Here is a 229528-nt window from a genome sequence, read left to right as displayed (position 1 = left end):
TCGGCAACGCCAGATGCAAGTCGCGGGAGATGCGGCGTACTGCGGTATCCGCGGTGTCGGTCAGTTCGGCGCGCCGTGCCGAGTCGAAATAGCCCTGCACCGGCGCGCGGATGAACACCGCCACCATGCCGGCGATGATGCCGGTGAGGGTGATCACGATAATCGCCTCGATCAGGGTGAATCCGCGCTGAAATTTTATCATGACCGTCGATATTTCATCAGGGCACCGCATTCGGCGCATAGCGGAAACGGTAGCCGGTGAGGGTGATGTCGGTGTCGCCGGAGATCACCCGCACGTCGATTTGCAGCACCTCTGCAGCAGGCAAGGAAAAGCGCGCGCCTGCCTGGGTGATGCTGACCGAAGCGGTGTATGCACCGAGCCCGGCAAGCGGGCTATTGGTAATATCCACGATGGGCGACATCGAGAATCCGCTGTAGTCATTCACATTGTCGAATTGCGGCGAGGCGTAACGGGTTTCGCCGGTTTCCGGCCCGAGCGCCTCAACAGTGGCAGCGCATCCGTTCACGCCCACGAATGCGCCTGTCGCGCTCGCCGCATTCGCATCATCCGGATCGCAATAGGTGAAGGGCTGCAACTCAATCTCTTCCAGCAGCGATTCGGCAATGGCCAGCGCCTGCTTGCGCAGCATGGGGTCGGCGCTGTGCCGGGTAGTGACGTTCATCACCGACAGCACGCCCGCGACCGCGACGCCGACGATGACGATGAACATCACCAGTTCAACCAGGGAAATGCCGGCCTGGCGGTATCGGCTAGGGATGCACATAACCGGTGTCCTGCTCGACCGTGATGCTGCCTGTCGCCCCGGTCACCTGCATGGTTTGGCCGCTGCTGGCCTGGCCGAGCGCATTGAACTGGAACGGGATCGGGGTGCCGGTAAACGACACTCCTGTGGGTGCCGAGACCTGAAAAGGGCTGGTGCCGGTCGGGCCTGCCAGATTGATATCGCAGCTTGACGAGCCGGCGAGCGCAGCCATGGTGAGGGTAATGCTGGTTGGACTGAAGCCCACGCACACCGTGCGGCGCTGGGCGATCGCGGCTTTCTGGGCATAGCGCAATGCGGCCAGCGCCTCATCATTGAACCCGCGGCTGTCAAAAGTCTGACGATCGAAAAAACGGGGAATGGCAGCAACGGCGAGTATGCCGATGATGATCATTACCACGATCAGTTCAACGAGAGTGAAGCCGGCGGGCTGTGGCATGGTTGTACGGAGGCCGGTTTGCCGGGGCAATGGTTCAAGTTGCATCAGCATATCAGCCCATAAATCCCATAGCTGCCTGTCCCAGAGAAAGCTTCGACCAGCTAACAATGCTAGGGCGCATTAGCCCGAAGGGCATAATGCGCCAGTGCTTTGGTTACGGCATTTGCATCGACACCCATGCGGCGCAATACGCTGCGCTATTGCGCCCTACGCGTGCTTTTACAAAATTCCGATGACGGGTGCCTTCGCAGTGTAGGTGTTTGCACCCGAGGTAAGAGTTACCACACAGCTAACCGTCGTATCTGCGGCAATGGGAGCAGCAGTTACGGTATAACCTGTGGGCAATCCGCCTTGCAGCAATGCGCCTGTCCCATTGGTTCCCCCGGTACTTCCACAGTCTGTTACGGCGATGCCGTTATTAATATTGGCTTTCCTCGCCGCATAATTGATGGCGGAAGCAGACGCAAGCGCCCCTGCCACACCTTGCACTGCTGAGTTCGAGGCGTCGCCGGTAAGGTCGATAAATTTAGGGAGCGCCACCGCTGCCAGAATCCCCAGAATCACGATCACCACCACCAGCTCGATCAAGGTAAAACCTGCTTGTACTTTGCGCATTATTATCTCCTGACTAATAAGAAAACCAACCACTCATTAAAAAACCAGTTTTACCAGGGCATACCGCAATAAACATGCCCGTGCATTCACTCACAACATATTGTTAACAACCTGTACGCGAGAGCGTGATTTGCGGCGCAACCAGACCGGTGCTCGAGGTGGTTGCAGCGGTATAAGAAATCCGGCAGTTCGGCGAAGTGCCTCCGTCGATGTCGATCAATATCGGGTCGGTCGCAGTCGCGCCCGGAGTGATGGCTACCGCATCATTAGTCGCATCCAGTTGCGCCGCAGCAATAATACCCGTCGCAGTTGCCGCCGGGTACTGGTTAACCATGGCAATGGCAGTACCGTCCATGTTGGTTGTTCCACCCGTGGTGGTGCAGGTAGGAGATGCAACAAGCCCCGCCAGATCCACCATGCAATTGGCGCGCGCCAGTGCGGCCGCCGATCTGATTGATCCGAAAATCGCCTGTGCCTTGGCCGCTCGTGCCTGGGACTGCATATTGATGTAGCGCGGCAAGGCGGTTGCCGCCAGAATCCCGATGATAGCGATGACGACGACAAGTTCGATCAAGGTAAAACCGTGATGACTTCTGCTCATTTTCCACTCCTCCATGTCCCGCCATTGAAAAGCGCGGTAAATTCTGTGTTCCGCATATAGCACAAACCATGCCACCGCCCAGCATCAATCATGCCGAGTGATCATGGTCAGGGCCACACCTTCCACTTTGCGTGCGCCACCCTCCCCTGTTTGCTGCGGATGGTGCACTGCAGTGACGCGGAAGCGCAGCGCTTTTTCCCGCGCCGGGCCCGCTTCGAATAGCTTGTCGCGGCGCAACCGATAAACCAGTTCATGGCGTCCGCTATCGAAATACCAGCTGTTCGCGGGGATCGCGTGCTGTTCCGGGTGGGCCAATTGCCCAATGTAGTTGGGAGGCGGCGCCGCCAGCCATGTTATGGGGTTTTCATGCAGCAGACTGCCGATTTCATCGGTCCTGTCCTGCATCATCAGCTCTGCCACGCGCAGCCGCAGGCCGCTGCGCATGTTGATGACGGTCATTTCCATGACAGCCTGTTCAGCCAGTGCCTGGTAGCGCAGAAATTGGTCGTACAGCAGGACTGACAGCACACTGGCTATGAAAATGATCCCCACCAGCTCGAACCGGGTGAAGCCGACCCGCCTTCCCCTATCCAGAATAACTGACGTCAGGCGGCAGAATTTGCCACCCCGTGCATATTTCATTTGTGCAACGCGACCTTGCCGAGGTCCCAGATCGGCAGGAATACGCCCAGGGCAAGGACCAGAACGATGATGCCCAGGCCAACAATCAGGATGGGCTCGATTTGCGACGACAGCGTTTTGAGTTCGTAATCCACTTCGCGCTCATACATTTCGGCAATCTCGTCCATCAGGCTGTCGAGCTCGCCGGTTTCCTCGCCCACCGCAACCATCTGCAACACCACCGGCGTAAACACGCCCGCCGTCACGGCAGTGCGCAGGATGCTTTCGCCGCGCTCAATGCCATCGCGCATTTGCGTGATGCGGCTGGCAATGTAGGCATTGTCCACCGTTTGTGCCACCACATTCAGGCCCTGTACGATGGGTACCCCACTCTTGCTGGCCAGCGCGAAGCTGCGCGCGAAACGTGCCAGCGCGCCTTTCAATACGATCTTGCCCACGATCGGGAAGCGCAGCTTGAGCTTGTCCCAGCGGTACCTGCCGGCGGCGGTGGCGATATAAATCCTGAACGCAAATCCGGCACCGACGACCAATGCCAGCATAAGCGGCCAGAACCTGACCATGAAATTGGAGAAACCGATGAGTATCTGCGTCATGAGCGGCAGTTCGGCATTGAATCCCGCATACACTTTGGCAAACGCCGGGATCACAAACAGGTTGATCACCGTGATGGCCACCGCCATGGCAATCACCACGAACATCGGGTAACGCATGGCTGTATGTACCCGTTCGCGCATCAGGCGCTCGAATTCGAGATGATCAAACAGGCGCAGGAAGATATCTTCCAGGCGCCCGGTCATTTCCCCGACACGCACCATGCTCAGGTAGAAAGCAGAAAAAACTTCGGGATGACGACGCATGGCTGCGGAAAGCTCACGGCCAGAGTCCAGCGATTCGCGGATATCGCCCAGCACACGCCCAAACGATTTGTTGATGGCGGATTCCTGCAAACCTGCCAGCCCGCGCATGATCGGCACGCCGGCCTTGAGCAGGGTGTAGAGCTGCCGGCTGAACAGCTGTACATCAATGGAGCGGATCTTTTCTTCGGTCAACCGCGCCCACCAGCCGCCTTCGCCGCCCAATGCCGGTTTTTTGGTCGGCGCGATTTCAATCGGGGTGATGCCGGTGTTGAAAAGCTGCTCCGCTACGGCACCGCTGTCGGGGCTTTCGAGCACCCCTTGCACCAGTTCACCGTGGGCATTGCGGGCTTTGTAGGCGAAGAAAGGCATGCTATGAAACCCGCAAGGCAAAAGGCAAAAATGGGGCGGGTAATTGACTATCATTTTTCATTTTTCAATCCCTTTGGTTTTTGCTGTGCCTTTGACAGTGGCTACTGATTTTGAAAGTATCGCTTTTAGTTGAGCCGATTCGCCTATGACCACCACTAGCGTCTCTTGAGGGAGCATCTCGGTTTTGGCCAACAAGCGCAGCCAATAGTTGGATTCGCGCAGCTCTTTCAGGGCGATCTGTAATTTATGAGCGAAATCATTCTTCGATTCCGCACCTTGGGCTTCCTCAAAATTTGTGCCAACGGACGTGCCGCTGCGCAACAGTTGATCCCCAATCCGTCTGCCGGCAATAGTAGACGGCAAAGATTCGACCAGTTTGATGATGGTTGCTCCATACACTAACAATCGTTCATCCAGATCACGTTTCACCGCCATTTTTTGCCTTATGCCTTTAGCTTTTAATTTTTGCCTTTCGCCTTTCGCCTTTCGCCTTTTGATTTCCTTCCCCCTAGTCCTCGAACTGATTGCTGATGCGCATCGCTTCAGCCACCGTGGTTTTTCCCGCGGCAGCCAGCACTACGGCATGCCTGCGCAGCGTCTGTCCGGCCATTTGTGCGTGAGCCGCTTTCATGAAGTGCGCCGGTTCGTGATGGTTGGCGGCATCCGCCAGAGCTTCTGTCATTTCCAGCATTTCGTATACGCCTGTGCGGCCGCGGTAGCCGGTGCCGTTGCAATGCACGCAGCCGCGCCCATGCAAATAACGGCGCGTGTCAACGGTATCCCCCAACTCGGCTTTCAACCATTCATGCTCAGTGGCTTTTAACTCATAGGGCTCGGTGCAGTTCGCGCAAATGAGCCGCACCAGACGCTGGGCCAGCACGACCTGCAAGGAGGTGGCCACCATGTAGCGCGGCACGCCCATATCCAGCAAACGCACGGGTGTGCTTGCCGCGTCGTTGGTATGCAGGGTGGACAATACCAGGTGGCCGGTCATGGCTGCGCGCATGCCGATCTGGGCAGTGTCCTGGTCGCGCATCTCGCCTACCAGCACCACATCCGGGTCCTGGCGCAACGCAGAACGCAGCACCCGCGCAAACGTCAGTTCGATTTTGTCGTTGACCTGCACCTGGTTGATGCCGGGCAGGCGATATTCAACCGGGTCCTCAACGGTAATCAGTTTTCTTTCCAGCGTATTCAGTTCGGCCAGCGCGCCATACAGGGTGGTGGTTTTACCGCTCCCGGTCGGGCCGGTCACCAGCACCAGCCCGTTCGGGCGGCGCAGGATGGCGCGAAATCTTTCCAGCATGCCGGGCGGCATGCCGATTGAATCCAGCTTGAGCGTCGTGCCGCTCTGGTTCAACAAGCGCATCACCACCGACTCGCCGTACTGGGTGGGCATGGTGGAGATACGCACGTCGATCTGCTGCTGCTTGACCTTGATGGCGAAGCGCCCGTCCTGGGGCAGGCGTTTTTCCGAGATATCCAGACCCGACATCAACTTGAGGCGCAGCGCCAGGGCCGAGGCAATCTTGATGTCGGATTCGGTCTGCAGATGCAGCACGCCGTCGATGCGGAAGCGGATTTGCAGGCGCCCTTCCTGCGGCTCGATGTGGATATCGGATGCCCGCACCTGCGTCGCATCATCGAATACCGACTGCAGGAGTTTGACTACCGGCGCTTCCTCAAGCCCAGCCGTCGCCCCCAGCGCGCCAAAATCCACATAGGTGTCGCCCAGATCCTGTTCCAGCTCGCGGGCAAAATCGGTTATCTCTTCAGTCTTGCGGTAAATGCGGTCGATGGTCTGCAGCAGTTCGCCCTCGTTCACCACGGCGAGCTCGATATTCCTTTTCACGGAACGGGCGATCTCGTCGTAAGCGAACAGGTCGGTGGGGTCGGCCAGGCCGAGCAACAGCGCGCTGCCGCGATCCTCCAGTGCTATGGCACGGAAGCGGCGCGCCTGGGTTTCCGGCAACAGGCGCACCGTATCGGGATTGAAGTTGTAATACTTGAGATCGATGTAGGGGATGTTGAGTTGCTTGGCCAGTGCGCCGGAAATCTGCTCTTCCGTGACAAAGCCATTTTCGACAAAAAAACGCCCTAGCTTGCGCCCGCTGCGTTTCTGCTCGCTTAATGCCAACTGGAGCTGTTCTTCAGAAAGCAGCTTTTGCTGAACCAAAAGTTCACCCAGGCGAACTTTTTCCGGCCTGGCCATAGCGCTCCTTTATTATCTGCTTATTGATGTAACACCAAGTAACGGCCAGTAATGGTATTACTGTAGCAACAACCCTGCCTGAGTATTCAGGCGCTCCCTGGTTCTGCTAACGCCGCCACAAATAACGGTATACAAATCCGGGATAGGCCATTACCAGAAACAGACAGGCGGTAACCGCATAAAACTCCCAGTTCTGGTGTTGCACGGGGCCAATCTTGCGCTGCAGCAGGAAACCCACGCCACCCACCAGAAAGTACAGCACGAGCAGTTCCAGCGCGCGCCAGCCCAGCGCTTTGTGACTATCCCTGGGGGCAATGACGAAAAAGATGCGCTCCAGCAAAAACGGCAGATTGGCGGCGACCAGTGCGGTCAGCAGCAAGGCAATAACAGGGGCATTCATAGCGATTTACCTATAGCATAAGCACACAGCGCCATCAGCGGCTGCGGCACAATACCAAGGACCAGCATACCCAGCCCGTTGGCGCTCATCAATACGCGCATGTCGCCCTGGGGTGCGATCGGGGTCATGTCATGCGGCTTGTCAAAATACATCAGTTTGACCACGCGCAAATAATAAAATGCGCCGATCAGCGAGAAAATGACTGCGACTACGGCCAGCCAGGTGTAACCGGCATGAATCACCGCCTGCAGCACCGACAACTTGGCGTAGAAACCTACCGTGGGCGGGATGCCGGCCAGCGAGAACATGATCAGCAGCAGCATGAATGCATACCATGGGCTACGCTGATTGAGCCCCTTGAGGTCGTCAAGCTTGTCGGCCTCGAAGCCTTTGCGCGACAGCAGCAGGATCATGCCGAATGAACCCAGCCCCATGAACACGTAGCTGATCATGTAGAACATGGCGGACGTGTAGCCGTTGATATCGGCGGCCAGCAGGCCGAGCAGCAGAAAGCCCATGTGCGAGATGGTGGAGTAAGCCAGCATGCGCTTGAAATTGGTCTGGGCGATGGCCGTTATATTGCCCACCGCCATGGACAATACCGCCATGATGACCAGCATGGATTGCCAGTCGGGGGACAGCGACTGCAGCCCTTGCGCCAGGATACGCAACACGAAACCCAGTGCGGCAATTTTACTGGCGGTACCGATAAACAGCGTGATGGCCGTGGGCGCACCGTGGTACACGTCCGGAATCCACATATGGAATGGCGCCACGCCAAGCTTGAACGCCAGTCCCGCCACCACGAATACCAGACCGAACACCAGCACGGTATTGTTGCCCAGCCCCTGTTGCAACACAGCGGCGATTTTGGCGATCTCCAGGCTGCCGGTGGCGCCATAAAGCATGGACATGCCGTACAGCAGCATGCCCGACGCCAGTGCACCCAGCACAAAGTATTTCATTGCCGCTTCGGCTGCCACTGCCGAGTCGCGCTGCAGCGCCACCAGCGCATACAGCGACAGGCTCAGCAGTTCCAGTCCCATGTACAGGGTAAGGAAATGACTGGCGGAGATCATCACCATCATGCCCAGCGTGGCGAACAGCATCAGCACGAAGAACTCGCCCTGGAACATGCCGCGCACGCGGATATATTCGCGCGAGTAGACCATGGTCACCGCAACGCTGAAATACACCATAAGCTTCAGCACATCGGCCAGCATGTCATTGACAAACATGCCGTGCATGGCATACACCACGCCGCCACCCGCACCGGAAAAAGTCAGCCAGCCGCAGCCCAGCAGCGTGGACAGGCTGAGAATATAAGTAATGTAACGATGTTCATCGCTGAGAAACAGGTCAAAAATCAGGATGAAGGAAACGGCCGCCAGCAGAAAGATTTCCGGCAGCAGCGGCGTCAGGTCGGTGAGGGCAAAATTCATCTGTAGTCCTTATCAATACAGCTTAGGGCAGTTTGCTCTGCGCCACGTGGGCGAGCAGGTTGTTCACCGAGGTATGCATGACATCGGTTACCGGCTTGGGGTAGACGCCCATTGCCAGCACCGCCACCGCGAGTACGGCAAGGAAGCCGAATTCGCGCGCACCGATGTCCTGCATGTCATCCACGTGCGGGTTGGTGATATTGCCGAACACCACGCGCTTGTACATCCACAATGTATAGGCTGCACCCAGAACCAGGGTGGTTGCAGCCAGGAAGGCGTACCAGAAGTTGACCTTGATGGCGCTCATGATGACCATGAATTCACCGATGAAGCCGCTGGTGGCGGGCAAGCCGGCATTGGCCATGGCAAACAGCATGAAGAACGCCGCAAACATCGGCATTTTTTTAGCCAGACCGCCGTAGTCGCCGATCTGGCGTGAGTGCAGGCGATCATACATCACGCCTACGCTCAGGAACATCGCGGCAGAGATGAAGCCGTGCGAGATCATCTGCACCAGCCCGCCCTCCATGCCGAGGGTATTGAACATGAAAAAGCCCAGGGTGACGAAACCCATATGCGAAATGGAAGAATAGGCGATGAGCTTTTTCATGTCGCTCTGCGCCAGTGCAACAAAGCTGATGTACACCACCGCGATCAGCGAAATGGTGATGATGAAGCCGGACAGGTAATGGCTGGCGTCCGGCGCAATCGGCAGGTTGAAGCGCAGGAAACCGTAAGCGCCGATTTTCAGCGTAATTGCCGCCAGCACCACCGAACCGCCGGTGGGCGCCTCGACGTGGGCATCCGGCAGCCAGGTATGCACCGGCCACATCGGCACCTTCACCGCGAACGACAGGAAGAAGGCGATGAAGATCAGTATCTGCGCGCTCATGCCGATGGGCAGGCGCTGATAATCCAGAATCTCGAAGCTGCCGCCGGACTGGAAATACAGGTAGATAAACGCCACCAGCATCAACAGCGAGCCCATCAGGGTGTACAGGAAGAACTTGACCGCCGCGTACACGCGGTTTGGCCCGCCCCAAATACCAATCACCAGGAACATGGGAATCAGCATGGCCTCGAAAAACACATAGAACAGCATCGCATCCATCGCCGCAAACACCCCATTGATGAGGCCGGACATGATGAGGAAGGCTGCCATGTATTGTGCGGTCTTGTTCTGGATGACCTGCCATCCGGCAATCACCACCAGCACCGTGGTGAAACTGTTGAGCAGCACGAAGGGCATGGCTATGCCGTCCACGCCGAGGTGATAGTGGATATTGAATGCCGGAATCCAGCGCGCCAGCTCGGTGAACTGCATGCTGGCGGAGAACGGGTCAAACCGGGTGTAGAGCGGCAGGGTAACAATGAAGCCAAGCAGGGCACCCAGCAGGGCAATCCAGCGCGCCAGCGGCGCATTGCGATCCGATCCCGTGGCAAGCACCAGCACGCCGGCGATGATCGGCACCCAGATGGACAGGCTCAGTAGTGGGTATCCAGCTAGCATAAATTCCCTATTCCCTTGTATTTATTCGTCATGTGTTGCGTCAGGCTGCGCGTACAAACCAGGTAATCAGCGCAAACACGCCAATAATCATGGCAAAAGCGTAATGATAGATGTAGCCGGACTGGAAGTTGCGAATCACCCTGGAGAACCATCCCACCACACGCGCCGCACCATTGACGAAGAAACCATCGATCAGTTTCACATCACCGTAGCGCCACAGAACGTTACCCAGCTTGCGGGCGCCACCGGCAAAGAACCAGTCGTTGAACGTATCGAAACCGTATTTGTTTTCCAGGATTGCGTAAATCAGGCTGAAGCGTTCCTTGATCGCGGCAGGGATGTCCGGACGTTTCATGTAGAAGAACCAGGACAGCGCGACACCGGAAAACGCCAGCCAGAACGGCAGCGTAGTCAATGCATGCAGCGCCATCGCGCCGGCACCGTGGAACTCCTGCCTGAGTTCCGCCATGGCCGGATGCAAGTCATTGTTGATAAAAATCGCACTCTTGAAGTAGTCGCCATACAGCATCGGATCAATCGTAAAATAGCCGATTGCCAGTGAAGGTATCGCCAGCAGGATCAACGGCAAGGTGACCACCAAGGAGGATTCGTGCGGCTTGCCACCATGGCCGTGGTCATCGTGACCATGCGCGTGACTTTCATGGAGGGGAAAACGCTCCTTGCCGTGGAACACCAGGAAATACAGGCGGAACGAATAGAAGGCGGTGACAAACACCCCCGCCACTACGGCGAAGTAGGCGAAACCGGAACCGGGCAGCCGCGACAGCGACACTGCCTCGATGATGCTGTCCTTGGAATAGAAGCCGGACAGGAACGGCGTGCCGATCAGTGCCAGCGAACCGACCAGGAAGGTGATCCAGGTGATCGGCATGTACTTGCGCAGGCCGCCCATGTTGCGGATATCCTGGTCGTGGTGCATGCCAATGATGACCGAGCCTGCCGCCAGGAACAGCAGCGCCTTGAAGAAAGCATGGGTCATCAGGTGAAACACCGCCACCGAGTAGGCGGAAGCGCCCAGCGCCACCGTCATGTAGCCCAGCTGGGACAAGGTGGAATACGCTACCACGCGCTTGATGTCGTTCTGGATGATGCCAAGGAAACCCATGAACAGCGCGGTAATCGCACCAATCACCATCACCACCGACAGCGCGGTCTGCGACAGCTCGAACAGCGGTGACATGCGCGCCACCATGAAGATGCCCGCCGTCACCATGGTCGCGGCATGAATCAGCGCCGAGATCGGGGTGGGGCCTTCCATCGAATCCGGCAGCCAGACGTGCAGCGGAAACTGCGCCGACTTACCCATCGCACCGATGAACAGCAGGATGCAGATCAGCGTCAGCAACGACCATTCCTGTCCCGGCAGGATGCTGATGGTGTGGCTCGCCATGGCCGGCGCCTGGGCGAATACCGAGGCGTAATCCAGGGTACCGAAGTAGGTCAGCACCAGACCGATGCCAAGCAGAAAACCGAAATCACCCACGCGGTTTACTAAAAACGCTTTCAGGTTGGCGTAAATCGCCGTGGGACGGGTATGCCAGAAGCCAATCAGCAGATAGGACACCAGACCCACCGCCTCCCAGCCGAAGAACAGCTGGAGGAAGTTGTTGGCCATCACCAGCATCAGCATGGAGAAAGTAAACAGCGAAATGTAGCTGAAGAAGCGTTGATAGCCGGGGTCGTCGCGCATGTAGCCGATGGTGTAGATGTGCACCATGAGCGAGACGAAGCTCACCACCAGCATCATCATGGTGGTGAGCGGGTCGATCAGAAACCCGATCTCGAAACGGAGATCGCCGCTGCTCATCCAGGTGTAGACAGTGCCGTTGAATACGTGTCCGGCCTGCACGTCCTGGAAGATAATCCAGGAAACCCAGCACGCCACCGCCACGCCGGCGATGGTCACCAGGTGCGACAAGGTGCGCCCGATAGCCCAGCCGAACAGGCCGGCAATGACCGAGCCGAGCAGCGGCGCCAGCGGCACCAGGAGATAAAGCTTTTGCATTTCCGTCATGGTTAGTTCCCGTCGGGTTCGCCTGAGCGCCCTTAGCCTTTTAGATGATCCAGATCGTCCACGTTGATGGTATGCAGGTTGCGGAACAGCACCACCAGAATCGCCAGGCCAATGGCGGATTCCGCCGCTGCCACGGTAAGAATGAAGAACACGAAAATCTGCCCGGCGGTATCGCCCATATAGTGCGAGAAGGCGATGAAATTCATGTTCACCGACAACAGCATGAGCTCGATCGCCATCAACAGGATGATGACGTTCTTGCGATTCAGAAATATGCCCAGCACGCTGATGGCGAACAATATCGCGCCCAGCACCAGGTAGTGTGAAAGTGACAGCACGGGTATCCCCCCTATGGTTGCGGTGCCTGCAATAACGCTGGCGAATTATTTTTCCGGTTGCGTAACTGGTTCAGCCAGTACGGTTTTTTCAGACGGCATGGAAACCATGCGAATGCGGTCTGCACGCTTGATTTTCACCTGCTGTGCCGGATCCTGATATTTGGTGTGCTTGCGGCGGCGCATGGTGAGCGCAATGGCGGCCACTATCGCCACCAGCAGAATCACCGCAGCCAGCTCGAACGGGTATACGTAATCGGTGTAGAGCAAGCGACCCAGTTCCTTGGTGTTGCTGTAATTTGCAGCGTGGGCAATGGGTGCAGGAACCGCACTCAGGCCGAACTGTTTACCACCCAGCACAACTGCCATTTCCAATACCATCAGTGTCGCTACGATAGCGGCCAGCGGCAGGTAATCCCAGAAGCCTTCGCGCAGCTTGTCGAGGTTGATGTCGAGCATCATCACCACGAACAGGAACAGCACCATTACCGCCCCCACATATACCAGCACCAGGGTAATGGCGAGGAACTCCGCCTCCAGCATCAGCCACAGGCCGGCTGCGGTAAAAAATGCCAGCACCAGGAACAGCGCCGCGTGTACCGGGTTGCGCGCGGTGATGACGCGTACTCCGGCAAACAGCAATATCGCCGAGAAGAAATAAAAAACTGCGGTTTCAAAATTCATGCATATCCACCTAATTCTTGGACAGGATTAACAGGATTGTTCAGGATTAACACGGGGCTGCAACAGAGCACGTCAGATTCGCATTTTTTCCTGTCAGTCCTGCAAGAAATCCCGTTAATCCGGTCCATGTTCTAACGGTATTTGGCATCTGCGGCACGCGCTGCAGCAATTTGCGCTTCATATTTGTCACCCACGGCAAGCAGCATTTCCTTGGTGTAATTGAGGTCGCCGCGTTTCTCGCCGTGGTATTCGAGGATGTGGGTTTCCACGATCGAGTCCACCGGGCAGGATTCTTCACAGAAGCCACAGAAAATACACTTGGTCAGATCAATATCGTAGCGTGTGGTGCGACGCGTGCCGTCGTCGCGCTGTTCCGATTCGATGGTAATCGCCAGCGCCGGACATACCGCTTCACACAGTTTGCAGGCGATGCAGCGCTCCTCGCCATTGGGGTAGCGGCGCAGCGCATGCAGGCCGCGGAAGCGCGGCGACATCGGGGTTTTTTCCTCGGGGAACTGCACCGTGATCTTGCGTGCGAACAGATGCCGCCCGGTCAGGGCCATGCCGCGCAACAGCTCGGTGAGCAGCATGCTGGAGAAGAAGTGTTTAATCGCTTTCATCAAATTACTCCGTGATTCCACGCTCAGTGGAACAGGTAGCCGTAACGGGTTTGCATCATGCCACCCACGAACAGCAGCCAGATCAGGGTGACCGGAATGAATACCTTCCAGCCCAGGCGCATGATCTGGTCGTAGCGATAGCGCGGGAAAGTGGCGCGGAACCACAGGAACAGGAACAGTACAAAACCCACTTTCAACATCAGCCAGACGAAGCCGGGTACCCAGGTGAACGGCGCAAAATCAAACAGCGGATTCCAGCCACCCAGGAACATCAGCGCGGTGAGCGTGGCAATCAGAATCATGTTGGCGTATTCGGCGAGGAAGAATACCGCGAACGCCATTCCGGAGTATTCCACGTGGAAACCGGCCACGATCTCGGATTCGCCTTCGGCCACGTCAAACGGGGCGCGGTTGGTTTCCGCCACACCGGCGATCAGGTACACGATAAACATCGGCAGCAGCGGCAGCCAGTACCAGCTGAACACCCCCCCCGCCTGCCCCTTCACGATGTCGACCAGGTTCAGACTCTGCGCAGCCATCAACACGCCCACCAGCGCAAAGCCCATGGCGATTTCGTAAGATACGATCTGCGCGGCCGAACGCAGACTGCCGAGGAATGCGTATTTGGAATTGGATGCCCAGCCTGCAATGATCACGCCGTACACACCCATGGAAGTGATCGCCATGATATAGAGCAGGCCGGCGTCCACGTTGGCCAGCACCAGCTCAGGGCTGAACGGTATCACCGCCCAGGCCGCCAGCGCCGGGGCGATGGTCAGCACCGGCGCCAGCACGAACAGGAACTTGTTGGAACCGCTGGGAATGATGATTTCCTTCATCATCAGCTTGAGACCGTCGGCAATCGGTTGCAGCAAGCCCTTGAAACCGACCCGGTTGGGGCCGATGCGTACCTGCATGTAGCCGATCACCTTGCGCTCGGCGTAGGTGAGGTAGGCCACCGCAATCATCAATGGGCCGACAATGGCAATAATCTTGGCCAGCGACCACACTGCCGGCCAGGTGAAACCAAACAGGTTTTGCAGAAATTCCATGTTATGCACGCTCCACGGAGACTTCACCCAGCATCGCACCCAGCGTGGCGGTCAGCGGGTGCGCAGCGGCTAACCGCACACAATGATCGGGCAGGCGGTCATCGGCCAACGCCCGCACCACAGCACGCGCATCGCCCTGACGCACCGTCACCATAGCGCCATCGGCGAGACCCAGGCGCGCCAGCAAGGCCGGGTGCATGGACGCATTGGGCAATGCTGCCGCGCGCGTGCCATGCAGCGACGCGGCACGGCGCACGATGGCATCGGCCTGGTACATCGGCACTTCGCCCACACGGGTCAATGTGTCAGCAATCGCGGCCGATTGCAGTACCGGTTTGGACAGGCGGTTATTGAGCGCACCTGCGGCCAGGGTGCTGCCGCCCAGCGCATCCTGACGCACGGCTTCACTGGTATCGTAGTCGAAGCCTTTCACTCCCAGCATGGTGCCCAGCACGCGCAATACCTTCCATGCCGGACGCGTTTCGCCCAGCGGCCTGACCGTGCCGTTGAAACTCTGCACGCGACCTTCGGTACTGATGAAGGTGCCCGAGGTTTCACTGAACGGGGCAATCGGCAACAGCACGTCGGCATACTCCAGTGCGGTATGCTTGTAGGCGCTCATCGCCACCACCATGTCCGCAGACTGCAGTGCGCGCATGGCGGCGGCCGGGTCATTGCAATCCAGTTCCGGTTCCGCACCCAGCAGCAGATAAGCCTTGCGCGGCGCAGTCATCATGGCAGCGGCATGCATGCCCGCCTTCAGACCAGGCTTGGATGGCACCGCGCCCGCAATGTAGGCGCCGACGCTATTGGCCGACTCGCCCAGACAACCGAAATTTGCCTCGGCAAGATCAGCGATGACTTCAGCCAGGCTATGCAGCTCGGCGTACTGGGGATGATGCTGCGCCAAATTGCCCAGGAATACAGCGCAGCGCCCACTGCCTGCCAGGCTGGCGGCGATGGCGCGCGCGGCTGCACCGACCGCGACGTCCGCGATCACGGCTTTGACGGCTGCGGGCAGTCCGGTCTGTCTGATCTCGGCCAATGCCAGCGCGATTTGCGCCAGGGTGTTGACCATGGCTTGCGGAGGCACGATCGCCTGGTTGGCGATTCTGGTCAGCAGATCGTCGTCCACCGGATTGACCAGGTTAAGCTGCGCGCCATGTTTGACGGCCTGGCGCAGGCGATGCGCGAGCAGGGGATGATCCTGGCGCAGTGTGCTGCCAACAATCAAAACACGTTGCAACTGATCCATATCCGCTACCGCCATGCCCAGCCAGGGCGCGCCTTGCAGGCTGGCGTCCAGGCTGAAATCGGCCTGCGCCAGACGGGTGTCCACGTTACCGGAACCCAGCCCGCGCATCAGTTTTTGCAGCAGGTAGAGCTCTTCCACGGTCTGGTGTGGCGTAGCCAGCGCGCCGATGCTGTCGGCGCCGTGTTGCGCGCGAATCTGCTTGAGGCCGTTGGCGACATATTCCAGTGCGGTCTGCCAGTCCACTTCCAGCCATTTGCCATCCTGCTTGAGCAGCGGACGGGTGAGGCGCTGTGCGGAGTTCAATCCCTCATAGGAAAAGCGGTCCTTGTCCGCCAGCCAGCATTCGTTGACCGCTTCGTTTTCCAGTGGCAGCACGCGCATCACGCGGCCATCCTTGACTTGTACAATCAGATTGCTGCCCAGACCGTCGTGCGGACTCACCGACTTGCGCCGCGACAGTTCCCAGCTGCGCGCGGTATAGCGGAACGGCTTGCTGGTGAGCGCGCCGACCGGACACAGGTCGATGATGTTGCCGGACAGTTCGGAATCAATGGTCTTGTTGATAAACGGCATGATCTCGGAATGCTCGCCGCGCCCTACCTGCCCCATCTCCATGATGCCGGCGATTTCCTGGCCGAAGCGCACGCAGCGCGTGCAGTGGATGCAGCGCGTCATGTCGGTGGCAACCAGCGGGCCCAGGTCTTTTTCCTTCACCACGCGCTTGACTTCCTGATAGCGCGAACTGCTGCCGCCGTAGCCGACGGCCAGATCCTGCAAACTGCATTCACCGCCCTGGTCGCAAATCGGGCAATCCAGCGGGTGATTGATCAGCAGGAATTCCATGACACCCTTCTGCGCCTTGACGGCGTAGTCGGATTTGGTGAACACCTTCATCCCGTCGGTGATCGGCGTGGCGCAGGCCGGCAGCGGCTTGGCGGCTTTTTCCACCTGCACCAGGCACATGCGGCAGTTGGCCGCGATGGAGAGTTTCTTGTGATAGCAGAAATGCGGGATATAAATCCCGATCTGTGCAGCAGCTTCCATTATGGTGCCGCCCGCCGTCATCTGAACCTTGTTGCCGTCAATTTCGATCTCTAGCATCTGCTTCACCTAAGGGCTAACCATGCATTTGCCATGTTCGATATGGTGCTCGAACTCGTGGCGGTAATGTTTGAGCATTGCCTGCACCGGCATCGCTGCCGCATCCCCCAGACCGCAGATGGTACGGCCGCCGATGTTGTGGGCGACGTCGCTCAACAAGTCGAGGTCTTCCGGCCTGCCCTTGCCGTGCTCGATGCGGTGAATCACCCGATACAGCCAGCCGGTACCCTCGCGGCACGGGGTGCACTGGCCGCAGGATTCTTCGAAATAAAAGTAGGACAGCCGTTCCAGTGCTTTCACCATGCACACCGTTTCGTCCATGATGATGACCGAGCCCGCACCCAGCGCGGAGCCGGCTTTGGCGATGGAGTCGTAATCCATGGTGCACTGCATCATGATCTCGGCGGGCAGCACCGGTGTAGAAGAACCACCGGGAATGCAGGCCTTGAATGTGCGGCCGTCACGAATGCCGCCAGCCATTTCCAGCAGCTCGGCAAAAGGCATCCCCATCGGCACTTCATAGTTGCCGGGACGATTGACGTGCCCGGATACCGAGAAAATCTTGGTGCCGCCGTTGTTGGGCTTGCCCAGTTCCAGAAATTTCTGCCCGCCCTCACGAATGATGTAGGGGATGCTGGCAAACGTTTCCGTGTTGTTGATCGTGGTGGGCTTGCCGTACAGGCCGAAACTCGCCGGGAACGGCGGTTTAAAGCGCGGCTGGCCCTTCTTGCCCTCGATGGATTCGAGCAGCGCGGTTTCCTCGCCGCAGATATAGGCGCCGTAGCCATGATGGTTGAACAGGTGAAAACTGAAATCCGTGCCGCAGATGTTGTCACCCAGAAAACCGGCGTCCCTGGCTTCCTCGACCGCAGCTTCCATGCGTTCGTAGGTTTCCCATATTTCGCCGTGGATATAGTTGTAACCGCGCCGGGTGCCCAATGTATAGGCGGCGATCGCCATGCCCTCGATCAGCGCGTGCGGGTTCAACAGCATGATGTCACGATCCTTGAAGGTGCCGGGCTCGCCTTCGTCGGAATTGCACACCAGGTATTTGTCGCCATCGAAATGGCGCGGCATGAAACTCCACTTCAGACCGGTCGGGAATCCCGCCCCGCCACGGCCGCGCAGAGCCGATTTTTTGACCTCGGCAATGATGGTCTCGGCAGAAGTTTTCTCGCTCAGAATCTTGCGCAATGCCGCATAACCACCGTTGGCCACATAGGTGGACAGCTTCCACGATTCGGGAAGATGTGCCGTATTGAATATGACTTCGCCGCCTTTGATCACCATGTTATTTCAGCTCTTCGAGGATGCTGTCCACTTTCTCGGGTGTGAGAAAGCCTTCCATGCGGTGGTTATTGATCATGCACAGCGGCGCGTCGCCGCAGGCACCCATGCATTCACCTTCCTTCAGGGTAAAGCGGCCGTCCTCGGAGGTTTCGCCGAAACTACATCCCATCTTCTCTTTCAGGTGTTCGGCAATCTCCGGGGCCCCCATGAGCGCACAAGAGATGTTGGTGCACAGGGTGATCTTGTGCCTGCCCAAAGGGGCCGTGTTGTACATGTTGTAGAAAGTCGCCACTTCATACACTGCAATGGCCGGCATGCCCAGGTAATCGGCGACAAAGTCCATGGTTTCGGTGGACAGCCAGCCTTTTTCCACCTGGGCGATGCGCAGCGCCGACATCACCGCGGACTGGCGCTGATCAGCCGGGTATTTGGCAATTTCGTGGTCGATCCGGGCGCGGGAATCAGGGCTCAGCATTATCGGTCAATCTCCCCAAACACGATGTCTTGCGTGCCAATGATGGCAACCACGTCGGCAATCATATGACCGCGCGCCATCTCGTCAAGCGCGGCCAGATGCGGGTAGCCCGGCGCACGGATTTTCAGGCGGTAGGGCTTGTTGGCACCGTCTGACACGATATAGATACCGAATTCCCCTTTGGGGTGCTCAACCGCCGCATAGGCCTCGCCTGCCGGCACGTGCATGCCTTCGGTGAAAAGCTTGAAATGATGGATCAGTTCTTCCATGTTCTGCTTCATGTCCACCCGCGACGGCGGCGCCACTTTGTGATTGTCGGTAATGACCGGGCCGGGATTGCGGCGCAACCAATCCACGCATTGCCTGACGATACGGTTGCTTTGGCGCATTTCTTCCATGCGCACCAGATAGCGGTCGTAGCAGTCGCCATTCACCCCCACCGGAATGTCGAATTCCATGCGGTCGTAGACTTCGTAGGGCTGCTTCCTGCGCAGATCCCACTCAATCCCCGAGCCACGCAGCATGGGCCCGCTGAAACCCAGTGCCAGCGCGCGCTCCGGAGACACCACGCCGATGCCGACGGTGCGCTGCTTCCAGATACGGTTGTCGGTGAGCAGGGTTTCGTATTCGTCTACATAGGTCGGGAAGCGCTGGGTGAAGTCTTCGATGAAATCGAGCATGGAGCCCTGACGATTGGCGTTCATGCCACGAATCGCGGCGGCATTGTGAATCTTGGATGCCTGATACTGCGGCATACTGTCCGGCAGATCGCGGTAAACGCCGCCCGGCCGGTAATAGGCGGCATGCATGCGTGCGCCGGACACCGCCTCGTACACGTCCATCAGGTCTTCGCGCTCGCGGAACGCATACAGGAACACGGTCATCGCGCCGATATCCAGCGCGTGCGCGCCCAGCCACAGCAGGTGGTTGAGAATGCGGGTGATCTCGTCGAACATCACGCGGATGTATTGCGCGCGCTCCGGCACGGTAATGCCCATCAGTTTTTCGATGGCCATGACGTAGGCATGCTCATTGCTCATCATGGACACGTAGTCCAGGCGATCCATGTACGGCAGCGACTGCATGTAGGTCTTGTGTTCGGCAAGCTTTTCGGTGGCACGGTGCAGCAGGCCGATGTGCGGATCGGCGCGCTCGATTACTTCGCCATCCAGCTCGAGTACCAGGCGCAGCACGCCGTGGGCTGCCGGGTGCTGCGGCCCGAAGTTCATCGTGTAATTTCTGATTTCTGCCATCAGGCACGCTCTCCGTAGTTCTCTTCACGCACAATGCGTGGCGTCACCTCGCGCGGGTCTATGCTCACCGGCTGGTAAATCACGCGCTGCTGTTCCGGGTCGTAGCGCATTTCCACATTGCCGGACAGCGGAAAATCCTTGCGGAACGGGTGGCCGACGAAACCATAGTCAGTCAGAATGCGGCGCAGATCAGGATGACCGTCAAACACAATGCCAAACAGGTCGAACGCCTCGCGCTCGAACCAGTTGGCGGCAGGCCACACCTCCACCATGGATTGCACCACCGGGAAATCATCCTCCGGCGCGAATACACGCACGCGCACCCGGCGATTCTTGCTGATGGAGAGCAGGTGATACACCACGGCGTAACGCGCGCCTTCCCAGGTGCCATCACCATATGCGGAGTAATCCATTCCGCACAGGTCCATCAATTGCTCAAAGCGCAGGCCGGCATGGTCGCGCAGCGTCGTCATGACCTCTCTGAGGTCACTCGCGCGCACTTCGATGGTCAGCTCACCCAGGGCATCCTGTTGCCGGACAAGCCTGGTGCCCAGCGCGGTGATCAGGGTAACGGACAGGCTTTCCAGTGACGGATTCATGGCTTCTCGCTCTACCGGTTAACGCGCGATGGTGTTGGTGCGCTTGATTTTGTTTTGCAGCTGGATAATGCCGTAGAGCAGCGCTTCGGCGGTGGGCGGGCAGCCCGGCACATACACATCCACCGGTACGATGCGGTCGCAACCGCGCACCACAGAATAGGAATAGTGATAGTAGCCACCCCCATTGGCGCAGGAACCCATGGAAATCACCCAGCGCGGCTCGGCCATCTGGTCATACACCTTGCGTAGCGCGGGCGCCATTTTGTTGCACAGTGTGCCTGCCACAATCATTACGTCAGACTGGCGCGGACTGGGGCGAAACACAATGCCGAAACGATCCAGGTCGTAGCGCGATGCACCCGCCTGCATCATTTCCACCGCGCAGCAGGCCAGGCCAAAGGTCATCGGCCACAGCGAACCGGTGCGCGTCCAGTTAATCAGCTTGTCAGCCGTGGTGGTGACGAAACCTTTCTCCAAAACGCCTTCTATTCCCATTCCAGCGCTCCTTTCATCCACTCGTACACAAAGCCCACCACCAGGATGCCCAGAAACAGCGCCATCGCCAGGAAGCCGAACATGCCGATTTCCTCGAGCACGATTGCCCACGGGAACAGGAACGCGATCTCCAGGTCGAACAGGATGAACAGAATGGCAACCAGGTAATAGCGCACGTCGAATTTCATGCGCGCATCCTCAAAGGCCTCGAAGCCGCACTCGTAGGGCGAAAGTTTTTCACTGTCCGGGTGATTGGGCGCCAGCAGCCAGCCGAGCACCATCGGCCCTACGCCCACGGCGAGACCAATCAGCACGAACAATAAAACAGGAAAATAATTTTCTAGCATGCATCCGCTCCAAAGCCGTGCGCAACCATTCTCCGGAAGCGTGCACAGCGTTTCAGTTTAGTTGCGCGAAAAGCGTCGTGTCAAGCTGAAAAAAAGATTGTTTTATGCAAAACAATCAATCAGTTATGCGATCATCACAGCTGATTGCCACATAACCTGAATTTATGGTGCCGACGGCGAGACTCGAACTCGCACAGCTTTACGCCACTACCCCCTCAAGATAGCGTGTCTACCAATTTCACCACGTCGGCGTATTGACAGAACGGATTGATAATCCGCCCCAACGGCAACTCCCCCGATTACTTGGGAATTTCCCCGGCTTTTGACCCGGCGTTGCCTGGAACTGCATTACCTGAAGGCTGGGCTGGCGTGGGTACACTAGCGGGTGCCACAGGCTGAACTTGTACTTTTTGCTGACCTTGCATGACGCCGACAGCTTTGGTCTGATGACCCGAGAGATAGGTCAAACCCAGACTGGTCAGGAAAAAAACGGTGGCAAGGACGGCCGTGGCGCGACTCAGGAAATTGGCCGAACCGGTGGAGCCAAACAGGCTACCCGAAGCGCCACTGCCAAACGCCGCGCCCATGTCCGCGCCCTTGCCCTGCTGCAACAGCACCAGCACGATCACCGACACCGCCGCCAGCACATGCAAAACCCAAATAATTGTTTCCAAATCGATATCCTCAGCCTTGTGCCGCCCGGCAAATGGCGATGAACTCATCAGCCACCAGCGACGCGCCGCCAATCAACCCACCGTCAATGTCCGGCTGGGAAAACAATTCTGCCGCATTGGCGGCCTTTACGCTACCGCCATATTGAATCACCAATGCCGCTGCAACAGCCTTATCCAGCACGGCCAGCCTGTCACGAATGAACGCGTGCACGGCCTGCGCCTGCTCCGGGCTGGCTGTCTTGCCGGTACCAATCGCCCATACCGGCTCATATGCCACCACTGCGCGCCCCATACCGCCAATGCCGGACACCGCCAATACTGCATCCAGCTGGCGCCCGATAACGGTTTCGGTAACACCCGCCTGACGTTCATCCAGCGTCTCTCCCACGCACAGGATGGGGGTTAAGCCTGCAGCCAATGCCGCAGCGAATTTGGCGGCGACTGCCGCATCATCTTCACCATACAGCGCACGCCGCTCGGAGTGACCGACGATGACGTGGCTGCAACCAAAATCCAGCAACATCGGGGCGGAGACCTCGCCCGTATATGCCCCTTTCGCGTACTGGCTCATGTTTTGAGCGCCCCATGCCAGCCCGGTGCCGGACAACACAGACTGCACCTGCGCCAGATACGGAAATGGCGCACACACAATGCAGGCAGCTGCATCCGCCTGCCCCAGCGCAGCCACCAAAGCATCAAGCAATGCCTTGTTCTCAACCACGCTACCGTGCATTTTCCAGTTGCCTGCGACCAGTTTTTTGCGCATCGCCTAACCCGACCCATAGAAAGCCACAAATAGTACACACAACAGCGAGTCCCGGTCAATGGCTTAACAAGTCATTCACCCATTAGCTTAACCATTTCGTCATATTTCTGTAATATTCGAGCCTTACCATGTGTGTCTCGAAACAAGCCGGGATGGTGCAGTGCGCAACTCCGATTTGTTTTACTGCACCAACAGGGAAACATAAAATATTATGCATACGAAAAAATCTGCTGTCCGGGGACTTGCAGCTGCAATGATACTCGGCGCTGGCTGGGCTTTTTCAGCCAGTACAGCAGCCAACGAGATTACTGGCGCGGGTGCTCTTTCCCGTATCCGATTTATGCGAAATGGGCTGAGGCATACAAAGCCAAGACCGGTATTGGCATGAACTATCAATCCATCGGTTCAGGTGGCGGCATCAAACAGATTAAAGCCAAAACCGTAGATTTCGGCGCTTCTGACATGCCTCTGAAGCCTGATGTTCTGGAAAAAGACGGCCTGATGCAATTTCCCACCGTAGTCGGTGGCGTGGTGCCTGTAATCAACCTGCGCGGTATGGCAGCGGGCACAGTTCGGCTGAACGGTACGGTACTGGCAGACATTTTCATGGGAAAAATCCAGAAATGGAACGACCCGGCCATTGCAGCCTTGAACAAGGGGACCCGCCTGCCCGCTTCTTCGATTACCGTGGTGCATCGTTCCGATGGCTCCGGCACCACGTTTATCTTTACCAATTACCTGGCCAAAGTCAGCCCGGAATGGAAAGAAAAAGTGGGTAATGACACTTCCGTGGCCTGGCCGGCGGGCGTCGGCGGCAAGGGCAACGAGGGCGTGGCTTCCTTCGTACAGCGCATCCAGGGCTCGGTTGGCTACGTGGAGTACGCTTACGCCAAACAGAACAGGATTCCTCACGCGCTACTGCAAAACAAGGAAGGCGTCTTTGTTGCTCCAGAAGCAAATGCGTTCAAGGCAGCCGCCGCGGGTGCAGACTGGGAACACGCCCCCGGCTTTTACGAAATACTGACCAACGAACCTGGCAGGGCGAGCTGGCCTATTACAGGCGCCACATTCATCCTGATGCACAAAGTGCAGAGCAAGCCTGCCTCTGCCAAAGAAGTGTTGAATTTCTTTGACTGGGCATACGCCAACGGCGATGATATGGCACTAGGACTGGATTATGTGCCACTGCCTGGCAGGGTGACGAAAATCATTGCCAATGCATGGAAAACCCGGATCAAGGACACAAACGGCAAGGCCGTCTGGTAGCCCCGACTGCCTGCCAATCTGCAAGGACAAACTCCGCCATGCCTCTGCATGGCGGAGTTTGGTTAACTGAAGGGCGCCTCTGAAAATCCAGAATCCCGGGCGCGGCACCAAGTGGGAGGAAGACAATATTGCCCAGTATCCCTATGCCATACAAGCGTAAAGTTTTTCTGGCAACATGGGCACCGCGATGAAGTATGGATTTTTAAAGGCGCCAGCATATCTGCGTAATCAAGACGATAATCGACCTGGCACGAATCACATGAGCAACCCGCTATCCACCCATCGCACTCGCCGTTTCATGTGGCAGGACAAACTGTTCCGCGGTGCCACACGGATTTTTGCGTTTATTGTGCTGGCCCTGCTTGTCGGCATTCTGGCTTCTCTGGTAGCAGGTAGCATACCCGCGATCCACACATTCGGACTGGGATTCCTGACGGATGGCTCCTGGAACCCGGTCACCGAAAAATTCGGCGCGCTGGTGCCTATCTATGGCACCTTGGCGACCTCGATCATCGCATTATTGATTGGCGTACCACTCAGCTTTGGCATTGCGGTATTCCTGACTGAATTATCGCCCAAATGGCTGAAGCGTCCATTGGGCATTGCAATTGAATTACTGGCAGGCGTGCCCAGCATTATTTACGGCATGTGGGGACTGTTCGTATTCGCTCCCCTGTTCGCTGAACATGTCCAGCCCTGGCTGATTGACAAGCTTGGCCCGCTGCCTGTATTCGGGCCGCTGTTTCAGGGGGCACCGATGGGTATTGGCATGTTGACTGCAGGCTTGATTCTGGCGTTGATGGTGGTACCGTTTATCGCTTCCGTCATGCGCGACGTATTTGAAATCGTGCCACCCCTGCTCAAGGAATCCGCATATGGTTTAGGTGCCACCACCTGGGAAGTCGTGTGGAACATCGTGTTGCCCTATACCAAGATCGGCGTGGTCGGCAGCATCATGCTCGGACTCGGGCGCGCCCTGGGTGAAACCATGGCAATCACGTTTGTGATTGGCAATGCGCATCAGCTCAGTACTTCGCTGATGATGCCTGGCAACACCATATCCTCGGCGCTCGCCAACGAATTCACCGAGGCCGATGGCAAGCTGTACACCTCGGCCCTGATCGAGCTCGGGCTGATTCTCTTCTTCATCACTTTTGTTGTGCTGGCCTTGTCCAAACTGCTGCTGCTGCAACTGGGCAAGCACGAAGGCAAAAAAAGCTAGGAGCCTGCATGTTTTCCCTGTACGCACGACGGCAATTCGCCAACAAATTCAACTTGATCGCCTCGCTCGCGACCATGCTGATCGGCCTGTCAGCGCTGGCCTGGATATTTTGGACATTGCTGTCATATGGCTTGACGGGTGTAAGCCTGGACATGTTTACCAAATCCACCCCACCACCGGGCAGTACCGGGGGGCTTATCAACGCCATAGTGGGCAGCCTGCTGATGACGCTGGTCGCGACTCTGGTGGGCACGCCCATCGGCATTCTGGCAGGTACCTACCTGGCAGAATTTGGCCAACGCGGCTGGCTGGCGCCAACCACTCGCTTTATCAATGACATTCTGCTGTCTGCTCCGTCCATTGTGATTGGTTTGTTTGTTTATGAAGTTTATGTGGTTAGCACGGGACATTTTTCGGGGTGGGCGGGTGCATTTGCGTTGTCCCTGATTGTCATTCCGGTGGTCGTGCGCACTACCGAGAATATGCTTAAACTGATTCCCAACAGTTTGCGTGAGGCGGCAGCCGCACTGGGTGCCCCGCAATGGAAAGTGGTCACCATGGTCACCTGGCGCGCCTCCAAAGCGGGAATATTGACCGGGATTTTGCTGGCCATCGCGCGCATCAGCGGAGAAACCGCGCCACTGCTGTTCACAGCGCTGAACAATCAGTTCTGGAGTACCGACATGAACGCGCCGATGGCCAACTTGCCGGTGGTGATTTTCCAGATGGCGATGAGCCCATATGATGATTGGCACAAACTGGCGTGGGCTGGCGCCCTGCTGATTACCTCTGCGGTACTCGGACTCAGCGTCGCTGCACGCATCCTGTTCCGCCAGCAGTCTTCATCCCATTAAGCCTTACACACGGAACCCATACATGACCCAGAGCATGGATCACAACGCAAAAATCAGCCTGCGCAATCTGAATTTCTACTACGGCAAGTCGCATGCCCTGAAAAACATCAACCTGGATATCCCGGACCGTCAGGTCACTGCTTTTATCGGCCCTTCCGGCTGCGGCAAATCCACCCTGCTGCGCACCATGAACCGCATGTATGACCTGTACCCTGGACAACGTGCCGAGGGTGAGATCTTGCTTGACGGGCAAAACATCCTGGAAAAAGGCGCCGATCTCAACAAGCTGCGCGCCAGGGTCGGCATGGTATTCCAGAAACCGACACCGTTCCCCATGTCGATTTACGACAATATCGCGTTCGGCATCAAACTGTATGAGAGTATGGGGCGCTCGGCCATGGACGAACGCGTGGAATGGGCGCTGAAAAAAGCTGCACTGTGGAATGAAGTGAAGGACATCCTGAACCGCAGCGGCAATAGCCTGTCGGGGGGCCAGCAGCAACGCTTATGCATCGCACGCGGCATCGCGGTCAAGCCGGAAGTGCTGCTGCTGGACGAACCGGCTTCGGCACTCGACCCGATTTCCACCGCACGTATTGAAGAGTTGATCCACGAACTCAAGACCGACTACACCATCGCCATCGTCACTCACAACATGCAGCAGGCGGCGCGGGTTTCCGATTTCACCGCCTACATGTATCTGGGTGAAATGATCGAATTCGGCAAGACCGATCTGGTATTCACCAATCCAAAACAGAAAGCCACCGAAGATTACATTACCGGGAAATTCGGCTGACCGGCCCGTTAATGCCGTTACAAAGAGCCGCGGTTGCGGCTCTTTTATGGACTGCCGGGTGCTGGTGCTGCCTGACGCACCGCTTTTGCAATATGCTCGGCCTGACGCATGGACTGATCCGGGCAGGTGCTCTCCACCATGACGCGAATCAGCGGTTCGGTACCCGAAGCGCGCAGCACGATGCGGCCCTCCTTGCCCAGGGCGCTTTCAGCATCGTTGCACGCCTGCCGCACTGCAGCATGGTTGAGGTCGAAGCCTTTGGCAACCCGCACGTTCAGCAGTACTTGTGGATAGAGCGTGAGATCCGCCGTGTATTCAGCCAGCGATGTGCCGCTGTCACGCAGCGCATGGAGCACTTGCAGAGCGGAGATAATGCCGTCGCCGGTGGTGTGTTTGTCCAGGCACAATATATGTCCGGAGGTTTCCCCGCCTAGCTGCCAGCCGTTTAGCTGCAGCAATTCCAGCACGTAACGGTCACCCACCTTGGCGCGGGCAAACGGGATATTCAGCCGACCCAGCGCGTGCTCCATGCCCAGGTTGGTCATCAGTGTACCGGCCACGCCGCCCTTCAGATAACCGCTCTCGGAACGGTGCCTGGCGATGGCGTAGACCAGTTGATCGCCGTCGAAAATCGTGCCGTCGGCATCGGCCATCATCAGGCGGTCGCCATCGCCATCCAGTGCAAGACCGAAATCGGCACGATGGCGGCGCACCGCCGTGCTCATCGCATTGGTGTGAGTAGCACCGCATTCGCGGTTAATATTGAGACCATCCGGGTGATTGCCGATGGGAATCACTTCTGCGCCCAGTTCATGCAGCACATGCGGAGCGACATGGTAAGTAGCGCCGTGCGCGCAGTCCAGAACAATGCGCAGGCCACGCAGATCGCGCTCAAATGGGAAGGTGCTCTTGCAAAACTCGATATAGCGTGCTGCAGCGTCGTCGATGCGCTTGACTCGTCCCAGGCCCCTGGAAGGCATGGTTTGCATCGGTTCATCAAGCAGCGCTTCAATGGCCAGTTCGGTTGCGTCCGGCAGTTTGGCTCCGATAGCGGAGAAAAACTTGATACCGTTGTCTTCAAACGGATTGTGCGAGGCGGAAATCACCACCCCTGCCTGCAGGCGCAGCGCACGGGTCAGATAAGCCACCGCCGGTGTCGGCATCGGCCCCACCAGACGTACATCCACACCGGCGGCGCACAGACCGGCCTGCAGTGCAGCCTCCAGCATGTAGCCGGAAATGCGGGTATCTTTTCCAATCAGCACCACCGGGTTTTCTCCCGCTGCCAACCCCAAGGCATCGGAAGCGAGCACCTTGCCTGCCGCATAGCCCAGACGCATGACAAAGTCCGGCGTGATCGGGCTTTCCCCTACCCGCCCGCGCACCCCGTCCGTACCAAAATATTTTCTATTCATCACTCTCCTCCACTGCCTGAATTATTTTTAGCGCGTCCTGACATGCCGCGACATCGTGGACGCGCAAAATGCGTGCGCCACGCATGACTGCCAATATGTGCGCCGCCAGACCGGCATATTCACGCTGGTCAACAGCACGGCCGGTAATCTTGCCAAGCATGGACTTGCGTGAAATGCCCACCAGTACCGGCACGCCGAATTGCGTAATACGGTCAAGATGGTGCAGAAGTTTAAGATTATGCTCCAGGGATTTTCCAAAACCAAAGCCCGGATCCACCACAATGCGCGCGCCGGCGATACCTGCAGCCCTGGCAGCCGCAATGCGCGCAGCAAGAAAACCGGTCACCTCGGCCACCACATCGTGGTAACGCGGATTGTTCTGCATCGCTTGCGGTTCGCCTTGTTTGTGCATCAGACACACCGCTACATCGCCGCATGCCACGGCCTGCAACGCACCTTTTGCCTGGAGTGCGTCGATGTCGTTAATCATATGGGCACCCGCTGCAATGGCAGCAGCCATGACCTCGGGTTTACGCGTATCCACCGACAGCACGGCGCCGCAGCCTTGCAATGCGGTGAGCAGCGGCACCACCCGGTCCAGCTCCTGCTGTAATGGCACCACCTCCGCTCCCGGGCGGGTAGATTCACCCCCGATATCAATTATCGCGGCCCCCTCCGCAATCAATTGATGCGCATGCTCCACCGCAGATTCAACATGTGCGTGCCGGCCGCCGTCCGAAAATGAATCCGGGGTGACGTTGACTATCCCCATGATACGGGGGAAAGACACATCGAGTTGAATGTTGGCGCAGTGTAAAATCATCGATTACAAAACAAAAAAGCCAAGGGCTGGATTATAGCCCTTGGCTGGCGATACGATTCCCTAGATGAATGCGCTTAGACTTCTTGTACAGGCGTCGCAGCAGGCACGGGGGTGACCACTGGCGCACCTCCTTGCGGCGGATTTGTCGGCAGGCTTGTACTGGGCTTGGGTGGCCGCGGCGGCTGACCTTTCATGATGTCGCCAATCTGATCGGCATCAATGGTTTCCCATTCCAGTAACGCGTGCGCCATGGCTTCCACCTTGTCACGGTTATCTTCCAGTATCTTGCGCGCCAGGGTGTACTGCTGGTCAATGATGCGGCGGATTTCCATGTCCACCTTCTGCATGGTCGCTTCGGATACATTCTTGTGCGTGGTCACGCTGCGCCCAAGGAATATCTCGCCTTCATTTTCACCATACACCATCGGCCCCAGCGCATCGGACATACCCCATTGCGTCACCATGCGCCGTGCCATTTCCGTGGCGCGCTCGAAATCGTTCGAAGCGCCCGTGGTCATATGATTCATGAATACTTCTTCGGCGATGCGCCCGCCAAACAGTACCGATATGTTTTGCAGTATCTGCTCACGGTCCATGCTGTAGCGGTCTTCCGTCGGCAGCTGCATGGTCAGTCCCAGTGCGCGTCCGCGCGGGATGATGGTGACCTTGTGCACCGGATCTGTCTTGTCCAGCAGATACGCCACCACGGCGTGCCCCGCCTCGTGGTAAGCGGTGTTACGGCGCTCTTCTTCGGGCATGACCATGTTTTTGCGCTCAGCACCCATCATGATCTTGTCCTTGGCATGCTCGAAGTCATCCATGTCCACCAGGCGCTTGTTTCCACGCGCAGCGAACAGCGCCGCCTCGTTCACCAGGTTGGCGAGATCCGCCCCGGAAAACCCGGGGGTGCCACGTGCCAGAATATCGGCGCGCACATCCGGCGCCATCGGAATCTTGCGCATATGCACCAGCAGAATCTGCTCGCGTCCGCGAATATCAGGCAAGGGCACCACCACCTGGCGGTCAAATCGACCCGGGCGCAGCAAGGCTGGATCAAGCACATCCGGACGGTTGGTGGCGGCGATCACGATCACCCCGGCGGTGCCCTCGAAGCCGTCCATTTCCACCAGCAACTGGTTCAGCGTCTGCTCGCGTTCATCATTGCCGCCACCCATGCCCGCGCCGCGCTGGCGGCCGACTGCGTCAATTTCATCAATGAAGATGATGCAGGGGGCGTGTTTTTTGGCCTGCTCGAACATGTCACGCACGCGTGCTGCACCCACGCCGACAAACATCTCGACGAAATCGGAACCGGAAATACTGAAAAACGGCACTTTGGCTTCGCCCGCTATGGCCTTGGCCAGCAGGGTTTTACCCGTACCAGGGCTGCCTACCATCAGCACACCACGCGGGATACGCCCGCCCAGTTTCTGGAATTTGGACGGGTCACGCAGAAACTCGACGAGTTCGGAGACTTCTTCCTTGGCTTCATCGCACCCCGCCACATCGGCAAAGGTAATCTGGTTGGTGGATTCGTCCAGCATGCGGGCCTTGCTCTTGCCGAACGAGAACGCACCGCCCTTGCCACCGCCCTGCATCTGGCGCATGAAGAATATCCACACCCCGATCAGCAGCAGCATCGGGAACCAGGATACGAACAGGCTCATCAGGAATGACGGCTCTTCTTCCGGTTTTGCTTCTATCACCACGCCATTTTTGAGCAGGTCGGAAACCATCCAGGGATCTGAGGGCGCATAAGAGGTGAAGTGCTTGCCGTCGGTTTTCACCCCTTTCAACACATGGTTTGAAATCACCACTTTGGCGATCTGGCCCTGTTTGACCTCATCGATGAACTGCGAGTAGTCCATTTGCGCTTGCGCGGTCTGACGCGTGCTGAACTGGTTGAATACCGTCATCAGCACCAGGGCAACCACCAGCCAAATGGCAATATTTTTAAACATGTTATTCACGTAGCGCTCCTGTGAGCAGGTAAAAATTGCGAATTTAAACTCATTCTAAACTGATTCGGGTGCTGCTGCCACTGTTTGCCGTCTGCTTTTTCCCAGCACATAGACTTCACTGCTGCGGTCGCGCGAAGCGCGCGGTTTGCGGGTCACAACCTGCGCGAACTGGTCTCGCATGGCCTTCACGTATTCCTGAAAACCCTCACCCTGAAAAGCCTTGACCAGAAAATCGCCGCCCGGTTTCAAATGATTGCAGGCAAATTCCAGCGCCAGTTCGCATAGATGCATACTGCGCGCCTGGTCGGCGCTGGCGACGCCACTCATATTGGGTGCCATATCCGAAATTACAAGGTCGGGCAGCCGTCCTGCCAGCACTTGTTCCAGCTCCGTCAGGGCGGCCACACCGGTAAAGTCGCCCTGGATGAAAGTCACCCCGGCGATCGCATCCATCTCCAGCAGATCCAGTGCAACCACCTTTGCGCCCAGCTTGGCAGCAATCTGCGACCAGCCCCCGGGTGTGGCACCCAGGTCAACCACCAGCATTCCAGCCCGGATCAGGCGATCACGGGTGTTGATTTCATCGAGCTTGAATGCCGCGCGTGAACGATAACCATGCTGCCTGGCCAGTTTCACATAGGGATCATTCACATGCTCGCGCATCCAGGCTTTGCTGGTTCTACTGGGCTTCATCGGCTAAAATCCGGGTTTGCTTTAGAAATGCCCATCATGATTACCCTCAATGCACTACAACGCCGCTATTTACGCGGACAAGCCCATCACCTGCATCCGGTTGTCATGATCGGCGATGCGGGGCTGACCGACGCGGTCATGCGTGAAGTGGACATCAACCTGAAAAGTCACGAGCTCATCAAAGTAAGGGTATTCGGCGATGAGCGCAGCAATCGCATTGCCATCATGGAAAAAATCTGTGCCGATCTGGCCGCAGCACCGGTTCAACATATTGGCAAACTGTTATTGATTTACCGTCCGGCAGCCAGGCCCAGGATCAGCCTGCCCAAGTAACTGGATCAGCGGCTATTCTGCTTTAAAATCAATACCAGCCCTAGCAAGCTCTGCACCAGATAGACAATGCTGGAAATGCCATGCCAGCGCGCGAAGCGGTCACGGAAGATGCTCTCCATTACCGCCTGCGGCATGGCCCGCTCCTTGAGGTTTTCCATGATGGGCTGGATGCCGAAATGCCCGCCCAGCGTCAGTAACAGCATCACCAGCGCCACCCAAAAGAATGCCTGCTTAGGCGCGCTGCTGCCAAATGCGGCCAAGCGCTGAATAATCAGATAAAATCCGCATACCATGCTGACGTAGGCCATGACGGTAAACATGTGCCCCGCCAGATTACCCGCCAGCTGCTTGTCTGCCAGGCTGCTGAACAGTACCGGCGCGGTGATGTAGCCAATTGCCCAGATCCCGCCCACCCACAGGGTAACGGCAATTCTGGCGAGTGCGTCGGGCAGGTTTTTCATGATTTCATTTATCTCGGAAAAAGCATTAACCACGGAGTTCACGGAGTAAGCGGATTGCAGGTCGCCTGGTATTCAGCCGTTGGGTCATAAAAGAATCAAGTTGCCTTCCTCCGTGCCCTCCGTGAACTCCGTGGTTTAGAACCAAGTTTTTCAGTTTATATGTAGCTCACATCCAGCACTTCATATTGGCGCACACCGCCCGGCGCCTGCACGTCAGCGGTATCCCCCGCACTTTTGCCGATCAGTGCGCGGGCGATCGGCGAGCTGATGGAAATTTTGGATTGCTTGATGTCGGCTTCATCGTCGCCGACGATCTGGTAGGTAACCATCGCGCCGGTTTCCAGGTCTTCCAGCTCTACCGTGGCACCGAACACCACGCGCCCATCTGCATCCAGCTCGGCTGGATTGATGATCTGCGCCGAGGACAGCTTGCCCTCCAGGTCGGCAATGCGGCCTTCGATAAAGCCCTGCTTCTCTTTGGCGGCATCGTACTCGGCGTTTTCCGACAAATCACCCTGCGCGCGCGCTTCTGCTATTGCGGTAATCACCGACGGGCGTTCTATGGTTTTCAGCCGATGCAGTTCCTGACGCAGCATTTCCGCGCCCTTGACTGTCAATGGAATTTTGCTCATGGCATTCATGGTTCATCCTTATCGAGCAGGCAATTGCCGGTGCAATCCCTGCAGGTCATAAACTTTCAGCCCACCCATCGCCTGCATTCCGATGCAGGCGGCACGTGCCCCGGCCAGCGTGGTGTAGTAAGTGACGCGTTGCGCCAGTGCAACACGGCGAATTTCCACCGAATCGCGCACTGCACGTTTGTCGTCCACCACGTTGACGATCAGGCTGATTTCGTTGTTTTTGATCATGTCCACAATATGCGGACGCCCTTCAGTAACCTTGTTGACAACAGTCACCGCCAGCCCGCCAAGCGCCAGCGCTGCTGCGGTGCCGCGGGTGGCATGCAGGGTGAAGCCCAGAGCTATCAGCTGGGCGCCGATTTCGACGATTTTTTGTTTATCGGCGTTGCGCACACTGATGAATGCAGCGCCCCCCTTGGGCAGCTTCACGCCAGCCGCCAGCTGCGACTTGACGAAGGCTTCGCCGAAACTCGCGCCCACGCCCATGACTTCGCCCGTGGACTTCATCTCCGGCCCCAGCAGGGTATCCACGCCCTGAAATTTGGCGAATGGGAACACCGCTTCCTTCACCGAGAAATAGGGTGGCACCACTTCTTTTTCAAGCCCCTGCTCAGCCAGACTGCGCCCCGCCATGCAGCGCGCCGCCACTTTGGCCAACTGGATACCGGTGGCCTTGGATACGAACGGCACGGTACGCGAAGCACGCGGGTTGACCTCGAGTACGTACACCGTGTCACCCTGCAGCGCGAACTGCACGTTCATCAGCCCCACCACGTTGAGTGCGCGTGCCATGGCGACAGTCTGGCGGCGGATTTCGTGCTGGATTTCAGCCGGCAGGCTATACGGCGGCAATGAGCACGCCGAATCGCCAGAGTGTACGCCAGCCTGCTCGATGTGCTCCATGATGCCGCCGATGAGCACCTGCTCACCATCGCTGATGGCGTCCACATCCACTTCAATGGCATCGTTGAGAAAGCGATCCAGCAGTACCGGGGAATCGTTGGAAACCTTGACTGCTTCGCGCATATAGCGCTGCAAATCGGCTTCCTCGCGCACGATTTCCATGGCACGGCCGCCCAGCACATAGGAGGGGCGCACCACCAGCGGGTAGCCGATCTCGGCAGCCAGGCGCATGGCTTCTTCGGCAGAACGCGCGGTGCGGTTGGGCGGCTGCCTCAAGCCCAGCCCGACCAGCAATTGCTGGAAGCGCTCGCGGTCTTCGGCGCAGTCGATCATGTCCGGCGTAGTCCCGATAATGGGCGTGCCGAAAGCCTCCAGATCGCGCGCAAGCTTGAGCGGGGTCTGCCCGCCGTATTGTACAATCACGCCGACAGGTTGCTCAACACGCACGATCTCCAGCACATCTTCCAGCGTCACCGATTCGAAATACAGGCGGTCGGAGGTGTCGTAATCGGTGGAGACCGTTTCCGGATTGCAGTTGACCATGATGGTTTCATAACCATCCTCACGCATTGCCAGCGCCGCATGTACGCAGCAGTAATCGAATTCGATGCCCTGGCCGATGCGGTTGGGCCCGCCACCCAGCACCATGATTTTCTTGCGGCTGCTCGGTTGCGCTTCGCATTCTTCCTCGTAGGTGGAATACAGGTAGGCAGTGTGGGTGGAGAACTCCGCCGCGCATGTGTCCACACGCTTGTATACCGGGTGGATGCCCAGCGCCCAGCGCTTTGCCCGCACCGCATGCTTGTCGCAACCCAGCAACGCCGCCAACCTGCGGTCAGCAAAGCCATTGCGCTTGAGATTGCGCAGTTCCCCGGCATCGAGCTCGTCCAGCGTGCGGCCTTTGAGTGCCGCCTCATCCGCCACCAGCGCCTCGATCTGCACCAGGAACCAGGGGTCAATCCTGGTGAAGCTGAACACCTCATCCAGGCTCATGCCGATGCGGAAGGCATCGGCCACATACCAGATACGTTCGGGGCCGGGGTTGCCGATTTCCGCCTCGATCACATCGCGATCAGCGGTGATTTCGTTCAGCCCATCCATGCCGGTTTCCAGCCCGCGCAGGGCTTTCTGGAAGGATTCGCGGAAAGTGCGACCGATTGCCATCACCTCGCCCACCGATTTCATCTGGGTGGTAAGACGGTCGTTGGCCTGCGGGAATTTCTCGAAGGCAAAACGCGGAATCTTGGTCACCACATAGTCAATGCTGGGCTCGAACGAAGCCGGCGTCGCGCCGCCGGTGATGTCGTTTTTCAGTTCATCCAGGGTATAGCCCACTGCCAGCTTGGCGGCGATCTTGGCAATGGGGAATCCGGTCGCCTTGGACGCCAGCGCCGAGGAGCGCGACACGCGCGGGTTCATCTCGATCACCACCATGCGTCCGTCAACCGGGTTGATACCGAACTGCACGTTGGAGCCGCCGGTCTCGACACCGATCTCGCGCAGCACCGCGATGGAGGCATTGCGCAGGATCTGGTATTCCTTGTCGGTCAGCGTTTGCGCAGGCGCCACGGTGATGGAATCGCCGGTGTGCACGCCCATCGGGTCGAGGTTTTCGATGGAGCAGACGATGATGCAGTTGTCGGCACGGTCGCGCACCACTTCCATCTCGTATTCTTTCCAGCCGATCAGCGACTCTTCGATCAGCAACTCGCGGGTGGGCGACGCCTCCAGGCCACGCTCGCAAATGGCGACGAATTCTTCACGGTTGTAGGCAATGCCGCCGCCGGTGCCGCCCATGGTGAAGGATGGCCGGATGATGGTGGGGAATCCCATCACCGCCTGCACCTGTAGGGCCTCTTCCATGCTGTGGGCAATCGACGAGCGCGGCGAAGCGAGGCCGATGCGGGTCATCGCCTGCTTGAATTTCTCGCGGTCTTCGGCCATGTCGATGGCATTGCGCGAGGCGCCGATCATCTCCACGCCGAATTTTTCCAGCACGCCGTGCCTGGCCAGATCCAGCGCGCAGTTCAACGCGGTCTGCCCGCCCATGGTGGGCAGCAGCGCCTCGGGGCGCTCTTTGTCGATGATTTTTTCCAGCACCTGCCAGGTGATCGGTTCGATATAGGTCACATCGGCCATCTCCGGGTCGGTCATGATGGTGGCCGGGTTGGAGTTGACCAGGATAACCCTGTAGCCCTCCTCGCGCAGTGCCTTGCAGGCCTGCGCACCGGAATAGTCGAATTCGCAGGCCTGGCCGATGACAATGGGGCCGGCGCCGATAATGAGAATGCTGTGGATGTCGGTACGTTTCGGCATGGCTTAACGGTGGGCTTTCTGCATCATGGCCACGAAGCGGTCGAACAGATAACCGACGTCATGGGGGCCAGGGCTGGCTTCGGGGTGGCCCTGGAAGCTGAACGCCGGTACATCGGTGCGGGCAAAACCCTGCAGCGAACCGTCGAACAGGGAAACATGGGTCACACGCAGGCTGGCGGGAAGCGAGTCGGCATCCACCGCAAAACCGTGGTTCTGGCTGGTAATTGCCACGCGCCCCGTGTCGAGGTCCTTTACCGGATGGTTGGCGCCGTGGTGGCCGAATTTCATCTTGATGGTCCTGGCGCCGGAAGCCAGCGCCAGCAACTGGTGACCCAGACAAATCCCGAAAATCGGGATGCCGGTTGTCACCAGTTCGCTGAGGGCGGCAATGGCGTAATCACACGGCTCAGGATCGCCCGGACCGTTGGACAGGAAAATGCCGTCCGGCCTGAGCGCCAGGGCATCTTGCGCGCTGGCCTGCGCGGGCAGCACAGTCAGCTTGCAGCCGCGTTCGGCCAACATGCGCAGGATATTGCGCTTGATGCCATAATCGAAGGCCACGACGTGGAACGGCATGCTGTCTGGCCTGGCGTAGCCTTTGCCCAACTGCCATTCGCCTTCCTCCCAGGGGTAGGCGGCGCTACAACTCACCACCTTGGCAAGATCCATCCCGGCCAGGCCAGGAAAACTGCGTGCCTGCGCCAGCGCCTCGGCCTCATCCACCTCACCCGCCATGATGCAACCTGACTGCGCACCGGTCTCACGCAGGATGCGGGTGAGACGACGCGTGTCGATGTCGGCGATTGCAACGACATTTTCCGCAACAAGATAATCGGACAGGGATAAGGTGCAGCGGAAGTTGCTGGCCAACAGCGGCAAATCGCGTATCACCAGGCCGGCGGCGTGCACCTTTGCCGCTTCCACATCTTCCGCGTTGACGCCGGTATTGCCGATATGAGGATAGGTGAGTGTGACGATCTGGCGCGCGTAGGACGGGTCGGTCAGGATTTCCTGATAGCCGGTCATGGCGGTGTTGAACACCACCTCGCCCACAGTAATGCCTGGTGCACCAATGGCTACGCCGCGAAAGACTGAACCATCGGCAAGCACCAGAATGGCGGGTTGAGCGTGCGGCAAGGGAGTACTCCGGTATGAGACTTACACAAAGAGGCGGGCTGAGTTTTCACCCGCCCGCCTCTGAAATATAGGCCCCATTTTAGCCGAAAACGCCCCCGAACTCAACGCGAGTTCAGCGCAGGCCGAGCACGTCCTGCATATCATACTGCCCGGCGGGGCTAATCGACAGGAAACGCGCGGCGCGCAGCGCGCCCTGGGCGAAGGTCATGCGGCTGGATGCCTTGTGGGTAATCTCCACGCGCTCGCCTATGCCGGCGAACATCACCGTGTGGTCGCCGACGATATCGCCACCGCGTACCGTGGCAAAACCGATGGTGGAAGGCTGGCGCTCGCCGGTCACGCCTTCGCGGCCATACACCGCGCATTCCGCCAGATCCCGGCCGAGCGCCCCGGCCACCACCTCGCCCATGCGCAGCGCCGTGCCGGATGGGGCGTCCACCTTGTGGCGATGATGCGCTTCAATGATCTCGATGTCATAGCCCTCGTTGAGCACTGTGGCAGCGATTTCCAGCAGCTTGAAGGTGAGGTTCACGCCCACGCTCATATTGGGGGCGAATACCACGCCAATGTCGTGCCCGGCGTCGGCAATCGCCTGTTTTTGCTCGGCAGAGAAACCGGTCGTGCCGATAACGATGTTCACGCCCAGCTTGCGGCATAGCGCCAGGTGTTGCAGCGTGCCTTCGGGGCGGGTGAAATCAATCAGCGCATCGGCCCCGGCCAGGGTAGTTGCCAGGTCGTCGCTAATCATGACTTGAGCTGATCCGCCCAGCACGCCCGCATCGCGGCCAAGATACGGACTGCCAGTGCGTTCCAGCGCACCATGCAGCACACAGTCGGCTGCCTGCGCGACGGCTTCCAGCAGCGCCCGGCCCATACGCCCGGAACTGCCCGCGATGACAATTTTAATCGGTGCAGCAGCGCTCATTTGCTACCCGCAGCTGGCTGGGGGGGGGCTGGAACGGTACTGTCGGCCGGTTCCGCAGCAGCGGGCGCGTTCACCCCGGCGGGCGCGGTTTCAGCTGCGGGAGGAGCGGCCTTGATATCGACTTCCTTGCCGTCATCCATCACCTCGACAATACGCTGCGCCACGTCGCCGTCAAAATACACGGCCACGCGCCGTTTCGCGACCAGCTTCCCGGCTTTGTTATCGATATAGACATAATCCCAGCGTCCGCTGTGGAACATGTCCGTCACCAGCGGCGTGCCCATGATGAAGCGCACCTGCGCGCGGGTCATGCCGGGCTTGAGCTTGGCTGCGGTCTCGCGATCCACGTAGTTGCCTTGCTGGATATCGATTTTGTAGGGTGCCAGCGACGGCACGGAGAAGGACGGCATGCTTTTGCAACCGGCCAGTCCAAGGCAGGCTGCGAAAATCAGGATCAGGGCGCGCATATTTTAGTCTGGTATTTGCAAAGCAACAAAATAAAGGCACTATGATAGCTCAGATAACCCGCACGAGACACTCCCCACATCATGAGCGACCCCAGCGATCTGAAAAGCATCGGCCTCAAAGCCACCCTGCCCCGGCTGAAAATCCTCGACCTGTTCGAAGGCTCGACTAAACGCCACCTCAGCGCTGAAGAAGTGTACCGCCTGCTGATTGCCGAAGACATTGACATCGGACTCGCCACGGTTTACCGGGTGCTGACCCAGTTCGAGCAGGCCGGACTGCTGATCCGCCATCATTTCGACAGCGACAAGGCGGTGTACGAGCTCAACAGCGGCGGCCATCACGACCACCTGGTATGCCTGCAGTGCGGGCGCGTGGAAGAATTTTTCGACGAGGAAATCGAGCGCCGCCAGAAAAAAGTCGCCGCGCAGCGCGGTTTTACCATCCACGACCACTCGCTGCATATTTACGCGGATTGCACTAAGAGCGCGTGTCCGCACAAACCCAGATAAGCCTATTCCGCGACCAGCATGGCAGGTTTGTGGCCCTTGACCGATCTGATCAACAGCAGCAACGGCAACAGCATTACAAAACTCAGCGCAATCAGCCAGAAAGTACAGACGAAGCCCTGCACACTGGCCTGGCGTTGCACCGCCTGTCCCAATACCCCGGCCCCGCCACCCGGCATGGCCAGGTGCAGCGGCGCCAGAACCTGCTGCGCGTGATTATTGTAGGGCGTGATGTACTGGCGTAGCTCCGCCCAGCTGACGCGCGTCGAATAGCGCAGATAAGTGCTTACCGCCCGGATACCTGGCTGGCAACTGGCACAATCGCGGCATTCCAGTACCAGCCGCCGCCCGCCAGCAGCGCCAGCACGGTGACGGCAATCAGGGATTTTTCGTGGCATTCATCACTGTGCCTCTGCCTGGGTACGGATGTGCTCGAGCAAAGCCAGGGCGCGGTCGATATCCTCACCTGCCACATCCGCCAGAATGACTGCGCGCAGCTCTGCCGCCACCTGACGAATCTGCCCGCACACCACCAGCCCCGCCGCGCTCACCTCGATGCGTTTGGCGCGGCGATCGGCGCGATTCACGTGGCACGGCTCAGCCCCAGGGGTTTGAGGCGGCGATCCAGTGCCAGCTTCCAGGCATGGGCGGCTGTGTGCAGCGCCTCGGCAAAGCGCTGCGCAGTCGCAGGCGTCGTGCGCATGGTCATTCCCCCAATAGCCAGCGGGCTAACTATTCAACATTTCCGCCGCGTGCTTGCGTGTGGTTTCGGTGATGGTGACGCCGCCCAGCATGCGGGCGATTTCATCCACGCGTGCGGACGCATCGAGCGCGGTGATGTGGCTCACCACGCCGCCGTCGCGCGCTGCCTTGCTGACTTGCAGATGCTGCTGGCCACACGCGGCCACCTGCGGCAGGTGTGTGATGCACAATACCTGACGGCTGCCGGCCAGATTTTTGAGCAGCGTGCCAACGATTTCCGCCACCCCGCCGCCGATGCCCACGTCCACTTCGTCGAAGATCAGGGTAGGCACGCCCGCCACCTGGCTGACCGCGGTCTGCAGCGCCAGACTGATGCGCGACAGCTCGCCGCCCGAGGCCACCTTGGCCAGGGCTTTAGGCGCTGTGCCGGGGTGCGGCGCGACCATGAACTCGACCTGTTCCAGGCCGTGCGCATTGCCCTCGGCCAGGGGCGTCAGGCCAATCTCAAATGTGCCGCCGGCCAGCGCCAGCTGCTGCATAGACAGGCTCACGCTGGCTGCCAGTTTGCCGGCGGCCCTGGTGCGCTCCGTGCTGAGTTTAGCTGCGTGGGCGAGCCACTGTTCGCGCGCGCCACGGGCAGCCTGTTCCAGCGCCGCCGGGTCGGCGGTCGCGCCGAGTTCGCTGAGCCGGGTTTGCGCGCTGGCCAGCAGGTCGGGCAATTGTTCCGCTTTGACGCGATATTTGCGTGCCGTATCGAGCACCTGTTCGATGCGTGCCTCGACCTCATTCAAGCGTGCCGGGTCGGCTTCCAGGTGATCCAGATAGCGGCGCAGGCTGTGCGTGGCTTCCTGTAACTGCAGCGCTGCGGATTCCACCAGCTCACGCGCCGGTTGCAGGTCACTATCGTAATCCGCCAGGCTCGCCAGCCGCGCGCTCACCGCGCTGATTTGCTGTTCGGCAGCGGTTTCTCCTTCAGATAGCACATCCAGCGCCAGGCCCACGCCCTCCATCAGGCTGGCGGCATTGGCCAGGCGGCGGTGTTCAGCCTGCAGCTCGTCCCAGCCCGCCTGCGTAAATTGCAGCGTGTCCATATCGGTGACCAGCCAGTGCAGGCGCTCGCGCTCGGCGTCGAGCCCGCTGCTGTTGTCACGCAACGCGCTGAGCCGGTCGTGCAGATCGCGCCAGTGGCGATAGGCGTCGGCAACTTGCCGCACCAGGGGCTGCAAGCCGCCGTAGCTGTCGAGCAGATCACGCTGGGCGGCCGTTTTGAGCAGCGACTGGTGCGCGTGCTGGCCGTGGATGTCAACCAGAAACTCGCCTGCCTCGCGCAACTGCTGCGCGGTGACGCTGCGGCCATTGATAAAGCAGCGTGAGCGTCCGTTGCTGTCTACCACCCGGCGCAACAGGCAGGTGGCATCGTCGTCCAGCGCGCTCTCGGCCAGCCAGTCCTGCAGGCCGGGCAAACCGCTGCAATCGAACTCGGCGCTGATCTCGGCGCGCAGCGCACCCTCGCGCACTACACTGGCGTCGCCACGTTCGCCCAGCGCCAGCGCCAGCGCGTCCACCAGGATGGATTTACCCGCGCCGGTCTCGCCGGTGAGCACGGTGAAACCCGGCTCGAATTCAATATCGAGCGCGTCCACGATAACGAAGTCACGCAGGCTGAGTTGGCGCAGCATTTTAGAGTTGGGTACCCCAGTGCAACTTATGCCTGAGCGTAAAGTAGTAGCTGTAATTTTTGGGATGCAGCAGGCGCAGGGTTTTGGGTGCACGACTGACCATGATGCGGTCGCCGACCTGCACATCGAAATGGCGCTGGCCGTCAAAATAGACGCGCGCATCGCCTGCCACAATCAGGCGCAGCTCAACTGCAGACCGGCTATTCACCGCAATCGGCCTGGCCGACAGGGTATGCGCGCAGATGGGCACCAGCACGAAGGCTTCCAGCGTAGGGTGCAGGATCGGTCCGCCTGCTGACAGGGCATACGCGGTGGAGCCGGTGGGCGTGGCAATGATCAGGCCGTCGGAGCGCTGGCGATAGACAAAATCGCCGTCAATGAAAACTTCGAATTCAATCAGCCGCCCGCTACTGGCCTTGCTCACCACCACATCATTGAAGGCGCAGGCGGCGAAAATCTCCTCGCCATCGCGCACAATACCGGCATTGAGCAGCAGGCGTTGCTCGGCAACATACTCGCCATCCAGAATGGCGGCCATGCTTTCGAACATCGCTTCCACCGGCACATCGGTGAGGAAACCCAGATGTCCCTGGTTGACCCCCATCAGGGGGATGTCGTCTTTCATCAGCATGCGCGCGATGGACAGCATGGTGCCGTCGCCCCCCAGCACCACCGCCAGATCCGCACGCGAGCCGATCTCGGCCAGCTCGGCAATCGGGTAAATGGCGCTGCCGATATGCTCTGCGGTGTTGCGCGCAATCAACACGTCATGGCCGCGGCCGCGCAGAAAATCTGCCAGGCGCAACAGCGCCTCACCGATTTCCGGACTGTCGTATTTGCCCACCAGGGCGATGGTTTGAAAGATTTCAGACATGGGCGGAATTATAGCGACGCCCTTTGTGCATTGATATACCGTTGCAGCAACAGATTATCTGTGGATCAGCCAAACCCAAAATAATGGGTATCCGGTTTCTGTAATTGCGATCAACACGAATTGACAGGTTTATACCGGCGCCAGGAGCAGGAACCCCCAGCTTTGTTCAGGGCAAACGCGAAACTGGAAATTGGAAGGATGAAGTTTGGCTGAACGTGGATCAGATTCAGATGGAACCATTAAAGCAGGTAAGCTGAGGTGACGCGACAACCACGTTGACAAACGCCTTGGGCGTAAAGTAAATTCGGTGCGCCAGGCCTCTGGCTGATTTTTTCATTTCACCCTATTTGAAACGGAGACAATGATGACCTACGCTGACTTGATAAAAAGGGCTGCCTTCATTGCCTTGGTGGGTATTTCTGGCATGGCGTTCGGCGAAGGGGAAAAGGTCACCGCTCCCTATGGCACAGCGAAATTCAGCAGCTATGCTGACATCAATCAGCTAAAACAACTCAAAGCCGTGTGGGATTTCAATTTTCAGGATCCGAAGAGTGTGGGCTTTGTATTCAACAATGTCGCAGCCTTGCTAAAGGCAACTGAGGATTACGGTCCCCATGAAATTGACCCAATCAAGGTCGTCATTGTTTCCCATGGCCCGGAAGTGGTGCTTTGGGCAAAGAAAAACTATTCCAAATATAAAGACATCGTTGACCGGGCCGCCAGTTTTTCCCAACAGGGGGTCAGGTTCGAGGTATGCAAGAATGACGCCGCCGCACTGGGTTTCAAACCCGAGGATTTGGACGGGTTTGTCACCGTCATCCCGGCCGGACCCTATGCACTGACCTACTGGCAAAACAAGGGTTATGCCTATATCGCCGTGGGGGCGACCCTGCCTACTCCGCCGATTAGCGCTTACAACAAAGACGACACCAACAAACGCTAGGGTTCAGAACGCGACAAAGCCGGGGGGGTTATTGGGTGAGCGCCTCAAAGGCGCCATTAACCCGTAAGCCGGCCAAGGCGGGGCTGCGCGCCCAGTTTCATCTGGTCATGACGTTCATTGTTCCGGGTTGCGAATGTACACCCTGGCCAGTTGCTCATCCGGCCCCACCATGGACCCAAGGCAGCCTCTGGCCCAAAACACCTCTCCGGTGGAGTTCCCAGCCCTATCACAAACCTGCGGGTAATCGCTGTCGCACGCTTGCCCTTGATGCAGCCCATCACGTCCGGCATCGCATAACCATACAGACGACACATCAACGCCTGGCATCCTTGGTCTCTGCAGGAGACTACCCCTGCAGCGCCCGTATAACAACGACATGGAAAAAAGACAGCGTGAGGCTGCCAGGGGCTGGATCACTGAATGGGGCGCGACTGGAAAACCCTGCCTGATGCAGGCAGCCACCGTCTCGCTGGTGGTCTGCTTTCGAAATAGGGGGACAAAATGAAACGGATGGATTTTTTCACAGGGCAAGGCGCGAGGAGGCGACATAGCACGGACTATGGCAACGACGAGCAACGCCGCCATGCGGGAAAAGACGCCGTTTCATGTTCCGGTATTTCGAAAGCAGACCACTAGCGTCCACGCCACGCGCTTCACTCGCTGCGAACCGGCGCACTACCCAGTGCAGGTGTATCGCCGCCCCAGCCCCCGCCCAGCGCCTGGATGAGCAGCACACTGGCGGTCAGGCGACGGCCGAGCAGGCCGAGTTCGGCATTTTGCGCGCTGCTGGCCGTGGCTTGCGCGGTGATCACATTGAGGTAGGGAACCGTCCCTGCCTTGTACTGGTTCTCTGCCAGACGCAGCGAGGTTTCAGCCGCTTGCACGGTTTGCCGCTGTAGCGCCGCCTCCTCGCTCAGGATACGTTGCGCGGCCAGGTTGTCCTCGGCTTGCTGGAAGGCGGTGAGCACGGTCTGCCGGTAATTGGCCACGGTCTGGCGGTAACCGGCCTCGGCACTGGCGACTTGCGCGCTGCGCGCACCGGCGTCGAAAAGCGTGAGCGCCAGGGTGGGCCCAAGCGACCAGAACAGGCTCGGCGCACTGAACAAATCCGCCAGATGCGACACCCGGCTGCCGGTCTGCGCCGACAGCGTCAGCGCCGGAAACCACGCAGCCTGCGCCACGCCGATCTGGGCATTGGCCTGCGCCACCTTGCGCTCGGCTGCCGCCAGGTCGGGACGGCGCTGCAGTAGCTGTGCCGGCACGCCGGCCGGAATCTCAGGCACCGCGGGGCGCATGTCCACTGCCGCAAGACTGAATTGGGCGGGCGGCACGCCCACCAGCACGGCAATCGCATGTTGCTGCTGGGCGCGCGTGACGCCCAGATCCGTGTGCGTCACCTGGGCACCCAGCAACTGGGTGCGCGCCTGCGCCACATCGGCAGCGGATACCACGCCGGCGCGATAGCGGTTTTCGGTCAACTGTAATGCCTTTTGATAAGCCGCCACGGTTTGCCCGGCCAGGCCGATTTGCGCGTCGGTCACGCGCAATTGCAGATAGGTTTGCGCCAGCGTGGCTTGCAGGGAAAGCAGCGTGGCTTGCAGCGTGGCGGCGCTGGCCTGCGCCGACGCCTCGCTGGCGGCCACCTGCTGGCGCACCTGGCCCCACAGGTCCGGTACCCAGCTGGCAGTGAGCCCCGCGCTAAACGTGTTGCTCGGCACCGACTGAGAATTGGTTTGTCCGGTTGAGAAGAGGGTGCCGCTTTTCGAGCGGCTGGCAGACAGGCTGGCGCCCAGCGTCGGATAAAACTGGGCGCGACTGGCGGCGGTCAGCGCCGTGGCCTGGTCGTAGGCGGCCAGCGCCGCCTGCAGGCTCTGGTTGGCTTGCGCCACCTGCTGTTCAAGCTGATCGAGTAGCGCGTCGTTGTATACCTGCCACCACGCACCGCGCGGTGCGGCATCTTGCGGGCGGGCGGGCATCCAGCCCTGGCTCTCGGCAAAGGCGGCCGGCACGCCGAGCTTGACCGGCGGCTGCGGCGGCGTGGTGCTGCACGCGCCCAGACCGGCGCATAGCAGCAGCGCCGTCAGCACCATGCGGCGCGGGTTCGGGAGACAGGACAAGTCGGCTGGATGTGCAGTCATGAAAGAGGCAGTTCAGGTAGGCAAGGAACGTGGAAAGAGACGCTGCCAGCGGCTCAGGCTCCACAGGCGCAGGCGGTCGAGTTCCAGATAAATCACCGGCGTCGTGTAGAGGGTGAGCAACTGGCTGAAAATCAGTCCGCCGGCAATCGAGATGCCCAGTGGCTGGCGCAACTCCGCGCCGTTGCCGGTGATGAAGGCCAGCGGCAGTGCGGTAAACAGCGCCGCCAGCGTCGTCATCAGAATCGGGCGCAGGCGCAATGTGGCCGCCAGGCGGATGGCTGCACGCGGTTCCAGGCCCTGTTCGCGTTCGGCCTGCAGGGCAAAGTCGATCATTAAAATGGCGTTTTTCTTGACGATGCCAATCAGCAGGAACACGCCGATCAGCGCGATGATGCTGAATTCGGAACCGGCCAGCAGCAACGCCAGCACCGCGCCCACGCCGGCTGGCGGCAGGGTGGACAGAATGGTCAGCGGATGGATGGTGCTTTCGTACAGCATGCCCAGCACGATGTAGATGGCCAGCAGCGCAGCCATCAGGTACAGCGGCTGGTTTTTCAGCGTGTCGGAGAAGAGTTGCGCGGTGCCCTGAAAACCGCCGTGAATTTCGCTGGGCAGGCCGATTTCCGCCAGCGTCTGGTCGATTTTTGCCTGTGCCTGCGACAGCGACACGCCTTTGTCGAGATTGAACGAAATGGTCGAGGCGGCGAACAGCCCCTGGTGGTTGACCGTCAGCGGCGTGTTGCCGAGCTCATAATGGGCCAATGCAGACAGCGGCACGCGCTGGCCGCTGGCGCTGATCACATAAATATCGTCCAGCGCCGACTGTTGCTGCTGGTACTGTGGCGCGGCTTCCATCACTACGCGGTACTGGTTCAGCGGGGCATAAATGGTCGACACCAGACGCTGGCCGAAGGCGTCGTTCAGCGTCTGATCGATCAGGCTCACAGGGATAGCGTAGCGTGCCGCCGCGGCGCGGTCGATGACCAGCTTCAGCTGCAGCCCGCTGCTTTGCTGATCGGTATCGACATCGCTGAGCCCGGCAATCCCGCGGAACGCTGCAAGCACCCTGGGCTCCCATAAGCGCAGCGCATCCAGGTCGCTGGCCTGCAGGGTGTATTCGTATAGCCCGGTCGAGGGACGCCCGCCGGCACGGATGTCTTGCACGGGGAACATCGACACCCGGGCACCGGGCACTTTGGACAGGTTCATGCGCAACTGTTGCATGATGGTCATCACGCCTGCACGCTGGCTTTCCGGCTTGAGCGTCATGAACATGAAGGCGCTGTTGGTTGAGCCCCCGCCGGTAAAGGCCACGACGTTTTCCACGCCCGGGTTTTTGCGCACGATGGCGACGATGCGCGTGAGCTTGACACTCATGTCCTGAAACGACACCGACTGATCGGCTTGCACATTGCTCACCAGGAGTCCCGTATCCTGGGTCGGGAAAAAGCCCTTGGGCACGATGGTGTACAGATAGACGTTGAGCGCGATGGTGGAAAAAAACACCAGCAGCATCAGCCTGGGGTGGGCCAGTGCCCCGTCCAGGCTGCGCGCGTAGCCGCGCACTACCGCATCCCAGCCGCGCGCCAGTGCCGGGCGGTGCAGCGGCTGTCCATCCGTCGGCGGCGCATGCGGACGCAGCCAGCGCGCTGCCAGCATCGGCGTCACCGTCAGCGACACCAGCAGCGAGATGGCGATGGCGATGGTGAGGGTGACGGCGAATTCGTGAAACAGCCGGCCGATGATGCCGCCCATGAACAGTACCGGAATGAACACCGCGACCAGCGACAGGCTCATCGACAGTACGGTGAAACCCATTTCGCGCGCACCCAGCAGGGATGCCGCCATGGGACGCATGCCGGCTTCGACATGGCGCATGATGTTTTCCAGGACTACGATGGCGTCGTCCACGACAAAGCCGGTCGCCACGATCAGCGCCATCAGCGACAGATTGTCCAGGCTGTAATCGAGCAGCCACATGGCGGCGAAGGTACCGATCAGCGACAACGGCACGGCAATGCTGGGGATCAGCGTGGCGCGCCAGTCGCGCAGGAACAGCCACACGACGGCCACCACCAGTAGCACCGACAGGATCAGGGTGTTTTCCACCTCCTTCAACGAAGCACGGATCGTGGTGGTGCGGTCCAACATGATGCGCACCTGGATGGCGGCCGGGATCGACGCTTCCAGTCCGGGCAGCGCCGCCTTCACGCCTTCCACCGTATCGATGATGTTGGCGCCGGGCTGGCGAAAGATGATGATCTGCACCGAGGGATCGCCATTGGACAATCCCATGTTGCGCGCGTTTTGTGTCCCTTCGTAGACGCGGGCAACTTGATTCAGAGGGACTGGCGCGCCGTTTTTATAAGCGACGATCAGGCGCTGATATTGTTCCACTGTGGACAACTGATCATTGGCGCCGACCTGCCAGCGCTGTTCACTGTCTTCCACCACGCCCCTGGGCGCATTCACATTGGCGCTGGCGATCGCCTGGCGCACCTGTTCCAGCGCCACGCCGATGCCGTTGAGCTGCGGCACATCCAGCTCCACGCGCACCGCCGGCAACGCCGAACCGCCTACCGTCACCTGACCGATGCCGGACAGCTGCGAAATCTTCTGCCCCAGCAGGGTCGAGGCGGCGTCGTACATCTGTCCGCGCGTCAGGCTGGCGGAGGTGAGCGAGATAATCATGATGGGCGCGTCGGCCGGGTTCACCTTGCGATAGGTCGGGTTGCCGGTGAGCCCGCCAGGCAACAGCGTACGGGCTGCGTTGAGCGCGGCCTGCACCTCGCGCGCCGCGCTGTTGATATTCTTCGCCAGATCAAACTGCAGGATGACACGGGTGGAGCCGAGCGAGCTCGACGAGGTCATCTGGGTAATGCCGGCAATGCGCCCCAGCGAGCGCTCCAGCGGGGTAGCCACGGTGGCGGCCATCACGTCCGGGCTGGCGCCCGCCATACTGGCCTGTACCGTGATGGTGGGAAAATCCACCTGCGGCAATGGCGCGACCGGCAGCAGGCGAAACGCCATGATGCCGGCCAGCAATACCGCCAGCGCCAGCAGCGTGGTGGCCACCGGGCGGCGAATAAAGGGGGCGGACAGATTCACCCGCCACCCTCCTCGGGGGCAGCGCTGGCGGCACTGCCGAAACGCCGTATGCGCCAGTTCTCCCAGCGCGTCGCCAGCCGGTCGAACGCCAGATAAATCACCGGCGTGGTGAACAGCGTCAGCAATTGCGACAGCAACAGGCCGCCCACCAGCGTGATGCCCAGCGGCTGGCGCAGCTCGGCACCCATGCCTCCTCCCACCACCAGCGGCACCGCGCCGAACAGCGCGGCAAACGTCGTCATCAGGATCGGCCGCAAGCGCAAACGTGCCGCCTGCAAGATGGCGTCAGGCGCATTCAGTCCCTGGCGGCGCTGCGCATCGAGCGCAAAGTCCACCATCAGAATGGCGTTTTTCTGCACGATGCCGATCAGCAGAATGATGCCGATGATGGCGATCACGGTCAGGTTGTGGCCGCTGAACATCAACGCCAGCAAGGCGCCAATGCCCGCCGACGGCAGCGTGGACAGAATGGTGATGGGATGGATGTAGCTTTCATACAGCACGCCCAGCACGATGTACATCGTGCCTACCGCGGCCAGCAGCAGCCACAGCTGGTTGGACAGCGCGGCCTGGAAGGCTGCCGCCGCCCCCTGGAAACTGATGGCTACCGAAGCGGGCAGCCCGGCCTGCTGCGCCGCATCCTGGATGGCGCTCACCGCCGCGCCCAGGGACGCGCCCGGCGCAGGCTGGAACGACACCAGCGCGGCCGGGAACTGACCGAGATGGTCGATGGCCAGCGCCGTGGTGCGCTGCTCGATATGGGCGATGGCCGCCAGCGGCACCGTCTGGCCGCCGCTGGTGCCGATATAAATATTGTTGAATGCCGCCAGCCCGGGCGCCTCGGTGGATGCGGCCTGCAGCACGACGCGATATTGTGCGGACTGGGTGAAGATGGTGGACACCAGGCGCTGGCCGAAGGCACTGTAGAGCGCGCTGTCGATGGCGCTCATGGTGATGCCCAGGCGCGCGGCGGCGTCGCGGTCGATGTCCACATAGGCTTGCAGGCCATGGTCTTGCAGGTCGGTGGTCACCCCGGCCAGTTGCGGCAGCTTGCGCAGTTGCTCCATCAGAGTATGGGTGGATTGCGCGAGCTGTTCGGCGCTGGTGGCTGAAAGGCTGAACTGGTAGGGATAACGGCTGACCAGATCGTCGATGCTGAGATCCTGCACCGGCTGCATGAATAATTCGATGCCGTCCACCTGCGCCGCACGATGCTGCAAGCCGGCGATGATAGTCCCGACGCGCTCGGCGCGTTGATTCAGGGGCTTGAGGCTGATCAGCAGGCGGCCGTTGTTCAGGGTGGTGTTGGTGCCGTCAATGCCGACGATGGACGAGATGCTCTGCACCGCCGGATCCTGCGCCAGCGCTTCCACCAGCGCCGCCTGGCGCCGCCCCATGGCGCTGAACGAAACATCTTGCGGCGCGGCGGTGATGCCCTGGATCAGCCCGCTATCCTGCACCGGGAAAAACCCCTTGGGGATCGCCACGTACAACGCCACCGTCACCAGCAGGGTGAGCAGCGCTGCGCCCAGCACCGCAGGCTGGTGGCGCAGCACCCACACCAGGGCGCGCGAATAGCCGTCGGCCAGACGCTCGAAGGCACGCCCGCTGGCGCGGGAAAAACGTCCCTGTTTTTCCTCCGGAACATGGCGCAGCATGCGCGCACTGAGCATGGGCGTGAAAGTCAGCGACACCGCGGCGGAAATCACGATGGCCACCGCCAGCGTGATGGCGAATTCGCGGAACAACTGGCCTACCACATCGCCCATGAACAACAGCGGGATGAGCACGGCGATCAGCGAGAAGGTCAGCGAGATGATGGTGAAGCCGATCTGGCCCGCACCCTTAAGCGCGGCCTGCAGCGGCGGCTCGCCGGCCTCGATGTAGCGCGCGATGTTCTCGATCATCACAATCGCGTCGTCCACCACAAAGCCGGTGGCGATGGTCAGCGCCATCAGGGTCAGCGTGTTGACGGAATAGCCCGCCAGGTACATCACGCCGAAGGTGCCCAGCAGCGCCAGCGGCACCGCCGTGGCCGGAATGAAGGTGGCGCGCGCGCTGCGCAGGAAAACAAAAATCACCGCCACCACCAGCCCCACCGCCAGCAGCAGCTCGAATTGCACGTCGGCAATCGCCGCGCGTATGGTCACGGTGCGGTCGGACAGCACCGTCAGCTGCGCGGCACCGGGCAGGCCTTGCTGCAAACCGGACAGCAGCTCGTGAATGCGATCGACCACCTGGATCACATTGGCGCCAGGCTGGCGTTGCACATTCAGCACAATGCCCGGCCTGCCGTTGACCCACGCGGCCTGCCAGGCATTTTCAGGCGCCTGCTCCACCGTGGCCACGTCGCCCAGACGCACCGGCGCACCCTTCTGGTAGGCAATGATCATGTCGCGATACGCCTCGGGCGACTGCAACTGGTCGTTGGCGTCGATGGTAAACGCGCGCTGCGGCCCGTCGATGCTGCCTTTGGGGGTGTTGACGTTGGCGCCGCCAATCGCGCTGCGGATATTGTCCAGGCTCAAGCCCAGCGCGGCCAGCGCACGCGCATTCACTGCGACGCGCAGCGCCGGCCTGTGCCCGCCTGACAGGGTGACCATGCCCACCCCCGGCACTTGCGACAGCTTTTGCGACAGGCGCGTGTCGGCCAGGTCATAGAGCCGGGTCAGCGGCAGGGTGGCGGAGGTCACGCCCAGCGTGATCACCGGCGCGTCGGCCGGATTGATCTTGGCGTATACCGGCGGCGACGGCAGGTCATTGGGCAGAAAGCTGCCGGCCGCATTCATCGCCGCCTGCACCTCCTGCTCGGCCACGTCCAGCGGCAGCAACAGATCGAAGCGCAGGGTGATGACGGAAGCGCCACCGGAACTGACCGACCACATCTGCGCCAGCCCCGGCATCTGGCCGAACTGGCGCTCGAGCGGCGCGGTGACCGAGGAGGTCATCACCTCCGGGCTGGCACCGGGATAGAACGTGGTGACCTGGATGGTGGGGTAATCCACTTCGGGCAGCGCCGCCTGCGGCAGCAGCCGGTAGCCGATAAACCCGGCCACCAGCACCGCCAGCATCAGCAGTGTGGTGGCGACAGGCCGCAGAATAAACAGCCGCGACGTGCTCGGGCGCTCAGCCGCTGCCGCCAGCGCATCGCCGGTGGGCGGCGTGCTCACGGTGTCCTGCCCTGGCCTGCACCTTGCTGACCGGCACCGTGCCTGCCCCTGGCTTGACCTGCGTTGGTGTTGTCTCCGGTGTGTGCCGCCACGATGCGCACCGCGCCACCCGCACGCAGCCGGTCCAGCCCATCGGTCACGACTTTTTCACCGGCCTGCAGGCCGGACGCGATCACGGTCAGCCCGGCATCGCTGACGCCGGCTGTGACTTTGCGCACCGCCACTTTGCCATCCGCGTCCACCACATACACATAGGTGCCGGGCACCCCCACCGCCACCGCGGATGAAGGCACGACCACTGCCTTATCGAGTGTGGCCACGCGCAGCCGCACATTGACGAACTGGTTGGGATAGAGCGTCAACGCCTGGTTGGCGAATTCAGCCTTGAGGTTGAGTGTGCCGGTCGCGGTGCTGATCTGGTTGTCGGCGGCCAGCAGCTTGCCGCTGGCGAGTCGCGCGCTGTTGCGCGCATCCCAGGCCTCCACGAGGGGCGCTTTGCCGGCGTACAGGTGTTGCAGCACCGGGCCGATTTGCTGCTGGGGGATGGCAAAGGTTACGGTCACCGGTTGCACCTGCGCCAGGGTGACGATGGGGGTGGCGCTGCCGCCCACAGCAGTGCCGCTGGCCGATTGCGCACCTGCGCCGATGGCGCCGCTGGTGTTGACCATGTTGCCGGCGTCCACCGGACGCAGCCCGGCCAGGCCGGATACCGGCGCGATGATGCGGGTATAAGCGAGTTGCAGCCTGGCGTTGTCCAGTGCCGCGCGGTCGGCGGCCAGCGTCGCCGTATATTGCGCCACCAGCGCTTTCTGGTCATCCACCTGCTGATGGGCAATCGAATCCTGCGCCTGCAGGGTTTGATAACGGGTCAGGTCGAGCCTGGCGCCGTCAAGCTGCGCCTGGTCGCGCATGACCACCCCTTGTGCCTGCTCTACTGCGATCCGGAACGGTCGCGGATCGATCTGGGCGAGCAATTGTCCGGCCTTGACCATCTGGCCTTCGCGGTAATGTACGCTTTGCAGCAGGCCGCTCACGCGCGGCATCACGTTCACATAGCTGCGCGGCGTGACCGTACCGAGTGCAGTGAGCCACACTGGAACCGGCTGGATGCGGGCAATGGCGGCAGTAACCGGTATCGGCCCGCTGGCGCCGCGCTTTTTATCTGTAGAAGCATGCTGGGCAACGCTATTGTGTCTCGCCCCCCACACCACCAGCCCGACGACGATGGCCAAACCGGCCACTATCAGAGCGCCGCGAAACCGGCGCCGGTCATGCTGCGTGGGGGGAGGCGTGGAAGCGGGTGCGGGCTGAGTGGGCGTGTTCACAGATTATTTTCCGTTGATCGCGTTCAAGGATGGGGGAATGGATTTCGATACGGCTAGCGGCTCAAATTTCAAATTCAGGATGGTAGCACTCCATCTTGATTTTGCTTGTCTAATGCAATGCATGGTAGAGCCGTTAATACGGGAAAAGTGCTCAACCGCAGAGAATACGGGGAAAATTGAATTGAATTCATGTTTTTTCGCATTATTATGTATTTGATCAAATGATGAATTATCCGGGGCTCCCTTGTACAATCGCCAATCATGCTGACTGAACGCGCTCAAATTCTGCTCAAAACCCTGGTCGAACGCTATGTTGCGGAAGGCCAGCCGGTAGGCTCGCGCACGCTGTCCAAGTATTCCGCGCTGGACTTGAGCCCGGCTTCCATCCGCAACGTCATGGCGGATCTGGAAGACATGGGCCTGGTGACCAGCCCGCACACTTCGGCCGGGCGCGTCCCAACGGCGTTGGGTTATCGTTTTTTCGTGGATACGCTGCTCACCATCCAGCCGCTCAACAGTATGGAAATGAGCCAGCTGGAGGAACAGCTGCACACAGACGACCCGCAGCGGCTGGCCGCGAACGCCTCCCAGCTGCTGTCCGACCTGACCCGCTTCGCCGGGGTGGTAATGGTACCGGGACGGCGCAGCACGGCATTCCGCCAGCTTGAATTTATCAGCCTGTCGGAAAAACGCATCCTGCTCATTATCATCACCGCGGAAGGCGAAGTGCAGAACCGGGTATTGCTCACCGACCGGGCCTACACCCCATCGGAACTCACCCGCGCGGCCAACTTCCTCAATCAGAATTACGCCGGCAAAACCTTTGCCGACGTGCGCCGCCTGATGCAGGACGAACTGCAGCAACTGCACCAGGACATCAACGGCCTGATGAATCTGGCACTGACTGCCGGCAGCGCGGCGCTCGCCCCCAACCGCGACGATCTGGTCATGTCCGGCGGACACAATCTGCTCAAGGTCAATGAGCTGTCCTCCAACATGGAGCGGCTGCGCAAACTGTTCGACATGTTCGAACAAAAAACCTCGCTGATGCAATTGCTGGACATCAGCCAGCGCGCCCACGGAGTACAGATATTCATCGGCGGCGAATCCGAAGTGGCGCCGCTGGACGGCTGCAGCGTGGTCACCGCCCCCTACAAAGTCAACGGCGAAATCGTCGGCACCCTGGGCGTGGTCGGCCCCACCCGCATGGCCTACGAGCGCATCATCCCGATTGTGGACATCACCGCCAAGCTGCTCTCCAGCGCCTTGTCCTTTCATTGATGGCGGCTGCCATCGTTTTCTGATGTCCTGATCCCATGCCGAAATATCTGACCGAACCTGCCCATACTCATGGCAACATTGCCAAAACCGGCATCCTGCTGATCAACCTGGGCACCCCCGACGCTCCCACCAAACCGGCGCTCAGGACGTATCTGAAAGAGTTCCTGTCCGACCCGCGCGTGGTGGAAATCCCGCGCGCCATCTGGTGGCTGATCCTGAACGGCGTGATCCTCAACATCCGCCCGAAAAAATCCGCCGCAAAATATGCCAGCATCTGGACCAGCGAAGGCTCGCCGCTGCGCTTTCACACCGAAAAACAGGCCAAACTGCTCAAGGGCTGGCTGGGCGAGCGCATTAAATCGCCCCTGGTGGTGGAGTACGCCATGCGCTACGGCAATCCCTCCGTGGCCGATGCCATGGATCGCCTCGGCGGGCAAGGCTGTGACCGCATCCTGGCGCTGCCGATGTACCCGCAATACGCCGCCAGCAGCACCGCCACCGCGTTCGATGCGGTGTATCGCATTTTGCTGGCAAAACGCAACCAGCCCGCCTTGCGCACCGTCCGGCATTATCACGACGATCCCGGCTACATCGCCGCGCTGGCTGCCAATGTGCGCGACTACTGGATGCGCAACGGCCGCCCCGAAATGCTGGTGATGAGTTTCCACGGCGTGCCGCGCTACAGCCTCGACAAGGGCGATCCCTACCATTGCGAATGCCAGAAAACCGCACGCCTGCTGGCCGAGGCGCTCGGGCTTGCCAAGGAACAGTACCGGGTCACCTTCCAGTCGCGCTTCGGCCGCGCCGAGTGGATCAAACCCTACACTGCCGCCACCCTCGAAGAACTGGGCCGCGTCCACACAAAACGGGTGGACGTGGTATGCCCCGGCTTCGTCTCCGACTGCCTGGAAACCCTGCAGGAAATCGCCATGGAGGTCAAACAGGAATTTCTCACTGCCGGCGGCGGCGACTTCCACTATATCCCGGCACTCAACGAACGCCCGGAGTGGATCGCCGCGCTGGGCGAACTTGCGCTGGCCAATTTGAACGGCTGGGTATCGCCACAATGGGATGGCGCACAGGCAGTACAGCATGCGGAATCCAGTCACGCCCTCGCCATCGCGGCAGGGGCGTCTGCTTGATCAGGCGAATATCAAAATAAGCTTCATCATCGAGTTTTGTGAGTGAATGGCTCAGATGTGCCAATAACAGTCCGTCAGTCGGCATACACAAAATTCATCCCAGCCGTATTCGCGGCCTGATGGACGAATCGAAAAACCTCATCTTCGTAAAAAATCTAACGGAAAAGCTGCTCGGATTTTCATCTCAATGCTGGAGAAAAATCGGTCGATGATTCGCACTCGCTCGGTTTGCTACGCTATATTGAAATTAACTATACCACCAAAAAAAAGGAGCCTGCCGTGCAAAAATATTTGCCGCGCTTCGTCAGCCTCCTCACCAAGAATACCGTCGCGCTGATTCTTGCCGGTGGCCGCGGTTCCCGACTCAAACAATTAACTGACTGGCGCGCCAAGCCCGCCGTGCCGTTTGGCGGCAAGTTCCGCATCATCGATTTTCCGCTCTCCAATTGCCTCAATTCCGGTATCCGTCGCGTGGGCGTGCTGACGCAGTACAAGGCGCACTCGATGATCAAGCATATCCAGCGCGGCTGGGGGTTCTTGCGCGGCGAGTTCAACGAGTTCATTGAACTGTTGCCTGCGCAGCAGCGCGTTTCCGAGCTGGACTGGTACAAGGGTACCGCAGATGCGGTGTTCCAGAACATGGATATTGTGCGTAATTACGAACCCGATTATGTGCTGATACTGGCGGGCGATCACATCTACAAAATGGACTACGGCGAAATGCTGGCATGCCACGTGCGCCACGAGGCCGACATGACGGTGGCGTGTATCGAGGTGCCGATTGAAGACGCGCGCGCGTTTGGCGTGATGACCGTGGACGCCGATGAGCGCGTGGTGGGTTTTGCCGAAAAGCCGGATAACCCCAGCACCCTGCCCGGCAACCCGGAGCGCGTGCTGGTGTCCATGGGCGTGTATGTGTTCAACGCCCGCTTCCTCTACGAACAGCTGATTCGCGACGCGGATGATCCCGCTTCCGAACACGATTTCGGCAAAAACATCATTCCGCACCTGATCGATCGCTACCGCGTCTACGCGCACAGCTTCAAGGACAGTTGCATCGGCAGCCTGCCGGGCAGCGAGCCCTACTGGCGCGATGTGGGTACGGTGGATGCCTATTGGGCGGCCAATCTGGATCTGGCCAACATCACGCCGGAACTCAATCTGTACGACAGGCAATGGCCGATCTGGACCCACCAGGAACAGCTTCCCCCCGCCAAATTCGTGTTCGATGATGAAGAGCGGCGTGGCGTGGCGCTCGAAAGTATGGTATCGGGTGGCTGTCTTATCAGCGGCGCCACGGTGCGCCGCTCGGTGTTGTTTTCCAATGTCCAGGTCCACAGTTTCGCCACGGTGGAAGACGCCGTGGTGCTGCCCAACGTCGACATTGGCCGACATGCCTGCCTGCGCCGCTGCGTGATCGACAAGGACTGCAAGATACCCGAGCGCCTGGTGGTGGGGGTGGACCGCAAGGAGGACGAACGGCGTTTTTATGTGACCGAAAACGGCATTACCCTGATTACGCCCGGCATGCTCGGCCAAAACCCACACCAGATACGTTGACGTTATAGAAAATCCCATTTTCCAGTTTCTGTTGCACGTTCTGTCCAGCGGCTTTCACCGCATCCGCTACTCAGGGCTGGTCACCAATCGCGGGCACCGCGATAACCTCGCGCGGGCACGTGAGCTGCTGCACGCAGCACCCGGCGCCGCTGCGGCACCCAATGGTGCTGATGCGCCGCCCGAATCCATCCAGCAACCTTCGTCTGCCCGGACAGTGGTGCGGCGATGATCATCGTCATACCTTTGCGCGCGAACAACCGATCCGCACACCACCCGGGCATCGAGGCACACCATGAGCACAGGCGCTTTTCGATACTCAAACCGCCAGCCAACGCTCCAGCGGCCAGAGCCGATACGGGAGGCTTTGCCTTACGCTGCGATAACGCCGTTCCCAGCCCGGCGCGACACCAAAAAATCTGGCGCATCAGCTCCGGCACCGGGTACCTGAGCGATGTCGCCGTCCGGCTGATCCATCTGATCGCCACGTCAAGCCGGCGTGCGGCCCTTCAAATCCCCCTAGTTTGTAGCCTGATTGACCACCACGAACCATCCCGTGGTTTCCTCCCCCGAGGCTTGTCCGACGCCTGCCCAGTGAGCTCTGCCGAGTCCGGATAGTTCTGCGGCTGAGGGCAGGTGTCGGACAACCCTTAAACAGGAGCGGCCGGTCGCATAGCCAGTGATCGATTAGAAACACTCTCAAATTCTTTTCATGTTTTCATTGGGAACTATAGCTAAACGCCCTATGCCTGAGAGTAGATAAAGATTGCGGCCATACTTCCGAATTTTCTGTGAGGCGTATGGCCTTTGCTTGTGTTCCTTATGGGATAGACTGATCCTGCTCCCAATCTTGCTCGGTCTCTTGGAGCGGCACTGCCGCTTGATGTGTTCTTTATCGTACAAATGAATGATGTTAGCCTGGAGAAACTCAAAATGATTAAAAGCAAAGCATACGCTGCACACAGTCCATCGAGTCCACTGACCCCTTTTGAAATCCATCGCCGTCATCCCGGCCCCGAAGACGTACAGATCGACATCCTGTTTTGCGGTGTCTGCCATTCTGACCTGCATACGGCCCGCAACGAGTGGGCAAACACACTGTACCCTTCCGTGCCAGGCCATGAAATCGTCGGTCGAGTGGTCGCCGTGGGAGATAAGGTAAAGGGTTTTAAGGTGGGCGACCTGGCAGGTGTGGGTTGTATGGTCGATAGTTGCGGGCATTGTCATCCTTGTGATGAGGGCGAAGAACAGTATTGCGAAAGCGGTTTTACGGGTACCTACAATGGTCCGGTCTTTGGCGGTGAGAATACTTTCGGTGGTTATTCCCAGACCATAGTCGTCAAGGAATCCTTTGTTCTGCGCATCCAGCATGACGAGAAGGATTTGGCAAGTGTGGCGCCGCTTCTGTGTGCGGGCATCACCACTTACTCGCCGCTGCGACATTGGAAAGTGGGCCCAGGCAAGAAGGTGGGAATAGTCGGTCTCGGCGGGCTCGGGCACATGGGCGTCAAAATCGCCCACGCCATGGGGGCCTATGTGGTGCTGTTTACCACCTCCCCCGGCAAAATCAAGGATGGCAAACAGCTAGGCGCCGACGAGGTATGCATCTCCACGGACCCAGAGCAAATGGCAGCTCACGCCAACCAGTTCGATTTTATTCTGAATACAGTCGCGGCTCCCCATAACCTGGATGCCTATCTGCAACTCCTCAAGCTCGATGGCACCATGACGCTGGTAGGTGCTCCGGCAGAGCCGCATCCTTCTCCTAATGTGTTCAACCTCATTTTCAAGCGCCGCCAGCTGGCCGGATCCCTGATAGGAGGAATTCGCGAAACGCAGGAGATGCTCGACTTTTGTGCCCAACACGGCATTGTCTCGGATATTGAACTCATCAACATGGACTACATCAACACCGCCTACGAACGGATGATCAAGAGTGATGTGAAATATCGTTTCGTCATCAATATGGCGAACTTATAGAAAGCAGCAGTTTTAATTTTAGGAGAAGAACGGTGAAAACGGGATTTATCGGGCTGGGGAAAATGGGCGCAGGCATGGCCTCCCGCCTGTGTCAGGCAGGATACGACCTTAGCGTATACAATCGGTCTGCTGAACGCCTGCAGCCGCTGATTGCTCAAGGTGCAAAAGCGGCGACAACTATCGCTGAAGTTTGCGATGCCGATGTGGTTTTTACCATGCTGGCAAATGATACCGCACTGAGTGAGGTGGCACTGGGCCCTTCAGGGATTCTGGAACATCTCAAGCCCGGGGCCATACACGTCTCCTGCAGCACGGTGAGCGTCGCTTTATCGGCACAGCTTGCTCATGCCCACGCTGAAAAACAGCAGGGTTTTATTGCTGCTCCCGTATTCGGCAGGCCGGATGCAGCCGCAGCAGGTAAGCTTTTCATGGTCGCGTCGGGCAAACCTGAACTCATCACAAAGATCCAACCGTTGTTGGACATTCTGGGCCAGCGTACTTTCATCGTGTCGGATGATCCTGAAAAGGCCAATCTGGTGAAGTTGAGTGGCAATTTCCTGATCGCTACGGTGATCGAGTCGCTGGGTGAGGCCATGGCTCTGGTGGAAAAAGGAGGCGTGGATCGGCACCAGTATCTCGATCTGCTGACCTCCAGCCTGTTCAATATTCCTCTGTACAAGAACTATGGCGCCATGATCGCTGATCGCCATTTTGAGCCCGCCGGGTTTGCCGCTCATCTGGGTCAAAAAGATATGCGACTGGTTCTGGCTGCAGCAGAAGAGTTAAAGGTGCCCCTGCCTTTTGCCAGCATTTTGCGCGATCGTTTCCTGAAACTCATGGCTCATGGCGGTGATCATCTCGACTGGTCAGCCGTAGGCAGCCTTGCGGCGAAAGATGCGGGGATTATTTCTAGTTGAGGGTGCTTGGAATTCTAAAACCGGGTTTCTTTACTGTTGCGGCCTCCGGTTACTGAACTCGGGCGCGAGTCTCAGTGGATTTTATAATTTCGACAAGTACAACCATCCACGCTTTTCAACTGGCCACGGTCTAAAGAATGCGGATATGACAAACCAGTTTCCATCTTATGTTGGCTATCAATTGACTTGGTCGTTTCCCGATATTCACCACAAGTATCGTCATTGGAGACGGACGGTCTTGGCCTGCATAATTGATCCGGCCAGAAAATGCCTGAATGTCGGGAGTGGATCGAACTGAGCCAGTTGGACAGGCAGTGTCAGAACGGAACTTTACCAATTAGGCGATCCGCAGCTGCGCAAGGGAGGCATAGGCATAGACATTTGCGCCGCTTATATCCGGGGTAATGCACAGTTCAAGCACCGTGAGCCCGGCAAGTTCGACGTGATAATCTTCCGTCTGCGAGGTTGCCCCCGTGGGGCTGAAGTTCCACTGCTGACGCACCACCTCTCGGAACGATTGCCCGCCATCGGCAGACCAGCGCAGGACATACTCCTGCGTACGCGCGATGACGGATTCCACGAAACTCAGTCTGATCCGGCGGATCAGTTGCGGATGCTCAAGGAAAAGCCTAATCGCCTGCTTTCCTGGTTCTGCGGCGCGCCAGCCCGGGCCTCTACCTGGCAGCAAAGCAAGCTCAATGGGGTACTCGGCGTCTTCCGAGGTAAGTTCCACCTCTGCAAAATCCTCAGTATTCAACCAGTCCTGCTCCGAAGGCAACGGGGCTTGCTGAACAGTAGCAGTCAATCGTTTACGCATTCGTAATCACCCCATCAGGACTTTGAGCAATTGTGGCTAACTCCGCGTAGCAGCCATGTAGAGTAATTTCTATAGCCACGTGATGCGTTAGGAAATCTTGCCCAAGAAATCCTGTTTGCCGATTTCCACGCCGTTATGCCGCAGAATGGCGTATGCAGTTGTGACATGGAAATAGATATTGGGGAGCACGTAATCGAGCAAGTAGGGCATACCCTTAAAGGTGAGCGTCCTGTCGTGCATAGGCAGCGAAATGGTTTTATCCTCAGAACCATCTATTTGCTCAGGCTTGAACGTTTCAAGCAAGGCAATCGTCTTGTCGATACGTGCCACCAGTTCCGGAAAGGTGGATTCGTTGTCTTCATACTTCGGTGGCTCCCTACCTGCAAGGCGCGAAGCGGCGCCCTTGGCGTTGTCTGTTGCAATCCGGACTTGACGCGAGAGTGGGAGCATGTCCGGATAGAGACGTGCGTTGACCAGAACCGAGGGGTCGATCTTCCTGGCCTCGGCGTGTGCGGCGGCTTTCTCGAGAACCGCCCGCAAGTTAGTCAACGCACGGAGAATGGGCGGGACTGATGCCAGATACATGGAAATAGACATGGTGGTTTCTCCTGGAAGTTATAGTTCAGTATCTCGCTTGACGGATGGCAGGCAATGTCAAATCGCCAGCGTCTGGCAATCAAGTATGGGCTGCCTTTTATAGGGTTTCATCTTGGCGCTCTTTGCATTGCTTGCAAATCCAGCGTTGGTGCAATTTGTCCTCCGAGACTATCTGTATTCCTCCGATTGATGGGCAGAAGTGCTTGCACTGAGTGCAAAACTTGTCTCCCGCCTGCCGGGGCATCCATCGTTCCGATATTTTAGTCAAGGTCTGCCTAACAGGGCACTGGGTTTTCCATCATAGGCTTCGCATCTGTAAACGGCTAGTGAGTTTTCCCATCACATCGGACAGCGCTCGTAAGTGGACGTTGTTGGCACCAGCGAGCGCCAATGCCTGTTATCCGCGTCCGAGGCTGTTTCCATGACGATTTGGTTCGCGTCACAAAACCCTCCCGCATTTACCAATCCCGCCAACCTACAGTCGCCAGCTGGGCAACTCGACCCTCGCAATGCCTGGGCTTGCGGTCGAGTTGCCCACAGGTACAGCACCGTGGATAAGTGTACAACTGCTAACACAAACGCGCTGGCTGCCACAGCGCACCCCAAGCAACTAAAAACAATTTGGGACAGTGTTGGGACAGTGACAGGCAACAAATAGGGAGAAATGGATACAGATATAGTTTACTACAAACAAGAATATTGTTAACTAAGTTACTGTTTGTTAGTATTTATTCTGGTGCCGGCAAGAGGAGTCGAACCCCTGACCTGATGATTACAAATCAACTGCTCTACCAACTGAGCTATGCCGGCGTAGGCGCGAATTATAGGAGGTATGGTGCTCTTGGTAAACGGCAAATTATCTGGATTAATGCTTGCCTGAGCGCCAGATCGAGAATATCACCCAGATGCTGTTTAAAAACGCCAACAGAAAACCAACTATGCCGAGGAAACGCCAACCCGGAACAGTCATGACAATGGATGAGCCGATGATCAGGGCGGCAGTGAGGATGCCCATGGTGATGCGGCTGCTGGCACGGTCGAGTTGATGCCCAAACTGGTCGAGGCGTTTCAGGTCCAGGTCAATGCGCAGGCGCCCGCGGCGGGCCTCGCGCAATAATTTTGCCATGTCCCGCGGCAGGCCGGAGACAACTTCCAGGGCCTCTTTGAGATTTTTGCGGCCACGTTTGATCAGTGCAGCGGGCTGGTAGCGCTCGGCGATCACCCCACGTACGAAAGGGGTGAGATGATCCACCATATGAAAATGCGGATCGAGCTGCTGGCCGAGTCCTTCCAATGTGATCAGCGCCTTGAACAGCAACGTCAAGTCAGCAGGAAGCACGAGGCCATTCTCGCGGATGATGGCGGTGATGTCGGTGAGCAAGGGACCAATTTTTATATCCTTGAGTTGCAGGTTGTCGTAGCTGAATACCAGCTCCGACACATCGCAACCGAGCTTGGCCTCGTCCACCTCGCCATCGCCGGTCCAATCCATCAACACAGCCAGCATCCCCTCCTCGTCCTTGCGCGCCAGTGCGTCGAGCAAATTCACAATCTGGTTGCGGCGGTATTCGGTGAGCCGCCCCACCATGCCGAAATCAATCATGCCGACACGGTTGCCGGGCAAGTAGATGACATTGCCGGGATGCGGGTCGGCATGAAAATAGCCGTGCACCAGGATCATTTTCAGCACCGCATCGGCACCGCGCGCGGCCAGCACCGGCAAATCCAGCCCGGCGGCGCGTACCTCGCCCAGACGGGTGCCCGGGATACCAATCAGCTCCTCCTGCACGTTGAGTATTTCGCTGGTGTAATCCCAGTACACCCTGGGGATATGCACGGTTTCATCATCAGCAAAATTGGTGCGGAAACGCTCGATGTTGTGGGCTTCCATCAGGAGGTCAAGCTCGCGTCGCAACGAACGCCGGAACTGCGCCAGCATCATCACCGGCTGATAACGGTGTGCGTCGGGTATCTCGTGTTCGGCCAGACGGGCGATGTGCTGCATGATGCGCAGATCGGCTTCGATTTTTTTCTCGATGCCGGGACGCCGGATCTTGAGGATGACCGGTGTGCCGTCCTGCAATTTTGCCCGGTGCACCTGCGCCATCGAGGCGGCGGCAAACGCATCGATATCCAGTTCAAGAAATATTTCGGTGGCAGGCAGGCCCAGTGCAGTTTCGAGATGTGGCGCCAGTTCTGCGAACGGCACGGGCGGCACTTTCGATTGCAGCTTTTCGAATTCCGCAATCCATGCTGGCGGGAATACATCTACACGCGTGGCAAACAACTGCCCGAGCTTGATGAAGGTGGGGCCCAGTGCCTCCATCGCCAGCCGAATGCGTACTGCGGGTTCAAGCTGGTCGATTTCGGAAGTGGTCTGCCAGTGCAGGATACGCCCGGCGCGCTCCAGTATGGTACCGATACCCAGTGCGCGCACCATGTCGCCCCAGCCGTAGCGGATCATGATGGTGGCAATTTCGTGCAAGCGCGGCAGGTCGCGCACGACGCCGATAGTCTCCCAAAGCATAATTTATGGTTGTTGATCCAGCGGGTTGGTTTACTTTGCCTTGTTGCGCAGCGCCTCGCCTGCGCCCGTCAACAGGCCGCTGGCAAACAGCGCCACGCGACCGGCTAGCTCCCGGGCGCCAAGCTCGGCGCTGATTTTACCCGAATGCGCAGCAGCACGCAGCGTGGCGACAAGCTGCGTGAGGGTATCCAGCGCCTGTCCGCCAGCGTCTGATCCGGTAGTTTTGAGGTGGGCAACGATACGGTTCATTTCCGCCTTGAGCGTGCCTGCGCTGGTGCCGGCAGTCTGGCGGATTGCGTCGATCAGCGAATGTTCCAGATCACGTAGCGTTTGCAGCGATTGCTTCAATTCGCCCGCGCGGAATTCCCTGCCGCTGGCAAGCGTTTCTTCGATCATCAGCTGTATGGACTGGGCAAACCTGGCCAGTGCCTGATCCATGCCGCTCACCGCTGCGCGCAGCGATTGCGCGATATCGCCGCCGCGTTCAGCCAGCCCAAGATTGACACCGGCACTTACTGCCGCCAGCACCGCCTGGATCTCGGCTGCATTCAGGCTTCTTTGCTCGATCGCCCGCAGCGTAATTGCATGGACGCGTTCGCCGATATCCATTCCGTCCGCACCAGCCTGCCTGGCCTCTTGCTTGATGGTTTCCAGCGTCGCTGCAGGGATAGCATGTTCATCCATGACGCGCTCCTTCAACGTGCCAAATACGATTTGATATTAGCTGTTAATCTACAGGGGTGACGGTTTTTTCTTTACCAGCGTGCAAAAATTCATTAAATTTCATGTCCATGCGCATTATCTTTTTCTTATTGGTCAATTTGTATCTCGCCGTGTTCCATCCGGTGTATGCGAATGACGCTGCCAGCGACTCGGTCTCTGCACACGCTGCCGTGGACGGCGAGCGCGCTGATTTGCTGTTCTACGCGGTGAGTCTGATCGGTACCGCTTACAGGTATGGTGGGAACTCACCGCAAACCGGCATGGACTGCAGCGGTTTTGTGCGCTACGTGTTCAGCAATGCAGCAGGCTTGCAGTTACCTCGAAGTGCGAGCGAAATCAGCATGACGGGCGAAAGCGTAGACGAGCAAGACCTGCGCCCGGGCGATCTGGTTTTTTTCGACACCATGAAGCGCGCGTTTTCGCATGTAGGCATTTATCTGGGCGAACATCGCTTCATCCATGCCTCCAGCAGTCAAAGCGGCAACATCATGATTTCTGACATGCACGAAAAATACTGGTCACAGCGCTTTGAAGGGGCGCGCCGACTGCTCAGTCTGCCACTGCCGGGCAATCCCTGACTTCATCTGCCCGCTTTAATGCACACACTCCCGCCCCCCTTCCCTGTATCAGCCAGCCTTGGCATTGCCACGTGAATTTGCGCAGCATCAAGTTCGGCTTAGGCCTGGGCTTCGCCCTGATATTGTGTCTGATGCTGGGCATTACCCTGCTCGGGTTGAATCAGATGGAGGCAATCAATAATCGCCTGGTAGCGATTGTCACCGTCAACGACTACAAAACCGAACTTGCCAACATCATGCGCGACGCGCTACGCGATCGCACCATCACCATGCATTCGCTGGTACTCAATACCGCGCCGTTTGAGCAGAACGACGAACTGTACGATTTCCATAACTACGGCGTACGTTTCACCCAGGCCATGCAGGCACTGACGTTAAGCAGCCTGAACCCGGAAGAAAAGACGATTTTGGCACGCGTGCGCAAGTCGGCCGCCATCGCGCAGCCCATTGTGATGCATACAGTCGATCTGGCGCTGGATAGGGAAAACGGGAACGCACTAAAACTACTGCAGAACGAAGCTATCCCCGCCCAGAAAGCACTTGTGGGCGAACTGGACACCTTGCTCAAGCTGCAGCGTGAAGCCAACGCAAATGCGGCAGTGGATGCCTTCGACGCATATCGCGAAACACGCTCGCTGATGATAGCCATGGGGAGTCTGGCCGGGCTGATTGGCGCCCTGATCGCTTTCGTTGCCGTGCGCCGCACTGCTTACCAGACCAGCGAACTGCAAAAACAGAAGCTCAAGTATCAGACCCTGTTTGAAACCAACTCCGATGCCATTGTGATTATGGACGAGGAAGGCTTTACCGATTGCAATCCCGCCGCACTGAAAATGTTCGGCATCCATTCTGTACAGGATTTCATCGCACGCCAGCCCTATCAATTAGGTGCGCCCATTCAGGGGGATGGGCGCACGGCCGCACAATTCGCCAATGATTGCGTGGCACGTGCGCGTGCCGAAGGCTATTGTTTCTTGGAATGGCTGGGCGTGCGGGATGACGGCAGCGAATTTCCCGCTGAAATCGCACTGCATGCCATGACGCTGGATGACAAGCGTGTGATACAAGCCATCATGCGCGACATCACCGAGCGCAAACTGGCCGAACAAAGCCTGAAGGAAGCACACGATGCCGCCGTGGAGGCCGCGCGTCTCAAAGCCGAATTTGTCGCCAATGTCAGTCACGAAATCCGCACCCCAATGAACGGCGTCATCGGCATGGCCAACCTCATGCTCAAAACCACTCTGAGCCCCCAACAGCGCGAGTATGCACAAGCCATACACAGCTCCGGGAAGAGCCTGTTGACTATCATCAACGACATCCTGGATTTCTCCAAAATCGATGCCGGCAAACTTGACCTCGAATCCATCGACTTCAATCTGCACGAAACCGTGCTGGAAATCGCCAGCCTGTTTGCCAACCGTGCCGAAGAAATGGGGCTAAGCTTTGATTGCAACATCCTCGCTGGCGTCCCCGAACAAGTACGCGGCGACCCCCACAGGTTGCGCCAGATACTCACCAACCTGGTGGACAATGCACTTAAATTCACCCCCGCCGGATCAGTGCACATTACGGTCGCTGTGGTGCCGGACAATGCTTCCGATTCGACTTGCCGGATCATGTTTACGGTTGAAGACAGCGGCATCGGCATATCAGCCGAAACGCAGAGCCGCCTGTTCCGCTCATTTTCCCAGGCGGATGGTTCCACGACACGCAAATACGGCGGTACCGGACTCGGGCTGGCGATTTGCAGGCAATTGTCGGAATTGATGGGTGGCCACATCAGCGTGGACAGCGCCGCTGGACAGGGCAGCCGGTTTCGTTTCACCCTGCCACTGATTCGTGTCGAATCTGCAGTTCCGGCCCATACCGGGCGCGCACCGGCACGTCCTGACCACACCCAATTCATGGGCAGGCGGATACTGGTTGCAGAAGACAACGTGGTCAACCAGAAAGTCATACAGCACTTGTTGCGCCACCTGGGAGCACAGGTAGACATCGCTGCGAATGGCCGCGAAGCAGCAGCGCTCGCGCAGGCCGGGGGCTACGACCTGACCCTGATGGATTGCCAGATGCCGGTAATGGACGGCTACCAGGCAACCGCGCTGATCCGCAAAACCAACCCCAATGCCGCCCCGATAATCGCCATGACGGCCAACGCCATGCAGGGTACGCGAGAGCAGTGCCTGGCAGCGGGGATGAATGATTACCTGACCAAGCCGGTGCAGGAAGAAGAACTGGTCAACATGCTGGCGCGTTGGCTCAATCATGCGCCGGTCCGGCAAACCATCGCTATCCGGGCTGAATCCGCCGTCAATAGCAATCCGGTTGACATGCCGGCTCTGGAAAAAAACTGCCAGCAGGACGCGGCCCTGGTCTCGGAACTGCTTAATCTGTATTGCTCCAGCACCGCGGCGCTACTCGTTGAACTGGGCACCGGGATACAGGCACACTCAACTGCCAGTGCACGCCCCGCCCACGAGATCAAGGGCGCGTCCGCCTATATCGCCGCCAATGACGTACAACGCCTGGCCGGCGCGCTCGAACAGGCCATCAAGGCCGGGCACTGGGACGAAGCCAGCAATCTGTTTGATGACCTGGAAGCCGCTTTTATCAGGGTGCAGCTATTTGTGGGCTACCGCGCAGCAGCTAGTCAGTAAGTGATGGACTTCCATTCATCATCCATCACCCGGCAGATGTAGGCTGCGCCACCCGCGATACCCGTGCATTCCGGAATCAATAATTCGGGCGTAATGGCATAGGCATCCAGCGCACCGCCGCAGGCAAAAAACTTCACCCCCAGCTGCGCCGCATCCTGCATGAAGCCATATACGGATTTCGCCTTATTGTCGGAAGGGTGGATTCTCTCCGCAATTCCCTGGACGAGTAGCCGGGTAGCCTGGCTGGCGAAATATATCTCAACCTCGACATCCATCGCTGCCGCTGCTGCCGCCTGGAAAAACGGCGTACCACATAAGTGAGGCTGGTCGGGGCTTACCGTCAACAGCATCATTACAAGCTTGTCGGACACGATTATCACTCCGGAAAGACAGGCGCCGCAGCTTACCCCCTTGTTCGCCACGCGTCAAAGCGGCATTGACTCTCACAAGCTGCATTGGTTAGGATGAACAGCCCGCAAAATAGAAAGTGTCATTCAGCGCCGCGCATCATTGCGATGGGTATTCTCGCAACAGGGAAGAAATCATGCACGCAGAAACGACAAACGACCATGCCAATACTGACCAGTCACCTGAAACGATGGATAGGACAGATCAATGCGCACCATCGCGCGGCGTTAGCCAGCCTGTCAGGTGTCGCCGTGTTTTTCCTGCTCCCCATTGCGCTCCTCGACACCCGCGCCATTGCCAGCTGGGACGTAGCCTCGGGGGTGTACCTGCTGTTGGCCTGGATCACCATGGCCGGCACAGATGCCGAAGCCACCCGTATCAGCACCAGCAACAGGCAAAGTAGCCTGGCGATATTGTTGCTGGTGTTGGGTGCGGCCTGCATCAGTGTTGCGGCGCTGGCATTCATGTACAAAAGCGGTCACGGCTTGCCGGTGTGGAAGAAGATGCTGCATGTCGCGCTTTCGTTTCTGGCGTTGGGATTTTCCTGGCTACTGGTGCATACCCGTTTCGCCTTCCACTATGCACATCGCTACTATGTTGGCGGCAAGGGCGCGCGTGCCGCACAGACCGGCGGACTGAATTTCCCCGGCGAGCGCAAACCGGATTATCTCGATTTCGCCTATTTCTCTTTCGTCATCGGCATGACCTCTCAGGTGTCCGACGTGGCAGTGACTTCCCGTGTCATGCGTCGGCTGACGCTGGCGCATGGTCTGCTTTCGTTCGGTTTCAATGTCGCCGTGCTGGCATTGAGCGTAAACATTTTTGCCAGCCTGATCTGATGGATTACGCCAAGCTTATCCACGAATACGGCTATTACGCCGTATTGTTCGGTACCTTGCTGGAAGGTGAAACGATCCTCGTCATGGCCGCGATTGCCGCGAATCAGGGCTATCTGCATCTGCCGGTATTGATGCCGGTTGCGGTCGCCGGGGCGATTATCGGCGACCAGTTTTTCTACTATATGGGACGCCGCCACGGCAATATGCTTCTGACGCGCTTTCCGTCCCTGTCAGCACGCGCCGCCAAAGTGGAAAGCCTGATTGCGCGCCACCATGCACCGGTGATTGTGGTGTTGCGTTTTACCTATGGGCTACGTATCGTCGGGCCCATGATGGTGGGAATGAGCGCAGTGAGCCCGTTGCAGTTCACGCTATGGAACAGCCTGGGTTCAGTGCTGTGGGCGGCGTTGATAATCAGCGCGGGCTATGCGTTTGGCGATGCGCTGCAATGGCTAATGGGCAGCATCCAAAAACTGGAATTTCTGGTGTTGGCCGTGCTGGCCGTGATGGGCGCGACAGTCTGGCTCATCGTCCGCTACCGCGCCCGCCGTCGCTAACCGCCATAGCAGCTATTTAGAAACCGCAGCGAGCACTGATAGTTGGGGGGCAGAACACATTACAGTAGGGAGCATTACAACTTTGGGCTGATTTTTTTAAAACGTCTTGAAGCCATGCCCTCAAAATGAGAGAGTCCACGAAATTTGCCGCCACTGCGGATTCGCGCTTCACTCAATATAAATAATCCGCGACATTCCGACAGGATGCGAAGGGGATGTCTATGAGCGACACTCTATTACTGCTATTACTGCCGATCAACCGGCGATTGCGCTTGGCTTTGGCTCTTACACTGGCCCTACCCTGGGCTTATGCTGCAGCAGACAGGCATGAAGCCACATTCAGCCTGTACGCGCCTCAGGCGAAATCTGTCGAGGTCATCGGTGATTTCAATCAGTGGCAAAGCGGGGTGACGCTGTTGGTCGGCCCCGACGAAAAGGGCATGTGGCGCGCCAAACTGCCTCTTCCGACCACCCTGACCCGTATCGAATACGTTTACTGGGTGGACGGCGCGCAGCGGAGGATTGATCCCGGGCAGCCTGTTGTCCAGGATGGATTTTTCGGCGAAAACAACGTCCTCGTCCTGCCATAAACCCCATCCGACTTCAACGGAGCGTAACCTTTCGGGCGCCTTTCCCGTCTCAACGGGAACTATATTACGAAAGGCCGTGCGTGGAGGAATGGAGTGATCTGCCGGACAAGGCGCTGATCGATGCCTGTCTGGCGGGGCGGTCAGCAGTGTATGAAACCCTGGTCTGGCGTCACCAACACAAGGTGTTCAACGTGCTGTATCGGTTTCTCGGCAATTATGAGGCCAGCCAGGACATCAGCCAGGAAACCTTCATCACCGCCTACCAGAAGCTCGAGATGTTTGGCAGCAGGAGCGCGTTTTCCACCTGGCTGTGCCAGATTGCGCTCAATAAGGCGCGCGATATGTTGCGCAGCAACAGTGCCGATACGTTGTGCGATGATCTGGCGGACCACGTCGACACTCTGGCTGCGACAGACGCTACACAGCCCGACCATCAAGTGGAGCAAGGGCAATTGCATGATCATATCCAAGTGATCCTCAACCGCATGCCCTCACATTACAGGGAAGTTTTGATATTGAAACATCTGGAAGAGCATAGCAACGATGAGATCGCCTTGATGCTCGACGACACGGTACAAAACGTGAAGGTGAGAACGTTCCGCGCGCGCCAGATGTTCAAGCAACTGTACGGAGGATTGTCATGAAAGCATCGCTATTCGACGAAGCCCGGCAGCGTTATCTGGATCAGGAAATGAACCCATCCGAAGAAGCCGCTTTACTCGCTCGATTGAGCGAGACCGAGCGCTCGGAGTTGCTCGCCACCCGCATGGCGCTGGCAGCGCTGGAACACTTGCCGCGAATTCCCGCTCCTGCCAGTCTGGCGCGCGGTGTGATGGCGGCGGTTAAGCCCAAAAGGCAAAGCGCCTTCACGCGCCTGCGCCAGTGGCTGGAACGTCACCCCTTGCTCGGCTGGGAACTCTCCGGAGCCGCGTTGGCAGCCTCAGTGCTGTTTATTGCGCTTGCCCCTCTATCGCTGGCGCCCTCGGTCGGCGGTCCGCGCCAAGCATCTTCCCCCCTGACCCTGGTTTCGCATACACCCGGCCCAAGCAGCAACGCGCTGCGGTTCAGCCTGTACTCACCCCAAGCTCATAGCGTGGCATTGATCGGCGATTTCAATGGCTGGGGCAGTATGGCACAAGTCAAACTGGTGCCTTCCGGCAACGGCATCTGGAGCGTGACCGTCCCCCTGCCCGCCGGTCGCTACCAGTATGCGTTCCTGGTCAACGGCCAGCGCTGGGTGACCGATCCGCACGCCGAACAGCATGTGAAGGACGATTTCGGCAGGCAAAACGCGGTCGTCACCATCATATAGGACACGACACCATGACCCACTCTCGCATTCTCATCATGTTGACCGGGTTGATGCTGGCAGCGGCCGCACACGCCGAGCTCCCTCCATCGCTTGGGCAAGCCACGGTACAGCTTGCCCTCACGCCGGCCCAGCGCCAATCCCTGACCACCAATCTGGAAAGCGCCCTGGCAGCCGGCGTGGAAGAACAAGACTTGCGAGCGGTGATGCGCCTGGCCGCTATGCATAAATATTCCGCAGTCCAGGCCGCGGCGTTCGTCCAGAAGCTCGCCGCCGTGCGCCGGGATGGCCTGCCTGTCGCGCTGGTGCGCGACAAGCTACTGGAAGGCATGGCAAAGAAAGTGCCGAGTGAAACCATCCTGGCAGTGGCATCCAAGTGGCAGGAGGCTCTGCAGGATGCCCGTTCGCGTGTTCAGGCAATGGAAGAACGCGGCCTCAAGTACGGCAATACCGAGGAACGCGACACGCTGATCAACCTGGGTGCCGGTCTGCGGCAGCGCTACGGCGCAAAGGAAGCGCTCTCCACGCTGGCGCAATCCGGCACACAAGGCGGCCGCATGGCGTCCAGCGCCGGGAGCCTGATTGCTGCTGGCAATCTTGCTGAACTGCTGCTCCTTCACGACGCTACGCCAACGCAAGCGTTGGAACTGCCCAGGGCCAGCCTGAGAGCGGGCGACACGCCCGCGCAGATTCTAACCTTGCAGAAAAATGTGCTGGACCAACTGCGCCAGGGCATCGCTCCCGTCGATGTCGTCGCGCGCATGCGTCGTCAGTTCAGTCCCGAAGCAGACGGGAGGCCACCGTTCGCCACCCCGGGCCAGACTCCCGGCGGATCTTGGCCGGGTGGCGGCTTCCCGGGCGGCGGCTTCCCGGGTGGCGGCTTCCCGGGCGGCGCGCCAGGTGGCGGCTTCCCGGGCGGCGGCTTCCCGGGCGGCGGCTTCCCGGGTGGCGGCTTCCCGGGCGGCGTGCCGGGCGGTGGCTTCCCCAAAGGGGGGGGCGGTTACTGAAACGCGGCTAACGAATGACGGCAGCGGCAAGCAGGTTGCCGTTGCTATTTTGGGAAAAGTTATCTTGTTTTTTTACGTTCCATCACTCAAAGAAAGGACATACTGATGCGATTCAATCCCCTTCCCGCTATGGTCAGCGCTGCAGTTTTAGCTGGGGGGCTGGCCGGTCCGGCTCAAGCCGACTTCACCGTCAATGCGGGTGCCAAGCTGTCCTATGAATCCAACGTTAACGGCTCGCCCGATTCGCCGACAAAAGCGAATCAGCACAGCGATAACTACGGGACGCTAAGCGCTTCTGCGGTGTACTACACGCCTCTCGACGCTGCGCAAACCCGCTATTTCATCGGCCAGATCGGTGCACTCTCTTCCACCTATAACAAATTCAATAACCTCGACAACACCATGCTGGTGACGAGCGCGGGACTCTACCAGCAGCTTTCACCCACCTGGTCGGGTCTGGCCACGGCGCGCGGTTTTACCCGCGACGCCAAGCAGAACGAGCGCGATTCCAACGGCTTCGGCGGAACCCTTGAAATCAAGAGCCAATTGAGCCAGACCGTCTGGATCAAGGGGGTCGTGGACTATGAGGATAGCAAAGCCAATCTCGGTGCCTACAGCTATACTGGTGAAACTTACGGCGTGAATCTGGGCTACCTGCCGCTCCAGGATACGTTCGTCAACCTTGGCTACAGCCACGCCACGCGCGATTTCAAAACCACCTCGCCTTTCAATACCACTGCACAAACGCTGTACACCGACGTGACGCAACGGATCGCGAAAAACTGGTATTTGAACGGCGGCTATGCCTATCAGGACAATAAATCCAACATCGCGGGCACAGCCTATACTGACAATATCGTGTCAATAGGCGTGAATTATAGTTATTGACTGACTCAGTAACCAAAACCCCGTTTACCTCGTCTCAGAATTACAGAAACTCACATGCCTCTTGCAATCGAGGCTTAACCCAATGAAAGGAGATTGAAATGAATATCAAACTCGTAGTATCGGCAGCAGTCTGCGCCGTTCTTTTCGCCGGCGCCGCCGTTGCGGATCAGACGACGGATCAGGTTGAACACCCACCGGTAGTCGGCTTCGGCAGCGGCACCGGCATGGGCGCCGGTGGCGGCGCGGGTAGCGCCACCAGCATGGCCGACGGCTTCAGTGCGCAGACCAGTGGCAGTGGAGCCGGCAGCCAGACCTTTGGCGCGGGCTTCAGTCAGCAGCAAACCACCGGGTCCGGCCCGCTTTCCTCCAATCCTTCGACAAGCCCGGGTTATGGTTCTAGTTCTAGTTCTGCACCCATGTTGACCAATCCGTACAAAGCACCGTAATCGTTCCTTCCCGAGCCCTTGCCGAGCATGCGGCAAGGGCTCGGTTATTTTTAGTGCCCCAATCTGGATAACTTTTCAAGGCGGCAAATCGTCTGAGGTAATATTCCCCCTTACCGGCCTATTAAAAGTGATCACAGAATCTCGCTGCCCAGTCCCGATGCTGGTCTCAATGAGGATTGCGCAGCTCACATTCCGTGGAATGCCGCTCGTCCAAGGCATGACCCTGGCCAGGATGATCCGCCTGCTTGAGGCGGTGAGGGAGCTCCCGATTTTGCGCCTCCCAGAAAGACATATACCCCTTGGTAGACACAATTCCAAAATGCTGGTGAAGCGGTCGGCCACCTCATCGCTTTGGGGTTTGCCAAAAAACTCGGTATCGCAGAAACAGGCTTGTTCACCCGCATCGTAGGATGATCCTCACCGGGGAGCTTGCGCCGCAGCAAGATACCGTCATCCTAAGTGATGCAATCCAGTTAGCACTTCCCGACAGCGACGCTACTTCTGGCTGAAAACACGCCTGGGCGCAACGGGTTGAATAGTGCCCGACGAAATCTGGACCCACCGAAATATCGAACCGGTAAGCACCCGGCAGAATGATTGGCGCACGCAGAAGCATGCTTTCCACGACCTGGCGAATTTTCGGGAACTGTAACCAGTGTGTGCGGGCTTTCGTCTAAGGAAGCAACAGGAGGCAACAAGGGGCTCACTGTTCACCGCCAAACCGGGTGGAATCAATATCAACTCACAAAGGAGCATTTATCATGGTTAAAAAAATTCCCTCCACACTTGCAATCGCCTTGCTGAGCGTGTTCCTTAGCGGAAACGCTGCAGCTGCCACCGAGCAAGAAGCGCAGGTTCAATTGGATCATGTCCAGGCCAAGACTGCAGATGCTCAACAAACCGCACATGCGGTGCTGAGCGACCTGGTGGCTGCCGGTGTACCTGTCGATCAGGCCTATGCGGTTGTCCGTAGCGGTGTTGAGCACGACTACAGCGCCAGCGACCTGCGCCGGGTGGGTGACGAGATACGCAACCAAGTTCGCCAAGGCATTCCCGCCGAGCAAGTGACCAAGACCGCCGACCAGGCTATCGACGCGGGCTATTCCGCTGCCGCGACCCAGAACGTGCTCAACACTTTCCAGGCTCGGGTCGAGCAAGGCATGCCTGCTACCCAAGCTTCTGCCCGCAGTGCAAGCGATATCAGTCTGAACAAACCAACCGAACGCAGCGGTGTGCGCATGGGTAGCGGTGCAGGCATGGGTGCCAGTGCAGGCATGGGTGCCAGTGCAGGCATGGGTGCCAGTGCAGGCATGGGCGCCAGTGCGGGCATGGGTGCCAGTGCAGGCATGGGTGCCAGTGCAGGCATGGGTGCCAGTGCAGGCATGGGCGCCAGTGCGGGCATGGGCGCCGGTGCGGGCATGGGCGCCGGTGCGGGCATGGGCGCCGGTGCGGGCATGGGCGCCGGTGCGGGCATGGGCGCCGGTGCGGGCATGGGCGCCGGTGCGGGCATGGGCGCCGGTGCGGGAATGGGCGCCGGTGCGGGAATGGGTGCCGGTGCGGGAATGAGCAAGCGCTAGTCGGTTTCGTCTCCGAGTTTCGGCTCCACCATCGCTCGATAATATAACTATCGCGCTGGATTAGGCGAAACGAAGTCAGGCATACAGGTCGAGTAATCGACCTGTTCCGTTTCCGTCATGCCGGTCAAAATGTCCAACGTTACCCGTTACCGCTGTGTTGTTGCCATTGCAGACTTCACGGCAAGTACTTAATTGATATCCCCGCAACTCCTTATTGGGTAGCTGCACCCTTCTCGAACACCATTGCCCCATCGCGGAAATCCACCCGGATGGTATCCTTCTCGGCAAAATGTCCGGACAGAATTTCCTTCGCCAGCGGATTTTCCAGCCGCGACTGGATAGCCCGTTTCAAAGGCCGTGCGCCGAATATCGGGTCGAAACCGACCGCAGCCAATTCCGCCAGTGCCGCATCGGTGATCTCAAAGCCCATGCCCATGGCCGCCAGCCGCTTCGCCAGATACTGCACCTGGATACGCGCGATGGAGAGGATATGCGCCTCGCCCAGTGCGTGGAATACCACCACTTCGTCAATGCGGTTGATGAACTCGGGGCGGAAATAGGTTTTTACCTCGCCCATCACCGCCAGCTTGATGACCTGGTAATCGTCACCCGCCATCTGCTGGATCATCTGCGAACCGAGGTTGGAGGTCATCACAATGACGGTATTCTTGAAGTCCACCGTGCGCCCCTGGCCGTCGGTCAGGCGTCCGTCGTCCAGCACTTGCAGCAACACGTTGAACACGTCCGGATGGGCTTTTTCCACCTCGTCCAGCAGGATCACGCTGTAGGGCTTGCGCCGCACTGCTTCGGTGAGTGTGCCGCCCTCCTCGTAGCCGACATACCCCGGCGGCGCGCCGATCAGCCGCGCCACCGAGTGCTTCTCCATGAACTCGCTCATGTCGATACGGATCAGGTGTTCTTCCGAATCAAACAGGAAACCCGCCAGTGTCTTGCACAGCTCGGTCTTGCCCACGCCGGTGGGACCGAGGAACAGGAACGAGCCGTAGGGCCGGTTGGGGTCGGACAAGCCGGATCGGGAACGCCGGATGGCGTCGGACACCAGGCGCACCGCCTCGTCCTGCCCCACCACACGCTGGTGCAGCGCGTCTTCCATATGCAACAGCTTGTCGCGTTCTCCTTCCATCATCTTGGAAACGGGAATGCCGGTGGCGCGGGACACCACCTCGGCGATTTCCTCGGTGCCTACTTCCCGGCGCAGAAGCTTGAATTCGTGCTTACCTTCACCCGCCTCGGCCTGTTTGAGCTGGGCTTCGAGCTTTGGCAGCTTGCCGTATTGAATCTCCGCGACCTTGTCGAGCTTGCCCTGGCGTTGCAGATCGGCCATCTCTGCACGCAGATGTTCGATCTCTTCCTTGACGTGCTGGGCACCCGCCACCATGGCTTTTTCCGCCTTCCAGATTTCCTCCAGATCGTTGTATTCGCGCTGCAGGCGCAGCAACTCATCCTCGATCAGCTGCAGGCGTTTCTGCGAGGCTTCGTCCTTCTCCCGCTTCACCGCTTCGCGCTCGATCTTGAGCTGGATCATGCGCCGCTCCAGCTTGTCCATGACTTCCGGCTTGGAATCGATCTCCATCTTGACGCGCGAGGCGGCTTCATCAATCAGATCAATCGCCTTGTCCGGCAGAAAGCGGTCGGTAATATAGCGGTGGGAAAGCTCCGCCGCCGCGACAATGGCCGGATCGGTAATCTCGACGCCATGGTGCACTTCGTATTTTTCCTGCAGGCCCCGCAAAATGGCGATGGTGTCCTCGACCGATGGCTCGTCCACCAGCACCTTCTGGAAACGCCGCTCCAGCGCAGCGTCCTTCTCGATGTATTTGCGGTACTCGTCCAGCGTCGTCGCACCGATACAATGCAGCTCGCCGCGCGCCAGTGCCGGCTTGAGCATATTGCCCGCGTCCATCGCGCCTTCCGCCTTGCCTGCGCCGACCATGGTATGAAGCTCGTCGATAAACAGGATGATGCGGCCCTCGTCCTGGGCGACCTCCTTCAATACCGCCTTGAGCCGCTCCTCGAACTCGCCCCGGTACTTGGCACCGGCCAGCAGCCCGGCCATATCCAGCACCAGTACGCGCTTGCCTTTCAGCGTCTCCGGCACCTCGCCATTCACAATGCGCTGCGCCAGGCCCTCGACAATCGCGGTCTTGCCCACACCCGGCTCGCCGATCAGCACCGGGTTGTTCTTGGTACGACGCTGCAACACCTGGATGGCACGGCGAATCTCGTCGTCGCGGCCGATCACCGGGTCGAGTTTGCCCAGGCGCGCGCGCTCGGTGAGATCCAGCGTGTATTTGTTGAGCGCCTCGCGCTGGCCTTCAGCATCTGCGCTCGCCACGTTCTCGCCGCCGCGCACCTGGCTGATGGCCGCATTCAGCGCCGGACGGGCGACACCATGCTGCTTGAGCAGCCGTCCCACTTCGCCCTTGTCGTCGCAGGCCGCCAGCAGGAACAGCTCGCTGGCGATGAACTGGTCGCCGCGCTTTTGCGCTTCCCTGTCAGTGAGATTGAACAAATTGTTGAGCTCGCGCGAGATTTGCACCTCGCCGCCGTGTCCTTCCACCTTGGGCAGACGCCCGATGGCCTCCTGCAAAGAGGTACGCAGCGCGCGCACATTGCCGCCAGCGCGCGCCAGCAGCGAAGTGGTGCCGCCCTCGGTCTGGTCGATCAATGCCGCCAGCAGATGCAGCGGCTCGATAAACTGGTTATCCTGCCCCAACGCCATACTCTGGGCATCGGAAAGCGCTTGCTGGAACTGCGTGGTAAGTTTGTCAAAACGCATGGCTTGTTATCCTTGAATGGCTAGACTATCCATAAGATGGTGAGGCAGTTCATAATTTCAACCGGCCGACAGTCATAAAGAGGAGAAAAATCATGATAAGCGACCAGCCAGCCGACGCCCACAGCCACTTGGAAAACCTGTTCCCGCGCATCGCCCAGGCGCTAACGGAAAAATGGGGCACACCCGATGTGGAAACCTATCTCGCTGACCTCATGATAGATAATCGCGGCACGCGCAAAGGCTTTCCCTTCGAAGTGGTGGAAGAACTGATACTGATTGACACGATCCTGTGGGAACTATCGGACACTCGCAAACGCTTTCTATCCACAGCGGATGATTCCGATTTTGCATTTGGCGGATCGTAGCATTCATATCCTGGAAAAAGCAGTTAGCCACGGAGGTCACGGAGAATACGGGGAAAACCATGCCGTGGCTAACATTGCCTTTTGTAAGTTTATATTTGCTCGCCAACACGTCACCCCGCAAAATACCTGCCTGCCAATTTACTCAAGCGCGCCGCCATGTCCTCCTCACACGCCGTTTCCCTGTCTGCCGAACTGGCTGATGCTGTCCATGCCAATGTCACCGCTGCACTTGCCGAGGATATCGGCAGCGGCGATCTCACCGCCCGTCTCATTCCTGCACATGCCACCGCACGTGCAGCGGTAGTCTGCCGGGAAAAAGCAATTTTGTGCGGCCAGGCATGGTTTGAAGCGTGCTTTCACCAGATCGATCCGTCAGTCGCAATCCACTGGTACACGCGCGATGGCAGCTGTATTGGTGTCGATCAGATGCTGTGTGAAATTCATGGCAATGCGCGTGCGCTGCTGACAGCCGAGCGCCCTGCGCTTAACTTTTTACAGACATTGTCTGCCACCGCCACCATCACACGGCGCTATGTCGATGCAATTGCGGGCACCAACGCGATGGTAATGGATACGCGTAAAACACTGCCCGGACTGCGCCTGGCGCAAAAATACGCGGTATTGACCGGCGCTGGTGCAAATCAGCGCAGCGGGCTGTATGACGGCATTCTGATCAAGGAAAACCATATCGCGGCGGCCGGCAGCATAACCCGGGTATTGGCCGCTGCTGCACAGGTGGCAGGCAGCGTGCCGGTGCAAATCGAAGTGGAAAATATCGACGAGCTGCAACAGGCGCTGGATGCCGGCGCGCGCCTGATCCTGCTGGATAATTTTACTCTCGACGCGCTGCGCGAGGCAGTCAGGCTCACCGCTGGCCGGGCGGTGCTGGAAGCCTCCGGCAATATCAGCCTCGACACCATCCGCAGCGTAGCGGAAACCGGTGTGCAGCGCATCTCGGTGGGCGCCCTGACCAAACACGTTCAGGCAGTGGATCTGTCCATGCGCTTCGAGTGGGCTGTTTGATCCTAAAAAACGGCATTCACCACAGAGCGCACGGAGAACACGGGGAAAACAAGAAGGCAAAAATCAAGCCCAGGGAAGTGTCCTGGATTTTGCTTTCATGGTTTTCTCCGTGCGCCCCATGGTTAATCGATGGTTAATCACTTTTTCCAGGTCGAATCAGCGGAAGCTGAAAGTATAAAATACATCCACTGCACTCTGGCTGCCGGTCTGCGCACGCACTGACACGCGCCTGGATAGGGTGTAGTTGATCTTGACCAGGCTGGTGGTGCCTGCCAGCCCTTGTTCATAGCTCAGATAAACGTTTTTCGATAGCCGTTTTCCCAGCACCAGGATGCTGTTTTTCAGCGAGCCGCCCCCGCTCAGATTCACCTCGCTCAAGCCGGTTGCCTCGGCCAGCCTGGCTTGCAGACTGACCGAATCACCCATCCCCAACAGTACGCCAGCCGCCGTCTGCAGCACGCTGAACTCAGCGGCGCTACTGTTTTCCGTGCCGTGCCCCAGCACCAGCCACGACAGCTTTTCGGTGTCCGGCACATCCGGGACGGACACCAGCTTGACCACGGGTGCCAGCGCACTGCCGGTAATCGCCACGCCCGCCGCAACGGTCTGATTTTTGCGCAGGGCAAGAATATTCAGTCCGGGGTTATCCACCGGCCCGGAAAAATTCACCACGCCGCGTTCAATGTCCAGGCGCTGGCCATAGGCGCTGTATGTGCCTTTGGCGACCTGCACGCTGCCGATAGCGGTAGGCAGGCCACCATCACGGGCGTGCAGCTTGACCAGGCCGGTCAGACGCGCATCCACACCGCGTCCTGTCAGGTAAAACTGGTCGCCCATGTCAAAATCCAGGTCGAAGTCGAGCGCCGTGGGCAGACGCTTGCTGGGCTGCGGTTTTTGCCGTCCCAGCACGATCACGTCCGAGCTCAGGGTCGGCGCATCATCGCGCGGCAGCGCGATCATGGCGCGATCGGCGCTGATTCTGGCAGTGACGCGAATCAGGCGCGGCGCCAGGCTGACATCGGCATGGCCGCTCACCGTCAACTGCCGGTCCGGGCGCTGCAACAAGGCTAGTTTGTCCGCCAGCAAGGCAATCTGCATGGCGGGTTTGCCGTCACGCAACAGCGCTGTACCGGTGCCACTCAGGCTGCCGCTGCCCGCACGCAGGCGCAGGCTGTCCAGAGTCAGGGTGTCACCGTGCAGACTGGCACGCAGGCTGCCGTCGGTGAACGCGATGCCCTGCCCGGGGTAGGTGAAGCGCAACTTGTCGGCACTCACTGCGCCACTCAGCAGCGGCGCATTGACCGTGCCGCTGGCACTGATTTGCGCCTGCACTGCGCCGTCCAGCGTGACCGGCATACCCAGCAACGGGCTTACCCAGGCCAGCGCCGGCATGTTGACCTGGGCGGCGATGCGTAACGGGGCATTGCCCGCCAAACCCCATTTGCCATTGCGCTGTGCCAGGGTGGTAGCGGCATGCGCGCTGACTGCGCCGAGCTTGTTTCCCTGCGCGTCCAGCTCGGCGTGGATGCGGCTATCGACAGCCTGCAGGGTGAGGGCGAGGCGCTGGATGCCTAATGCGGTTCTGGGCTCGCTCGGCACCGTGACATCGCCGCGCTCGCGCCATAGCTGGATGCTGCCATTGACCTGGCTGGCGGCTGCGAACTGCCATTTGCCTCCCACGATCAGCGTGCTCTCCACATCCGGGTTGATATTGGCCAGACGCAGCAAATATGCGCTATCCAGCCCGCTCATGCTGCCCTGGCCGGTAATCCGCCCGCTCTGCAGGGCAAATTCATCCACGCGCACACGGCCGCGTGCCAGGGCGAATTCAGCGTGGCTGAGGCTGACATGCCCCGCACCGAACGCGAGCAGGGCTGGCGCGTTGAGCGCCACCGGATAGCGGCCGCTGTTTTCCAGACGCAGGATGCGCCCGTTCCAGCCCCGACCATTGCGCCAGCCGCCGCTCAGCGTGGCGCGCGCGTCAATCTGCGGATTGCGCGCGGCCAGATTGATCGTATGCGCCGTACGTGTGCCGTGCACATCCAGTGCGGCGCTGGCGAGCGCGAAATCTGCGCTGCGATAGCCGCGCAGGCGCGCAGACAGATTCAATACGCCATTGAGTCCGTGTTGCAGCTGGCCCGCTGCCGACACGCTATCGAGATGCCGGGTGCCCTGCCACACCAGCGCCTGCCCTTCCAGTTTCAAGGTAGCCGAGGGCTGCGCCAGACTGCCGCCGAAGCTGCCCCGTGCCGTCATGCGCCCGCCGAAGCCCTGCCCGAATGCCGCCATGTCGGGTGCAGCCAGGCGCCAGTCCAGGCGGTCATTGACGGCGCCAAACGCACCGTTGACCTCGAGCCGGTTGGCTCCCAGGCGCAGTGCGATGTCGCTGTCCCGGACGCGCTTTGCGGCCAGTTTGAATGTGCCTTTGCCTGACAGCGGCTGGCCGCGATAACGGCTGTGCGCCACATTGAGCGCAACGCTGGCGCTGATTTGCGGACCGAACTGGCCTTGCGCTGCGGCAGTGGCGTTGATGCTTGCTGCCGGGTAGCCGCCAAAGCGCGACGGGTCGAAGCGCCGCAATTGACCCCGGGCGCTGAAGGCATGGTTGCCGGCCAATGCCAGCCTGGCGTTGAAACTGAACTCGCCGCCGCCCGCCGCCAGCTGCGCGTTGTTGATAATCAGTTGCTCGCCTGCGCGGCGGGCATTGAACGCGATGCGGTAGCCCGCCTGGGTCAGCTCGGCGAGCAGCGTTTGCGCGCCCTGCTCCGCGCCCAATGCGAGTTTGCCCGCCAGGCGCGTGGGACGCAGCGGGTTGTACAGGCCATGCAAATTCAGATTGGCAGTGCTCAGCTTCACTGCCAGCAGACCGTGTTGCAAACCGCCCTCCCCTTTGAACTGCCCGGCGTCCCCCAAATCGAGCGCCAGTGCTTGCAAGGCAAGCTGATCCAGGTTGCCACTGAACCGGGTATGCGCAGACCTGACTGGTATGCGACCGGCATCCAGCGCGCCTGGCAAGCGGTTGGCGAGACTCAACCCACCGGTAAATGTGGCCGCTGTACGCGCCTGCAGCGTAAGGCCGGCATCCATGTCGGTCTGCGGCAGACCGGCGCCCAGACGACGCAGGTCGAGCTGGCGCACGCTCACGTCCGCCTGTTGCAGCGGCACTGGCTGAAATGGTGTCAGTCGTGCCTGCCAGCGACCGCTGGCAGCGCCCGAACTGCCCGCTCCCTGCACCCCCAGATGCTCCAGCGTACCGCTCAGTGCGGTGTGCGCGGTATAATCATGCAGGCCATCGTTGCGAGCGAAATCCAGCGTGCCGTTAATGGCAAACGGCGCATCCGGCGCGAGGCGGGCGCTGGCCTGTCCCGCGCCCCACGGGCTCTGCACGCTGAGTCTGGCGTGGTAGGCGTCACCCGGATTGGTCAACGCCAGCCGCACCTGCGACAGCGGCCAGCTGCGCCTGCCCTGGTGCAGCGTCAGGCGCTCGATGCGCGCGTCCGGGATAGCCAGCCCGTATGCCAGGCGCAGCGTGGCAGGCAGCCTGAGTGGCTCGGGGCCGGGTTTGATCAGGGTGATGTCGAGACTGGCCAGCGTCAGCTGCCGGATAAGCAGCTGATGGTCATACAACAGTGCGCGCGGCGACCAGTCGAGCACGACATCGCGCGCTTCAATGCGCCGCTCCGGGGTATCGAGTCGCACGCGGGTGAATTTAAGCGGCCCGTACAACGAGCCACTTACACCTTCGAAGCTGAGTTGGCCGCCAGCCAGGCGCGTGGCAATTTGTACGCCGATATGCAGTGTCGGCTCGCGCCCGGCCAGCCAGACCAGTCCCGCGATCAGCGCCAGCAGCAGGCCCAGCCACAACACCAGCCCGCCAGCCCAGCGCAGCGCCAGCCGGCGCGCACGCATCAGAACGACACCCCGACGCTAAAATGCAGGCGCAATGCGTGCACTGCCTGACCATAGGCCAGATCCAGCTTGAGCGGGCCGACCGGGCTCTTCCAGCGCGCACCCAGGCCGTAACCCTGTACCAGATGAAGGTTGGGCAGGGTATCGGCGGCATCACCCACGTCATAAAAGATCGCTGCGCCCCAGCGCTCGGTCAGCCAGTGGTCGTACTCAGCGCTGCCCACGGCGAGATAGCGACCGCCCACAATCGCATTCGCCTGTTTCACGCCCAGGCTCAAATAAGGGTAACCACGCACCGACTGGTCGCCCCCGGTGCGAAACAGGAAATCCGAGGGAATCCCGTTGCTGCTGGCGGCCAGCACGCCGCCCAGCTCGCCACGCAGAATCAGGCCGTCGCGCTGGCCCAGCGGCAGGTAATACACCGCACGTGTGTAGCCGCGCACAAAATCCTGATCCGACAGCAACGCGCGCGCCGCACCGCCCAGCTGGGCGCTGAACACATAGCCGCGCGCCGGAAACAGCGGATTGTCCACATTGTGGTAGGTCCAGATGTAGTTGAGGGTGAGCGCCTTGCGGTTATTCCCGGCAGCACCCGCGATGGACTGGTGCTCGGTCTGGAACTGCGCCGCCAGCGTGGCTTCAATCCGGCCTTTGGTGCGCGTGCGCTTGACGCCGGTACCGACGCGCACGCTGGTCTCGCCCTTGATATCGGTACGTTCGCGAAAGGCGTTGATGCTGTCGAGGTAACCCAGTTCATTGCGCGGCAGCTGCAACTCGGTGTTCAGGGATTGCAGCTTGGTTTCGAGTTTGAGCAGGCTCTTGAAACGCCAGCCGTGTCGCATCACGTTCAGATCCTGATACTCGATCTGCCCGCGCACCCCGCTATCAGTGCTGACACCGATCCCGAAGCCGAGCCTGCTGGACGGGTTTTCCACCACGTTGACCTGCACCGGCACCTGGTCCGGGTGCGCCGGATCGGTGTCGGCGGACACGCTCACCGTGCGGAAATAAGTCGTGCCCTGCAAACGCGCCTGAAATTCCAGCAGTTTGGCCTGCGCATAGGGCGCGCCCGGCTGGATCGGGTTGAGCCGTTCGACAATGCTGGCCGGGTAACGCTCCAGACCGCTGATGTGCAGTGCGCCAAAGCTGAACGCAGGACCGCTGTCCAGCACCAGGCTCAGCGTCGCCTGGCGTGTTTCTGGATTGACCACGGCCTGGCTGGAAACAATACGGGCAGCGGGAAAGCGCTCAATCAACAAGGCTTTCAATGCGTCGCGTTTGGCCGACTCCCAGGCCGTCTGGCGAAACACGCTGCCGGGTGGCAATAGCCACGCCTGGCGCAGCTGGGCGAGCAGTTTGTCACGCACCTCAGGCGTCTGCTCCAGCGCCCCCTGCACGGACAGGTCAAACTGCGCCACCTGTGTTGGCGCGCCTGGAACGATGACAAAGCGCATTCGAACCGGCTTGTCCTGCAATGCAATCGAAGCTGTGATTTGGGGGGAGTAAAAACCCTCCGTGGCGAGCAGGGTGCGGATATTGTCCGGCGCAGCCTGATACAGGCTTTGCAGCTGCGCGGTGTCCAAAACCGGATTATTGTGCCAGCGGTTGATGTCCAGGTTTTTTTCCAGCAAAGCGCGATAGGCTTCAGGCACATCCAGTTCGACCCGGTAATCCAGCCCCGCCGCATAGGCGGGCAGAAGCATACTCATCAGTATGCAAGCCAGCACCAGCAAAGCGCTTTGGAATCTACCGGCACACCAGCGTGAAAGCGGTTTAACGGGCTGGCTTTGTTCCATCGCGCTGCAACCAGATAAGGCTGGCCATGCGCCCCGTCGCACCATCACGCCGATACGAATAAAAACGCACGGGCTCGCTGTAGGTACACGCGCCACCGCCGTATATCCGGGTGACGCCAATACGCTGCAGCCGCAGTCGGGCCAGGGCATAAATATCTGCAAGCCATTTGCCGCGCCGCTGCGCAACAAACGCCGCAGATGCTTCTGGCTGCACGGCAACAAATGCCTCACGCACCTCGTCGCCCACCTCAAACGCCTGCGCGCCGATAGCCGGGCCCAGCCAGGCCATCACGCTATCTGCTGGCACCTGCATGGCGGCGGCCGTGGCCTCCAGCACCCCGCCAACCAGCCCGCGCCAGCCTGCGTGGGCGGCGGCCACCACGCTGCCGTCGCGGTCGCAAAACAGCACCGGCAGACAATCGGCGGTGAGTACGGCGCACACCGGACCCGCCTGACGCGTCACGCTGGCATCGGCTTCTGTTGAGGCAATGCCGCTATCGGCGTCAAACACCGCAATGCCATGCACCTGTTTGAGCCAGACCGGTTCGGCGGGTAGCGAGGCACGCAAAATGGTACGGTTTTGTGCCACCCTGGCGGGATCATCACCCACATGGTCGCCCAGATTCAGCCCGGCGTAGGGTGCTGTGCTCACGCCACCGGCACGCGTTGTCACCAGCGCTCTGACCTGTGCCGACGCCGGCCAATCCGGGACGATCCAGTCTGGATTCATGCTGTCTCCGCTCTCAAATGATCGAGCAAGGCCTGAAAATCCTCGGGTGGTTCAACTTGCCATTCCTGTAACACGCTGCTGAGCGGATGCAGCAGCCCAAGCCGGGTAGCGTGCAACGCCTGACGTTTGAAATCGCGCAGCGCTGCCGTCTGGGTGGCGCGACCATATACCGGATCACCCACCAGCGCATGGCCGATGGACTGCAAATGCACGCGAATCTGGTGGGTGCGGCCGGTTTCCAGCACACAGCGAATCAGGGTGCAGTGGCCAAGATGCTCGAGCACGGTGTAGTGCGTGACGGCCTCGCGGCCGGAGTGCACCACCGCCATTTTGGTGCGCTGGCTGGGGTGACGGCCAATGCGCGCGTCGACCTTGCCGTCTTGCGCGATCAGCCCGTGCGCCACAGCCAGGTATTCGCGCTTGACGCTACGCGCCTGCAACTGGCGCACCAGACTGGTTTGCGCGGTAAGTGTTTTCGCCACCACCAGCAGGCCGCTGGTGTCCTTGTCAAGCCGGTGCACAATGCCCGCGCGCGGCACCCCGGCCAGTTGCGGCGCATGGTGCAGCAGCGCATTCAGCATGGTTCCCTGCCAGTTGCCGCTGCCCGGATGCACCACCAGCCCGGCAGGCTTGTTGACCACCAGCAAGGCATCATCCTCGTAGACAATCTGCAGCGCGATGGCCTCGGGGGCCGCCGGCACTTCGGCGGGATGCGTGTCGGGTATGACCTGTACCTGCTCCCCCCCCCACACCTTGTCCTTGACCGCCAGCAAACGGCCATTGACCGTCACCCGCTCATGCCGGATCCAGTGCTGGATGCGGCTGCGCGAATAATCAGGCAGCAACGCGGCCAGCGCCTGGTCCAGCCGCTGGCCGGCACTGGCCGCGGGGATTTCCGCCACGATAGCGGCTTCGGCAGAAGTGTTTGGAGTATAATCTGGCAACTGTTTTACGGACGATGTCATGAAACGAAGTTTACTTGTTTTGTTGGTGGTACTGCTGGCCGGATGTGGCTTGTTACCCAAGACGGTTGATGAAACCCAGGGCTGGTCAGCACAAAGACTCTACGCGGAAGCCAAGGATCAGCTCAATTCGGGTGGCTACGAAAAAGCCATCAAATACTTCGAGACGCTGGAAGCGCGTTACCCCTACGGCCGCTATGCGCAGCAGGCGCAACTGGAAGTGGCCTACGCCTATTACAAGGACAATGAGCCGGTTTCCGCCATTGCCGCCTGCGACCGCTTCATCAAGCTGCACCCCGAACATCCCAATGTGGATTACGCCTACTACCTGAGGGGACTGGCCAACTTTACCGAAGACCAGGGGCTGTTGGGAAGTATTGGGGACCAGGATATGACCGAGCGCGATCCCAAGGCCGCACGCGAGTCGTTTGATTCGTTCCGCGAACTGGTCACACGTTTTCCGAACAGCAAATATGCCCCGGATTCGCTGGCGCGCATGAAATACCTGGTGGATGCGCTGGCCTCGCACGAAGTCCACGTCGCCCTGTATTACTACAAGCGCGGTGCCTATGTCGCAGCCAGCAAGCGCGCGCAGTACGCGATTGAGCACTACCCCAATGCACCCGCGATCGAGCAGGCGCTGGCAGTGCTGGTAAAGTCCTACGATAAAATAGGCATCAATGACTTGCGCGATGATGCCTTGCGCGTGCTGCAGAAAAATTTCCCGAACAGCAAATATGTCTCCGGCAATTTTGACAAAAGCAAACCCTGGTGGCGTTTCTGGCAACTCTAAATCAGCTTGTGTCTGAAGCTGGCAGCAAGGCCAGACAAGACAAGCCGCCACCAGCCAGATCAAATCGCAGTATCGCCGGTCTCGCCGGTACGAATCCGCACCACCTGCTCCACACTGGTAACAAAAATCTTGCCGTCGCCAATTTTGCCGGTGCGTGCGGCATTCACAATCGCTTCCACCGCCTGGTCGACGAGATTGTCCGACACCACAATCTCGATTTTTACCTTGGGCAAAAAATCCACCACGTATTCGGCACCGCGGTAGAGTTCGGTATGCCCTTTCTGGCGGCCAAAACCCTTGACTTCGGTGACGGTCAGGCCGGTGACACCGATTTCCGATAACGCCTCACGTACCTCATCGAGTTTGAACGGCTTGATGATGGCTTCGATTTTTTTCATTTCATTCCCCTTGCATAAAACAAATCAGCCCGGCCTGAACCGGGAAGTGATCGGATAGCGGCGGTCCTTGCCAAATGCACGCGGCGTAATGCGGATGCCCACGGGCGCCTGGCGGCGTTTGTATTCACTGCGGTCGATCATGCGAATCACGCGTACGACCTCGGTCTCATTGTAGCCTGCAGCGACAATCTCGGCAGGCGTCTGATCATGTTCGACATAGCGCTCGATGATCGCATCGAGCATTTCGTATGGGGGCAGCGAATCCTGGTCAGTCTGGCCGGCGCGCAATTCGGCGGAGGGTGCACGCTCAATGATGCGTTGCGGTATCACCGGCGCAATGCCATTGCGGTAATTGGAGAGCCGGTACACCAGCGTTTTCGGCACATCGCGCAGCACCGCGAAGCCCCCTGCCATATCACCGTACAGCGTGGCATAGCCGACCGCCATTTCGGATTTGTTGCCGGTGGTCAGCACGATGTGGCCGAACTTGTTGGCAAGCGCCATCAGCAGCGTGCCGCGTATTCGTGCCTGGATGTTTTCCTCGGCGAGGTCAAACGGCAAATTGTTGAATTCGCCGGCGAGGCCGTTGAGGAAGCTGTCGAACACGCCCTGGATGGGCAACTCGCTGTATTTCACGCCCAGCGTTGTCACCATGGTGCGGGCGTCTTCCAGGCTGATATCGGCGGTGAATTCGGACGGCATCATCACCGCGTGAACCTTGTCTGCGCCCAGTGCGTCTACTGCCAGCGCAAGCGTCAGCGCCGAATCAATGCCGCCGGACAAGCCCAGCAACACACCGGAAAAGCCATTTTTCACAATGTAGTCGCGCACGCCCAGCTTGAGCGCCGCGTACACGCATGCCTCGGTGCTCAAAACCGGCGCGATCTCGCCCGCTAGCGGCGACACGCCATCTATTTCGACCAGATAAACATCTTCAGCCAGCGCCGGAAACTGGCTGGTGAGCTCGCCATTTGCATTCATCACGAAGGAGCCACCGTCGAAGATCAGCTCATCCTGCCCGCCCAGCAAATTGCAATACACCACGGGCAGGTTGCTTTCACGAATACGTTCGCGCACCACCTGGTAGCGCTCCTCCTGCTTGCCGACATGAAACGGCGAGGCGTTGAGCACCAGCAGCACTTCCGCCCCGGCCTGGGCGGCGCCACAGGCCGCACCTTGTTCCCACACGTCGGCGCAGATATTCACGCCAAAGCGCACGTTATCCTGCTCGAACACGCAGGCTTGCGTGCCCGGCGTGAAGTAGCGCACTTCGTCGAATACCGTGTCATTGGGCAGGCGCTGCTTGCGGTAAACCGCTTCAATTTTGCCGGCGCGCAGCACCGAGGCGGCGTTATAGCGGCGATTACCTTCCTTGAGAGGGTGCCCCACCACGATCGTGATCCCGTGCGCCGCATCCAGCAGGCTGTTTAATGCAGCAGCGGACTGAACATAAAAATCATCGCGCAACAATAAATCTTCCGGTGGATAGCCCGACAACGCCAGTTCCGGTGCCAGCAGGATAGTCGCGCCTGCTGCCTGGGCACGTGCCGTCGCGGCACGTATCCTGGCCGCGTTGCCGACCAGATCGCCCACCGTGCAATTGATCTGCGCCAGCGCAATTTTCATCGCTGCATGGCCATCTGCACCGCCGCGCCCATTTCCGCCGGGGATTGCGCCACCACCGCACCGGCGGCTTGCAGCGCGCGCATCTTGGCTTCTGCGGTGCCGCTGCCACCGGCGATGATCGCCCCGGCATGCCCCATGCGCTTGCCTTTGGGCGCGGTGCGTCCGGCAATGTAGGCGGCCACCGGCTTGGTGATGTGCTGCTTGATGTAGTCGGCGGCTTCTTCCTCGCGCGCGCCGCCGATCTCGCCCACCAGAATGATGGCTTCGGTTTCCGGGTCGGCCTGGAACATTTCCAGGCAATCAATGAAATCCAGCCCCTTGATGGGGTCGCCGCCGATGCCCACGCAGGTGGTCTGTCCCAGCCCGAGCCGGGTGGTCTGGTGCACCGCCTCGTAGGTGAGCGTGCCGGAGCGCGAGACGATGCCCACCTTGCCGCGCTGATGGATGAAACCGGGCATGATGCCGATCTTGCATTCGTCCGGAGTGATGATGCCCGGGCAGTTGGGGCCGATCAATTTGGCACCGTTGGCGCGCAGCGCGGCTTTAACGTTGAGCATGTCCAGCACCGGAATGCCCTCGGTGATGCAGACGATGACCGCTATCCCCGCATCCGCGGCTTCCATGATGGAATCCGCCGCGTAATTTGCCGGTACATAAATCACGCTGGCATGGGCGCCGGTTTGCCGCACCGCCTCGCGCACGGTGTTGAATACCGGCAGATTGAGGTGTGTCTGTCCGCCCTTGCCCGGTGTCACGCCGCCCACCATCTGCGTGCCATAGGCCAGCGCCTGCCCGGAATGAAACGTGCCCTGCTTGCCGGTGAAACCCTGGCACAGGACTTTGGTATTTTTGTTAACCAGTATGCTCATGTCAGGAACCCTGTACTGCGGCAACAGCGCGCTGCGCCGCATCGGTCAAGCCGTCGGCGCTAATGATGGACAAGCCGCTTTCGGCCAGTTTTTGCTTGCCTAAATCAACGTTGGTGCCTTCCAGGCGCACCACCACCGGCACTTGCACTCCCACTTCCTTCACTGCCTGGATGATGCCGTCGGCGATAATGTCGCAACGCATGATGCCGCCGAAAATATTCACCAGCACGGCGCGCACCTTGCTGTCGGAGAGGATGATCTTGAACGCCCTGGCGACGGTTTCAGCCGTGGCACCGCCCCCGACATCAAGGAAATTGGCCGGTTCGCCGCCATGCAGCTTGATCAGATCCATGGTCGCCATCGCCAGCCCGGCGCCGTTCACCATACAGCCGATGTTGCCGGCCAGCGCGATGTAATTGAGACCGGCCTCCTGTGCGGCGACTTCCCTGGCGTCGATTTGCGTGTCGTCGCGCAGGCCGGCGAATTTTTTCTGCCGGCCCAGCGCGTTGTCGTCCACGCCCATCTTGCAGTCCAGCGCGACCATGCGCCCGTCTTCGGTAATCACCAGCGGGTTGATTTCCAGCAGGCTCAGGTCGGATTCGGTGAAGAGCCTGTACAGCGCGCGCAACATGCGGGTCAGGTCGCCGACATGGCTGCCAGACAACCCCAGACCAAACGCCAGATTGCGGCACTGGAATTCCTGCAGGCCTAGCAGCGGATCGCATAATTCACGCAGAATCTTGTCCGGCTGGGTTTGCGCGACTTCCTCGATCTCCATGCCGCCCGCAGCCGAGGCCACCACCGCGACGCGCTCGGTTTCCCTGTCCACCAGCAGGCTCAGGTACATTTCGCGCGCAATCGGCAGGGTTTCCTCCACCAGCAGCTTGCTCACAAATTGTCCGCCCGGGGCATTCTGGTAGGTCACCAAAGACGTGCCCAGCAGCGCATGCGCCGCTTCCTGCAATGCGGCTATGGATTTCACCAGCCGCACGCCGCCGGCCTTGCCGCGACCGCCGGCGTGGATTTGCGCCTTCACCACCCAGGCGTCGCCGCCCAGATAGCCGGTCGCGGCCAGCTCGGCGTGGGTCGGATCTTCCACCACAATCCCGCGCGGGGTAGTGATGTTGAACTCGCGCAATAACTGCTTGGCCTGATATTCGTGTAAATTCATGCTCGAAATGTTTTTTAGCAAAAACCGAATTGTGTCGGAAAACCCATGAACACGCCACAACCACCTCAGTTGCGCGTGCTGGCAGGCATGCACGAAGTCACGCCCGCAGCCTGGAACCGGCTCGCCGGAAACCAGCCCTTCCTCTCCCACGCCTTCCTGCATGCGCTGGAAGCCAGCGGCTGCGTGAGCGATGAAACCGGCTGGCTGCCGCAACACCTCACGCTATGGGAAGGCGAACACCTGGTCGCCGCGCTGCCTCTTTACGCGAAAAACCATTCCTACGGCGAATACGTATTCGACTGGGCATGGGCTGACGCTTACCAGCGCAACGGTCTGGCCTACTACCCCAAATTGCTGTCAGCGATACCGTTCACCCCGGTCACCGGGCCACGCCTGCTGGCGAAGAGCGACACCCAGCGCACGCTGCTGGTTCACGCTGCCATCGAACAGGCACAGGCTGTCGGTGCATCATCCTTTCATTGCCTGTTCCCCGGCGCAGCCGACAGCGCCGTGTTGCAGGACGCCGGGCTGATGATCCGGCGCGGCGTCCAGTTTCATTGGCTCAACCATGGCTTCGCCGGTTTTGACGACTACCTCGCCGCAATGAGCCACGACAAGCGCAAGAAAATCAAACAGGAGCGGCGCCGTGTGAGTGAGGCCGGCATCAGCTTCCGCCAATTGACCGGCAACGACATCCGTGCCGCGGACTGGGCGTTTTTCACCGGTTGCTACGACAACACCTACCGCCAGCACCGCTCCACTCCCTACCTCAACCTGGATTTTTTTCAGCGCCTGGGTCATGCACTGCCGGACAACGTGCTGATGATCGTCGCCAGCCAGGGTGGACACGACATTGCCGCCGCGCTAAACCTTTACGACAACACCACGCTATACGGTCGCTATTGGGGCGCGCACGCCTACTCCCCGGCACTGCATTTCGAGACCTGTTACTATCAGGCCATCGAATTCTGCATCGCACGCGGCATCCGGCTATTCGAAGGCGGCGCGCAAGGCGAACACAAGCTGGCGCGCGGATTTTTGCCTGTGGCAACCGCCTCTGCCCACTGGCTGGCCCACCCGCGCTTTGCCCAGGCGGTGGAAACCTTTCTGGAACGCGAATCGCTGGGCGTGGCGCATTACATCGGGGAATTGAATGAGCACACCCCGTTCAAGAATACTTGCGTGCCAGATCCATCCGGCAGCGCGGGCGGCGGCTGACCGGACAGGTGCGGCCTGTGTCAGCCAAACAGGCCGGTTAACCCGCCCCACACACCCAGCCCGGCGGTGAGTGTAATCGTCAGCGCCACGATCACGGCGTAGGCGCCCCGAAGCTGGCTGCCGCGAGGCAGGGCACGCCGCGCCAGCGCGTAGAGAAAGCCAAGGACAACCGGCAGCAACAGGGCGTTCATGACCTCTACGCCGACGCTGAGGTCGACCAGGTTGACACCGGAACTCACCAGCAGGCCGCTTGCCACCAGTACCGCCACGAACACCAGATAGAACCATGGTGCCTCGCGCGGGTGATGTTCCAGCGAGTGTTTGTACCCGGTGACTTCACCCAGCCCCCAGGCGGCGGTGAGCGACACCACAATGGCCGCCACCAGCGACGCACCCAGCATGCCCAGGGCGAACATCAGGCGGCCATTTTCCACGTCCAGGTAAGGGGTAAGCGCATGGGAAATCTGCTGCACCGTGTCGAGCCGGGAATCCCCGCCGCTGCGCCCGAAGGTGGCAGCCACGGCTACAAGAATGGCCGCCATAATGACCTGAGCGACAACTGCGCCGATCGCCGTGTCCCAGCGCGCTGCCGGCAGATGGTGCGGTTTCAGACCCTTGTCCACCACGGCTGACTGCTGGTAGAAAACCATCCACGGCATGATCACCGCACCAATGTTGGCCGCCACCAGATAGAGATAACCGTGATCGGCCAGCGGCACGCTGGTAAGGCCATGAAGCACCTCTGCCGGGTCCGGGCGGGCCACCACAGCAACGTAGACAAAGGCCAGTTCAAACAGACCAATGGCCACCGCGACGCGCTCTACCGAGCGGTACGACCCGGAAATCACCACCGTCAGCAAGAACCCCAGCGTGACCAGCACGCTGGCCCAGATGGGAATGCCGTAGAGCGCGCCTACGCCGGCGATGCCGCTCATTTCGGTAATCAGCGCACCGAGGCAGGACACCAGCAGTGTGGACACCGACAGCCACGCCCAGCCACGGCCGAAGTGTTGTTTAATAAGTTCGCCATGACCGCGCCCGGTGAGAAGACCCAGGCGCAAAGTGAGTTCCTGAACCAGATAAAGAATCGGGATCAATAACAATTGCAGTGCCAACAGCTTGTATCCCCATTGAGCACCGCTCTGCGCTGCAGTGATAACGCTACCGGCATCCGTATCGGCCAGCATGACAACCAGACCGGGCCCCGCCACGGCAAAGAAAGCGGCCAAGCGAGCGCGGGACGGCGCGACAAGTGTATTCATGGTGATGTATCAGTTAATTAATGAGAATGGTTTTCATTTTTTACCACCCGAAAGACAGGTCAATCACGCATATGGTTCCATGATGGTAAAAATCGTACCCTTGACCCCGGGCTGGACTTGAAGAATCAAAACGAACTACGGAGAAGGCCGGGCTTCGGCTCAGACGAAGGTATCTCGCAGGGGCGGCGCCATGAGGTGCCCTGCTCTTTGCCTGCTTTCTCCTGGGCAAGCAAGAGAAAGTCAGGCCATTGCCGGGCGGGGCCCCGGCGACTTGTGATGCGGGTAGCGATTGCTTAATCGTGTCTGCCCCATGATTTCGTATTCCAGCCTGTAGTGTGCAGCCAGTCAAAACATAGCCTATGCGGCTATATCTCCCGCACCACTCTGAACCCCAGATTCACATCCAGTTCATCCCGGAGCCGCGAGCGGCGGGCTGCGCTGCGGGCGGCGGTGGCGGGATCGAACCACGAGCCGCCCTTGACCACAATGCGGTCATTGCTGCCGCGCCCAGGCAGGCTGTGACCATCGGACGGCGCCTGTTGATGATCAGATTGCCAGGAACTGGCGGTCATTTCCCAGACGTTGCCGTGCATATCATGCAGCCCCCATAGGTTGGCGGGTTTGGTGCCGACTTCCATCGCCCACATCATGGGAGCGCATTGCGGGAAGAAGCTGCGGCGTTTTTTGGTTTTTTCCGGGAACGGAAACATCGGTTTGAACAGCACGTCGCGACAGCTGGCGTAATCGCCATAATGAAACGGGGTATGGGTGCCGGCACGCGCGGCATATTCCCACTCGGCTTCGCTGGGCAGACGGTACAGTTGGCCGGTCTCACTGTTCAGCCATGCGATGAACAACAGTGCATCAGCCATACGAATGTTCACCACCGGCTCGCGCCCGTGCGCCTGGATCAGTTCGCGCGCCTGGCTCCAGCCGGTGGCGGCACGGAAACGCAACCACTCCTCGGCGGTGATAGTGTAGCGACCCATCGCAAAAGCGCGACTGAGTTGCACGTAGCGCTGCGGTGCTTCGCTCGGCTCATGACCTGGCTCGTGGCTGGGCGAACCCATCTCGAACCAGCCGGCCGGGATCACTGCCATTTCCGGCCCCGCCGCGCCGTCGCTGCGCAGGGTGTCTGTGAAGTGTGCGTTCAGCCCCAGCTGTCGGGCAGCAGCCTGCTGGGCGTGATGCAGGGTGGCTTCGTCCATGTCGTGAACGAAACCGCCGGGGTGAACCTGGGCTTGATTGAACTGCATGGCTGTCCTGAATTCGATGATTGGGGAATATTCTATCGAATAAGACGGCTAGGCGCGAAATCCGTTCCGGTGCACCTGATTAATTGCCAATAAAAGCGGCTTGAACGGGATATCGCGTCCCCATTTTTGCACCAGCGGCATGAAATCGAGGTCGGTTTGCGCAGGGCAAGTGTAGCGACCGGCGGTCATGTCATCGAACAGCTTGCGCAATTGCACGTCGAGCTGGTCAATAAACGGCAGGTAGCGTTCCATTTCCTCGGGATCGTCCTCGACGCAGGCACGCAGTTCGTCCACTTCGTAAACGGCCTGGTGGACGAGGTCGATCAGCTCGTCCATGGTTTTGGGCTGGTGCATGGCAGTCCTTTTATGAAATGAAACAAAAACAGGGGCAAACGCCCCTGTGTCAATTGGTCCGGACAGCTTAACGCTTGGCGGCGATTTCTTCCAGCCTGGTGGCACGGATCATCTGGCCGTCGAGCCCCGCATCCTTGGCCGATCCGCCATAGGCGACGGTCATCAACTGGCTGTAATACATCACCGGCATGTTGAATTTTTTGCCGTATTTCTTGTTGATGGCACCCTGATATATCTCCACGTTGGCTTGGCACAGCGGGCATGGCGTGACGATCATTTCAGCGCCGTGGTCGTAGGCGGACTCGACAATGTCCTTGATCTGCGCCTGGGCTTTGTCCGGCTCGGAAAAAGCCAGCGCGCCGCCGCAGCAGGTAACTTTCTGGTCGTAGCTGGCGAGGGCTTCGCCACCGACGGTTTCCACCAGCTTGTCCAGGTACATGGGGTTTTCGAAGGATTCGCCGTCAATGCCGAACGGGCGGTTGGTCTGGCAGCCGACATAACCGGCGAACTTGATGCCTTCCAGCGATTTAACCACCGGTTTTTTCAGTTCGTCGTAGCCGAAGTCCTCGATCAACACTTCGACCATGTGGCGGATGTCGGCCTCGCCCTTGTAGTGGAGACCGGCTTCCTTGAGTGCTTCGTTGGTGTCCGCCATCAATTGCGATGAGGCGTCCAGACGCTCCTTGGTCTCGCGCGCGCCCAGCCAGCAGGCAGCGCAGGTCGCAACAATTTCCTGGCCCGGCAGATTTTGCTCGGCCAGCGCGAAGTTGCGCGCATTCAACACGTGGCGCGGCAGCTCGCCGCCTTCGGCATAACCGATGGAGGCGCTGCAGCAATTCCAGTCGGGGATTTCGGTGAGCTTGATATCGAGGGTTTTGCACATCGAGTCCACGGACTTGAGGTAGTTGGACGCCGAGGCACCGCGCTGCGACGAGCAGCCGGGGTAAAACGCGTATTCTTTCTTGGCCATTTTCAATACTCCTTAAGCCGTTTTGATCGCCTTGCGGCGCTCTTCAATCTCATGCGCCTTTTTCAGCATGGCATGGATGCCTTTCTGATCCTTGCAGCCGTGCGGCTTGAACAGCTCAAACGGGTTGAGCCGTTTGGCTTTCAACAAACCCAGTCCGACATCCTTCATCGCCAGGCCATTGATAATCCCCTGTTTGAAACCATCCCTGAAATACAAACCCAGGGAGAGTTTCAGCTCATTCACCCGGCCGGTCTGGATGCAGTTGTTCCAGAACAGCTTGGCAAAATGCCGGGTGGGCTGGTTTTTTGGAGCAATCCCCAGGCGGTGCGCGTAGTTGGCAAGTCCGTGCATGATGTGGGTAATCGGCAGCTTGCGCGGGCAACGCACGATGCAGTTGTAGCACGAGGTGCACATCCACATGGATTGCGAGGTCAGCACTTCCTCGCGCTTGCCGGCACGGATCATCATGAAGATTTCCTGCGGCGGATGATCCCATCCCGCCTGGAAATTGGTAGGGCAGGAGCCGGAGCATACGCCGCACTGCATGCACATCTTGACCCAGTTGCCCTCCTCCACCATGGCCTCGACTTCCTTGAGGAAGTTATTGTTGTACCGGGCGGCGGCCTGACTGCTTGAATTACTCATCGCGATGTTCTCCTAAAAGCCCTTGAACGGGCTCATGCCGATTTCGAACATGCGTTTCTCGAAGTCGTTGATCAGCTTCGGCACGCGGTCAATGTCGGTAATCGCCACTTCGTAGGTCTGCACCCGGTCGGTTTCCAGGTTGAAACCCTTCAAGGTGTCGTCGATTTTGCTCATGCGGTAATTGGCGAGTTCGGAGCCTTTCACGAAATGGCACTGGTACTCGTCGCCGTGCTTGCAGCCCATCAGCATCACGCCGTCATAGCCGGAGTTGAGCGCGTCGGTAATCCAGATGGTATTGACCGAACCCAGGCAGCGCACCGGCACCACGCGCACGAAGGCGCTGGCTTCGGTGCGGTTCATCGCCGCCATGTCCATCGCCGGGTAGGCGTCGTTCTCGCACGCCAGCACCAGGATGCGCGGCTTTTCCGAGAACTCGTCGGGGATGCTGACCGCCTTGATCTGGCTGCCCACGGTATCCACCGAGTAGTTCTCGAACGAGATCACCCGTACCGGGCAGGCGCCCATGCAGGTGCCGCAGCGGCGGCAGCGCGACTCATTCATCAGCGGATAGCCTTTCGCGTCCTCGTCAATCGCACCGAACGGGCACTCCACCGTGCAGCGCTTGCACTGGGTGCAACCCTCCATCCGCACCGAGGGGTAGGACAGGTCGCCCGAGCGCGGGTGTGCGGCGCTGCCGATGGCGGCATTTTCCAGCGCCTGGATCGCCTTGAGCGTGGCACCGGTGGCGTCTTCCCTGGCCTGGGCGATATCCATCGGGCGCCGTACCGGACCGGCAGTGTAGATGCCGGTGCGGCGCGTTTCGTAGGGGAAGCAAATGAAGTGCGAATCGGTGAAGCCGTATTTCAGCTGCGGCACGTCCTTGCCCTGACGGTAGTCCAGGTTGAGGATGGAAATGGTTTTTTTCTCCACCTCGGCGGCCGCCTCTTCGCCTTCCACCGCCTTGAAATCGATGTTCACGCCGGAGTTCGGTACCTGGCCGGTGGCCAGCACCACCAGGTCTGCGTTTTCAATGCAGGCATGCTGGTCGTCCAGGATCAGGTCATGGAAATTGACTTTGCAGGTATTGCCGGCAGGCTCCACCGAAGACACTTTGCCCTTGGTGAAAATCACCCCTTTTTCCTGCCCGCTGCGATAGAAATCCTCGCCGTTACCGGGCGTGCGCAGGTCGGTGTAGAGCACGGTGGTGTCGATGTCCGCATTGACGTCCTTGAAGTACATCGCCTGCTTGATGCTGGTATTGCAGCAATGGCCGGAACAGTAGGCCAGGTGCGTGCCGCTGGCGTCGCGCTGACCGGCGCATTGTACGAACACCACCGACTTCACCGGCTGGCCGTCGGAGGGACGCAGAATCGGGCCGCCGCGCTCGGCAGCCTCCCGCGCCAGTTGTTCCAGGCCACCCTGATCCACCACATTGGGCGATTTTCCATAACCAAATTCGGGCAGCTTGTTGGCATCGTAAAGTGCAAAGCCGGTAGCCTGAACAATCGCGCCTACGTCTTCCGTAACTGTGCTACCGGATTCAGTGGCGATTTCTGCCTGAAAACGCCCGGGCGCACCGCTGGTCTTGGCGATCGTCGCGTTGAGGTAAACCTTGATGTTGGGGTCGGCCTCGATGGCAGACACCATGTCCGCCACGCCATTATCCACCGGGGCCTTGTAGGGCTCGTGGGAAGGCACGCGCTTGTACAGTTTGGCCGCCCAGCCGCCGAGCTGGCCGGATTTTTCCACCAGCACCACGGGATAGCCGGTTTTGGCAGCTTCCAGCGCCGCGGTCATACCGGTGATCCCGCCCCCCACCACCAGCAGGGTCCGGCTGGTGCCGGTGTTGGGGTTACCCTCCGGCTGGCGCATGGTCTTGATTTCGGCACAGCCCATACGCAGGTAGTCTTCCGCCATTTCCTGCGTGGTTTCACGCGCTTCTTCGGTATCCGGACGAATCCAGATCACGCCTTCGCGCAGATTGGCGCGCGCCATGGCCACTTCGGGAAAATTGAACGCATCGGTCTTGGAGCGGCGCGAACAGGCGCCGATCATGATGTGACTCACGCCTTCGTTATCAATGTCGTTCTGGATCATCGCCACGCCTGCGTTGCTGCACAGGAAGGGATGAGGTTTGACTTGCTGGATTTTGCCTTCTTTTTTGACCACATCCACCAGCGCTGCAGTATCCAGGCGCTCGCCCAGACCGCAGCCCTGACAGATATACGCGGCGACTTTTTTCTCTACGGCCATGGTTAAACCTCCGCCTTTGCCACTCTGTTGACCACTTGAATCGCCCGCAGCGCGGCCGCCGTGGCGGATTGCACCGAGCGATTCACGTCCAGCGCGTTGGATGCGCAACCGGCACCGAAGAAGGCACCGTTGGCCGGGTCGGCCTCAATGAAGCCGCTGGAATCCACGAGGATTTCAATGGGGATGTTGGCGCCTTTTACCGACGGCTCCATGCCCACCGCCAGCACGCACAGGTCGTGCGGGGTGGCGTAACGGTGATAGCCTTCGGTATTCACACCGTGAAGAATGACATCGCCGCTGGCGTCGTCCTGGGTGACCTTCGCCACTTTGGATTTGATGAAACTGACATTGGGATTGGCCTGCACCTTGGCGTAGAAATCCTCGAAACGGTCAATGGCACGGATGTCGATGTAATAGATGGTGGACTTGCCCTCATCGCCATAGCGTTCCTGCACGTAGTTGGTCTGTTTGAGCGAAGCCATGCAGCAAATACGCGAGCAGTGGCGCAGGTGGTTTTCGTCACGCGAACCGGCGCACTGGATGAAGGCGACATTCTTCGCTTCCCTGCCATCCGACGGACGCAAAATCTTGCCGCCGGTGGGGCCGTGCGGATCGGCCAGACGCTCGAACTCGACGCTGGTGATCACATTCTTGAAGCGGTCGTAGCCGTAAGGCTGAATCCTGCTGGCGTCGTAGGGCTGCCAGCCGGTCGCCCATACCACAGCCCCGGCCTTGATCTGCACGGTTTCTTCCTGCATGTCGAGATCAATGGCGTCGTATTTGCACGCCGCCTTGGCCTTGTCTGCGTCCGGCGTGCCGATAATGGATTTGTCCAGTACATAGCGCATGGGATAGGCCATCTTGTTGGGCAGATAGGCTGCCTTCATCCTGTCCAGCCCGTAGTTGAACGGGTTGGGTATCTCGGCATCCACTGCCTTGGCGCAATCGCCACAGGCAGTACAGTTGGCGTTGACGTAACGCGGCGTGATCCTGATGGTGGCGGTGTAGTCCCCCCTGGCGCCGGTGATGCCGGTTACCTCCGCCATTGTCAGCAGGCGGATGCGCGGATTGGACTTCAGCCGGCGCAGGTTGATCTCCAGCCCGCAAATGGGGTGGCACAGCTTGGGAAAATAGCGGTACAGCTGAGAAGTACGCCCGCCAATGGCCGGATTTTTCTCCACCAGCACCACATGCTTGCCGGTTTCCGCCGCTTCCAATGCGGCAGTCATACCGGATATGCCGCCACCGACGACCAGGATGGTCTCGTTTGTTGCCACGACTTCCGTCATCAGGTCTCCTCCATTCAAACGGATAAAGCGTCCGCCAGTTACGACGAACACTAAAAATTTAGCTGGGATGCCGCTCGGGCGGTCTATTTTTTCCCGTAAAAAACTTGTTTCGCATACTCCCGAACTGCGGTGAATATTACTCCCAACGACGCAGCCTATCCACAACGTACCGGGGTAAATTCAATTGAAAATTCTTATCCTGAAATAGAGGTGTTGAATTGCAGCAAATGCTTATGCGGGTTGTGGTACAACTGTAAGTGCCAGAAAACTTCAAAACATGGTTGATGCCCCATCATCTTGAATGGAGGCAAGACCGTGGACCTCAACCCGGGCGCTTTTTGCTGCAAGTTAAAGAAACCCCATCGGGAATGAGCCGATGCACGATTGCCGGGGATTGTTTTCAGCGGCCGAAAAAACTTCTTGACACATCCATACCGGTTGGTATGATCCATGAACCATGGATACTAGGCAATCCGATCTGACACGCGAAAAAATCCTGCACGCCGCTTTCGGAGAAATCCACCGCAACGGGTTTCAAGCGGCGAGTATCACCAATATTTTATCCGACACCGGATTGACCAAGGGTGCGCTGTACCACTATTTTCCGGCCAAGCATGCGCTCGGCCTGGCGGTCATTGATGAGGTGGTGCAAGCGGGGCTGGAAGAAATGGTGTTCCGCCCGTTGCGCGAAGCCGCGCAGCCGGTGGCTGAATTGCTGGATATCATGCAGCGCAAAGCCGAGTGCGTGAACGAGGACACCATCAGGTTGGGCTGCCCGCTGAACAACCTGATGCAGGAAATGAGCCCGCTTGATGAAGCCTTCAAGGCGCGCCTGACGCTGATACTCAAGGCCTGGCAGACGGTGATACGCAACGCGCTGATAACGGGGCAGCGTCAGCGACAGATCCGGGCCGATGTGGATTGCGAGGCCGCTGCGCTGTTTATTGTGTCTGCCTGGGAAGGCTGCTGGGGCGTGGCCAAGAACATGCAGTCGGTAAAAACCTTTCGGTTGTGTATGGCGCAATTGCAGGACTATGTCCTGAGCCTGGGTCCCCGGTCCAGGTCCAGGAATAAACAGACTCAGTGAAATCGCTGCAGGCAGCGCGGTTTTATTTGGGGCATCAACATACCGCATGGTCGGTATGCATTCGTGAGTTGTCAATTCAAGGAGAAGTAATATGCCTATCATTCAAACCGTAGCCAGCGATCAAGCAAGCGGTAAAGTGGCTGAAATTTACCGTCAGATTGAGCAAGCCTTCGGACATGTGCCGAACGCCTTGCAAATGTACAGCAGCAGCCCGGCGATGCTGGAACAGCAATGGCAATCGATCGGCTATTACAAGAATCACCCCGCGTTAAGCTTTCCCCTGTTGACGATGGTGCGCATGCTGGTGTCGCAGGAGAACCTCTGCGAATACTGTGTCGGTTTCAACGCTGCCATGCTGATCAATATGTGCGGCCTGACGCCGGAGCAGGTTGCCCTCACCAAGCGGGATCCCGAACAGGCGCCCTTGAATGACAAGGACAAGGCAATGTTGCTGCTGGTACTGAAAGCCGTATCCACTCCGAATGCGGTCAGCGCGGACGATTTGCAGAAATTGCGCAGCCTGGGCTGGAGTGATAGCGACATGCTGGATGCGGTATCGCACGGCGCGAGAAATATGGCTGTGGATATCATCTTCAATACATTCAAAATCGAAAATGATTTCTAGACTGGAGGCTTAACATGAATTTCGATAAAGAACTGGATGCGCGCGGTTTGAATTGCCCGCTGCCGATATTGCGCACCAAAAAATCGCTGGCTGAATTGAATGCGGGACAAATATTGAAAATCGCGGCCACTGACCCGGGCGCGGTGAAGGACTTTCAGGCCTTCGCCAAGCAGACCGGCAATGAACTGCTGTCTTCGGCGCAGGACGGCGCCGAATTCGTGTTTTTCATGAAGAAGAAATAATTCAATCCAGGAGAGTGAAATATGGATGTCGCAACAGCAATTGAAACCCGCCGCGCGGTCAAGACGTATGACCCCGACCACCGCATGACCGAAGCGGAAATCGAGAAGTTGATGTCGCTCGCCATGCTTGCACCCTCTGCATTCAATATCCAGAACTGGCGCTTCGTGCTGGTGCGCGATCCGGGGCTGCGCAGGGAAATCCGCAAGGCAGCCTGGGATCAGGCGCAAGTGACGGATGCCTCCTTGCTGATCGTGCTGTGCGCCGACACCAAATCCTGGGAAAAGGACACCCCCCGCTATTGGCGTAATGCGGCGCAGCCGCTACAGGATTTTATGGTTCCCGCCATCGGCCAGTACTATGCCGGCCGGGAGCAGGTGCAACGCGACGAGGCCATGCGCTCATGCGGCATCGCGGCCATGACGCTGATGCTGGCGGCCAAAGAGATGGGTTACGATTCATGCCCGATGGACGGCTTCGACTTCGAGGCAGTGGGCAAGCTCATCAACCTGCCGCAGGACCATGTGATCACCATGATGACGGCGATCGGCAAGGCCACCAAGGAAGCGTGGCCGCGCGGCGGGCAATTGCCTATGAACGAAGTGGTGATCAACAACCATTTCTGATTTTTGTCATCGCCCCCACGTTTCACTAAATATGCGGGGTTACCCGCGTGAGATTGGTAATCTCATTCGGCGCGGCCGGTACGTCGCATACTTCAAACCGCATGGTTTCCAGGTCTCCCATGATATAGGTGGGCGCTGCGCCGACACCGCCTACCGTACCGGGGTTAAGCATCAGGCTCTGGCCGCCGCTGAGGTTGTCCACGTGTTTGATTTCGGCACGATGGTCATGGCCGCAGCAGACCAGATCGTAATCGCCGGTGCAAGCCATGGCGCGCGCGTAATGAGGATAATGGACGATGAAAATCTTGCGTCCGCCCAGTTCGATTTCGGCGTCCTGGCCATGGTAACGGATGACGCTGCCCTCCTCCGCCCCCAGACGCGACAGGTTGAACATGTCACCGGTGTTGTTGCCATGAATGACATGCACCGGCAAACCAAATTTTTGCAGCGCACGCAAGGTGGTGGGCGCTACCACGTCACCGCAGTGAAGCACGGCTTCTGCACCGCGGCTTTGGGCGTCTTCCACGGCTAACGCCATCAGGCGGCGGTTGTCATGACTGTCGGAAATGATGCAGATTTTCATGGTTGCACGCCCCAAAAAAGAGCCGCTGCCAGGCGGCTCGGCGGATTAAAATGCTGGCTTGTCCGCAGCGGCGTTGTAGCGTTCCACACCGGCCATGATTTCGGCCCTGGCTGCGTCGGCGTCAACCCAGCCCTTCACTTTCACCCACTTACCGGCTTCCAGGTCTTTGTAGTGTTCAAAGAAATGGGAAATCTGTGCCAGGGTCATTGCAGGTAAATCCTGGGGCTTCTGCACGTGTTTGTACAATCCGCACAACTTATCTACCGGCACGGCAAGCAGTTTGGCGTCCACGCCGGCTTCGTCGCTCATCCTGAGCATGCCGATGGTACGGCAGCGCACCACCACGCCGGTAATCAGCGGCACCGGGGTCATGACCAGCACATCCACCGGGTCACCGTCTTCGGACAGGGTGTGGGGAATATAGCCGTAGTTGCAGGGATAATGCATGGCGGTGGACATGAAACGATCCACGAACATGGCGCCGCTTTCCTTGTCTACTTCGTACTTGATGGGATCGCCGTGCATGGGGATTTCGATGATGACGTTAAAATCGTTGGGGACGTCCTTGCCCGCGGGAACCAGATTCAGACTCATGCGTTAAACCTTTACTTTCAGTGCAGTACAAAAGCCGCGATTATACCGTATGCTCCGTTCGCTCTACGTTGATTTCAATTCCTACTTTGCCGCGGTGGAACAGCAGGCCGAGCCGGCCCTGCGCGGCAAACCCGTGTGTGTGGCACCGGTGGTGGCGGAAACCACCTGCTGCATCGCGGCAAGCTATGAAGCCAAGGCATTCGGAGTCAGGACCGGCACGCCCATCCATGAAGCGCGCAAATTGTGCAAGGGTATTCGCATCGTGCCGGCGCGCCCGGCAATGTATGTGGAATATCACCATAAACTGGTCGCTGCGGTGGAGTCCTGTAGCCATGTGGAAGCCGTATATTCGATTGACGAAATGCACTGCGAACTGACCGGGAGCGAGCGCATGCGCGTCAACGCCGAAGCACTGGCGCACAAGATCAAGCGCACCATTTACAACACCGTGGGAAGCGAACTGCGCTGTTCGATCGGCATTGCGCCCAACCTGTTTCTGGCGAAAACAGCTTCCAACATGCGCAAGCCGGACGGCCTGACGGTGATTGAACTCAACGACCTGCCCGATTGCCTGTATCCACTGGAGCTGCGCGATATCAATGGCGTCGGGCGACAGATGGAAAAACGCCTGAAGCAGGCCGGGATTCACACCCTGCGCGAGTTGTGGGCAGCGGACAAGGCCCGGCTTGCGCGCGCGTGGGGCAGTATCGAAGGCGAGCGCATGCATGCCAAATTGCGCGGCGAATGGCTGCTGCCCGCCCCCAGCGCGCGTGCCAGCATCGGACACTCGCATGTGCTGGCACCGGAAATGCGCAGCGACCACGCCGCGCATTCGGTACTGCACAAGCTGTTGCAAAAAACCGCAATGCGCCTGCGCAGCCACGAACTGCTGGCGGGAGCGATGCAGGTCAAGGTGAAATACCTGCGCTACCCGCCCTGGAACGAGAAAATCAGCTTCGATCCAAGCGCGGATACGCTCACCCTGACCAACATGCTCGACCTGCTGTGGCAGAAAAAACCGGCCGTGCGCGACGCTCCGCTGGCGGTCGGGGTAACGCTCACGCGTCTGGTGGAAGCAGCGCACCACACTCCGTCACTGTTCGATACCAGCAATGCGCGCAGCACGCTCAACGCCACGGTGGACAAGCTCAATGCGCGCTTCGGCAAAAACGCCGTATATTTCGGCGCTGCGCACGATGCGCTGCAGGCCGCACCGATGCGCGTCGCTTTCAGTCATATTCCCGATCTGGATACGGAAAGTGACGAATAACCGTATTATGGGTAGCCACCATTGCGCTGCGCCGGATCAGGCAAATAGGCCACCGGACGGCTCCTCAATCCACCTCGCGCGGCAAAATTCCGTGCCGCATCGGCGCTTACCGCCAGCGATTCCAATCGGGTAAGCTGGGCCGCATCAAAACGCGCGGCTTTGAGCTTTTCCTCGTCCAGCCCGCGTATCCCTGCAGTAGCGACGATCTGGCCGGTACCCAGAACGCTGCCCGATTGCGGCCGCGTGCCCATGGCACGGGCCGCGGGCATCGACAGCAGGCCAGCCGTTGCGCAAATTGCGACAATGCCCATCAATAAGTGGGTACGCATAAATTTACCTCGCAGCGCGATTTGACTGTTTGAGATGAGTACAACTCGACTTGGCTGTCCAGTCAAGCTAATCTCTTGGAAAATTCCGCACACCAGAAATCATGCATACAAAAACCGCCCTGCTCGCCCTGACCCTGCTTGCTTTCTGCCAGTCCGTCCAGGCCTTTGAGGTCGGTGAATTCAAAAGCGGCATGACGCGCAACCAGCTCAGGGCCACGCTCAAATCGTGGAATTTTGAAAACAGCATCGAAACCGGCGACACCCTGATGGTGTATGACGCGCCGGATAACCCGGCAGGCCGGCGCTACGTGTTCATTTTTTGCAATGACAAACTGGTTGGCTTCGATCAGGAACTGGCTGCTTCTTTCAGCAATTTTGTTACCGTTACCGGCAATTTCAACACCCAGTACGGTAGCCCATTGAAGCTCGTGGCACTCCACAACGTGGTCGGCACGGGCGAGAAAAATACCATGGCGATTTACTGGCGCAAGATAAGTGACGTCATCGGCGTGCGCTACATCCTGCAGCCCAACAGCGAGCAGCTTACCACCACTTACCAGGTCAGCAACAACTGCTGGCAGGCGCCAAGATAAAACTTGATGGCGGTGTGCATGCCGTCATGAAACCCGTTCAGCTACCGGAATTGCAACATGCTTCGACCTATCCCAATGCGCTTGACGCTCCTTGCAGCGATCGCCTTGACCGGGCTGGCCCCGGCTTGAGGAATGGGCAGGCACCCGTCATTTTCAACCAGCCATCAACACCGCAAGAACCAGGTGGCAACGCCCCGCAATACTCAACGATACCGCAGCTGCGCCAGCTTCCTGGATCAATCGTGAACCTCGCCAGCTTTGTCATACACCCGGCTCGCGCAAATGGCAGCGGCACCCAAAGCACACCGCAGCGTCGCTGCGGCTATTGGCAAAAACACCATCGTCCTGCCCGGCAATCAGTTCCACTGCCGTGTTGGCATCTATGTGCGTTCACGTACAGACAGGGAAATTGCGAGGCTTTATTGTGAATTCCAATGTTTCGGTTTCCTCACGGCGGAGTTAATCGTCTGTGGTGATAATCAAAATAGCGCAGAAATAGAGAAGATCGCCGAATTGGCGAAAGCAGTGCCGGGAATTAAAACACTGAACAATCAACTTGAAGTTAAATAAATACTTCACCGCTTACCAAGGAGAACGTCATGGAAACAACGGCTAATAATTTGAGTTCCAATCAGAGCCCAATAGGCAAATCCATTGCCGGAAATATTGACGACGCCAGCGTCGGGGCCCATCATACTATTGACAAGGTTTCAGAGGCTGCCCGGCCCGCCGTGGATCGCGTTGCCACAGGGGCGCACCAGGTCGTCGACAAGCTGGCTGGCGCCGCGGCCAATGCGGCCGAAACGCTGGGTGTCAAAGGCGAGCAGTTCAAACAGGCACAAACGCGAATCACTGAAAATTGCCGCGATTATGTACGTGAGAACCCCATTGCGTCGGTTGGTATCGCTGTAGTCGCAGGCTTTCTGCTGAGCCGGTTCATCGGCACGCGCTGATCATAAACCATCCATCATGGCAAATCCCGCTGCCGATATCCTTCCTCCGCACGAAACAGCAGCACCTGCGCCCGGGCTGATTGAAGATGCCAAGTCTTTATGGCTGGAACTGGTTGGCCTGTTGCAGGATCGCCTGCAGCTTGCGGCGCTGGAGACCAAACATGCCGGGGAAAGCCTGGTTGCCATGATTGCAACCGCTGTCATGAAAGTTCTGTGGCAGGCCAACATGGGCCGCGGGGCGAAGCCGCCGGCGTTCAAGGGTGGAGTGCCGATGATTCACGCCGGGGTCCTGTACGCACCCTGATACCGGAACGGTATTTTTTTGTTTTTCGATGCGGCCAGACACAACTTTCTGGCGCTGGCGCACCTGTTTTAGCTGTTTTTCTGCCCGGTGCTGCGCCGTTTCCCGGCAGCGGACGCACCTCGGCCGTCATGCAGAGATTCGCCCGTCCACCAGCCTGTTCACCTGTGCCGCATTCTTCGCCAGCCCGCGGTAACGCGTCTTGGGGTATCCATAAAACATGCCAATCTGGAAAACCGAATCATTCGGCGCTCGACAAGTTTTTTATCCAGGCTACTGGCTGGACTGCTCAGGCCGCAAGCAAGTCAGTAACCAGACGTTCTGATTCCTTCTTCAATATGCCGTAACACTCGCATACATGGGTCTCTAATTCTGGTCTGTTCGTCACTTCTATGTGCCCACGATGGTAGCTGATTATGCCAGCCTGCTGCAATTTCCTGGCCGCTTCGGTTATGCTTTCACGGCGTACCCCGAGCATATTGGAAATCAGTTCCTGTGTCATCGCCAGACTGCTAGAGTGCATACGATCAAAATTCAAGAGCAACCAGCGACATAACTGCTGTTCTACTGAATGGCGCCGATTGCAGGCAGTAGTTTGCGCCATTTGCATAATTAAAGTTTGGGCATAACGCAGTAGCAATTGCTGCAACGTCCCGGCGCGGCGCCCTCCGCTCCGACCTAACGCCTCCCGTAACGATTTGGCCGGGATTCGATAGCCGTAGCCTGCGGTGTGGATCGTGGCCTGAGTAAGCGCCGCATCCCCTCCCATGAAAACCGAAACGCCGAGCATGCCCTCATTGCCAACCACAGCCACTTCCACCGATGCTCCATCTTCCAGGCCACAGAGCAGTGATGCTGTGGCAGTGGTGGGGAAATAGGCAAATTGCAATTTCTCATTAACCTCGTATAGAACTTCAGCGCAGGACATTGAAACCAATTCAAGGTGAGGAGCAATGCGCTCAAATTCAGGTGGGCTCAACGCGCGCAGAATATAATTTTGTTGCGGATCACGGAGCTCTGACATATCGATTACCCCCCCGTTATTAGTTTCGTATTTATTTTTGCAGCGAATAAATGGGACGCCCCTCTTCCTTTCTCTCGAATATCAGATAATCATTGCCTCCTGCAGTCTTAACCCTATACATGGCACTATCGGCGTGTTTGAGCAGGGTCTGACCATCCTCACCATGTTCCGGATAAATTGCTATACCGATACTGGCTTGGACAGGAATATTCTGACTGTCCATAATCAAAGGCTCGCCTAGCAACGCGACTATTTTTTCGAGCACCTTCATAACATCTTGCCGTAGCGCAACTTCGGTTAGGATCAGAGAAAATTCGTCGCCACCCAAGCGGGCTACCGTATCCCCTTCGCGCAAGCATTGTCTAATCCGGAACGCCGTAGTTTGCAAAACCGCGTCGCCCACAGCATGCCCAAGGGTATCATTGATGGCCTTGAAGTGATCCAAGTCCAGCAACACAATGGCAAACCCGTCATGGTTGCGTGACCCCCGCGCCTCTGCTTGTTGCAACCTGTCCAGAAACAGATTGCGGTTTGGCAACCCGGTCAGACTATCGTAGTTGGCAAGATGCTCGAGCCGGTGCATGATTTGAACCTGCTCGCTTACATCGCGTCCTGAGGCCATAAAATGGCTCATTTTTCCGCTGGCATTGTAAAAAGGACGAATGATTTTATCTTCATAAAAAAGCGCGCCATTTTGACGGCGATTCACGAACTGACCCCGAAATGACCTGCCTGCCCGCAAAGTTGTCCACATTTCCAGGAAAAATGCGGGTTCGTGCACCCCGGAATTCAAAATGGCATGAGTACGCCCCACTAACTCGTCTTTGCGATAGCCCGTGAGTTCTTCGAATGCGGGGTTCACGTATTCGATTAGGCCTTCCATGGTAGTAACTGCCACAGCGTCATCGCTCAATTCCGACACCTCTTGGAATTTCTGCAGCTTCTCATCTTCGCCTGCAAGAGCACGCTGTGTACGCAGTTCGAGTAAAAAAAAGGGGCGGCCATCTATCTCCAATGGCACGAGTGCAGCCTTCAGGGGAAATTCTCTGCCTTCGTTGTCTTGTCCGCTAAAAGCCAGCCACTGTTTGCCCTCCAAGTGGAATGTATTGCAGGCGAGGCTGAATCCGGGGAAACGCGCCCCAATCGGCAATCCAGGCAATAGACCCGTCACAGGCTGGCCGATAATCGCCTGCGGGTTTACGCAAAAGCAGTTCGCAACTCCCGGACTGCAATATTTGATGATGCCGCTTTCATCCAATAGCAACAGGGCGCGCTCGGTATCTGCACACAGGTACGGAAATGAGGATGGTTCCTTTGTATGGCGTATTACGGGCACTTCCATCGAGGAACCTTTACTGGGAATGGTATGGCGCCTTATTCATTGACCTTTGTCTGGATGAACTCTATATCTATGCAAATTGTCCGGACATACCCCGAAGAAAGTATTTTGTATACCCGATTCAGGGTAGAGCGGTGTAGGTAATGTGGCTGGGGGCAACACGCTCCTAAAGCCCAAAAGGCCAGACTCGTGTTTTTTATCAGGCTTGTATAAGGCCTTCGCGAATGGCGTATTTGGTAAGTTCAGCAATGTTATGCAGATCGAGCTTGTTCATGATATTGCGGCGATGAACATCAACCGTGCTAACCGCGATGAATAACTCCCAGGCAATTTCAGATGAGCGCTTCCCCTCTGCCAGAAGACACAGAACCTCGCGTTCGCGGGGAGTAAGGATTGTTGGAAAGCGCAACTCTGCACTGTACTGACTTTTGCGCATTGAGGTCATTAGCGCCATGAGGATTTCGGGACAAAAATAGGGTTCATTCTTTTCCATGGCGCGTATCGCCCGCAGCAATTCATCCCCGGCCGCGGCCTTGGAAACGTATCCCGATGCACCAGCATTGAGCATTTCCTCGACGAAATGTCGGTCTGTATAGGCAGACAGCGCGATCACCTTCACATCGGGCTGTTGGGCAATCAATTGTCGTGTGGTTTCGATACCATTAATACCCGGCATGCCGATATCCATAATCACGATATCGGGATGCACCCGTGCAGCGAGATCGAGTGCATCTTGCCCGTCCCCCGTCTCCCCCACCACATCGATATCACCTTCCATATTTAGTAAATAGTGCAGCGCGTCACGCAGCAATTTGTGGTCGTCCACCAGCATCACACGCAAACTCATTCGAGCAGCTCCGGGGCAATGGATGCATAGGCCAACGGGGCGAGGAGAGAAACTTGGGTGCTTTTACCCGGCCTACTCTCGATTTCGATACCCCCCTCAATATAGCTCAATCGTTCCTGGATGCTTCGCAGGCCTAACGCGCCGGGCTGGGCCAGGACTGCGTCATAATCAAAGCCCTGACCTGCGTCAGCAATCACGATTTTCAGCCGGCCGCCCATACGCTTGACTGATAGCACGGCCCTGTCGACCCCGGCATGTTTGGCGACGTTGATGAGTATCTCCCGCACGGCGCGGAACACGAGGGTCGCTACCGGCAGATCAAGAGGTATGGGCAGGCCGCCGTCTTCTATCGACACATTCAGACCGCATACGCGGTGAGGCGCCTCCGTCAACCACTCCAGTGCCGATACCAGACCGGTTTCATGCAACAAAGGCGGGCATAGTTGAAAAACCATCGAGTGCAACGACTGGTGGGCTTTGGCGAACAGCGAACTTATTTCCCTCACAGGCTGCCTAAACGAAGGGGATTGGTTTTCTTTCTCCCAGGCTGCCAGCTTGTGCCTGGTGACGGTAAGAATCTGACCCAGGTCATCGTGAAGGTCATGGGCCAAGGCGTGGCGCGCCTGTTCCTCTGCCAGAGTCAATTCCATTGTCAAAGCCCGCAGTTGCGCCGTGCGCTCCTGCATGCATCGTTCGAGAGGCCCGGTCACCTGCCTGCATGCCTTGATAGGCATCTGCGCATTGTGCTCGCCGTTAGTGATATCGATATAGATGATAACTATCCCGCAAAGGGAATCGTTATCCGTACTGTAAGGCAGTATACGGCACAGGAACCGACGGCCGCTGCGCATTTTAAGTTCGCGTTGAAACGGCGATAGCGTATTCACGACTGCTTTTGCGGCGTCGATTAAGCCATCTGCAACGAGTTCCTGAGAAACCTCGCCCAGTGGCCGCCCCTGATCGGACAAAGACAGGCTGAGTACATTCTGTAAGTTCAAAGTGAACCCCGTGACACGTAGTTCATGGTCAAGGCATAGGAGCGAAATTTCGCTGCTTGGCAACGTGTTAACGAGTAAGGAATAAGATGTATTCATCCAAGGGTTGCCCCGACTCATTCGCCCCCACTGCCGGGATTAAGGTAAGTATAGCCGGTTCGGGCGATTTCCTATTTTGATGAAGCTTTTTGTTTCTTACTGCTTGCAGTGGCAGCTTTTCTATGGGTTCCGGATGGTTCGTCCATTTGAGTTTCAAGCTGATCTTTCAACTCGCTGATCCGAGCGCCTAATTCAGGCCTGTCCAATTTTGTTTTTTAGTTAATGGGAACATGTGCGCTTCTTCTTCCTTGACGTGATGATCAACATATTCTGCCAAAACAGTCACCTTGGCATCGCAAAGGTCATCATCGGGTGTCTTCGTTTCGAGCTGATTATCCTAAAAACCGTAGTAGACCGCTCATTTCCCTCATGAGAGCCGCATGAATACTGAGTGTTCTGCCTTCGTCCGCATTCACCTTCTGGGTGACATTGCTACGCACCCGCCGGTACGTCCGGTCGCGCGCCTGCCTTTGTCGCGCCTCGTTGCAGGCCGCGGCCTGCTGCCTCGTTGCTTCGCGGCAGCCACACGCCCAAACGCACCATCGGGCGCGTCCAACTACGGTTTCTAGGTACTGTCGTCACGAGATAGTCAGCCAAAGGGTAAGACAGCGAATTTGTACGGCAGCCACGAAGGATGACAAGTTTTTCGCATAGCGGGTGGCGATCCCTCGCCACCGCTTGAGATGCAAGAATGCGTTCTCGACCAAATGGCGTAGCTTGTAGAGATGCTTATCGTACTCTCTGGGTTGTTTACGGTTTTTGCGCGGCGGAATAACCGCTTTTGCTCCTTGTTCCTCGACTTTCGCCACGATCGCATCGCTGTCGTAGCCTTTGTCGGCAAGAAGGTGCTCCATCTGAAATCCCTCAATCAATTGGTCAGCCTCAGCGCAATCTGCTCGGGTACCTTCTGTAATAACTGCTCTGAGCGGCATACCATGCGCATCCACGGCCAGATGTATCTTTGTGTTGAGCCCCCTTTTGTACGGCTCATGCCTTGATTGCCTCCGCGTGCCCCAGCGGCATGGGGGGGAACCTTGCAATGGCTGGCATCGATCATGAGCCATTCGTAATCCGGCTCGACAATGAGCTTTTCCAGCAACGACTCCCAAATGCCTTGATCGCGCCAACGGCAAAAGCGTCGATGGGTGTTTTTCCATCCTCCATACGAGGCAGGCAGGTCTCGCCACGGCGCACCCGTGCGAAGAATCCAAAACACCGCATTGATAAATCGGCGGTTATCTTGTGCCACTCCACCCCAAACACCTGCGCGCCCAGGTAAATGCGGTTCGAGCAAGGCCCAATGTTTGTCCGTAATGTCGTGTCGATGGATGGTTTCTGGCATTCGGTTATGAGTTTTTTACGAAAACCATATTTTGCCACATCTTGTGACGACAGTATCTAGGATTATTGAGCTTTGGCGCCGGAGGCAGCCAGACCATGCAGATTTTGAGGCAAGCAGAGGCAGCCCCCCGTCCCGGCCCGTGCCGCGAGCACCGCCTGAGCCCGGCAACGTTTTACTAATGGCGCGCCAGGTCTGGTGGCTTCTCAGGCGTGTGCCGCGTTCGGCCTGTGCTTCCTGCGCCTGCGCAACGTAAAGCAATTTGGCTGGAACCACAGACGTTGCCTCCCGCATCTGCCGGGAGCTGGCGCTGAACCTGTGCATCAGGCCAGGACGAGGTCTGGTGCGCGAGAAACCGCCGGCACTGGGGGTGCCGGCGCAGATCAATCAATGAAGTGTGGTCGGTGGACTTCATGCACGATCAATTGGCCGGTGGCCGCGGCATCCGGCTCCTCAACGTGATCGACGACTTCAACCGGGAAGGGGCTATACATTGGCTGATGGTCAGATGATGCCTTGCCAGCATGGCTATGCTCATCTCCCTTTTGACCGGCATTCCCCGGACGCTGGGTTAACGACTCAAATCGAACTATTTCATGTGACCCATGGATTGCATGTGGCTCATGTGCATTTTGTCGAACGCATTTTTTTGTTCAGGCGTGAGGGTTGCATAGAATGTTTTTACCGCGTCTGCCATCGTGGCCATATTCTGCGCACGGTCTTCCATCATGCCTGCCATCATCGCCATGCGATCAGGCGCGGTCATGGGCATGTTCTGCATATTGCCTTTCATCTTGTCGCGCACCGACGCCATGTTTTTGGCTTGTGCGTTGACCTGACCGGAGAATGCCTGCCAGGCAGGTTCTTGTTCTTTGGTGAGCTTAAGCCTGGCTTTCAGTTCACTCAGGTGTTTGTGGGCGGTGGCGACCGGATCCATCATATGGCCCTGCATCATGCCCATGCCATCACAGTCCATTTCATGTTTTTGCCCATGCATCTTCCCGTCATGATTCGCAGCCGTTGCGACACCGGTTGCGAACACAGAAGAGATCAGGCCAAGAGCGAGTTTTGTACGCAGCTTCATGAAACTTCCTTTCAATGGTGATAAAAATATTGCCTGCCACCTGCCGGTCGCAGTAAGCAATAAGAGCAATGCGTTTTGCTATTAGTTGCAGATTTACAATTTCCATTTATATCCATCGCCACTCGGTCTGCCGCTTCTCCGATTTGCTGAAGTGTCTGTCGGATTCAGGCCAGACCGCGATGAGTCCAGGTTCACTTACCGTCCAATACGAACCCCCGAGAGGGAACCCAGCACTCCGAAAACGCTCAACAGCCAAAGGATTACCGCAATGATCACCACCACATTCAAGATTTTCTTGATAGTGGCTTCCATCGGTATGTAGGTATTGATCAGCCAGAGAACCACCCCAACGACAACCAGCACAATCACTAATTGAATTAATGGCATCATTATTCTCCTTTATCGCTTTAAATGGATAGCACCATGATCTGGCGCAATTGTGTTTGCTACTGTTGGCAAACCAGGCTGCTGGGCGAAAATCCGGTGCGCCACCCAAATACATCCGCCGCAGAGCACGTCGTCGCACGCCACTGCCGGACAACATCCGGCAGTGGCGTGTCATCAGCCGTCCTTATTTGAGGCGCATGTCATTCTTGACGGAGCGCACGCCCTTGACGTTGCGTGCCACCTCAACCGCCTTGTTGATGTCTGCCTGTGAGTTCACGAAACCGCTCAACTGAACCACGCCCTTGAACGTTTCAACATTGATTTCAGTTGATTTGAGAGTGGGTTCATTGAAAATGGCTGCCTTAACCTTGGTAGTTATGACGCTGTCGTCAATATAGGCACCGGTGCTCTCCTGCGTATGGGTAGACGCGCATCCCATGAAAGACACCAACACAACACTCAGGAAAAATGCGGAAAAAAATTTAAATAATTTCATGATTAGACGCTCCAAATGAATACAAAAACAAAACTTACCAAAATCTGCTCACGGTCAAGCGATATGTCTCCGTGAGCGTTTACCTGCCTGCCAGCCAATCTGATCCAGCCCGTTATATTCGTCCCAGCAGCAGCAGGATGATCAGGATCACCAATATCAACCCCAATCCTCCGCTCGGACCGTACCCCCACCCCCTGCTGTGTGGCCAGCTTGGAAATGCTCCAATCAGCATCAGGATCACCACAACCAACAGGATTGTTCCTAACATTTTTCTCTCCTCGTAGCGTTAATTAAAATTCATATCCAGCCGTTCATAACGGGGCATGGATTTGCACTATTCAGCACTCAGCGTGGCGCGATATTGCCACCCTCGTCGGACAGGACAATTTCCACACGACGATTCAGTTGACGACCAGCAGCGTTGTTGTTGCCGGCAATCGGATAAGATTCGCCATAGCCGCGCGTGCCAATACGATCACTACTGGTACCCATGTCGATCAATGCGGTGCGTACGGCATTGGCGCGCTGCTCAGAGAGTGCCTGATTACGGCTGTTGCTGCCCGTACTGTCGGTGAAGCCTTCGATCAACACCTTGCGTTGCTGGTATTGCCTGAGAAAATCAGCCAACTTTTGCACGTTGCGCATGCTGCCCGATTTAAGTTGCGCCTTGTTGGTATCGAACAAGACATCGCCGAGCGTGATCACCATGCCGCGTGCTGTTTTCTTGGCATGCAGGTCATTCAGTTGCGTCTGCAGTGCCTCCAGGCGGGCTTTGTCCTGTTCTGCGCTTGCGTGCGCGAGAGCCGCCTGCTGCTGGGCCTGCCCGGCTTCTGCCGTTCTCGCCTCAAGGTTAAGCCTTTGGCGTTCCGTAACGGCATTGGCAACTGCCAGCTCAGCCGTTTTCTGATCCGTGCCCTGCTGCGCGATAGCCGCTTGCTGCCTGGCTTGATCCGCTTCTATGGTGCGCGCCTGAAGCAATACCCTGTTACGTTCGGAAGCGGCATTGGCAACTGCCAATTCAGCACTTTTCCGTTTAGCGGTTTCTTGTGCGATTGCGATTTTTTGTTTGGCCAGATAAGCCAGATTGTCTACAACATTGCGATCTTCTCGCTTGCTCTGAGCTGCATTGGCGCGGTCTAGCGCCTCACCGGCTTCCTTCAGTTCAACTGGCGCAAGTTTGGTAACTTGCGGGTTGGCCTGGGCATCGCTGTACTTGCTGCGGGCTTCATCCAAAGTCGCGCTTTGTGGCATGGAACTGCAACCGGCGAATACGGCAACTGCAATCAGTGCAAGGGGGAAGAAACGATTTTTTTTCATGTTCAACTCTTTCGTAATTATTGGGTCTTGCGGTTGATCTCTTCGCGCAGTACACGAATGGCTTCCTGTGAATCTTTGGCGGCTTTCCGGGCTGTGGCTGATTGACTTTTTGCTTCAGCGAGCTTGGCATCAACCTGCGCTTCTTCGGCCAATTGCTGGGCAAGCTCATAATTCTCCTGGACCATTGCCCGCTCGGCACGGGCCAGCTTGTCCTTTGCGGATTGCAGTTCCACAGGTGCAAATTCATTGGCATCAGCACTGCTGGCACGGTCTACAGCAGCCTGTGAAACCGCCATCTGCGCTGTTGGCGGCGGCACACTTGCACAACCGGCCATCATGATCACGATAGCGGTGATCAGCGCCGGAACACCGGTCCTGTTCAGCATTGGCTGCAATTTGAGTTTGGAAGGTTTTCTCATCATTGTTCTGGATCCTGACAGTTGAATTTCGAATGCGGCTTTATGCAGGCCAGCCTGGCTGACTGGCTTGAATTTAGGCGTAAAACCAGACATGGTCTGTACGGTGTCACACATAGCTGTATAAGCACTGGCATCATGGCGGTGAGCATTCTTCAGGCCACACCGGGCTGGCTGATGAGTCGCGCGTGCTATCCTGCGGATATTTTGTGCACCGCAGCCTGATGGAGCATGCCAGCCGCAGTCCCGCAGCAGGATGGTGCCTTCCGAGGCAACTGCAGCGCCCCTCGGTGCCTGACAACATCTCTATGCTGAATGGAAAGCGCTGGGTATGCTATGCAGTCACGAGGAACCGGCGGATTGCCGCCCACCCGCCCTGCAAGACTGGACTGACGCGCATCATGGAATTCATCGATCTGTGGAATCCCACCCACCCCGGCGTTGCTGCCGCACTGGTCACCGCATTACTGCTGGGCCTTGTCCACGGCATGGTGCCGGACGAGCATACCTGGCCCATCACTTTCAGCTATGCGGTCGGCGGCTACTCCACCCGCAAAGGTCTGCGTGCCGGGCTGCTGTTCTCGCTGACTTTCACCATGCAGCGCGCGATCGCCAGCGAATTGGCGTGGCTGGGTCTGTCGCACTGGATGCAGAATGACTGGTTGAACCAGGCCCTGTTCGTGCCCATTGGTCTGTTGATGGCGGCGGGCGGCTGGCTGATGCTGCGCCAGCGTCGTGCCGTGCACCTGCACCTTATCGGTCAGTGCCATGAAGATCGCTTTGACGACACGTCCGGAACATCTCGCTGGACGCGCATGACCGGCTGGATGCCGGCGCTGCACGGCTTTGTCGCCGGCTGGGGCTTGGGTGCCTTTGCCCTCATTCTCTACACCACCCTGGCACCCGCTATGCCCAGCGCCGCCTGGGGCTGGTTACCCGGCGCCCTATTCGGGCTGGGTACCCTGATAGTGCAAGCAGTAGCGGGCGCCTTGTTCGGTCGTATGGCAGCCAGCCGCAAGCTTTCTCCCCAGGCAGTACGTGCGGTGGCGCTGACAACAGCCGCGCGCACCCTGCTGTGGGGCGGCGCCGCCTATATCGCGGCGGGGGTGTTGGGCCTGCTGTTCCCCAGCCTGGCTCACTGGAGCATCAACACGGGCCTCCATGTGCATGGCCTGTCCCACATCGATCTGCCGCTGGTGCTGGCGGTGGTGTGCGTGGCGGGCGTGGGACTGGGCACGTTTTTCACCCAGACCCGGGCCTTGCGCGCGGCAAACCCCGGTGGCTGAGGCTGCCGCATCACCTTGCCAAATACCTCGTTGACATCGGGTACCGGCCAACAAAGCGCGAAATATGCCCTGGTTTAAGATGTATTCCCCGTGCTCGCCATGGTTAACTGCCTTTCCAGGATAAATCAACGCGATGACACCTGTCGGTAAAACAGCGTCAGTTGCCTGTGAACACTGGGACAGCAGTTTTTCAAAATATCCGGCGCAGTAAAATAATACTCGCTCAAGACCGCGAAAAACTCTGCCGGGCTGGTGGCGGCATAAGGATTGATAAAAGCCGCTTCTCCTGCTGCCACTTGCAGACACAGTGCATCGTAGGCCTCACTCAAGGCCTCGGCCCATCTTTTCCGGCTCATACCACGATGCAATGGCGGCATGCCGTTCGTCACCCCATTGAGACCATCCAGCTTATGAGCGAACTCGTGCAACACAACATTGTGGCCGGCCTGGTAATGATAGGTATCCCGCTCGACGTCATCCCAGGACAGAATCACCGGGCCGCGCAGCCATGACTCACCGGTTAAAATGCTTGCCTCGTCATGTACCAGGCCAATCACATCCATTTGCGCATGATTGACGCGGAACGCGCCCGGGTAGAGTATTACCTCAACCCAGCCATCGAAGAGTTCCACTCCCAGATTCAGGATCAACAAGCAGGCCTGGGCGGCCACCGCCACCTTCATCGACGGAGTCACTTCCAGGCCCTGGGCCCCGGTGATCGATTTCTGATCCAGGAACCATGTCGTCATTTCGCGCAGGTGCGCCATTTGCACTGCATCCAGCTCTTTCAACACCACCACGCGCCGCGTCACGCCTTGCCAGACATGATGAGGTATCGGATGACGCTTAAGAATCCTGCGCATGCGCCAGCGCCGTAACGCAGTGCCTAGTGGACGCATCTCGTTTTCTCTGTGGCCAGCGGCATGACGTGGTATGCACCCCACAGGTTTACCCATCCCAAGAACATGGCAAGCGGTCTTGATCGCCTTGTCCGGAGTGTGATTTGGAAATTGTGATCGGAATTATTCAAAATTCTGCCGATGAAAGTGCGTACTGTTGCACTTGGGGCAAGGGGGAATGTGACCTGGTTTATGAAAATGCAATTTTTCACCACACTGGTCGCAAACCAGCGTTCCTAGCCCAGTGAGCTCACCGGTATGATATCCAGCGTTTTCTGCCTGCAGCCTTAAGAGCACCAGCTCTGTCGTGGTCTTATCTGCTGCTGCGGAAAACATCTCCAAAAATTCATGTTTTATCAACACCAGGTCAAAACCAAGCCAGTCCTGCAGCGTCTTGCCAGTCTTATCCAGATACCGTGCCGCAGCGATCAGATCACGTTTAACGTAGCCCTCCAGCTTGACCACATCCTCTTCCCTAAGCTTATTCAAGGCGGGTGTATCGCCCCGAATCCCGCCTATCATGGGGTGAAGCGCGGCACCAGTTTGGTGTGCTTTCTGCAACGCCTTTTCCAATAACACTGCATAAGCCTCACCCAGTGTCTCAACGGGATCATGTGGTGGAGGAAGGTCCTTCATTTCAGGGTTCCTTTCAACTATATAAATTCGACCAGAATTTCTGGAACAACCAGGGATGCGGCCAGGCACGCTGATCCAAACGCTCCGCTCCGCAGTTGCCTGGATTCAGCCGAGGAATTCCTTTTCAAGGTCATCCAATGCCTTGCGGATCGCCGCCAGGATAAGCCGGTCTGCAAGGTTTTGATTGATCTCCGGAACATCCCAATCGAATATTGCACGGTATTTTTCGACCAAACTTTTCACGTCAGCAATGATTTGGCTGCGATGTTCATCCAGTTCCAACTGTTCGATTTTTTCCACTTTTTATCTCCTTGATATTCAGATGATGAGCGCCACTGCACTTGTCAGCCAGGCTCACGTTCGGTTCCTTTGTCTTTTTGTCGCGTGCACCGGATCTGCTGGCTCGTTCCTGTACCTTTCAAAACCAAATCACCGCTGCCACAGGATATGGGTTTCTTCCAGAGGAACCGCCGCATCATCGTGGTGCGCTATGAGTCGCGCCGTATAGTCCGTCGCCGGGCGGCTGGCAGGCACCCCTGCGCGATAGGCGTAGCCGTTGGTTGCGCCCACCAGTTGCCGCACGCGCTTCATCTCCACCCGCTCCGGCGCGGTACCGTTAACGCCATTGGCATAAAGCTCGACCCGCACTGCCGCCGGGTCGAGGTCATCGAGATACATGTGAACCTCAAATAGGTGCTGCTCGCCGTCGGTTTCCACCTTCACTTCGCCGAAGCGTAGCGCAGCCCATTTCTGGTCCAGCGCGCGCCGCCAATTAACCATATCCACGCCGATTGCGCCTTGATTGGCAGCCCGCTCACGGTAGGCTGAGGCCGCCGGGAAGTAGTATTGCTCGGTGTATTCGCGCACCGCGCGGTTGGTGGAAAAGCGCGGCGTCAACCGCGCCATGCTTTCCCGCATCCGGGTCACCCAGGCGCTGGGAATACCTTGTTCATCACGCGTATAGAACTCCGGGATCACCTCGCGTTCGAGCAGGTCATAGAGGGTTGCGGCTTCGCTGGCGTCCCAAGCGGGATCGTTATCATGTTCCTGGCCATCCCCCAGCGCCCACCCCACTTCCGGCGTGTAGGCTTCCGCCCACCAGCCGTCCAGTTCGGACAGGTTGATGCCGCCATTGACCAGTACTTTCATGCCGCTGGTTCCACACGCTTCCCAGGGGCGGCGCGGGGTATTGAGCCAGACATCCACTCCCTGCACCAACCGCCCGGTCAAATGCATGTCGTAGTCACTGAGGAAGACCACATGCGGGCGTGCCTCGGGCCGCCGGATGAAATGCATCCATTGCTGGATCAGGGCCTGCCCCGCCAGGTCTGCGGGATGGGCCTTGCCGGCCATGATGAGCTGTACCGGGCGTTGCCGATCAGTCAGCAGGCGCAGCAGCCGCTCAGGGTCGTGGAGCAGCAGATTCGGTCTCTTGTAGCTGGCAAAACGGCGTGCAAAACCCAGTGTCAACGTATTGCCGTCAAACAGATGCTTCGCACCATCGGCCGCCTCGGGCGATGCGCTGGATGCAGCCAGTTGCCGGGACAATCGTTCGCGGGCGTATTCAACAAGCGACATGCGGGCGGCACTGCGGAATTGCCAGAGCCTGGCGTCGGAGATGCGGCGAATGTCTTGCTCCAGGGTTTCTGTTGCACCCAGCCAGCGATCTTTTCCACAGGCCTCCGTCCAAAGATCGTCCGCTGCTGCCGAATCCCAGCTCCGCATATGAACGCCGTTGGTCACGTGTCCGACCGGCACTTCCTCCGCCGGCCAGCGTGGAAAAAGCGGCTCAAACAGGTGCCGGCTCACTTTTCCATGCAGACGGCTCACGCCATTCACCGCCCCGCTCCCGCGAATCGCCAGATAGGCCATGTTGAAAGGTTCCGACGCGTCGTTCGGGTTCTGGCGGCCCAAGGCCAGCAAATCGTGGCAGCTTATACCGAGCTGCGTGCGTGCATAACCAGCGAGGTATTGCTCGATCAGCGCCGGAGCAAAACGATCAAAACCGGCAGCCACCGCCGTGTGCGTGGTGAACAGGTTGCCCGCCCGGGTGACGGCCAGCGCAGCCTCGAAGGTCCGGCCGGTTTCCTGCATGAAACTTCGCGCGCGTTCCAGCACCGCGAAGGCCGCATGTCCTTCATTCAGGTGGCAGACTTCCGGCTGGATGCCGAGTGCCGCGAGCAGCCGCCATCCGCCAATCCCGAGCAGCATTTCCTGTTTCAGGCGCAACTCCGGCCCGCCTCCGTATAGCTCGCTGGTAATGCCTCGATGCGCGGGATAATTCGCTGCGTCATTGCTGTCCAGCAGGTACAGCTTTACACGACCGACCTGAACCTGCCAGGCGCGCAGCCAGACCGAGTAACCGGGTAACGCGACCTCCAAGCGCAACCACTCCCCATCCGGTTTACGCAACGGGGTGATCGGCAACTGTCCGGGGTCGTTATACGGGTAAAGGGCCTGTTGCGCGCCACCCTGGTCGATCACCTGGCGAAAATAGCCTTGCTGGTAGAGCAGCCCCACGCCGATCACCGGAACGCCCAAATCGCTGGCGGCCTTGAGTTGATCGCCGGCCACGTTGCCCAGTCCGCCCGAGTAAATGGGCAATGCTTCGCTCAACATGAATTCCATACTGAAATACGCAACACAGCTCAGCTGCGATTGCGGGTGGACCTGCTGAAACCACGCCGGCACCTCCGCCGCTTCGCGCCTGGCCTGCACCAGATCGTCAACGTTTTTGCGGAAAGCGGGATCGGCTAAATCACGCTGGAGTTTCTCCCGTGACACCGTCTGCAAGACGACCCAGGGATTCTGGGTCAGATCCCAGAGCGCCGGGTCAAGCTGCCGCCACACGTCGTCAGCGCCATGACTCCACGACGAACGCATATCCAGGGCAAGCTCGGCCAGGGAATCGAATCCCTCTATGTCTTTGGATAAAAGACGCGTCTTCGAATGGCCGGCCCGTGTTTGTTCGCTCATGGCCCCTCCTTCAAATTTGTCCCGGACGCAGTCCCCGGTTGCTGCGGTGACGCCGCCAATGCAGCAGCGACGATGGTCTGCGCTTCCGCCAGGATGCGGCGCAGATGATCCTCTCCACGAAAGCTTTCAGCATAGATCTTGTAGATGTCTTCGGTGCCGGACGGACGCGCCGCAAACCAGCCGCTCTCTGCCACCACCTTCAACCCGCCGATGGCTGCGCCGTTGCCAGGCGCCTGGGTGAGGATGCTGTGGATTTTTTCACCGGCCAGTTCTGCAGACAGTACCTGCTGTGGCGAGAGCTGCGCCAGCATGTGTTTTTGCTGCGCGGTCGCCGGCGCCTCGACACGATCGTAAACAGGCTCGCCGAACTCGCGCGCCAGCTCACGGTAGATTTCGCCGGGATCGCGTCCCATGCGCGCGGTAATCTCCGCCGATAGCAAAGCCGGGACTATGCCGTCTTTATCTGTCGTCCAGACGCTGCCATCCAGGCGGGTAAAAGTGGCACCCGCACTCTCTTCGCCGCCGAAGCCAAGCGAGCCGTCGAGCAGGCCATCCACAAACCACTTGAAACCGACCGGCACCTCGCAGAGCCTGCGGCCGAGCTTCGCCGTGACGCGGTCGATCATCTGGCTGCTGACTACCGTCTTGCCAACCGCCGCATCCTTGCGCCACTTCGGTCGATGCTGGAACAGGTAGAAAATGGCGACCGAAAGGTAATGGTTGGGCGACAGCAGCCCTGCGCTTCGGGTGACGATCCCATGCCGATCATGGTCGGTGTCGCAGGCGAAGGCGATGTCGAAGCGATCCTTGAGGTCGATCAGGCGCTGCATTGCGTAGGACGAGGACGGATCCATGCGAATCTGACCGTCCCAATCGACCGTCATGAACCGGAAGGTCGGATCGACGGCTTCGTTCACGACCGTGAGATTCAAACCATAGCGCTCGGCAATCGGGCCCCAATAGTGCACCCCGGCGCCACCCAGCGGATCCACGCCCATGCTGATGTTCGCGCCACGAATCGCATCCATATCGAGCACGCTGCCGAGATCGCTTACGTAAGCATTGAGAAAGTCATGCCGGTGCGTGGTAGCGGCGCACCGGGCCTGTTCGAAAGAAATTCTTTTCACGCCCTGCAGACCGCTTTCCAGGAACGCATTAGCCTTGGCTTCGATCCATCCTGTGACGTCGTTACCCGCCGGTCCGCCGTTGGGCGGGTTGTACTTGAAGCCGCCATTATCGGGTGGATTGTGTGAAGGCGTGATGACAATGCCGTCCGCCAGTCCTTTATCGCGCCCGCGGTTGTAAGTGAGTATCGCGTGAGAAATCACCGGAGTGGGCGTGTATTCGTCCTTATCCGCGAGCATGACTTCCACACCGTTGGCCGCCAGCACTTCGAGCGCACTGGCAAACGCCGGCACGGAAAGCGCGTGCGTGTCAATCCCCAGAAACAGCGGGCCATCGATGCCCTGCTGCTTGCGGTACTGACAGATGGCCTGGCTGATGGCAAGGACATGCCATTCGTTGAAGCTATTTTCGAACGCGCAACCACGATGCCCCGAGGTGCCAAATGCGACCCTTTGTCCGGGCACCGAAGTGTCAGGCAGGTTGCTATAGTAGGCCGTGATGAGTCTGGGCACGTTGACCAGCATCGTCGGCTGGGCCAGCTTGCCCGCCAATGGACTTGTTTTCATTTCCACATTAGGGTACCTATTATTTGCACTGCTCATTCGGTACCAGCAGAAGCGAGAGGGGCAGCGCTCTGGACACGCGCGAGGGTGCTTCCAGCACGTCAGCTGCGATTCCGGATAGGCGGCCCGGTTCAAATGCAATCATCGGCCAGCCTGATTCCGGAAAACTGCCAGCGCGCCAGCGGCGGGAAGAAATTGCGATAGGACGTACGTATGTGCGACGCAGGCGTGGCGCAGGAACCACCGCGCAACACCATCTGGTTACACATGAACTTGCCGTTGTATTCCCCTATCGGACCGGCTGGCGGACGATAACCTGGATAAGCGCCATGCGGGCTCGCGGTCCACTCCCACACATCCCCGAAAATTTGCTGCAGATTCGTATCGGGGCGAGCCGGGCAGGATGATACGCTCCGCTCTCAAGCAGGTTTCCGCGTATTTCAACTGAGCCGGCTGCGACTTCCCATTCAAACTCTGTCGGTAGCCGGGCACCTGCCCAACGTGCGAAGGCGTCGGCCTCGTGGAAACTGACGTGACATACCGGCTCGTTCGGATTCAATGGCAAGCTGCCCCGGCAGGTGAACACATACCATGCATCACCTTCCCGCTCCCAATAGAGCGGTGCCGCGCAGCCGTTTGCATTGACATGATCCCAGGCATCGGACAGCCACAGTTCCGGACGCAGGTAACCGCCATCGGCCATGAACTCCAGGTACTCGGCATTGGTAACCAGGCGCGAAGCGAAGCGGAACGGTTTGATGCACGTGCGATGGCGCGGCAATTCGTTATCGAACGCGAAGCCACAGCCGTCATGCCCGGCTTCATGGATACCTTCGTCGAAAGCAATCCACGACAATGGCTGCGAGGCCGGTCCAAAAGCCTTGATTTGACCTGGCTGGTAGCTGGGCCGCAGGGGATTGGTCCAGAACGCATGCTTGATATCGGTGATGATCAGCTCCTGGTGTTGCTGCTCGTGATTCAGCCCCAGCTCAAGCAATCGCAAAAGCTCAACGGAAACTTCGCGGTCAAATAGCGTCTGAATGCAATTGTCGACATGGTTGCGATAACGGAGAACCGCATACAGTTCAGGACGTGAGAAAGCGCCGCGGATGGCGCGATCGGGATGACCGCCAAGTTGCTTGTAATAAGAGTTGAACAGGAATTTGTAGCGCGCATCGAAGGGGACGTAGTCGCGCACATGCGGCGATAAAATGAATGTCTCAAAGAACCACGTTGTATGTGCCAGATGCCATTTGGTGGGGCTGGCATCGGGCATGGACTGGACCATCTGGTCCTCGGGGCTCAGTGGTGCCGCGAGTTTCAAGGTGTTAGTGCGCACCTCGACGTAGCGTCTCAGCATTTCGTGATGCGCCTGTAATGACGTAGGCTCGCGAGGTGCGACAGAAGTTCTGGTCATCGTTATGTTGCTCCTTCAAGTCCGGCCAGGGCCACTGCCGGTGGGCACCCTTTCAAAGCATATATTCCATGTCGGATGCGTGGGTCGGGTAGACGAACAGAACCTGTTTAAGTTGTTCGGCAGTGATATCGAAGCGCATCGCCAGCGTGAACAGATTGATGGTTTCTTCAGCTGCCGGGCCGAGCAAATGCGCACCCAGAATACGCTCCGTCCCCTCTTCGATCAGCACTTTGAACGCAGCGGTCTTTTCTGCGACGCGGCGAGAAGCATACCAGTCGCCGATTTCCGAATAATTTCTACGAAAATGCAGCCCCTTCCGGTTAGCCGCCTGTTCGGACAAACCGACAGAAGCAAGCGGCGGAATGGTAAACACCACACTCGGGATCAGGTGATACTCAGCTTGCAGATGATTACCCTTGAGCATATTGGCCGCGATAAGCTTGCCGTCGTATCCCGCAACCGGCGTTAGCGGCAGTCCATCGGTAGAGGCGACGTCGCCACCCGCATAGACTGCAGGATTAGAAGGACTTTGCAGATATTCATTAACCACTACACCGCGCTTTTCTCTGGTTACGCCCGCCGCATCCAATTCAAGATCATCCAGATTCGGTATCCGTCCTGCCCCATGTACCACCAGGTCACCTTCGAAGGTGACGCTTGCTCCATGTTGTTTTGTAACGACGGCAAACCGGCCATTGGCTGTTTTTTCAATTGCCTCGACTGAGGTTTCTGTATGAATAGTTACCCCTAGCGCGGTGGTTGCGGCAGCCAGACTGGATACGAGATCCGGGTCGAAACCTTCGAGAATGCGAGCTCCCCGGTGCAGCACGGTGACCTTCGATCCGGCACGCGCCGCAACATGGGCAAACTCCATGGCGATGAACCCCCCGCCTACAAAGACTATTTCCTTCGGCAATTGCTCGAGCTCCAGAAACTCGGTGCTGTCGATGAGATACTCCTGGCCTTGAATGTTCAGATTTGCGGGCGTTGCGCCGGTGCCAATGAGAAAATACCGAGCCTCCAAGCGCTCACCCTGGACCTCTACTGCAGTACGGTCAATGAATTTTGCTTTTCCATGAAAACGCTTGATTCCCGCCTGCTCGAATGACTGTTCCTTATGTTTGGGAACCGGGTCTGTGAATGAGCGTTTGAACCGCATCAGCTCGGGCCAATCGATCTCCAGATCGCCTTTGACAGTGCGTTTGTCTGCCATCCTGCGCGACCAATCGAGCAAGTCGGCGACACCCACGAGCACTTTCTTGGGATCACAGCCGCGCAATGCGCAGGTTCCACCAAACGGAAGCGAATCGACCACGGCCACAGTCCAGCCCGCTGAGCGGCACGTCAGGGCGACAACAGATCCAGCTGTCCCGCTTCCGATCACAATCAAATCGAACGCCTGCATATCGCTATCTCCAGTAAAGTAATGAGGAAATTTCTGCACTGCCTCTGTGCCGCCAATCGTAATGCTGCAGTCAGAATCACCAGGCCTCATATCGGCGCTTCGATCTGTTTATGCGCCTTCAATCACTGTGGAAATTGTCCCCTGCGCATGGAATGCTGTATGTACGCTGGCGTACGTAAAGCGGAAAAGCGTGCATTGCCGGTCAACTATGGACCAACACCACCCGAGCAGCAGCCCGGTGGCCGAAAGCGTGGCGCCCGCACCCGGGCAACCCCGGCTCACTTCTTCAAAGCGTGGCGCGCAACTTGTTCCCTGGCTGCGGCGGCAACGTGCGCGGGTTCGAACCCGAAGTGCTGCGCAACGACCTTCATCGGCGCAGACAATCCGAAGCTATCCAGGCCAAGGATGCTTCCACCGAAGCCGGTATAGCGTTCCCAGCCGAAGCTGGACGCCGCTTCCACGGCGACGCGCGCGGTTATCTCGGGCGGCAGCACGCTGTCGCGATAGTCCCGGCCCTGGCTCTCGAACAGTTCCCACGACGGCATGCTTACCACGCGTGCGTTGATTCCCTCCAGCTTCAGTTGCTCATAAGCCGCAATGCACAGCGCGACTTCGCTGCCGGTCGCCAGCAGAAGCACATCCGGCTTGTGATCCGGGGCGCCGGCGAGCACGTAGGCGCCGCGTGCCACGCCGCTGGCCGGCGCATAGCAGGTGCGGTCCAGCGTCGCCAGCGCCTGCCGCGTCAACACCAGGCAGACAGGGCGATCCTTGAGCTGCATGATCACGCGCCACGCTTCCACCACTTCGTTGGCATCCGCCGGGCGCAATACCAGCATGCCGGGCATCGCGCGCAACGACGCGAGGTGTTCGACCGGCTGGTGGGTGGGCCCGTCCTCGCCCATGCTGATCGAATCGTGCGTCCAGATGGTGATGACCGGAATCTCCATCATTGCGGCCAGCCTCAGCGCGCCGCGGCAGTAGTCGGTAAAAACCAGAAAACTCGCGGCATAGGGCCGCAGATTCGACAGGCTCAGCCCATTGGTGATGGCGCACATCGCGTGCTCGCGCACGCCGTAGTGGAAATTGCGTCCGCGGTAGTCGCCCGTCTCACCCGGCGCCTGAAAATCGCCGGCAAACTCGAAGCTCAAGCGGGTTTTGGTTGACGGTGCCAGGTCTGCCGCGCCGCCCAGCAGCCACGGCATCTTTGCGGCGATGGCGTTGAGCACTTTGCCCGACGCATCGCGCGTCGCCATGCCCTTCGCATCGGCCGGAAACACCGGCAGCGCGCTGTCCCAGCCTGCGGGCAAGTCACGACGCTGCATGCGATCGATCTGCTCCGCGAGATCCGGGTACTGCTTGCGATAGGCCGCGAACAGTTGCTCCCAGGCTGCGCGAAGCTTGGCGCCGCGGCGGCCAATCTGCTCCTGGAAATATTCTGGAACGCCGTCCGGCACATGGAACCGGGTGTCAGGATCCCAGCCGTAGAATTCCTTCGCCAGCCGCACCTCTTCCGCGCCGAGCGGCTCGCCGTGCGCTTCCTTGCTGTCCTGTTTGTGCGGTGCGCCGTAGCCGATGTGACTCTGCACGATAATCAGGGTGGGACGATCATGGGTGTCGAGAAAAGTGTTGTAGGCGCGCGTCAACTGCTCCAGGTCGTTGGCATCGGCGACGCGCGTGACATTCCAGCCGTAGCCGAGAAAGCGCACCGCCACATCCTCGGTGAATGCGATGCGGGTCGAACCCTCGATGCTGATGTGGTTGTCGTCGTAGATCCAGCACAGCTTGGCAAGCTGGAGGTGGCCGGCCAGTGACGCGGCCTCGCTGCTGATCCCTTCCATCATGTCGCCGTCGCCGCACAGGGCATACACCCTATGCTCGAACAGATCGTAGCCGGGACGGTTGTAGGTAGCCGCCAGCCAGCGTTCCGCGATGGCCATGCCGACGCTCGTCGCCACACCTTGCCCAAGCGGCCCGGTGGTGGTCTCCACGCCAGAGGTCCAGCCATACTCGGGATGGCCGGTACAGCGGCTGCCGGCCTGGCGAAAGCGCTTGATATCGTCGAGCGTCACCGCCACACCGCCGGCCTGTTCATAGCTTGGGCTCAGTGCCTTGACCCCGCACAGGTAAAGCAGGCCATACAGCAGCATCGAGGCGTGACCGGACGACAGCACGAAGCGATCGCGGTTCGGCCAGTCGGGATTCTGCGGGTCGTAACGCAGAAAACGCTGCCACAGACAGTAGGCCGTCGGCGCGGCGTCCATGGGCGTACCGGGATGCCCGGACTGCGCCTGCTGCACGGCGTCGATGGAAAGCGTGCGCAGGGTATTGATGCACAGCTGGTCGAGTTGCGCTGCGGCTGTCATGGCTTGGCTCCATCTGGGCGGGTCTGCGTCAGCGCGGCGCTTTTTGACGCAATGCGCTCCATCAGGTCGCGCCAGGATTGGGTGAAAGACCGGGTACCCTCGCGCTGGAGTTGGCTGGCGAGCGCTGCATCGTCGACCCCGGCGCGCGCAAACTCGGCGAGCAGCGCTTCGGCATCACCGCCGTCAGGCGGCAAGACACCTTTCACTTTGCCATGCTCGGCAAAGGCGAGCAGCGTCTTTTCGGGGAGGGTGTTGATGGTATCCGGCGCCGCCAGCGCCTCAACATAAAGCGTGTCCGAGGCGCCGGGGTCTTTTGTACCGGTGCTGGCCCACAGCAGGCGTTGCGGCCGGGCGCCGGCGTCGGCCAATTTTTGCCAGCGCGGCGCGGCCAGCAGATCGCAATAGGCTTGGTAGGTGCGCATGGCGATGGCAATGCCGAGGCGGTTGCGCAGCGCGTCCGGAACCCTGTCCTGGATGGCGACGTCCCAGCGGCTGACGAAAATCGAGGCCACGGAAGCGACCCTGGCATCGAGGCCGGCAGCGATGCGCCGTTCGAGACCGCGCATATACGCCTCGGCTGCGGCGATGTAGTGCTCGCGCGAGAACAGCAAGGTCACATTCACCGGCACGCCGGCGAAGATCGTCTCCTCGATCGCAGCAATGCCTGCACGGGTGCCGGGTATCTTGATGAAAAGGTTCGGACGTTGCGCCTGTGCATGCAGTTGCACTGCCGCCTGAATCGTGCCGACCGTGTCGTCCGCCAGCAACGGCGAAACCTCCAGCGATACCCAGCCGTCAACGCCACCGGTGGCGTCGTGGACCGGACGCAACAGATCGGCGGCCTGGGTCAGGTCCTCCAGCGCCAGTTCTAAAAAGAGTGCTTCGCCCGACTTGCCGGCCAGCGCTTTGTGGCGGATGGCGGCGTCGTAGAAGCCGGCATTCCCGATGGCCTGATCGAAGATCGTCGGGTTGGAGGTCAGCCCGGTTACGGAAAGCTCGCTGATATAGCGGCCCAGTGTGCCGCTCGTCAGCAGCCCGCGCGTGATGTTGTCGAGCCAGAGGCTTTGCCCGAGATGGTGCAGTTGTTGTGTGGCTTTCATGGTATCTCCTATAGCGTGCAGCCGGCCTGGGGGGGGCCGGGCAAGGCGGAAAAATCGTAATTGATCAGGCCGCCGATACGCTCAATCGTGATGTCAGCGGGCGGATAGGCGGCGCTATTCCCGGGGTCGAGCGCGTAGTGTCCCTGGCGCGGGAAGACGGTTGTCAGACGATCTCCCCAGACCTTTTTCATCGCCGCCAGAATGCGCAGCTTGTCGTCCACCATGACGTAATGGCGAGCCGGGTAACGCTGCTCGATGTCATCGAGCATTTTCTCTTTGTGCAGGTAAATCAGCACCCGGCCCTCGACCGCGTCCCACAATCCCGATCGCTGTGTCTTGCGCGGCTGGAACACCACGTCGCCATCCGACAGAATCACCGTTGCTCCCCAACGGCGCAGATGTGCGATGACGTCGAGCGCGCCAGGATACAAGCGCTCTGCAAACGCATAGTCCACCAGAAATGAAGACATCATCAGCAAGCGCGGATCATTCATGGCGCCCAAACGGTAGCGTTGCAACGCGCCAAGGTAGTCCGCATAGCCGAGTTCAACGCGCAGCGCTTCGAAAATTTCCCAGTATCGATTCCGGCTCGGTTCACCAAACTCATGCGCAAGATGGCTGCCCAGGTCGGCTACGATGCGATCGTTATCGAGCAGGGTATTGTCCACGTCCAGCAGGAACACCACTTCGTTCGCCGCTGTCATTTTGCCGCCTTCACCGGTATCGGGTTGTGCCAGCTACCGTGTGCCGCAATGAGCGCGTCAGCCTGTTTCGGCCCCCAGCTGCCGGGCTTGTAGCGGTGCGCCCGGTGGTGTGTGTCAAGGACGGGATCGACCACCGCCCAGGCGGCCTCAACCGCATCCTCACGGGTGAACAGCGCCCCGTCGCCGGCCATGGCGTCGCCCAGCAGCCGCTCGTAGGGTGTTTCCTCTCCCGGCTGTGCATCCAGCAGATAGAGCTCGCGCTGGTCGCCGACGAACTCCTTGCCTGCGCGCTTGACGCGCGCGGCGAGGGCGACGGCGGAGTTGGGCGAGAGCCGGAAGCGCAGGTAATTGGCGCGCCCGGCCAGCGGCGCTGAATCGTCGAACAGCCTCTGCGGTGGCGGTTTCAGTTCTACCAGGACCTCGGCCGCCGTTGCAGCCAGGCATTTACCGGAACGCAGGTACCACGGCACCCCTTCCCAGCGCCACGAGTCGATGAACAGCCGCAGGGCGCAGAACGTCTCGACGTCCGAGTCCTTCGCCACGCCCGGCTCTTTGCGGTAACCGGCGTACTGGCCGCGCACCACGTCGTCCGGGTGCAGCGGGCGCATCGCCTGGAACACCTTGGCTTTCTCGCTGTGCACGGCGCCATAGCCCTGATAAGCGGGCGGCTCCATGGCCAGCAGCGCGGCAATCTGGAACAGGTGGTTCTGGATGACGTCGCGCAGGCAACCGGCGCTTTCGTAAAATGCACCGCGCCCGTTCACGCCGAAATCCTCGGCCAGCGTGATCTGCACACTGGCCACGTGGTTGCGGTTCCAGATCGGCTCGAGGAATGAATTGGCGAAGCGGAAATAGAGGATATTCATGATCGCCTCTTTTCCGAGATAGTGGTCGATGCGGAAGATCGCGTCTTCCGCGAACACCGACAGCGCGATGCGGTTGAGTTCCCGCGCCGAAGCCAGGTCGCGTCCGAACGGTTTTTCGACGATGACGCGCGCCTGATCGGCCAGGTCCGCAGTACCGAGCCCTTTGATCACCGTGGCGAACAGCGCAGGCGGGATGGCGAGGTAATGCGCCGGGCGCCGGGCATCGCCCAGCGCCTGCTTGAGCGCCTTGAACGTAGCCAGGTCGGTGTAGTCGCCGCCCACATACCGGAGCAGTGAAAGAAGATGCTCGAAGGCGGCGCGGTCATCGATCCTGCCGGCGTGCCTGATACTGTCCGTCGCCCGTTTGCGCAGTTGCGCCAGGCTCCATTTCGAGGCGGCGACGCCGACCACCGGCACGTTGAGGACACCGCGCCTGGCCATCGCATAGAGCGCCGGAAAGATCATCTTGTGGGCAAGGTCGCCGGTCACGCCAAAGATCACCAGCGCATCGGCCGGCGTGGTGCGGCTATCGGCATGGCCCATCTCAGCGCCCTTCTTTCTTCTCATCATGCCCGCCAAACTGCTTGCGCATCGCGGACAGGAGCCGGTTGGCATAGTCGGCATCGCCGCGCGAAGCAAAGCGTTCGAATAGCGCCGCGCTGAGGACCGGTGCCGGCACGCCCTCGTCGATGGCGGCCAGTGCCGTCCAGCGCCCCTCGCCCGAATCCGATACACGTCCCGAGAACCCGGTGAGCTCGGCATCCTCGGCCAGCGCCGCTGCGGTCAGGTCGAGCAGCCAGGACGCCACCACGCTGCCGCGCCGCCACACTTCCGCGATCTCGGGCAGGTCCAGCTCATACTGGTAATACTCCGGGTTGCGCATCGGCGCGGTCTCGGCATCGCTGTCGCGCGAGCGCTTGCCGGCGTTGGCATTGCGCAGGATGTTCAGGCCCTCGGCATAAGCCGCCATCAGGCCATATTCGATCCCGTTGTGGACCATCTTGACGAAGTGCCCGGCACCAACCGGACCGCAGTGCAGGTAGCCCTGTTCGGCGCTGGCGTCGGGCTTGTGCCGGCCCGGAGTGCGCGGTGCCGTGCCCACGCCGGGGGCAAGCGTGGCAAACACCGGATCAAGGTACCGGACAATGTCTTTCTCGCCGCCGATCATCAGGCAATAGCCGCGTTCCAGCCCGGCAACGCCGCCGCTGGTGCCCACATCCACATAATGCACCCCAGCCTGCTGCAATTCGGCCGCGCGCCGCATATCGTCGCGGTAATACGAGTTACCGCCATCAATGACGATGTCGCCCGCTTCAAGCAGCGGCACCAGTTGCGCCAGCACCTCATCCACGACCGTCGCCGGCACCATCAGCCAGACCGCGCGCGGCTTGGTCAGGCGGGCGACAAAATCCTCAAGCGAAACCGTGCCGACAGCGCCCTGGCTGCGGAGTGCCTCGACGGCTTCGCCATGGCGGTTGTACACCACGCATGGGTGCCCTCCCCGCATCAGGCGCCGCACCATATTGCTGCCCATACGTCCCAGGCCTATCATGCCAATCTGCATTTTGAAGCTCCTTCTTTTCGGGGGGATCCGGGGTCTCGCCGGCTGCGCCGCGCGGGCGTGATGAGCGACCGTCATTGCATCTTTGCGGCAGCCAGGCTGCATCGCTTGTTGCTGTGAAGATCATGCCAACCTCATATTTGCTGTCTGAGGCAAAAATCGTTCCTGCCGCGTACAAAATAATAGCCATTAATAAACAATGCAATGTGGAAACATCTTCATCGGGGAACGGTTGAAAAACACCGCGCTCGGTTGTATTGCCCCTGAAAGAAGGGCGGCGTGAAATTCTTCGCGTTTTTTAGAGGTGCCCTTAAGTAGATCATCTCGGTTTACCCTTGGCGTGCTGTGTATATAAAGGCTGCGTGACATCCTGGAGTGTTGGTCGTGTTCACGCCACAGTACCGAGCAGCGCTCCGACCCCTGCGGTCAATCCCATGGCCAGTGCACCCCAGAACGTGACACGCATTACGCCCGCCATCACACGTGCGCCGCCCACGTACGCTGCCAACCCACCCAGGAACGCCAGGAACACCAGTGAAGTTCCCGAGACAAGAGGAATCAGACTCGTATGGGGAGCGAGCGCCACGACCAGCAGCGGCATGACCGCGCCAACAGCGAAGGAGCCAGCCGACGCCAACGCAGCCAGCGTTGGGCGCGCACTGAGCGTGGCAGAAATGCCAAGCTCGTCGCGGGCATGCGCGCCGAGTGCGTCATGTGCCATGAGTTGTTCCGCGACCTGCTGCGCAAGCGCGGGATCGAGGCCGCGACCGATGTAGATTGCTGTCAGCTCCTTGTGCTCGCCCTGGTCATCTGTTTCCAGTTCCTTGCGCTCCAGCTTGAGTTCAGCCTGTTCGGTGTCTGCCTGTGAATGGACAGACACGTATTCACCGGTAGCCATCGACATGGCACCCGCAACCAGGCCCGCGACTCCGGCGACCAGGATACTGCCATGCGTCGCATGGGCAGCAGCGACACCGAGCACCAGGCTCGCTGTGGAAACGATACCGTCGTTCGCACCCAATACCGCTGCGCGTAACCAGCCGATGCGTTGTGTGCGATGTCGTTCCCGGTGGCGTGCAGGCATGCTTGAAGCCTCCTTCGATTACGACAAATATGGGCAAGATGCGATCCTTCGCCGGAAACTCACGACGCGCCAACCACATCCTTGAACCAGTCGCACGCCAAGCATGGCGAGCCCCAGCAGAGTCCAGGTGTCAATATTGCGCACAGCGGGGTGAGCACACGCAGTCACGGTTGCTTGGATTGCGTTGGATGAGACAGGCATTTCGAATCTCCTGGACGAACAGTTTTCATGGACTGCCTGAACAGTGTGTCCTTCCTTCCCGGGACGCGCTGTACGCTATCGCACATAGAGTCCGGGAAACGACACTGTTTATTCCCGTCTGGTTGCCGGCACCCATCTGGCTGACAGCCCGGGGCGTGCCAACACACGCCCTGCACCGCAGGTATTCGTCTTTGCGGTTTTCCATGGGCAGGATCTTTTTCGTGTGGCATTTGAGGTAACCTATGCCTTTCGTCCAGATCAGAAATTTGCTTGGCTCACATGAACAAAGATAGCCACGGGACTTCTCAACACACGCTTGATCCGTCAGATTGGCAAGAACTCCGCGCCCAGGGCCATCGCATGCTCGACGACATGCTGGACTACCTGGAGCATATCCGGGAGCGTCCGGTATGGCAGCCGGTCCCGCAGCAAGTGCGTAATCTGTTCCACGAAACGCTCCCCCGGCAACCGACCGATCTCGGCACGGTGCATGCAAGTTTCATGCGCGATGTGTTGCCGTTTGCGGTGGGGAACGCGCATCCCGGTTTTATGGGCTGGGTCCATGGCGGCGGCACGCCGGTGGGCATGCTGGCGGAGATGCTGGCGGCGGGATTGAACGCAAATCTGGGTGGACGCGACCAAATGCCCATCGAGGTGGAACGCCAGGTGTTGCAGTGGATGCGCGAACTGTTCGGCTTTCCCGTAACTGCCAGCGGCCTGTTTGTGACCGGCACCTCCATGGCCAACCTGATTGGCGTCCTGGTTGCCCGCACCGCAGCGCTTGGCGTCGGTGTGCGCCAGCAGGGCGTCGCTGCCGGTGGCAAACGCCTCACCGCCTACACTTCCGCTGGTGCGCACGGCTGTATCGCGCAGGCGATGGACCTTTCCGGTCTCGGTATCGATGCCCTGCGCATCATCCCGATGAATGATCAGTACCAGATGGATACCCCAACACTCGAACGGGCCATCGCAGCAGATCGCAGCGCCGGTTTCACCCCGTTCTTCATCGCCGCGACGGCGGGTACGGTCGATGTCGGTGCCGTCGATAATCTCGACGTCCTGGCGGACATCGCCCACCGGGAAGCGCTGTGGTTTCATGTCGATGGCGCTTACGGGGCACTCGCCATGCTCGCCCCGGATATTGCACCGCGCCTGCTCGGTATCGAGCGCGCGGACTCGATCGCCTTCGACTTCCATAAATGGGGTCAGGTACCCTACGATGCGGGGTTTATCCTGGTGCGGGACGGCACGCTGCACCACAGCACCTTTGCTTCACCCGCGGCCTATCTGCGCCGGGAAGCTCGCGGCATGGCCGGCGGATCGCCCTGGCCGTGCGACTTCGGGCCGGATCTGTCGCGTGGTTTCCGGGCACTGAAAACCTGGTTCACCATCAAAGTCTACGGTGCGGAGCAGCTTGGCCAGGTGATTTCCGGCACCTGCGCACTGGCCCAGTACATGAAGCAGCGTATCGAGGCCATGCCGATGCTGGAACTGATGGCGCCGGTGGCACTGAACATCGTCTGCTTCCGCTACCGCAGCGACAATGCCGACCAGGTCAACACGCATATTGCTGCCGCCCTGCAGGAGTCGGGCATCGCCGCGCCGTCAACAACGAGCATCGACGGCCACGTCGCGATTCGTGCAGCGATCGTCAATCACCGCACTCATACCAGCGACATCGACGCACTGCTGCTGGCGACGCTTGCATTCGGCGCAGCCGCTACCAAGACTGGTATCTGAACCCAATAATGGCGAAACTGGAACATGGACAGGATTAACAGGAATACCCGGCCAAATGCTGATTTAGCTTCGTTCCTGTCAATCCTGGAAAATCCTGTTAATCCTGTCCCATATGTTTCGTCATTTACGATTTGCAATACCAGGCAACTCAGGAAAACAGGATGAATCTCGAATCTTTGGAGCAATCCCCCGCCAATGGCGATGACTGCGAACCGCTCATTGGCCTGGCAACGTTAATGCGGATGGTCTTTTCCGGCGCCGATCTCGGTCCGTTGGGGGCGCGTTTGCTGCAACGCGCGCAAGCGCATCCGCACGATGCCAACACCTTGCTGGATCTGTCGACGCTACTGCAGCTCCAGGGCAACCGCGACGCCGCACTCGCCGTGCAGGCCCAGGCGCTGGAGATGCAACAGCTGTATCACATGCCGGCGGCCAATGGCGCGGCAGCCATGCGCCTGCTCGCCATCATGGGGCCGGGCGATTTGATGGCCAATACGCCCCTGGAATTTCTGGTGGAAGGGTCCGATATCGCGCTCGATATGCTGTATGTGGCGCCGCATCTGTCCTTGCCTGCAATCCTGCCGGAACACGACGTGGCGTTCGTCGCCGTCGGCGAATCGGACCAGAATCGTCCGCTGTTGCAATATGTTGCCGACCTGATCCAGGACTGGCCGCGTCCGCTGCTGAATGCGCCGGACCGAATCGCCGGCGTGGCGCGCGATGGCGCCTGCGCGCTGCTGGCATCCGCGCCGGGGGTAGTCATGCCGACCACGGCGCGCATCGACCGGCATATCCTGGAACAAGTCGGCCGCGAACAGCAATCGCTTGCCGGCATCCTTGACGAGGGCGATTTCCCGATCATTGTGCGTCCGGTCGACTCCCATGCCGGGCAAGGGCTGGACAAGCTCGATTCAGCGGCAGCGCTTGCCGGCTATCTGCAGACGCAGCCGATGAGCACGTTTTATGTGTCCCGTTTCGTCGATTATCGCGGTGCGGACGGCCTGTTCAGGAAGTATCGCATTGTCCTCATCGACGGTCGCCCGTATGTCTGTCATATGGCGATATCCGGGCACTGGATGATCCATTACCTGAATGCCGGCATGACCGAAAGCGCGGCAAAACGCGCCGAGGAAGCACGCTTCATGGCCCGTTTCGACGACGATTTCGCGCGTCGGCATGAAGCTGCCTTGCGCGCCATCAGCGAACGCATGGGGCTCGACTATCTCGGCATCGATTGCGGCGAAACCGGTACCGGCGAATTACTGATTTTCGAGGTGGACAGCAACATGATCGTCCACGCGCTGGATCCGGTCGACCTGTTCCCGTATAAACAGCCGCAGATGCGTAAAGTGTTCGCTGCCTTTCGCGCGATGCTGACCAATGCAAGCCATCAGCCCTGACCTTGACAGCCAGGCTTGCCCCCATTCCTCACCTGCGGGAACCGCGGCGTGAGCAATAGGCATATCGGGCCCGGCCTCCCAGCCACGCAACAGCTTCTGGTGGAAGGCGGCGATGCGCGCATCGCGCTGGTACCGGGCCATGCTTTAAACAAATACGGTTGCCCGCCTCAGCCCGACCCGGGCCTGATGGGTTTTGGATCCGCAACTGCATCGGTCATCTCCGCGGCGGGCTTTGCCGCGGCGGACGATCTGCGCCGCCGCCTTCTCCGCGCTGCCGATGCGGAACCGCATGCCATCATCTACGCCCGCGAACTGAATCGGCTGCGTCAGGAACTGGCTCAGCTGTGCGGCGCAGGCGATCTGCCCGGCCTCGAAATCGTCTTCGCCGCATCGGGTACGGACCTGCACCTGATTGCTGCCCAGCTCGCCGGCAGCAGTGCTTCTGTATCCACACTCGCGCTTATGGTGAACGCAGAGGAAACCGGTAGCGGCGTACCGGCAGCCCTGGCCGGCCGCCACTTCAGCGCCCATACCGCATACGGGGATTCAGTCAGCGCCGGCAGCTCCATCACCGGCACGGGTGCAATTGAAGTCGTGGCTGTGCCGATTCGCCTGGCCGACGGCACCCCGCGTCCGCCGGCGGCAGTAGACGCCGCGGTCGAATCCCTGGCGACCAGTGCCGTAGCGCAAGGGCGGCGCGTGCTGCTGATACTCACCGATGTTTCCAAAACCGGCTTGCTCGCGCCGAGCCTGGCCTGCATTGCCGCACTGCAGCGCCGCTGGCCGGATACACTCGATATTCTGGTCGATGCGTGCCAGTTCCGGCTCGCACCATCAACCCTGCGCACCTATCTGGCGCATGGTTTCATGATCGCCCTGACCGGCTCAAAATTCCTTACCGGCCCGACTTTCTCGGGCGCGCTGCTTATCCCCTCAGCGGCCGCACAGCGCCTGCGCAGGCACCCGCTGCCGCGTGCTTTGCAGGCCTATTCCGCCACGGCCGACTGGCCGGATGGCTGGACCACCGCCGGCATCCTCGATAACCTGACCAATTTCGGGCTGTTACTGCGCTGGGAAGCCGCTATGGCAGAATTGCGGGCGTTTCGCGCCGTGCCGGAAGCCGTGGTCGCGCGCTTCCTGCAGGCCTTTGCGCGTGCCGTTCAGCATCGGCTGAAGAGCGATCCGGCCTTTGAACTGGTCCCCGTTCCCCGGATCGACCGCCGTCCCTTGATCGAGGCGGCAAGCTGGGATCATATCCCGACGATTTTTCCGTTTCTGCTTCATCACTGCGCAACCCGGGCCGGAAACAGACCGTTAAACCAGGAAGAGACAGCACAGGTCTATCGACGCCTGCAAGCCGACTTGACCGACCATCCCGGCTTGAATCCCACCGGCGCCAGCCACACCATCGCCGCATTCCGCTACCAGTTGGGGCAGCCAGCTGCATTCGGCCAGCGTAATGGCTTACCGGTGAGCGCGTTGCGCCTGTGCGCCAGCGCGCGCCTGGTGGTCGAAGCGACAACGGGTGACAGGGACAACAGCGCCGTTGTCATTGAGCGGGCCTTGGCGGCGCTGGACAAAACGGCCCTGCTGGTGCGCTGCCTGCCGGCTTAGGGAAACGTCGATTTATCCTGGAAAAAGCAGTTAAGCACGGGTTGAATTGCCGTTCTAAACTTCCAAGCCCGCTCTTTTAAACCCTGAAATGGCAAATATTTCAGTCACTAATCGTCTTATTGGCAGCAGCTGAATCCGCCTAATATGCTCACAATCAGAACCTATCCCGCAAGGCTCGCTGACCCCCACCATGAAAGACACCCCTGCACCGCCACAGAATGCTGCCGACATTGCTCGGGAAGCCTTCCGTCGTCTGGCGATGCAGCGTACTGCCCCGACACCGGACGCCTATCGTACTGCCTACAATGAAATCGCAGGTATTCGAGCAGGTCTTGACGCGGAAACCGTACTTGCCGACTTTGCAAAAAACCTGGCACATACGCGCGGCGACGCAGCCGTATTGGGTGTCCGATTTAATCGCGCCATAGAGGCTCGCGACTGGCGGGACTATGCAGAGGGCCTTTCCCAGCTCATTGAAAAGCGCCTCAAGAAAACACCCCCGGTCGCCAGCACGCCCGTGTATTTACCCGCTGACGACAGCCAACAAATCCGGCTACTGCGGGAGTTACTCACCCGCACCCTGATATTTGCCGTCGCCTCCCTCCTTGCCGGTAGCCCGGAACTCGTTGCCGAATCCGAATCCCTGGCTGCTGCGATAAAGGATGCGCAAACCGAAGCAGCGCTCAACGGCGCCGCCAGCCGCCTGAAGCAATTGTGCTTCCGCATCGAACTGAAAAGCGCCGACCGGGCCGAACAACAGGAATTGCTGCTGCGCCTGTTCAGGCTCCTGCTCGATAACGTGCGTGATCTGCTGGAAGAGGACAGCTGGTTGCGCGGTCAGATCGATGTTGTTCAGAGCCTCATCTCCGGCCCGATCAATCACCATGTGCTGGAAGATGCCACGCGCAGTCTCAAGGAAGTGATCTACAAACAGGGCACGCTTAAGAACAGCCTGGCGGAAGCCAAGATCACGGTGAAAAACATGGTCACGATGTTCATTGATCGTTTGAATACTGTCGCCGTCAGCACCGGCGATTACCATGAAAAAATGGACATTTATTCGCAGAAAATCGCCAAGGCCGGCAGTATCAGCGAACTCAATTCGGTACTGGACGACGTCATGCGCGATACGCGCACGGTGCAGACGGAAGCCTTGAATTCGCGCGATGAAATGCTGGCAGCACAGCAGAAAGTGCAAGGCGCCGAGGCTAAAATCCACAAGCTGGAATCCCAACTCGCTCAAATGAGCGAGCTCGCGCGCGAAGATCCATTGACCGGCAGCCTCAACCGCCGTGGCCTGGATGACGTTTTCGAACGCGAACAGGCACGCGCAAAACGTCGCGGCACGCCACTTTGCGTCGCCCTGCTGGATATGGATGATTTCAAACGGCTCAATGACACCCATGGCCATGGCGCGGGTGACGAAGCACTGATATATGTAGTAAAAATCATCAAGGAAACACTGCGCACCATGGATGTCATCGGTCGCTTTGGCGGAGAGGAATTTATGGTCGTGCTCCCTGATACTTCGCTGCAGGATGCCTTGAGAGTAGTGGCACGGCTGAAAAAAGAGCTGACCAAGCGCATCTTTATGCACAACAATCAGCGCCTGCTGATCACCTTCAGCGCGGGCGTGGCGTTAAGCGCCCCTGACGAAGATCCCAAATCGGTGTTGAAGCGCGCCGACGCGGCGCTGTATCAAGCCAAGAAAGCCGGCAAGAACCGCGCGGTCGCCGCGGACTAGTCTGTATCTATGCGAGGCTGGTTAACTGCCTTTATCTGAAGATCTCCAGGATTAAAGATTTTCGCGATTGCTGCCGAAACGTGGAATAGGCGGTTCAAGTTTCAGTCAGTGCCGGCAAAAAAAAAATATTTTTACTCTAAATATTTCTCTGGCACTGCCCGATAAGCTAAATAACGGCGGTTTGAATGCCTGGCCTTACCAAGGTCAAACCAAAGTTGACGGCACTTAAGCCGGATCCATCAAACCACAGGAATCTAAGGAGATCTAAAATGGCTAGTTATATCAATACCAACCTCGCTTCGCTGAATGCCCAGCGCAACCTCACCACTTCCCAGTCTTCGCTGGCCACTGCATTGCAGCGCCTGTCATCCGGCCTGCGCATCAACAGCGCCAAGGACGACGCCGCCGGCCTCGCCATCAGCGAACGGATGACATCGCAGATTAACGGCGCTAACCAGGCCGCGCGCAATGCCAACGACGGTATTTCCCTGGCACAGACGGCCGAAGGCGATCTGGCTCAGATCGGCAAGAACCTGCAGCGCATGCGCGACCTGTCGGTGCAATCCGCCAACGCTACCAACAGCGCCAGTGATCGTGCCGCGATTCAAAACGAAATTACCCAGCTGAGTAGTGAAATCGACCGCGTGGCACAAAGCTCATCGTTCAACGGTGTGAAACTATTGAATGGCTCCTTTACCAGCCAATCCTTCCAGGTCGGCGCCAACAACGTCGCCGCGCAGGATCAAATCACCATATCATCCATCTCCAGCGCCCGCACCAGCGCCCTGGGTCAGTTTCAGGGTTTCACCCTGACCGGCCAGTCGATCGGTACAGCGAGCAACACGGCAGCCGCTCAAAGCGTCACCGTGGGCGGTGCCACAACTTCGCTGGGTACGATCGCCAATGATGCCAAGGTGCTTGCCAGTGCAATCAACAGCTCTGGCGTGGCCGGCTTGGGTGCCACGGCTAACGCGACATCGGTTGCGGCCGCGACCCAAACGATCGGCACAACCACCGCCGGTACCGTGACCCTTACCGTCAATGGCACTGCTATTACCGTCAACGCAACGACCAATGCTGCCACCAACCGCACCAACGCAGTAACGGCACTCAACGCGCAATCCTCGGTGACGGGTGTCGTTGCAACGGATACGGGGTCTGGCGTCAGCCTGGCCGCTGCCGACGGGCGCAACATCACAACCGCGCTCACACTGGGTACGGCTGTCGGAACGACCATGGCGGACTTCGGCATGGCTGCGGCAGGGACCTACGGTTCCACGCTGAACATCACCTATCAAGCGCCAGCCGGCATCACCGGCAATGTTGTATTCACCGGTGCGTTCTCCAATACGACTGCCATCGCCGCTACCGGCACGGCAATCAGCGCGATCGACGTCAGCACGGTCAGCGGCGCGCAAACGGCACTGACTGCAATCGACGCCGCGCTCTCCGCTGTGAATACCAGCCGTGCATCACTCGGTGCCTATCAAAACCGTTTCTCATCGGTTGTAGCCAGCCTGCAAACAACGGCAGAAAACCTGACCGCATCGCGCAGCCGCATCCAGGATGCCGATTTCGCTGCAGAAACCGCCGCGCTGACCCGCGGGCAAATCCTGCAACAGGCAGGTACGGCAATGCTGGCACAAGCGAACGCACTGCCGAACGGCGTGCTGGCACTGTTGCGTTAATCAGCACCAGGCAACCCTGTCGGGTTGCTGTAACCGGATGGAAGGCGGGAAACCGCTTTCCATCTTCCCACTGCAAGGGAAATGGTCATGGAAATCAGTCGAATATCACAGGCCCCGAATACGCCCGCGTCAAAACGGCAAGCAACGCCCGAAACGGTTCCGACCGCCGCACCCTTGATTGTGCCCGCTCTACCAAACAATGGCGTCCGCGTCCCAGCACAGGAGCCGTCCAAACCAGCACCTGTCGATGCAGCCGAGTTGAAACACGCGCTCGACGCAATTAACAAGTTCCTGAAACCGATCACCAGCAATATTGAATTCAGCATTGACCCGGACAGCGGCAGAACCCTGGTCAAGATAGTCGATACCGAAACCAATACCGTAATACGGCAAACGCCTTCCAAGGAAGTGCTCGCCATTGCCAAAGAACTGGACAAGCTGCAGGGCCTCCTGATCCGGGAAAAGGCCTGAGCGCCAGGCTCACACAAGGAAACAGATCATGGGAATCTCAACACCAGGCATAGGCTCGGGACTTGACGTTAACGGCATCATCTCAAAATTGATGTCCGTCGAACAACAGCCGCTCATTGCGCTTAACAATAAAGTAGCGAGCTATCAGGCGAAGCTTTCCGGTTTTGGCATGTTGAAGAGCGCACTTTCCCAGTTCCAGAGTGCGATGCAGGGTTTATCCGCTATCGGCCAGTTTCAGGCTGTAAGCGCAACCCTTGCGGATGCCACGATTGCTTCTGCCAGCGCCAGTTCCAGTGCCACACCCGGTACCTATGCGCTGGAAGTATCCAGTCTCGCCCAGGCGCAAAAACTGGTTGCCGCAGGCCAGACCAGCGCCAGCACTGCCATAGGAAGCGGCGCCACCACCACGCTGACCTTTGATTTCGGCACCATTTCCGGCGGTACATTCAGTAATGGCACCTATACCGGCGCCAGCTTCACCAGCAATGGTTCCGGCACCAAAACCGTGACCATCAATGCCAGCAACAACTCTCTTTCCGGTATACGCGATGCCATCAACAGCGCCAATATCGGCGTATCGGCCACCATCGTGAATGATGGCAGTGCTTCACCTTATCGCCTGGTGCTGACGGATAACACCACCGGCAAAACCAACAGCATGAAAATTTCGGTGTCCGGCGATGCCACTATTTCCAGCCTGTTAAGCCAGGATCCGGCCAACAACACCGGCCAGGCGCTTTCTGAAACCGTCACTGCTCAAAATGCCAATTTCAAGATAGATGGCGTCGCTGTCACCAAAACCACCAACACCATCAGCGACGCGATACAGGGTGTCACTCTCAATCTGACCAAGACCAATGTCGGCAGTCCCACCAATATCACGGTAGCACGCGACACCGGTTCGGTCACGAAAGCAGTGAATGCCTTTGTCGCAGCTTACAATAGCATCAACCAGACGTTATCCGATGCATCGGCCTACAACGCCACGACCAAGCAGGCCGCGATACTGAATGGCGATCCCTCGGTATCCCTGATCCAGAACCAGATCCGCCGTGTGCTATCCACGCCGGTTGCAGGAGGCGCCAGTGCTTTCACGCTACTGCCTCAACTCGGCGTCACATTTCAGAAGGATGGCTCGCTTGCTGTTGACAGCACCAAGCTGCAGAGTGCGGTCACCAGTAATTTCAGTGATATTGCCGGGCTCTTCGCTGCCGTGGGCAAATCCTCGGACAGTCTCGTTGCCTATTCCAGCGCGAGCACCAAAACCGCTTCAGGCGCATACAGCATCAAAGTCACGCAGCTCGCCACACAAGGCAGCGCCACGGCCTCGGCCGCCGCTGGACTCACTATCACGGCCGGTGCAAACGACACCCTGCAGGTATTGGTCGATGGCGTATCTGCCAGCGTGACGCTGCCGCCAGGGAGCTACGCCACCGCTGCGGCCCTGGCCACGGCTGTACAGTCGCAAATCAACGGTGCAAGCGCTTTTGTGGCAGCCGGCTCCGCGGTAACGGTGACGCAATCAGCCGGCGTGCTCAAGATCATTTCCAATCGTTATGGATCATCGTCCGCTGCCAATATTACCGGCGGCAATGGCCAGGCCAACCTCAATTTTGGCGGCAGTGCGGTGGTCACAACCGGCGTGGATACCGCCGGCACCATCAACGGCGTAGCCGCAGCGGGTAGTGGACAGTACCTCACCGGTGCCACCGGCGATGCTTCCGAAGGACTGAAAATACAAGTCACTGGCGGCAGCCTGGGCGCGCGTGGCACGGTTAATTACTCGCAAGGCTACGCCTATCAGTTTAATACGCTCGCGAATTCACTGCTCGGCACGGGCGGCTTAATTTCAGCGAGTACCGATGGCATCAATGCCTCGCTCAAGAGTCTTGCCAAAGACCAACTGGACTTGAACGCTCAACTGGTCAACATAGAGGCACGCTATCGCGCGCAATTCACTGCGCTTGACACCATGATCAGCAGCATGAACACCACCAGCAGCTTTTTAACGCAACAGCTCGCGAATTTACCTAAGATCGCCTGAGGGAGAAACCTAAAATGTTTGGAACAGCACGCAACGGTGCAAACACTTATGCAACAGTCGGCATGGAAACCGGCGTAGCGGCGGCAAACCCGCACAAGCTCATTGTCATGCTGTTTGACGGCGCAAAAACTGCCGTAACCAACGCCATGCAACAGATGAAGAGCGGTGAAACCGAAGCCAAGGGCCAGGCCATTTCCCAGGCGATCATGATTATCAACAGCGGCTTGCGGGCAAGCCTGGACAAGGCTGCCGGCGGGGAAATCGCGGCCAGCCTGGATGCCCTGTACGAGTACATGAGCAATCGCCTGCTGATGGCCAACCTCAACAATGAACCTGCAGTACTGGAGGAAGTGGGCAGCCTGCTCAGCCAGCTGCGCGAAGCCTGGGAGGCAATCGGCACCACCGTCACCACTGAAGCAGTGCCGACAGTATCGGTGCAAGACCCCATCATGCCGCGTGTTGATTCCTTTGTGAGAGCGTGACCTCTAATGATGAATAGTGAAGAAATCATCTCCCTGTATGAGTCTGTGGCGGACATCACTGAACAGATGCTGGCCGCCGCGCGCAGCAGCAACTGGGAACGCCTGGCGGCACTGGAATCGCGCTGCGCCAGCCATGTACGCACGCTTGAAAAAGGCGAACCGCGCCTGGCGCTGACCGCGGTTATGCGTGAACGCAAGCTTACGATCATTCAAAAGATCCTCGCGGATGACCGCGAGATACGCAACATTACCGAGCCGTGGATGGCACAATTGTCGTCGTTGCTGAGCAACGCCAGCACCGAGCGCAAGCTTTCCATGGCTTACGGCAGGAATCAGGCAGGCTGAGCATGACCCCCGTGCGACCGGAAATGGCGGCAGGTGCGCGGCTGATCACCCCGATCGAGGCACTCATGCCTGTATTGCCGCTTGCTGATGCACGTGAGGAGGCATCTCGCCAGTTCACACCAGGCGCGTTGGGCCAGCAATTCCAGGGCAAGGTTGTGTCGCGTTTTGATGATGGCAGCTTTCTGGTACGCATCGCCGATGCGGTGGTACGCATGCTACTGCCCGCCGGCACACGCACTGGCGATTTACTGCCGCTGACACTGATGAGCCGGGAACCTCAGCTCGCTTTCCTGCTGGGGGCCCAGCCTGGGGCTGCCATGACTTCGCTCAGCAGCACCGGCCGGCTCATCGACAACCTGCTGCATGCCGCGCAGCAGAATGGCGCGCCTGACACGGTGGCCGGCAAGGCGGTGCTGGTCGCTTCACCGGCCATGAGTACTGCGCAAATCGCTGTTGCTTTGCGCGACACGCTCAGCTTCAGCGGTCTGTTCTATGAGGCGCACGTCCGGGAATGGGCCAATGGTAACCGCTCCTTACCTGAGCTGATGCGTGAACCGCAGGCACAGGCTGGACACGCCCTGCAAGCAGATCCCGCCACTGCCCTGCCACGTCCCGACGCAAACAACACGGCATTGACGCAATTGATCAGCCAGCAATTGAATACGCTGGAACAACAACGGGTGCTGTGGCGTGGTGAGGCCTGGCCCGGTCAAGCCATGGAGTGGGAAGTTGGCGAAGACACGCCCGAAGGCAGCAGCCGCGATATGCAGCCGTCCTGGCACAGCGAGGTACGTTTTGAGCTGCCGACTCTGGGGACGGTAGCGGCGACCATACGCCTGACAGGAGAACACCTGCACATTCAGATTCATGCCGACACGGAAGCCTCGGCATCTTCGCTGCGCGCACATGGCGCACAGCTTTCCGATGCCCTGGATGCTGCCGGTATTCCACTTGATTCCCTGATTGTGAAACAGCATGAACGAGCCTAGCGCACCGTTACAGAGTGCTGTTGCACTCGCCTACCAGACCGGCGCTGCCGCACCCAAAGTCGTCGCCAAGGGTAATGGGCTGGTCGCACAGGCAATCATCGCCCGCGCCAAAGAGCATGGCGTTTTCGTGCATGAGTCCAAGGAACTGGTTGCCCTGTTGATGCAGGTTGAGCTCGACCAGCACATTCCGCCCGCCCTGTATCGGGCCGTTGCAGAGTTACTCGCCTGGCTATACCGTATTGAGACGGAGCATCAAAATAGCGATGCGTCACATTGATGGACATACTGCGTTATCCGCTTGGGCGCATTTTTTTATTCCTCCAGACCGCTCATCAACATGCCCAATGACTACCCCGACTTCGGCACTGAAAATCAGAGCCCTTATCTGGTGCATTCACGCCGTGAAATCGTTGCCTTGCTACGCGCCATTGGTGAACATCATCAACTCATCACCATGCTGGTCAATGGCGGGGCGGATGCTGTCGTCACCTCGATACTGGAAGTAGACGAGGCCAACGATGCTGTGATTATCGACTGTGCGCCCAGCGCATTGCTGAATCAGCGCATTACACAATCGGACGACATCGCCTTCGAGGCATCGCTTGACAAGGTGCGCATCCTGTTTTCCGTTGCGGGCGCAGACAGTGCGCTCCATGACAACCGCCCTGCCCTGCGCATTCCCATTCCTCACAGTCTCATTCGGCTGCAGCGGCGCGAGTACTACCGCGTCAACACGCCCATCAGCAATCCCATACTTTGCATGATTCCGCTTCCCGCCGATGTCGGCGGGGGCAGCTACGCGACACCGCTGGTAGACATCAGCTGTGGCGGGATTGCCCTGCTTGATGACAAGAAAATACTGGATACCACGATCGGGCGTGAATACAAGAACTGTCGTATCGAGCTGCCCGGCCTCGGTGTGATCACGGTCACCCTGCAAATCAGGAATTCGCAGGAATTGACGCTATTCAACGGCAAAACCAATCGCCGCCTGGGATGCCTGTTCGTCGATCTGTCAAAGGCCATGCTGGCCGCAGTGCAACGCTATATCATGCACCTGGAGCGGGAACGCAACGCGAAAATTACCGGGTTGGGGTGATCTCTGAAAAGCGGTTAACCCCGGAAGGCACGGGACACACGGGAACCAATGTATTATATTGCGCAGTTTGACATGCCGTCTCCGGCATATAACGTTTTTGAGTTCCGAAACCCCGGGGGTTTCCCCATGTACCCATGGTCAAATCGGTCAAATCTGCATATTCATTATCTCATTATAAGCGGCGACCAGCTTATTCCGCACCTGGACAGTCGCCTGGAAAGAGATATTGGCTTTCTGCATGGAAATCATCACATCCGACAGGTTCACCTTGTCGTCACCCATGGCGAAACGCTGGCCCAGTTGCGCTGATTGGTGCTGCACATTGTTGACCTGATCGAGCGACGACTTCAGCGCATCCGCGAAATCCGCCCTGTGCGCAGTCTTTCCGGCCTGAAGAGGGCTTTGCGCGCCCTCGGCACGTACTGCAGCAGCCTTCAACTGCGCCATCATCGCTTCTATCCTGCTGGTATCGATCATCCCGGTCTTCATAGCTGGCTCCATACAAGTCACAACCGCTGCCCGGCAGTGCACCGGGTTTATCCTAGAAGCGGGGCAGTTTGCCACAGAGAGCACAGAGTAAAAACAACGTATTGGCGGATTTTCCAGACTCGCCCGTCAGGAAAAATAACTCTCCCCAAAACCTGCGTCGCACGCTGTGTTCCCTGTGGCTTCAACTGCTTTTTCCAGGATTACGGGTTTCTACAACGCCACATTATCACGCAGTCGCCGCAGCCTCAGCCGGATAAGCGCCGGAAACAGTCCTCTATTCAATCAATTGAAATGCCGCGCCATGCTGATAATCGATGCTGAGGCGAGCACCCCGAATGGGTGAGGAAACAATATGAATCAAAACATCAAGAGCAGCCGAACAATCCATAACTGCAACGATTGCGGAGCTACATCATGCCTGTAGCAGGCGAAGCCGCTCTCCCTCCCAAGATCATGGGCCTGGCGCAGGGGCCGGGCGGACGCAAGTTTTTGCAGATGCTGGGCATTGCAGCCGTCATCGCCATCATGGCCGGTGTGTGGATGTGGAGCCAGCAGCCGGATTATCGCGTCCTGTTCTCCAATTTCAGCGACCGCGATGGCGGCGCCATCGTCGCTTCCTTGCAGCAGATGAATGTGCCCTACAAATTTGCCGAAGGCGGCGGGGCCATCCTGGTACCGGCAAACCAGGTATATGAGGCGCGTCTCAAGCTTGCCTCGCAAGGCCTGCCAAAAGGCGGCAATGTCGGTTTCGAGTTGATGGAAAACCAGAAACTGGGGGTGTCCCAATTCCTTGAACAGGTGAATTTCCAGCGCGCGCTGGAAGGTGAACTCGCGCGTTCGATCGAGTCAATCTCGGCGGTACAGTCGGCACGCGTGCTTCTCGCCCTGCCGAAAGCGTCGGTATTCGTACGCGAACAGCAGAAACCCACGGCATCGGTTTTGCTGAATCTGCAACCCGGCCGGGTACTGGATCAACAACAAGTCAGCGCGATCGTGCACCTTGTTGCCAGCAGCGTAGCGGAGCTGCCGACAAAAAACGTGACCATTGTTGACCAGAATGGCAACTTGCTCTCCGATACCAGCTCGAGCGCCGGCGCCAACGGCCTCGATCCCAGCCAGCTCAAATACATCCATGAACTCCAGCGCAGCATCGTCAAACGCGTTGAATCCATCATTACCCCGATTGTAGGTGCCAACAATGTGCACGCCGAGGCCACCGCCGACGTGGATTTTTCCCATAGCGAGCAGGCTGCTGAAACCTACAAGCCCAACCAGACACCCGACGCGGCTTCGGTACGCAGCCAGCAAACCAGTGAAACGATCAACGCGGGCAGTGCCAATGCAACGGGCGTGCCGGGCGCACTGTCCAATCAGCCACCCGCGCCTGCAACGGCCCCTATCAACGCGCCGGCTGCCAAGAATACGGCACCCGCGCCCGCCTCCACCAATCCGCCCACCAGCACACAAAAGGAATCCACGGTTAATTACGAGCTCGACAAAACCATCCGTTACGTACAGCAACCCATGGGTGGCCTGAAGCGCCTCTCGGTGGCGGTCGTCGTCAACTATAGAAACACCATCGACAAATCGGGCAAGGTCATCAGCCGGCCGCTCACTGCTGCAGAAAAGACACAGATCACGGACCTGGTAAAGGAGGCAATGGGCTACAACCAGCAACGCGGGGATACGCTGAACGTGGTCAACAGTCCATTTGCCGGGGCTGAAAAAGAAGCCATTCCCGAAGTGCCGCTATGGAAGCAACCTGAAAACATTCAACTCGCCAAGGATGCCGGCAAATACCTGATCGCCATCGCGGTGCTGCTCTACCTGTTTTTCCGTGTGCTCAAGCCGATGCTGCACAGATTATCCGGAGATGCGGACGCCCATGCTGCACTGCCAGCTCCCGGCGATGACGATGTGGTTCACATATCTCACATGCCTGCCGACGGTGAACTCATGGATCTGACCACGCACGGCGTGCTGGGCTACCAGCAGAACCTGGAAGTGGCCAAGCAACTGGCCAAGCAAGATCCGAAAATAGTAGCGAACGTGGTAAAGACCTGGGTAAACGGCAATGAGCAATGATATCGGCATAGAGAAGGGTGCTATCCTGATGCTCGCGCTGGGCCAGGACGAGGCTGCGGAAGTGATGAAATACCTCGGCCCGCGTGAAGTGCAGAAACTGGGGCAGGCCATGTCCGTGATGAAAACCATCGCACACGATCAGGTCGCCTCGGTGCTCAACGATTTTTGCCAGGAAGTAGGGCGCAGTTCATCGCTGGGCATCGACTCGGACGACTACATCCGCACCGTGCTGACCAAAGCCCTGGGCGATGACAAGGCCGCCTCGCTGCTCAACCGCATCCTCGGCGCCAGGGATGCCAGCGGCATAGAGAGCCTGAAGTGGATGGATGCGCCATCGGTGGCGGAGCTCATCCACAATGAACATCCGCAGATCATTGCTACTATCCTGGTGCATCTGGAGCGGGATCAGTCCTCCGATATATTAAAGAATTTCACCGAACGCCTGCGCAACGATGTGATGCTGCGTATCGCGACGCTGGATGGCGTACAACCGGCAGCGCTGCGCGAGCTTAACGACGTGCTCACCAAACTGCTCTCCGGCAACGAAAACCTCAAGAAAAAACCGATGGGAGGCATCCGCGTCGCTGCGGAAATCCTCAACTTCATGAGCGGTGATACCGAAACCTCCGTCATGGAAAGTCTGAAAAACTACGACGATGACATGGCGCAAAAGATCATGGACGAGATGTTCGTGTTCGACAACATCATGGACATCGATGATCGCGGCATCCAGCTCCTGTTGCGCGAAGTGCAGTCTGACGCGCTGATCGTTGCGCTCAAGGGCGCGGCGCCGGAACTGCGCGACAAGATATTCAAGAACATGTCGCAGCGCGCAGCCGAAATGATGCGTGAAGACCTCGAAGCCAAGGGGCCGGTGCGTTTGTCGGAGGTCGAGGCCCAGCAAAAAGAAATCCTGCAGATCGTGCGTCGCCTGGCCGACGAAGGCCAGCTGATGCTCGGCGCAAAAGGCGAGGACACCTATGTCTAACGTCGTCCCCAAGGAGCAGCAATCCGCTTACCAGCGCTGGGAAATGGCATCTTTCGACGATGCCCGGGTCACGCCGCAAGCAGCAAATTTATCCGCCGTTTCCCTGCCTACCGTCGATGAAATTTTAACAATTCGCGAACAGGCCCGGATTGAAGGTTATGCAGCGGGTGTTGCGGAAGGCCGCACTGCCGGACTCGCCGCAGGCCGCAGCGAGGCCACCGAAGAAAGGGCGCGCTTGCTGACCATCGCCGCAAGCTTTGCCACCGAGGTCGCGCAGGCAGATGAGCTGATCGCAAATGAGGTACTGGATCTGGCGCTTGATCTCGCCAAGGCAATGCTCAAGACCGCGCTGGACGTGCGCCCGGAACTCATTAACGCCATTGTCAGCGAAGCCATTCACTACCTGCCTGCCCTGCACCAGCCAGCACGGCTCTATCTCAATCCGAACGACCTGCTGCTGGTCAAAAACCAGATGGGGGACGAGCTCGACAAAACCGGCTGGCATTTGGCCGAAGACGCGCAACTGGAGCCTGGGGGCTGCCGCGTGGAAACCGCCCACAACCAGATCGACGCCTCGCTCTCGACGCGCTGGCAACGGATTGCCGCTGCCCTGGGCAAGGAATCGGACTGGCTTGCGTCATGACTTCCCCCCAGCCGCACAGTCAGCGCTGGAAAGCCTATCTGCGCGACTGCGGCGAGCTGCTGGCGATCGCAGAACCGATGCAGGTATCGGGACGCGTCACCCGTGTAGCCGGGCTGGTTATGGAAGCGGTGGGCCTGAAGTTGGCGGTGGGCAGTGCCTGTACTGTGCCGTTACCCAATGGCTCCAGGCTGGAAGCGGAAGTCGTGGGATTCGAGGGAGAGCGGCTGTTTCTGATGCCGCAAAGCGATGTTGAGGGCCTGGTTCCCGGCACGCGTGTATTTCCCGTGGAGGTCGTGCAAACCCTGCCCCGCCCCGGCCAGGTTACCCACCCGCGCCGGCGTCCCAGCGACCGTACGCGTCACCTGCCGGTTGGCGAGGAGCTGCTGGGCCGTGTTCTGGACGGCGCCGGCCGCCCGCTCGACAGCCTCGGGCCGCTGCGCGCCCAGCACACCGCGCCGCTCAATGTGCGCGCCGCCAACCCGCTGTCACGCGCACCCATTACCGACATACTCGATGTCGGCGTACGCGCCATCAACAGCATGCTGACCGTCGGACGCGGTCAACGCATGGGGCTGTTTGCCGGATCAGGCGTGGGCAAGAGCGTGCTGCTGGGGATGATGGCACGCTATACCAGCGCAGATGTGATTGTGGTCGGCCTGATTGGCGAACGCGGTCGCGAGGTCAAGGAATTCATCGAGCAGATTCTGGGCGCAGAAGGGATGGCGCGCGCGGTAGTCGTGGCCGCACCCGCCGACACGCCGCCGCTGATGCGCCTGCAGGGCGCAGCCTACGCCACTGCCATTGCCGAACATTTTCGCGATCAGGGCAGGCACGTGTTGCTGATTATGGATTCACTCACACGCTATGCCATGGCCCAGCGCGAGATCGCGCTGGCTATCGGCGAACCTCCCGCCACCAAGGGCTACCCGCCGTCCGTATTCGCCAGGCTGCCGGCACTGGTAGAACGCGCCGGCAATGGCAAAGACGGCGGCGGTTCGATTACTGCCTTCTATACCGTGCTCACCGAAGGCGACGACCAGCAAGACCCCATTGCCGATGCCGCACGCGCGATACTCGATGGACATATCGTGCTCAGCCGCACCCTGGCTGAAGGCGGACACTACCCCGCCATCGATATCGAGCAGTCCATCAGCCGTGCGATGCACACCATCACCACGCCGGAACACCTGCAACTCACACGCCGGCTGAAGCAGCTCTACTCGCGCTATGAACGCAGCCGCGATCTGATCAGCGTGGGTGCCTATACCGCGGGCACCGATCCGGTGCTGGACGAGGCTATTGCGCTGCACACCCGGATCGAATCATTTCTCCAGCAAAATATTCCCGAACGCGCCGGCATTACCGAGAGCTTGGGGCAACTTGCGGCTCTATTCGAGTGATTGACTGAATACCGTCAAAAATATAATCAACCACCATGACTACCCATTCCGCAATCCACACCCTCATTGAGCTGGCGACGAAAGACGCCGATGAGGCCGCCAAGCGGCTTGGTGCGGCGCTTCGTGCCAGCGAGGAAACCGGGCAGAAGCTCTCGCTGCTGCTGCAATACCGCGACGATTACGCCGCCCGCTGCCAGGCTGACCTGGCTTCGGGGCTGACAGCGACGGGATACCTCAACTTCCGCGTGTTTCTGGAAAAGCTCGACAATGCCATCGCCGGGCAGCGCGAAGTGGTACGTGAGGCACAAAAGCTGGTCGACGCGGCACGCAGGGTCTGGCAGGAAAATGAACGCAAGCGCATGTCATTCGGTACGCTGGCAACGCGTGCCAAAAAGCAGGCCCGGCAGCACGAAACACGGCGCGACCAGAAACTCACGGACGAACATGCCACCCGGCAAACACTTTACAAACGGTAAGCCACGATGACCATGACCCCGACAAATTCCGTGCAAGCCCAGTCCAGCCCGGCCCCTATGGACAAGCAGGCGAATGCCACGCCAGCGGAAGTACCGTTCAACCAGGTGCTGTCGGGCGAGATAACGAGCCGTCAAAATTCCGCCACGGCTGACAAAACTCCGGATAAGGGAGCCGACAGCGGAAATCGTCAGGATCAGCAGACCGCACCCCCAACCGGGAATTCAAGCGCCAAGGAGGCAAAACCGGCAGAAGCAGCCGACGCTCAGCTCAAAGACAGCAAGAACGGCACGGACAGTAATGCCGCACCTTCCGCATCGGCTGAATTACTGGCGCTGGTGGCCAATCTCAACCAGGCAGCAACAAAATCGGCTGAACCCGGCACATCCTCTCCTGTACTGGGCACCGCTCCTGCCGTTGGCATCGGCAAAGGCGTGTTGTCTGCCCGTTCCGGGGCGCAGAAATCCCAGATCGCCGTGCAGCCGGATGGCTCGTCTGAAAAAACGGCATCCCTCAAGCCGGAGCCTGCTTTCACTTCGCTGATCAAACAGGCGGGTGAATTAAAGCCGGCACTCGGTCAGGCTGCAATAAAACTCGACGCGGCCAAAATACAGGATATTCCGCTGGGTACTGCACCTGCAGCACTGTCACCGTTACAGCAAGCTTCTCTCAATATTGCGCAGGCGGCAGCCGGACATCCCAGCGAAAAATTGACGCCAAGTGTGGGGACAGCGGCATGGGATCAGGCACTCGGCCAAAAAATCGTCTGGATGGCGGGGGGCGCCCAGCAGAGCGCGTCACTGACCCTCAATCCGCCCGACCTCGGGCCGCTGCAAGTGGTGTTGCACGTATCCAACGATCAGGCCAATGCGACTTTCATTTCGGCACAACCCGAAGTGCGTCAGGCACTCGAAGCCGCCCTGCCAAAACTGCGCGAAATGATGGGCGACGCAGGCATCCAGTTAGGCCAAAGCACGGTGAGCGCGGGCACCCCCAACCAGCACGATGCCTCCGGCGGATCGTCTCGGCATGCGTCTCCGGGTTTGCGCGAAGCAGACGGCACAATAGACAGTGCCACCCGGGTTGGACACAGTCAGATACGGATGACGGGCCTGGGCATGGTCGATACCTTCGCGTAACGCGCAGGAAGGCATTGAACCCCGGAAAAGCAGTTAACCATTACGGAGCGCACGGGGAACACTGGGGAAGGCGAAATCCAAGACACTTCCCTGGGCTTGATTTTTACCTTTCCATTTTTGCTTTTTGCCTTCTTTGTGTTCCCCGTGATCCGTGCTTCAAAAGCCGTGTTTTAGTTGAATCCAGGCGCCAAGAAAGCCAAAGACACGGATATACGCCCACTTCCCCCCTCTTTTCCCCGCATCCAGATTTGCATTTTTTCTCAATAATGAACACACCCGATATATTCATGCAGGACTAGAGGAATAAAAATGGCAAAAGCGCCACCCAAACCCGAGCCAAAAGCCCAAGTTCCCGCGGTCAAATCGAAAAAACCGCTGTTCCTGATACTGGGCGTCGCCGTGCTCGTGCTGGGCGGCGCAGGCACCGCTGGCTGGTATTTCATCCAGCCGCAAAGCGCCCATTCCCGGGCCAATGCCGAGCTGCCCAAACCGCCGGTGTTCATCAACATGGAGCCGTTCACCGTCAACCTGCAGTCGGAAGACTCCGACAAATTTCTGCAGACTGCCTTTACCCTGCAGGTAAAGGATGATGCCCAGGTGGAGCTCATCAAACTGCATATGCCACAAGTGCGCAGCCGCCTGCTGATGCTGCTTTCCAGCCAGAAAGCAGCGGAAATCCTGACCCCGGAAGGCAAGAATAAACTTGCCCGGGAAATCATCGCACAGGCCAACAAACCCTTCGAACCCAAAGCCGCATCACAGAGTGTTACCGGCGTGTTCTTCACATCGTTCGTGATCCAGTAGCACCATGTCGGACAGCTTTCTTTCCCAGGAAGAGGTGGATGCCCTGCTCAAGGGCGTCACCGGCGAGCCGGATGAGGTCCAGGTACCGGTAGACACTTCGGCAGTGCGTCCCTACAACCTGGCCACCCAGGAACGTATCGTGCGCGGCAGGATGCCGACGCTCGAAATCATCAACGAGCGCTTTGCCCGGCTGTTCCGGATCGGCCTGTTCGGCTTCCTGCGGCGCAGCGCCGAAGTGTCGGTGGGTCCGGTACGCGTTTCCAAGTACAGCGAATTCATCCGCAACCTGATGGTGCCCACCAACCTTAATCTGGTGCAGATGAAACCATTGCGCGGTACTGCCTTGATGGTGTTTGATCCGGGCCTGGTGTTTCTGCTGGTAGACAATCTTTTTGGCGGTGATGGACGTTTTCACACGCGTGTCGAGGGCCGGGATTTTACCCAGACAGAGCAGCGCATCATCCAGCGCATCCTGGATATCGTTTTTGAAACTTATGCGAAATCCTGGGAGTTTGTGTATCCGGTTGAATTCGAATTCATCCGCTCGGAAATGAATACCCAGTTTGCCAATATCGCCACCCCCAACGAAGTGGTGGTGGCAACCACCTTCACGGTAGAGCTTGGTTCTGCCAGCGGCGAGATGCATTTTTGCACACCCTACTCGATGATCGAGCCCATCCGCGACATCCTCACCAGCAGCTTGCAGGGCGAGACGATGGAGGTAGACAAACGCTGGACGCGCCTGATGACGCAACAGATTCAAAGCGCGGAAGTCGAGATCGTCACTGACCTGGGCACCTCGAGGGTGACGCTGGGCGACATTCTGAACATGCAGGTGGGCGACGTGATTCCTTTCGCCATCCCGGAAACCGTAACCGCGAAAGTCGACGGCGTTCCGGTGATGGATTGCAGTTACGGCATACTCAATGGCCAGTATGCGTTACGTGTCGAGAAGCTTCTGACCCAGAGCCCCAATGAATCCATTCAAGGAGAACAACATGGCTGAAATGGAGCAAGCAGGGATGGGCGGCGTGCCGCCCAACTCGCAAAATGCAGATACCCAGACAATTGCCGAAGACGATTGGGGTGCCGCCATGGCCGAACAGGCCGTGGCCGAAACAGAAGCAGCCACATTGCAGCCTCAGGCTGCGAGTCCGACCATTTTTAAGGAATTTGCCAGCAAAGGCACCAAGGGCGAAACCCACAACGACATCGACTTCATTCTCGATATTCCAGTGCAGCTCACAGTAGAGCTGGGACGCACCAAGATTGCAATTAAAAACCTGCTGCAACTGGCGCAAGGTTCAGTGGTCGAGCTTGACGGTCTCGCCGGAGAACCGATGGACGTGCTCGTCAACGGCTGCCTGATCGCACAGGGTGAAGTGGTGGTGGTGAACGACAAATTCGGCATCCGCCTGACCGACATCATCACGCCGGCTGAGCGCATTCGCAAACTCAACAAATGAAACACATCGCCGTCATTCCGGCCGCATGGCTGTGGTTCTCCTCCACCGCCAGCGCCGCCGTGCAACCCGATGCGGCCTCGACTGGCGGTCTGTTCCAGGTATTGCTGGGACTGATTCTGGTACTCGGATTGATGGCCGCCCTGGCCTGGACGCTCAAGCGCTTCGGCGCAACGCGGGCGGCTGGCGATGCTGCCATCAGGATCGTTGGCGGCGTCAGCGTGGGCGGGCGCGAGCGGGTGCTCATCATCGAGGCGGCGGATCAGTGGATCGTCGTTGGCGTGGCTCCCGGACGCGTCAATGCACTCGCAACCATGCCACGCCAGGAGCATGCCGCACCCATGGCGGCACCTGTCGCGAAAAACTTTTCCACCTGGCTCAAACAGACTGTGGAAAAACGCAATGCCCATTAACTGCCCGGGTGCCCGCAACAATGCTTTGCAACATCTGGCCAGAACAGCCTTGCGGGTGCTGAGATTCCTGCTGCCACTGGCCTTGCTGGGCGTACCCATGCTGGCCGCAGCAGAGCCGGCTGGCCTGCAGGCATTCACCAGCACCCCCACCCCCGGGGGCGGACAGGCCTACACGCTGAGCCTGCAAACCCTGCTGCTGCTGACAGCGCTTTCTTTCCTGCCGGCCGCCCTGCTGATGATGACCAGCTTCACGCGCATCATCATTGTACTGTCTTTGCTGCGCCAGGCACTGGGCACACAGTCGGCGCCACCCAACCAGGTGATGATCGGCCTGGCGCTGTTTCTCACCCTGTTCGTGATGAGCCCGGTTTTTGACAAGATTTACGTGGATGCTTACCAGCCATTGTCGGAGAACAAAATCTCCATGACCCAGGCGCTGGACAAAGGCGTTGCACCTCTGAAAACTTTCATGCTGAAGCAGACCCGTCAGGCTGATCTGGCATTGTTCGTGAAACTTTCCAATGGCCCGGCTTTGCAGGGGCCGGAAGACGTGCCGCTGCGCGTGCTCATCCCCGCTTTCATCACCAGCGAATTGAAAACCGCTTTCCAGATTGGCTTCGCCATCTTCATCCCGTTCCTGATCATCGACATGGTGGTGGCCAGCGTGCTCATGTCCATGGGCATGATGATGGTGTCGCCCGCGATTGTCGCACTCCCGTTCAAGCTGATGCTGTTCGTCCTGGTGGATGGCTGGCAGCTGCTGCTCGGCTCACTCGCCCAAAGTTTTTACTGAGGAAAGTATTATGACCCCGGAAAGCGTCATGACCCTTGGCCACCGCGCCGTGGAAGTCACCCTGATGGTAGCCGCCCCCATGCTGCTGGTGGCACTGATCATCGGTCTGATCGTGAGCATTTTCCAGGCAGCGACGCAGATCAACGAAATGACCCTGTCGTTCATTCCCAAACTGGTGGGCATTTTCGTGGCCCTGGTGGTGGCGGGGCCGTGGATGCTGTCCGTCATGCTCGATTACATGCGCGAAATATTCACCAGCATACCAGCCCTGGCGGGCTAGATATTCGTTGTTAAAGGCTTTTTTCCAGGCTGATTCTTGCTCCAATGATTACCCTTACCAGCGCCGAGCTGAATACCTGGATTGCCGCACTGCTGTGGCCGCTTACCCGAATTCTCGGGCTGATTGCCGTGGCCCCTGTGTTTGGCAATACCAGTGTGCCGGTGCAGATCAAAATCGGTCTCGGCGTCATGCTCGCGCTGATCGTGGCACCGACCCTCCCGGCGTTGCCCGCCACTGATCCGATGTCCCTCCCGGGCCTGCTGATTCTGGTGCAGCAGCTCATTATCGGTCTCGGCATGGGTTTCGCGATGCGCATCATCTTTGCCGCGGTGGAAATGGCCGGGACAATCACCGGCATGACCATGGGTCTGAGCTTTGCAAGCTTTTTCGACCCGCAATCGCAGGGGCAATCAAACTCCATCAGCCAATTCCTGGTGCTATTGGCAACACTGGCTTTTCTGGCTGTTAACGGTCACCTGCTGCTGCTGGCAGCGCTGGCACACAGCTTCTCCACCCTGCCCATTTCTGCTTCACCCCTGGGGGGTCAGATGTTCAGACAGATTGCGGACTGGGGAGGAATAATCTTCAGCGCAGGTATCCAGCTATCACTGCCCATGGTAGCGGCTTTGCTCATCACCAATATCGCGCTGGGCATACTGTCGCGCGCTGCACCCCAGCTCAATCTGTTCGGTATCGGATTCCCGGTCACGCTGACTGTCGGCTTTGTCGTCATCGGTCTCACCCTGCCCTATCTGGCCACCCCGCTGGAGCGCCTGTTTCAGCAAGGCATCGAGATGGCCGGGCAGATGGTGGCAGTTGCATCCGGGACGCGCTGACCGGCCCCCGTCCGGATTAAAACAATTCGATGTCGCCCTGGGAAGGCACCATGCCGGTCAGCTTGCCTTCCTGCAGCAGCCTTTCATAGGCGCATACCTGGTTGCGTCCGTTTTCCTTTGCATAGTACAGCGCCTGGTCCGCCTGCCCGATAATGGTGGTCGGCAAGTCCTGTTCACTTATGGTTACCGCGCCGACACTGGCCGTGATATTGCCTACCTGGGGAAAATGATAGGCCTCTACCGCCTTTCTGAAGCGTTCCAGGACGGCCAGCCCCGTGGTCAAATCGACTTCTTTGAGGACAACCACAAACTCCTCCCCACCGTAGCGGAAAAGCTGATCGTCATCGCGAAAGGTGCGGCTCATGATTTGCGCAAACAGCAGCAACACTTCATCGCCGTATAGATGGCCGAACTGGTCATTTACTTTCTTGAAGTGATCGATATCCAGGATGGCCAGACAACATTGCATTGCTTTATTATCCGCCGCGCGACGCTGGCCGGCACGGTGCGCTGCCATGATCGCCATGATGCGCTCGTCAAAGGTTTTCCGGTTCAACAGGCCGGTCAGGGTATCGTGCTCGCTATCATTGATCAGCTGCAGATAATTTTGATAAATATGCAAGAAGCTGGCCGCCACTTCCTGGTCTTTTTCCACAAAAGCGCCACTCCTGACGGTCAAAAACCCGGCGATGCCGTTCACGCCGGCTATCGGATGGATCACTCTCACGCCGCTCCCATCATCCTCAGTGGATACAAGTTGTTGTCCCGTGGTGAAGCATTGCATCAAGTCGGGGTCGTCCTCGACACAACGCGGAATGATGTGCTTTTCTGCTTCCGGCACACGGCCTCGATGAGCGGAGTCAGCATCAACAAGCAGCCTGAGCATTTGCTTGCCGGATTCCCCGGATATTTCAAACAACATGATCTGACTTGCTGGAATAAGCCCTTGCAAGGTCTTGATCAGGCATATTTCCAGCGAATGCTGGTCGCGCAGTGAAGTCAACCTGACTACGGATTCAAGTAGATGCGAAGTATTATATTTTGTCATGCGCCGCACTCCATGAGCCACCTGGAATTACTGGAAATCGTCCAAAATTTTCCCTGATTATTCCTTATATTGGTAACTTTTTGGGCAATTAATCCATTGTTTGGCTATCCAACCAGCAAGCCTGCACTCGCTGGATTGCATGACAAATTCATCAAGCGTGACCACTGGTGGTGGAGCTGGCCCTGATTACACGTCCATATTTTGCGCCCACGCGAGTGCCGACAGATGTTTCTGGCTGACCTGGGCGGCATCAATCTGTAGAGAGGCAGCCAGCCTTCCTGCACAACCGGTACCCCGTTCACAGGCTTCGGCAAGGGCCAGAAAGTCGCCATATATCCCTTCACGGGTCAGTAAAGCCTGCGACATCGCTTCGGGCAGCTGAATCTTGTCCAGCACCTCTCCCATCGACATGCCTAGCAGCCGGTCCAGCAGGGAAAACAAACCTGCGACAAAGAGATTATCCGTCTCGGCCTTGGGCAGAAAAGTATCGCCAAGCAGCTCAGCCAGCCGACCACGGATAATTGCTGTCTGCATCAGCAGCTGAGCAGTCTTGCTGGTGCCGGCGGTCGCCAGCAACAATGATAGCCAGCGATAAAGCGGGGTGTAGCCAAGTACCTGAACTGCGTGACGCAGTGACTCTATCTCACAACCAAGACCGAATCCCGCCGAGTTGATAAAGCGCAATAATTTGTAGGAAACGACGGGGTCGCGTTTCAGCACAAGCTCGATCTGGCGCACGTCCGCGTTCTTTCTGACCATCTCCAGCAGCTCCACAATCAACACTTGTGAGGTGTTCAAGCCTTTGGACGCGCTATCTGGCCGGGGCATCAGATGGAAAGGGCCAGCCAGCAAATCAAAGCCAAGCGATACGCAGGCGTCGTAGTCATGCCAGCCAGCGATGTGCCGCGCCACCTTGTGCACTGGCAGGTGTTTGATCAAGGCATATTGCTTGGCTTGCACGGCGAAATCGGTCTTGCTGACAGATATCTCGATATGGGTAACCAGAGAAAAGAGCGCCTTGTCCGGTTCTGCCAACCCCGTCCAGCGCAGTGAGATACCAAAACCCCGCTTACGCAGTGCCCGCAGCGCGGCTACGGTGCCGACATCCGCACAATCGCTCGCGTTTATCACAAGCACAATGTTGTTGGCCGGCAGGGCTGTGAGCACATCGGCCAAAAGAAGTGCTGGCGCGGCTTCCAGGAACAAGACATGATCACCGAGGCGCCAGCCAGCCTGCTCATTATTGATTGCGGCGGCAACCAGGCCAGCCAGCGTTGTGGGGTTCATTGCAGCTGACCTGCAAGCATCAATCTCGGCCTGTTGCCAGGCAAGCGCGTATCCGATAATGCGCTGCTGCGCATCCAGCAGCGGCTCGCGCACGACGACATTCATTTCAGGCATGGGCTAGTCAACATTGTATTGGGTAGGGGAATGACTCCGGCGCGGCGCAACCCCGTTCCGACCTTTGCTAAAAACGACAATTTAACCATGGGGAAACAAAAAAGCAAAAGGCAAAATCCAAGATACCTCCCGGGGCGTGATTGCCACCTTTCCATTTTTGCCTTTCGCCTTCATTGTTTCCCCCGTGCTCGCCGTGACCGCCGTGGCCAAATGGGATTTTTGAGTTTATTCAAAAACCGAGACTGTCCAGCAGGTCGTCCACCTGCCCCTGGTCAGCAACCACATCGCTATTGCCAGCAGGATTAATCTGCGGGCCATTGAGCAGTCCGTTGCCAGCATCCCGTCGCACCTCCGCAGAGGCAGGCGCATAGTCAATGAGCAGCTGCACGAGTTGCTGCTCCAGGTGGTGCGCAAGTTCAGTCACTCTGCGGATAACCTGACCGGTAAGGTCCTGGAAATCCTGCGCCATCATGATATCCAGAAGCTGCTGCTTGGTTGCGCTGGTGTCGTGGCGCATGTCAGCCAGGCACTGCATGGTAAGCGTGGCCATGTCGCGGTAATCCGCCTCCGAAAAGGGTGCTTTCAGAACCGTGTGCCAGCCATTCAGAACTTCGCCGGCACCCGCATCTATCCTCTCCTGCAAGGGTATTGCGGTATCGGTGGCGTTCAGCACCCGCTGAGCAGCCTGTTCGGTCATGCGTGCGACATAGTTCAGACGTTCCCTGACATCGGGAATGTCATGCGTCGCCTTTTCCAGAACCTTGTCGAAACCCAGTTCACGCAGGCTCTCGTGCAGGCTCCGCGTCATCTGGCCAATGCGCGCCATGACCTCGTCATGCTGGCCGGGCTCGGAACCCTTGGCTTGGTAAGCGACAGCATCCAGCGTCACATGCGGGAGTAGTGTATTCACATCAGGCTCCCACTTTTTCAAGTTTCTCGAAAATCTTGGCGAGTTTCTCGTCGAGTGTAACGGCTGTGAATGGTTTGACCACGTAGCCACTGGCACCGGCCTGCGCCGCTGCGATAATGTTTTCCTTTTTTGCTTCTGCGGTGACCATCAGCACCGGGAGCTTTGCCAGCGCCGCATCTGCGCGGATTTCCTTCAGCATGGTGAGTCCATCCATGTTGGGCATGTTCCAGTCGGACACGACGAAATCAAAATTGCCTGCCCTCAGTTTGGCCAGCCCATCGACCCCGTCTTCCGCCTCTTCGACGTTGGAATAGCCAAGCTCTTTGAGCAGGTTGCGCACGATGCGGCGCATGGTTGAAAAATCGTCAACAACCAGGAATTTGGTATTCGGATCAGCCATGAATTGCTCCATTGATTCTATTAACTTGGTTAATCGGTTATCGGCAGCTGCGCACCGAACTTAAGCGAAAAACCGAACGGAAAACCCCGGTGTTGGGGTGGATCAGACCCGCAATGCGCGGCTGGAATGCGCTGCAAAATAAGCCAGCATTCTGCCTGGCAACTCATTCAGCGGTCCAACCTCATGCGTGGCGCCAACAGCAATTGCTTCCCGTGGCATGCCAAATACGACACATGTGGACTCATCCTGGGCAAAGTTATACGCGCCGGCATTTTTCATTTCCAGCATCCCTGCTGCGCCATCCTTGCCCATGCCGGTGAGGATGACCCCAACCGCGTTCTTGCCGGCGCTGACTGCTGCGGAACTGAACAGCACATCCACCGAGGGGCGATGACGGTTCACCGGCGGTCCCTGATCGAGTTTGGTCATGTAGTTTGCGCCGCTGCGCACAAGCAGTAAATGGGAATGCCCCGGTGCGATGTAGGCATGACCCGGCAGCACCCGTTCGCCCTCTTCGGCTTCTTTGACGGATATTTTGCACAGTTTGTCGAGCCGGTTTGCAAATGACCGGGTGAATCCCTCCGGCATATGCTGGGTGACCAGGATGCCGGGACAGTCCGAGGGCATCTGCATGAGGAATTCCTTGATGGCCTCGGTGCCGCCGGTGGAGGCGCCGATGATGATCAGTTTTTCACTGCTGGTGAGCGGATTGCGGATTGGAGCCAGCGCCTCGCCATGAGTGCCATGTGCTCCCGCAACAAGCATGCGTGGTTTGATGTTTGCCCTCGATGCGATGCGGATTTTCTCTGCAATCAAGTTCGTATACTCGCGCATACCGCTCTGGATGGATAGCTTCGGTTTGGTCACGAAATCCACGGCGCCCAGTTCCAGCGCGCGCAGGGTGATTTCCGACCCGTTCTCGGTCAGCGACGACACCATGACCACTGGCATCGGCCGCAGCCGCATGAGTTTCTCGAGGAAATCCAGGCCGTCCATTTTCGGCATTTCCACGTCAAGCGTGAGCACATCAGGATTGGTCTGTTTTATCAGTTCGCGCGCAACAATGGGGTCAGGCGCCACGCCCACCACTTCCATGTCCCACTGGCTATTGATGATCTCGCTCATCACGCCGCGGATCAGCGCCGAATCATCCACAATCAGAACTTTTATTTTCATGCAGCCTGCTTTCCGGGCATCGCCCTCGTACGTTGAGGCCTGGCGATCAAAAAAGATCGATATCGCCGCTCACCTGGCTGGTTCTTAACCGGATTGCGTAGTCCTGCTCCCGCTTCACCAGCGTGTAGTTGTTGAGTTGCTTGAGTTTCTTGACCAGTACCTTGCCGGTGCGCGGAAAGAAATACACTTTGCGCGGATGGATATCGTTCAGATCCTCGGCCGTGATGCGCACATTCTCGGCGCGCAGGTAGTCGCGCACGAACAGGGCATTGCGTTCACCCACGTTGATGGTGGTAAAACCGCGCAGCACATTGCCGCCGCCAAACACCTTCGCCTCCAGGTTTTCACGTCGCGCACCCGCCTTGAGCAGCTCGTTGATCAACACCTCCATGGCATAGGCGCCATAACGCATCGATGCGGACAACGGACTGTCGGCGTCATTCCCGCTGTCCGGCAGCATGAAGTGGTTCATGCCACCCACACCCGAGACACGATCACGAATGCACGCCGCCACACAGGATCCCAGCACGGTGACAATGAGCATCTCCTTGCCGGTAAAGTAGTATTCACCTGGCAGTATCTTCGCCGCATCACAAGCGAACGTCCGGTCATAGTAAATATTGGTCGCAAAATGCTCTTCGATTGCAGGGTTCATGTGTCGCTTCTCATGCCAGCTGCGCTGCGACGCTGGTCCAGCTCGTACACTGTCTTGCCGCGCAGCCTGAACGCATCGGATGCGTACAGGAAATTTTCGGAGTGCCCGGCAAACAACAAGCCCTGCGGCTTCATCAGAGGTGCAAACCGGGACAGAATTTTACCCTGGGTAGGCTTATCGAAATAGATCATTACGTTGCGGCAGAATATGGCATCGAATGGGCCCGCAATCGGCCAGTCGTTTCCCAACAGGTTAAGCTGTTTGAATGATACCAGCTGGCGAAGTTCAGGGCGTACCCGCACCAGGCCTGCCCGCTCGCCCTTGCCTTTCAGGAAAAAGCGCTTGGCGCGATCCTTCGGCATCTTGTCCAGCCTGTCGATTGCATAAACGCCATTGGCCGCGGTCTCGAGCACGTTTGTATCGATATCCGTTGCCACGATGGTCACGGGGGGGGTGAGTGTATCAAACGCTTCGCATAGCGTCATGGCGATCGAGTAGGGCTCTTCCCCGGTCGAGCTGGCCGAACACCAGACCGCCAGCGGCTCTTTCATCTTGCGCATGTGCTCCGCCAGAATCGGGAAATGGTGTGCCTCGCGAAAGAATGATGTCAGATTGGTGGTCAAGGCATTGGTGAATGCCTCCCATTCGTCGCCGCCGCGCCCGCTTTCCAGCGCATCGAGATATTCCGTGAAAGAGGTCATTCCCTTTGCCCGCAGGCGTCGCGCCAGACGGCTGTAGACCATTTCCTGCTTGCTTTCGCCAAGCGAAATCCCGGCTTGCCGGTAAATCATGGCACGCACTCTGGCAAAATCGCGAGGCGTGAATTCGAATACCTTGTCGGGATCCGATTTATTCTGCGCAGCCTTCATGCTGAGATTTTCCTTAACGCCCGGTTGCACCGAACGATCATTTATCAGGGAATCCGACCGAGCGCGAACGCGGGTCTGATATCAACTTATGCATGAGAACCGCCAACCATGGTCCAGACATCGTGTTCCGGTTAAAACTCTTCCCACTCCTCGCTGCTGCTCCCGCCGACAGCCAGTTTTTTAGGCTTGACGGCCATTCGGGCTGGCGCTGCCTTGGGCTTTGGCCGCATTTGGCTGTGCAGGACCGGGATGTCCATCTGGGCGCTACGGGCCGGCTGGCTTCCTCCTCCCAGATTAAACACGCTCACTGCCTGCGCCAGCTTGCCGGCCTGTTCCTGCAGGCTCTCCGCCGCCGCCGCGGCCTGCTCCACCAGCGCGGCGTTCTGCTGCGTGGCTTCGTCCATCTGACCCACTGCCTGGTTGACCTGCTCGATGCCGGCGCTCTGTTCCTGGCTCGCTGCGGCAATCTCGCCCATGATGTCGGTGACCCGCTTCACTGAGTTGACGATCTCTTCCATGGTCTTGCCGGCTTCGTCCACCAGTTTGCCGCCAATGTCGACTTTGTCGACGGAGTCTTCGATCAGGGATTTGATTTCCTTGGCGGCACCCGCCGAACGTTGCGCCAGGTTGCGCACTTCCGCCGCCACCACGGCAAAGCCGCGTCCCTGTTCGCCGGCGCGCGCCGCTTCCACCGCCGCGTTCAAGGCCAGGATGTTGGTCTGGAAGGCAATGCCGTCGATCACGCCGATGATGTCGGATATCTTGCGTGAGCTGTCTTTGATGGAAGCCATGGTGTCGACCACTTTGTCCACAACCTGGCCGCCCTTGACCGCTACATCGGCGGCAGAGACCACGAGCTGATTGGCCTGACGCGCGTTCTCGGCGTTCTGCTTCACCGTGCTGGTGAGTTCTTCCATCGAGCTGGCGGTCTCTTCCAGCGAGCTCGCCTGCGATTCGGTACGGCCTGACAGATCGGCGTTGCCCGAGGCAATCTGGCGCGAAGCCACCGCGATGGTCTCGGTTGACTGCCTGATGCCGCCGATCGTCGCGGTCAGGTTCTCACGCATCGCATTCATGGCAAACAGCAGGCTGCTATTGTCACCTCTCGCAACGGCAATTTCCCGGGAAAAGTCTCCGGCAGATATCGCGCGTGCAACTTCGACTGCATATACGGGTTCACCGCCCAGCTGCTTCATGATGTGACGGATCAGCCAGAACACGATCCCCGCGCCCACGATCACCGCTGCCAGCATCAGCACCAGCGCGATGACCAGCATGCGCTGGCTAAATGCGGCCATCTGCGCCTTGGTGTTTTCTACAGCAGCGTTCTTGGCCTTGATGTAATCCCGTAAACGTATCCGGATATTGCGCCACACCGGGGTTTCTTCCTTGCTGACTGCCTCAATGGCCGCAGCCTGGTTCACACCTGCGAGGGAAAGGATTTTGGCCTGAATCGGAATTTGCTGCTCGCGCAGTGCCGCCACGTCTTCCAGGACTTTCTGGTCGGGTGGATCCAGTTTATCGATGGACAGGGCCTTTTGATTGGTTTCCTTGAACTCTTTGCCCGCCATGTCCAGATTCTGGTAGGCCATCTTGTTGGCCGGATCTATGACAATGTTGCGCACCGCCTGCCCGATTTGCAGCCCTTGGGCATACAGGTTGGTTGCAGCCTGCGAGAGCGCGAGATCGTGTTCCAGGAAGCCCTCGAACCGGTTCTTGGTGCTCTGCATTCCCGTCAGCGCCACGCCGATCGCAACGCTGAAAAGCAGGAACACCAGCCCCATGCTCAAAATGATCTTTGTTTTTAACTTCATATTCATGTTTGCAAATCCCTTTTCATCCAAATTTAATCTACTGTTACCGGGATTTACGGTCGGCGCATATTGCCTGACACTTTCTCCGAAATCGTCCCGCTTGCCCAGTGGGGCTTGCTTTTTTATCGACACAGCAGAGTCGGAACTTGAGTGCAGGGCGAGAATATTATGTCGCCGTATTCAGGCTGGCAGCATGGATTCGGGCTGGTCCGTATGGTTCATAAATTCGCGTGACATCACGCGAATTTATGAACCATCCAGGTTAGGTTTGGCCACGGAATATAGCAGGATGGAAAATCTCAACGCCAATTGAAATCGCGCTCTTTCCGGGGAACGTCTTAGGTACGACGCTGGCCGGCGGCAGGCGCTCAGAATTCTTCCCAATCCTCGCCGCCCCCGGCAGCCAGTTTTTTCGGCTTGGCAGCCATTCTGGCGGATGCTGCCTTGGGTTTCACCTGGTCGTGCAGTACCGGGATGTCCATCTGCAGGCTATGGGATGGGCTTCCCTCACCCAGCTTGAATATACTCACTGCCTGCGCCAGTTTGCCGGCCTGTTCCTGCAGGCTCTCCGCCGCCGCCGCGGCCTGTTCCACCAGCGCGGCGTTCTGCTGCGTGGCTTCGTCCATCTGACCCACTGCCTGGTTGATCTGCTCAATGCCGGCGCTCTGTTCCTGGCTCGCAGTAGCGATTCCGCTCATGATTTCAGTCACCAGTTCCACCGAGGTGACAATGTCATCCATGGTCTGGCCGGCTTCATCCACCAGCTTGCTACCCACGTCGACCTTTTCCACCGAGTCGCCAATCAGGGTCTTGATTTCCTTGGCGGCACCCGCCGAACGTTGCGCCAGGTTGCGCACTTCCGCCGCCACCACGGCAAAGCCGCGTCCCTGTTCGCCGGCGCGCGCCGCTTCCACCGCCGCGTTCAAGGCCAGGATGTTGGTCTGGAAGGCAATGCCATCGATCACGCCGATGATGTCGGATATCTTGCGTGAGCTGGCCTTGATGGAAGCCATGGTGTCGACCACTTGACCCACAACCTGGCCGCCCTTTACTGCAAATTCGGCTGTCGACACAACCAGCTGGTTGGCATGACGCGCGTGTTCGGCATTCTGCTTCACCGTGCTGGTGAGTTCTTCCATGGAGCTGGCGGTCTCTTCCAGCGAGCTCGCCTGCGATTCGGTACGGCCTGACAGATCGGCGTTGCCCGAGGCAATCTGGTGCGAGGCCACGGCAATGGTTTCGGTGCCGGTGCGCACCTGGCCGACAATATGCGCCAGACTGTCGTTCATGTCTTTCATGGCCTGCATCAGCTGGCCGGTTTCGTCTTTGGAGTGGACTTCGATTGTCTCGGTTAAATCTCCCGCCGCAACGCTTCTCGCAATCCGTACCGCCTCATTCAATGGCCCGGAAATGGCGCGGATAAGCCAGACACCGATAAAGGCGGCCAGCAGCACACCGGCCAGAATAGCGACGATCGAAATATTGCGCACCGTGGCATACATGCCCTGGGTTTTTTCAAACTCGCTTTTGGCCTGATCCATCTGGTACTGGATGAGCGCATCAATATTCTTGCGCACCTGCATATAACCATCTTTCATCGGGCCCTGAACAATTTCCCCGGCCTGCTGGAAATCTGCGGCACGCAACGCTGCCATCGCCGGGCGCATGCCTTCGCCGCCGTATTTCTTGCGGCTGGCGACAAAGTTGTCCGCGAGCTTTTTCTCTTCCGGAGTCAGGCTGGTCGCCATGTAGGCGTTCCAGAGCCGGTCAATATCCTTGATGGTTTTTTCCGCGTTATCCATCTGTTTTCCGATGACCGCAGGCCCGTCAGAGAAAGCAGATAACTGACCGACGATGGATTCGGCAACGGCCAACTGGTTTTTGTTGATCAGCCTGACCAGTTCATCCAGACGCCCCATGGTGACCAGCCGATTCTCATATACGGTCTTCAATGAATTGTTGGCGGAATTCAGGCTGATCAGGCCCATGATGCCGATCCCCGTCAGCAGCAGGGAAAGAAAGCCGATCACAAAGACCAGCCGCGATTTGATGCTCAGATTCCTTAACATTGTCCCATCCTCCACATTCTTATGCCGGGGTCGAAAATTTGCCGGAAAGCGCTTGACGTCCCTGGTCAGATTTCCTGCGTTATGCCGCAGCCTTCTCAATCAGCCCCATCTCGGCGCTGGACATGAGCTTGTCGATATCCACCAGGATCAGCATGCGCTCCTCGAGGGTACCGAGGCCGATCAGATAATCGGTGTCAAAAGTCGTCCCCATCTCGGGTGCCGCTTTTATCTGCCCCGCGGAGAGCGTTGTTACGTCAGAGACGCTGTCCACCACCATACCCATTACACGGCCGGCGATGTTGAGGATGATCACCACTGTAAACTGGTCGTAGGTCGGCTCCCCCAGGTTGAACTTGATGCGCATGTCGACGATAGGCACGATGATGCCGCGCAGGTTCACCACCCCCTTGATGAAATCGGGGGCGTTGGCGATCCGGGTAACCGGCTCGTAACCGCGAATCTCCTGCACCTTGAGAATGTCGATGCCGTATTCTTCCTTGCCCAATGTGAAGGCAAGAAATTCGTTTCCGGATACTTCCACGGCGGATTGCGCCTTGTTTACAGCAGTGTTGGTTTGCGTGTGTGCGGTTTGCGACATGATCTTGGTCCTTATCAGGAGAAAATGGGAGCAGCGTTAAGCTGGCGACTTGAGCGCAATAGCGCAGAGACGTCGAGAATCAGGGAAACGCCGCCGTCACCCAGAATGGTGGCGCCGGAAATGCCTGCCACTTTGCGGAAATTCGACTCGAGGTTTTTCACCACCACCTGCTGCTGGCCAACCAGCGCATCGACCAGCAGCGCCGCCTTTTTGCCATCGGATTCGAGGATCACGACAATACCCAGCGACGGCTCGGTGAAACGCGGTTCGATCGCGAAAATCTGATGCAGCGGGATCAGCGGCAAATATTCTTCGCGGACTTTGACCACCCGCCCCTGACCGGCAATTTCCTTGACGTCTGCGGGTGCGGGCTGCAGTGATTCGATGACGTAACCCAGCGGCAGGATGTACACCTCCTCGCCGACCTTGACCGACATGCCGTCCAGAATCGCCAGCGTCAGTGGCAGGGAGATCGCCATGGTGGTGCCGAAGCCTTTGGCGGAGCGGATTTCCACGGTGCCCCCCATTGCCATGATATTGCGCTTGACCACATCCATGCCGACACCGCGACCGGAAACGTCTGTCACCGTTTCAGCGGTGGAGAAGCCCGGCGCGAAGATAAGCTGCCAGACTTCTGCGTCCGGCATCCCGTCTGAAACCGGCAAACCCTGCTGTTCTGCCTTGGCAAGAATTCTTTCGCGATTCAGGCCAGCGCCATCGTCACTCACCTCGATCACGATGTTGCCGCCCTGATGCGCCGCGGAAAGGGTGAGTTTGCCGGCTTCGTCTTTGCCTGTGGCCCGGCGCACGTCGGGCATTTCGATACCGTGATCAATGCTATTGCGCACCAGGTGCGTGAGCGGATCAACGATGCGCTCGATCAGACCCTTGTCGAGTTCTGTAGCAGCGCCGCGCGTGATGAATTCAACTTTTTTGCCGAGCTTGGCAGCCAGATCGCGCACCATGCGCGGAAAGCGCGAGAACACATAATCCATCGGCATCATGCGGATGGACATCACCGCTTCCTGCAAGTCACGCGTATTCCGGGTCAGCTGACCGACACTGTTCAACAGGCGCTCATGGATGATGGGATCGAGCGATCCGGTGCGCTGCTCGATCATGGCCTGGGTAATGACCAGCTCGCCGACCAGGTTGATAAGCTGGTCCACCTTTTCAATGCCGACGCGGATCGATGACGATTCCTGGGTTGCGGGTAGTTTATCTGTGGCACGCCTGCCAAATGGCTTGCCTTCGGCGGATACCGTGGTTTCGGCTTCTGCCGGATGGTCTGTGTGAAGCGCGGCTGCAGTTGCGGCCTGCCCGGTTGCGGAAATATCCTTTTTCGCGATTTCCGACTTCATCGGTTCGAAGAACCCGTAGCCTGACTCTGTCCCCCGCACTGCCAACGCTGCTGCGGTTTCAACCTCTGGCTGCGCTGCTGGCGGGGCAGCTTCCTCGGTGATTCTGAGATCGTCCGGATCCAGCACGAATGAGCAGATGGCGATGATATCGTCCCGCTTCTCGCTGGTGGCCAGCGTGAAAACGAAACGCTTGTCGTCAAGTGCTGTCTGGCTGATTGCGCCCAGCAAGCCCAGTTCTGCAGCCAGCGCGTCTACGTCCCGCTGGGGCACCTCTGGCAGTTCGATGCGGAAGCGGCGGGTAGTCGCCGCGGCTTGAATTTGTGTGGATTCGGCTTCGGGTTCACGCTTTTCCGGCTGGGAGACAGGCGACGCCGCAACGCCTGCATGTGGGGCGGAGTCCTGTGACAGTGCGTGTAACCGCTGGCATACACTGTTAACCGCATCCTGATCGACGCTCGCACCATGACGGTGACCATCCATTTGCATTTTCAGAATGTCCTTGGCGGCAAGGAATGCGTCTACATGCTCCGCCGTCAGTGCCATCTCGCCTTTGCGAATTCTGTCCAGCAAGGACTCCAGCATGTGCGTCACTTCGGTGATGTCAGTGAAACCGAAGGTGGCTGCTCCACCCTTGATCGAGTGTGCTGTACGGAAGATCGCGTTGAGGTCTTCCGTATCCGGTGCAGATACATCGACAGCCAGCAGCAGTTTCTCCTTTTCGGCAAGCAGCTCCTCTGCCTCGTCAAAGAACACCTGGTAGAACTGACTCATATCAATGGTCATTGCCGGACTCCGTCATTTACGTACTGCATGATTTCTTGTGGTTCCATCAGCCGATTACTTTTTTCACAACCTCGGTCAGGCGCTGCGGATCGAATGGCTTGACCAGCCATCCATTGGCGCCCGCAGCTTTGCCCTGTGCTTTCATATCGTCGCCGGATTCAGTGGTCAACATCAGAATCGGCACGCGCTGGTAACTCGTCATTCCACGCAGCGCCTTGATCAGGCTCAGGCCGTCCATGCGCGGCATGTTCTGATCCGTCAGCACCAGATCAACGGTCTGTTTCTTCGCCTTGTCCAGGCCATCCTGTCCATCCACCGCCTCAATCACCTCGTAGCCAGCCGCCTTCAGGCTGAACGCCACCATCTGGCGCAGTGAACCGGAGTCATCTACTGCAAGTATCGTCTTGGCCATCTTTGCTCCTGCTGTTCTCGTTTCCGGGCTGGATGCCCGCTCGTATTGTTTCCTGCTGTTGGTTAAAACAGCTCGATGTCTCCGCTTTCCATGTGCCTCTGGCTAACCGCCTTGCGCACAGCGCCTTCGAGCGCAACGCTTCGCTCCGCGAGCATCTGGTTGATGCTGTTCAACAAGGTGACGATGTCTTCGTGACCGCTTTCCGGCAACACGTTTGAGCTTCCTGTGTCGAGCGCGCCGAACACATCGCGCAGCCCTGCCAGATGCGTCACCATCCTGCCAATCAACTGGCTGGTCATATCCTGGAACTGCAGGCCGGTAACGGCAGCATTCACGTGCTGGCCTATCTCGCCATGAATGGCCTCCAGCCTGGTGGCACATTCAGCCGCAGGGGTTCTGCCGGACAGCAGCAGGTTCACCGTCTCCTGCTGGATACAGAGCGCGCCATGAATCGCCATGAAACTCGCACCCAGCTTTTTAATTGCTTCGCCAAGCAGAATATTCATCTGCACCAGATCCGTTTCGACTTCCGCCAAATGCCGATCCCCGTGATCCGACACACCGGATAGCAGGCACTTGACCTGTGAGCCCATCATTTCAGTGGGATCCATGGCCGAACTCAAAGATAATTGAACAGCGACAAACCTGCGATTTTCACAAAGGACTGCTGCGCCGCCTGCAGCGTGGTTTGCTGCTGCGAAAGCTGGCTGATGGCCTTGGCATAATCGACGTCCTGAAGCCAAGACAGTGTCTGGCTATACTGTATGTCCCGGCTTGAGCCGGCACTGTCCAGGGAGTCCAGCTCTTTGAGGCGCGAGCCGACGGAAGCGCGCACTTTCAGCACATTGTCCAATGCCTGGGTAATATCGCCATTCGCCGTAGACAAACCGCTGGCCAAATTGGTCGTGCCCGGGGTTTCCAATAACGTGGCCAGATCATTCAGCGTTTTGAAAATGTCCTTGCCGGCAGGCTGAAAAATCGCCTGCCCGGAGGCACTGATCGCGAGCTGGCGCGAGCTATCAACCTGCAACATGCGCTGCCCCTGGTCCCCCACATATTGGGCGCCCGTCACTGTGACCCCACCAGTCGTGACTGAAGTTTTATTAAAAGGCGGTGCTGCCGTCTGATAGCCCGAAAACAAATAATTGCCAGCGCCATCGCTGGCATTGGCAAGTGCCAGCAGGTCATCGAAACGGCCACGAATGCTAGCAGCAATATAGCCCCGGTCAGCATCGGACAAGGCGCCATTTCCGGCACTGATAACCAGCGTTCTCACATCCTGCAGCAGTGAAGTGACACTGGTTAAACTGCCCTCAACCGCAGTGAGCGAACTTACCGCAGTCTGACGGTTGGTGGCGTACTGGGCATTGACCGACTGCGACTGGGTGACATCAAGCGCGCGTGCCGCGGCGACCGGATCATCCGCAGGCGTCAATATGCGGCGCCCGGTGGACAGCTGTTGTTGCGTCTTCACCAGGCTGGATTGCAGGTCGCTGATTCTGGCCGCGCCTTGTTGATAAATGGTGCTGGTGCTGATACGCATGATTGGTGGACCTCTTAATTACCCAATGTGAGCAGGGTATTGAACAGTTGGCTGGCTATCTGCATGACTTTACCGGCGGCCTGGTAGGCCTGCTGGTAACGCAGCAGGTTGGTCGCCTCTTCGTCGAGATTGACCCCGGATTCTGACTGCTGAACCTGTACCAGGCCCGTCAATAAATTACCCGTTGCGGTACTCGATACATTGAGTTCGTTGGTTTTGTTGCCCACGCTGCTGACCAGTTGCGAATAGGCGCCCTGGTAGGTCGTGGTACCGCCAGCCATGGTATTGCTGGTTTGCAATGCGCCCAGCAGGAGCGCATTGCGGTTGTCGCCTACGCCGCCGGTGTTAGAGCTGATGGTAAATTTATCACCGCTGGCAGGCGCGCCGGTGATTTGGACACTCCAGCCGTTATAAGTAATGTTTGCACCAGGCGTATAGGTAACGCCCGTCGGGTTTCCCGTTCCCGTTCCGCTCACATCGAATGTCGTCGCGGACGTAAAGGTAATCGTGACAGGCTGTTGTAAATTGGCATTAGGGGGCGGCGGAGCGTTCACGCTGCCGGCGCTGATATTCCCCCCACCCGTATTAGTCGAGGCGGCCGCAGAACGAATCGGTGCCGCAGCAGCAATCAGGGACGTGTCGCTAATGGCCACGCTGAACGCCTTGGCACCATCCACCGTGGGACGGATCAGAAAACTGTCTCCCGCCGCCGGTGTGCCGGCAAGATTCAGGTTCACGCCATCGATAGTTTGCGGCAAGGTGCTAAACGTGGTGACAGCACCATCCGTAGCGCGCGTGAGCTTGTAACTGGTACCATCGAAATTCAGCCGATAATCGCTGGCAGTCAACGCACTCGCATTACTGATACTGGCAGTGAGCGTTCCGGTTCCGGTATTGGCGCTGCTGGCACTCACCCGCGGGGTCGCCACGGTAAAGAAATTTCCACCCAGCTTGCCGTTGAGGTCCTGCCCCAGTTGGTGCTGTGCGTTGAAAGTGCTGGCCAGGCCGATCGCAACCCGTCCCAGCGCATTCTGCGCGGGATCAAGAGACTGGCTGCGAAAATCGACAAGTCCACCCAGCTTGCCGCCGGTCAGACTGCTTTCACCCATGATGATGGTATTGCCGTTAGTCGCATAAGCCACCTCGGTACGGCCTGGATCGGTCGGCGAAAGCGCCGTCTTGAGCGCGAATGTCTGATTGCCGATTACCAGCGGCTGGCCGCTGCCGATAAAGACGTTATATTTGCCATCGTCCTGCTTGACCACCGTGGTTTTGATTTCCTTGCTCAAATCCATCATCAGCTGGTCGCGCTGGTCGAGCAAATCGTTCGGTGGCTGGCCGTTGGCGGCACCTTGCGCCTGGGTGATCGAATCATTCAGCTGCGCGATTTTCTGCGCATAGGTATTGATGACGTCGACGCTCGATGCGATCTGGCTGTTCACGCCCTGGTTCATCTCATTGAGCTGGTCGTTCAGACCCTGAAAGCGTGTGGCAAGCGACTGGCCTGAAGACAGCGCGGCCTGGCGCGAGGGCACGGAAGCAGGATTTGCGGCCAGGTCCTGCACTCCCTTGAAAAAATCCTGTAACGCCGGCGACAGCCCGGCGGACGGGTCGGCCAGCATGTTGTCGACTTGCTGAATTTGCGCATAGTAGCTGTTCAGGCCGCTTTTTGCCGACTGCGTGGCGCGTATCTGGGTGGCCTGAAAATCGCTGTAGATGCGTTTGACCGTGTCAATTTGAGTGCCCTGACCGAGAAAACCATAGCCGAAATTTTGCGGGAGGGCGGCACTCTGCACGACCACCTGGCGGCTATAGCCCGGCGTTGCCGCGTTCGCGATGTTATTTCCGGTTGTGCTGATCCCTGCCTGGGCTGCGGCGAGTGCACTTTGACCGATACTGAGGATATTGGAAGCCATGGTGTGTTTGATCTACTGGTATGAGTGGGTTTTCGGCATGCTGCCGCAAAACTTTAACGACAGCCCGCAGCGCAGCTGCTTAGGCAGACAGCGACTGCGTGATGATGCGCGTCAGTTTGTCCGCGTAGTGCGGGTCAGTTGCATAGCCGGCACGCTGCAGCCCCTGGGCGAATCCCGTTACATCCTGCGCATTGGCCAGCACCTGTTGGTAGCGCGGGTTACTGCGCAACAGATGGGCGTAATCGCGGAAGGCATCGGCGTAGTTGTCATAGGCACGGAATTTCTGCACTTTTTTCTGCGCCACACCGTGCACGTATTCGGTGGTGATGTGCTCCACCACCTTGCCATCCCAGCCACCGCCAGCCTTGATACCGAACAGGTTGTGGCTGGGCGTGCCATCCGCCGCGACAATCTCGCGCCGCCCCCAGCCGCTTTCCAGTGCGGCCTGACCGAGCATGAATTTGGCCGGAATGCCGGTAGTGCGGCTGGCTTCTTCTGCATGCGGCCCGAGACGTGTCTGGAACGCCTGCACATGCGCCGGTTGCAATGCATCGGTCTTGCCGGCGCCGGTGCCTGGGGCGGGAGGGATAAGCGCCGGTATTGCCGGTCCAGCCTGCTTTCCCGGCGCGGGAGCGGTCACGCTGCTGGAGAGCTGCCGTATCAATACGTCTGCCAGCCCCACCCCACGCGCGGCGAGATTCTGGCTTAACTGCTGATCCAGCATCGAGGTGTACATCCGGCTTTGTTCGTTGTCGAACGCCCCGTCCTGCGGGCTGGCCTCGCGCATGCTCTTGAGCATCATGTTCATGAACAAGGCTTCGAACTGCCTGGCGACGGTCTTCAATCCCTCGGGCGAATTCTGCCTGGCCGACTGGCGTAACGCCTCCACACTCTGGGTGTCGAGAGCAAGTTTTGCGGAAAGCTCAGACGGATTGATCATGGTGGGCGATCCTCAAATAATTTCGAGTTCGGCGTGCAACGAACCTGCCGCCTTCATCGCCTGCAAAATGGCCAGCAAATCCTGAGGCGTGGCACCGATGGCGTTGAGCGCCCTGACCACATCGGCCAATGAAGCGCCGCCTTTTAGCATCAATACCTTGCCCGGCGCCTTCTTGATCTCGATCTGGGAACGCTGTGTCACCACCGTCTGGCCCTTGGAAAACGGCGCAGGCTGACTGATGACAGGCTCAGTGTCGATCATCACGGAGAGGTTGCCGTGGGAAACCGCACAGCTATCCAGCGTGACCGCCTGATTCATTACCACGGACCCGGTACGTGCGTTGAGAATCACTTTGGCGGCGGTCTGCGCGGGCGTCACATTGAGGCTTTCCAGCGCACCCAGGAACGCAACCCGTTCATCGCTGCTGGTCGGCGCCTGCACCTGGATCACACGGCCATCAAGCGCTGCCGCAGTATTCTTGCCGAAATGCTGGTTGACCGCATTTACCACGCGGCTGGCAGTGGAAAAATCGGTGTCGTTGAGTTCCAGCCGAACGACATTACCCTGGCTCAGCGAGCTGGGTACCGCCCGCTCAACGGTTGCACCGGCTGAGATGAGACCCACACTAAGATGATTGACCTGTACCTTACTGCCGCTGGCAGAAGCGCCCACACCGCCCACCAGCAAGTTGCCCTGGGCCATGGCGTAGATCTGGTTATCGGCCCCTTTCAGCGGCGTCATCAGCAGGGTTCCGCCGCGCAGGCTCTTGGCATTGCCCATCGAGGATACCGTGACATCAAGTGTCTGCCCGGGCTGCGCGAAAGCCGGCAGCGATGCCGTCACCATCACCGCCGCCACATTCTTGAGCTGCAACGTGGTTCCGGGCGGCAGGTTCACGCCCATTTGCTGCAGCATGCTGGCCACGCTTTGTACGGTAAAGGGGGTTTGCGTAGTCTGGTCGCCGCTGCCGTCAAGGCCCACCACCAGACCATAGCCGATCAGCTGGTTCTGCCTGACGCCCTGAATGCTGGCGAGATCCTTGAGGCGCTCGGCATGCGGCACGCCAGAGACCAGCATGCCCAGCAGCGCAAACAGCACCGCTAAAATCCTGCTCGATTTTGACATGCCCAGACTCCTGATCCTCATAGCGGCAGCACGCTCAGGAAAAACCGCGTCATCAAGGTCATCACTTGCGCAGCATCAATGCGGCTGTTGGTACGGTATTCGACCCGCGCGTCGGCAACCTGGGTGGAAGACACCACATTGCCCGTGGCAATCGTGTCCGGGTTCACCACGCCGGAAAAACGGATGTATTCGACGCCTTTGTCCAGCGCCACCTGCTTTTCGCCGCTGACCACCAGATTGCCGTTCGGGAGCACCTCGGCAACCGTTACCGTGATCGTGCCGGTGAAAATATTGCTGGAATTTTCTGCGCCCTTATCCTCGTATTTGTTCGCGGATTGCGCCGACACCGACGTACCCTGCAACATTTTAAGTGGCAGGCCCAGCACGGTCGGGATACTGGCCGCCACACTGCCGGTCTTGCTGCCGGAACTCCCGGCCTGCTTGCCGGCATTGGTTTTCTCGTTGATGGCAATGGTAAGCACGTCACCCACCAGGCGCGCACGGCGGTCTTCGAACAACGGGCGATACGCCGTTGCCTGAAAAATCCCGCCATTGGCTGGCGCAGCCGGTGCGGCCTGCGGTGGCTTGATGCTGGTCGGCTGCCGCACAATGGTATCGGGTACCACGGCGCAGCCGGCGAGTTCCAAAATCGAGAAAACCATCACGGCAGCGGCACGATTATTCATTTCTGCTCCGTTAATATTGAATCTTTAAAAAGCACTTAACCACGGGGACATAGGGGATCCATATATGCATATATTGCGTCGCCACACCATGTCGTCCAGTGGGTGAGAGGACCCGAATTCCGAAACTCCTGGTTTTCTCCATGCACCCCGTGTTCCCCGTGGTTCAGATACTGTTTTCAGATTCGCCAATCAAACCGGTGAAGGAAACACTCAAAGCTGGGTCAGTTTCTGCAACATCTGGTCAGAGGTGGTGATGGCCTTGCTGTTAATCTCGTAGGCACGCTGGGTCTGGATCATGTTGACCAGCTCCTCGGCCACGTTCACGTTCGAGGTTTCCACATAGCCCTGGTTTAGCAGGCCAGCGCCGTTGCTACCCGGGGTATTGGTATTGGCTGTGCCCGAGGCGGCGGTTTCGACATAAAGATTTTCGCCTTTGGCTTCCAGTCCGGCCGGATTGATGAACGTGGCCAGTTGCAGCGCGCCCACCTGCACCGGTGCCACGCTTCCGGCCTGGGTCACCGATACCGTGCCATCACGGCCGATGGTAATGCTCTGCGCATTGGCCGGGATGGTGATGGCAGGCTGTATGACATAACCGCTGGAAGTCACCAGTTGCCCCTGGTTGTCACTCTGGAATGAACCGTCGCGGGTATAGGCCGTCGTGCCATCCGGCAGCAGCACCTGGAAAAACCCGGCACCCTGGATCGCGACATCCTTATCGTTGCCGGTCTGCTGCAGGTTCCCCTGGGTGAAGATGCGTTCGGTGGCGACCGGGCGCACGCCGGTGCCAAGCTGCAAACCGGATGGCAGCTGGGTTTGCTGGGACGACTGCGCACCGGGCTGACGCATGGTCTGGTAGAGCAGGTCTTCAAATACCGCGCGCGAGCGCTTGAAGCCGCTGGTACTGACGTTGGCCAGGTTGTTGGCGATTACATCCATTTGTGTCTGCTGTGCATCCAGACCGGTCTTGGCTATCCAAAGTGAACGGATCATTTTTTTCTCCCAAAAACATTTCATCCAAAACAGCAGTTAGCCACGAAGGGCACAGAGAGCACGGGGAATAAATATTAAAATCATGGTGTTGAATGGCTTTCTCAGATCATCTGGCGGACGAGGGAGTTTCCAGTTCCCTGGCTTTGCGGGCAGCGCGACGAGTCGCCCATCCCTGCGCACCCCATTTCCCCGTGCTCCGTTGTCAGGTTTATCGCCGATGCCCGGAACCAGCCCTGCCCACCGGCAGCCAATTACCATTCTGCGCCGTGCAGCACTAGCTCAAACTGAGAAGCTGACTCGCTTTATTGGCGTTATTCTCGGCGTTCTGCAACAATTTCATCTGCATTTCAAACTGGCGGCCCAGGCTGATCATGTTGACCATCGCCTCAACCACGCTGACGTTACTGCCTTCCAGCGCACCAGCCACCAGGGTCACATTCGGATCCGCGGCGGCCGGGCTGCCGTCCCGGGTACGGAAGTAACCGTCATCGCCGCGTACCAGAGAGGCTTCCGGCGGATTGACCAGCTTGATACGCCCCAATACGCTCACCGCAGCAGGCGAGCCGGTTTTCGGGATAGCCGACACGGTGCCATCTTTGGCGATTGCGATCGTCACATCCGGCGGAATGCTGATGGGGCCGCCCTCTCCCAGCACATTCAGTCCGTTCTGTGTCTGCAATACGCCATTTTCGCTGAGCTTCAGGCTGCCGTTGCGCGTGTAGGCTTCTGCGCCACCTTCCGGCTCGACGGCAATCCAGCCCTGGCCCTGCACCGCCACGTCGAGATCGCGCCCGGTTTGCTGGATTGCGCCGGGAGTGAAATCGCTGCCCACCGTTGAGTCCACCACAAACGCACGCGTCGGCAACCCATCGCTGATAACCGGCACCGCCCGGAACGAATCCAGTTGGGCACGAAAACCGGTCGTGGTGGCATTGGCCAGATTGTGCGCAGTCGTGGCCTGCTGTTCCAGAATGTGCTTCGCGCCGGTCATGGCGGTGTAGATCAGGCGGTCCATGCTGGTCTCCTGGTATTACAAATCGCAAATGACGAAACACATGGGACAGGATTAACAGGATTTCCCAGAATCGAAGCAAAGTCAGCATTTAGGCGGGTATTCCTGTCAATCCCGTAAAAAATCCTGTTAATCCTGTCCATGTTCAAGTTTCGTCATTATTGGGTTCAGATACTGGTAGCCGCGGCCAAATGCAGGTTAACGCAGGTTCACCAGGGTCTGCAGAACCTGATCCTGTGTCTTGATGGTCTGCGCATTCGCCTGATAGGTGCGCTGGGCGGTAATCATGTTCACCAGTTCGGCGGTGAGATCGACGTTCGAGTCTTCAACGGCAGACGATTGCAATACACCCAGGCTGCCTGAGTTGGGCGTACCCACCAGCGCCGGACCTGAGACCGCCGTTTCCGTCCAGAGATTGTTGCCAAGCGACTGCAAGCCGTTGGGATTGGTGAAATTCGCCAGCACCACCTGCCCCAGTGTTGCCGACTGGCCATTGGTATAACGCCCGACGATGGTGCCGTCCGCACTGATGTTGAAGCCGGACAACCGGCCTGAGGTATAGCCATCCTGCTTCAGCGCATTGACACTGAATGACGAGCCATACTGCGAGGTTCCCGTGTAATCGAGTTTTACCGTAAACGGCGTGGTCGCCCCGGTGGTAACCGCCACCGGCACTGCGAATGGCGCTGCGGGGATAAGCGAGCCGTCGCTGGCGAAAGCAAGCGAACCCACCTTGACCGGCGCAGCAGGCGGTACATAACCGATAGGCACTCCATCGTTGGCGGCATACACATCCCAGTTGTTGGCGGAGGTCTTGACGTAGAAAGTCTGCAGGGTGTGCGCGTTACCCAGGCTGTCATACACGGAAACTGCTGTCGAATTATTATAAGTCGTCGGATCCGCCATATTGAATGGCGTGGTGGCCGGCACCGCACTACCCGAATTCAGATTCAACAGCGCATTCACTTTAGTGGTGGTTTTGGGTGTGAGGTCTGCAGTATTGATGTTCAAATCGGCCGGCGCGCCAGTCGAGATCACCCCACTGGCATTCGCTGTATAACCCGTCAGGCGGGAACCGGTGGCGTTGACGACATAGCCGGCTTTGTCGAGCTGAAACTGGCCATTGCGCGCATAGGCAGTCGTGCCGTTATTGTTCATGCGGAAAAACCCCCCGCCGTTGATGGCAACATCCAGAGGATTATTGGAGGCGGTGATGTTGCCCTGGGTGAACCGCTGGGCAACCTGGGCGACCTTGGTGCCGATACCCACCTGGGAAGCGCCCGCGCCGGTCAGGGAGTTGGCATAAACGTCGGCAAACTGTGCCTGCGACTCCTTGAAACCGACCGTGTTGGCGTTGGCCACGTTATTACCAATCACGTCCAGACTCTTTGACGCAGCATTCAAGCCGCTTAAACCTTGCTGAAAACCCATTTCGTTCTCCTAAATATGTACTTGACGCCGGTTCAAAGAATCTGCCGGATGTCGATCAGATTGACCGGGCCAAGACCGGGCACGTTGAGCACCACGCCTTGGCTACCGCTTGCGACACTCGCAACCTGGCCAAAGGCCAAACTGTCTGCGCTCACTTTCTGCCCAGCCTGGGTCGCGCTGACGGTAAAACTGTATTGGCCGCCGGCGGCAGCAGCACCGCTATCGGTCCTGCCATCCCATTGCAGCGGCAGCATGCCCGCTGGTTGCGAGCCCAGATTCATGCTGCGAACAGGTCGCCCGCTGGCATCCAGAATGGTGACCTTCACATTGTCAGCCGCCCCCGCGAGATCAATACCGAATGGCGCCCGACCATTGCTCAGATTCAAGCTGGAACCCACCACCAGCACCCCGTGGCCGATCATGCCTGCTGCCTGCAGGGCCTGGCTGGACTGATAGCTGCCAATCAGCGACTGCAGCGTCGTATTCATTTTCTCGATGCCGGTGACGGTGGACAGCTGCGCGAGCTGGCTGGTCACCTGCGCGTTATCGAGCGGGTTGAGCGGATCCTGATTCTTCATTTGGGTAACCAGCAGCTTCATGAACGTATCCTGCGCGGCGGCAGCGCTACTCTGGGTCGCTGCGCCGGCTGGATTCATGGCTGCCAGCAAGCTGGGGGATACGGTATTGTTTTGCACGGTGTTCATGGAAATCTCCTCTGCTACTGGCCGATGGTGAGTGTTTTCAGGAGCATCGTTTTGGCTGCATTCATGGTTTCCACGTTGGTCTGATAGGAGCGCGACGCGGAAATCATGTTGACCATTTCTTCCACCACATTGACGTTAGGCATGGCGACGTAGCCTTTTTCGTCGGCAACGGGATTTTTCGGGTCGTAAACCATTCTGGGCGGCGATGCGTCCTCGACTACCTCCAGCACCTTCACCCCGCTCGCCTGCGAACCGGCGACAGGCACCGCGCTGAATACGACTTGCTTGGCCCGATAGGGCTGGCCGGTGGAACTGGTGGTGCTGTCGGCATTGGCGAGATTGCTGGCTACTGTATTAAGGCGCTGCGCCTGCGCGCTCATGGCGGAACCGGCGACATTGAAAACATCGAATAGCGACATGGTGATTACCCCTGTATTGCTGCCAGCAGACTCTTGATCTGCCCGCTGATCATGGTAAGACTCGCCTCATAGCGAATTGCGTTGTCGGCAAACTGATTGCGCTCGGTATCCATATCCACCGTGTTGCCATCGACACTCCCCTGCTGGACGCTGCGGTAAAGCAGCGGCGCGCCGCCGGGGCGCGCTGTGCCTGGAGCGTCGAGGTGTGCGGCAGAAGTTTTGGCAAGTTCAGATGGCGCCTGCCCGGCAGGTGCCAGCGCACTCTGCAAGGCGCTGCTGAAGTCGATATCGCGCGCCTTGTAATCAGGCGTATCCGCATTGGCTATATTGGATGCGAGCAATTGCTGGCGCTGCGCACGCAGGCTGAGCGCAGTTTCCTGAAAACGCAGGTAGTCGTCGAGCTTTCCGATCATGGCAATCTCCGAAAATAAACGAAAACGTGTATGCATGCCGCCATTACATTTTTACAGCCCTGATCTTACGACTGCAGATGCGTCCGCAATTGATTGATAAGCACCCATAACTGCAGGCTGTTCGCTGCTTTGAGTAAACGTTGATCCTCTAAGATAAGCGTGGAATCAATCCATCGGCCATCAATCCATGAAAACCTTGCTTGCCCTGCTGCTGTTGTCGTTCGTGCAAATTACCGCCGCGCAAACCAGCGCCCTGCGTCAGGATCCGGCGCTGATTCGCCAGGTCGCCGAACAGTTTTTGAATGCGCAGGCACGCGGGCTTCCCGGCCGGGTCAGCATCACTGTCGGCAAACTCGACCCGCGTCTGGATCTGGCGTCCTGCGCCGCGCCACAGGCGTTCATGCCAACGGGTAGCCGGGTATGGGGGAAAACCACGGTAGGCATCCGTTGCACCGTACCTACGCCATGGACTGTCTACATCCAGGCCAAAGTAACCGTGGTGGCCGATTACATCGTCGCCGCCGCACCGCTGGCCCAGGGTCAAATCGTCGGCGCGAGCGATCTCGCCACAATGCAAGGCGATCTGACCACCCTGCCAACCGGCATTATTACCGATGCCGCACAGGCCATAGGCCGCACGGTCACCCTGTCCCTGCAAGCGGGAACCGCACTGCGCCAGGACAGTTTGCGCAGCCAGCCTGCCGTACAGCAAGGGCAAACGGTACGCCTGGTATCCGCTGGCCCGGGGTTCCAGGTTTCTGCCGAAGCCCAGGCGCTGACCAGTGCCGGTGAAGGCCAGCTCGTCCAGGCCAGGACACAGTCCGGGCAAATGATCAGAGGGGTGGCCAAAGCCGGTGGCGTGGTTGAAGTAAGCTATTGACGGGGGTGTCGCGTCATCTTCTGATTGGGTGTTAAAGTTTGCAAAAGCCTCGCCGATATAATGCTCACCGGTTCCGGCTTACTTGAACCCAAATCAGATAGAGATCACACAATGAAAATCCATGACTCGAAAAAGTCCACCAGCCTACCGATCGGGCAAACTCAAGCAAATGCAGGAAAACGTGTCGACAAAACCGGAACGGATGCCGTCCCACCAGCGGATACGCTCAAATCCTCGCCCATGTCTGCGCAATTACAATCTTTGCAAGGCGCAATGGCCGCCAGTAATGTATTCGATGCGAACAAAGTGGAAGCCATCAAGCTCGCCATTGCCGATGGGAAGTTCCAGGTCAATCCCGAGAAAGTTGCGGACGGGCTGCTGGCAACCGTGAAAAACCTGCTGCAAGCACGCCGGAACTGAACCTGCATTTCATGGATACCCGCCTGATGGATACACTCAACGAAGAACGCGATGCAATGCACTGCCTGCTTGGCCTTATCCAGCAGGAACAGGCCTTATTGCTCGAAGCAGACATCGACCGGCTGAGTGCCGTAACCGATGAAAAAGCCAGAACCGTGGCACGCATGACGGAACTGGCCAACACCCGCCTGCACGCCCTGGCGACAGCCGGATACCCGCAGAGCGAAGCGGGCATGCAGGCATGGCTGGCCAGTCAAACAGCCGGCAGCGCCGCAGAAACCTGGGCAGAACTGCTGGCGCTGACACAATCCGCAAAAGAAATGAACCGCGTCAATGGCTTGCTGATCAATACCCATTTGACGCGCAACCAGGTCGCCCTGAACGTGCTGCATGGCGCGGATCAGCGCAGCGGTTTCTATGGCCCGGATGGGCAATCGAAGATTTCAGTAGCGGCACGCAATCTGGTCATCGGCTAATTTGTACCAACCCAGCCTAAAGCTGACAGGCCGTGTCCACACATGCCCCGGGTCACCCAGGGCATAACTGCAAGCAGCCTGGCGCATAAGACCAGAAATACACCCGGCTACTCCACCGCTCAAATTCCATGCGTGCTGACCTTACTTCCATGTCGCAACCTGCCAGCACGGCCGCAAGGCGCGCTGCGCTTTTGCAAAAATTCAGCGATGATGCCAACCTGCCTGCGCTGGGCAGCGCCGTGTCACGTGTGGTGCAGCTCGCTTCGTCCGATGACGAAGCCTTGCAGGAACTCACCAATTTCGTCTTGTCCGATGTCGCGCTTACCCAGAAAATACTGCGGCTATCCAATACGGTGTCGTACCGTACCGCCTCAGGCAGAACGATCACCACCATCTCAAGCGCAATTTTCCTGCTTGGTTTTGACACGGTCAAGACCTGTGCATTAGCCATGCTGCTGGTTGACCGCCTGCCCGACAACAACCATGCGCAGAGCGTACGTTTTGAACTGGCGCAGGCCTTGCGTGCCAGCGTCATCGGGCGGCAACTGGCGCGACGCAGCCACTTCCATGATTCTGAAGAAGCCGCCATCGCCGCCCTGTTCAAGAATCTGGGCCAGCTATTGGTTGCTTCACATGATCACGGTTTGTACAGCGAAATAACCGAACTGACCCATAGCGCCGATCTCACCCCCGCCAGGGCGTCCATGCAGGTGCTGGGCTGCAGCTTCGACCAGCTCGGCGCCACCGTGCTGCATGACTGGAAAATCTCCGATACGCTCATTCATGCCCTCAGCCCACTTTCCGCCCGCGCACAGAAAGCGCCCGAGAGTCGCCAGGAATGGATGTCCCTGGTGGCATCTTTCAGTTCGGAAGCAGCCAGACTGATGCCGCATTTGAATGACGCAAAACAACACGCTGATAACCAGATACTGCTGGCGCGTTTCGGCGCCGCGCTCAGCCTGGACAAGGGAAAAATCGACCAGCTGTTTGCACTGGCGATCGAAGAAGCCCACATCCTGCTGGACAGCATGGGGCTGCTCTCCCTGCCCGACAAACCGGCTGAACTGCCGGGCGAAATTGAAACCGGCACCAGTGCGCAAAATCTGCTGAATGATTTCCTGCTGACCACAGCCGGGCCTGACAGCAAGCCATCCATAGCGTGTCATGCCAGTGGAAAACCCATCAATGCACATGCGTTGCTGCTGGCAGGGGTACAGGACGTGACGCAGATGATGGGCTCCGGCCATGGCAAGCTCAACGAGCTGATCATGCAGGTGCTGGAAACCCTGTACCAGGGCATGGGCTTTCGATTCGCGACGGTTTGCATGAAGGATCTGAAAAGCAACCAGTTTCGGGCGCGTGTTGCGATTGGTGAGCACCATGCCGCACGCCAGGCGGGTTTCAGATTCTCCGCCACCACCACGCACGATATATTTCATCTGGCGATCAAGAACAACGCCGACCTGATGATTGCGGATGCCGCTGCCACCAAAATTCACCAGCTCATCCCAGTCTGGCACCGCGAATTGTTGCCGGATACGCGCAGTTTTGTTGTCCTGCCGCTGGTAATACAGGAAAAGCCGCTTGGTCTGCTCTATGCAGACCGCTCCCGGCTAGCGCCGGAAGGTGTCTCGGCGGATGAAACCGCGCTGATCAAGACATTGAAAAGCTTGTTATTGGCGACACTCAATTCGCGTTGATGCAGGCGCCCGGATGTCTGCTGCTGTGCTGGCCGTTTTCCGTCTTTCGGGTGCCCTAAGGTCTGCCTGCCCAGGTCTGCGCGACTATGGCCGGCTCAACTACGCGTCCGCACTGAGCAGCCGGGCTAATTGTGGGAGCTTGCTTTGACCGGCACTTCCGTGACCACTTCCGGGAGTGCCGACAGGATGGTCACCGTCACGCGGCGGTTGCGTGCCCGGCCCACAGCAGTGGTGTTGGAATCGACGGGCTGGTTCGATCCGTGTCCAACCGCCGTCAGGCGATTCTCGCTAATGCCGCTCTCGCCAAACAGCCTGACCACGCTGCTTGCACGCATGGCAGACAATTCCCAGTTGGAAGGGAAAAACGCATTGCTGATCGGCAGGTTGTCCGTATAGCCTTCAACCCGTATGGCATGTTGATCGTTGTTCAGCACCGCCGCTACGGCTTTTAATGCCTGGCTGGATTCCTCGGTCAGTTTTGCTTCGCCAGGCGCAAACAGAAGACTGGCATTGATCTCCACGCTCACCCCACGCGCGGTCTGGGTAACGCGAACCTTACCCTCACTGACCAGCGGCGCGAGCACCTTGAGGATGTCCCGGGCAATCCCGGTCATCTGCTCCCTTTCACGCCTTACCGCTTCACTGATACGCGGCCTGGGCACCAGCAACTTCCCTGGCAGCGGCAATGTCGGCTGCTCTTGCCAGGATTTTGTCTGGGGGGGTCGCGTCTGACCAAAAGCGCTGCCGAGGGAATCTGAAAGCACGCGATATTTACTCTCGTTCACCGACGAAATCGCATACATCACTACGAAAAATGCAAACAGAAGCGTAATAAAATCCGCATAGGAGACCAGCCAGCGCTCGTGATTGTCATGCTCTTCTGCGTATTTTTTGCGGGCCATGATGCTCTCTTGTAAGAAGGAAAAAGGCAAAAATTAAAAGGCAAAAGTTAAAAATTAGAAGCAAACCCGCGCCTTGCGCCGGGTTTTGATTTGTCTTTAATTTTGCCTTTTAATTTTTGCCTTTTGCCTTTTGATTTTATTTAAACCATCCTATCTGAGGTAGACGGCCACACGCTCTTCGATGGCACGCGGGTTATCGCCCGTGGCAATCCCCAGAAATGCATCCGCGAGCATTTCGCGCTTGTTGACTTCATGCATGACCGTCGCCTTGAGCCGGTTGCCGATGGGCAGAAAGACCAGGTTGGCCAGGCCGACGCCGTAAATGGTGGCGACGAAAGCCACCGCGATGCCGCCACCGAGCTTGGTCGGGTCGGAGAGATTCTCCATCACGTGAATCAGTCCCAGCACCGCCCCCAGAATACCGATGGTCGGGGAATAGCCACCGGCGGCTTCCCATATCTTTGCAGCCTGGCGCTGTTCCATCTCATAAGCGCCGATCTCAAGATCAAGAATTTCCCTGAGTTTGCCGGGCTCAGTCCCATCAATTATCAGCCGCAGGCCCTTGGCGATGAAGGGGTCACGCGTCGCCTGCATGAAGGGTTCCAGACTGAGCAGGCCTTCCCGGCGCGCGGTGTGGCTCCAGCTACTGATCTCGTTAGCCATGGTCTGGCGATTGTCTGGCGGAGGAGCGAATACCCAGCGAGCCATACGCACACCGCGCACAAAAACCGGCATACGATTTTGCAAAAGGACGGCGCCAATTGTTCCTATAACCACGACAACAAACGCAGCCGGTTGCACCAGCGAACCGATATGGCCGCCGTCCAGCAGATGGGCAACCAGGACAGCCGTCAGTGCGAGGGCAACGCCTGCTAGGCTTCCCCAGTCCACGCATGTCCCCTGAGTGTTGATCGGAGCCGGGCAACGGCCTGGCTATGCAACTGGCATACGCGCGATTCCGAAACCCCCATGACCGCGCCGATCTCCTTGAGATTCATTTCTTCTTCATAGTAGAGCCCCATCAGGATTTTTTCGCGCTCCGGCAAGGCTTCGATCGCCTGCGTGACTGCCCCGCGAAAACCGCTGTCAAGCAGGCCTTTCAGGGGATCACTCGAGTCGTTCATGGCGTGATGGTCAAGGAAATGGTCGTTATCCTCGGCATCATGAAAGTCTTCGTAGTAAACCAGTTGATGCCCCGCGCCGCTACCCAGCAATTCCTGATAATCAGTCAATGAGAGTTTGAGCTCCTTGGCAATTTCGGATTCCGTGGGCTCATGGCCCAGGCGTTGCTGCAGGGCGCTCATCGCCCCCTCAACCTTGCGCATGTTCTGGCGGATACTGCGCGGCAGCCAGTCGGTACTGCGCAGCTCGTCGAGCATCGCGCCACGGATACGCTGCACGGCATAAGTCTCGAACTGTGCGCCGTGGGTTTCTTCATAGCGATTAATCGCATCAAGCAAACCTATCATCCCCGCCTGCACCAGGTCGTCCACTTCCACACTGGGCGGCAGCCTGGCTTTCAGATGGTAAGCGAGCCGCTTTACCAGAGGTGCATGCTGGGTCAGGAGATAATTCTTGTCTGACTTTCCGTTGACGGTATACATATTCAGGACAGACTGAATTGTCCGGCGAGACGCCTGAATGCGACTGAAGCACCGGCCAGCGGGAATGCATCGATCACCGAACGACCCAGGCGCGCCGCGCGATTGAGGTGTTCATCCGCCGGTACAGAGCCCATGGAGTTCAGCTGGATAGCGAGATAGCGCTTCGCCGTGAGCGCCATATTCTCGTAAACCCGTCCCGCTTCCGCTTCGGAGGCGCCAGTCACCAGCACCCCGAACGAGCGTCGTCCCAGACAGGCGTTCAAGCGCTTGATCAGGCAGTATGCAGATTTGATCGACTCTGCGCCGGAAGACATCTGAATCACAATCTGACCATCGGCCATGGCCGGGACAGGCAACGCATCGTTCGCGTCGAGTTCGCCGTCCACCATGACCACGCCGGTCTGCCGGGCGAGCAAATCAAAAGTATTGGCAAGATGCTGAGCCTCCGCATCATTCCCTGAACGCTTCTGCATGCACCCCAAGGTGACCAGGCCCAGACCTTGCGATACCGGCTGGATCGCCTCGTCCAGCACACTTTCCCGACGCGATACATCGAGCAAGGTCGCGCGGCGTGCCGTCCCCAACCGCGAAGCGACACCACCCGCTACCGAGCGCGCATCGACCAGCAGCACGTCGCTTCCCGCCTGTACCAGCGATGCGCCAAGATTGGCGAGCATCGCGCTTTTTTCCTCATCGCGCAGCACGGACAGAAAGGTCACGATGCGCGGCCTGGGCCCGGCAAGCATGCGCCGCAGGCCTTCTGCCTGATCGAAATCGAAATTAGCCAAGATTCACCTCGCGCAGTGATTTATCTTTCATCGCACACACCGTATTGGCGATCACCAGCGGCAACTCATCATCCTTAAACTGGAACGGCGAGGTTTCGCGTTTTAATTTGAACGCGCGGTCAATCAGATATTCACGCTTGATGACGTGCAGATCTTCCGGCACACGCTGGCCGTTGGCCGTGTAGTAGAGACTCAGTTTCTGGCGAATGACCACGTCGAGCACGTTGCCGATGGTCGCCGCTTCGTCGAGCTTGGTGATGATGCAACCCGCCAGACCAGCGCCCTGGTAGGCGCGTACAACCTCGTTGAGCGTCTCGCCGGTGGAAGTGGCGTTGAGGCAGAGTAGGCGTTTCACCTCGGTGCCCGCGCCCGACAACATGGCAATCTGCTCGGCCACCATGTGGTCGCGCTGGTTCATGCCCACCGTATCGATCAGGATCGTGTGCTTGTTCTTCAGTTCGTCCAGCGCGATGCGCAGGTCCGCTTCATCCTTCACTGAATGCACCATGACACCCAGTATCTTGCCGTAAATACGCAATTGCTCATGGCCACCGATACGATAACCGTCGGTGGTAATCAGTGCCAGCTTGCCGGTGCCGTGGCGCATCACGCAGCGCGCGGCAAGCTTTGCGGTGGTGGTCGTCTTGCCTACGCCGGTGGGGCCGACCAGGGCAAACACACCGCCTTTTTCCAGTATCTCGTTTTCGTTGTTAATGGCCAGTAAATTGCGCACCAGAACAGACTTGACCCAGCCCGTCCCCTCTTCCGCTGTGGTCACAGCCGGCAAGTTTTGCGCCAGATGACGCGCCAGGCTGGCGCTGAACCCTGCCGCCAGCAATTCGCGCAGGACGACCGTCCGATGCGGCTGCCGATTCTGGGATGCCCCCCATGATATCTCGGCGAGTTGCGCTTCCAGCATGCCGCGCATCGAACGTATTTCGCTCATCACTTCGGTGAGTTCGCTGGCGGCGGCTTCTTTCGCAGTCGACGCAGTGCGCGCGGTTTCGAGCGCACCCGCAAGGCTGGCCGCCTGGTTGCTGTCCACACGACGCTTTGGCGGCAATGCTGCGAGTACCGGCTGCGATGCGGCTTCCCGCTCAACCGACGGGGCCATCAGCGCAGCGATATCCTCATTCGCCAGTGCCATGATCTCAACGCCGCCATCGACACTGCGATTAGACAGAATCATCGCATCCGGACCGAGTGCATCGCGTACCTTGCGCAACGCGTCACGGGAATTGCTCGCAGAAAACTTTTTAACGTTCATGCTTGGCCTCCAACTAGGCTGGTAACCCTAATGGTTTTTGAATCGGGAAGTTCGGCGTGCGACAACACCTTGAGTTGCGGAAGTGCGCGGCGCAGAAATCGGGCGAGCAGCGCACGTAACGGCCCCGGCACCAGCAGCACCGGCGTGAAGCCCAGCTGCTCCTGTTGCCGGGTCGCCAGTTCGGCCTGGGTGGCCAGCATATCGGCAAGACCAGGTTCAATACCGGCTCCCTCTGGCCCGTTCGCCTGCAAAGCCTGCATCAGCAGGCGTTCCAGGCGGCTATCCAGCGTCATCACCGAGAGTTCGCTGGCCGATGGAAATAGCTGCTGGACAATCGCGCGACCCAGTGCGATGCGCACCAGGGCGGTGAGTTCATTCGGATCCTGGATGCGCGCTGCATGTTCCGCCAGGGTTTCGATGATGGTGCGCATGTCACGGATATGCACGCCTTCAATCAGCAGGTTCTGCAACACCTTTTGCAGCGTGGAAAGCGGTATCAGTTTCGGCACCAGGTCTTCCACCAGCTTGGGCGATTCCGTACCCAGATGGTCAAGCAACTGCTGCACCTCCTGCCGTCCCAGCAGTTCTGCGGCATGCAGTGTGATCAAGTGGTTGAGGTGGGTCGCCACCACCGTGCCGGCGTCCACTACGGTATAGCCCATGGTCTGCGCCTGTTCGCGCAGCCCGGCGTCAATCCACGTTGCCGGCAGTCCAAACGCCGGGTCGCTGGTCAATGCACCGGGTAGCGTGCCGGTTACCATGCCGGGATTAATGGCCAGATACTGGCCGGCATGGGCTTCGCCACTGCCCACCTCGACGCCTTTCAGGCTGATGCGATACGCCGATGGCCTTAATTCAAGGTTGTCACGGATATGCACCGGCGGGGACAGAAAACCGACTTCCTGGGCAAATTTTTTGCGGATACCCTTGATGCGGCGCAACAGTTCACCGCCCTGCCCTTTATCCACCAGCGGAATGAGGCGGTAACCCACTTCCAGACCCAGTGTGTCTACCGGGACAATGTCCTGCCAGGTAGCTTCTTCCAGCTCGGCGGGAGCGGCCACCAGTGCGGATTCCGGCTCGATGTCTGCCTTGAGTGCGCGCTGCGTGAGCAGGTAAGCGCCGCCGCCCAGCACTGCAGCCAACAGGACGAAAGCAAGGTGTGGCATGCCGGGAATCAGGCCCATGCCGCCGATGATCCCGGCGGCAATATAGAGCACCTGCGGCTTTGCAAAAAGCTGGTCAAGCAGTTGCCCGCCGATATCCTGATCGCTGGCAACACGGGAAACCACGATGCCTGCTGCCGTGGAGATAAGGAGCGAGGGAATCTGCGCGACCAGGCCATCGCCAATCGCCAGCAAGGTGTAATTCTTGATGGCGACGGAAAAATCCAGATCATGCTGAACCATGCCAACGATGAGGCCGCCGATAATGTTAATCACTGTGACCATGATGCCGGCTACCGCATCGCCGCGCACATACTTGCTGGCGCCGTCCATTGCGCCGTAAAACTCGGCTTCCTGGGCGACTTCGGTACGGCGGCGGCGCGCTTCCTGCTCGCCGATCAGGCCGGCATTCAGATCGGCGTCAATCGCCATCTGCTTGCCGGGCATGGCATCCAGAGTGAAGCGCGCGCCGACTTCCGCGATGCGCCCGGCGCCCTTGGTGACGACCATGAAGTTGATGATGGTCAGAATGATGAATACCACGATACCGACCGTGTAATTGCCGCCGATCAGGAAGTGCCCGAAAGCCTCGATCACCTTGCCCGCAGCGTCAGGTCCGGTGTGCCCTTCGGTGAGTACCACCCGGGTTGAGGCAACGTTGAGGGAGAGCCGGAGCATGGTGCTGACCAGCAGAACCGTAGGGAAAACCATGAAATCAAGTGGTTTTACCGTATACAGACTGGTCAGCAGCACGATAATGGCAAGCGTGATGTTGAAACTGAAAAAGATGTCGAGCACAAAAGCCGGCAGCGGCAACATCATCATTGCCAGCATGATGATAATGATCACCGGAGCAACCAGAGTAGCGCCACCTGGAGTGGTCAACCAGGCAGGGAGTTTCAGGCCATTCATTGCATGCCTCCATTATTGTTCGTGGCCTGTGCCGCTGCGTTTAGCGGATCAAGCTGCGGCGGCACGTCAAGCTCACCCGGGATCTCCGGAGGAACACCGCCATGCTGGCGATAAGCGCGCAACTGGAATACGTAAGCGAGCACTTCCGCAACTGCGGTATACAGCGCTTCCGGAATCTCATCGCCCAGTTCTGCGTGCCGGTAAAGGGCCCGCGCAAGTGGCGCCGCCTCCAGCATCGGTACATGGTGCGCGCCCGCCAGCTCACGGATCTTCGCGGCTACCTCGTCGGCACCTTTGGCGACCACTTTGGGGGCGCGCATCGCACCATCTGCATATTTGAGCGCCACTGCGTAGTGCGTCGGATTGGTCACTACCACGTCCGCCGTCGGCACTTCGGACATCATGCGGCGGCGTGCCATCTCGCGCTGTTGCGCGCGAATTTTGGCCTTGATTTGTGGATCACCATCCGATTCCTTGGCCTCCTGGCGAACTTCCTGGCGCGTCATCTTAAGTTTATTGGCGTGATGCCATACCTGGTAAGGCGCATCAATCAGGACGATTACGCCCAAAGCACCGGCAATGGTAATGAAACTGATCCACAGCAGGCTGGCAAGATGGGCGCCGGCCTCATGCAGGGATTCCACGCTGAGGGCCAGCACCGCGTCTTTTTGCTGCCAGATCACCAGTCCGGCCACCACACCCACCAGCATGGTTTTGGCTATCGTTTTGCCGAACTCCATGGCCGCGTTGGAAGAGACCAGATTACCCAGCCCCCTGACTGGATTCATCCGTCCAAAATTCGGTTGCAAGGCCTTGGTGCTGAACAGCCATCCGCCAATCACGGCGGGGGAAACCAAAGCGACAATAATCAGCAGCAGTGCGATGGGCACGAACACCGCCAACAGCTCGCCCAGACTCGCGCCCAGGCGGGCGAAAAGCGCGGAAGAATCAAACGCCAGGACACGCCCAAAGCCAAGGCCGGAGACCAGCATGCTTTCCAGCTGACGGATCAGCCTGTCGCCCGAAAACCAGATACCGCCACCTGCCGCCAGCAACACGGTGAAAGTGGCGAGCTCGCGCGAACGAGGGACATCGCCATCCTCGCGCGCCTTTTCAAGTCGCTGGGGTGATGGTGATTCGGTTTTTTCGAGGTCGCTGTCTTCAGCCATCGCCTGTTCCTCTTGCGCGCCACCGTCTTGCTTTCAACATGACGCATTGACGGCTCGCACAGCTGCGATTATTGGCGAGAAAGCGCGCGGGTCATCGGAGGAATAAGTACATAAAATCCCCCGTATTTCACTGAAGACAATTGATTGAACCTGGAAAAGCAGTTAGCCACGGGGGTCACGGACCGCAACTGATCTGGCCGGTGCGGGCCGCAACGGGGCCGTATCCCGTGCAATGGCATTCCGCACAAGGCAATGAGACCAGCCGCGCAAATACGCCTCAAGACTTCATCAACTTATGCCGATGTATAAAAGCCATGGCTCCGAATCAGAGCAGACGGGGTTTGATTTTGCATGAGTGAATGGATTCGCTGAGTACAGTCAGCCTGACCCAACAATGATAGGCCGTATATGCGCGACAGACCCGAAGACATGCCTGGCTTCAATGCCGAATGTGCACTACCCGACTGCCCGAGCATTCGCATATGACGCTCAATCAGACCAGATACCCGCAGCTTGACCACATGTTGCAGATAAGCAACCGCGCACTGGCGTCTTCCGGAAGCGGGATCATCATCATGGATGCAACTACGGCATCCAATCCGATCGTCTTTGCCAACGACGCATTTTGTCGCATGACCGGCCATGCAATCGAAGAGGTACTGGGACGCGATTTTTCTTTTTTGCTCAGCAAGCACCACGATCAACAGGAAATTGCCGCAGTCTACAGCGCACTCGCCAACAATAATGAAGCCAATCTGGTGCTGCGCAAGCGCCACCAGGACGGCGCTGAAATCTGGAGCAAACTGCTCATTTCCCCGGTACCCGATGACACTGACAGGATTACGTATTTCATTGGTGTGCAGACCGACATCACCGAGCACAAGCGCGATGAGGAGCGGCTTGCTCACCAGTCAACCCATGACGCGCTCACCGGACTTCCCAACCGCAACCTGCTCAAGGATCGCTTGCAACAGGCGATAGCGCAAACGGACCGCAGTGAAGATAGTGTGGCACTGCTGTTCCTCGACCTTGACCATTTCAAGTTGATTAATGACAGCCTTGGCCATGCCGCAGGAGACCGGATGCTCCTCGGCGTGGCTGAACGGCTGCGCGCCTGCGTAAGAGAAGGCGATACCGTATCCAGGCATGGCGGCGATGAATTCGTACTGGTGTTGAGGGAAATTGACCAGTCGCATCATGTGGCGGCGATTTGCGAAAAGATATTCCAGACCATCGCTGACCCATTTTTCATACAAGGTCATAGCTTCCACGTCACCTGCAGCATCGGCATCGCGCTTTACCCGCAGGATGGCCAGGATACGGCGACACTCTTCAAATACGCCGACATGGCCCTGTACCAGGCGAAAGACCAGGGACGCAACCACTACCAATTCTTTTCCCGCGAAATGAACGAGCGCATGCTGGAGCGCGTCACGCTGGATGAAGCCTTGCGTTCGGCCATTGCAAACGACGAGCTGCTCCTGCATTACCAGCCACTGGTTAGCCTGAGCACAGGCCAGTTAGTGGGACTGGAGACGCTGGTGCGATGGCAGCACCCCGAGCTCGGCATGGTATCGCCTACGCGGTTTATACCCATTGCCGAAGAATCTGCCCTGATCGCCAGTATTGGTGAATGGGTATTACGCAAAGCCTGCCAGGATATGCGCGCCTGGATTGACAGTGGCCTGACCGGCTTCCAGGTTGCCGTTAACGTTTCGCCCAGACAATTCCGCGATCCCAGGCTGGCAGACCGGATTGAGCATGTACTCGCCGAGCACCGCATTGAGCCACGCATGCTGTCTCTGGAAATCACCGAAACGGTGTTGATGCAGGACACGGCATCGAGCGAAGCCACACTTCGGCAACTCAAGGGGCTGGGAGTAGATCTGGCGCTGGATGACTTCGGCACGGGTTATTCCTCATTAAGCTATTTGAAGCGCTTCCCGTTTGACCGGGTCAAGATTGATCGCTCCTTCGTCAGGGACATCATTACCGATAGCGATGACGCAGCGATATCGAAAGCGATCATCTCCATGGCCCACAGCCTCGGTATCCGGGTCGTCGCCGAGGGGGTCGAGACAGAAGCCCAGTGCCAATTCCTGCGCCGCCACCGATGTGACGAAATGCAGGGATACTACTTCAGCCGGCCGCTTCCGCCCATGGAAATAACCATGCTGCTGGTTGAAAAGAAGCATCTTCCAGAAAGTATTCTAATGCTGCAGAAAGCGCCGCGCACTCTGCTGCTGGTGGACGTTGATCCGGACATCCTGGCCGCACTGCAACAATTGCTGCGCCAGGACAATTATCGAATCATGACCGCATGTAGCGCAGAGGAAGCGTTGGGGGTGCTCGCGCAGCACGAAGTCGACATCATGGTATCCGGCCTGACGATGCCCGGCATGACCGTAATTGAGCTGCTACGCCGGACAATGAAAATGTATCCCGACGTGATACGGATCATCTTGTCCAATCCCATCGAATGGCAATGCGTTGCCGATAGCGACAGCAACGGCCTGATCCATAAAATCCTCATCAAACCGTGGGATGACCAACAATTGCGTAGCCACCTTGATGATGCTTTTCGGCATAAGGCGTTGGCGGATGCAAACCAGCGCCATAATCTTGAATTTCACAAGGAATTCAAGGAGGAAAACCAGCGTCTCGGCCTCAGGACAAAAGCACTGAGCCAGGCACTGGCAAGCGCCAACCTGAAGCTGGAAAGGGCGCTTGACCAGCAACAACAGCGGGGCATGCGCGATAAAGTCCAACTCGACATCATGCGCGAAATGCTGGAGCACATTCCGCTACCCATGATAGGTTTGGACGACGACTGCGTCATTGTCTTTGTCAACGCCGCAGCCGAAGCGCTGTTTGCGTCTCATGGGCCGATCCTTGGTCGCGATTCGCGCGAGCTGCTGCCCGCGCTTTGCGATGCTGCAGACAGCACTGGCGCGGACAGCAAGCTGCCAGTCCGGATCGGCCATCAGCATTACCGCATCATTTGCCAGCGAATGGGGATGCACTCGCTCTCCCGCGGCAGCCTGTTGGCCCTGGTGAAACAGGAGGCAAACGCATGAATCCCATTCACGAACAGATTGGTTTGGATAACGCCGTTGCGGGCATGATCCTGACGGACAATTTACGTGATGCCGAAGGTAACATGCTGCTGTCACGGGGGACGGTACTGACCGAAGCCGCACTTATTACCCTACGTCGCCGCAAGGTCGAATACCTGCGCGTGTTAGCTGCTGCATATTGCGCAGCGGATATGGAAGCCACGCACGGATTCCAGCGCCACCGTCTTGCCAAATTATTCCGGGCAGCCGGCAATGCGGGCGCAAATGGTTTGTTACTGCAGCACATCATGCAATATCGCCTTGGTGAAAATCATGAATAAGCTGACCATGAGCGAAGCTGTCAGAACGATCCATGGCCGTCTGCCGCACCTGCCTGAAATTGTGGCCGATTTGCTCTGCAGCATGAGGCAGGAAAATATCGATATCGATACGCTGGCCGAAAAACTGTCCCATGATCAGGCATTGGTGGCAATGACATTGCGCCTGGCCAATTCCTCGTTTTACGGAATGCCACACAGAGTGACCCGCATTCGGGAGGCCTTCGCGATTCTTGGCCTGAAGGGTATGCGTACCCTGATTACCGCAGCGGCAGTGACTAACGGCTTTATCGCCAACCGCGACAGCGCTGGCGAGATCGAGAAAAACTGGCGCCATTCCATTGCCGTGGCTGTTTGCGCCAAAGCGCTGGCGCGTCAGCTCCATCTTGACCAGGAACTCGCGTTTACAGTGGGCCTGTTGCATGATATTGGAAGGCTGATCCTGGCGGTGTATTTTCCGCTGCAGTACCAGGCGACACTTACACATCGGACAGCGCATGATTGCACCCTATTCCAGGCAGAACAGGCAGTCCTGGATATTGACCACGCCATGGTTGGTCAGGCGCTTGCCGAACACTGGAAATTTCCACTGGCGATGCAGCTGGCCATAGGCAGCCACCATGCGCCCGGGCAATCGGGGCACAACGCCTTGATCTCCCTCGTGCATGTCGCCGATGCGATCGTTCACGCACTGGATCTTGCGCTGGACGAGGAGGAACTGGTTCCCCCGGTTTCCACAGCCGCATGGAACAGCCTGGGCATAGGTCAGGAAGCATTCTTGCAGGTGTTTGACGAAACAGAACAGCAGTTTGACGAAATGTGCCAGATTTTAGTCGTGTAGAAAAAGCGATTAAACACGGAGCGCACGGAGAACACCGGGAAAACAATGAAGGCAAAATCCAGGACACGCCCCCGGGCTTGCCTTTTGCCTTCTTGTTTCCGTTTCATCTGCCGTTGTTAGGTTTATGGATCGCCCCAGGCAGGCTTTGTTGTACCTGCCCCGCACTGGAAACCTCAGCCGTCCCGCCACCCTCCTTGGTAATGGACTCTTCGGTTTTCTTGTTCATGACAATGATGCTGATACGCCGGTTGATGGGATTGAAAGGATCATGCCTGTCGATAGGTACCGCTGAAGCGAGTCCCACCACGCGCAATACTTTGCCCTCATCCATGCCGCCCGCAATCAGCTCGCGGCGCGACGCATTGGCCCGGTCGGCGGAGAGCTCCCAGTTGCTATATCCCGCCCCGCCGCCTGAATACGGTGTTGCATCGGTATGTCCGGAGAGGCTGATTTTATTGGGAACATCGTTCAGGGTATGCCCGATATCGTGCAGGATTTCCTTCGTATAAGGTTCTAGTACCGCCTTGGACAAGGCAAACATGGGACGGTTTTTCTCATCGACAATCTGGATACGCAAACCCTCGGTAGTGATATCAAGCAATAATTGTTTTTTGAATTGCTTAAGCGTCGGGTTGGCGTCGATAGCCGCTTCAATGCGGCCCTTCAGGGCTTTCAGGCGGGAATCCTCGATACGCTCCAGGTCTGCCTGTGCTGCCTTGAGGTCGTAGGTCTTCTTCTGCACTGGATTGTCGGCTTTATTAAGCTGGCCGATCTGCTTGGTCAGGTCGGTACCCCCGCCCTTGATGACGCTGGAGCTATCGCCACTTCCCGAACCGCCCGACATTGCAACCCTGAGCGGCGTCTGGAAATATTCCGCAATGCCTTGCAGTTCGCCTTTTGTGGTTGAACCCAATAACCACATCAACAGAAAAAATGCCATCATCGCCGTGACGAAATCGGCATAGGCGATCTTCCAGGTACCACTGTGATGGCGACTGCCTGATTTCTTGACACGCTTGACGATTATGGGGCGTGGTGCTGCTTCGGCCATGTCTGTTCCTAACTAGTAGGCTATCTGATTACTTGGATTTGGCTTGTCTGACATGATCTTCCAGCTCGCTGAAAGAAGGGCGTTCGGTCGAGAACAGCACCTTTCTGCCGAACTCCACCGCAAGCGCGGGCGCATAACCGTTGAGGCTTGCCAGCAATGTCACTTTGACGCACTGGAACATCTTCGAGGATTCATGAAGCTTTTGTTCCAGCAGGCTGGCAAGCGGCCCCACAAATCCATACGCGAGCAGGATGCCGAGGAAAGTTCCAACCAGCGCGTTGGCGATCAGGATACCCAGTTCCGCCGGCGGCAAACCCACCGATGACATGGTGTGCACAACCCCCATGACTGCGGCCACGATGCCGAACGCCGGCATGCCGTCGCCGAGCCTTGCAATAACGTGCACCGGCACTTCACCTTCGTGATGGTGGGTTTCGATTTCGTTGTCCATGAGATTCTCGATCTGGAATGCATCCATGTTTCCCGACACCATGAGGCGCAGATAATCAGTCATGAACTCCATAATATGATGATCGGCGAGAATGCCCGGATACTTGCTGAAGATCGGGCTGTCATCCGGCTTGTCGACGTCACCTTCGATCGACATCAAGCCCTCCTTGCGCACTTTGCTCAATAATTCGTACAGCAGCGCCATCAGCTCCATGTATAGCGCTTTCGTGTACTTGGATCCCTTCAGAAGGCCGGGCAACGCCCTGAGTGTAGCCTTGATGGATTTTGCGTTATTACCAACCAGGAATGCGCCGGTCGCGGCACCGCTGATCATGAGTAGCTCCACCGGCTGCAGCAGCGCGGCCAAGTGTCCGCCGGCAAGCGCGAAACCGCCAAACACGGAAGCCAAAACAACGATATATCCAATAATGACTAACACGCACGCAAACTCCGTTGACAGGATTGAGGGAGCTTAACCCCCCGTTTGTAATATGACTCTTAGAATAACTGGTTGCCTGCTCGCCTGAATGGCTGAACAGGTATCTGAAAGCCGGGCTCATTTGGGTTTACGACGCCCGCTACAGGAACTTGAGCAGCGACTCCGGGCGTGGAAACCATCCATACAGCAGGCTAATCAAAAGCGCCAGGCATAGAGGATGGGGCCGTGGGTTTGAGGCGTGACGATGACGTCCGCAACGACGCCTGGAATGGAAAATTCATAACTCAGCAGCAATGTGCCAGGCCGCATTTCGGTCCTGGATTTCTCCCCCAGCGCAGGCATGGCCGCAGGCGACAAATAGGCAAATACCACATCGTATTGCGCAAAATCCAGATGCGTGTAATCGCCACGGATGAAACGCCCACGGCTGCGTACCATCCATGCCCGCAACCAGCTTGCAAGCCATGGCAGTGGCGCCAATTCGATTCCGGAAATAGTGCTTTCCGGTCTGCGCGCGGCAAGATTCAGCACCAGTCCGCCCAAACCGCTGCCGATGTCGATGAAGCGTACCGGCCGGTCAACCGGTAGCAGACCAGCGACAGCTTCCCAGACCGCCAGCCCGGATGGATAAAACGGAACCTGGGTGCGGAATGTAGTCCAGTACCAACCAAGAAGAAAAACGAATAGGGCGAGGAAAATTCCCGGCGGTAGAGAAAGCGAATGCATCGCTATCAGCGCACCCGGAAACAGGAACTGCATGGGAAGCCACCAGGGTGCAAGACGGCGCCAAAACGATACGGCCGCAGCAATTGTTCCTTGCAGCAACGCCGCTACGACAATGGTCACTTGCATGCCTGCCAGCACCCAGATGCCGCGCATGACCAAAATGGTCAGCAAAAACGACGCACACTGAATGATCAGCGCCTGCACTGCCGGTGTGCGCCACGCGGATTGGCGTGTACGCACCCTGCTGTCTGACGATATCCCGCGATCCACGAGCTGTTGTACTGTTGGCGCGGCGTTTGTGTTGATCAGGCTGCCATTGCCAGCGCAGCTGCCGCATCTTCACGGACTTTTTTGGTTTTTCCGGCACGGGAAGGCATGTGGCAGAGGCCGCAGGCATAGTCATGGTGCAGATCAAAACTGTTCACCACGAAGTGCCCGCCACACTTGCAACAAGAAGCAGTCGTGAGCATTTTTCTGTTCACAAAACGCACCAGCGTCCAGGCTCGCGTAAGTGAAAGAACGGGCTCCTCGCTGTTGCCGGGCTGGGTTTGCTCAAGGTAAAGCTGATAAGCCTTCATCACGGCTTCAATACCATGAACACCCGCGTGTTCCACAAGATAGTTATGGATATTGATAAACAGCGAAGAATGGATATTGGGTTGCCAGGTCAGGAACCAGTCGGTGGAAAATGGCAGCATGCCTTTCGGTGGCGAAACCCCCCTGAGCTCCTTGTACAGCTTCAACAGGCGCTCGCGCGACAAGGACGTTTCCGATTCAAGCAGCTGCAGGCGCGCGCCGAGATTGATCAGTTTGATTGCGAGTTGAATTTCGTTGGCTTCGGTTACTACGCTTTTCTTGGTCATTTTGCGATCCGGGCTTAATCGATTGAAGTCTGAATATTATTGTCGCCTTGGCTAGACAATTTCTTCAATCGGCTGACCCGCCATCAGGATTGCCGCGTGGGACTGGGCCAGCGTGCGATCCTTGTTGTAATTGGTCAGCATGCCGAGAATGGCGCTATCGTCGAAACGGAAACGCGCGAGCATCATGTGGGTGCCTGCGAGCTTGAGAATTTGAGCATTGCTCAGACCCGCAATAAGATCGGCGATGTGTTTGTCGATCCCCAGACGGAAGATTGCCGTGGCCTTGTCAGAACGAATCATCTGCTGCGCAAGCATCAGGTAGCTCAGGTTGGCGTCACGGATTTCAGTCATTACATCGTTCGCTGTCATTTTTCTTTCCCTTTGCTGTAACCGTCGGAAACCAGTTTGCAATTCGCTATTCTAGTGACAGCTATATTGAAGGCTGGATCAAAGAGGAAAAATAGGCCATGTTCGGTATTTTTCGTAGGAGACGACAACAGACAGGCTGTAGGTGTTTGTCTTACAAACGCGTGCAGGCGCTGGGCGCGTCCATAGAATATTGCATATCCCGCACCCAGCCGGACAGTGCAATCAGGCGACAGATTCAAACCCTGTGGCAGATATTCACGGATCCGCAACAAACGGGCGATGCTGATGCGGCACTGGAAGACCGCGCCGAACCGGTTTACCATCCGGTTCGATAAGTGGATGCCATAGCGCAAAACAGGATTCCGTTTGCAAAAACCACGCATTCGCAAATTCCGCTTTAAAGCAAAATTGCGGGCACACAAACGCGGCCTCTTCTTTAGCAGCCATACAGGCATAGGATAACAGTAACGCAGCGCACCACGGTTGATACGTCCCTAAATTGGAGACCGGTTCCCATCATGTTCCTCATACCCGTTCCACCTCGTGCCAATCTTGAAATCCAGCTAGAGAACCTGATGGAAGCTGCGGGAGATGCGGTTTTCCAGCTGAATGCCAAAGGAGAAATTCTTTGCGCCAGCAAGCGCACGATCGCGTTGATCAGACCGGACGGCACGCTCACCGGCCTATTATTGTCCGACCTGGTTGTGCCAGGGGAACGCTGTGTGATTAGCGCGGCGGTGCAACAGGCCATCCAGTCGGACCGGCATAGTCAGGTGAAGGTACGGATAAAAACCCGCGTTACGACGCACTGCTTTGACTTTCTGATCACCGCTTATGCTACCGGGGAAGGCAATATGGAACTGCTCGCCGTGGGCAGGAATATTGCACAACAGCTGGCAACTGAAGAAAGCTTGCGCCACCTGGCCACCCATGACGCGTTAACCGGCTTGCCCAATCGGTCGCTGCTTTCTGACCGCCTGAATATGGCGATGGCGCAAGCCCGGCGGACCGGGAAAGGCTTTGCCGTCCTCGCCCTTGATCTCGACGGCTTCAAGAAAATCAATGACGCGCTGGGACATCCGGTTGGCGACATCTTGCTGCGCGAGGCAGGCGTGCGGCTACGCGGCACGCTGCGCGACACAGACACCTTGGCGCGAGTGGGGGGTGATGAATTCATTGCCGTGCTGCCCAGTGCATTGACAGAGGGGGAGATTCGGATTGTCGCGCGCCGCATGATTGCCGCCATTCAGCAGCCCTTCGAAATTGAAGGCCATGCCTTGTACGTGAGTACTTCTATCGGCGTGACAATCTACCCGGATCATGGCGATAACGAGGTCAAACTGCTGGCGCACGCCGATACTGCCTTGTACCGCGCAAAAGAGACAGGCAAGGCCCGTTATGTGCTCTATAACCCCCAAACATTCACCAAGCCGGTACACGATGTCTCGATCGAGGCGGCGATGTTCGAAGCGGTCAAAAATGGCGAATTCTTGCTGCACTATCAGCCTGTGGTGGATGCGTGTACGCGCCAGATTATGGGTTTTGAGGCGCTCATGCGGTGGATGCATCCTGACCTGGGATGGGTGCCTCCGATCCAGTTCATCCCGATGGCGGAAAACAACGGCCTGATCAATTTGCTGGGGGCGTGGGTTCTCAAGGCAGCCTGCGTACAAATCAAGCGTTTCGAAGAGGCCGCCGGGCGGCAGCTCTATGTATCCGTTAACGTAAGCCCAAGACAGTTCAGAAGCGACCAGTTCCTGGAAACCCTGGATGACGCCATGAAGCTGTCCGGCCTGCAAGGCAGTCGATTGCTTCTGGAGATCACCGAAGGCATCCTGATGTCGGATCCGGAACATGCCGAAGCATTACTGACCGCGATAGCTGCGCGCGGCGTGCGCATCGCGATCGATGATTTTGGTACCGGCTACTCTTCACTGGCGTATCTGAAGCGTTTTCCTATTAACACCCTGAAAATCGACCGGGTTTTCGTCAAGGATTTGCCACACTCGATAAAAGATGCTGCCATCTGCGACGTCGTGATTAGCCTGGCAAACCACCTGAACCTCACAACAGTCGCCGAAGGCGTTGAGGATGAACAGCAGTTGCAATTCCTCGCTGCGCAGGGCTGCACATTGATCCAGGGATTCCATACTGGCCGTCCCATGCTGCCTGAGACCGCCATGGAAGCATTGATGGCAAATACTGAGCGGCATTCTTGACCTGACGACCTTATGAAAAACCTCGATTCAATGAGCACGATGCCGGTCCGCAATCCCCAGAAAACACTGGAACTGCTGTGGAAGCGCGTCAGACAGCGGGGCGATTTGCCCGGCTTTGCCAATGTGGTCAGCGCAATCATGAGCGCAATACGCGGCGAGGACGACCGCGAGTTCAACATGACAAAAACGGTATTGTCCGATCCGGCACTGACGCAAAAGGTGTTGCGACTCGCCAATAGTGCGATGTACTCGGTTTTCGGACAGGACATCAATACCGTGTCGAAAGCGGTCCTCATCGTCGGTACGGAATCAATAGGCCACCTGGCTTTGGGCTCAAAACTGATTGACGGCCTGGCCAGGGCATCCGCAGGCTCGACGAGCACGCACAATGAAATGGAAAAGGCGGTTCTCGCCGGCCACATAGCGCGGCAAGTCAGCTGCGCTGCCAGTGCCCGCGATGCCGAGGAAGCAGTGGTATGTTCGATGCTGCATGGCCTGGGCCGCATGATGGTGACATTCTACCTGCCCGATCACTGGTCATTGGTGCAGGCGCGCTGTGCAGAACAGGGCGTCGATGAAGCGCAGGCCACGCTCGACACATTGGGGCTGGGGCTGGATGAGGTGGGACGCTGGGTGGCGCAGAAATGGGGCTTGCCGACTGCGCTCATCAACAGTATGCGCGATGTGTTACCGCAAACCGTGGGAGAACCGCTGGATCATGCCGGTTGGCTGGGGGCAGTCTCCACCATGTCCTCCCGCTGCGCCAGGGTGCTATGCGATGAGGCTGACGCCAGCCCGGGCGAACTTGCGGATATTGCGAACAGCTATGCCGATATGTTGGGGATGGATGGATCCGAGATGTTTGCCGCAGTCCAGGCCGCCCGGGAATCCGCTGCGCAAGACGCCCTGTTTGTAAGTGTGGCTAAATCACTGAAGCCTGAAAAAGGCCTCCTCACGACAGCGCCAAGCGGCAAGCCGGTGCACGCCGTCAGGATTTTGACACGCGGCGTGGCTGATATGCGCGGTGTGTCGAATAGCGCAACGGCCTACCAGCTCATGACAATGGCGCTGGAGACGGTTTATCAAGGCCTGGGCTTGAGCCGCGCGATTGTTTTCCTGCGCAACGGCAACGAAGGGAAGTACTTTGCCCGCATGGGTTTTGGCGAAAAGGTGCAGGAACTTATTCCGCGTCTGGTTTTCGGTGAAGCCTATCAACCTGACGTTTTTCACGCCGGGCTGGCGAACGATAGAATAATCGTTGTGAAAGATGCCAAAGACCCTGCTTTCGCCAGCAAGCTGCCACGCTGGTGGCGCGATGCGCTGCCGACGGTACACAGCTTGGTCGTACTGCCCCTGACAGCGAACCGTCATCCCGCGGGATTCATCTATGGCGACTGGGATATGCCCCTGTCCGGCACCGGATTGGATGCTGCGGAACTCTTGCCACTGAATGCGCTGCGCGCGTTGATGGTTCAGGCGATTGAGCAGCGCTGCCAGCAGAATTCCCCCTTGATTATTTGAGTCCGGGGGTCACTGCACAGCCCGGTTACGGCGCTGCCCGGGGGAAAGGAAGGCAAAATTCAAGACGCTTCCCCAGGCTGGCAGTTGAAATTCATCCGCACCATCCCCATTTCAGGTTTGGAGTTTTGGAAATGGAGGATAAATCATGCTCGATTCGCTCAAAAAGGTAGGCAAGGAAGTCGGCAAAGAGCTCAACCGCGCCTGGGATAATCTGTCCGAGGGCTGGCGTGAAATGCTCTCCCGCTCCGGTGATGCACTGACCCATTTCACGAAACGCAAGGTGCCGGAAGGTAGCGCGCCTCCTGCCCGATTCCCGAGCTGGAGCATACTGGCAGGAGAAATGGAGGAGACGGAAAAAGCCATCCTGGTGCGGCTGGAAGTCCCCGGTCTGGATAGGGATGACCTGGATCTCATGATTGAAGGCAACACCCTGCGGGTAAGCGGCGAGAAGCGCTACGTACGGGAAGATGAGGGCGGCAACTACCACATCATGGAGCGTGCCTACGGCAGCTTCCAGCGGATGATCCTGTTGCCGCAGGAAGTGGATGGCGAGCAGGCTGAGGCCAGTCTGAATAATGGCGTGCTGACCGTACGCCTGCCCAAAACCGGCGCCCCCTCTGGCAGGCGCATCAAGGTGATGTAATATGAACCAGGAAGCAGCAAGCACAGCCATCAAGTCCCGCTTCGCGCAAGCTCTGACTCAATGGAATGTCATGACGCTGTACGAAAGATTCGAGCAGGGCGTCGCATTGATCCTGACTGGCCTGATTGCAGCCATCATCATGGTTGCCCTGCTGGAGCTATCCAAAGAAGTATTCCAGCTGGTCCTTGTCGACGCCGCGAATCCCCTGGATCACACACTATTCCAGGCGTTGTTCGGCCAGATACTGACCGTGCTCATTGCCCTCGAGTTCAAGCATTCCATCCTCAAGGTAGTTGCCAGGAAGGAAAGCATCATCCAGGTGAAAACCGTGCTGCTCATCGGGCTACTGGCCATCTCGCGCAAATTCATCGTTCTCGACATCGGCGAAATCCAGGCTGATACGATCCTGGCGCTGGCGGCAGCGGTGGTGGCGCTTGCCATTGCTTACTGGCTCATCCGCGAGCGGGAAAACAGCAGAGCCAGGTGAAGCAGGCGCCAGCTTGTCAGATACCCAGCATCAGCCGCGCCGGGTCTTCCAGCGCGGTTTTCATCTCCACCAGAAACTGCACTGCATCACGGCCATCGATCAGGCGGTGGTCGTAGGATAACGCCAGGTACATCATCGGACGGATCACCACCTGGCCGTTTTCGGCGATGGGGCGCTCCTGGATTTTGTGCATGCCCAGAATAGCCGACTGCGGCGGATTCAGAATCGGGGTGGAAAGCAGCGAGCCGAACACGCCGCCGTTACTGATGGAGAAGGTGCCGCCGCTGAGTTCTTCCAGGGTCAGCTGCAGGGCTTCGGCGCGCCGGGCAAAGTCGCCGATGGCGCGCTCGATATCGGCGAAACCTTTGCAGTCGGCGTCGCGCAGGATGGGTACGACCAGGCCGCGCGTGGTGGAGACGGCAATGCCGATGTCGTAGTAATCGTGGTGCACGATATCGCTGCCGTCTATCGCGGCGTTGACGACGGGAAATTGCCTCAACGCCAATAATGCGGCTTTGACGAAGAACGACATGAAACCCAGTTTGACCCCGTGTTCGCGCTGGAAATCGTCCTTGTAGCGGGCGCGCAGGTCCATTACCGGCTGCATGTTGACTTCATTGAAGGTGGTGAGAATGGCGGCGCTGTGCTGCGCGGCCACCAGGCGCTCGGCGACGCGGGCGCGCAGGCGGCTCATGGGTTCGCGGCGCTCGCTGCGGCCCTGGCGGGTGTCGATGACGGAAGGCGCGGGTTTGGACGGGACAGCGAGTACTTTTGACGCGGCGGGTTGCGCTGCGGATGCCGGCTTGTCCTGCTCCATGCTTCTCCCCCCCTCCCCAGCCCTCTCCCGCTCCCGCTGTGACAGTGGGGTGGACATCGCGGTACTCGACAAGGGAGGCGCTGCTGTCTCAGGCTCGCCGTTTTCGATCCGTGCGATCACTTCACCCGCCGTCACCACCGCGCCGTTCTCGCGCAGCAACTCCACCAGCACGCCGGAAGCGGGGGCGGAAATTTCGAGAATGACCTTGTCGGTTTCGAGATCGATCAGGGTTTCGTCGCGCACCACCGTATCGCCGGGTTGCTTGTGCCATTCCAGCAGGGTGCCCTCGGTAATCGAGTCGGACAGTTCGGGGGTTTTGACTTCGATCAGCATTTATTTGAGTGCCTCGTCTATGAGCGCTTTGCGCTGTGCTTCAAACACTTCAGGGTAGCCCACCGCGGGCGATGCGGCGAAGGGCCTGCCGGCATAGCCCAGGGTCTGCGGCGCCGCCATGCATTGGCGCAGGTGATGCTGGATGGAAAACCAGGCACCCTGGTTTTGCGGTTCTTCCTGCGCCCACACCAGTTCGGTGGCATTCGGGTAGCGCGCCATTTCCGCGCTGAATGCGTCGCGCGGGAAGGGGTAGAGCTGCTCGACACGTACCAGGGCAATGTCGGTGATGTTGCGCTCCTGGTACGCATGGAGAAGATCAAAGTAGACCTTGCCGCTGCACGTCACCACCCGGCGCACGCTAGCGGCATCCACAGCGCCGCCCGCGCCGATCACGACGTTGAATCCGCCAGCAGTGAATGCCTCCAGCGGCGAGCTGGCCAGCTTGGCGCGCAGCAGGCTTTTCGGCGTCATCACGATGAGCGGCTTGCGATACGGGCGCAGCATCTGGCGGCGGATGAGGTGGAACATCTGCGCGGCGGTGGTGGGCTGGCACACCTGGATGTTGTCGTTGGCGCACAACTGCATGAAGCGCTCCAGCCGCGCCGAAGAGTGTTCCGGCCCCTGGCCTTCCTGACCGTGCGGCAAAAACAGCGTGAGACCGCACAGCCGCCCCCATTTGGCTTCGCCGCTGGCGATGAACTGGTCAATGACTACCTGTGCGCCATTGGCGAAATCGCCGAATTGCGCCTCCCAGATCACCAGCTCGTCCGGCTCGGCGGTGGCGTAGCCGTATTCGAACGCAAGCACCGCCAGTTCCGAGAGCAGCGAATCGATCACGACGAAATGCGGCTGATTGGGGTAGATATGTTGCAGCGGCACATGCTCGCCTGCATCCCAGCGTTCGCGCTGCTGATCGTGCAGCACGGCGTGACGGTGGAAGAAAGTGCCACGTCCGCTGTCCTGACCTGACAGACGCACCGGATAGCCGTCGCGCAACAGGCTGGCGTAGGCCAGTATCTCGGCCATGCCCCAGTCCAGCGGCAGTTTTCCCGCCGCCATGGCACGACGGTCAGCAAGGATCTTGGCCACACGCGGGTGCAGCGTGAAGCCATCCGGCACAGCGCTGGCTTTTTCTGCCAGCTCACGCAGCCGGGTGAGCGGCAAGGCTGTATCTGCCGGATGCTGCCAGTCTATGCCGCGATAGGCTTTCCAGTTGGCGGCGAAGGCGCGTTTGTATAACGACACCGCGGGCGCCACGATGCGCTGGTCGGTTTCCAGCTGCGCACGGTAGGCGCCAATCAGATTCACCGACCCGGCCGCGCTGATCACGCCTTCGGCGGCGAGCTTGCCGGCATAAAGTGCACGTGTGCCGGGGTGCGCGGCAATCTTGTGGTACATCAGCGGCTGGGTCACCGCCGGTTCATCCTGTTCGTTGTGCCCGTGACGGCGGAAGCACACCAGGTCAATGATGATGTTCTTGTGAAACTCGCGCCGGTAGTCGAGGGCAATCTGTACCGCCAGCAGCGCGGCCTCCGGGTCGTCGGCGTTGACATGCAGTACCGGCGCTTCGATCATTTTTGCCACGTCGGTGCAGTACAGCGATGAGCGCGTATCACGCGGGTCGGAAGTGGTGAAACCGATCTGGTTGTTGATGACGATATGTATCCCGCCGCCGTTGCTGAAACCGCGTGTCTGCGACATGTTGAGGCTTTCCATTACCACCCCCTGGCCGGAGAAAGCGGCGTCGCCGTGCAGAATCACCGGCACCACTTCGGTGCCGTCATGGTCGCCACGGCGCTGCTGGCGTGCGCGCACCGAACCGCGCACCACCGGGTGAACGATTTCCAGATGCGACGGATTGAAGGCCAGTGCCAGGTGCAGCGTTCCATGCCTGGTCGCCACCTCGGTGGAAAAACCCTGGTGGTATTTCACGTCGCCGGTGAGCGCACCGTTGCCATTGTCCTGAGTCGTGTTAAAAATCTGCCCGAGCGGCTTGCCCAGCACGTTGACCAGCACATTGATGCGCCCGCGGTGCGCCATACCCAGCACCATTTCCTGCGCGCCATGCGCCGCAGCGCCTTCGATCAGTCCGTGCAACATGGGAATGAGGGTTTCTGCGCCTTCCAGCGAAAAGCGTTTTTGTCCGACATAGCGTGCATGCAGGAATTTTTCCAGGGTCTCGGCCGCGGTGAGGCCTTCGAGTATGTGTTTTTTATGCTCTGGGTCGAACTGCGGCGTGGCCAGGCAGCCCTCCAGCCGCGCTTGCAGCCAGCGTTTGCGCGTATTGTCGGAGATATACATATACTCTGCCGCCAGCGTGCCGCAGTAGGTGCGCCGCAGGATGTACAGGATTTCGTCCAGCGTGGCCTGCGCAGGTGCCACCAGAGAACCGGTATCAAACAGGCGTGCGCTGTCGTCGGGCGTCAGGCCGTAATGTGCGGGGTCGAGTTCGGGTACTTCGGACTTCGGGAAGCGTTTGAGCGGGTCAAGGTCAGCCTGGCGCGCACCGAGAAAACGATGCGCATTGATGAGTTGCAGCACACTCACCTGACGCGTGTCACACGGCGTGCTGGTTGTGGACAGGGGGGGTGCGGCTACGGGTATGGCAGCGGCTGATGGCAGCCCATCAAACCAGGCCCGCCAGTGCGGGGACACGCTGCCCGGGTCAGCCTGATAAGCGTCGAACAACGCCTCCAGCAGCGGTGCATTGCCGGAAAACAGCGCGCTATGTGGCTGCCATTGATCCACAGCGGGTTACCGTTTGTTCACCGGAACATAATCGCGCCGCACGTCGCCCACGTAGAGCTGGCGCGGCCGGCCGATCTTGTTTTCCGGGTCGCCGATCATTTCGTTCCACTGTGCCACCCAGCCGGCGGTGCGCGCCAGCGCAAACATGGCGGTGAACATATTGGTGGGGATGCCCAGTGCACGCAATACGATACCGGAATAGAAATCCACATTCGGGTAGAGCTTCCTGGCGACGAAGTATTCATCCTCCAGCGCTATCTGCTCCAGCTTGCGGGCGATCTTGAACAGCGGGTCGTCGTTCAGCCCCAGCTCGTCCAGCACTTCATGGCAGGTTTCGCGCATCACTGCCGCACGCGGGTCCATGTTTTTGTATACCCGGTGGCCGAAGCCCATCAGACGGAACGAATCGCTCTTGTCCTTGGCGCGCTCGATGAACGCGCCGATGCGCGAAACATTGCCGATTTCTTCCAGCATTGCCAGCGCCGCCTCGTTGGCCCCGCCGTGTGCCGGACCCCATAGCGAGGCAATGCCTGCCGAGATGCAGGCGAAGGGATTGGCACCGGAAGAACCCGCCAGCCGCACCGTGGAGGTGGAGGCATTCTGCTCATGGTCGGCGTGCAGGATCATGATGCGTTCCAGCGCGCGCACCAGCACCGGGTTGGCAATATAGGATTCACACGGCGTGGCGAACATCATGTACATGAAATTTTCTACATAACCAAGCCGGTTTTGCGGGTACATGAAGGGCTGGCCAATATTGTATTTGTAGCTCCAGGCGGCAATGGTGGGCACTTTGGCCAGCAGGCGGAAAGCCGAAACTTCACGGTGGCGGGGATCGCTGATATCCAGTGAATCGTGATAGAACGCTGACAATGCCCCCACCACACCAACCATCACGGCCATGGGATGCGCATCACGGCGGAAGCCGCGAAAAACATTGCTGATCTGGTCATGCAGCATGCTGTGCTGACGCATGGTGGTATCGAAATGATGCTTCTGCTCGGCACTGGGCAATTCGCCGTATTGCAGCAGATAAGCCACTTCGATGAAATCGGAATGCTGCGCCAGTTGCTCGATGGGATAGCCGCGGTAATAGAGCAGGCCCCTGTCGCCATCAATGTAGGTGATGCTGGAACTGCAACTCGCGGTGGCCTGAAAACCGGGGTCATAGGTAAAATAGCCGTACTTCCCCAGGCTGCGAATATCAATCACGCTGGGACCGAGCTTGCCGGACAGCACGGGCAATTCGATGGGCTTGGCGCCGTTGTCGAAAGTGAGGGTGGCTTTAGTCGGTGCTTTCATTTTTTTGCTTTCCTGTACGCAGCCATTCAATAATTTTCGCCTGTTCGGGCTGGGCCGCAGACTGGCCTGTCTGGATCATATCCCACAACTCGCTATCGCCCAGTTCCAGCAATGCGCCAAATGCAATTTGCTGGCTCGATGGGAGAACGGGGTATTGCTGCTCCAGAAAATCCAGTAACAGAATGTCCAGTTCGAGCATCCCGCGTCGGGCGCGCCAGCGCAGACGATTCAACTCAGTCATGCGCCGCGCTTTACCAGCAGCGTCTTTATTTTACCAATTGCGGCCGTGGGATTCAGCCCTTTTGGGCAGACCGACACACAATTCATGATGCCGTGGCAGCGAAACAGGCGATATGGGTCTTGCAGATTATCCAGGCGCTGATTGGCGCCCTGGTCGCGGCTGTCGGCAATGAAGCGATATGCCGCAAGCAATCCGGCGGGGCCGACGAACTTGTCCGGATTCCACCAGAACGACGGACAGGCGGAAGAACAGCAGCCGCACTGGATGCACTCCACCAGCCCGTCCAGTTGCGCCCGCTGCTCCGGGCTTTGCAAGCGCTCAATCTCGGGTGCGGGGTCGGCGTTATTCAGCCACGGCTCGACCGAACGATATTGCTGGTTGAACGGCGTCATGTCCACTACCAGATCACGAATCACTGGCAAGCCGGGTAACGGACGCACTTCCACCGGCTGGCGCAAATCGGCCAGCGGGGTGATGCAGGCGAGCCCGTTGCTGCCGTTAATGTTCATGCCATCCGATCCGCACACCCCTTCACGGCAGGAGCGGCGCAGGGTGAGCGTGCTGTCCAGTGTGTCCTTGATACGCAGCAGCGCATCCAGCAGCATGTTGCCGGCCGGTTCGATGTCCACATCGTAGGCCTGCATGTGCGGCTTGGTGTCGTGCTCCGGGTCGTAGCGGTAAATGGAGAAACGCATCAGTAGATTCGCTCCTTGGGTAAAAACGGTTCGACTGTGAGCGGCTTCAGGCGCACCGGCTTGGTGTCAATCTGGTCGTTTTCCCGTGTGTACAGGGTGTGTTTCAGCCAGTGGCCGTCATCGCGTTCGGGATAATCCTCACGCGCATGCGCGCCCCGGCTCTCGGTGCGCGCATGCGCGGAAACCAGCGTGGCGCGGGCCACGGCAAACAGATTCTCCAGCTCCAGCGCCTCGATGCGGGCAGTATTGAATACCTGGCTGTGGTCTGCAAGGCGGGCGTTATCCAATCTGGCCTGCAGGATATCCAGTGCGGCAATGCCCTCACCCATCAGCGTTTCGGTACGGAATACGCCGCAATGTTTTTGCATCAGCGTTTGCAGCGCCAGACGCAGCTCGGCCACGCTTTCTCCCGCGCCGGTTTTATTCCAGCGCGCCAGCCGCGCCAACGCCGCTTCGGCTGCGGATTCCGGCAACAGGCGCGGGAACGGATTATCGCGCAGGGTTTCGATGATGTGATTGCCGGCGGCACGACCAAACACCACCAGGTCCAGCAGCGAGTTGCCCCCCAGCCGGTTGGCGCCGTGCACCGACACGCAGGCGCACTCACCCACTGCGTACAGCCCGGGCACCGGCTCCTCCGGCCCGAAACGCGCGGGCATCACCACCTGGCCATGCAGATCGGTGGGAATGCCGCCCATCATGTAGTGGGCAGTGGGCACCACCGGGATGGGTGCGTCAATCGGATCCACCCCGGCAAAACGCAGCGCCAGTTCGCGGATACCCGGCAGCTTGTCCTTGATGAGTGCCGCGCCGAGGTGGTCGAGCTTGAGGTGTATGGTGTCGCCGTGCGGCCCGCAACCACGCCCTGCATGAATTTCCAGCGCCAACGCGCGCGCCACCACATCGCGCCCGGCGAGGTCTTTGGCGTGCGGCGCGTAGCGTTCCATGAAACGCTCGCCCTGGTTGTTGACCAGATAACCGCCCTCGCCGCGCACACCTTCGGTAATCAGGCTGCCCGAGCCGGGCAGCCCGGTGGGGTGAAACTGCCAGAACTCCATGTCCTGCAACGCCAGACCTGCCCGCAACACCATACCCAGACCATCGCCGGTATTGATGTGGGCGTTGGTGGAGTAGCGAAAAATGCGTCCCGCCCCGCCGGTTGCAAGCAGCGTGGCGCGCGCCTCAATCACCAGCGGCGCGCCGGTTTCGATGCACAGCGCGGTCACGCCCAGCACATAGCCGTCGGCGTCGCGCAGCAGATCAAGCGCGAAGTACTCGTCGAAAAAATGGGTGTGGGCCTTGAGATTCTGCTGGTGCAAGGTATGCAGCAGCGCATGACCGGTGCGGTCGGCGGCAGCGCAGGTGCGCGTGGCCTGCTCACCGCCATAATTCATGGATTGGCCGCCGAACGCGCGCTGGTAGATGCGGCCATTGTCCAGACGCGAGAACGGCAGCCCCATGTGCTCCAGTTCGATCACCGCTTCCGCGGCATGGCGGCACATGAATTCGATGGCATCCTGGTCGCCCAGATAATCCGAGCCTTTCACCGTGTCATACATGTGCCAGTGCCAGTTGTCCGGCGTGACATTGCCCAGCGCGGCGGTAATGCCGCCCTGGGCCGACACCGTGTGCGAGCGCGTCGGGAATACCTTCGACACCACCGCCACCTGCAGGCCGGAACCGGACAGCTGCAACGCGGCGCGCAGCCCTGCCCCGCCGCCGCCGACGATGACTGCGTCGAATTTGCGCTTGACCGGCATCATGGCAAGCTCCATAAAACCGCGCCTGCCCACACCACGCAGGTCGCCAGCCAGAGCAGCGCCCCCACATGCAGCGCCAGACGCAGCCCGAGCGGCTGCACATAATCCATGAAAATATCGCGCATCCCCACCCAGGCATGCAGCGCCAGCGCCACCACGAACAGCAGCGTCACAATCCGCATCGGCAAGGGCGCGAACAACCCGCGCCAGACGGCAAAATCGAGCGGCCAGTGCAGCGCGACCCACACCGGGAAAAACAGCGCGTATGCCGCCAGCAGCAGCGCACTCACGCGCTGCACCAGCCACGCAGACAGCGCACCGCCTACCACAGCCCTATCCCCGCGATGACCAGGGTCAGCAAGGCACTTGCCAGTAGCGTAGCGGCAGACAGCTTGCGCGCCGTCGCCAACGCCGTGCCGACATGGATATCCAGCAGCAAAAAGCGCAATCCGCCCAGCAGATGCAGCAAATAGCCCCACAGCAATAGCGTCGACAGCGCTTTGACCACCGGTATGTGCAGCCACTCGCGCAGCCGTGCGTAGCCGTCGGCGTCAAATGAGGTTTGCAGCAGATATAACAGCAGCGGCGTGACGAGAAAAAGAACTGCACCGCTCATGCGCTGCAGGATCGACATCCAGCCCGGCAAGGGCAGGTGGATTTTGAAGATGTTGAGGTAAACGGGACGAGACGGATGCCGCACCGTTTATTCCTTTGCAGCCTTCATCACTGCAGGCGGAATCCGTTCGATCAGCCGCGCGTCAAACGGTTTGGGCAGGATATAGTCGCGGCCAAACGCCAGCTCGGTCAGATTGTAAATGGCCAGAACATCAGCCGGCACCGGCTCGCGCGCCAAATCCATCAGCGCATGCACCGCCGCAATCAGCATTTTTTGTGTGATACGTTTGGCACGGGCGTCGAGCGCACCGCGAAAAATGAACGGGAAGCCCAGTATATTGTTCACCTGATTCGGGTAATCCGAACGGCCTGTCGCGATAATGGCATCGTCGCGCGCGGCGTGAACATCGTGCGGTGCAATCTCTGGATCGGGATTAGCCAGGGCAAATACCACGGGCTTGTCCGCCATGCTCTTGATCATCGCTGGCGTCACCAGATTGGCTGCGGACACGCCGATAAATGCATCCGCACCCTGCATCGCGTCAGCCAGCGTTCTGGCATCCGTGTCGGCGGCAAAGAAAGCATGATGCGGTGGCAAATCGATCATGCCCGTATGCAGCACGCCCACCTTGTCCACCACCAGCAGCCTGGATTTGTCCGCACCCATAGCCAGCAACAAACGCAACGATGCGTTGCCCGCCGCACCTGCACCCAGACAGACAATCCTGGCATCAGCCAGTTTTTTTCCCTGGACATGCAGCGCATTGATCAAGCCGGCGCAAATGATCACCGCAGTGCCGTGCTGGTCGTCGTGGAACACCGGGATATCGAGCCGCTCGGACAGCGCTTTTTCGATCTCGAAACAATGCGGCGCGGCGATGTCTTCCAGGTTGATGCCGCCAAAAGTCGGCGCGATATTCACCACGGTATCGATGAATGCCTGCACGCTGGGTGCGTTCACTTCGATATCAAATACATCGATATTGGCAAAGCGCTTGAACAGCACGCCCTTGCCTTCCATCACGGGTTTGGCGGCCAGCGGTCCCAGATTGCCCAGCCCCAGAATCGCCGTGCCGTCGGTAATCACCGCCACCAGATTGCCCTTGTTGGTATAGCGATAGGCCAGCTCCGGGTCAGCACCGATCGCGCGCACCGGCTCCGCCACGCCGGGACTATAGGCCAGCGACAACTCGTGCTGGGTAGCGCAAGGCTTGGAGGATTCGACGGAAAGTTTGCCGGGCTTGGGAAACTGGTGGTAATCGAGGGCTTGCTGTTTGAGTGTGGGCATGAGATTCCGGAATGGTTGATTGCACAGTGGTTATAATGAAGCGGATGACATATTCATATTCAGAGTCATGTGCGGATTATACCCATAGCGCCATCTCCTATGTGTTTGTTATATAAAATCATATCGTTACAGCTGCACGATCCGGACCTCATCAAGCGCTACGCGATCAGCGCGCAAAAAAATCAGCAAATGTTCATAAAGCTTCAGTTACTCCTGCCGATATTATCAACGACATCATGTGGACTCACCACCAGCCGGCACCATGACCAATTTTAATCTGCCAGACACCAGTGCCGTCCTGATCCTCGACGACCAGGCTACAAGCCGCACCATTCTAGCCCAGGTTGTTCGCAGCATCGGCTCCGGTATCAGGGTACAAGAAGAAACCACGCCTTCCGCCGCACTGGCCTGGGCAGCAGCCCACCCTGCCGATCTGGTGCTGGCAGACTATTTGATGCCCGACATGAATGGCGTCGAGTTTATTGGCCGCTTGCGCCAATTACCCGGCTATCAACACGTTCCGGTCGTCATGGTCACCATCAAGCAGGATATGGAAACGCGTTACGCGGCACTGGACGCGGGTATGACCGATTTTCTCACCAAGCCCGTGGACATGCGCGAGTGCCTTTCACGCTGCCGCAATCTGCTGACGCTGCGGCAGCAGCAACTGGCTCTGGAAGACAAGAGCCGGGTGCTGGAGGATATGGTTGGTCAGGCCACAGAGGAAATCCGCTGTCGGGAAAAAGACACCCTGATGCGGCTCGCCCGTGCCGGGGAATACCGGGATACTGATACTGCCAGGCACCTGCTGCGCATGTCCCGCTACAGCCGCGTGCTGGCGGATGCGATTGGGCTGCCCGAAGACGAGGCAGAGCTCATTGAACTCGCTGCTCCTTTGCACGATATCGGAAAAATCGGCATTCCGGACAGCATCCTGCGCAAGAACGGGCCGCTCTCGGACGAGGAGCTTGCCATCATGCGCCAGCACCCGAAAATCGGGCACGACATTCTGGAAGACAGCCCATCCAAATACCTGCGGCTGGGGGGCGAAATTGCCCTGGCCCATCATGAACGCTACGACGGATCGGGTTACCCGTTTGGCACTACCGGTCAAGACATCCCGCTCTCCGCACGCATCGTGGCTATCGCTGACGTGTTTGACGCACTCACCTCGGTGCGGCCCTACAAATCCGCATGGAGCATCAAATCGGCCATGCAGTATCTGCTCAAGGAAAGCGGCCGGCATTTCGATCCCGCACTGGTAAAAGCCATGCTTACGCTTGAGGCGTCCGTGGAAAAAATCCAGGAAGAACATGCCGAACCCGGCTGAATCCGATACCCGAGGAACCCAAAAAATGGGCGCCACGATGCTCGCATCTTTTGCTTCACAGCGTTTATTCTCACTCGAGATTCCCTCAGCCCCATGTCCGTCCGCGATATACGCAGTGCCCCCACCTATCGCCAGACCGTTCTCATCATAGATGATCAGCCCATGGTGCTGGCGATCCACACTGCAGTGCTGAAATCCCTCTCCATGGATTTGCGCATCGTATCCATGACGGATCCCAAAGCCGCACTCGAGTGGCTGCGTCAAAAACCGGCAGACCTGATTGTCACCGATTACCGGATGCACCAGATGGACGGCATCCATTTCGTCAATGCTGTACGTGACTCAAGCATTGAGCCGATGCGGCCGATAATCGTGGTGACCGCGCTAAAAGACGAAAAAATTCATCAACAATTGCTCGCAGCGGGCGTTTCGGCCTGCCTGATCAAACCCGCGCGGGCAGCGCAGTTGTCAAAAATAGCCCGGACCCTGCTCGAACAAAGCAGACGGCAATACACAACACAGTAAAGCAGACAGGCCACTACCCATGCTGGATAAAATGAAGATTTGGTTCACTGATCGTGTTGCGAAATGCGACAGGGTCGAACTTGAGCAGTCATTGATTCGGCTGGGTATTGGGTTGGCTATCCTAGTGTATCTGCTATACCGTTACCTCACCCATACCACGCTGAGCCACAATGACATTGTCGCTTTCAGCATTCTCAGTGTGTTTCTTTTCCTTACCCTGGTACTAATAGGCTCCATTCTGTATAGCAGCAAACCGTCTGTTGTCCGTCGTTTGGCAGGAGCATGGGTGGATCAGGGAGGGACAACATTATTTATGGCGTTTACTGGCGAAGTAGGTGTCATGGTAGTAGGCGTTTATTTGTGGGTCATTTTCGGCAATGGATTCCGCTTCGGCAGAAAATACCTCATTCATGCTCAGGTACTAAGCATAGTGGGGTTTGCCATCACGACTCAGGTTAATCCTTACTGGGATGAGCACGAGGCTATCAGCTATAGCGTAATGTTAATGTTGCTTGCCTTGCCGATTTATGTTTCCGCACTGATCAGAAGGATGAACGAGGCCAGGCAAAAAGCGGAAGAAGCCAACGCCGCGAAAACCCGCTTTGTGGCCAACATGAGCCACGAGATTCGCACACCTTTAAGCGGCATTATCGGTATCAGTACCCTGCTCAAGGCGACCCCGCTCAACAGCGAGCAACAGGACCTGCTCGGCACATTGAACAGCTCTTCCAGATTGCTGGTATCCCTGCTCAATAACGTACTGGATTTCGCCAAAATCGAAGATGGCAAGCTGGCTATCGAGCACACGGATTTTTCCGTGAATAGCCTGCTGGAAGAGACGGTCAAAATCTTCCGCTCCCAGGCGGAAGCCAAAAGCATCCGTCTGGATACCCACATCGCGGCCGCGGCGGGCACACTGCGCGGCGACCCTCATCGGCTGCAACAAGTGCTCGCCAATCTGGTGGGCAACGCGGTCAAGTTCACAGAGCGCGGCAGCGTTACCCTCTCCCTTTCAATACTTGGGGAAAATGAACATCACCGCAATATGCGCTTCGAAGTGGCGGACACCGGTGTGGGCATTCCCACCAGCGCACAAGGCAAAATATTCGAGAGTTTCACCCAGGCGGATATCTCCACCACGCGTCGCTTCGGCGGCAGCGGGCTGGGGCTGACCATCACCAGGCATCTGGTGGAAGCCATGGGTGGACGCCTCTCGTTCGAAAGCGCAGAGGGTCTGGGTAGCCGCTTCTGGTTCGACTTGCCACTGGAAAAAGCGGTCCAGGCTCAGCCAGGCAGCGCCGAAATCGTGCCATTGCCCGCCACCCGGGATGCGGGCCTCGAGAACACGCTGCGCATCCTGGTGTGCGAGGACGACGCCACCAACCAGAAAATATTGCTGCGGCTACTGGAGCTGGCCGGCCACCACGTCTCCCTGTCTGCCAATGGCGAAGAATTGCTGGATCAACTGGAACAGTCCAGCTTCGACCTGGTCATCGCCGATCTCAACATGGCCGGCCTGAGCGGGACAGACGCCCTGAAGCTGTATCGCTTCACCCGCGCTGACGACACCCGCACCCGTTTCATCCTGTTCACCGCCGATGCCACGCTGAGCGCACGCCAGGCCGCCAAGGAAGCCGGATTCGATGCTTTCCTGAGCAAGCCTGTGGATGCGTCCACCCTGTTTGGCACCATTGCAAATCTGCTGGGCATGCCTTCCGCCAGCGCCGAACACTGGCTGAATACGGTCATGGGCGGTTCCCGCTCCAGCCCTCCAGCCAGCGCGGAAACGCGTGCCGTGCTGGATGCCGCAACGCTCAGGGAACTGGAAATCCTGGGCGCCGGCGATGCCCTGTTTGTGCAGCGTCTGCTACGCAATTACCTGCGTGACTCGGGCGAATTGCTGGACAGGATCGAACACGCGGTGCAGCAAAAACAATACGGCGCCCTGCGCGACCATTGCCACGCCCTCAAGGGCAATAGCCTGAGCATCGGCGCCCGTGGCGTATTCGGCCGCGCCGAAACCATAGACCGCGCCGGTCCGGGCGAACTGCGCTTTCGCGGTAGCGCCATGGTCGGGCTATTGCGCACGGACTACGCAGCCGCGCGCGCCGCCATCGAGGATTACCTCAGTCGCCGCCAGACCGCCGCACGCTGAAGCCTCAGGCGCTTGCCTGCTCCGCCACGACCGGCTCCGGCTCGGTCACCTTGCGGTTCTGCGCCCGCACCAGGCGCTCCATGATCCTGAGGTCGCGCTCGCTCAGGCGCAGCGCCGCATCCACCCAAATCTCGGTGATCTCGTACAGCTCTTCTACGGTGAGCGGGTTCACGCGCTGCCTGGCGCGCTGGATGGCCTGGAACGAATTGAGCGAGCGGTGATTCTTGCGTATCCAGTCATACAGCGTCTTTTCGCCCTGGCCATCCTCGGCCAGCACATCCACCACGCCCATCTCGTGCAGCTCCGTCGCCGTGTATACCCTGCCCGAGCGCACCATGGCTTCAGCCGCCCGCATGCCGATCTTGCGCGACAGGAAACTCAACGCGCCCATGCCCGGAAAGAGGTTGAACAGCACTTCCGGCAAGCCCATCAGCGCACTTTTCTCCGCAATCATCACATGGGCGGATAGCGCTGCCTCAAATCCTCCCCCCATCGCCTGGCCCTGAACCATGGAAATGGTCGTGATGGGCGCCTGCAGATTATAGAAAGTCCATACGTTATCAATGCATAGCTTGGCATAGGACAATAACTCCTTTCGCGTTTGAGCCCTGATTGCTTCGCCAAACGCGGCTAGATCGCCGCCAAGATTAAACACCCCCTGTAGGTCCGAGGCCAAAATCAAATAGTTTGTCTGCTGAAAATTGCCATTTGAAACAACACGTCCTTTCATGCTTTCCAGATACGTATGGTGCTGCAACAAGTCCTGCAATGTCGTCCTGGTAAAGCACGGTCTCGGTTCAGGCCGCATGAACGACCACATGACACCGTATTCTTCATCGAAACGGATGCGGACCTGTTCCAAGCTGGCGTTGCTGAACTGCTGAAATTCCACAACTGCGTTCATTGTTTTCTCCTGGTGCATCGTTGGGGGCGAGTCTGCCGGCGCACTTGCGCGGTATCAGTCGTATCACAAAAATATTGCAGCGTAAACAAGCCAAGCTTCATCTGCATAACTAGCTTGCTCAAGCTGACTATAGAACCAAAATAGCGCTAGCTATATTTAGCCTCACCATCGCCTCATCCCGCGGGTGCGGGGAACACCTGACAGGCTGCGTGGCGATTGGCTGCGGCTGCGGTTCATCCCCGCGGGTGCGGGGAACACACTTCTTGCAACTTATTGTTCTACCAAATAAACCTAACGCACTAAAATCCTACCGAATTTTACGTGGGTAGGCAGCGATAAATTATTCATGTTGTTAAAGAGCGTCCGTATCGGTTTGTGGGAGGAAGCTGACGAGTTTTGCGCCATCCAGCTCTACGGGGATGCGGCGGTTTTTACCCAAGGTAACAAAATCAAAACCGGCTTCACTACTGGTACGCCATGCCATGACGGCGTTGCCTTCGCCAATGCCGACTTCAACCTGATGCCAGATGTGATCCCGCACTTTGTCTGAATAATTCCCCACGTACACCCCGGCGCGGATTTCCAGCAGCCAGATGGCGAGCCGTCCGCGCAATCGGGGTGGAACGTTTTCAAGCACGATGACCAGCATCGCCGATGTTCTCCGGGTTGGGGATTGCGGGGCCAACTTGCTCTTCGAAGGCTTCCGGGGGTTCGATCTCGCCTGCCGCGAGCATGTCTTCTATGCCTGGAATAATGCGTTCGAGCAGCCGGGTTTCGCGGAAGATGTCGCGGCAGGCGAGGCGAACCTGTTGCTCAGGATTAGCCGGGCGGCGTGCGGCAATTCGAAATGCGAGGGGGACGACGGTTTCGAATTTGTACACATCGGCTACGTCATAAACAAACGAGAGCGGTTTGCCGGTGTGGATGAAACCGATGGCGGGAGCATAGCCTGCGGCGAGCACGGCGGCCTCCGTCACGCCATACAAACAGGCGGTAGCGGCGGACAGGCAACGATTGGGCAAATCGCCCTTATCCCACTCGCTGGTGTCGTAGTTACGGGCCTTCCATTCCACGCCGTATTTGGCGGCGATGCGTTTGTAGGTTTCACGAACACGTGCGCCTTCGATACCGCGTAATTGCTCGACGGAGCGGCGCTGCGGCGGTTCTTCGCCAAAACGCAGCGCATACATTTTGCGCACAACTTTGAGTCGCAGGCCGTCTTCAAGGGCCAGTTTTGCCTGGTAGAGCAGGCGGTCAGCGCGCGCGCCGCCAGGTTAGCCGGCAGAATACAGGCGCACGCCCGCTTCGCCGATCCACACCAGCAACGTGCCGACACGCGCCGCCAGAGCGCAGGCCGCGTGCGACACGCGCGTGCCCGGCTCCAGTATCAGGCAGGCCACGCCGCCGACTGGAATGTGGGTGCGCACGCCATTTTTATCGACCACGGCAAACGCACCGTCCAGCACATCGAGGTGACCGTGCTCAATGTAGAGAATGGACAGCCGTTCTTTGATGGGAATGGGTTTGAGCGGGGGGAGCAAGTCAGCCATGATGAGTTTGCGCTTAGTGGTAATCGTCTTCGCGCTGGTGGCGCACCGCCAGCACAGTCACGCTTTCGGCATCTTCCACTTCAAACAGCGCGACATAACCATAGCTGCCAAAGCTGATCACCAGTTCCCGCAAGAACGGGTTTTCGGGAGAGGCCTTGCGGCAACTGAACGGGAAGATTTGCAAAACCTCAATGGCCTGACTGATTACCGCCCGCGCCCGCTCGGCTGCGGCCAGATCCTGCTCAGCCAGAAAATCAAACAGCCGCTGCAAATCATCCGCTGCAGCAGACGCAAAGCGGACTTGATACCTCACCTGTTACCGACCGCCTGTTTGGCACGCGCCTTGGCAAGCGACGCATCCAGGCGCTTGAGCATTTCGTCAGACGAAACGTAATGACCGGACAGTTTGGCCTCTTCACGCGCAACCAGGCCGCGCGTTATGAATTCGCGTTGTGCTTCACGGCGCGCGATATTTAAACGCACCGCCTCCAGCACAAAGCCCGACAAGGTCTCACCTTCCTGTAAAACTGATTCAGCCGCCGCGCGTAGTTCACTTTCCACACGCAAAGGGGGCAAAGTGGCGTTTTTCATGGCATCTCCTTTGAGTATCGCATATGCAATGCATTATAATAGCGGCCTATAGTCCTGCGAGCAAACCGTTATATCCGCCGCACCAGCAGCAAACCGCAGCCGAAGGCTTTGGCGGGGCCGATGCCGTTTGCGAGCAAGGCCGCTAAACGGTCTGGATCTCGCACGCGCAACACCCCCTCAAATGTGGCGGTTACGAGCTTGCCGGCACGGCTACCCTTGTGGAAATACACTGGGGCATGGGGCAGTACACTGACAGCCTCGACTTCGCCCGCTTCGCCCAATTTGCGGAGAAGCCACTGGCGCTGCTCTTCTTCCTTGATGAAGGGCACGCGACACTTTTCGGATTGCTTCCCCGGCTTGGCATCGCGCTGGGCGTCAACAATGGTTTTAACCGGGTTAGCCGTGAGCACGAAGGCCAAGCGCTGACCCGCACTGGGGCATGGGGTGATCTCGCGTGTGCCAACGAGGAGTAAGCCGTTTGCCCGAGTCGGTGCGCGACGCGATTGCACCAGCAATCTGGCCGGGCGACCAGTCGCATTTTCCTCGATCCGAAACAAGAATCCCTGACGGGTTTCGTCGTCGCTGCTGCGGGATTCACGGTCTTCACCAGGGAACAAATGCCAAAGCTGCCGGTGCAGGTTGTAGGGGTTGCGCGCGGCGTCCCAAGGTATTTCAACGCGACTCAGGAACATGTTGGATCCTTGTGCAGGTAGACCAGGCGGGTGCCGAACTGGCGTTTGTGCCCATGCAGAGGCACGTCGCGCAGGCGCAGGGGTTGATCGGATTGCTGCGTCTCGCTATAGACAAGTCCGTCCACAGGTGCCGTTTTGGCCAGCGCAGCCAGCGCGTCTTCAGCTTCGAGTTCGCCTTCCAGCAGCGGACGCGCCAGCGGGCAGGAGCGCCGTCCGAGCGAGGGGGTGTAGAGAGGCTGACGCAAGGCAGCGGCGAGCTGTGTGAGTGTGACGGAAGCTCCCGGTTTGCTGCCCACGGCCACAGTAAACGCCGCGTCGAACAGGTACGCGCCTCGGCGATGAGCCGAGGTGAGGGAGGCGCTGGAACATTCGAGCCGGGCTTTCAAATCGGTACGGGTAATGGGTGCGCGGCGCGCCGTCCAGGATCTGGTGCAGCTTGAAAATGCGGGTGAATTTGTCCATCCCAGCTTCCCTGTTTTTGGTTTTATGTCCGATTCTGCCAGCAATGGCCATTCCCGGCTGAAAATTTACGTGGTGAATGCGGTAAAATCATGAACTTTTAACGTTTTCGGCACATCCCACCATGAGCACAGCCCATAACCTGTTCAACACCCTTTCCGAATTCACGCTCGGCAACGGCACTCCCGGCCGCTTTTATTCCTTGTCTGCGCTGGAAGCTGTCGGGATAGGGAAAATATCGCGTTTGCCGGTATCCATCCGCATTGTCCTGGAAGCGGTGCTGCGCAACTGCGACGGCCGCAAAATCACCGAACAGCACATCCGCGAACTCGCCAACTGGCAGCCCAACGGCCCGCGCACCGAGGAAATCCCCTTCGTGGTGGCGCGCATTCTGTTGCAGGATTTCACCGGGGTGCCGCTGCTCGCCGACCTGGCGGCGATGCGCTCGGCGGCGGCGCAGGCGGGCAAGAACCCGAAGGTGATCGAGCCTTTAGTGCCTGTGGACATGGTGGTGGATCACTCGGTGCAGGTGGACGTGTTCAACCAGCCCGACGCGCTGCAAAAGAATATGGAACTGGAATTCATCCGCAACCGCGAGCGTTACCAGTTCCTGAAATGGGGCATGCAGGCCTTCGATACCTTCAAGGTGGTGCCACCCGGCATCGGCATCGTGCATCAGGTCAACCTGGAATACCTGGCGCGGGGGGTGATGGAGAAGGACGGCGTGCATTACCCGGACACCCTGGTGGGCACCGACTCGCACACCACCATGATCAACGGTCTGGGCATCGTCGCCTGGGGCGTGGG

The 229528-nt window shown here is 58.6% G+C and carries 226 protein-coding genes, 2 tRNA genes and 2 pseudogenes (2 of these 230 cut by a window edge); 80 read left to right on the top strand and 150 right to left on the bottom strand.

What is annotated here, in order from left to right; genetic code table 11:
• The 27 genes from GZH91_RS07230 to tpiA form a co-directional block, all read right to left on the bottom strand.
• Positions 1-202: the 5' portion of a type II secretion system protein gene (locus GZH91_RS07230; RefSeq protein WP_161984205.1), read on the bottom strand. The gene continues 602 nt to the left of window position 1, outside the view; only the first 202 of its 804 coding nucleotides appear in the window; it begins with the start codon at positions 200-202; its stop codon lies off the left edge, out of view.
• A 16-nt stretch (positions 203-218) separates the two neighbouring features.
• Complete coding sequence (locus GZH91_RS07225) at positions 219-785, bottom strand: type IV pilus modification PilV family protein (RefSeq protein WP_147072575.1); 567 nt, start codon at positions 783-785, stop codon at positions 219-221.
• Complete coding sequence (locus GZH91_RS07220; protein ID WP_161984204.1) at positions 772-1266, bottom strand: prepilin-type N-terminal cleavage/methylation domain-containing protein; 495 nt, start codon at positions 1264-1266, stop codon at positions 772-774. The genes GZH91_RS07225 and GZH91_RS07220 overlap by 14 nt, the downstream gene beginning before the upstream one ends.
• 174 nt (positions 1267-1440) lie before the next feature.
• Positions 1441-1836, bottom strand: coding sequence for a prepilin-type N-terminal cleavage/methylation domain-containing protein (locus GZH91_RS18260; protein ID WP_147072580.1), 396 nt, complete (start codon positions 1834-1836; stop codon positions 1441-1443).
• A gap of 103 nt (positions 1837-1939) precedes the next feature.
• A complete protein-coding gene (locus tag GZH91_RS18255; RefSeq protein ID WP_161984203.1) occupies positions 1940-2437 on the bottom strand; it encodes a type II secretion system protein in 498 nt (165 codons plus the stop codon).
• Positions 2438-2521: 84 nt separating this feature from the next.
• Complete coding sequence (locus GZH91_RS07205; protein ID WP_147072592.1) at positions 2522-3079, bottom strand: hypothetical protein; 558 nt, start codon at positions 3077-3079, stop codon at positions 2522-2524.
• Positions 3076-4305, bottom strand: coding sequence for a type II secretion system F family protein (locus GZH91_RS07200; RefSeq protein ID WP_147072594.1), 1230 nt, complete (start codon positions 4303-4305; stop codon positions 3076-3078). Before GZH91_RS07200 ends, GZH91_RS07205 begins: the two co-directional genes overlap by 4 nt.
• Before the next feature lie 57 nt (positions 4306-4362).
• Entirely contained in the window at positions 4363-4740 is a 378-nt protein-coding gene (locus GZH91_RS07195; protein WP_147072596.1) for a four helix bundle protein, read from the bottom strand.
• A gap of 73 nt (positions 4741-4813) precedes the next feature.
• Entirely contained in the window at positions 4814-6517 is a 1704-nt protein-coding gene (locus GZH91_RS07190) for a GspE/PulE family protein (protein WP_147072598.1), read from the bottom strand.
• A gap of 106 nt (positions 6518-6623) precedes the next feature.
• Positions 6624-6917 (bottom strand): DUF2818 family protein, encoded by a 294-nt coding sequence (locus tag GZH91_RS07185; protein ID WP_147072600.1) that lies wholly within the window; start codon positions 6915-6917, stop codon positions 6624-6626.
• Positions 6914-8359 carry an NADH-quinone oxidoreductase subunit NuoN gene (gene nuoN, locus GZH91_RS07180; RefSeq protein ID WP_147072602.1) on the bottom strand — a complete coding sequence of 482 codons (1446 nt, stop codon included), beginning with the start codon at positions 8357-8359 and terminating at the stop codon, positions 6914-6916. Before nuoN ends, GZH91_RS07185 begins: the two co-directional genes overlap by 4 nt.
• Before the next feature lie 22 nt (positions 8360-8381).
• On the bottom strand, positions 8382-9869 hold the full coding sequence (locus tag GZH91_RS07175) for an NADH-quinone oxidoreductase subunit M (RefSeq protein ID WP_147072604.1): 1488 nt from the start codon (positions 9867-9869) through the stop codon (positions 8382-8384).
• 40 nt (positions 9870-9909) lie between these two features.
• Positions 9910-11904, bottom strand: a complete 1995-nt coding sequence (nuoL, locus tag GZH91_RS07170; protein ID WP_147072606.1) for an NADH-quinone oxidoreductase subunit L — start codon at positions 11902-11904, stop codon at positions 9910-9912.
• A gap of 32 nt (positions 11905-11936) precedes the next feature.
• A complete protein-coding gene (nuoK, locus tag GZH91_RS07165) occupies positions 11937-12242 on the bottom strand; it encodes an NADH-quinone oxidoreductase subunit NuoK (RefSeq protein WP_147072608.1) in 306 nt (101 codons plus the stop codon).
• Positions 12243-12287: 45 nt separating this feature from the next.
• The gene (locus GZH91_RS07160; protein WP_147072610.1) at positions 12288-12923 is read right to left on the bottom strand and encodes an NADH-quinone oxidoreductase subunit J; all 636 of its coding nucleotides are present in this window, start codon (positions 12921-12923) and stop codon (positions 12288-12290) included.
• A 131-nt stretch (positions 12924-13054) separates the two neighbouring features.
• Positions 13055-13543, bottom strand: coding sequence for an NADH-quinone oxidoreductase subunit NuoI (gene nuoI, locus GZH91_RS07155; protein WP_147072612.1), 489 nt, complete (start codon positions 13541-13543; stop codon positions 13055-13057).
• 23 nt (positions 13544-13566) lie between these two features.
• Positions 13567-14595, bottom strand: coding sequence for an NADH-quinone oxidoreductase subunit NuoH (nuoH, locus tag GZH91_RS07150; protein WP_147072614.1), 1029 nt, complete (start codon positions 14593-14595; stop codon positions 13567-13569).
• A gap of 1 nt (position 14596) precedes the next feature.
• Complete coding sequence (nuoG, locus tag GZH91_RS07145) at positions 14597-16951, bottom strand: NADH-quinone oxidoreductase subunit NuoG (protein WP_147072616.1); 2355 nt, start codon at positions 16949-16951, stop codon at positions 14597-14599.
• Between the two features lie 9 nt (positions 16952-16960).
• Positions 16961-18241, bottom strand: a complete 1281-nt coding sequence (gene nuoF, locus GZH91_RS07140) for an NADH-quinone oxidoreductase subunit NuoF (protein WP_147072618.1) — start codon at positions 18239-18241, stop codon at positions 16961-16963.
• A 1-nt stretch (position 18242) separates the two neighbouring features.
• Positions 18243-18716, bottom strand: coding sequence for an NADH-quinone oxidoreductase subunit NuoE (gene nuoE / locus GZH91_RS07135; RefSeq protein WP_147072620.1), 474 nt, complete (start codon positions 18714-18716; stop codon positions 18243-18245).
• The gene (locus GZH91_RS07130; RefSeq protein WP_147072622.1) at positions 18716-19969 is read right to left on the bottom strand and encodes an NADH-quinone oxidoreductase subunit D; all 1254 of its coding nucleotides are present in this window, start codon (positions 19967-19969) and stop codon (positions 18716-18718) included. The genes nuoE and GZH91_RS07130 overlap by 1 nt, the downstream gene beginning before the upstream one ends.
• Positions 19969-20568 carry an NADH-quinone oxidoreductase subunit C gene (locus GZH91_RS07125; protein WP_147072624.1) on the bottom strand — a complete coding sequence of 200 codons (600 nt, stop codon included), beginning with the start codon at positions 20566-20568 and terminating at the stop codon, positions 19969-19971. Before GZH91_RS07125 ends, GZH91_RS07130 begins: the two co-directional genes overlap by 1 nt.
• Before the next feature lie 18 nt (positions 20569-20586).
• Positions 20587-21063 (bottom strand): NuoB/complex I 20 kDa subunit family protein, encoded by a 477-nt coding sequence (locus tag GZH91_RS07120; protein WP_124703488.1) that lies wholly within the window; start codon positions 21061-21063, stop codon positions 20587-20589.
• Positions 21054-21410, bottom strand: a complete 357-nt coding sequence (locus GZH91_RS07115; RefSeq protein ID WP_147072626.1) for an NADH-quinone oxidoreductase subunit A — start codon at positions 21408-21410, stop codon at positions 21054-21056. The genes GZH91_RS07120 and GZH91_RS07115 overlap by 10 nt, the downstream gene beginning before the upstream one ends.
• 165 nt (positions 21411-21575) lie before the next feature.
• A tRNA-Leu gene (locus tag GZH91_RS07110) sits at positions 21576-21661 on the bottom strand.
• Between the two features lie 48 nt (positions 21662-21709).
• Positions 21710-22084: a preprotein translocase subunit SecG gene (secG, locus tag GZH91_RS07105; RefSeq protein ID WP_147072628.1), complete on the bottom strand. Its 375-nt coding sequence runs from the start codon at positions 22082-22084 to the stop codon at positions 21710-21712.
• Between the two features lie 10 nt (positions 22085-22094).
• Positions 22095-22850, bottom strand: coding sequence for a triose-phosphate isomerase (gene tpiA, locus GZH91_RS07100; RefSeq protein WP_147072630.1), 756 nt, complete (start codon positions 22848-22850; stop codon positions 22095-22097).
• Between the two features lie 132 nt (positions 22851-22982).
• On the opposite strand from tpiA, the gene pstS reads away from it, so the two are divergent.
• The 4 genes from pstS to pstB all read left to right on the top strand — a co-directional run bounded on the left by pstS (position 22983) and on the right by pstB (position 26988).
• On the top strand, positions 22983-24116 hold the full coding sequence (gene pstS / locus GZH91_RS07095; RefSeq protein ID WP_307723878.1) for a phosphate ABC transporter substrate-binding protein PstS: 1134 nt from the start codon (positions 22983-22985) through the stop codon (positions 24114-24116).
• A 259-nt stretch (positions 24117-24375) separates the two neighbouring features.
• A complete protein-coding gene (gene pstC / locus GZH91_RS07090) occupies positions 24376-25338 on the top strand; it encodes a phosphate ABC transporter permease subunit PstC (protein ID WP_147072632.1) in 963 nt (320 codons plus the stop codon).
• An 8-nt stretch (positions 25339-25346) separates the two neighbouring features.
• On the top strand, positions 25347-26192 hold the full coding sequence (gene pstA / locus GZH91_RS07085) for a phosphate ABC transporter permease PstA (RefSeq protein ID WP_147072634.1): 846 nt from the start codon (positions 25347-25349) through the stop codon (positions 26190-26192).
• Positions 26193-26214: 22 nt separating this feature from the next.
• On the top strand, positions 26215-26988 hold the full coding sequence (gene pstB, locus GZH91_RS07080; RefSeq protein WP_147072635.1) for a phosphate ABC transporter ATP-binding protein PstB: 774 nt from the start codon (positions 26215-26217) through the stop codon (positions 26986-26988).
• Between the two features lie 44 nt (positions 26989-27032).
• Here the strand turns inward: pstB and glmM are convergent, their stop codons facing one another.
• The 4 genes from glmM to GZH91_RS07060 all read right to left on the bottom strand — a co-directional run bounded on the left by glmM (position 27033) and on the right by GZH91_RS07060 (position 31880).
• A complete protein-coding gene (gene glmM / locus GZH91_RS07075) occupies positions 27033-28403 on the bottom strand; it encodes a phosphoglucosamine mutase (protein ID WP_147072636.1) in 1371 nt (456 codons plus the stop codon).
• Complete coding sequence (gene folP, locus GZH91_RS07070) at positions 28396-29226, bottom strand: dihydropteroate synthase (protein WP_147072638.1); 831 nt, start codon at positions 29224-29226, stop codon at positions 28396-28398. The genes glmM and folP overlap by 8 nt, the downstream gene beginning before the upstream one ends.
• Before the next feature lie 74 nt (positions 29227-29300).
• Positions 29301-31196, bottom strand: a complete 1896-nt coding sequence (gene ftsH / locus GZH91_RS07065; protein WP_147072640.1) for an ATP-dependent zinc metalloprotease FtsH — start codon at positions 31194-31196, stop codon at positions 29301-29303.
• A gap of 45 nt (positions 31197-31241) precedes the next feature.
• On the bottom strand, positions 31242-31880 hold the full coding sequence (locus GZH91_RS07060; protein WP_147072643.1) for an RlmE family RNA methyltransferase: 639 nt from the start codon (positions 31878-31880) through the stop codon (positions 31242-31244).
• 36 nt (positions 31881-31916) lie between these two features.
• Here GZH91_RS07060 and yhbY point away from each other — a divergent pair, with 36 nt between their 5' ends.
• Positions 31917-32213, top strand: a complete 297-nt coding sequence (gene yhbY / locus GZH91_RS07055; protein ID WP_147072645.1) for a ribosome assembly RNA-binding protein YhbY — start codon at positions 31917-31919, stop codon at positions 32211-32213.
• A gap of 5 nt (positions 32214-32218) precedes the next feature.
• Here the strand turns inward: yhbY and GZH91_RS07050 are convergent, their stop codons facing one another.
• The 6 genes from GZH91_RS07050 to GZH91_RS07025 form a co-directional block, all read right to left on the bottom strand.
• A complete protein-coding gene (locus GZH91_RS07050; RefSeq protein ID WP_147072647.1) occupies positions 32219-32674 on the bottom strand; it encodes a DUF4149 domain-containing protein in 456 nt (151 codons plus the stop codon).
• 155 nt (positions 32675-32829) lie between these two features.
• Entirely contained in the window at positions 32830-33306 is a 477-nt protein-coding gene (gene greA / locus GZH91_RS07045) for a transcription elongation factor GreA (protein ID WP_147072684.1), read from the bottom strand.
• Positions 33307-33324: 18 nt separating this feature from the next.
• Entirely contained in the window at positions 33325-36534 is a 3210-nt protein-coding gene (gene carB, locus GZH91_RS07040) for a carbamoyl-phosphate synthase large subunit (RefSeq protein ID WP_147072649.1), read from the bottom strand.
• 3 nt (positions 36535-36537) lie between these two features.
• Positions 36538-37671 (bottom strand): glutamine-hydrolyzing carbamoyl-phosphate synthase small subunit, encoded by a 1134-nt coding sequence (carA, locus tag GZH91_RS07035; RefSeq protein WP_147072651.1) that lies wholly within the window; start codon positions 37669-37671, stop codon positions 36538-36540.
• 112 nt (positions 37672-37783) lie between these two features.
• On the bottom strand, positions 37784-38596 hold the full coding sequence (gene dapB / locus GZH91_RS07030) for a 4-hydroxy-tetrahydrodipicolinate reductase (RefSeq protein ID WP_147072653.1): 813 nt from the start codon (positions 38594-38596) through the stop codon (positions 37784-37786).
• The gene (locus GZH91_RS07025; RefSeq protein ID WP_147072655.1) at positions 38593-39063 is read right to left on the bottom strand and encodes an outer membrane protein assembly factor BamE; all 471 of its coding nucleotides are present in this window, start codon (positions 39061-39063) and stop codon (positions 38593-38595) included. Before GZH91_RS07025 ends, dapB begins: the two co-directional genes overlap by 4 nt.
• Before the next feature lie 81 nt (positions 39064-39144).
• Between GZH91_RS07025 and fur the strand changes: the two genes are divergently transcribed.
• Positions 39145-39573: a ferric iron uptake transcriptional regulator gene (gene fur, locus GZH91_RS07020; RefSeq protein ID WP_147072656.1), complete on the top strand. Its 429-nt coding sequence runs from the start codon at positions 39145-39147 to the stop codon at positions 39571-39573.
• Between the two features lie 2 nt (positions 39574-39575).
• Here the strand turns inward: fur and GZH91_RS07015 are convergent, their stop codons facing one another.
• From GZH91_RS07015 to GZH91_RS07000, 4 genes are all read right to left on the bottom strand, one after another.
• The gene (locus GZH91_RS07015) at positions 39576-39968 is read right to left on the bottom strand and encodes a hypothetical protein (protein WP_147072659.1); all 393 of its coding nucleotides are present in this window, start codon (positions 39966-39968) and stop codon (positions 39576-39578) included.
• Positions 39969-39971: 3 nt separating this feature from the next.
• Positions 39972-40157, bottom strand: a complete 186-nt coding sequence (locus GZH91_RS07010; RefSeq protein ID WP_147072661.1) for a hypothetical protein — start codon at positions 40155-40157, stop codon at positions 39972-39974.
• A gap of 141 nt (positions 40158-40298) precedes the next feature.
• Positions 40299-41951 (bottom strand): DNA repair protein RecN, encoded by a 1653-nt coding sequence (gene recN / locus GZH91_RS07005; RefSeq protein WP_147072663.1) that lies wholly within the window; start codon positions 41949-41951, stop codon positions 40299-40301.
• Between the two features lies 1 nt (position 41952).
• Entirely contained in the window at positions 41953-42825 is an 873-nt protein-coding gene (locus GZH91_RS07000) for an NAD kinase (RefSeq protein WP_147072664.1), read from the bottom strand.
• A 364-nt stretch (positions 42826-43189) separates the two neighbouring features.
• Between GZH91_RS07000 and GZH91_RS06995 the strand changes: the two genes are divergently transcribed.
• A complete protein-coding gene (locus GZH91_RS06995) occupies positions 43190-43768 on the top strand; it encodes a DsrE family protein (RefSeq protein WP_170227442.1) in 579 nt (192 codons plus the stop codon).
• Between the two features lie 653 nt (positions 43769-44421).
• On the opposite strand, the gene GZH91_RS06990 is transcribed toward GZH91_RS06995, so the two are convergent.
• The 4 genes from GZH91_RS06990 to GZH91_RS06975 are packed head-to-tail and all read right to left on the bottom strand — an operon-like array spanning position 44422 to position 53509.
• A complete protein-coding gene (locus GZH91_RS06990) occupies positions 44422-45906 on the bottom strand; it encodes an efflux transporter outer membrane subunit (protein ID WP_198415426.1) in 1485 nt (494 codons plus the stop codon).
• 12 nt (positions 45907-45918) lie between these two features.
• Positions 45919-49014: an efflux RND transporter permease subunit gene (locus tag GZH91_RS06985; RefSeq protein ID WP_147072668.1), complete on the bottom strand. Its 3096-nt coding sequence runs from the start codon at positions 49012-49014 to the stop codon at positions 45919-45921.
• Positions 49011-52184, bottom strand: a complete 3174-nt coding sequence (locus tag GZH91_RS06980; protein ID WP_223264541.1) for an MdtB/MuxB family multidrug efflux RND transporter permease subunit — start codon at positions 52182-52184, stop codon at positions 49011-49013. The genes GZH91_RS06985 and GZH91_RS06980 overlap by 4 nt, the downstream gene beginning before the upstream one ends.
• A complete protein-coding gene (locus GZH91_RS06975; protein ID WP_147072670.1) occupies positions 52181-53509 on the bottom strand; it encodes an efflux RND transporter periplasmic adaptor subunit in 1329 nt (442 codons plus the stop codon). Before GZH91_RS06975 ends, GZH91_RS06980 begins: the two co-directional genes overlap by 4 nt.
• A gap of 261 nt (positions 53510-53770) precedes the next feature.
• Here GZH91_RS06975 and hrcA point away from each other — a divergent pair, with 261 nt between their 5' ends.
• The 6 genes from hrcA to GZH91_RS06945 all read left to right on the top strand — a co-directional run bounded on the left by hrcA (position 53771) and on the right by GZH91_RS06945 (position 60386).
• A complete protein-coding gene (gene hrcA / locus GZH91_RS06970; protein WP_147072672.1) occupies positions 53771-54790 on the top strand; it encodes a heat-inducible transcriptional repressor HrcA in 1020 nt (339 codons plus the stop codon).
• Between the two features lie 35 nt (positions 54791-54825).
• Positions 54826-55932, top strand: a complete 1107-nt coding sequence (gene hemH / locus GZH91_RS06965; protein ID WP_147072674.1) for a ferrochelatase — start codon at positions 54826-54828, stop codon at positions 55930-55932.
• Positions 55933-56211: 279 nt separating this feature from the next.
• The gene (glgC, locus tag GZH91_RS06960) at positions 56212-57492 is read left to right on the top strand and encodes a glucose-1-phosphate adenylyltransferase (RefSeq protein ID WP_161984202.1); all 1281 of its coding nucleotides are present in this window, start codon (positions 56212-56214) and stop codon (positions 57490-57492) included.
• 31 nt (positions 57493-57523) lie between these two features.
• A complete protein-coding gene (locus tag GZH91_RS06955; protein ID WP_161984201.1) occupies positions 57524-57721 on the top strand; it encodes a hypothetical protein in 198 nt (65 codons plus the stop codon).
• 701 nt (positions 57722-58422) lie between these two features.
• A complete protein-coding gene (locus tag GZH91_RS06950) occupies positions 58423-59469 on the top strand; it encodes an NAD(P)-dependent alcohol dehydrogenase (RefSeq protein WP_147074613.1) in 1047 nt (348 codons plus the stop codon).
• A 32-nt stretch (positions 59470-59501) separates the two neighbouring features.
• On the top strand, positions 59502-60386 hold the full coding sequence (locus GZH91_RS06945; RefSeq protein WP_147074597.1) for an NAD(P)-dependent oxidoreductase: 885 nt from the start codon (positions 59502-59504) through the stop codon (positions 60384-60386).
• A gap of 337 nt (positions 60387-60723) precedes the next feature.
• Here GZH91_RS06945 and GZH91_RS06940 read toward each other — a convergent pair whose 3' ends face one another.
• The 5 genes from GZH91_RS06940 to GZH91_RS06920 form a co-directional block, all read right to left on the bottom strand.
• Positions 60724-61203 (bottom strand): carbohydrate-binding protein, encoded by a 480-nt coding sequence (locus tag GZH91_RS06940; protein ID WP_147074598.1) that lies wholly within the window; start codon positions 61201-61203, stop codon positions 60724-60726.
• Positions 61204-61290: 87 nt separating this feature from the next.
• The gene (locus tag GZH91_RS06935; protein WP_147074599.1) at positions 61291-61800 is read right to left on the bottom strand and encodes a DUF1993 domain-containing protein; all 510 of its coding nucleotides are present in this window, start codon (positions 61798-61800) and stop codon (positions 61291-61293) included.
• Between the two features lie 734 nt (positions 61801-62534).
• Positions 62535-62610: transfer RNA gene (locus GZH91_RS06930), tRNA-Thr, on the bottom strand.
• A 55-nt stretch (positions 62611-62665) separates the two neighbouring features.
• Positions 62666-64327, bottom strand: coding sequence for an ABC1 kinase family protein (locus tag GZH91_RS06925; protein ID WP_147074600.1), 1662 nt, complete (start codon positions 64325-64327; stop codon positions 62666-62668).
• 30 nt (positions 64328-64357) lie between these two features.
• Complete coding sequence (locus GZH91_RS06920; protein WP_147074601.1) at positions 64358-65011, bottom strand: DUF6781 family protein; 654 nt, start codon at positions 65009-65011, stop codon at positions 64358-64360.
• Between the two features lie 101 nt (positions 65012-65112).
• Between GZH91_RS06920 and GZH91_RS06915 the strand changes: the two genes are divergently transcribed.
• Together GZH91_RS06915 and GZH91_RS06910 are read left to right on the top strand one after the other, a co-directional pair.
• Positions 65113-65628: a C40 family peptidase gene (locus GZH91_RS06915; protein WP_147074602.1), complete on the top strand. Its 516-nt coding sequence runs from the start codon at positions 65113-65115 to the stop codon at positions 65626-65628.
• A 71-nt stretch (positions 65629-65699) separates the two neighbouring features.
• Complete coding sequence (locus tag GZH91_RS06910; RefSeq protein ID WP_147074603.1) at positions 65700-68288, top strand: hybrid sensor histidine kinase/response regulator; 2589 nt, start codon at positions 65700-65702, stop codon at positions 68286-68288.
• Here GZH91_RS06910 and GZH91_RS06905 read toward each other — a convergent pair.
• Complete coding sequence (locus GZH91_RS06905; RefSeq protein WP_147074604.1) at positions 68282-68659, bottom strand: DsrE family protein; 378 nt, start codon at positions 68657-68659, stop codon at positions 68282-68284. The genes GZH91_RS06910 and GZH91_RS06905 overlap by 7 nt on opposite strands.
• Before the next feature lie 198 nt (positions 68660-68857).
• Here GZH91_RS06905 and GZH91_RS06900 point away from each other — a divergent pair, with 198 nt between their 5' ends.
• The 7 genes from GZH91_RS06900 to GZH91_RS06870 all read left to right on the top strand — a co-directional run bounded on the left by GZH91_RS06900 (position 68858) and on the right by GZH91_RS06870 (position 73886).
• Complete coding sequence (locus GZH91_RS06900) at positions 68858-69535, top strand: DUF1345 domain-containing protein (RefSeq protein WP_147074605.1); 678 nt, start codon at positions 68858-68860, stop codon at positions 69533-69535.
• The gene (locus GZH91_RS06895) at positions 69535-70092 is read left to right on the top strand and encodes a DedA family protein (RefSeq protein ID WP_147074606.1); all 558 of its coding nucleotides are present in this window, start codon (positions 69535-69537) and stop codon (positions 70090-70092) included. The genes GZH91_RS06900 and GZH91_RS06895 overlap by 1 nt, the downstream gene beginning before the upstream one ends.
• A 221-nt stretch (positions 70093-70313) precedes the next feature.
• Entirely contained in the window at positions 70314-70682 is a 369-nt protein-coding gene (locus GZH91_RS06890; RefSeq protein ID WP_161984200.1) for a glycogen-binding domain-containing protein, read from the top strand.
• An 80-nt stretch (positions 70683-70762) separates the two neighbouring features.
• Positions 70763-71326, top strand: a complete 564-nt coding sequence (locus GZH91_RS06885) for an RNA polymerase sigma factor (protein ID WP_161984199.1) — start codon at positions 70763-70765, stop codon at positions 71324-71326.
• The gene (locus GZH91_RS06880; RefSeq protein WP_147074609.1) at positions 71323-71994 is read left to right on the top strand and encodes an isoamylase early set domain-containing protein; all 672 of its coding nucleotides are present in this window, start codon (positions 71323-71325) and stop codon (positions 71992-71994) included. The genes GZH91_RS06885 and GZH91_RS06880 overlap by 4 nt, the downstream gene beginning before the upstream one ends.
• A gap of 11 nt (positions 71995-72005) precedes the next feature.
• Positions 72006-72998, top strand: a complete 993-nt coding sequence (locus tag GZH91_RS17650; protein ID WP_170227458.1) for a hypothetical protein — start codon at positions 72006-72008, stop codon at positions 72996-72998.
• Between the two features lie 105 nt (positions 72999-73103).
• Positions 73104-73886: a DUF2860 family protein gene (locus GZH91_RS06870; RefSeq protein ID WP_147074610.1), complete on the top strand. Its 783-nt coding sequence runs from the start codon at positions 73104-73106 to the stop codon at positions 73884-73886.
• 74 nt (positions 73887-73960) lie between these two features.
• Here GZH91_RS06870 and GZH91_RS06865 read toward each other — a convergent pair whose 3' ends face one another.
• Positions 73961-74227: a hypothetical protein gene (locus tag GZH91_RS06865; RefSeq protein WP_147074611.1), complete on the bottom strand. Its 267-nt coding sequence runs from the start codon at positions 74225-74227 to the stop codon at positions 73961-73963.
• Positions 74228-75093: 866 nt separating this feature from the next.
• Here GZH91_RS06865 and GZH91_RS06860 point away from each other — a divergent pair.
• Positions 75094-75909, top strand: coding sequence for a hypothetical protein (locus GZH91_RS06860; RefSeq protein ID WP_161984198.1), 816 nt, complete (start codon positions 75094-75096; stop codon positions 75907-75909).
• Between the two features lie 211 nt (positions 75910-76120).
• Here GZH91_RS06860 and clpB read toward each other — a convergent pair whose 3' ends face one another.
• A complete protein-coding gene (gene clpB / locus GZH91_RS06855) occupies positions 76121-78709 on the bottom strand; it encodes an ATP-dependent chaperone ClpB (protein ID WP_147074614.1) in 2589 nt (862 codons plus the stop codon).
• Between the two features lie 92 nt (positions 78710-78801).
• On the opposite strand from clpB, the gene GZH91_RS06850 reads away from it, so the two are divergent.
• Positions 78802-79074, top strand: a complete 273-nt coding sequence (locus GZH91_RS06850) for a hypothetical protein (protein WP_147074615.1) — start codon at positions 78802-78804, stop codon at positions 79072-79074.
• A 156-nt stretch (positions 79075-79230) separates the two neighbouring features.
• On the top strand, positions 79231-80097 hold the full coding sequence (gene nadC, locus GZH91_RS06845; protein WP_147074616.1) for a carboxylating nicotinate-nucleotide diphosphorylase: 867 nt from the start codon (positions 79231-79233) through the stop codon (positions 80095-80097).
• 156 nt (positions 80098-80253) lie between these two features.
• Here the strand turns inward: nadC and GZH91_RS06840 are convergent, their stop codons facing one another.
• The 4 genes from GZH91_RS06840 to rluD all read right to left on the bottom strand — a co-directional run bounded on the left by GZH91_RS06840 (position 80254) and on the right by rluD (position 87434).
• Positions 80254-84006 carry a translocation/assembly module TamB domain-containing protein gene (locus GZH91_RS06840; protein WP_147074617.1) on the bottom strand — a complete coding sequence of 1251 codons (3753 nt, stop codon included), beginning with the start codon at positions 84004-84006 and terminating at the stop codon, positions 80254-80256.
• A complete protein-coding gene (locus tag GZH91_RS06835; protein WP_161984197.1) occupies positions 84006-85715 on the bottom strand; it encodes an autotransporter assembly complex protein TamA in 1710 nt (569 codons plus the stop codon). Before GZH91_RS06835 ends, GZH91_RS06840 begins: the two co-directional genes overlap by 1 nt.
• A 64-nt stretch (positions 85716-85779) precedes the next feature.
• Complete coding sequence (gene pgeF, locus GZH91_RS06830; protein ID WP_147074619.1) at positions 85780-86532, bottom strand: peptidoglycan editing factor PgeF; 753 nt, start codon at positions 86530-86532, stop codon at positions 85780-85782.
• Positions 86529-87434, bottom strand: coding sequence for a 23S rRNA pseudouridine(1911/1915/1917) synthase RluD (rluD, locus tag GZH91_RS06825; RefSeq protein ID WP_232522223.1), 906 nt, complete (start codon positions 87432-87434; stop codon positions 86529-86531). Before rluD ends, pgeF begins: the two co-directional genes overlap by 4 nt.
• Before the next feature lie 61 nt (positions 87435-87495).
• Here rluD and GZH91_RS06820 point away from each other — a divergent pair, with 61 nt between their 5' ends.
• Complete coding sequence (locus GZH91_RS06820) at positions 87496-88287, top strand: outer membrane protein assembly factor BamD (protein ID WP_147074621.1); 792 nt, start codon at positions 87496-87498, stop codon at positions 88285-88287.
• 59 nt (positions 88288-88346) lie between these two features.
• Here the strand turns inward: GZH91_RS06820 and GZH91_RS06815 are convergent, their stop codons facing one another.
• Genes GZH91_RS06815 through sucC form a run of 4 tightly spaced genes read right to left on the bottom strand, consistent with a single transcriptional unit; the run spans position 88347 to position 92351 of the window.
• Complete coding sequence (locus GZH91_RS06815; protein WP_147074622.1) at positions 88347-88685, bottom strand: P-II family nitrogen regulator; 339 nt, start codon at positions 88683-88685, stop codon at positions 88347-88349.
• 24 nt (positions 88686-88709) lie between these two features.
• Positions 88710-90311 carry an NAD+ synthase gene (locus GZH91_RS06810; RefSeq protein WP_147074623.1) on the bottom strand — a complete coding sequence of 534 codons (1602 nt, stop codon included), beginning with the start codon at positions 90309-90311 and terminating at the stop codon, positions 88710-88712.
• Complete coding sequence (sucD, locus tag GZH91_RS06805; RefSeq protein ID WP_147074624.1) at positions 90308-91180, bottom strand: succinate--CoA ligase subunit alpha; 873 nt, start codon at positions 91178-91180, stop codon at positions 90308-90310. The genes GZH91_RS06810 and sucD overlap by 4 nt, the downstream gene beginning before the upstream one ends.
• A 1-nt stretch (position 91181) precedes the next feature.
• On the bottom strand, positions 91182-92351 hold the full coding sequence (sucC, locus tag GZH91_RS06800; protein ID WP_147074625.1) for an ADP-forming succinate--CoA ligase subunit beta: 1170 nt from the start codon (positions 92349-92351) through the stop codon (positions 91182-91184).
• A gap of 45 nt (positions 92352-92396) precedes the next feature.
• On the opposite strand from sucC, the gene GZH91_RS06795 reads away from it, so the two are divergent.
• The gene (locus GZH91_RS06795) at positions 92397-93569 is read left to right on the top strand and encodes a GNAT family N-acetyltransferase (protein WP_147074626.1); all 1173 of its coding nucleotides are present in this window, start codon (positions 92397-92399) and stop codon (positions 93567-93569) included.
• A gap of 20 nt (positions 93570-93589) precedes the next feature.
• Here the strand turns inward: GZH91_RS06795 and GZH91_RS06790 are convergent, their stop codons facing one another.
• From GZH91_RS06790 to GZH91_RS06760, 7 genes are all read right to left on the bottom strand, one after another.
• Positions 93590-94831, bottom strand: a complete 1242-nt coding sequence (locus GZH91_RS06790) for an NRAMP family divalent metal transporter (RefSeq protein WP_198415425.1) — start codon at positions 94829-94831, stop codon at positions 93590-93592.
• A gap of 365 nt (positions 94832-95196) precedes the next feature.
• Positions 95197-96087 carry a formylglycine-generating enzyme family protein gene (locus GZH91_RS06785; RefSeq protein ID WP_198415424.1) on the bottom strand — a complete coding sequence of 297 codons (891 nt, stop codon included), beginning with the start codon at positions 96085-96087 and terminating at the stop codon, positions 95197-95199.
• A 48-nt stretch (positions 96088-96135) separates the two neighbouring features.
• Positions 96136-96441 carry a hypothetical protein gene (locus tag GZH91_RS06780; RefSeq protein ID WP_147074627.1) on the bottom strand — a complete coding sequence of 102 codons (306 nt, stop codon included), beginning with the start codon at positions 96439-96441 and terminating at the stop codon, positions 96136-96138.
• Between the two features lie 67 nt (positions 96442-96508).
• Positions 96509-97411, bottom strand: a complete 903-nt coding sequence (locus tag GZH91_RS06775; RefSeq protein WP_147074628.1) for a CoB--CoM heterodisulfide reductase iron-sulfur subunit B family protein — start codon at positions 97409-97411, stop codon at positions 96509-96511.
• A gap of 12 nt (positions 97412-97423) precedes the next feature.
• Positions 97424-98056 carry a 4Fe-4S dicluster domain-containing protein gene (locus tag GZH91_RS06770; RefSeq protein WP_147074629.1) on the bottom strand — a complete coding sequence of 211 codons (633 nt, stop codon included), beginning with the start codon at positions 98054-98056 and terminating at the stop codon, positions 97424-97426.
• 12 nt (positions 98057-98068) lie between these two features.
• Complete coding sequence (locus tag GZH91_RS06765) at positions 98069-100309, bottom strand: FAD-dependent oxidoreductase (protein WP_147074630.1); 2241 nt, start codon at positions 100307-100309, stop codon at positions 98069-98071.
• A gap of 2 nt (positions 100310-100311) precedes the next feature.
• Positions 100312-101598: a CoB--CoM heterodisulfide reductase iron-sulfur subunit A family protein gene (locus tag GZH91_RS06760; RefSeq protein ID WP_147074631.1), complete on the bottom strand. Its 1287-nt coding sequence runs from the start codon at positions 101596-101598 to the stop codon at positions 100312-100314.
• A 457-nt stretch (positions 101599-102055) separates the two neighbouring features.
• Between GZH91_RS06760 and GZH91_RS06755 the strand changes: the two genes are divergently transcribed.
• The 4 genes from GZH91_RS06755 (at position 102056) to GZH91_RS06740 (ending at position 104176) form a co-directional block, all read left to right on the top strand.
• Positions 102056-102685 carry a TetR/AcrR family transcriptional regulator gene (locus GZH91_RS06755; protein WP_147074632.1) on the top strand — a complete coding sequence of 210 codons (630 nt, stop codon included), beginning with the start codon at positions 102056-102058 and terminating at the stop codon, positions 102683-102685.
• Positions 102686-102776: 91 nt separating this feature from the next.
• Positions 102777-103310, top strand: a complete 534-nt coding sequence (locus GZH91_RS06750) for a carboxymuconolactone decarboxylase family protein (RefSeq protein ID WP_147074633.1) — start codon at positions 102777-102779, stop codon at positions 103308-103310.
• 14 nt (positions 103311-103324) lie between these two features.
• Entirely contained in the window at positions 103325-103552 is a 228-nt protein-coding gene (locus GZH91_RS06745) for a sulfurtransferase TusA family protein (RefSeq protein ID WP_147074634.1), read from the top strand.
• Positions 103553-103573: 21 nt separating this feature from the next.
• The gene (locus GZH91_RS06740) at positions 103574-104176 is read left to right on the top strand and encodes a nitroreductase family protein (protein ID WP_147074635.1); all 603 of its coding nucleotides are present in this window, start codon (positions 103574-103576) and stop codon (positions 104174-104176) included.
• 25 nt (positions 104177-104201) lie between these two features.
• On the opposite strand, the gene GZH91_RS06735 is transcribed toward GZH91_RS06740, so the two are convergent.
• A complete protein-coding gene (locus GZH91_RS06735) occupies positions 104202-104759 on the bottom strand; it encodes a metallophosphoesterase family protein (protein WP_147074636.1) in 558 nt (185 codons plus the stop codon).
• Between the two features lie 45 nt (positions 104760-104804).
• Positions 104805-105353: an inorganic diphosphatase gene (gene ppa, locus GZH91_RS06730; protein ID WP_147074637.1), complete on the bottom strand. Its 549-nt coding sequence runs from the start codon at positions 105351-105353 to the stop codon at positions 104805-104807.
• 49 nt (positions 105354-105402) lie between these two features.
• On the opposite strand from ppa, the gene GZH91_RS06725 reads away from it, so the two are divergent.
• Entirely contained in the window at positions 105403-106623 is a 1221-nt protein-coding gene (locus tag GZH91_RS06725; protein WP_147074638.1) for a DNA polymerase Y family protein, read from the top strand.
• A 5-nt stretch (positions 106624-106628) separates the two neighbouring features.
• On the opposite strand, the gene GZH91_RS06720 is transcribed toward GZH91_RS06725, so the two are convergent.
• On the bottom strand, positions 106629-106952 hold the full coding sequence (locus tag GZH91_RS06720) for a hypothetical protein (RefSeq protein ID WP_147074639.1): 324 nt from the start codon (positions 106950-106952) through the stop codon (positions 106629-106631).
• Positions 106953-107053: 101 nt separating this feature from the next.
• On the opposite strand from GZH91_RS06720, the gene GZH91_RS06715 reads away from it, so the two are divergent.
• The 4 genes from GZH91_RS06715 (at position 107054) to GZH91_RS06700 (ending at position 108802) form a co-directional block, all read left to right on the top strand.
• Entirely contained in the window at positions 107054-107545 is a 492-nt protein-coding gene (locus GZH91_RS06715; protein ID WP_147074640.1) for a hypothetical protein, read from the top strand.
• A gap of 282 nt (positions 107546-107827) precedes the next feature.
• Positions 107828-108115, top strand: coding sequence for a hypothetical protein (locus GZH91_RS06710; RefSeq protein ID WP_147074641.1), 288 nt, complete (start codon positions 107828-107830; stop codon positions 108113-108115).
• Between the two features lie 29 nt (positions 108116-108144).
• On the top strand, positions 108145-108498 hold the full coding sequence (locus tag GZH91_RS17775; protein WP_147074642.1) for a DUF883 family protein: 354 nt from the start codon (positions 108145-108147) through the stop codon (positions 108496-108498).
• A 16-nt stretch (positions 108499-108514) separates the two neighbouring features.
• Positions 108515-108802 (top strand): hypothetical protein, encoded by a 288-nt coding sequence (locus GZH91_RS06700; protein WP_147074643.1) that lies wholly within the window; start codon positions 108515-108517, stop codon positions 108800-108802.
• 286 nt (positions 108803-109088) lie between these two features.
• On the opposite strand, the gene GZH91_RS06695 is transcribed toward GZH91_RS06700, so the two are convergent.
• From GZH91_RS06695 to GZH91_RS06675, 5 genes are all read right to left on the bottom strand, one after another.
• Positions 109089-109823, bottom strand: coding sequence for a Crp/Fnr family transcriptional regulator (locus GZH91_RS06695; protein ID WP_147074644.1), 735 nt, complete (start codon positions 109821-109823; stop codon positions 109089-109091).
• A 31-nt stretch (positions 109824-109854) separates the two neighbouring features.
• A complete protein-coding gene (locus tag GZH91_RS06690; protein ID WP_147074645.1) occupies positions 109855-111165 on the bottom strand; it encodes a diguanylate cyclase domain-containing protein in 1311 nt (436 codons plus the stop codon).
• A 196-nt stretch (positions 111166-111361) separates the two neighbouring features.
• Positions 111362-112009 (bottom strand): response regulator, encoded by a 648-nt coding sequence (locus GZH91_RS06685; protein WP_147074646.1) that lies wholly within the window; start codon positions 112007-112009, stop codon positions 111362-111364.
• Entirely contained in the window at positions 112006-113103 is a 1098-nt protein-coding gene (locus GZH91_RS06680; protein WP_161984196.1) for a PAS domain-containing protein, read from the bottom strand. The genes GZH91_RS06685 and GZH91_RS06680 overlap by 4 nt, the downstream gene beginning before the upstream one ends.
• 578 nt (positions 113104-113681) lie before the next feature.
• Positions 113682-114445 (bottom strand): IS5 family transposase gene (locus tag GZH91_RS06675; protein ID WP_161984191.1). Its coding sequence is split into 2 segments (ribosomal slippage): positions 113682-114073 and positions 114073-114445, totalling 765 coding nucleotides; the frame shifts between segments, so codons are not numbered across the junction.
• Between the two features lie 219 nt (positions 114446-114664).
• Here GZH91_RS06675 and GZH91_RS18010 point away from each other — a divergent pair.
• Positions 114665-114927, top strand: a pseudogene (locus tag GZH91_RS18010) (IS3 family transposase); the annotation flags it as partial.
• Positions 114928-115031: 104 nt separating this feature from the next.
• Here the strand turns inward: GZH91_RS18010 and GZH91_RS06670 are convergent.
• The 6 genes from GZH91_RS06670 to GZH91_RS06645 all read right to left on the bottom strand — a co-directional run bounded on the left by GZH91_RS06670 (position 115032) and on the right by GZH91_RS06645 (position 118238).
• On the bottom strand, positions 115032-115526 hold the full coding sequence (locus GZH91_RS06670; protein ID WP_147070290.1) for a Spy/CpxP family protein refolding chaperone: 495 nt from the start codon (positions 115524-115526) through the stop codon (positions 115032-115034).
• Positions 115527-115721: 195 nt separating this feature from the next.
• Positions 115722-115916, bottom strand: coding sequence for a Thivi_2564 family membrane protein (locus GZH91_RS06665; RefSeq protein ID WP_198415423.1), 195 nt, complete (start codon positions 115914-115916; stop codon positions 115722-115724).
• 181 nt (positions 115917-116097) lie between these two features.
• Positions 116098-116409, bottom strand: coding sequence for a BON domain-containing protein (locus tag GZH91_RS06660; protein WP_147070291.1), 312 nt, complete (start codon positions 116407-116409; stop codon positions 116098-116100).
• Between the two features lie 112 nt (positions 116410-116521).
• A complete protein-coding gene (locus tag GZH91_RS06655) occupies positions 116522-116677 on the bottom strand; it encodes a DUF3309 domain-containing protein (protein ID WP_147070293.1) in 156 nt (51 codons plus the stop codon).
• Between the two features lie 77 nt (positions 116678-116754).
• Complete coding sequence (locus GZH91_RS06650; protein WP_147070295.1) at positions 116755-117726, bottom strand: OmpA family protein; 972 nt, start codon at positions 117724-117726, stop codon at positions 116755-116757.
• 17 nt (positions 117727-117743) lie between these two features.
• A complete protein-coding gene (locus GZH91_RS06645; protein WP_223264459.1) occupies positions 117744-118238 on the bottom strand; it encodes a DUF4398 domain-containing protein in 495 nt (164 codons plus the stop codon).
• Positions 118239-118543: 305 nt separating this feature from the next.
• Here GZH91_RS06645 and GZH91_RS06640 point away from each other — a divergent pair, with 305 nt between their 5' ends.
• The gene (locus GZH91_RS06640; protein ID WP_147070297.1) at positions 118544-119428 is read left to right on the top strand and encodes an urease accessory protein UreH domain-containing protein; all 885 of its coding nucleotides are present in this window, start codon (positions 118544-118546) and stop codon (positions 119426-119428) included.
• A 125-nt stretch (positions 119429-119553) separates the two neighbouring features.
• On the opposite strand, the gene GZH91_RS06635 is transcribed toward GZH91_RS06640, so the two are convergent.
• From GZH91_RS06635 to GZH91_RS06575, 14 genes are all read right to left on the bottom strand, one after another.
• On the bottom strand, positions 119554-120291 hold the full coding sequence (locus GZH91_RS06635; protein ID WP_147070299.1) for a M90 family metallopeptidase: 738 nt from the start codon (positions 120289-120291) through the stop codon (positions 119554-119556).
• A gap of 159 nt (positions 120292-120450) precedes the next feature.
• Positions 120451-120963, bottom strand: coding sequence for a zinc ribbon-containing protein (locus GZH91_RS06630; RefSeq protein ID WP_147070301.1), 513 nt, complete (start codon positions 120961-120963; stop codon positions 120451-120453).
• A gap of 105 nt (positions 120964-121068) precedes the next feature.
• A complete protein-coding gene (locus tag GZH91_RS06625) occupies positions 121069-121263 on the bottom strand; it encodes a hypothetical protein (RefSeq protein WP_147070303.1) in 195 nt (64 codons plus the stop codon).
• Between the two features lie 129 nt (positions 121264-121392).
• A complete protein-coding gene (gene glgP, locus GZH91_RS06620; RefSeq protein ID WP_147070305.1) occupies positions 121393-123939 on the bottom strand; it encodes an alpha-glucan family phosphorylase in 2547 nt (848 codons plus the stop codon).
• The gene (gene pgm / locus GZH91_RS06615; protein WP_147070307.1) at positions 123936-125630 is read right to left on the bottom strand and encodes a phosphoglucomutase (alpha-D-glucose-1,6-bisphosphate-dependent); all 1695 of its coding nucleotides are present in this window, start codon (positions 125628-125630) and stop codon (positions 123936-123938) included. The genes glgP and pgm overlap by 4 nt, the downstream gene beginning before the upstream one ends.
• 128 nt (positions 125631-125758) lie before the next feature.
• Complete coding sequence (locus tag GZH91_RS18005; protein ID WP_232522222.1) at positions 125759-125983, bottom strand: SUMF1/EgtB/PvdO family nonheme iron enzyme; 225 nt, start codon at positions 125981-125983, stop codon at positions 125759-125761.
• Positions 125917-126987: an ergothioneine biosynthesis protein EgtB gene (gene egtB, locus GZH91_RS06610; protein ID WP_223264461.1), complete on the bottom strand. Its 1071-nt coding sequence runs from the start codon at positions 126985-126987 to the stop codon at positions 125917-125919. The genes GZH91_RS18005 and egtB overlap by 67 nt, the downstream gene beginning before the upstream one ends.
• 109 nt (positions 126988-127096) lie before the next feature.
• Positions 127097-128449, bottom strand: a complete 1353-nt coding sequence (locus GZH91_RS06605) for a dihydrolipoyl dehydrogenase family protein (RefSeq protein WP_147070309.1) — start codon at positions 128447-128449, stop codon at positions 127097-127099.
• Positions 128450-128727: 278 nt separating this feature from the next.
• On the bottom strand, positions 128728-130812 hold the full coding sequence (gene tkt, locus GZH91_RS06600; protein WP_147070311.1) for a transketolase: 2085 nt from the start codon (positions 130810-130812) through the stop codon (positions 128728-128730).
• Positions 130809-131912: a transaldolase gene (tal, locus tag GZH91_RS06595; protein ID WP_147070313.1), complete on the bottom strand. Its 1104-nt coding sequence runs from the start codon at positions 131910-131912 to the stop codon at positions 130809-130811. The genes tkt and tal overlap by 4 nt, the downstream gene beginning before the upstream one ends.
• Positions 131913-131920: 8 nt before the next feature.
• Positions 131921-132616, bottom strand: coding sequence for an HAD family hydrolase (locus GZH91_RS06590; RefSeq protein ID WP_147070315.1), 696 nt, complete (start codon positions 132614-132616; stop codon positions 131921-131923).
• The gene (gene zwf, locus GZH91_RS06585) at positions 132613-134052 is read right to left on the bottom strand and encodes a glucose-6-phosphate dehydrogenase (RefSeq protein ID WP_223264462.1); all 1440 of its coding nucleotides are present in this window, start codon (positions 134050-134052) and stop codon (positions 132613-132615) included. The genes GZH91_RS06590 and zwf overlap by 4 nt, the downstream gene beginning before the upstream one ends.
• Positions 134027-135046, bottom strand: a complete 1020-nt coding sequence (gnd, locus tag GZH91_RS06580) for a phosphogluconate dehydrogenase (NAD(+)-dependent, decarboxylating) (protein WP_147070317.1) — start codon at positions 135044-135046, stop codon at positions 134027-134029. The genes zwf and gnd overlap by 26 nt, the downstream gene beginning before the upstream one ends.
• 385 nt (positions 135047-135431) lie before the next feature.
• Positions 135432-136127, bottom strand: a complete 696-nt coding sequence (locus GZH91_RS06575; protein WP_147070319.1) for a VIT1/CCC1 transporter family protein — start codon at positions 136125-136127, stop codon at positions 135432-135434.
• Between the two features lie 561 nt (positions 136128-136688).
• Here GZH91_RS06575 and GZH91_RS06570 point away from each other — a divergent pair.
• From GZH91_RS06570 to GZH91_RS06515, 12 genes are all read left to right on the top strand, one after another.
• On the top strand, positions 136689-138068 hold the full coding sequence (locus GZH91_RS06570) for a pyridoxal phosphate-dependent decarboxylase family protein (protein WP_232522221.1): 1380 nt from the start codon (positions 136689-136691) through the stop codon (positions 138066-138068).
• A 161-nt stretch (positions 138069-138229) separates the two neighbouring features.
• Positions 138230-139468, top strand: coding sequence for an ATP-grasp domain-containing protein (locus tag GZH91_RS06565; protein WP_147070323.1), 1239 nt, complete (start codon positions 138230-138232; stop codon positions 139466-139468).
• A gap of 48 nt (positions 139469-139516) precedes the next feature.
• A complete protein-coding gene (locus tag GZH91_RS06560; protein WP_147070325.1) occupies positions 139517-141082 on the top strand; it encodes a hypothetical protein in 1566 nt (521 codons plus the stop codon).
• A gap of 190 nt (positions 141083-141272) precedes the next feature.
• Complete coding sequence (locus GZH91_RS06555; protein WP_147070327.1) at positions 141273-142826, top strand: GGDEF domain-containing protein; 1554 nt, start codon at positions 141273-141275, stop codon at positions 142824-142826.
• A 269-nt stretch (positions 142827-143095) separates the two neighbouring features.
• Positions 143096-144514 carry a flagellin N-terminal helical domain-containing protein gene (locus GZH91_RS18250; protein WP_147070329.1) on the top strand — a complete coding sequence of 473 codons (1419 nt, stop codon included), beginning with the start codon at positions 143096-143098 and terminating at the stop codon, positions 144512-144514.
• Between the two features lie 87 nt (positions 144515-144601).
• Positions 144602-144985 carry a flagellar protein FlaG gene (locus GZH91_RS06545; protein WP_147070331.1) on the top strand — a complete coding sequence of 128 codons (384 nt, stop codon included), beginning with the start codon at positions 144602-144604 and terminating at the stop codon, positions 144983-144985.
• A 28-nt stretch (positions 144986-145013) separates the two neighbouring features.
• On the top strand, positions 145014-147029 hold the full coding sequence (gene fliD / locus GZH91_RS06540; protein WP_147070333.1) for a flagellar filament capping protein FliD: 2016 nt from the start codon (positions 145014-145016) through the stop codon (positions 147027-147029).
• A 14-nt stretch (positions 147030-147043) separates the two neighbouring features.
• Positions 147044-147511: a flagellar export chaperone FliS gene (fliS, locus tag GZH91_RS06535; RefSeq protein ID WP_147070335.1), complete on the top strand. Its 468-nt coding sequence runs from the start codon at positions 147044-147046 to the stop codon at positions 147509-147511.
• Positions 147512-147517: 6 nt separating this feature from the next.
• Positions 147518-147856 (top strand): flagellar protein FliT, encoded by a 339-nt coding sequence (locus GZH91_RS06530; RefSeq protein WP_198415422.1) that lies wholly within the window; start codon positions 147518-147520, stop codon positions 147854-147856.
• Between the two features lie 2 nt (positions 147857-147858).
• Entirely contained in the window at positions 147859-148845 is a 987-nt protein-coding gene (gene fliK, locus GZH91_RS06525) for a flagellar hook-length control protein FliK (protein WP_147070337.1), read from the top strand.
• Positions 148832-149122 carry an EscU/YscU/HrcU family type III secretion system export apparatus switch protein gene (locus GZH91_RS06520; protein ID WP_147070339.1) on the top strand — a complete coding sequence of 97 codons (291 nt, stop codon included), beginning with the start codon at positions 148832-148834 and terminating at the stop codon, positions 149120-149122. Before fliK ends, GZH91_RS06520 begins: the two co-directional genes overlap by 14 nt.
• A gap of 60 nt (positions 149123-149182) precedes the next feature.
• Complete coding sequence (locus tag GZH91_RS06515) at positions 149183-149944, top strand: flagellar brake protein (protein ID WP_147070340.1); 762 nt, start codon at positions 149183-149185, stop codon at positions 149942-149944.
• A 147-nt stretch (positions 149945-150091) separates the two neighbouring features.
• On the opposite strand, the gene fliE is transcribed toward GZH91_RS06515, so the two are convergent.
• Positions 150092-150433: a flagellar hook-basal body complex protein FliE gene (gene fliE, locus GZH91_RS06510; protein WP_147070342.1), complete on the bottom strand. Its 342-nt coding sequence runs from the start codon at positions 150431-150433 to the stop codon at positions 150092-150094.
• A 414-nt stretch (positions 150434-150847) separates the two neighbouring features.
• On the opposite strand from fliE, the gene fliF reads away from it, so the two are divergent.
• The 13 genes from fliF to fliR all read left to right on the top strand — a co-directional run bounded on the left by fliF (position 150848) and on the right by fliR (position 161751).
• The gene (fliF, locus tag GZH91_RS06505; protein ID WP_147070344.1) at positions 150848-152518 is read left to right on the top strand and encodes a flagellar basal-body MS-ring/collar protein FliF; all 1671 of its coding nucleotides are present in this window, start codon (positions 150848-150850) and stop codon (positions 152516-152518) included.
• On the top strand, positions 152508-153506 hold the full coding sequence (gene fliG / locus GZH91_RS06500) for a flagellar motor switch protein FliG (protein ID WP_147070346.1): 999 nt from the start codon (positions 152508-152510) through the stop codon (positions 153504-153506). The genes fliF and fliG overlap by 11 nt, the downstream gene beginning before the upstream one ends.
• Positions 153499-154149, top strand: coding sequence for a flagellar assembly protein FliH (locus GZH91_RS06495; protein WP_147070348.1), 651 nt, complete (start codon positions 153499-153501; stop codon positions 154147-154149). Before fliG ends, GZH91_RS06495 begins: the two co-directional genes overlap by 8 nt.
• The gene (fliI, locus tag GZH91_RS06490) at positions 154146-155549 is read left to right on the top strand and encodes a flagellar protein export ATPase FliI (protein ID WP_147070350.1); all 1404 of its coding nucleotides are present in this window, start codon (positions 154146-154148) and stop codon (positions 155547-155549) included. The genes GZH91_RS06495 and fliI overlap by 4 nt, the downstream gene beginning before the upstream one ends.
• 35 nt (positions 155550-155584) lie before the next feature.
• Positions 155585-156025, top strand: a complete 441-nt coding sequence (gene fliJ / locus GZH91_RS06485; RefSeq protein ID WP_147070352.1) for a flagellar export protein FliJ — start codon at positions 155585-155587, stop codon at positions 156023-156025.
• Positions 156026-156037: 12 nt separating this feature from the next.
• Positions 156038-157162, top strand: coding sequence for a flagellar hook-length control protein FliK (locus tag GZH91_RS06480; RefSeq protein WP_223264463.1), 1125 nt, complete (start codon positions 156038-156040; stop codon positions 157160-157162).
• A 309-nt stretch (positions 157163-157471) separates the two neighbouring features.
• Positions 157472-157966, top strand: a complete 495-nt coding sequence (gene fliL / locus GZH91_RS06475) for a flagellar basal body-associated protein FliL (RefSeq protein ID WP_147070356.1) — start codon at positions 157472-157474, stop codon at positions 157964-157966.
• Positions 157967-157970: 4 nt separating this feature from the next.
• Positions 157971-158972 carry a flagellar motor switch protein FliM gene (gene fliM, locus GZH91_RS06470; RefSeq protein ID WP_147070358.1) on the top strand — a complete coding sequence of 334 codons (1002 nt, stop codon included), beginning with the start codon at positions 157971-157973 and terminating at the stop codon, positions 158970-158972.
• 1 nt (position 158973) lies between these two features.
• A complete protein-coding gene (gene fliN, locus GZH91_RS06465; protein ID WP_371860351.1) occupies positions 158974-159432 on the top strand; it encodes a flagellar motor switch protein FliN in 459 nt (152 codons plus the stop codon).
• Positions 159429-159842 carry a flagellar biosynthetic protein FliO gene (gene fliO / locus GZH91_RS06460; protein ID WP_147070360.1) on the top strand — a complete coding sequence of 138 codons (414 nt, stop codon included), beginning with the start codon at positions 159429-159431 and terminating at the stop codon, positions 159840-159842. The genes fliN and fliO overlap by 4 nt, the downstream gene beginning before the upstream one ends.
• 97 nt (positions 159843-159939) lie before the next feature.
• Positions 159940-160635: a flagellar type III secretion system pore protein FliP gene (gene fliP / locus GZH91_RS06455; protein ID WP_371860352.1), complete on the top strand. Its 696-nt coding sequence runs from the start codon at positions 159940-159942 to the stop codon at positions 160633-160635.
• A gap of 10 nt (positions 160636-160645) precedes the next feature.
• Positions 160646-160915: a flagellar biosynthesis protein FliQ gene (fliQ, locus tag GZH91_RS06450; protein WP_147070364.1), complete on the top strand. Its 270-nt coding sequence runs from the start codon at positions 160646-160648 to the stop codon at positions 160913-160915.
• Positions 160916-160959: 44 nt separating this feature from the next.
• A complete protein-coding gene (fliR, locus tag GZH91_RS06445; RefSeq protein WP_147070366.1) occupies positions 160960-161751 on the top strand; it encodes a flagellar biosynthetic protein FliR in 792 nt (263 codons plus the stop codon).
• A gap of 16 nt (positions 161752-161767) precedes the next feature.
• Here the strand turns inward: fliR and GZH91_RS06440 are convergent, their stop codons facing one another.
• The 24 genes from GZH91_RS06440 to flgB all read right to left on the bottom strand — a co-directional run bounded on the left by GZH91_RS06440 (position 161768) and on the right by flgB (position 186429).
• Positions 161768-162799 carry a GGDEF domain-containing protein gene (locus GZH91_RS06440; RefSeq protein WP_147070368.1) on the bottom strand — a complete coding sequence of 344 codons (1032 nt, stop codon included), beginning with the start codon at positions 162797-162799 and terminating at the stop codon, positions 161768-161770.
• Positions 162800-162985: 186 nt separating this feature from the next.
• Entirely contained in the window at positions 162986-164179 is a 1194-nt protein-coding gene (locus tag GZH91_RS06435; RefSeq protein ID WP_198415421.1) for an EAL and HDOD domain-containing protein, read from the bottom strand.
• 250 nt (positions 164180-164429) lie between these two features.
• Positions 164430-165083 carry a protein phosphatase CheZ gene (gene cheZ, locus GZH91_RS06430; RefSeq protein WP_371860353.1) on the bottom strand — a complete coding sequence of 218 codons (654 nt, stop codon included), beginning with the start codon at positions 165081-165083 and terminating at the stop codon, positions 164430-164432.
• Positions 165084-165111: 28 nt separating this feature from the next.
• Positions 165112-165510: a chemotaxis response regulator CheY gene (gene cheY, locus GZH91_RS06425; RefSeq protein WP_147070375.1), complete on the bottom strand. Its 399-nt coding sequence runs from the start codon at positions 165508-165510 to the stop codon at positions 165112-165114.
• Positions 165511-165612: 102 nt separating this feature from the next.
• On the bottom strand, positions 165613-166686 hold the full coding sequence (locus tag GZH91_RS06420; protein WP_147070377.1) for a protein-glutamate methylesterase/protein-glutamine glutaminase: 1074 nt from the start codon (positions 166684-166686) through the stop codon (positions 165613-165615).
• Between the two features lie 46 nt (positions 166687-166732).
• A complete protein-coding gene (cheD, locus tag GZH91_RS06415) occupies positions 166733-167341 on the bottom strand; it encodes a chemoreceptor glutamine deamidase CheD (RefSeq protein ID WP_147070379.1) in 609 nt (202 codons plus the stop codon).
• On the bottom strand, positions 167338-168210 hold the full coding sequence (locus tag GZH91_RS06410; RefSeq protein ID WP_147070381.1) for a CheR family methyltransferase: 873 nt from the start codon (positions 168208-168210) through the stop codon (positions 167338-167340). Before GZH91_RS06410 ends, cheD begins: the two co-directional genes overlap by 4 nt.
• Before the next feature lie 131 nt (positions 168211-168341).
• Positions 168342-170024: a methyl-accepting chemotaxis protein gene (locus tag GZH91_RS18245; protein ID WP_147070382.1), complete on the bottom strand. Its 1683-nt coding sequence runs from the start codon at positions 170022-170024 to the stop codon at positions 168342-168344.
• Positions 170025-170392: 368 nt separating this feature from the next.
• Positions 170393-172093: a methyl-accepting chemotaxis protein gene (locus GZH91_RS06400; RefSeq protein ID WP_147070384.1), complete on the bottom strand. Its 1701-nt coding sequence runs from the start codon at positions 172091-172093 to the stop codon at positions 170393-170395.
• A 79-nt stretch (positions 172094-172172) separates the two neighbouring features.
• Positions 172173-172691: a chemotaxis protein CheW gene (locus tag GZH91_RS06395; RefSeq protein WP_198415420.1), complete on the bottom strand. Its 519-nt coding sequence runs from the start codon at positions 172689-172691 to the stop codon at positions 172173-172175.
• Between the two features lie 14 nt (positions 172692-172705).
• Positions 172706-174835 (bottom strand): chemotaxis protein CheA, encoded by a 2130-nt coding sequence (gene cheA / locus GZH91_RS06390; RefSeq protein ID WP_147070386.1) that lies wholly within the window; start codon positions 174833-174835, stop codon positions 172706-172708.
• A 46-nt stretch (positions 174836-174881) separates the two neighbouring features.
• Positions 174882-175247 (bottom strand): response regulator, encoded by a 366-nt coding sequence (locus GZH91_RS06385; RefSeq protein WP_147070388.1) that lies wholly within the window; start codon positions 175245-175247, stop codon positions 174882-174884.
• A gap of 62 nt (positions 175248-175309) precedes the next feature.
• Positions 175310-175858 (bottom strand): chemotaxis protein, encoded by a 549-nt coding sequence (locus GZH91_RS06380; RefSeq protein WP_170227426.1) that lies wholly within the window; start codon positions 175856-175858, stop codon positions 175310-175312.
• 8 nt (positions 175859-175866) lie between these two features.
• A complete protein-coding gene (flgL, locus tag GZH91_RS06375; RefSeq protein WP_147070390.1) occupies positions 175867-176790 on the bottom strand; it encodes a flagellar hook-associated protein FlgL in 924 nt (307 codons plus the stop codon).
• 14 nt (positions 176791-176804) lie between these two features.
• Positions 176805-178706 (bottom strand): flagellar hook-associated protein FlgK, encoded by a 1902-nt coding sequence (flgK, locus tag GZH91_RS06370; protein WP_147070392.1) that lies wholly within the window; start codon positions 178704-178706, stop codon positions 176805-176807.
• A 79-nt stretch (positions 178707-178785) separates the two neighbouring features.
• Entirely contained in the window at positions 178786-179646 is an 861-nt protein-coding gene (gene flgJ, locus GZH91_RS06365; protein ID WP_147070394.1) for a flagellar assembly peptidoglycan hydrolase FlgJ, read from the bottom strand.
• A gap of 12 nt (positions 179647-179658) precedes the next feature.
• On the bottom strand, positions 179659-180723 hold the full coding sequence (locus tag GZH91_RS06360; RefSeq protein ID WP_269778481.1) for a flagellar basal body P-ring protein FlgI: 1065 nt from the start codon (positions 180721-180723) through the stop codon (positions 179659-179661).
• A gap of 65 nt (positions 180724-180788) precedes the next feature.
• The gene (locus GZH91_RS06355) at positions 180789-181457 is read right to left on the bottom strand and encodes a flagellar basal body L-ring protein FlgH (protein ID WP_147070398.1); all 669 of its coding nucleotides are present in this window, start codon (positions 181455-181457) and stop codon (positions 180789-180791) included.
• A 210-nt stretch (positions 181458-181667) separates the two neighbouring features.
• The gene (flgG, locus tag GZH91_RS06350; protein WP_147070400.1) at positions 181668-182450 is read right to left on the bottom strand and encodes a flagellar basal-body rod protein FlgG; all 783 of its coding nucleotides are present in this window, start codon (positions 182448-182450) and stop codon (positions 181668-181670) included.
• 274 nt (positions 182451-182724) lie between these two features.
• Entirely contained in the window at positions 182725-183465 is a 741-nt protein-coding gene (gene flgF, locus GZH91_RS06345; protein ID WP_147070401.1) for a flagellar basal-body rod protein FlgF, read from the bottom strand.
• A 195-nt stretch (positions 183466-183660) separates the two neighbouring features.
• Positions 183661-184893, bottom strand: coding sequence for a flagellar hook protein FlgE (flgE, locus tag GZH91_RS06340; protein ID WP_147070403.1), 1233 nt, complete (start codon positions 184891-184893; stop codon positions 183661-183663).
• Between the two features lie 32 nt (positions 184894-184925).
• On the bottom strand, positions 184926-185597 hold the full coding sequence (locus GZH91_RS06335; protein WP_147070405.1) for a flagellar hook assembly protein FlgD: 672 nt from the start codon (positions 185595-185597) through the stop codon (positions 184926-184928).
• A 14-nt stretch (positions 185598-185611) separates the two neighbouring features.
• Positions 185612-186016, bottom strand: a complete 405-nt coding sequence (gene flgC / locus GZH91_RS06330; protein ID WP_147070407.1) for a flagellar basal body rod protein FlgC — start codon at positions 186014-186016, stop codon at positions 185612-185614.
• Positions 186017-186021: 5 nt separating this feature from the next.
• A complete protein-coding gene (flgB, locus tag GZH91_RS06325; protein ID WP_147070409.1) occupies positions 186022-186429 on the bottom strand; it encodes a flagellar basal body rod protein FlgB in 408 nt (135 codons plus the stop codon).
• A 187-nt stretch (positions 186430-186616) separates the two neighbouring features.
• Here flgB and flgA point away from each other — a divergent pair, with 187 nt between their 5' ends.
• The 4 genes from flgA (at position 186617) to GZH91_RS06305 (ending at position 189905) form a co-directional block, all read left to right on the top strand.
• Positions 186617-187309, top strand: coding sequence for a flagellar basal body P-ring formation chaperone FlgA (gene flgA / locus GZH91_RS06320; RefSeq protein ID WP_147070411.1), 693 nt, complete (start codon positions 186617-186619; stop codon positions 187307-187309).
• 111 nt (positions 187310-187420) lie between these two features.
• Positions 187421-187729, top strand: coding sequence for a flagellar biosynthesis anti-sigma factor FlgM (gene flgM / locus GZH91_RS06315; RefSeq protein ID WP_147070413.1), 309 nt, complete (start codon positions 187421-187423; stop codon positions 187727-187729).
• Between the two features lie 11 nt (positions 187730-187740).
• Positions 187741-188205, top strand: coding sequence for a flagella synthesis protein FlgN (locus tag GZH91_RS06310; protein ID WP_147070415.1), 465 nt, complete (start codon positions 187741-187743; stop codon positions 188203-188205).
• Positions 188206-188396: 191 nt separating this feature from the next.
• Positions 188397-189905: an HDOD domain-containing protein gene (locus tag GZH91_RS06305; protein WP_232522220.1), complete on the top strand. Its 1509-nt coding sequence runs from the start codon at positions 188397-188399 to the stop codon at positions 189903-189905.
• 125 nt (positions 189906-190030) lie between these two features.
• Here the strand turns inward: GZH91_RS06305 and motD are convergent, their stop codons facing one another.
• The 7 genes from motD to flhB form a co-directional block, all read right to left on the bottom strand.
• On the bottom strand, positions 190031-190807 hold the full coding sequence (gene motD / locus GZH91_RS06300; RefSeq protein ID WP_147070417.1) for a flagellar motor protein MotD: 777 nt from the start codon (positions 190805-190807) through the stop codon (positions 190031-190033).
• Positions 190808-190957: 150 nt separating this feature from the next.
• A complete protein-coding gene (locus GZH91_RS06295; RefSeq protein WP_147070419.1) occupies positions 190958-191698 on the bottom strand; it encodes a flagellar motor protein in 741 nt (246 codons plus the stop codon).
• Positions 191680-192411, bottom strand: coding sequence for an RNA polymerase sigma factor FliA (locus tag GZH91_RS06290; protein WP_147070421.1), 732 nt, complete (start codon positions 192409-192411; stop codon positions 191680-191682). The genes GZH91_RS06295 and GZH91_RS06290 overlap by 19 nt, the downstream gene beginning before the upstream one ends.
• A 2-nt stretch (positions 192412-192413) precedes the next feature.
• Positions 192414-193199 (bottom strand): MinD/ParA family ATP-binding protein, encoded by a 786-nt coding sequence (locus GZH91_RS06285; RefSeq protein ID WP_147070423.1) that lies wholly within the window; start codon positions 193197-193199, stop codon positions 192414-192416.
• Positions 193192-194466, bottom strand: coding sequence for a flagellar biosynthesis protein FlhF (gene flhF / locus GZH91_RS06280; protein ID WP_147070425.1), 1275 nt, complete (start codon positions 194464-194466; stop codon positions 193192-193194). Before flhF ends, GZH91_RS06285 begins: the two co-directional genes overlap by 8 nt.
• Positions 194463-196544, bottom strand: a complete 2082-nt coding sequence (gene flhA / locus GZH91_RS06275; RefSeq protein ID WP_147070426.1) for a flagellar biosynthesis protein FlhA — start codon at positions 196542-196544, stop codon at positions 194463-194465. The genes flhF and flhA overlap by 4 nt, the downstream gene beginning before the upstream one ends.
• Positions 196541-197713 carry a flagellar biosynthesis protein FlhB gene (gene flhB, locus GZH91_RS06270; RefSeq protein WP_147070428.1) on the bottom strand — a complete coding sequence of 391 codons (1173 nt, stop codon included), beginning with the start codon at positions 197711-197713 and terminating at the stop codon, positions 196541-196543. The genes flhA and flhB overlap by 4 nt, the downstream gene beginning before the upstream one ends.
• A 482-nt stretch (positions 197714-198195) precedes the next feature.
• Here flhB and GZH91_RS06265 point away from each other — a divergent pair, with 482 nt between their 5' ends.
• Genes GZH91_RS06265 through GZH91_RS06255 form a run of 3 tightly spaced genes read left to right on the top strand, consistent with a single transcriptional unit; the run spans position 198196 to position 201948 of the window.
• Entirely contained in the window at positions 198196-200790 is a 2595-nt protein-coding gene (locus GZH91_RS06265; RefSeq protein ID WP_161984194.1) for an EAL domain-containing protein, read from the top strand.
• A complete protein-coding gene (locus GZH91_RS06260) occupies positions 200787-201110 on the top strand; it encodes a hypothetical protein (protein ID WP_147070432.1) in 324 nt (107 codons plus the stop codon). The genes GZH91_RS06265 and GZH91_RS06260 overlap by 4 nt, the downstream gene beginning before the upstream one ends.
• Positions 201103-201948 carry an HDOD domain-containing protein gene (locus GZH91_RS06255; RefSeq protein WP_147070434.1) on the top strand — a complete coding sequence of 282 codons (846 nt, stop codon included), beginning with the start codon at positions 201103-201105 and terminating at the stop codon, positions 201946-201948. Before GZH91_RS06260 ends, GZH91_RS06255 begins: the two co-directional genes overlap by 8 nt.
• Positions 201949-202051: 103 nt before the next feature.
• Here the strand turns inward: GZH91_RS06255 and motB are convergent, their stop codons facing one another.
• From motB to flhD, 5 genes are all read right to left on the bottom strand, one after another.
• Positions 202052-202999: a flagellar motor protein MotB gene (gene motB, locus GZH91_RS06250; protein WP_147070436.1), complete on the bottom strand. Its 948-nt coding sequence runs from the start codon at positions 202997-202999 to the stop codon at positions 202052-202054.
• Positions 203000-203027: 28 nt separating this feature from the next.
• Positions 203028-203888 carry a flagellar motor stator protein MotA gene (motA, locus tag GZH91_RS06245; protein ID WP_147070438.1) on the bottom strand — a complete coding sequence of 287 codons (861 nt, stop codon included), beginning with the start codon at positions 203886-203888 and terminating at the stop codon, positions 203028-203030.
• 195 nt (positions 203889-204083) lie between these two features.
• Positions 204084-204854 (bottom strand): SAM-dependent methyltransferase, encoded by a 771-nt coding sequence (locus tag GZH91_RS06240; protein WP_223264465.1) that lies wholly within the window; start codon positions 204852-204854, stop codon positions 204084-204086.
• 65 nt (positions 204855-204919) lie between these two features.
• Complete coding sequence (gene flhC / locus GZH91_RS06235) at positions 204920-205477, bottom strand: flagellar transcriptional regulator FlhC (protein WP_147070440.1); 558 nt, start codon at positions 205475-205477, stop codon at positions 204920-204922.
• A gap of 51 nt (positions 205478-205528) precedes the next feature.
• Positions 205529-205846: a flagellar transcriptional regulator FlhD gene (gene flhD, locus GZH91_RS06230; RefSeq protein ID WP_147070441.1), complete on the bottom strand. Its 318-nt coding sequence runs from the start codon at positions 205844-205846 to the stop codon at positions 205529-205531.
• A 146-nt stretch (positions 205847-205992) separates the two neighbouring features.
• Here flhD and GZH91_RS17985 point away from each other — a divergent pair, with 146 nt between their 5' ends.
• The 5 genes from GZH91_RS17985 to GZH91_RS06205 all read left to right on the top strand — a co-directional run bounded on the left by GZH91_RS17985 (position 205993) and on the right by GZH91_RS06205 (position 210716).
• On the top strand, positions 205993-206181 hold the full coding sequence (locus GZH91_RS17985) for a hypothetical protein (protein WP_147070443.1): 189 nt from the start codon (positions 205993-205995) through the stop codon (positions 206179-206181).
• Between the two features lie 183 nt (positions 206182-206364).
• The gene (locus GZH91_RS06220; RefSeq protein WP_198415418.1) at positions 206365-208065 is read left to right on the top strand and encodes a sensor domain-containing protein; all 1701 of its coding nucleotides are present in this window, start codon (positions 206365-206367) and stop codon (positions 208063-208065) included.
• A gap of 12 nt (positions 208066-208077) precedes the next feature.
• Complete coding sequence (locus GZH91_RS06215) at positions 208078-209586, top strand: HDOD domain-containing protein (protein ID WP_232522219.1); 1509 nt, start codon at positions 208078-208080, stop codon at positions 209584-209586.
• A 145-nt stretch (positions 209587-209731) separates the two neighbouring features.
• Positions 209732-210229 (top strand): Hsp20/alpha crystallin family protein, encoded by a 498-nt coding sequence (locus GZH91_RS06210; protein ID WP_147070448.1) that lies wholly within the window; start codon positions 209732-209734, stop codon positions 210227-210229.
• A gap of 1 nt (position 210230) precedes the next feature.
• Entirely contained in the window at positions 210231-210716 is a 486-nt protein-coding gene (locus tag GZH91_RS06205) for a phosphate-starvation-inducible PsiE family protein (RefSeq protein WP_147070450.1), read from the top strand.
• A 16-nt stretch (positions 210717-210732) separates the two neighbouring features.
• Here GZH91_RS06205 and sucB read toward each other — a convergent pair whose 3' ends face one another.
• The 9 genes from sucB to GZH91_RS06160 are packed head-to-tail and all read right to left on the bottom strand — an operon-like array spanning position 210733 to position 220515.
• Positions 210733-211866: a dihydrolipoyllysine-residue succinyltransferase gene (gene sucB / locus GZH91_RS06200; protein ID WP_147070452.1), complete on the bottom strand. Its 1134-nt coding sequence runs from the start codon at positions 211864-211866 to the stop codon at positions 210733-210735.
• Entirely contained in the window at positions 211867-214614 is a 2748-nt protein-coding gene (locus GZH91_RS06195) for a 2-oxoglutarate dehydrogenase E1 component (RefSeq protein WP_147070454.1), read from the bottom strand.
• A gap of 6 nt (positions 214615-214620) precedes the next feature.
• Positions 214621-215916 (bottom strand): citrate synthase, encoded by a 1296-nt coding sequence (gene gltA, locus GZH91_RS06190; protein WP_147070456.1) that lies wholly within the window; start codon positions 215914-215916, stop codon positions 214621-214623.
• The gene (locus GZH91_RS06185) at positions 215900-216157 is read right to left on the bottom strand and encodes an FAD assembly factor SdhE (RefSeq protein ID WP_147070458.1); all 258 of its coding nucleotides are present in this window, start codon (positions 216155-216157) and stop codon (positions 215900-215902) included. The genes gltA and GZH91_RS06185 overlap by 17 nt, the downstream gene beginning before the upstream one ends.
• Complete coding sequence (locus tag GZH91_RS06180) at positions 216154-216852, bottom strand: succinate dehydrogenase iron-sulfur subunit (protein WP_147070460.1); 699 nt, start codon at positions 216850-216852, stop codon at positions 216154-216156. The genes GZH91_RS06185 and GZH91_RS06180 overlap by 4 nt, the downstream gene beginning before the upstream one ends.
• Positions 216852-218615 carry a succinate dehydrogenase flavoprotein subunit gene (sdhA, locus tag GZH91_RS06175; RefSeq protein WP_147070461.1) on the bottom strand — a complete coding sequence of 588 codons (1764 nt, stop codon included), beginning with the start codon at positions 218613-218615 and terminating at the stop codon, positions 216852-216854. Before sdhA ends, GZH91_RS06180 begins: the two co-directional genes overlap by 1 nt.
• A complete protein-coding gene (gene sdhD / locus GZH91_RS06170; RefSeq protein WP_147070463.1) occupies positions 218612-218941 on the bottom strand; it encodes a succinate dehydrogenase, hydrophobic membrane anchor protein in 330 nt (109 codons plus the stop codon). Before sdhD ends, sdhA begins: the two co-directional genes overlap by 4 nt.
• Positions 218935-219312 carry a succinate dehydrogenase, cytochrome b556 subunit gene (gene sdhC, locus GZH91_RS06165; RefSeq protein ID WP_147070465.1) on the bottom strand — a complete coding sequence of 126 codons (378 nt, stop codon included), beginning with the start codon at positions 219310-219312 and terminating at the stop codon, positions 218935-218937. The genes sdhD and sdhC overlap by 7 nt, the downstream gene beginning before the upstream one ends.
• Before the next feature lie 3 nt (positions 219313-219315).
• Positions 219316-220515: a malic enzyme-like NAD(P)-binding protein gene (locus GZH91_RS06160; protein WP_147070467.1), complete on the bottom strand. Its 1200-nt coding sequence runs from the start codon at positions 220513-220515 to the stop codon at positions 219316-219318.
• Positions 220516-220777: 262 nt separating this feature from the next.
• On the opposite strand from GZH91_RS06160, the gene GZH91_RS06155 reads away from it, so the two are divergent.
• The 3 genes from GZH91_RS06155 (at position 220778) to GZH91_RS06145 (ending at position 224525) form a co-directional block, all read left to right on the top strand.
• A complete protein-coding gene (locus GZH91_RS06155) occupies positions 220778-221845 on the top strand; it encodes a response regulator (protein WP_147070469.1) in 1068 nt (355 codons plus the stop codon).
• 93 nt (positions 221846-221938) lie between these two features.
• A complete protein-coding gene (locus GZH91_RS06150) occupies positions 221939-222370 on the top strand; it encodes a response regulator (protein WP_147070471.1) in 432 nt (143 codons plus the stop codon).
• 19 nt (positions 222371-222389) lie between these two features.
• Positions 222390-224525 (top strand): ATP-binding protein, encoded by a 2136-nt coding sequence (locus GZH91_RS06145; protein WP_147070472.1) that lies wholly within the window; start codon positions 222390-222392, stop codon positions 224523-224525.
• A 4-nt stretch (positions 224526-224529) separates the two neighbouring features.
• Here the strand turns inward: GZH91_RS06145 and GZH91_RS06140 are convergent, their stop codons facing one another.
• From GZH91_RS06140 to cas5e, 8 genes and pseudogenes are all read right to left on the bottom strand, one after another.
• A complete protein-coding gene (locus GZH91_RS06140) occupies positions 224530-225429 on the bottom strand; it encodes a crotonase/enoyl-CoA hydratase family protein (protein WP_147070475.1) in 900 nt (299 codons plus the stop codon).
• 352 nt (positions 225430-225781) lie between these two features.
• Positions 225782-226078 (bottom strand): type I-E CRISPR-associated endoribonuclease Cas2e, encoded by a 297-nt coding sequence (gene cas2e, locus GZH91_RS06135; RefSeq protein ID WP_147070477.1) that lies wholly within the window; start codon positions 226076-226078, stop codon positions 225782-225784.
• Positions 226059-226685, bottom strand: a pseudogene (gene cas1e, locus GZH91_RS17980) (type I-E CRISPR-associated endonuclease Cas1e); the annotation flags it as partial. The gene cas2e and the pseudogene cas1e, both read right to left, overlap by 20 nt.
• Positions 226686-226703: 18 nt before the next feature.
• The gene (locus GZH91_RS17975) at positions 226704-226979 is read right to left on the bottom strand and encodes a CRISPR-associated endonuclease Cas1 (protein WP_223264466.1); all 276 of its coding nucleotides are present in this window, start codon (positions 226977-226979) and stop codon (positions 226704-226706) included.
• Positions 226980-226992: 13 nt separating this feature from the next.
• A complete protein-coding gene (locus tag GZH91_RS06125) occupies positions 226993-227292 on the bottom strand; it encodes a type II toxin-antitoxin system RelE/ParE family toxin (RefSeq protein WP_147070479.1) in 300 nt (99 codons plus the stop codon).
• Positions 227289-227570, bottom strand: coding sequence for a YlcI/YnfO family protein (locus GZH91_RS06120; protein ID WP_147070480.1), 282 nt, complete (start codon positions 227568-227570; stop codon positions 227289-227291). Before GZH91_RS06120 ends, GZH91_RS06125 begins: the two co-directional genes overlap by 4 nt.
• Positions 227571-227638: 68 nt before the next feature.
• Entirely contained in the window at positions 227639-228262 is a 624-nt protein-coding gene (gene cas6e, locus GZH91_RS06115) for a type I-E CRISPR-associated protein Cas6/Cse3/CasE (RefSeq protein WP_147070482.1), read from the bottom strand.
• On the bottom strand, positions 228253-228648 hold the full coding sequence (gene cas5e / locus GZH91_RS06110) for a type I-E CRISPR-associated protein Cas5/CasD (protein ID WP_198415417.1): 396 nt from the start codon (positions 228646-228648) through the stop codon (positions 228253-228255). The genes cas6e and cas5e overlap by 10 nt, the downstream gene beginning before the upstream one ends.
• 13 nt (positions 228649-228661) lie before the next feature.
• Here cas5e and GZH91_RS17770 point away from each other — a divergent pair, with 13 nt between their 5' ends.
• Positions 228662-228817 carry a hypothetical protein gene (locus GZH91_RS17770; RefSeq protein WP_198415416.1) on the top strand — a complete coding sequence of 52 codons (156 nt, stop codon included), beginning with the start codon at positions 228662-228664 and terminating at the stop codon, positions 228815-228817.
• 28 nt (positions 228818-228845) lie between these two features.
• Positions 228846-229528, top strand: the beginning of a protein-coding gene (acnA, locus tag GZH91_RS06105; RefSeq protein WP_147070486.1) for an aconitate hydratase. The gene runs 2161 nt beyond the window's last position; 683 of the gene's 2844 nt are visible here — the first part of the coding sequence; its start codon is at positions 228846-228848; its stop codon lies beyond the right edge, outside the window.

This window comes from Sulfuriferula plumbiphila (assembly GCF_009938015.1).
Taxonomy (GTDB): domain Bacteria; phylum Pseudomonadota; class Gammaproteobacteria; order Burkholderiales; family Sulfuriferulaceae; genus Sulfuriferula; species Sulfuriferula plumbiphila.
This window is presented reverse-complemented; position numbering and strand designations above follow the sequence as displayed.

Bases quoted from the DNA above. Each gene is read 5' to 3' on its own strand.
- GZH91_RS07225 (WP_147072575.1), bottom strand. From the start codon at position 785: ATGTGCATCCCTAGCCGATACCGCCAGGCCGGCATTTCCCTGGTTGAA.
- GZH91_RS07220 (WP_161984204.1), bottom strand. From the start codon at position 1,266: ATGCAACTTGAACCATTGCCCCGGCAAACCGGCCTCCGTACAACCATG.
- GZH91_RS18260 (WP_147072580.1), bottom strand. From the start codon at position 1,836: ATGCGCAAAGTACAAGCAGGTTTTACCTTGATCGAGCTGGTGGTGGTG.
- GZH91_RS18255 (WP_161984203.1), bottom strand. From the start codon at position 2,437: ATGAGCAGAAGTCATCACGGTTTTACCTTGATCGAACTTGTCGTCGTC.
- GZH91_RS07205 (WP_147072592.1), bottom strand. From the start codon at position 3,079: ATGAAATATGCACGGGGTGGCAAATTCTGCCGCCTGACGTCAGTTATT.
- GZH91_RS07200 (WP_147072594.1), bottom strand. From the start codon at position 4,305: ATGCCTTTCTTCGCCTACAAAGCCCGCAATGCCCACGGTGAACTGGTG.
- GZH91_RS07195 (WP_147072596.1), bottom strand. From the start codon at position 4,740: ATGGCGGTGAAACGTGATCTGGATGAACGATTGTTAGTGTATGGAGCA.
- GZH91_RS07190 (WP_147072598.1), bottom strand. From the start codon at position 6,517: ATGGCCAGGCCGGAAAAAGTTCGCCTGGGTGAACTTTTGGTTCAGCAA.
- GZH91_RS07185 (WP_147072600.1), bottom strand. From the start codon at position 6,917: ATGAATGCCCCTGTTATTGCCTTGCTGCTGACCGCACTGGTCGCCGCC.
- nuoN (WP_147072602.1), bottom strand. From the start codon at position 8,359: ATGAATTTTGCCCTCACCGACCTGACGCCGCTGCTGCCGGAAATCTTT.
- GZH91_RS07175 (WP_147072604.1), bottom strand. From the start codon at position 9,869: ATGCTAGCTGGATACCCACTACTGAGCCTGTCCATCTGGGTGCCGATC.
- nuoL (WP_147072606.1), bottom strand. From the start codon at position 11,904: ATGACGGAAATGCAAAAGCTTTATCTCCTGGTGCCGCTGGCGCCGCTG.
- GZH91_RS07160 (WP_147072610.1), bottom strand. From the start codon at position 12,923: ATGAATTTTGAAACCGCAGTTTTTTATTTCTTCTCGGCGATATTGCTG.
- nuoI (WP_147072612.1), bottom strand. From the start codon at position 13,543: ATGAAAGCGATTAAACACTTCTTCTCCAGCATGCTGCTCACCGAGCTG.
- nuoH (WP_147072614.1), bottom strand. From the start codon at position 14,595: ATGGAATTTCTGCAAAACCTGTTTGGTTTCACCTGGCCGGCAGTGTGG.
- nuoG (WP_147072616.1), bottom strand. From the start codon at position 16,951: ATGCTAGAGATCGAAATTGACGGCAACAAGGTTCAGATGACGGCGGGC.
- nuoF (WP_147072618.1), bottom strand. From the start codon at position 18,241: ATGGTGATCAAAGGCGGCGAAGTCATATTCAATACGGCACATCTTCCC.
- nuoE (WP_147072620.1), bottom strand. From the start codon at position 18,716: ATGCTGAGCCCTGATTCCCGCGCCCGGATCGACCACGAAATTGCCAAA.
- GZH91_RS07130 (WP_147072622.1), bottom strand. From the start codon at position 19,969: ATGGCAGAAATCAGAAATTACACGATGAACTTCGGGCCGCAGCACCCG.
- GZH91_RS07125 (WP_147072624.1), bottom strand. From the start codon at position 20,568: ATGAATCCGTCACTGGAAAGCCTGTCCGTTACCCTGATCACCGCGCTG.
- GZH91_RS07120 (WP_124703488.1), bottom strand. From the start codon at position 21,063: ATGGGAATAGAAGGCGTTTTGGAGAAAGGTTTCGTCACCACCACGGCT.
- GZH91_RS07115 (WP_147072626.1), bottom strand. From the start codon at position 21,410: ATGCTAGAAAATTATTTTCCTGTTTTATTGTTCGTGCTGATTGGTCTC.
- tpiA (WP_147072630.1), bottom strand. From the start codon at position 22,850: ATGCGCAAAAAACTGGTCGCAGGCAACTGGAAAATGCACGGTAGCGTG.
- pstC (WP_147072632.1), top strand. From the start codon at position 24,376: ATGAGCAACCCGCTATCCACCCATCGCACTCGCCGTTTCATGTGGCAG.
- pstA (WP_147072634.1), top strand. From the start codon at position 25,347: ATGTTTTCCCTGTACGCACGACGGCAATTCGCCAACAAATTCAACTTG.
- pstB (WP_147072635.1), top strand. From the start codon at position 26,215: ATGACCCAGAGCATGGATCACAACGCAAAAATCAGCCTGCGCAATCTG.
- glmM (WP_147072636.1), bottom strand. From the start codon at position 28,403: ATGAATAGAAAATATTTTGGTACGGACGGGGTGCGCGGGCGGGTAGGG.
- folP (WP_147072638.1), bottom strand. From the start codon at position 29,226: ATGATTTTACACTGCGCCAACATTCAACTCGATGTGTCTTTCCCCCGT.
- GZH91_RS07060 (WP_147072643.1), bottom strand. From the start codon at position 31,880: ATGAAGCCCAGTAGAACCAGCAAAGCCTGGATGCGCGAGCATGTGAAT.
- yhbY (WP_147072645.1), top strand. From the start codon at position 31,917: ATGATTACCCTCAATGCACTACAACGCCGCTATTTACGCGGACAAGCC.
- GZH91_RS07050 (WP_147072647.1), bottom strand. From the start codon at position 32,674: ATGAAAAACCTGCCCGACGCACTCGCCAGAATTGCCGTTACCCTGTGG.
- greA (WP_147072684.1), bottom strand. From the start codon at position 33,306: ATGAGCAAAATTCCATTGACAGTCAAGGGCGCGGAAATGCTGCGTCAG.
- carB (WP_147072649.1), bottom strand. From the start codon at position 36,534: ATGCCGAAACGTACCGACATCCACAGCATTCTCATTATCGGCGCCGGC.
- dapB (WP_147072653.1), bottom strand. From the start codon at position 38,596: ATGAGCGCTGCTGCACCGATTAAAATTGTCATCGCGGGCAGTTCCGGG.
- GZH91_RS07025 (WP_147072655.1), bottom strand. From the start codon at position 39,063: ATGCGCGCCCTGATCCTGATTTTCGCAGCCTGCCTTGGACTGGCCGGT.
- fur (WP_147072656.1), top strand. From the start codon at position 39,145: ATGAGCGACCCCAGCGATCTGAAAAGCATCGGCCTCAAAGCCACCCTG.
- GZH91_RS07015 (WP_147072659.1), bottom strand. From the start codon at position 39,968: ATGCCACGAAAAATCCCTGATTGCCGTCACCGTGCTGGCGCTGCTGGC.
- recN (WP_147072663.1), bottom strand. From the start codon at position 41,951: ATGCTGCGCCAACTCAGCCTGCGTGACTTCGTTATCGTGGACGCGCTC.
- GZH91_RS07000 (WP_147072664.1), bottom strand. From the start codon at position 42,825: ATGTCTGAAATCTTTCAAACCATCGCCCTGGTGGGCAAATACGACAGT.
- GZH91_RS06995 (WP_170227442.1), top strand. From the start codon at position 43,190: ATGACCTACGCTGACTTGATAAAAAGGGCTGCCTTCATTGCCTTGGTG.
- GZH91_RS06990 (WP_198415426.1), bottom strand. From the start codon at position 45,906: ATGACTGCACATCCAGCCGACTTGTCCTGTCTCCCGAACCCGCGCCGC.
- hrcA (WP_147072672.1), top strand. From the start codon at position 53,771: ATGCTGACTGAACGCGCTCAAATTCTGCTCAAAACCCTGGTCGAACGC.
- hemH (WP_147072674.1), top strand. From the start codon at position 54,826: ATGCCGAAATATCTGACCGAACCTGCCCATACTCATGGCAACATTGCC.
- GZH91_RS06950 (WP_147074613.1), top strand. From the start codon at position 58,423: ATGATTAAAAGCAAAGCATACGCTGCACACAGTCCATCGAGTCCACTG.
- GZH91_RS06940 (WP_147074598.1), bottom strand. From the start codon at position 61,203: ATGCGTAAACGATTGACTGCTACTGTTCAGCAAGCCCCGTTGCCTTCG.
- GZH91_RS06935 (WP_147074599.1), bottom strand. From the start codon at position 61,800: ATGTCTATTTCCATGTATCTGGCATCAGTCCCGCCCATTCTCCGTGCG.
- GZH91_RS06925 (WP_147074600.1), bottom strand. From the start codon at position 64,327: ATGCTTTGGGAGACTATCGGCGTCGTGCGCGACCTGCCGCGCTTGCAC.
- GZH91_RS06920 (WP_147074601.1), bottom strand. From the start codon at position 65,011: ATGGATGAACATGCTATCCCTGCAGCGACGCTGGAAACCATCAAGCAA.
- GZH91_RS06915 (WP_147074602.1), top strand. From the start codon at position 65,113: ATGTCCATGCGCATTATCTTTTTCTTATTGGTCAATTTGTATCTCGCC.
- GZH91_RS06900 (WP_147074605.1), top strand. From the start codon at position 68,858: ATGCCAATACTGACCAGTCACCTGAAACGATGGATAGGACAGATCAAT.
- GZH91_RS06895 (WP_147074606.1), top strand. From the start codon at position 69,535: ATGGATTACGCCAAGCTTATCCACGAATACGGCTATTACGCCGTATTG.
- GZH91_RS06890 (WP_161984200.1), top strand. From the start codon at position 70,314: ATGAGCGACACTCTATTACTGCTATTACTGCCGATCAACCGGCGATTG.
- GZH91_RS06880 (WP_147074609.1), top strand. From the start codon at position 71,323: ATGAAAGCATCGCTATTCGACGAAGCCCGGCAGCGTTATCTGGATCAG.
- GZH91_RS17650 (WP_170227458.1), top strand. From the start codon at position 72,006: ATGACCCACTCTCGCATTCTCATCATGTTGACCGGGTTGATGCTGGCA.
- GZH91_RS06870 (WP_147074610.1), top strand. From the start codon at position 73,104: ATGCGATTCAATCCCCTTCCCGCTATGGTCAGCGCTGCAGTTTTAGCT.
- GZH91_RS06860 (WP_161984198.1), top strand. From the start codon at position 75,094: ATGGTTAAAAAAATTCCCTCCACACTTGCAATCGCCTTGCTGAGCGTG.
- clpB (WP_147074614.1), bottom strand. From the start codon at position 78,709: ATGCGTTTTGACAAACTTACCACGCAGTTCCAGCAAGCGCTTTCCGAT.
- GZH91_RS06850 (WP_147074615.1), top strand. From the start codon at position 78,802: ATGATAAGCGACCAGCCAGCCGACGCCCACAGCCACTTGGAAAACCTG.
- nadC (WP_147074616.1), top strand. From the start codon at position 79,231: ATGTCCTCCTCACACGCCGTTTCCCTGTCTGCCGAACTGGCTGATGCT.
- GZH91_RS06840 (WP_147074617.1), bottom strand. From the start codon at position 84,006: ATGCGTGCGCGCCGGCTGGCGCTGCGCTGGGCTGGCGGGCTGGTGTTG.
- GZH91_RS06835 (WP_161984197.1), bottom strand. From the start codon at position 85,715: ATGAGTATGCTTCTGCCCGCCTATGCGGCGGGGCTGGATTACCGGGTC.
- pgeF (WP_147074619.1), bottom strand. From the start codon at position 86,532: ATGAATCCAGACTGGATCGTCCCGGATTGGCCGGCGTCGGCACAGGTC.
- GZH91_RS06820 (WP_147074621.1), top strand. From the start codon at position 87,496: ATGAAACGAAGTTTACTTGTTTTGTTGGTGGTACTGCTGGCCGGATGT.
- GZH91_RS06815 (WP_147074622.1), bottom strand. From the start codon at position 88,685: ATGAAAAAAATCGAAGCCATCATCAAGCCGTTCAAACTCGATGAGGTA.
- GZH91_RS06810 (WP_147074623.1), bottom strand. From the start codon at position 90,311: ATGAAAATTGCGCTGGCGCAGATCAATTGCACGGTGGGCGATCTGGTC.
- sucD (WP_147074624.1), bottom strand. From the start codon at position 91,180: ATGAGCATACTGGTTAACAAAAATACCAAAGTCCTGTGCCAGGGTTTC.
- sucC (WP_147074625.1), bottom strand. From the start codon at position 92,351: ATGAATTTACACGAATATCAGGCCAAGCAGTTATTGCGCGAGTTCAAC.
- GZH91_RS06795 (WP_147074626.1), top strand. From the start codon at position 92,397: ATGAACACGCCACAACCACCTCAGTTGCGCGTGCTGGCAGGCATGCAC.
- GZH91_RS06790 (WP_198415425.1), bottom strand. From the start codon at position 94,831: ATGAATACACTTGTCGCGCCGTCCCGCGCTCGCTTGGCCGCTTTCTTT.
- GZH91_RS06785 (WP_198415424.1), bottom strand. From the start codon at position 96,087: ATGCAGTTCAATCAAGCCCAGGTTCACCCCGGCGGTTTCGTTCACGAC.
- GZH91_RS06780 (WP_147074627.1), bottom strand. From the start codon at position 96,441: ATGCACCAGCCCAAAACCATGGACGAGCTGATCGACCTCGTCCACCAG.
- GZH91_RS06775 (WP_147074628.1), bottom strand. From the start codon at position 97,411: ATGGCCAAGAAAGAATACGCGTTTTACCCCGGCTGCTCGTCGCAGCGC.
- GZH91_RS06770 (WP_147074629.1), bottom strand. From the start codon at position 98,056: ATGAGTAATTCAAGCAGTCAGGCCGCCGCCCGGTACAACAATAACTTC.
- GZH91_RS06765 (WP_147074630.1), bottom strand. From the start codon at position 100,309: ATGGCCGTAGAGAAAAAAGTCGCCGCGTATATCTGTCAGGGCTGCGGT.
- GZH91_RS06760 (WP_147074631.1), bottom strand. From the start codon at position 101,598: ATGACGGAAGTCGTGGCAACAAACGAGACCATCCTGGTCGTCGGTGGC.
- GZH91_RS06755 (WP_147074632.1), top strand. From the start codon at position 102,056: ATGGATACTAGGCAATCCGATCTGACACGCGAAAAAATCCTGCACGCC.
- GZH91_RS06750 (WP_147074633.1), top strand. From the start codon at position 102,777: ATGCCTATCATTCAAACCGTAGCCAGCGATCAAGCAAGCGGTAAAGTG.
- GZH91_RS06745 (WP_147074634.1), top strand. From the start codon at position 103,325: ATGAATTTCGATAAAGAACTGGATGCGCGCGGTTTGAATTGCCCGCTG.
- GZH91_RS06740 (WP_147074635.1), top strand. From the start codon at position 103,574: ATGGATGTCGCAACAGCAATTGAAACCCGCCGCGCGGTCAAGACGTAT.
- GZH91_RS06735 (WP_147074636.1), bottom strand. From the start codon at position 104,759: ATGAAAATCTGCATCATTTCCGACAGTCATGACAACCGCCGCCTGATG.
- ppa (WP_147074637.1), bottom strand. From the start codon at position 105,353: ATGAGTCTGAATCTGGTTCCCGCGGGCAAGGACGTCCCCAACGATTTT.
- GZH91_RS06725 (WP_147074638.1), top strand. From the start codon at position 105,403: ATGCTCCGTTCGCTCTACGTTGATTTCAATTCCTACTTTGCCGCGGTG.
- GZH91_RS06720 (WP_147074639.1), bottom strand. From the start codon at position 106,952: ATGCGTACCCACTTATTGATGGGCATTGTCGCAATTTGCGCAACGGCT.
- GZH91_RS06715 (WP_147074640.1), top strand. From the start codon at position 107,054: ATGCATACAAAAACCGCCCTGCTCGCCCTGACCCTGCTTGCTTTCTGC.
- GZH91_RS06710 (WP_147074641.1), top strand. From the start codon at position 107,828: ATGGCAGCGGCACCCAAAGCACACCGCAGCGTCGCTGCGGCTATTGGC.
- GZH91_RS17775 (WP_147074642.1), top strand. From the start codon at position 108,145: ATGGAAACAACGGCTAATAATTTGAGTTCCAATCAGAGCCCAATAGGC.
- GZH91_RS06700 (WP_147074643.1), top strand. From the start codon at position 108,515: ATGGCAAATCCCGCTGCCGATATCCTTCCTCCGCACGAAACAGCAGCA.
- GZH91_RS06695 (WP_147074644.1), bottom strand. From the start codon at position 109,823: ATGTCAGAGCTCCGTGATCCGCAACAAAATTATATTCTGCGCGCGTTG.
- GZH91_RS06690 (WP_147074645.1), bottom strand. From the start codon at position 111,165: ATGGAAGTGCCCGTAATACGCCATACAAAGGAACCATCCTCATTTCCG.
- GZH91_RS06685 (WP_147074646.1), bottom strand. From the start codon at position 112,009: ATGAGTTTGCGTGTGATGCTGGTGGACGACCACAAATTGCTGCGTGAC.
- GZH91_RS06680 (WP_161984196.1), bottom strand. From the start codon at position 113,103: ATGAATACATCTTATTCCTTACTCGTTAACACGTTGCCAAGCAGCGAA.
- GZH91_RS06670 (WP_147070290.1), bottom strand. From the start codon at position 115,526: ATGAAGCTGCGTACAAAACTCGCTCTTGGCCTGATCTCTTCTGTGTTC.
- GZH91_RS06665 (WP_198415423.1), bottom strand. From the start codon at position 115,916: ATGATGCCATTAATTCAATTAGTGATTGTGCTGGTTGTCGTTGGGGTG.
- GZH91_RS06660 (WP_147070291.1), bottom strand. From the start codon at position 116,409: ATGAAATTATTTAAATTTTTTTCCGCATTTTTCCTGAGTGTTGTGTTG.
- GZH91_RS06655 (WP_147070293.1), bottom strand. From the start codon at position 116,677: ATGTTAGGAACAATCCTGTTGGTTGTGGTGATCCTGATGCTGATTGGA.
- GZH91_RS06650 (WP_147070295.1), bottom strand. From the start codon at position 117,726: ATGAAAAAAAATCGTTTCTTCCCCCTTGCACTGATTGCAGTTGCCGTA.
- GZH91_RS06645 (WP_223264459.1), bottom strand. From the start codon at position 118,238: ATGTCTGGTTTTACGCCTAAATTCAAGCCAGTCAGCCAGGCTGGCCTG.
- GZH91_RS06640 (WP_147070297.1), top strand. From the start codon at position 118,544: ATGGAATTCATCGATCTGTGGAATCCCACCCACCCCGGCGTTGCTGCC.
- GZH91_RS06635 (WP_147070299.1), bottom strand. From the start codon at position 120,291: ATGCGCAGGATTCTTAAGCGTCATCCGATACCTCATCATGTCTGGCAA.
- GZH91_RS06630 (WP_147070301.1), bottom strand. From the start codon at position 120,963: ATGAAGGACCTTCCTCCACCACATGATCCCGTTGAGACACTGGGTGAG.
- glgP (WP_147070305.1), bottom strand. From the start codon at position 123,939: ATGAGCGAACAAACACGGGCCGGCCATTCGAAGACGCGTCTTTTATCC.
- pgm (WP_147070307.1), bottom strand. From the start codon at position 125,630: ATGAAAACAAGTCCATTGGCGGGCAAGCTGGCCCAGCCGACGATGCTG.
- egtB (WP_223264461.1), bottom strand. From the start codon at position 126,987: ATGCTGAGACGCTACGTCGAGGTGCGCACTAACACCTTGAAACTCGCG.
- GZH91_RS06605 (WP_147070309.1), bottom strand. From the start codon at position 128,449: ATGCAGGCGTTCGATTTGATTGTGATCGGAAGCGGGACAGCTGGATCT.
- tkt (WP_147070311.1), bottom strand. From the start codon at position 130,812: ATGACAGCCGCAGCGCAACTCGACCAGCTGTGCATCAATACCCTGCGC.
- tal (WP_147070313.1), bottom strand. From the start codon at position 131,912: ATGAAAGCCACACAACAACTGCACCATCTCGGGCAAAGCCTCTGGCTC.
- GZH91_RS06590 (WP_147070315.1), bottom strand. From the start codon at position 132,616: ATGACAGCGGCGAACGAAGTGGTGTTCCTGCTGGACGTGGACAATACC.
- zwf (WP_223264462.1), bottom strand. From the start codon at position 134,052: ATGATGAGAAGAAAGAAGGGCGCTGAGATGGGCCATGCCGATAGCCGC.
- gnd (WP_147070317.1), bottom strand. From the start codon at position 135,046: ATGCAGATTGGCATGATAGGCCTGGGACGTATGGGCAGCAATATGGTG.
- GZH91_RS06575 (WP_147070319.1), bottom strand. From the start codon at position 136,127: ATGCCTGCACGCCACCGGGAACGACATCGCACACAACGCATCGGCTGG.
- GZH91_RS06570 (WP_232522221.1), top strand. From the start codon at position 136,689: ATGCTCGACGACATGCTGGACTACCTGGAGCATATCCGGGAGCGTCCG.
- GZH91_RS06565 (WP_147070323.1), top strand. From the start codon at position 138,230: ATGAATCTCGAATCTTTGGAGCAATCCCCCGCCAATGGCGATGACTGC.
- GZH91_RS06555 (WP_147070327.1), top strand. From the start codon at position 141,273: ATGAAAGACACCCCTGCACCGCCACAGAATGCTGCCGACATTGCTCGG.
- GZH91_RS18250 (WP_147070329.1), top strand. From the start codon at position 143,096: ATGGCTAGTTATATCAATACCAACCTCGCTTCGCTGAATGCCCAGCGC.
- GZH91_RS06545 (WP_147070331.1), top strand. From the start codon at position 144,602: ATGGAAATCAGTCGAATATCACAGGCCCCGAATACGCCCGCGTCAAAA.
- fliD (WP_147070333.1), top strand. From the start codon at position 145,014: ATGGGAATCTCAACACCAGGCATAGGCTCGGGACTTGACGTTAACGGC.
- fliS (WP_147070335.1), top strand. From the start codon at position 147,044: ATGTTTGGAACAGCACGCAACGGTGCAAACACTTATGCAACAGTCGGC.
- GZH91_RS06530 (WP_198415422.1), top strand. From the start codon at position 147,518: ATGATGAATAGTGAAGAAATCATCTCCCTGTATGAGTCTGTGGCGGAC.
- fliK (WP_147070337.1), top strand. From the start codon at position 147,859: ATGACCCCCGTGCGACCGGAAATGGCGGCAGGTGCGCGGCTGATCACC.
- GZH91_RS06520 (WP_147070339.1), top strand. From the start codon at position 148,832: ATGAACGAGCCTAGCGCACCGTTACAGAGTGCTGTTGCACTCGCCTAC.
- GZH91_RS06515 (WP_147070340.1), top strand. From the start codon at position 149,183: ATGCCCAATGACTACCCCGACTTCGGCACTGAAAATCAGAGCCCTTAT.
- fliE (WP_147070342.1), bottom strand. From the start codon at position 150,433: ATGAAGACCGGGATGATCGATACCAGCAGGATAGAAGCGATGATGGCG.
- fliF (WP_147070344.1), top strand. From the start codon at position 150,848: ATGCCTGTAGCAGGCGAAGCCGCTCTCCCTCCCAAGATCATGGGCCTG.
- fliG (WP_147070346.1), top strand. From the start codon at position 152,508: ATGAGCAATGATATCGGCATAGAGAAGGGTGCTATCCTGATGCTCGCG.
- GZH91_RS06495 (WP_147070348.1), top strand. From the start codon at position 153,499: ATGTCTAACGTCGTCCCCAAGGAGCAGCAATCCGCTTACCAGCGCTGG.
- fliI (WP_147070350.1), top strand. From the start codon at position 154,146: ATGACTTCCCCCCAGCCGCACAGTCAGCGCTGGAAAGCCTATCTGCGC.
- fliJ (WP_147070352.1), top strand. From the start codon at position 155,585: ATGACTACCCATTCCGCAATCCACACCCTCATTGAGCTGGCGACGAAA.
- GZH91_RS06480 (WP_223264463.1), top strand. From the start codon at position 156,038: ATGACCCCGACAAATTCCGTGCAAGCCCAGTCCAGCCCGGCCCCTATG.
- fliL (WP_147070356.1), top strand. From the start codon at position 157,472: ATGGCAAAAGCGCCACCCAAACCCGAGCCAAAAGCCCAAGTTCCCGCG.
- fliM (WP_147070358.1), top strand. From the start codon at position 157,971: ATGTCGGACAGCTTTCTTTCCCAGGAAGAGGTGGATGCCCTGCTCAAG.
- fliN (WP_371860351.1), top strand. From the start codon at position 158,974: ATGGAGCAAGCAGGGATGGGCGGCGTGCCGCCCAACTCGCAAAATGCA.
- fliO (WP_147070360.1), top strand. From the start codon at position 159,429: ATGAAACACATCGCCGTCATTCCGGCCGCATGGCTGTGGTTCTCCTCC.
- fliP (WP_371860352.1), top strand. From the start codon at position 159,940: ATGCTGGCCGCAGCAGAGCCGGCTGGCCTGCAGGCATTCACCAGCACC.
- fliQ (WP_147070364.1), top strand. From the start codon at position 160,646: ATGACCCCGGAAAGCGTCATGACCCTTGGCCACCGCGCCGTGGAAGTC.
- fliR (WP_147070366.1), top strand. From the start codon at position 160,960: ATGATTACCCTTACCAGCGCCGAGCTGAATACCTGGATTGCCGCACTG.
- GZH91_RS06440 (WP_147070368.1), bottom strand. From the start codon at position 162,799: ATGACAAAATATAATACTTCGCATCTACTTGAATCCGTAGTCAGGTTG.
- cheY (WP_147070375.1), bottom strand. From the start codon at position 165,510: ATGGCTGATCCGAATACCAAATTCCTGGTTGTTGACGATTTTTCAACC.
- GZH91_RS06420 (WP_147070377.1), bottom strand. From the start codon at position 166,686: ATGAAAATAAAAGTTCTGATTGTGGATGATTCGGCGCTGATCCGCGGC.
- cheD (WP_147070379.1), bottom strand. From the start codon at position 167,341: ATGAACCCTGCAATCGAAGAGCATTTTGCGACCAATATTTACTATGAC.
- GZH91_RS06410 (WP_147070381.1), bottom strand. From the start codon at position 168,210: ATGAAGGCTGCGCAGAATAAATCGGATCCCGACAAGGTATTCGAATTC.
- GZH91_RS18245 (WP_147070382.1), bottom strand. From the start codon at position 170,024: ATGAAGTTAAAAACAAAGATCATTTTGAGCATGGGGCTGGTGTTCCTG.
- GZH91_RS06400 (WP_147070384.1), bottom strand. From the start codon at position 172,093: ATGTTAAGGAATCTGAGCATCAAATCGCGGCTGGTCTTTGTGATCGGC.
- GZH91_RS06395 (WP_198415420.1), bottom strand. From the start codon at position 172,691: ATGTCGCAAACCGCACACACGCAAACCAACACTGCTGTAAACAAGGCG.
- cheA (WP_147070386.1), bottom strand. From the start codon at position 174,835: ATGACCATTGATATGAGTCAGTTCTACCAGGTGTTCTTTGACGAGGCA.
- GZH91_RS06385 (WP_147070388.1), bottom strand. From the start codon at position 175,247: ATGGCCAAGACGATACTTGCAGTAGATGACTCCGGTTCACTGCGCCAG.
- GZH91_RS06380 (WP_170227426.1), bottom strand. From the start codon at position 175,858: ATGGATCCCACTGAAATGATGGGCTCACAGGTCAAGTGCCTGCTATCC.
- flgL (WP_147070390.1), bottom strand. From the start codon at position 176,790: ATGCGTATCAGCACCAGCACCATTTATCAACAAGGCGCGGCCAGAATC.
- flgK (WP_147070392.1), bottom strand. From the start codon at position 178,706: ATGGCTTCCAATATCCTCAGTATCGGTCAAAGTGCACTCGCCGCAGCC.
- flgJ (WP_147070394.1), bottom strand. From the start codon at position 179,646: ATGATCAATCCGTCTGAGCTTTCCGCAAAACTTGCTCTCGACACCCAG.
- GZH91_RS06360 (WP_269778481.1), bottom strand. From the start codon at position 180,723: ATGCTGGTCTCTGGCGTGCCGCATGCCGAGCGCCTCAAGGATCTCGCC.
- GZH91_RS06355 (WP_147070398.1), bottom strand. From the start codon at position 181,457: ATGAATAATCGTGCCGCTGCCGTGATGGTTTTCTCGATTTTGGAACTC.
- flgG (WP_147070400.1), bottom strand. From the start codon at position 182,450: ATGATCCGTTCACTTTGGATAGCCAAGACCGGTCTGGATGCACAGCAG.
- flgF (WP_147070401.1), bottom strand. From the start codon at position 183,465: ATGGACCGCCTGATCTACACCGCCATGACCGGCGCGAAGCACATTCTG.
- flgE (WP_147070403.1), bottom strand. From the start codon at position 184,893: ATGGGTTTTCAGCAAGGTTTAAGCGGCTTGAATGCTGCGTCAAAGAGT.
- GZH91_RS06335 (WP_147070405.1), bottom strand. From the start codon at position 185,597: ATGAACACCGTGCAAAACAATACCGTATCCCCCAGCTTGCTGGCAGCC.
- flgC (WP_147070407.1), bottom strand. From the start codon at position 186,016: ATGTCGCTATTCGATGTTTTCAATGTCGCCGGTTCCGCCATGAGCGCG.
- flgB (WP_147070409.1), bottom strand. From the start codon at position 186,429: ATGATCGGAAAGCTCGACGACTACCTGCGTTTTCAGGAAACTGCGCTC.
- flgA (WP_147070411.1), top strand. From the start codon at position 186,617: ATGAAAACCTTGCTTGCCCTGCTGCTGTTGTCGTTCGTGCAAATTACC.
- flgM (WP_147070413.1), top strand. From the start codon at position 187,421: ATGAAAATCCATGACTCGAAAAAGTCCACCAGCCTACCGATCGGGCAA.
- GZH91_RS06310 (WP_147070415.1), top strand. From the start codon at position 187,741: ATGGATACCCGCCTGATGGATACACTCAACGAAGAACGCGATGCAATG.
- motD (WP_147070417.1), bottom strand. From the start codon at position 190,807: ATGGCCCGCAAAAAATACGCAGAAGAGCATGACAATCACGAGCGCTGG.
- GZH91_RS06290 (WP_147070421.1), bottom strand. From the start codon at position 192,411: ATGTATACCGTCAACGGAAAGTCAGACAAGAATTATCTCCTGACCCAG.
- flhF (WP_147070425.1), bottom strand. From the start codon at position 194,466: ATGAACGTTAAAAAGTTTTCTGCGAGCAATTCCCGTGACGCGTTGCGC.
- flhA (WP_147070426.1), bottom strand. From the start codon at position 196,544: ATGAATGGCCTGAAACTCCCTGCCTGGTTGACCACTCCAGGTGGCGCT.
- flhB (WP_147070428.1), bottom strand. From the start codon at position 197,713: ATGGCTGAAGACAGCGACCTCGAAAAAACCGAATCACCATCACCCCAG.
- GZH91_RS06265 (WP_161984194.1), top strand. From the start codon at position 198,196: ATGACGCTCAATCAGACCAGATACCCGCAGCTTGACCACATGTTGCAG.
- GZH91_RS06260 (WP_147070432.1), top strand. From the start codon at position 200,787: ATGAATCCCATTCACGAACAGATTGGTTTGGATAACGCCGTTGCGGGC.
- GZH91_RS06255 (WP_147070434.1), top strand. From the start codon at position 201,103: ATGAATAAGCTGACCATGAGCGAAGCTGTCAGAACGATCCATGGCCGT.
- motB (WP_147070436.1), bottom strand. From the start codon at position 202,999: ATGGCCGAAGCAGCACCACGCCCCATAATCGTCAAGCGTGTCAAGAAA.
- flhC (WP_147070440.1), bottom strand. From the start codon at position 205,477: ATGACCAAGAAAAGCGTAGTAACCGAAGCCAACGAAATTCAACTCGCA.
- flhD (WP_147070441.1), bottom strand. From the start codon at position 205,846: ATGACAGCGAACGATGTAATGACTGAAATCCGTGACGCCAACCTGAGC.
- GZH91_RS06220 (WP_198415418.1), top strand. From the start codon at position 206,365: ATGTTCCTCATACCCGTTCCACCTCGTGCCAATCTTGAAATCCAGCTA.
- GZH91_RS06215 (WP_232522219.1), top strand. From the start codon at position 208,078: ATGAAAAACCTCGATTCAATGAGCACGATGCCGGTCCGCAATCCCCAG.
- GZH91_RS06210 (WP_147070448.1), top strand. From the start codon at position 209,732: ATGCTCGATTCGCTCAAAAAGGTAGGCAAGGAAGTCGGCAAAGAGCTC.
- GZH91_RS06205 (WP_147070450.1), top strand. From the start codon at position 210,231: ATGAACCAGGAAGCAGCAAGCACAGCCATCAAGTCCCGCTTCGCGCAA.
- sucB (WP_147070452.1), bottom strand. From the start codon at position 211,866: ATGCTGATCGAAGTCAAAACCCCCGAACTGTCCGACTCGATTACCGAG.
- gltA (WP_147070456.1), bottom strand. From the start codon at position 215,916: ATGAAAGCACCGACTAAAGCCACCCTCACTTTCGACAACGGCGCCAAG.
- GZH91_RS06185 (WP_147070458.1), bottom strand. From the start codon at position 216,157: ATGACTGAGTTGAATCGTCTGCGCTGGCGCGCCCGACGCGGGATGCTC.
- GZH91_RS06180 (WP_147070460.1), bottom strand. From the start codon at position 216,852: ATGCGTTTCTCCATTTACCGCTACGACCCGGAGCACGACACCAAGCCG.
- sdhA (WP_147070461.1), bottom strand. From the start codon at position 218,615: ATGATGCCGGTCAAGCGCAAATTCGACGCAGTCATCGTCGGCGGCGGC.
- GZH91_RS06160 (WP_147070467.1), bottom strand. From the start codon at position 220,515: ATGCCCACACTCAAACAGCAAGCCCTCGATTACCACCAGTTTCCCAAG.
- GZH91_RS06155 (WP_147070469.1), top strand. From the start codon at position 220,778: ATGACCAATTTTAATCTGCCAGACACCAGTGCCGTCCTGATCCTCGAC.
- GZH91_RS06150 (WP_147070471.1), top strand. From the start codon at position 221,939: ATGTCCGTCCGCGATATACGCAGTGCCCCCACCTATCGCCAGACCGTT.
- GZH91_RS06145 (WP_147070472.1), top strand. From the start codon at position 222,390: ATGCTGGATAAAATGAAGATTTGGTTCACTGATCGTGTTGCGAAATGC.
- GZH91_RS06140 (WP_147070475.1), bottom strand. From the start codon at position 225,429: ATGAACGCAGTTGTGGAATTTCAGCAGTTCAGCAACGCCAGCTTGGAA.
- cas2e (WP_147070477.1), bottom strand. From the start codon at position 226,078: ATGCTGGTCATCGTGCTTGAAAACGTTCCACCCCGATTGCGCGGACGG.
- GZH91_RS17975 (WP_223264466.1), bottom strand. From the start codon at position 226,979: ATGGCTGACTTGCTCCCCCCGCTCAAACCCATTCCCATCAAAGAACGG.
- GZH91_RS06120 (WP_147070480.1), bottom strand. From the start codon at position 227,570: ATGAAAAACGCCACTTTGCCCCCTTTGCGTGTGGAAAGTGAACTACGC.
- cas6e (WP_147070482.1), bottom strand. From the start codon at position 228,262: ATGTTCCTGAGTCGCGTTGAAATACCTTGGGACGCCGCGCGCAACCCC.
- GZH91_RS17770 (WP_198415416.1), top strand. From the start codon at position 228,662: ATGGGTGCGCGGCGCGCCGTCCAGGATCTGGTGCAGCTTGAAAATGCG.